This is a genomic window from Delftia sp. BGA-UO-ETr-SB1 (assembly GCF_059567865.1).
Genome location: NZ_JCAQOW010000005.1, coordinates 890,356 through 1,115,270, shown reverse-complemented (window position 1 = coordinate 1,115,270; position 224,915 = coordinate 890,356). Strand labels below are relative to the sequence as shown.

General features: G+C 68.0%; 197 protein-coding genes, 1 tRNA gene and 1 other RNA gene (2 of these 199 only partly in view). 124 read left to right on the top strand and 75 right to left on the bottom strand.

What is annotated here, in order from left to right; all coding sequences use genetic code 11:
- Both AC57B5_RS15210 and AC57B5_RS15205 read left to right on the top strand, forming a co-directional pair.
- On the top strand, nt 1–848 hold the 3' portion of the coding sequence (locus AC57B5_RS15210) for a PDR/VanB family oxidoreductase (protein ID WP_310637342.1). Its footprint begins 115 nt before the window's first position; only the last 848 of its 963 coding nucleotides appear in the window; the start codon falls outside the window, past its left edge; its stop codon occupies nt 846–848.
- A gap of 106 nt (nt 849–954) precedes the next feature.
- Nucleotides 955–1,902 (top strand): 2-hydroxyacid dehydrogenase, encoded by a 948-nt coding sequence (locus tag AC57B5_RS15205; protein WP_012203287.1) that lies wholly within the window; start codon nt 955–957, stop codon nt 1,900–1,902.
- Between the two features lie 16 nt (nt 1,903–1,918).
- Here AC57B5_RS15205 and AC57B5_RS15200 read toward each other — a convergent pair whose 3' ends face one another.
- Nucleotides 1,919–2,350 carry a hypothetical protein gene (locus AC57B5_RS15200; protein WP_496399842.1) on the bottom strand — a complete coding sequence of 144 codons (432 nt, stop codon included), beginning with the start codon at nt 2,348–2,350 and terminating at the stop codon, nt 1,919–1,921.
- Between the two features lie 116 nt (nt 2,351–2,466).
- Between AC57B5_RS15200 and AC57B5_RS15195 the strand changes: the two genes are divergently transcribed.
- Complete coding sequence (locus AC57B5_RS15195; RefSeq protein ID WP_496399841.1) at nt 2,467–3,123, top strand: TetR/AcrR family transcriptional regulator; 657 nt, start codon at nt 2,467–2,469, stop codon at nt 3,121–3,123.
- Between the two features lie 156 nt (nt 3,124–3,279).
- On the opposite strand, the gene AC57B5_RS15190 is transcribed toward AC57B5_RS15195, so the two are convergent.
- From AC57B5_RS15190 to AC57B5_RS15180, 3 genes are read right to left on the bottom strand one after another with little or no spacing between them, the layout of a single operon-like run.
- Nucleotides 3,280–4,323, bottom strand: coding sequence for a DctP family TRAP transporter solute-binding subunit (locus AC57B5_RS15190; RefSeq protein WP_496399840.1), 1,044 nt, complete (start codon nt 4,321–4,323; stop codon nt 3,280–3,282).
- Between the two features lie 32 nt (nt 4,324–4,355).
- Nucleotides 4,356–5,654, bottom strand: coding sequence for a TRAP transporter large permease (locus AC57B5_RS15185; RefSeq protein WP_043819923.1), 1,299 nt, complete (start codon nt 5,652–5,654; stop codon nt 4,356–4,358).
- Nucleotides 5,651–6,196, bottom strand: coding sequence for a TRAP transporter small permease (locus AC57B5_RS15180; RefSeq protein ID WP_013804178.1), 546 nt, complete (start codon nt 6,194–6,196; stop codon nt 5,651–5,653). Before AC57B5_RS15180 ends, AC57B5_RS15185 begins: the two co-directional genes overlap by 4 nt.
- Before the next feature lie 206 nt (nt 6,197–6,402).
- Here AC57B5_RS15180 and AC57B5_RS15175 point away from each other — a divergent pair, with 206 nt between their 5' ends.
- From AC57B5_RS15175 to AC57B5_RS15140, 8 genes are all read left to right on the top strand, one after another.
- Nucleotides 6,403–7,338: a LysR substrate-binding domain-containing protein gene (locus AC57B5_RS15175; RefSeq protein WP_170962088.1), complete on the top strand. Its 936-nt coding sequence runs from the start codon at nt 6,403–6,405 to the stop codon at nt 7,336–7,338.
- Between the two features lie 443 nt (nt 7,339–7,781).
- On the top strand, nt 7,782–8,681 hold the full coding sequence (locus AC57B5_RS15170; RefSeq protein WP_063327262.1) for a transporter substrate-binding domain-containing protein: 900 nt from the start codon (nt 7,782–7,784) through the stop codon (nt 8,679–8,681).
- 112 nt (nt 8,682–8,793) lie between these two features.
- Nucleotides 8,794–9,546 (top strand): amino acid ABC transporter permease, encoded by a 753-nt coding sequence (locus tag AC57B5_RS15165; RefSeq protein WP_043819928.1) that lies wholly within the window; start codon nt 8,794–8,796, stop codon nt 9,544–9,546.
- 1 nt (nt 9,547) lies between these two features.
- Nucleotides 9,548–10,219, top strand: a complete 672-nt coding sequence (locus AC57B5_RS15160; protein ID WP_012203296.1) for an amino acid ABC transporter permease — start codon at nt 9,548–9,550, stop codon at nt 10,217–10,219.
- 150 nt (nt 10,220–10,369) lie between these two features.
- Complete coding sequence (locus tag AC57B5_RS15155) at nt 10,370–11,107, top strand: amino acid ABC transporter ATP-binding protein (protein ID WP_012203297.1); 738 nt, start codon at nt 10,370–10,372, stop codon at nt 11,105–11,107.
- 189 nt (nt 11,108–11,296) lie between these two features.
- Nucleotides 11,297–11,908: an RNA polymerase sigma factor gene (locus AC57B5_RS15150; protein WP_496399839.1), complete on the top strand. Its 612-nt coding sequence runs from the start codon at nt 11,297–11,299 to the stop codon at nt 11,906–11,908.
- Complete coding sequence (locus AC57B5_RS15145; protein ID WP_496399838.1) at nt 11,905–12,951, top strand: FecR family protein; 1,047 nt, start codon at nt 11,905–11,907, stop codon at nt 12,949–12,951. Before AC57B5_RS15150 ends, AC57B5_RS15145 begins: the two co-directional genes overlap by 4 nt.
- A 360-nt stretch (nt 12,952–13,311) precedes the next feature.
- Nucleotides 13,312–15,720, top strand: coding sequence for a TonB-dependent siderophore receptor (locus tag AC57B5_RS15140; protein WP_034398155.1), 2,409 nt, complete (start codon nt 13,312–13,314; stop codon nt 15,718–15,720).
- Here AC57B5_RS15140 and AC57B5_RS15135 read toward each other — a convergent pair.
- Entirely contained in the window at nt 15,713–16,660 is a 948-nt protein-coding gene (locus AC57B5_RS15135; RefSeq protein WP_199961619.1) for a MurR/RpiR family transcriptional regulator, read from the bottom strand. The genes AC57B5_RS15140 and AC57B5_RS15135 overlap by 8 nt on opposite strands.
- 77 nt (nt 16,661–16,737) lie before the next feature.
- Here AC57B5_RS15135 and AC57B5_RS15130 point away from each other — a divergent pair, with 77 nt between their 5' ends.
- From AC57B5_RS15130 to AC57B5_RS15120, 3 genes are all read left to right on the top strand, one after another.
- Nucleotides 16,738–17,922, top strand: a complete 1,185-nt coding sequence (locus AC57B5_RS15130) for a M20 family metallopeptidase (RefSeq protein ID WP_496399837.1) — start codon at nt 16,738–16,740, stop codon at nt 17,920–17,922.
- A 14-nt stretch (nt 17,923–17,936) separates the two neighbouring features.
- On the top strand, nt 17,937–18,953 hold the full coding sequence (locus tag AC57B5_RS15125; RefSeq protein ID WP_013804170.1) for a Bug family tripartite tricarboxylate transporter substrate binding protein: 1,017 nt from the start codon (nt 17,937–17,939) through the stop codon (nt 18,951–18,953).
- An 87-nt stretch (nt 18,954–19,040) separates the two neighbouring features.
- Nucleotides 19,041–20,069 carry a Bug family tripartite tricarboxylate transporter substrate binding protein gene (locus AC57B5_RS15120; RefSeq protein WP_496399836.1) on the top strand — a complete coding sequence of 343 codons (1,029 nt, stop codon included), beginning with the start codon at nt 19,041–19,043 and terminating at the stop codon, nt 20,067–20,069.
- Between the two features lie 24 nt (nt 20,070–20,093).
- On the opposite strand, the gene AC57B5_RS15115 is transcribed toward AC57B5_RS15120, so the two are convergent.
- Genes AC57B5_RS15115 through AC57B5_RS15085 form a run of 7 tightly spaced genes read right to left on the bottom strand, consistent with a single transcriptional unit; the run spans nt 20,094 to nt 29,360 of the window.
- Nucleotides 20,094–21,083, bottom strand: a complete 990-nt coding sequence (locus AC57B5_RS15115) for a Bug family tripartite tricarboxylate transporter substrate binding protein (protein WP_496399835.1) — start codon at nt 21,081–21,083, stop codon at nt 20,094–20,096.
- Between the two features lie 51 nt (nt 21,084–21,134).
- Nucleotides 21,135–22,388 carry an alkyl sulfatase dimerization domain-containing protein gene (locus AC57B5_RS15110; RefSeq protein WP_197944977.1) on the bottom strand — a complete coding sequence of 418 codons (1,254 nt, stop codon included), beginning with the start codon at nt 22,386–22,388 and terminating at the stop codon, nt 21,135–21,137.
- Nucleotides 22,385–23,716 (bottom strand): DUF1254 domain-containing protein, encoded by a 1,332-nt coding sequence (locus AC57B5_RS15105; protein WP_197944978.1) that lies wholly within the window; start codon nt 23,714–23,716, stop codon nt 22,385–22,387. The genes AC57B5_RS15110 and AC57B5_RS15105 overlap by 4 nt, the downstream gene beginning before the upstream one ends.
- A gap of 8 nt (nt 23,717–23,724) precedes the next feature.
- Nucleotides 23,725–25,110 (bottom strand): DUF1254 domain-containing protein, encoded by a 1,386-nt coding sequence (locus AC57B5_RS15100; protein ID WP_496399834.1) that lies wholly within the window; start codon nt 25,108–25,110, stop codon nt 23,725–23,727.
- A 24-nt stretch (nt 25,111–25,134) separates the two neighbouring features.
- Complete coding sequence (locus AC57B5_RS15095; protein WP_374006132.1) at nt 25,135–26,157, bottom strand: Bug family tripartite tricarboxylate transporter substrate binding protein; 1,023 nt, start codon at nt 26,155–26,157, stop codon at nt 25,135–25,137.
- The gene (locus AC57B5_RS15090) at nt 26,154–28,286 is read right to left on the bottom strand and encodes an acetate--CoA ligase family protein (protein WP_496399833.1); all 2,133 of its coding nucleotides are present in this window, start codon (nt 28,284–28,286) and stop codon (nt 26,154–26,156) included. The genes AC57B5_RS15095 and AC57B5_RS15090 overlap by 4 nt, the downstream gene beginning before the upstream one ends.
- A gap of 9 nt (nt 28,287–28,295) precedes the next feature.
- The gene (locus tag AC57B5_RS15085) at nt 28,296–29,360 is read right to left on the bottom strand and encodes a porin (protein ID WP_496399832.1); all 1,065 of its coding nucleotides are present in this window, start codon (nt 29,358–29,360) and stop codon (nt 28,296–28,298) included.
- Nucleotides 29,361–29,513: 153 nt separating this feature from the next.
- On the opposite strand from AC57B5_RS15085, the gene AC57B5_RS15080 reads away from it, so the two are divergent.
- Nucleotides 29,514–30,251, top strand: coding sequence for a Crp/Fnr family transcriptional regulator (locus AC57B5_RS15080; protein WP_013804161.1), 738 nt, complete (start codon nt 29,514–29,516; stop codon nt 30,249–30,251).
- Nucleotides 30,252–30,267: 16 nt separating this feature from the next.
- On the opposite strand, the gene AC57B5_RS15075 is transcribed toward AC57B5_RS15080, so the two are convergent.
- On the bottom strand, nt 30,268–31,197 hold the full coding sequence (locus AC57B5_RS15075) for a LysR family transcriptional regulator (protein ID WP_496399831.1): 930 nt from the start codon (nt 31,195–31,197) through the stop codon (nt 30,268–30,270).
- Nucleotides 31,198–31,297: 100 nt separating this feature from the next.
- On the opposite strand from AC57B5_RS15075, the gene AC57B5_RS15070 reads away from it, so the two are divergent.
- From AC57B5_RS15070 to AC57B5_RS15020, 11 genes are all read left to right on the top strand, one after another.
- On the top strand, nt 31,298–32,311 hold the full coding sequence (locus AC57B5_RS15070) for a hydroxyacid dehydrogenase (protein ID WP_496399830.1): 1,014 nt from the start codon (nt 31,298–31,300) through the stop codon (nt 32,309–32,311).
- 23 nt (nt 32,312–32,334) lie between these two features.
- Nucleotides 32,335–33,030, top strand: coding sequence for an RraA family protein (locus tag AC57B5_RS15065; protein WP_012203312.1), 696 nt, complete (start codon nt 32,335–32,337; stop codon nt 33,028–33,030).
- Between the two features lie 61 nt (nt 33,031–33,091).
- Nucleotides 33,092–34,075 carry a Bug family tripartite tricarboxylate transporter substrate binding protein gene (locus tag AC57B5_RS15060; protein WP_065347864.1) on the top strand — a complete coding sequence of 328 codons (984 nt, stop codon included), beginning with the start codon at nt 33,092–33,094 and terminating at the stop codon, nt 34,073–34,075.
- Between the two features lie 2 nt (nt 34,076–34,077).
- Nucleotides 34,078–35,325 (top strand): alpha-hydroxy acid oxidase, encoded by a 1,248-nt coding sequence (locus tag AC57B5_RS15055; protein WP_496399829.1) that lies wholly within the window; start codon nt 34,078–34,080, stop codon nt 35,323–35,325.
- Between the two features lie 72 nt (nt 35,326–35,397).
- Nucleotides 35,398–36,438, top strand: coding sequence for a dihydroorotase (pyrC, locus tag AC57B5_RS15050; RefSeq protein WP_012203315.1), 1,041 nt, complete (start codon nt 35,398–35,400; stop codon nt 36,436–36,438).
- Between the two features lie 33 nt (nt 36,439–36,471).
- Nucleotides 36,472–37,383 carry an NYN domain-containing protein gene (locus AC57B5_RS15045; RefSeq protein WP_496399828.1) on the top strand — a complete coding sequence of 304 codons (912 nt, stop codon included), beginning with the start codon at nt 36,472–36,474 and terminating at the stop codon, nt 37,381–37,383.
- Nucleotides 37,380–38,189: a DUF3025 domain-containing protein gene (locus tag AC57B5_RS15040; protein WP_496399827.1), complete on the top strand. Its 810-nt coding sequence runs from the start codon at nt 37,380–37,382 to the stop codon at nt 38,187–38,189. The genes AC57B5_RS15045 and AC57B5_RS15040 overlap by 4 nt, the downstream gene beginning before the upstream one ends.
- An 82-nt stretch (nt 38,190–38,271) precedes the next feature.
- Complete coding sequence (htpX, locus tag AC57B5_RS15035; protein ID WP_013804154.1) at nt 38,272–39,150, top strand: protease HtpX; 879 nt, start codon at nt 38,272–38,274, stop codon at nt 39,148–39,150.
- Nucleotides 39,151–39,304: 154 nt separating this feature from the next.
- Nucleotides 39,305–39,562 (top strand): type II toxin-antitoxin system Phd/YefM family antitoxin, encoded by a 258-nt coding sequence (locus tag AC57B5_RS15030; protein WP_180318095.1) that lies wholly within the window; start codon nt 39,305–39,307, stop codon nt 39,560–39,562.
- Nucleotides 39,562–39,987 carry a type II toxin-antitoxin system VapC family toxin gene (locus AC57B5_RS15025; protein ID WP_496399826.1) on the top strand — a complete coding sequence of 142 codons (426 nt, stop codon included), beginning with the start codon at nt 39,562–39,564 and terminating at the stop codon, nt 39,985–39,987. Before AC57B5_RS15030 ends, AC57B5_RS15025 begins: the two co-directional genes overlap by 1 nt.
- Nucleotides 39,988–40,115: 128 nt before the next feature.
- Nucleotides 40,116–40,475 carry a YXWGXW repeat-containing protein gene (locus tag AC57B5_RS15020; RefSeq protein WP_034398157.1) on the top strand — a complete coding sequence of 120 codons (360 nt, stop codon included), beginning with the start codon at nt 40,116–40,118 and terminating at the stop codon, nt 40,473–40,475.
- A gap of 1 nt (nt 40,476) precedes the next feature.
- Here the strand turns inward: AC57B5_RS15020 and AC57B5_RS15015 are convergent, their stop codons facing one another.
- A complete protein-coding gene (locus AC57B5_RS15015; RefSeq protein WP_071954384.1) occupies nt 40,477–41,388 on the bottom strand; it encodes a LysR family transcriptional regulator in 912 nt (303 codons plus the stop codon).
- Between the two features lie 276 nt (nt 41,389–41,664).
- Between AC57B5_RS15015 and AC57B5_RS15010 the strand changes: the two genes are divergently transcribed.
- From AC57B5_RS15010 to AC57B5_RS14925, 18 genes are all read left to right on the top strand, one after another.
- A complete protein-coding gene (locus AC57B5_RS15010; RefSeq protein WP_496399825.1) occupies nt 41,665–43,782 on the top strand; it encodes a 3-hydroxyacyl-CoA dehydrogenase NAD-binding domain-containing protein in 2,118 nt (705 codons plus the stop codon).
- A 108-nt stretch (nt 43,783–43,890) separates the two neighbouring features.
- On the top strand, nt 43,891–45,072 hold the full coding sequence (locus AC57B5_RS15005) for an acetyl-CoA C-acyltransferase (RefSeq protein WP_192367223.1): 1,182 nt from the start codon (nt 43,891–43,893) through the stop codon (nt 45,070–45,072).
- A 165-nt stretch (nt 45,073–45,237) separates the two neighbouring features.
- Complete coding sequence (locus tag AC57B5_RS15000) at nt 45,238–46,434, top strand: acyl-CoA dehydrogenase family protein (RefSeq protein WP_013804149.1); 1,197 nt, start codon at nt 45,238–45,240, stop codon at nt 46,432–46,434.
- Between the two features lie 20 nt (nt 46,435–46,454).
- A complete protein-coding gene (locus tag AC57B5_RS14995) occupies nt 46,455–47,591 on the top strand; it encodes an acyl-CoA dehydrogenase family protein (protein ID WP_012203326.1) in 1,137 nt (378 codons plus the stop codon).
- A gap of 16 nt (nt 47,592–47,607) precedes the next feature.
- Nucleotides 47,608–48,408 (top strand): oxepin-CoA hydrolase, alternative type, encoded by an 801-nt coding sequence (locus tag AC57B5_RS14990; protein WP_013804147.1) that lies wholly within the window; start codon nt 47,608–47,610, stop codon nt 48,406–48,408.
- Between the two features lie 42 nt (nt 48,409–48,450).
- Nucleotides 48,451–49,707: a CaiB/BaiF CoA transferase family protein gene (locus AC57B5_RS14985; protein ID WP_492385779.1), complete on the top strand. Its 1,257-nt coding sequence runs from the start codon at nt 48,451–48,453 to the stop codon at nt 49,705–49,707.
- Between the two features lie 119 nt (nt 49,708–49,826).
- Nucleotides 49,827–50,846, top strand: a complete 1,020-nt coding sequence (locus AC57B5_RS14980) for a Bug family tripartite tricarboxylate transporter substrate binding protein (RefSeq protein ID WP_013804145.1) — start codon at nt 49,827–49,829, stop codon at nt 50,844–50,846.
- Between the two features lie 65 nt (nt 50,847–50,911).
- The gene (locus AC57B5_RS14975) at nt 50,912–51,925 is read left to right on the top strand and encodes a tripartite tricarboxylate transporter substrate-binding protein (protein WP_492385778.1); all 1,014 of its coding nucleotides are present in this window, start codon (nt 50,912–50,914) and stop codon (nt 51,923–51,925) included.
- 7 nt (nt 51,926–51,932) lie between these two features.
- A complete protein-coding gene (locus AC57B5_RS14970) occupies nt 51,933–52,907 on the top strand; it encodes an NAD(P)H-dependent flavin oxidoreductase (RefSeq protein ID WP_012203331.1) in 975 nt (324 codons plus the stop codon).
- Between the two features lie 122 nt (nt 52,908–53,029).
- Entirely contained in the window at nt 53,030–53,779 is a 750-nt protein-coding gene (locus AC57B5_RS14965; RefSeq protein ID WP_012203332.1) for an electron transfer flavoprotein subunit beta/FixA family protein, read from the top strand.
- A gap of 14 nt (nt 53,780–53,793) precedes the next feature.
- Nucleotides 53,794–54,726 carry an electron transfer flavoprotein subunit alpha/FixB family protein gene (locus tag AC57B5_RS14960; RefSeq protein ID WP_496399824.1) on the top strand — a complete coding sequence of 311 codons (933 nt, stop codon included), beginning with the start codon at nt 53,794–53,796 and terminating at the stop codon, nt 54,724–54,726.
- A gap of 125 nt (nt 54,727–54,851) precedes the next feature.
- Nucleotides 54,852–55,838 (top strand): tripartite tricarboxylate transporter substrate binding protein, encoded by a 987-nt coding sequence (locus AC57B5_RS14955; protein WP_012203334.1) that lies wholly within the window; start codon nt 54,852–54,854, stop codon nt 55,836–55,838.
- 86 nt (nt 55,839–55,924) lie between these two features.
- The gene (locus AC57B5_RS14950) at nt 55,925–57,469 is read left to right on the top strand and encodes a class I adenylate-forming enzyme family protein (protein WP_496399823.1); all 1,545 of its coding nucleotides are present in this window, start codon (nt 55,925–55,927) and stop codon (nt 57,467–57,469) included.
- Between the two features lie 47 nt (nt 57,470–57,516).
- Nucleotides 57,517–58,287 (top strand): class II aldolase/adducin family protein, encoded by a 771-nt coding sequence (locus tag AC57B5_RS14945; RefSeq protein ID WP_012203336.1) that lies wholly within the window; start codon nt 57,517–57,519, stop codon nt 58,285–58,287.
- An 8-nt stretch (nt 58,288–58,295) separates the two neighbouring features.
- Nucleotides 58,296–59,225: a 2-hydroxyacid dehydrogenase gene (locus tag AC57B5_RS14940; protein ID WP_043791031.1), complete on the top strand. Its 930-nt coding sequence runs from the start codon at nt 58,296–58,298 to the stop codon at nt 59,223–59,225.
- Between the two features lie 69 nt (nt 59,226–59,294).
- Complete coding sequence (locus AC57B5_RS14935) at nt 59,295–60,290, top strand: tripartite tricarboxylate transporter substrate binding protein (RefSeq protein WP_043823801.1); 996 nt, start codon at nt 59,295–59,297, stop codon at nt 60,288–60,290.
- 161 nt (nt 60,291–60,451) lie between these two features.
- On the top strand, nt 60,452–60,736 hold the full coding sequence (locus AC57B5_RS14930) for a CopG family ribbon-helix-helix protein (protein ID WP_013804138.1): 285 nt from the start codon (nt 60,452–60,454) through the stop codon (nt 60,734–60,736).
- Nucleotides 60,697–61,017, top strand: coding sequence for a type II toxin-antitoxin system RelE/ParE family toxin (locus AC57B5_RS14925; protein WP_099734645.1), 321 nt, complete (start codon nt 60,697–60,699; stop codon nt 61,015–61,017). Before AC57B5_RS14930 ends, AC57B5_RS14925 begins: the two co-directional genes overlap by 40 nt.
- A gap of 85 nt (nt 61,018–61,102) precedes the next feature.
- Here the strand turns inward: AC57B5_RS14925 and AC57B5_RS14920 are convergent, their stop codons facing one another.
- Entirely contained in the window at nt 61,103–62,149 is a 1,047-nt protein-coding gene (locus AC57B5_RS14920; protein WP_496399822.1) for a GlxA family transcriptional regulator, read from the bottom strand.
- A 96-nt stretch (nt 62,150–62,245) separates the two neighbouring features.
- Between AC57B5_RS14920 and AC57B5_RS14915 the strand changes: the two genes are divergently transcribed.
- The gene (locus AC57B5_RS14915; RefSeq protein WP_097203627.1) at nt 62,246–63,622 is read left to right on the top strand and encodes an amidohydrolase; all 1,377 of its coding nucleotides are present in this window, start codon (nt 62,246–62,248) and stop codon (nt 63,620–63,622) included.
- 166 nt (nt 63,623–63,788) lie between these two features.
- On the opposite strand, the gene AC57B5_RS14910 is transcribed toward AC57B5_RS14915, so the two are convergent.
- Nucleotides 63,789–64,358 (bottom strand): VUT family protein, encoded by a 570-nt coding sequence (locus AC57B5_RS14910; protein WP_034390445.1) that lies wholly within the window; start codon nt 64,356–64,358, stop codon nt 63,789–63,791.
- Entirely contained in the window at nt 64,355–66,139 is a 1,785-nt protein-coding gene (locus AC57B5_RS14905; protein WP_496399821.1) for an NAD(P)/FAD-dependent oxidoreductase, read from the bottom strand. The genes AC57B5_RS14910 and AC57B5_RS14905 overlap by 4 nt, the downstream gene beginning before the upstream one ends.
- A 325-nt stretch (nt 66,140–66,464) precedes the next feature.
- On the opposite strand from AC57B5_RS14905, the gene ggt reads away from it, so the two are divergent.
- Nucleotides 66,465–68,453 (top strand): gamma-glutamyltransferase, encoded by a 1,989-nt coding sequence (gene ggt, locus AC57B5_RS14900; protein WP_097203624.1) that lies wholly within the window; start codon nt 66,465–66,467, stop codon nt 68,451–68,453.
- A gap of 1,060 nt (nt 68,454–69,513) precedes the next feature.
- Nucleotides 69,514–70,470 carry a tripartite tricarboxylate transporter substrate binding protein gene (locus tag AC57B5_RS14895; RefSeq protein ID WP_034398167.1) on the top strand — a complete coding sequence of 319 codons (957 nt, stop codon included), beginning with the start codon at nt 69,514–69,516 and terminating at the stop codon, nt 70,468–70,470.
- A gap of 5 nt (nt 70,471–70,475) precedes the next feature.
- Here the strand turns inward: AC57B5_RS14895 and AC57B5_RS14890 are convergent, their stop codons facing one another.
- Genes AC57B5_RS14890 through pcaB form a run of 3 tightly spaced genes read right to left on the bottom strand, consistent with a single transcriptional unit; the run spans nt 70,476 to nt 74,333 of the window.
- A complete protein-coding gene (locus AC57B5_RS14890; protein ID WP_496399820.1) occupies nt 70,476–71,909 on the bottom strand; it encodes a class II fumarate hydratase in 1,434 nt (477 codons plus the stop codon).
- Between the two features lie 4 nt (nt 71,910–71,913).
- Entirely contained in the window at nt 71,914–72,906 is a 993-nt protein-coding gene (locus tag AC57B5_RS14885) for a tripartite tricarboxylate transporter substrate-binding protein (RefSeq protein ID WP_012203368.1), read from the bottom strand.
- Nucleotides 72,907–72,950: 44 nt separating this feature from the next.
- A complete protein-coding gene (pcaB, locus tag AC57B5_RS14880; protein ID WP_496399819.1) occupies nt 72,951–74,333 on the bottom strand; it encodes a 3-carboxy-cis,cis-muconate cycloisomerase in 1,383 nt (460 codons plus the stop codon).
- Between the two features lie 97 nt (nt 74,334–74,430).
- Here pcaB and AC57B5_RS14875 point away from each other — a divergent pair, with 97 nt between their 5' ends.
- On the top strand, nt 74,431–75,177 hold the full coding sequence (locus AC57B5_RS14875; protein WP_043822004.1) for a GntR family transcriptional regulator: 747 nt from the start codon (nt 74,431–74,433) through the stop codon (nt 75,175–75,177).
- On the opposite strand, the gene AC57B5_RS14870 is transcribed toward AC57B5_RS14875, so the two are convergent.
- Nucleotides 75,174–77,030 carry an ABC transporter ATP-binding protein gene (locus AC57B5_RS14870; RefSeq protein WP_013804128.1) on the bottom strand — a complete coding sequence of 619 codons (1,857 nt, stop codon included), beginning with the start codon at nt 77,028–77,030 and terminating at the stop codon, nt 75,174–75,176. The two genes, AC57B5_RS14875 and AC57B5_RS14870, sit on opposite strands and share 4 nt — an antisense overlap.
- A gap of 313 nt (nt 77,031–77,343) precedes the next feature.
- A complete protein-coding gene (gene cysK / locus AC57B5_RS14865) occupies nt 77,344–78,261 on the bottom strand; it encodes a cysteine synthase A (RefSeq protein WP_013804126.1) in 918 nt (305 codons plus the stop codon).
- Nucleotides 78,262–78,450: 189 nt separating this feature from the next.
- Between cysK and AC57B5_RS14860 the strand changes: the two genes are divergently transcribed.
- On the top strand, nt 78,451–79,386 hold the full coding sequence (locus tag AC57B5_RS14860; protein ID WP_034390463.1) for a LysR family transcriptional regulator: 936 nt from the start codon (nt 78,451–78,453) through the stop codon (nt 79,384–79,386).
- A 20-nt stretch (nt 79,387–79,406) separates the two neighbouring features.
- Here AC57B5_RS14860 and AC57B5_RS14855 read toward each other — a convergent pair whose 3' ends face one another.
- From AC57B5_RS14855 to AC57B5_RS14840, 4 genes are all read right to left on the bottom strand, one after another.
- Entirely contained in the window at nt 79,407–80,777 is a 1,371-nt protein-coding gene (locus AC57B5_RS14855; protein WP_070080667.1) for an amidase, read from the bottom strand.
- 50 nt (nt 80,778–80,827) lie between these two features.
- The gene (locus AC57B5_RS14850; protein WP_013804123.1) at nt 80,828–81,505 is read right to left on the bottom strand and encodes a DUF2848 domain-containing protein; all 678 of its coding nucleotides are present in this window, start codon (nt 81,503–81,505) and stop codon (nt 80,828–80,830) included.
- A gap of 87 nt (nt 81,506–81,592) precedes the next feature.
- Nucleotides 81,593–82,912, bottom strand: a complete 1,320-nt coding sequence (locus AC57B5_RS14845) for an MFS transporter (protein ID WP_013804122.1) — start codon at nt 82,910–82,912, stop codon at nt 81,593–81,595.
- A 273-nt stretch (nt 82,913–83,185) separates the two neighbouring features.
- The gene (locus tag AC57B5_RS14840) at nt 83,186–84,085 is read right to left on the bottom strand and encodes a DMT family transporter (protein WP_496399818.1); all 900 of its coding nucleotides are present in this window, start codon (nt 84,083–84,085) and stop codon (nt 83,186–83,188) included.
- Between the two features lie 96 nt (nt 84,086–84,181).
- Between AC57B5_RS14840 and AC57B5_RS14835 the strand changes: the two genes are divergently transcribed.
- Entirely contained in the window at nt 84,182–84,976 is a 795-nt protein-coding gene (locus AC57B5_RS14835) for an AraC family transcriptional regulator (RefSeq protein WP_043780839.1), read from the top strand.
- A 56-nt stretch (nt 84,977–85,032) separates the two neighbouring features.
- Nucleotides 85,033–85,459, top strand: an RNA gene (gene rnpB / locus AC57B5_RS14830) — RNase P RNA component class A.
- A 44-nt stretch (nt 85,460–85,503) separates the two neighbouring features.
- Here rnpB and AC57B5_RS14825 read toward each other — a convergent pair.
- From AC57B5_RS14825 to AC57B5_RS14810, 4 genes are all read right to left on the bottom strand, one after another.
- Nucleotides 85,504–87,978: a TonB-dependent siderophore receptor gene (locus AC57B5_RS14825; protein ID WP_496399817.1), complete on the bottom strand. Its 2,475-nt coding sequence runs from the start codon at nt 87,976–87,978 to the stop codon at nt 85,504–85,506.
- Between the two features lie 162 nt (nt 87,979–88,140).
- Complete coding sequence (locus tag AC57B5_RS14820; protein ID WP_496399816.1) at nt 88,141–89,463, bottom strand: sigma-70 family RNA polymerase sigma factor; 1,323 nt, start codon at nt 89,461–89,463, stop codon at nt 88,141–88,143.
- 95 nt (nt 89,464–89,558) lie between these two features.
- Nucleotides 89,559–90,302 (bottom strand): pseudouridine synthase, encoded by a 744-nt coding sequence (locus AC57B5_RS14815; RefSeq protein ID WP_012203381.1) that lies wholly within the window; start codon nt 90,300–90,302, stop codon nt 89,559–89,561.
- Between the two features lie 53 nt (nt 90,303–90,355).
- Nucleotides 90,356–92,026 (bottom strand): MBL fold metallo-hydrolase, encoded by a 1,671-nt coding sequence (locus AC57B5_RS14810; RefSeq protein ID WP_448678047.1) that lies wholly within the window; start codon nt 92,024–92,026, stop codon nt 90,356–90,358.
- Between the two features lie 115 nt (nt 92,027–92,141).
- Between AC57B5_RS14810 and dapF the strand changes: the two genes are divergently transcribed.
- The 25 genes from dapF to AC57B5_RS14685 all read left to right on the top strand — a co-directional run bounded on the left by dapF (nt 92,142) and on the right by AC57B5_RS14685 (nt 120,337).
- Nucleotides 92,142–93,002, top strand: a complete 861-nt coding sequence (gene dapF / locus AC57B5_RS14805; RefSeq protein WP_013804117.1) for a diaminopimelate epimerase — start codon at nt 92,142–92,144, stop codon at nt 93,000–93,002.
- Nucleotides 92,999–93,712 carry a DUF484 family protein gene (locus AC57B5_RS14800; RefSeq protein ID WP_012203384.1) on the top strand — a complete coding sequence of 238 codons (714 nt, stop codon included), beginning with the start codon at nt 92,999–93,001 and terminating at the stop codon, nt 93,710–93,712. Before dapF ends, AC57B5_RS14800 begins: the two co-directional genes overlap by 4 nt.
- 14 nt (nt 93,713–93,726) lie before the next feature.
- On the top strand, nt 93,727–94,818 hold the full coding sequence (locus AC57B5_RS14795; protein WP_496399815.1) for a tyrosine recombinase XerC: 1,092 nt from the start codon (nt 93,727–93,729) through the stop codon (nt 94,816–94,818).
- 134 nt (nt 94,819–94,952) lie between these two features.
- The gene (locus tag AC57B5_RS14790; RefSeq protein WP_013804115.1) at nt 94,953–96,068 is read left to right on the top strand and encodes a CobW family GTP-binding protein; all 1,116 of its coding nucleotides are present in this window, start codon (nt 94,953–94,955) and stop codon (nt 96,066–96,068) included.
- A gap of 531 nt (nt 96,069–96,599) precedes the next feature.
- Nucleotides 96,600–97,094: an RNA polymerase-binding protein DksA gene (gene dksA / locus AC57B5_RS14785; RefSeq protein WP_012203387.1), complete on the top strand. Its 495-nt coding sequence runs from the start codon at nt 96,600–96,602 to the stop codon at nt 97,092–97,094.
- 45 nt (nt 97,095–97,139) lie between these two features.
- Nucleotides 97,140–98,921, top strand: a complete 1,782-nt coding sequence (locus tag AC57B5_RS14780) for an STAS domain-containing protein (protein WP_496399814.1) — start codon at nt 97,140–97,142, stop codon at nt 98,919–98,921.
- 124 nt (nt 98,922–99,045) lie between these two features.
- Nucleotides 99,046–99,591 (top strand): ATP-dependent protease subunit HslV, encoded by a 546-nt coding sequence (gene hslV / locus AC57B5_RS14775; protein ID WP_012203389.1) that lies wholly within the window; start codon nt 99,046–99,048, stop codon nt 99,589–99,591.
- 117 nt (nt 99,592–99,708) lie between these two features.
- Complete coding sequence (gene hslU / locus AC57B5_RS14770) at nt 99,709–101,028, top strand: ATP-dependent protease ATPase subunit HslU (protein ID WP_170962086.1); 1,320 nt, start codon at nt 99,709–99,711, stop codon at nt 101,026–101,028.
- Nucleotides 101,029–101,396: 368 nt separating this feature from the next.
- Entirely contained in the window at nt 101,397–101,825 is a 429-nt protein-coding gene (gene mraZ / locus AC57B5_RS14765) for a division/cell wall cluster transcriptional repressor MraZ (RefSeq protein WP_012203391.1), read from the top strand.
- 15 nt (nt 101,826–101,840) lie between these two features.
- On the top strand, nt 101,841–102,770 hold the full coding sequence (gene rsmH / locus AC57B5_RS14760) for a 16S rRNA (cytosine(1402)-N(4))-methyltransferase RsmH (protein ID WP_012203392.1): 930 nt from the start codon (nt 101,841–101,843) through the stop codon (nt 102,768–102,770).
- A gap of 37 nt (nt 102,771–102,807) precedes the next feature.
- Nucleotides 102,808–103,092 (top strand): cell division protein FtsL, encoded by a 285-nt coding sequence (gene ftsL / locus AC57B5_RS14755; RefSeq protein WP_012203393.1) that lies wholly within the window; start codon nt 102,808–102,810, stop codon nt 103,090–103,092.
- Complete coding sequence (locus AC57B5_RS14750; RefSeq protein WP_013804112.1) at nt 103,089–104,837, top strand: peptidoglycan D,D-transpeptidase FtsI family protein; 1,749 nt, start codon at nt 103,089–103,091, stop codon at nt 104,835–104,837. Before ftsL ends, AC57B5_RS14750 begins: the two co-directional genes overlap by 4 nt.
- Nucleotides 104,834–106,363: a UDP-N-acetylmuramoyl-L-alanyl-D-glutamate--2,6-diaminopimelate ligase gene (locus AC57B5_RS14745; protein ID WP_496399813.1), complete on the top strand. Its 1,530-nt coding sequence runs from the start codon at nt 104,834–104,836 to the stop codon at nt 106,361–106,363. The genes AC57B5_RS14750 and AC57B5_RS14745 overlap by 4 nt, the downstream gene beginning before the upstream one ends.
- Nucleotides 106,360–107,775 (top strand): UDP-N-acetylmuramoyl-tripeptide--D-alanyl-D-alanine ligase, encoded by a 1,416-nt coding sequence (locus AC57B5_RS14740; RefSeq protein WP_202759184.1) that lies wholly within the window; start codon nt 106,360–106,362, stop codon nt 107,773–107,775. Before AC57B5_RS14745 ends, AC57B5_RS14740 begins: the two co-directional genes overlap by 4 nt.
- Entirely contained in the window at nt 107,766–108,944 is a 1,179-nt protein-coding gene (gene mraY, locus AC57B5_RS14735; RefSeq protein WP_012203397.1) for a phospho-N-acetylmuramoyl-pentapeptide-transferase, read from the top strand. The genes AC57B5_RS14740 and mraY overlap by 10 nt, the downstream gene beginning before the upstream one ends.
- 4 nt (nt 108,945–108,948) lie before the next feature.
- Entirely contained in the window at nt 108,949–110,901 is a 1,953-nt protein-coding gene (gene murD / locus AC57B5_RS14730) for a UDP-N-acetylmuramoyl-L-alanine--D-glutamate ligase (RefSeq protein ID WP_496399812.1), read from the top strand.
- Nucleotides 110,898–112,163 carry a putative lipid II flippase FtsW gene (gene ftsW / locus AC57B5_RS14725; protein WP_012203399.1) on the top strand — a complete coding sequence of 422 codons (1,266 nt, stop codon included), beginning with the start codon at nt 110,898–110,900 and terminating at the stop codon, nt 112,161–112,163. Before murD ends, ftsW begins: the two co-directional genes overlap by 4 nt.
- Nucleotides 112,160–113,254, top strand: a complete 1,095-nt coding sequence (murG, locus tag AC57B5_RS14720) for an undecaprenyldiphospho-muramoylpentapeptide beta-N-acetylglucosaminyltransferase (protein ID WP_088166115.1) — start codon at nt 112,160–112,162, stop codon at nt 113,252–113,254. The genes ftsW and murG overlap by 4 nt, the downstream gene beginning before the upstream one ends.
- A complete protein-coding gene (murC, locus tag AC57B5_RS14715) occupies nt 113,251–114,684 on the top strand; it encodes a UDP-N-acetylmuramate--L-alanine ligase (protein WP_065346118.1) in 1,434 nt (477 codons plus the stop codon). Before murG ends, murC begins: the two co-directional genes overlap by 4 nt.
- The gene (locus AC57B5_RS14710) at nt 114,681–115,661 is read left to right on the top strand and encodes a D-alanine--D-alanine ligase (protein WP_065346119.1); all 981 of its coding nucleotides are present in this window, start codon (nt 114,681–114,683) and stop codon (nt 115,659–115,661) included. Before murC ends, AC57B5_RS14710 begins: the two co-directional genes overlap by 4 nt.
- Complete coding sequence (locus tag AC57B5_RS14705; protein WP_013804104.1) at nt 115,658–116,458, top strand: cell division protein FtsQ/DivIB; 801 nt, start codon at nt 115,658–115,660, stop codon at nt 116,456–116,458. The genes AC57B5_RS14710 and AC57B5_RS14705 overlap by 4 nt, the downstream gene beginning before the upstream one ends.
- A gap of 84 nt (nt 116,459–116,542) precedes the next feature.
- Nucleotides 116,543–117,772: a cell division protein FtsA gene (gene ftsA / locus AC57B5_RS14700; RefSeq protein WP_012203404.1), complete on the top strand. Its 1,230-nt coding sequence runs from the start codon at nt 116,543–116,545 to the stop codon at nt 117,770–117,772.
- A 119-nt stretch (nt 117,773–117,891) separates the two neighbouring features.
- Entirely contained in the window at nt 117,892–119,130 is a 1,239-nt protein-coding gene (gene ftsZ, locus AC57B5_RS14695) for a cell division protein FtsZ (RefSeq protein WP_012203405.1), read from the top strand.
- Nucleotides 119,131–119,223: 93 nt separating this feature from the next.
- Nucleotides 119,224–120,147, top strand: a complete 924-nt coding sequence (gene lpxC, locus AC57B5_RS14690; RefSeq protein WP_012203406.1) for a UDP-3-O-acyl-N-acetylglucosamine deacetylase — start codon at nt 119,224–119,226, stop codon at nt 120,145–120,147.
- A 13-nt stretch (nt 120,148–120,160) separates the two neighbouring features.
- A complete protein-coding gene (locus tag AC57B5_RS14685) occupies nt 120,161–120,337 on the top strand; it encodes a hypothetical protein (RefSeq protein ID WP_012203407.1) in 177 nt (58 codons plus the stop codon).
- Between the two features lie 163 nt (nt 120,338–120,500).
- Here the strand turns inward: AC57B5_RS14685 and ruvC are convergent, their stop codons facing one another.
- From ruvC to AC57B5_RS14655, 6 genes are read right to left on the bottom strand one after another with little or no spacing between them, the layout of a single operon-like run.
- On the bottom strand, nt 120,501–121,049 hold the full coding sequence (gene ruvC / locus AC57B5_RS14680) for a crossover junction endodeoxyribonuclease RuvC (protein WP_012203410.1): 549 nt from the start codon (nt 121,047–121,049) through the stop codon (nt 120,501–120,503).
- Between the two features lie 17 nt (nt 121,050–121,066).
- The gene (gene mtgA / locus AC57B5_RS14675) at nt 121,067–121,783 is read right to left on the bottom strand and encodes a monofunctional biosynthetic peptidoglycan transglycosylase (protein WP_012203411.1); all 717 of its coding nucleotides are present in this window, start codon (nt 121,781–121,783) and stop codon (nt 121,067–121,069) included.
- A 7-nt stretch (nt 121,784–121,790) separates the two neighbouring features.
- Entirely contained in the window at nt 121,791–122,651 is an 861-nt protein-coding gene (gene aroE, locus AC57B5_RS14670; protein ID WP_496399811.1) for a shikimate dehydrogenase, read from the bottom strand.
- Between the two features lie 38 nt (nt 122,652–122,689).
- The gene (locus tag AC57B5_RS14665; RefSeq protein ID WP_012203413.1) at nt 122,690–123,553 is read right to left on the bottom strand and encodes an energy transducer TonB; all 864 of its coding nucleotides are present in this window, start codon (nt 123,551–123,553) and stop codon (nt 122,690–122,692) included.
- Between the two features lie 36 nt (nt 123,554–123,589).
- The gene (locus tag AC57B5_RS14660; protein WP_012203414.1) at nt 123,590–125,668 is read right to left on the bottom strand and encodes a ribonuclease catalytic domain-containing protein; all 2,079 of its coding nucleotides are present in this window, start codon (nt 125,666–125,668) and stop codon (nt 123,590–123,592) included.
- Between the two features lie 55 nt (nt 125,669–125,723).
- Nucleotides 125,724–126,308: a YqiA/YcfP family alpha/beta fold hydrolase gene (locus AC57B5_RS14655; protein ID WP_012203415.1), complete on the bottom strand. Its 585-nt coding sequence runs from the start codon at nt 126,306–126,308 to the stop codon at nt 125,724–125,726.
- Between the two features lie 212 nt (nt 126,309–126,520).
- Here AC57B5_RS14655 and rodA point away from each other — a divergent pair, with 212 nt between their 5' ends.
- The 4 genes from rodA (at nt 126,521) to AC57B5_RS14635 (ending at nt 131,815) form a co-directional block, all read left to right on the top strand.
- A complete protein-coding gene (gene rodA, locus AC57B5_RS14650; protein WP_496399810.1) occupies nt 126,521–127,690 on the top strand; it encodes a rod shape-determining protein RodA in 1,170 nt (389 codons plus the stop codon).
- A gap of 352 nt (nt 127,691–128,042) precedes the next feature.
- Entirely contained in the window at nt 128,043–129,503 is a 1,461-nt protein-coding gene (gene tldD, locus AC57B5_RS14645; protein WP_012203417.1) for a metalloprotease TldD, read from the top strand.
- 93 nt (nt 129,504–129,596) lie between these two features.
- Nucleotides 129,597–130,217: a hypothetical protein gene (locus tag AC57B5_RS14640; protein WP_013804100.1), complete on the top strand. Its 621-nt coding sequence runs from the start codon at nt 129,597–129,599 to the stop codon at nt 130,215–130,217.
- 440 nt (nt 130,218–130,657) lie between these two features.
- Nucleotides 130,658–131,815, top strand: a complete 1,158-nt coding sequence (locus tag AC57B5_RS14635) for a 3-deoxy-7-phosphoheptulonate synthase (RefSeq protein ID WP_012203418.1) — start codon at nt 130,658–130,660, stop codon at nt 131,813–131,815.
- A gap of 57 nt (nt 131,816–131,872) precedes the next feature.
- On the opposite strand, the gene AC57B5_RS14630 is transcribed toward AC57B5_RS14635, so the two are convergent.
- Entirely contained in the window at nt 131,873–132,241 is a 369-nt protein-coding gene (locus AC57B5_RS14630; protein ID WP_013804098.1) for a YqcC family protein, read from the bottom strand.
- A gap of 259 nt (nt 132,242–132,500) precedes the next feature.
- On the opposite strand from AC57B5_RS14630, the gene AC57B5_RS14625 reads away from it, so the two are divergent.
- Nucleotides 132,501–132,818: a hypothetical protein gene (locus AC57B5_RS14625; RefSeq protein ID WP_012203420.1), complete on the top strand. Its 318-nt coding sequence runs from the start codon at nt 132,501–132,503 to the stop codon at nt 132,816–132,818.
- A gap of 74 nt (nt 132,819–132,892) precedes the next feature.
- Here the strand turns inward: AC57B5_RS14625 and mpl are convergent, their stop codons facing one another.
- The gene (gene mpl, locus AC57B5_RS14620; RefSeq protein ID WP_199136172.1) at nt 132,893–134,332 is read right to left on the bottom strand and encodes a UDP-N-acetylmuramate:L-alanyl-gamma-D-glutamyl-meso-diaminopimelate ligase; all 1,440 of its coding nucleotides are present in this window, start codon (nt 134,330–134,332) and stop codon (nt 132,893–132,895) included.
- 244 nt (nt 134,333–134,576) lie between these two features.
- Here mpl and AC57B5_RS14615 point away from each other — a divergent pair, with 244 nt between their 5' ends.
- From AC57B5_RS14615 to AC57B5_RS14585, 7 genes are all read left to right on the top strand, one after another.
- Entirely contained in the window at nt 134,577–135,185 is a 609-nt protein-coding gene (locus AC57B5_RS14615) for a hypothetical protein (RefSeq protein ID WP_496399809.1), read from the top strand.
- Between the two features lie 46 nt (nt 135,186–135,231).
- A complete protein-coding gene (locus AC57B5_RS14610) occupies nt 135,232–135,732 on the top strand; it encodes a TlpA family protein disulfide reductase (protein WP_034390512.1) in 501 nt (166 codons plus the stop codon).
- A gap of 145 nt (nt 135,733–135,877) precedes the next feature.
- The gene (gene accB, locus AC57B5_RS14605) at nt 135,878–136,342 is read left to right on the top strand and encodes an acetyl-CoA carboxylase biotin carboxyl carrier protein (RefSeq protein WP_012203424.1); all 465 of its coding nucleotides are present in this window, start codon (nt 135,878–135,880) and stop codon (nt 136,340–136,342) included.
- A gap of 132 nt (nt 136,343–136,474) precedes the next feature.
- On the top strand, nt 136,475–137,839 hold the full coding sequence (accC, locus tag AC57B5_RS14600; protein WP_012203425.1) for an acetyl-CoA carboxylase biotin carboxylase subunit: 1,365 nt from the start codon (nt 136,475–136,477) through the stop codon (nt 137,837–137,839).
- A gap of 84 nt (nt 137,840–137,923) precedes the next feature.
- A complete protein-coding gene (gene prmA, locus AC57B5_RS14595) occupies nt 137,924–138,814 on the top strand; it encodes a 50S ribosomal protein L11 methyltransferase (RefSeq protein WP_496399808.1) in 891 nt (296 codons plus the stop codon).
- Nucleotides 138,815–138,889: 75 nt separating this feature from the next.
- Entirely contained in the window at nt 138,890–140,263 is a 1,374-nt protein-coding gene (locus AC57B5_RS14590) for a zinc-ribbon and DUF3426 domain-containing protein (RefSeq protein WP_496399807.1), read from the top strand.
- Between the two features lie 35 nt (nt 140,264–140,298).
- A complete protein-coding gene (locus tag AC57B5_RS14585; protein WP_496399806.1) occupies nt 140,299–141,201 on the top strand; it encodes a carbohydrate kinase family protein in 903 nt (300 codons plus the stop codon).
- A 97-nt stretch (nt 141,202–141,298) separates the two neighbouring features.
- Here the strand turns inward: AC57B5_RS14585 and AC57B5_RS14580 are convergent, their stop codons facing one another.
- The 10 genes from AC57B5_RS14580 to AC57B5_RS14535 all read right to left on the bottom strand — a co-directional run bounded on the left by AC57B5_RS14580 (nt 141,299) and on the right by AC57B5_RS14535 (nt 157,010).
- On the bottom strand, nt 141,299–142,165 hold the full coding sequence (locus AC57B5_RS14580) for a hypothetical protein (protein WP_496399805.1): 867 nt from the start codon (nt 142,163–142,165) through the stop codon (nt 141,299–141,301).
- A 177-nt stretch (nt 142,166–142,342) separates the two neighbouring features.
- Nucleotides 142,343–143,434 (bottom strand): ribonucleotide-diphosphate reductase subunit beta, encoded by a 1,092-nt coding sequence (locus AC57B5_RS14575; protein WP_012203430.1) that lies wholly within the window; start codon nt 143,432–143,434, stop codon nt 142,343–142,345.
- A 206-nt stretch (nt 143,435–143,640) separates the two neighbouring features.
- Nucleotides 143,641–146,562 (bottom strand): ribonucleoside-diphosphate reductase subunit alpha, encoded by a 2,922-nt coding sequence (locus AC57B5_RS14570; protein WP_065346125.1) that lies wholly within the window; start codon nt 146,560–146,562, stop codon nt 143,641–143,643.
- Nucleotides 146,563–147,091: 529 nt separating this feature from the next.
- On the bottom strand, nt 147,092–147,727 hold the full coding sequence (gene ampD / locus AC57B5_RS14565; protein ID WP_496399804.1) for a 1,6-anhydro-N-acetylmuramyl-L-alanine amidase AmpD: 636 nt from the start codon (nt 147,725–147,727) through the stop codon (nt 147,092–147,094).
- A complete protein-coding gene (locus tag AC57B5_RS14560; protein WP_496399803.1) occupies nt 147,714–149,270 on the bottom strand; it encodes a sigma-54-dependent transcriptional regulator in 1,557 nt (518 codons plus the stop codon). The genes ampD and AC57B5_RS14560 overlap by 14 nt, the downstream gene beginning before the upstream one ends.
- Complete coding sequence (locus tag AC57B5_RS14555; RefSeq protein WP_063327208.1) at nt 149,270–151,033, bottom strand: sensor histidine kinase; 1,764 nt, start codon at nt 151,031–151,033, stop codon at nt 149,270–149,272. The genes AC57B5_RS14560 and AC57B5_RS14555 overlap by 1 nt, the downstream gene beginning before the upstream one ends.
- Before the next feature lie 2 nt (nt 151,034–151,035).
- On the bottom strand, nt 151,036–151,296 hold the full coding sequence (locus tag AC57B5_RS14550; protein ID WP_447916701.1) for a PP0621 family protein: 261 nt from the start codon (nt 151,294–151,296) through the stop codon (nt 151,036–151,038).
- Nucleotides 151,293–152,108, bottom strand: a complete 816-nt coding sequence (locus AC57B5_RS14545) for a cytochrome C assembly family protein (RefSeq protein WP_012203436.1) — start codon at nt 152,106–152,108, stop codon at nt 151,293–151,295. The genes AC57B5_RS14550 and AC57B5_RS14545 overlap by 4 nt, the downstream gene beginning before the upstream one ends.
- Before the next feature lie 83 nt (nt 152,109–152,191).
- Nucleotides 152,192–153,118, bottom strand: coding sequence for a GGDEF domain-containing response regulator (locus AC57B5_RS14540; RefSeq protein ID WP_012203437.1), 927 nt, complete (start codon nt 153,116–153,118; stop codon nt 152,192–152,194).
- Nucleotides 153,111–157,010, bottom strand: coding sequence for a response regulator (locus tag AC57B5_RS14535; RefSeq protein ID WP_496399802.1), 3,900 nt, complete (start codon nt 157,008–157,010; stop codon nt 153,111–153,113). The genes AC57B5_RS14540 and AC57B5_RS14535 overlap by 8 nt, the downstream gene beginning before the upstream one ends.
- Before the next feature lie 257 nt (nt 157,011–157,267).
- Here AC57B5_RS14535 and ffh point away from each other — a divergent pair, with 257 nt between their 5' ends.
- The 3 genes from ffh (at nt 157,268) to AC57B5_RS14520 (ending at nt 159,790) form a co-directional block, all read left to right on the top strand.
- Complete coding sequence (gene ffh / locus AC57B5_RS14530; RefSeq protein ID WP_012203439.1) at nt 157,268–158,662, top strand: signal recognition particle protein; 1,395 nt, start codon at nt 157,268–157,270, stop codon at nt 158,660–158,662.
- A 106-nt stretch (nt 158,663–158,768) separates the two neighbouring features.
- On the top strand, nt 158,769–159,323 hold the full coding sequence (locus AC57B5_RS14525; protein ID WP_034390530.1) for a C40 family peptidase: 555 nt from the start codon (nt 158,769–158,771) through the stop codon (nt 159,321–159,323).
- 62 nt (nt 159,324–159,385) lie between these two features.
- Nucleotides 159,386–159,790, top strand: coding sequence for a helix-turn-helix domain-containing protein (locus AC57B5_RS14520; RefSeq protein WP_012203441.1), 405 nt, complete (start codon nt 159,386–159,388; stop codon nt 159,788–159,790).
- A 39-nt stretch (nt 159,791–159,829) separates the two neighbouring features.
- On the opposite strand, the gene AC57B5_RS14515 is transcribed toward AC57B5_RS14520, so the two are convergent.
- From AC57B5_RS14515 to modA, 9 genes are all read right to left on the bottom strand, one after another.
- Nucleotides 159,830–160,504, bottom strand: a complete 675-nt coding sequence (locus tag AC57B5_RS14515) for a DUF1266 domain-containing protein (protein ID WP_063327205.1) — start codon at nt 160,502–160,504, stop codon at nt 159,830–159,832.
- A complete protein-coding gene (locus AC57B5_RS14510; RefSeq protein WP_496400116.1) occupies nt 160,501–161,739 on the bottom strand; it encodes a hypothetical protein in 1,239 nt (412 codons plus the stop codon). The genes AC57B5_RS14515 and AC57B5_RS14510 overlap by 4 nt, the downstream gene beginning before the upstream one ends.
- Nucleotides 161,736–164,024: a hypothetical protein gene (locus AC57B5_RS14505; RefSeq protein WP_496399801.1), complete on the bottom strand. Its 2,289-nt coding sequence runs from the start codon at nt 164,022–164,024 to the stop codon at nt 161,736–161,738. The genes AC57B5_RS14510 and AC57B5_RS14505 overlap by 4 nt, the downstream gene beginning before the upstream one ends.
- A gap of 202 nt (nt 164,025–164,226) precedes the next feature.
- Complete coding sequence (gene miaB / locus AC57B5_RS14500) at nt 164,227–165,555, bottom strand: tRNA (N6-isopentenyl adenosine(37)-C2)-methylthiotransferase MiaB (protein WP_012203445.1); 1,329 nt, start codon at nt 165,553–165,555, stop codon at nt 164,227–164,229.
- A 144-nt stretch (nt 165,556–165,699) separates the two neighbouring features.
- Nucleotides 165,700–166,098, bottom strand: coding sequence for a hypothetical protein (locus AC57B5_RS14495; RefSeq protein ID WP_063328008.1), 399 nt, complete (start codon nt 166,096–166,098; stop codon nt 165,700–165,702).
- 73 nt (nt 166,099–166,171) lie between these two features.
- A complete protein-coding gene (fdhD, locus tag AC57B5_RS14490) occupies nt 166,172–167,104 on the bottom strand; it encodes a formate dehydrogenase accessory sulfurtransferase FdhD (RefSeq protein ID WP_496399800.1) in 933 nt (310 codons plus the stop codon).
- Between the two features lie 52 nt (nt 167,105–167,156).
- Complete coding sequence (gene modC, locus AC57B5_RS14485) at nt 167,157–168,287, bottom strand: molybdenum ABC transporter ATP-binding protein (RefSeq protein WP_496399799.1); 1,131 nt, start codon at nt 168,285–168,287, stop codon at nt 167,157–167,159.
- The gene (modB, locus tag AC57B5_RS14480) at nt 168,284–168,964 is read right to left on the bottom strand and encodes a molybdate ABC transporter permease subunit (protein WP_013804076.1); all 681 of its coding nucleotides are present in this window, start codon (nt 168,962–168,964) and stop codon (nt 168,284–168,286) included. The genes modC and modB overlap by 4 nt, the downstream gene beginning before the upstream one ends.
- Nucleotides 168,965–169,115: 151 nt before the next feature.
- The gene (gene modA, locus AC57B5_RS14475; protein WP_097203539.1) at nt 169,116–169,877 is read right to left on the bottom strand and encodes a molybdate ABC transporter substrate-binding protein; all 762 of its coding nucleotides are present in this window, start codon (nt 169,875–169,877) and stop codon (nt 169,116–169,118) included.
- A gap of 103 nt (nt 169,878–169,980) precedes the next feature.
- On the opposite strand from modA, the gene AC57B5_RS14470 reads away from it, so the two are divergent.
- The 3 genes from AC57B5_RS14470 (at nt 169,981) to AC57B5_RS14460 (ending at nt 171,783) form a co-directional block, all read left to right on the top strand.
- Nucleotides 169,981–170,808 carry a TOBE domain-containing protein gene (locus AC57B5_RS14470; RefSeq protein ID WP_496399798.1) on the top strand — a complete coding sequence of 276 codons (828 nt, stop codon included), beginning with the start codon at nt 169,981–169,983 and terminating at the stop codon, nt 170,806–170,808.
- Between the two features lie 190 nt (nt 170,809–170,998).
- The gene (locus tag AC57B5_RS14465; RefSeq protein WP_034390552.1) at nt 170,999–171,274 is read left to right on the top strand and encodes a hypothetical protein; all 276 of its coding nucleotides are present in this window, start codon (nt 170,999–171,001) and stop codon (nt 171,272–171,274) included.
- A 98-nt stretch (nt 171,275–171,372) separates the two neighbouring features.
- Entirely contained in the window at nt 171,373–171,783 is a 411-nt protein-coding gene (locus tag AC57B5_RS14460) for a hypothetical protein (protein WP_065346145.1), read from the top strand.
- A 94-nt stretch (nt 171,784–171,877) separates the two neighbouring features.
- Here AC57B5_RS14460 and AC57B5_RS14455 read toward each other — a convergent pair whose 3' ends face one another.
- Entirely contained in the window at nt 171,878–173,035 is a 1,158-nt protein-coding gene (locus tag AC57B5_RS14455) for an MFS transporter (protein WP_224986381.1), read from the bottom strand.
- A gap of 727 nt (nt 173,036–173,762) precedes the next feature.
- Here AC57B5_RS14455 and AC57B5_RS14450 point away from each other — a divergent pair.
- The 4 genes from AC57B5_RS14450 (at nt 173,763) to AC57B5_RS14435 (ending at nt 178,825) form a co-directional block, all read left to right on the top strand.
- Nucleotides 173,763–174,959 (top strand): imelysin family protein, encoded by a 1,197-nt coding sequence (locus tag AC57B5_RS14450; RefSeq protein WP_071954426.1) that lies wholly within the window; start codon nt 173,763–173,765, stop codon nt 174,957–174,959.
- Nucleotides 174,960–175,063: 104 nt separating this feature from the next.
- Entirely contained in the window at nt 175,064–176,563 is a 1,500-nt protein-coding gene (locus tag AC57B5_RS14445; RefSeq protein ID WP_496399797.1) for a di-heme oxidoreductase family protein, read from the top strand.
- Nucleotides 176,563–177,639: an imelysin family protein gene (locus AC57B5_RS14440; protein WP_496399796.1), complete on the top strand. Its 1,077-nt coding sequence runs from the start codon at nt 176,563–176,565 to the stop codon at nt 177,637–177,639. Before AC57B5_RS14445 ends, AC57B5_RS14440 begins: the two co-directional genes overlap by 1 nt.
- Nucleotides 177,623–178,825, top strand: coding sequence for a DUF1513 domain-containing protein (locus AC57B5_RS14435; protein ID WP_496399795.1), 1,203 nt, complete (start codon nt 177,623–177,625; stop codon nt 178,823–178,825). Before AC57B5_RS14440 ends, AC57B5_RS14435 begins: the two co-directional genes overlap by 17 nt.
- A gap of 94 nt (nt 178,826–178,919) precedes the next feature.
- Here AC57B5_RS14435 and AC57B5_RS14430 read toward each other — a convergent pair.
- The 5 genes from AC57B5_RS14430 to AC57B5_RS14410 form a co-directional block, all read right to left on the bottom strand.
- Nucleotides 178,920–178,996 (bottom strand) — tRNA-Met (locus AC57B5_RS14430).
- A 129-nt stretch (nt 178,997–179,125) separates the two neighbouring features.
- Nucleotides 179,126–179,905 carry an enoyl-CoA hydratase gene (locus AC57B5_RS14425; protein WP_034390562.1) on the bottom strand — a complete coding sequence of 260 codons (780 nt, stop codon included), beginning with the start codon at nt 179,903–179,905 and terminating at the stop codon, nt 179,126–179,128.
- Between the two features lie 74 nt (nt 179,906–179,979).
- Complete coding sequence (locus tag AC57B5_RS14420; protein ID WP_496399794.1) at nt 179,980–181,905, bottom strand: M61 family metallopeptidase; 1,926 nt, start codon at nt 181,903–181,905, stop codon at nt 179,980–179,982.
- A 130-nt stretch (nt 181,906–182,035) separates the two neighbouring features.
- Entirely contained in the window at nt 182,036–182,746 is a 711-nt protein-coding gene (locus AC57B5_RS14415) for a DsbC family protein (protein ID WP_238003813.1), read from the bottom strand.
- Between the two features lie 146 nt (nt 182,747–182,892).
- Nucleotides 182,893–184,038 carry an FAD-dependent monooxygenase gene (locus tag AC57B5_RS14410; RefSeq protein WP_496399793.1) on the bottom strand — a complete coding sequence of 382 codons (1,146 nt, stop codon included), beginning with the start codon at nt 184,036–184,038 and terminating at the stop codon, nt 182,893–182,895.
- A gap of 174 nt (nt 184,039–184,212) precedes the next feature.
- Between AC57B5_RS14410 and AC57B5_RS14405 the strand changes: the two genes are divergently transcribed.
- The 4 genes from AC57B5_RS14405 to AC57B5_RS14390 all read left to right on the top strand — a co-directional run bounded on the left by AC57B5_RS14405 (nt 184,213) and on the right by AC57B5_RS14390 (nt 187,826).
- Nucleotides 184,213–185,079 (top strand): MOSC domain-containing protein, encoded by an 867-nt coding sequence (locus tag AC57B5_RS14405; RefSeq protein WP_496399792.1) that lies wholly within the window; start codon nt 184,213–184,215, stop codon nt 185,077–185,079.
- A 69-nt stretch (nt 185,080–185,148) separates the two neighbouring features.
- On the top strand, nt 185,149–186,243 hold the full coding sequence (gene ychF, locus AC57B5_RS14400) for a redox-regulated ATPase YchF (RefSeq protein ID WP_012203464.1): 1,095 nt from the start codon (nt 185,149–185,151) through the stop codon (nt 186,241–186,243).
- Nucleotides 186,244–186,402: 159 nt separating this feature from the next.
- Nucleotides 186,403–186,945, top strand: coding sequence for a CbrC family protein (locus tag AC57B5_RS14395; RefSeq protein ID WP_496399791.1), 543 nt, complete (start codon nt 186,403–186,405; stop codon nt 186,943–186,945).
- A gap of 5 nt (nt 186,946–186,950) precedes the next feature.
- Nucleotides 186,951–187,826, top strand: a complete 876-nt coding sequence (locus tag AC57B5_RS14390; protein WP_496399790.1) for an SMI1/KNR4 family protein — start codon at nt 186,951–186,953, stop codon at nt 187,824–187,826.
- A 142-nt stretch (nt 187,827–187,968) separates the two neighbouring features.
- Here AC57B5_RS14390 and AC57B5_RS14385 read toward each other — a convergent pair whose 3' ends face one another.
- The 3 genes from AC57B5_RS14385 to AC57B5_RS14375 all read right to left on the bottom strand — a co-directional run bounded on the left by AC57B5_RS14385 (nt 187,969) and on the right by AC57B5_RS14375 (nt 191,359).
- Complete coding sequence (locus tag AC57B5_RS14385; protein ID WP_065347416.1) at nt 187,969–188,739, bottom strand: IclR family transcriptional regulator; 771 nt, start codon at nt 188,737–188,739, stop codon at nt 187,969–187,971.
- Between the two features lie 96 nt (nt 188,740–188,835).
- Nucleotides 188,836–190,377, bottom strand: a complete 1,542-nt coding sequence (locus AC57B5_RS14380; RefSeq protein WP_496399789.1) for an FAD/NAD(P)-binding protein — start codon at nt 190,375–190,377, stop codon at nt 188,836–188,838.
- Nucleotides 190,378–190,393: 16 nt separating this feature from the next.
- Entirely contained in the window at nt 190,394–191,359 is a 966-nt protein-coding gene (locus AC57B5_RS14375; RefSeq protein ID WP_496399788.1) for a Bug family tripartite tricarboxylate transporter substrate binding protein, read from the bottom strand.
- A 212-nt stretch (nt 191,360–191,571) separates the two neighbouring features.
- Here AC57B5_RS14375 and AC57B5_RS14370 point away from each other — a divergent pair, with 212 nt between their 5' ends.
- The 8 genes from AC57B5_RS14370 (at nt 191,572) to AC57B5_RS14335 (ending at nt 199,813) form a co-directional block, all read left to right on the top strand.
- Nucleotides 191,572–192,738, top strand: a complete 1,167-nt coding sequence (locus AC57B5_RS14370) for a CoA transferase (RefSeq protein ID WP_492806103.1) — start codon at nt 191,572–191,574, stop codon at nt 192,736–192,738.
- Nucleotides 192,735–193,454 carry an enoyl-CoA hydratase/isomerase family protein gene (locus AC57B5_RS14365; protein ID WP_063327185.1) on the top strand — a complete coding sequence of 240 codons (720 nt, stop codon included), beginning with the start codon at nt 192,735–192,737 and terminating at the stop codon, nt 193,452–193,454. The genes AC57B5_RS14370 and AC57B5_RS14365 overlap by 4 nt, the downstream gene beginning before the upstream one ends.
- Before the next feature lie 27 nt (nt 193,455–193,481).
- Nucleotides 193,482–194,321 (top strand): CoA transferase subunit A, encoded by an 840-nt coding sequence (locus tag AC57B5_RS14360; protein WP_496399787.1) that lies wholly within the window; start codon nt 193,482–193,484, stop codon nt 194,319–194,321.
- Nucleotides 194,318–195,052 (top strand): CoA-transferase subunit beta, encoded by a 735-nt coding sequence (locus AC57B5_RS14355; RefSeq protein ID WP_063327183.1) that lies wholly within the window; start codon nt 194,318–194,320, stop codon nt 195,050–195,052. Before AC57B5_RS14360 ends, AC57B5_RS14355 begins: the two co-directional genes overlap by 4 nt.
- 23 nt (nt 195,053–195,075) lie before the next feature.
- Nucleotides 195,076–196,569: a class I adenylate-forming enzyme family protein gene (locus AC57B5_RS14350; RefSeq protein WP_496399786.1), complete on the top strand. Its 1,494-nt coding sequence runs from the start codon at nt 195,076–195,078 to the stop codon at nt 196,567–196,569.
- A gap of 88 nt (nt 196,570–196,657) precedes the next feature.
- Nucleotides 196,658–197,608 carry an NUDIX hydrolase gene (locus AC57B5_RS14345; RefSeq protein ID WP_496399785.1) on the top strand — a complete coding sequence of 317 codons (951 nt, stop codon included), beginning with the start codon at nt 196,658–196,660 and terminating at the stop codon, nt 197,606–197,608.
- Nucleotides 197,609–197,732: 124 nt separating this feature from the next.
- Nucleotides 197,733–198,614 carry a carboxylating nicotinate-nucleotide diphosphorylase gene (gene nadC, locus AC57B5_RS14340; protein WP_496399784.1) on the top strand — a complete coding sequence of 294 codons (882 nt, stop codon included), beginning with the start codon at nt 197,733–197,735 and terminating at the stop codon, nt 198,612–198,614.
- A gap of 194 nt (nt 198,615–198,808) precedes the next feature.
- Nucleotides 198,809–199,813, top strand: a complete 1,005-nt coding sequence (locus tag AC57B5_RS14335; RefSeq protein ID WP_043824861.1) for a tripartite tricarboxylate transporter substrate-binding protein — start codon at nt 198,809–198,811, stop codon at nt 199,811–199,813.
- Between the two features lie 27 nt (nt 199,814–199,840).
- On the opposite strand, the gene AC57B5_RS14330 is transcribed toward AC57B5_RS14335, so the two are convergent.
- Complete coding sequence (locus AC57B5_RS14330; RefSeq protein WP_012203473.1) at nt 199,841–200,623, bottom strand: 3-hydroxybutyrate dehydrogenase; 783 nt, start codon at nt 200,621–200,623, stop codon at nt 199,841–199,843.
- A gap of 203 nt (nt 200,624–200,826) precedes the next feature.
- A complete protein-coding gene (locus AC57B5_RS14325; RefSeq protein ID WP_496399783.1) occupies nt 200,827–201,756 on the bottom strand; it encodes a LysR family transcriptional regulator in 930 nt (309 codons plus the stop codon).
- Nucleotides 201,757–201,886: 130 nt separating this feature from the next.
- On the opposite strand from AC57B5_RS14325, the gene mdlC reads away from it, so the two are divergent.
- The 9 genes from mdlC to AC57B5_RS14280 all read left to right on the top strand — a co-directional run bounded on the left by mdlC (nt 201,887) and on the right by AC57B5_RS14280 (nt 214,694).
- Complete coding sequence (gene mdlC / locus AC57B5_RS14320; RefSeq protein ID WP_496399782.1) at nt 201,887–203,533, top strand: benzoylformate decarboxylase; 1,647 nt, start codon at nt 201,887–201,889, stop codon at nt 203,531–203,533.
- Between the two features lie 28 nt (nt 203,534–203,561).
- Nucleotides 203,562–204,500, top strand: a complete 939-nt coding sequence (locus AC57B5_RS14315; protein WP_496399781.1) for a ketopantoate reductase family protein — start codon at nt 203,562–203,564, stop codon at nt 204,498–204,500.
- A gap of 42 nt (nt 204,501–204,542) precedes the next feature.
- Nucleotides 204,543–205,517, top strand: a complete 975-nt coding sequence (locus tag AC57B5_RS14310) for a Bug family tripartite tricarboxylate transporter substrate binding protein (RefSeq protein WP_097203504.1) — start codon at nt 204,543–204,545, stop codon at nt 205,515–205,517.
- 70 nt (nt 205,518–205,587) lie between these two features.
- The gene (locus AC57B5_RS14305; RefSeq protein ID WP_043824887.1) at nt 205,588–206,586 is read left to right on the top strand and encodes a Bug family tripartite tricarboxylate transporter substrate binding protein; all 999 of its coding nucleotides are present in this window, start codon (nt 205,588–205,590) and stop codon (nt 206,584–206,586) included.
- A gap of 445 nt (nt 206,587–207,031) precedes the next feature.
- The gene (locus AC57B5_RS14300; RefSeq protein WP_269197417.1) at nt 207,032–208,243 is read left to right on the top strand and encodes an efflux RND transporter periplasmic adaptor subunit; all 1,212 of its coding nucleotides are present in this window, start codon (nt 207,032–207,034) and stop codon (nt 208,241–208,243) included.
- Entirely contained in the window at nt 208,240–211,413 is a 3,174-nt protein-coding gene (locus tag AC57B5_RS14295; protein ID WP_496399780.1) for an efflux RND transporter permease subunit, read from the top strand. The genes AC57B5_RS14300 and AC57B5_RS14295 overlap by 4 nt, the downstream gene beginning before the upstream one ends.
- Nucleotides 211,414–211,424: 11 nt before the next feature.
- Entirely contained in the window at nt 211,425–212,744 is a 1,320-nt protein-coding gene (locus AC57B5_RS14290; RefSeq protein ID WP_496399779.1) for a TolC family protein, read from the top strand.
- Between the two features lie 218 nt (nt 212,745–212,962).
- On the top strand, nt 212,963–214,063 hold the full coding sequence (locus tag AC57B5_RS14285; RefSeq protein ID WP_496399778.1) for a sensor histidine kinase: 1,101 nt from the start codon (nt 212,963–212,965) through the stop codon (nt 214,061–214,063).
- The gene (locus AC57B5_RS14280; protein WP_013804046.1) at nt 214,056–214,694 is read left to right on the top strand and encodes a response regulator transcription factor; all 639 of its coding nucleotides are present in this window, start codon (nt 214,056–214,058) and stop codon (nt 214,692–214,694) included. Before AC57B5_RS14285 ends, AC57B5_RS14280 begins: the two co-directional genes overlap by 8 nt.
- A 50-nt stretch (nt 214,695–214,744) precedes the next feature.
- Here the strand turns inward: AC57B5_RS14280 and AC57B5_RS14275 are convergent, their stop codons facing one another.
- The 6 genes from AC57B5_RS14275 to AC57B5_RS14250 all read right to left on the bottom strand — a co-directional run bounded on the left by AC57B5_RS14275 (nt 214,745) and on the right by AC57B5_RS14250 (nt 220,668).
- Nucleotides 214,745–216,406: an MFS transporter gene (locus AC57B5_RS14275; RefSeq protein ID WP_448678015.1), complete on the bottom strand. Its 1,662-nt coding sequence runs from the start codon at nt 216,404–216,406 to the stop codon at nt 214,745–214,747.
- Entirely contained in the window at nt 216,396–216,839 is a 444-nt protein-coding gene (locus AC57B5_RS14270) for a DoxX family protein (RefSeq protein ID WP_496399777.1), read from the bottom strand. The genes AC57B5_RS14275 and AC57B5_RS14270 overlap by 11 nt, the downstream gene beginning before the upstream one ends.
- Before the next feature lie 23 nt (nt 216,840–216,862).
- Complete coding sequence (locus AC57B5_RS14265; RefSeq protein WP_012203486.1) at nt 216,863–218,761, bottom strand: amidohydrolase; 1,899 nt, start codon at nt 218,759–218,761, stop codon at nt 216,863–216,865.
- A 122-nt stretch (nt 218,762–218,883) separates the two neighbouring features.
- Nucleotides 218,884–219,156, bottom strand: coding sequence for a XapX domain-containing protein (locus tag AC57B5_RS14260; RefSeq protein WP_496399776.1), 273 nt, complete (start codon nt 219,154–219,156; stop codon nt 218,884–218,886).
- A 39-nt stretch (nt 219,157–219,195) separates the two neighbouring features.
- Entirely contained in the window at nt 219,196–219,894 is a 699-nt protein-coding gene (locus AC57B5_RS14255) for a hydrolase (protein ID WP_096915267.1), read from the bottom strand.
- 69 nt (nt 219,895–219,963) lie between these two features.
- Complete coding sequence (locus tag AC57B5_RS14250) at nt 219,964–220,668, bottom strand: pirin family protein (RefSeq protein ID WP_496399775.1); 705 nt, start codon at nt 220,666–220,668, stop codon at nt 219,964–219,966.
- A gap of 102 nt (nt 220,669–220,770) precedes the next feature.
- Here AC57B5_RS14250 and AC57B5_RS14245 point away from each other — a divergent pair, with 102 nt between their 5' ends.
- On the top strand, nt 220,771–221,694 hold the full coding sequence (locus AC57B5_RS14245) for a LysR family transcriptional regulator (RefSeq protein WP_496399774.1): 924 nt from the start codon (nt 220,771–220,773) through the stop codon (nt 221,692–221,694).
- A 40-nt stretch (nt 221,695–221,734) separates the two neighbouring features.
- Here the strand turns inward: AC57B5_RS14245 and AC57B5_RS14240 are convergent, their stop codons facing one another.
- On the bottom strand, nt 221,735–222,259 hold the full coding sequence (locus AC57B5_RS14240) for a YqaA family protein (protein ID WP_043780881.1): 525 nt from the start codon (nt 222,257–222,259) through the stop codon (nt 221,735–221,737).
- 106 nt (nt 222,260–222,365) lie between these two features.
- Between AC57B5_RS14240 and AC57B5_RS14235 the strand changes: the two genes are divergently transcribed.
- The 4 genes from AC57B5_RS14235 to purH all read left to right on the top strand — a co-directional run.
- Complete coding sequence (locus AC57B5_RS14235) at nt 222,366–222,980, top strand: hypothetical protein (protein WP_123692947.1); 615 nt, start codon at nt 222,366–222,368, stop codon at nt 222,978–222,980.
- 143 nt (nt 222,981–223,123) lie between these two features.
- On the top strand, nt 223,124–224,194 hold the full coding sequence (gene dusB, locus AC57B5_RS14230) for a tRNA dihydrouridine synthase DusB (RefSeq protein WP_013804038.1): 1,071 nt from the start codon (nt 223,124–223,126) through the stop codon (nt 224,192–224,194).
- The gene (locus AC57B5_RS14225; protein ID WP_013804037.1) at nt 224,191–224,424 is read left to right on the top strand and encodes a Fis family transcriptional regulator; all 234 of its coding nucleotides are present in this window, start codon (nt 224,191–224,193) and stop codon (nt 224,422–224,424) included. Before dusB ends, AC57B5_RS14225 begins: the two co-directional genes overlap by 4 nt.
- Nucleotides 224,425–224,468: 44 nt before the next feature.
- Nucleotides 224,469–224,915, top strand: the 5' end (the start) of a protein-coding gene (gene purH, locus AC57B5_RS14220; RefSeq protein WP_034390602.1) for a bifunctional phosphoribosylaminoimidazolecarboxamide formyltransferase/IMP cyclohydrolase. Its footprint extends 1,152 nt past the window's final position; only the first 447 of its 1,599 coding nucleotides appear in the window; it begins with the start codon at nt 224,469–224,471; its stop codon lies beyond the right edge, outside the window.

Below are 224,915 nucleotides of genomic sequence, written 5' to 3'. Positions count from 1 at the left end.
CCGGCTCGCACATCGACCTGCACCTGCCCGGCGGCCTGGTGCGCCAGTACTCGCTGTGCAACGACCCGCAGGACACGGGCCGCTACGTGGTCGGCGTGCTGCGCGAAGCCGCCTCGCGCGGCGGCTCGGCCGCCGTGCACGAACAGGTGCAGGAAGGCCAGCAGATCGCCATTGGCGCGCCGCGCAACCACTTCGCGCTGCATGCGGGCGGGCCTGCACGTCATCTGCTGCTGGCCGGCGGCATAGGCATCACGCCCGTGCTGGCCATGGCGCGCCAGCTGGCACGCGAGGGTGCCGATTTCGAGTTGCACTACTGCGCGCGTTCGCGCGAGCGCATGGCCTTCACGGCCCTGCTGCAGTCCATGCCCTGGGCCGACCGCGTGCACCTGCATGTGGATGGCGAGGGCGCGCTCGACATGGCGCAACTGCTCGGCGCCCCCCAGGCGGGCCTGCACCTGTATGTCTGCGGCCCGCGCGGCTTCATGGACGCGGCCTTGGGCCATGCCCGCGCGTCGGGCTGGAGCGAGGACAGTCTGCACTACGAATTCTTCGCGGGCGAGGCCGTGCAGCGCGAGGGCGATGCCGGGTTCGAGATCGAGATCGCAAGCACCGGTCAGGTGGTGCGCGTGGCGCCCGAGCAGACCGTCGTCCAGGCGCTGGCCGGCATCGGCGTGGAGGTGCAGACCTCGTGCGAGCAGGGCGTGTGCGGCACCTGCCTCACGCGTGTGCTCTCGGGCGAGCCCGAGCACCGCGACATGTACCTGACCGAAGACGAGCAGGCCGCCTGCGACCAGTTCCTGCCCTGCTGCTCGCGCGCGAAATCCGCCCGGCTGGTGCTGGACCTGTAGGGCGGCACCGCGCAAGGCCCCTGGCGGGTGGACAATGGGTTTCCCCTTGCCCACAGCCCGTTGAAGCCGCTGATTTCCCCGCGGCAGCGGGCGCCGCTCTTTCGCCATGCAACCTGCCCTGCTTGTCCTGAACTTCAACGCCGAAGGCCATCTGCGCCAGATGGCCCAGGCCTTTCCCTCCTTCGACCTGCTCTACGCGCCCGACGCCAGCCAATGCGAGGCGGCTCTCGCCGAGCACGGCGCACGCATCCAGGCCGTGCTGACCATCGGCTCCATCGGCCTGTCGGCCGCGCAGATGCAGCGCATGCCTGCGCTGCGGCTGGTCTGCGCACTGGGCGCGGGCTACGAGAACATCGATGTCGCCCATGCGCAGGCCCATGGCATTGCCGTGGGCAATGGCGCGGGCACCAATGACGACTGCGTGGCCGACCACGCCATGGGCCTGCTGATCGCCTCCGTGCGCGGCCTGGTGCGCCTGGACCGCGCCACGCGCGACGGCGTCTGGCGCACTGCCATGCCGCTGCCGCCCAATGTCTCGCACAAGCGCCTGGGCATCCTCGGCATGGGCGCCATCGGCGCCAAGATCGCCCAGCGCGCGCTGGGCTTCGAGATGGAGATCGGCTACCACAACCGCAGCCAGCGCAGCGAGCTGCCCCACCGCTATTTCGGCGACCTGCTGTCCCTGGCGCAATGGGCCGATGTGCTGCTGGTCGCCACGCCGGGCGGCCCGGGCACGCGCCACCTCATCAACACGCAGGTGCTGGATGCGCTGGGCCCGCAGGGCCATCTGGTCAATATCGCGCGCGGCAGCGTGGTCGATACCGCCGCCCTGGCCGCCGCCGTGCGCGAAGGCCGCCTTGCCGGCGCGGGCCTGGATGTCTACGAAAGCGAACCCGCGCCCCCGGCCGAACTGCTGGACCTGGACGCCGTGGTGCTCACCCCCCATGTGGGCGGCTGGTCGCCCGAAGCCGTGCAGGCCTCGGTGGACCGCTTCATCGCCAACATGCGCTGCCACCTGGAAGGCCGCCCGCTGGTCTCGCCCGTCACGGCCTGAGGCTGGAGTCAGCCCTTTATCTCCCAAGGGCTGCTGCCAGGTGCAGCAGTCCCATGACCAGGCAGATGGCCGAGGACACGTGCCAGAAGCGGTCGCTGTTGTCCGGGAACCGCGGCTTCAGCCACGGAAAGGCCACGGCCCGCGCCACCAGCACCAGGCCGGCCCCGGCCAGCACCGGGCGCATGAAGGGCAGGGATCCCAGCAGGCCCGCGCCTGCCAGCGCATACCCCGCCAGCAGCGACAGCACCACGCCGATGGCCGCCGACACCAGTGGCGGATACCAGTGCCCCGCCTCGGCCATGCGCGCCATGCGCTCGCCGGCACCCATGAGCCGCAGCCCGCGTCCCCCCCAGACGATGCAGGCGAAGTGGGCCAGCGCGGCCGCCGTGTCGAACAGGGCGGCGGCCAGGGCCAGCAGTTGCACGCCCTTCACGGCAGGGCTTCCCACGCGCCGGTGTGCTGATGCTTTTTCATGGTGTATTCCTTGGGATTTGCTGCAATGGCCGGCCACTGTAGTGCTTAAACTCCGGGCAGAAAACTCGCCTTGTGCTCAGGTTTTGCCGCATGCCCTCCCATACCTCCGCTACCACTGAATCCCAGAGAAGAAGACAGCCCGTGCAGGCCCGTGCGCAGCGTACGCTGGAGGCCATTCTTCAGGCAGCAGCTCAGATTCTGGTCAAGGAGGGCGAAGCCGCGCTCACCACCAACCGCATTGCCGAGCGCGCAGGCGTCTCCATCGGCACGCTCTACCAGTACTTCCCCGACAAGCAGGCCGTCTTCCGCGCCATGGTCGATGGCCAGCGCCGTGTGGCCGTCGCGGCCATCGAGACCTGGCTGGAGCAGGCGTCGGAGCAGGGCCTGCCGCGCGAGGCCGTGGCGCGCGGCGTGGTCGCCTGCATCGTCGAGGGCTTTGCGGGCCGCACGCCTGCGCGGCGCAAGCTGGCGCGCTTTGCCTGGCGGCAGGATGGTGACGAGCGCATTGCCCTGTCCATGCGCGAGACCGCCGAGCGCATGGCCGCCCACCTGCAGCGCTGGGGTGGCCCCTCGCTGTCCTATGCACGCCTTTACGTGGCCACGCGGGCCGTGCTGGGCACGGTGCGCTTCGCCTCGCTGGAGGCCTCGCCGCTGATCGCCTCGGGCGCACTGGAGGAGCTGCTGTGCGAGATGGGGACAGACATGTTGCTGGGTGGCGTGCAGGGCGCCGGCGCTGCTGCCTCATAGAGGCTGTCCCATTCGCCGAGGCCATCATGGGGCATGGCGTTCGTTGATGGCGTGCCGGAGGCGCGGGCCGCTCCTGCGCAGGAGGATGGCGAAAAAAAGGCCCCGCAGAGCGGGGCCTTTTGCTTCTACCGGAGTGTGCGATCAACCGATAGCATTCTAACGAGTTCGCGCGGCAATGGCTTTCTCCGCCACATCCACCAGGTCGGCGCCGACCTGCTGCTTCCACTTGTCGTAGACGGGGCGCGTGGCCTTGACGAAGGCTTCGCGCTCGGCCGGCGTGAGCTGGGTCACGGTCACGCCGTTGGCGGCCAGGTCCTTGAGCAGGGGCTTGTCGGCCTCGATCATGCCCTTGCGCGCGATCACGACCTGCTCCTTGGCGGCGTCCACGGCGGCCTGGCGCACGATGTCCTGGTCTTCCTTGGTCCAGGTGGCCCAGATGTCCTTGTTGACCACGAAGATCAGCGGATCGTTGATGTAGCCCCACAGCGTCAGATGCTTCTGGCCCACGGACTGCAGCTTGGCGGCCATGTAGACCGAGACGGGGTTTTCCTGGCCGTCCACGGCGCCGCTGGCCATGGCGGGCTGGGCATCGGCCCAGCTCATCTGCGTGGGGTTGGCGCCCAGCGCGGTGAAGGTGTCCAGGAACAGCGGCGAGCCCACGACGCGGACCTTCAGGCCCTTGAGGTCGGCAGGGGTCTTGATGGCGTGCTTGGAGTTGCTGATCTCGCGGTAGCCGTTCTCGCCCCAGGCCAGCGGCACCACGCCGGCCTTTTCCAGGCGCTGGAACAGGCGCTTGCCGGGCTCGCCATGCGTGAGCGCGTCGGCGGCGGCGTAGTCGGGCATGAGGAAGGGCAGGGCGAACAGGTTCAGCTCCTTGATCTGGGGCGACCAGTTCAGCGTGGAGCCCACGGCCATGTCGATCACGCCCTGGCGCAGCGCGCTGAATTCGCGCGTCTGGTCGCCCTGGATCAGGGACACGCCCGGGTAGAGCTTGATGTTGATGCGGCCGTTGGTGCGCTCGCGCACCTTGTTGGCCCAGATCTCGCCGCCCTTGCCCCAGGGAAAGGCCGTGCCCAGCACCAGCGACATGCGGTACTCGCTCTTGTACTTGGCCGGAGTCTGCGCCACTGCGGGAGCGGACGAAAGGGCCAGGGCCGCAGCCGCGGCCAGGCCGCTGGCGAGGAAAGTGCGAAGTTTCATTGCGAAGGTCTCCTTGTTGAATTTTTGGGAAATCAGTAGCCCAGGCGTGCGGGGAGCCAGAGCGCCAGCTGCGGGAAGGCGATCACGGCGATCATCACCAGGAACATGGCCAGCAGCATGGGGCCGACCCAGCGCACGGTGGACTCCATGCGCACGCCCGCGATGCGGCAGGACACCATCAGGTTCACGGCCAGCGGCGGCGTGAACTGGCCCAGCGCCACCTTGAGCGTGAGGATGACGCCGAACCACACCGGGTCCCAGTTGTAGTGCTGCATGATCGGCAGCAGCAGCGGCACGAAGATCAGGAAGATGGAGATGCCGTCCAGGAACATGCCCACGGTGATCAGCAGCAGGATCAGCAGCGCCATCACGCCGTACTCGCCCAGGCCCGAGTCCACGATGGCCTTGGCCACCGGATCGATCACGCCCAGCGTGGACAGCGAGAACGCGAAGATGCCGGCCAGCGATACCACCAGCAGGATCACGGCCGACAGCTCGCCGGCCTCGCGCAGGATGGGGTAGAGGTCGCGCAGCGTGATGGTGCGGTGGATCACCATGCCCACGAACAGGCCGTAGAACACGGCCACCACGGCGGCCTCGGTGGGGGTGAACCAGCCGGCGCGCATGCCGCCCAGGATCAGCACCGGAGCGGCCAGGCCCCAGGAGGCCTCGCGCAGGCTGCGCCAGAACGGCGGGCGCGGCATGGACGATTCCAGCGCACCCATCTTGTGCTTGCGCGACATCCACACGGCGGGAATGATCAGCGCCACGCCGGCCAGGATGCCGGGGATCATGCCGGCCGCAAACAGCGCCGGCACCGAGGCGCCGGGCACCAGCACCGAGTAGATGATGAAGGCCACGGACGGCGGGATCAGGATGTCGGTGGCCGCAGCCGCGCCCACCACGCTGGCCGAGAAGCTGCCCGGATAGCCGGCGCGGCTCATGGCCGCGATCATCACGCCGCCCACGGCGGCGGCATTGGCCGGACCCGAGCCCGAGATGCCGCCCAGGAACATGGCCACGGCAATCGCCACCAGGGGCAGCATGCCGGGGCCGCGGCCCACGATGGCCACGGCGAAGTTCACCAGGCGCAGCGCCACGCCAGAGCGGTCGAAGATCGAGCCCACGAGCACGAACATCGGAATCGCCAGCAGCGGGTACTTGCCCAGGCCCGCATAGAAGTTCTGCGGCACGGCCAGCAGGCCGAACCACTGCGTGTCGGGGCTGGCCAGCGCGATGGCGGCGGCGCCCGCCAGGCCCAGGGCCGCGCCGATCGGCACGCCCAGGAACATCAGGCCCAGGAAGGCGATGAAGAGCAGGGTTGCGATCATTGCGCCTTCTCCCCGGTGCTGTCATCGAAGGCGCCAGGGCGGCCCTGGCGCTGGAACAGCTGCAGCGCGCGCACCGTGATCAGGGCCGAGCAAATCGGCAGCCACATCGAATACCACCACTGCGGCACGCCGATGCCGGGCGAGGTTTCCTCGAAACGGTAGTCGTCCCAGACCACGCGCACGCTCAGTGCGGCGATCACGGCGAACAGCAGGGCCACCATCAGCGTGCCGAAGCGTGCCAGGCGCTTCCTGCGCAGGGCGCTGCCGCCTTCGGCGAAGTACTCGATGCGGATATGGGCGTTGCGCGCCACGGCCGCCGAGCCCGCGACCATGGCCAGCAGGATCATCAGGAAGACCGAGATTTCCTCGGTCCAGGCGAAGGAGGAGGAAGTGAAGTAGCGCACCAGCACATTGGCGAAGGTGATCAGGGCCAGCAGGGCCATGATCACCACGGTGAGCCAGTCCTCGATGCGCAGCGAACGCGGCTCGTCCGGCTGCGAAGGCGTCTCAGCGGCGCCGTTTTCGGTGGGAGGGGATGACATGGACGCGGGGAGTCAGAAAATTACACATGGCGGGGCAGATGCAGTCACTGAGCTTCCTCGGCGTCGTGTGCCGGGGGCCGTGAGGAAAAAATGTCACATTGGGTAAATGCGGCGCAGCGCCATTATGTGCGCATCCATGCGGTGTGCCAGAGGGACCATCCCTGCCCTGTCAGGCACCCGTCACGGCCCGGCGGATAATGAGGCCCATGGAAACCAAATGGCTAGAAGATTTCGTCAGCCTGGCTGAAACACGCAGTTTCAGCCGCTCCGCCCAACTGCGGCACGTGACGCAACCTGCGTTCTCGCGCCGCATCCAGGCACTGGAGGCCTGGGCCGGCACCGACCTTGTGGACCGCAGCTCCTACCCGACCCGGCTCACGCCGGCCGGCAAGACCATGTATGACCAGGCGCTGGAGATGCTGCAGTCGCTGCAGAGCACGCGCACCATGCTGCGTGCCCACGTCAGCGCGGGCAAGGGCATGGTGGGGTTTGCGGTGCCGCACACGCTGGCCTTCACTTTCTTCCCGAACTGGGTCTCCAGCGTGCAGGCCAAGTTCGGGCCGTTCCGCAGCCGGCTGTTCGCGCTCAACGTGCATGACGCCGTGATGCGCCTGGTCGAAGGCGGCTGCGACCTGCTGATCGCCTACTTCCATCCGTCCCAGCCCTTCCAGCTTGACCCGGCGCGCTACGAGATGGTCAGCCTGGGCCATGAGGTGCTCGCCCCCTACGCCAAGCCCGACGCCGACGGCCTGCCGCTGCACCAGCTGCCGGGCCGCCAGGGCCAGCCGCTGCCTTATCTGGGCTATGCGCCCGGCGCCTACCTGGGCCGGGTGACGGAGCTCATCCTCAAGGAAGCGGCCGAGGCCGTGCACCTGGAACGCGTCTACGAGACCGACATGGCCGAAGGCCTCAAGGCGATGGCGCTGGAAGGCCATGGCGTCGCGTTCTTGCCGTTCAGCGCCGTGCGCAACGAGCTGGAGGCCGGGCGCCTGGTCAGCGCCGCGCCTGCGGGCGACAACGGTTTTCGCATGGACATGGAAGTGCGCGCCTACCGTGAAAAACCCGCCAGCAAGGACGCACCCCAGGGCGTGGCCGGCGCGCTGTGGAACTTCCTGCTGGAGCAGGGCGAGACCATCGGCTGACACGCCAAACGGCACGCATCAGGAAAAAAGGGGCTCTCGCAGCCCCTTTTTGCTGCACGTTGGTGCATGCGGGTGCCCGGCAAGAGCCCGACTTGGTGCACGGGTTATGCCTAGGGTAAACACCTATTATGCATAGCATGCATAAGGGCTTTTGCAAACGGCATTGGCTGTGCCACCGGCCCTGGCATTAGAGTGCGCGCACAGCAACCACGCCGTGTGCAGGACCGCCGGTGCGCTGGATCGGGCAAAAAACGCGTGCCATGGCACGGCAGTTGCTTACCTGAATCCGGCTGACGTGCTGGAAAGCCCTAGCACGTGTCGGTGCTCCAGCACCGTGCGTGATTGCACAATATGTGTCACATCGTTGATAGTTCGAGCAAGCCCACAAGGCGACTCGACCGTTCTCATCAAGACCGTTTTCGTTCTCATCTCAGGAGACCCGTATGAAGAAGCATTTGTTGGCCATCGCCGTGACCGCCCTGGCTGCAGGCAGCGCTTTCGCGCAGGCTGGTGACACCCTGGCCAAGATCAAGTCCTCCGGCGCCGTGACGCTGGGCGTGCGTGAATCCTCCGGCCTGGGCTACACGCTGGGCAATGGCAAGTACGTGGGCTTCCACACCGAGATGGGCGAGCGCGTGCTGGCCGACATCCAGAAGGAGCTGGGCCTGGCCAAGCTGGACATCAAGTACCAGCCCGTCACCTCGCAAAACCGCATCCCCCTGGTGACCAATGGCACCGTGGACATCGAGTGCGGCTCCACCACCAACAGCCAGGCCCGCCAAAAGGATGTGGCCTTCGCCGTGACCACCTACGTGGAAGAAGTGCGCATCGCCGTCAAGGGCAACTCCGGCATCACCGGCATCAAGGACCTGAACGGCAAGACCATCGTCACGACGACGGGCACCACCTCGGTGCAGACCCTGCGCAAGAACAAGCGCGCCGACGGCCTGACCTTCAAGGAAGTCATGGGCAAGGACCACGCCGACAGCTTCCTGATGCTGGAAACCGGCCGTGCCGACGCCTTCATCATGGACGGCTCCATCCTGGCCGCCAACATCTCCAAGTCCAAGGCACCTGCCGAGTACAAGATCGTCGGCGAAACCCTGTCGGTCGAGCCCATCGCCTGCATGCTGCGCAAGGACGACCCCGCCTTCAAGAAGGCCGTGGACGACTCCATCAAGCGCCAGATCGCCGACGGCTCGCTGGCCAAGCTCTATGACAAGTGGTTCATGCAGCCGATTCCCCCGGCCAACGTGAAGGTCGGCCTGCCACTGTCCGACGCCACCAAGGACGCATGGGCCCACCCCAACGACAAGCCCATGGAGTCGTACGAAGTCAAGTAAGCACCAGCTGAATGCCGCCCCTTCTGCCATGCGGTTGGAAGGGGCGTTTTTTGTTGCGTCGCCGGTTTTTCTGCCGGCACGCATTTCGTGTTTTGAATGAAGGGGTGCTCCTATGAGTTGGGATTGGCAGGTGTTCTGCCAGGACACCATTACCCAAGAGGTCGGTCAAAGCTGCTTCGGCAAGAACGGCGATATCACCTACCTGGACTGGATGCTGTCGGCCTGGGGCTGGACCATTTCCGTGTCGCTGCTGTCGCTGGTGATCGCACTGGTCGTCGGATCGCTGATCGGCACGCTGCGCACTTTGGAGGGCCGGCCGTGGATCGTGCGGCTGGGCAATGCCTGGGTGGAGCTGTTTCGCAATATTCCGCTGCTGGTCCACATCTTCATGTGGTACCACGTGGTTCCGTCCTTTGTTCCTGCGCTGAAGTCGCTGCCGGGCTTCGTGCTCGTGGTGCTGGCGCTGGGTTTCTTCACCTCGGCGCGTATCGCCGAGCAGGTGCGTTCGGGCATCCAGGCGCTGCCGCGCGGCCAGCGCTATGCGGGCATGGCGATGGGTTTCACCACGTTCCAGTACTACCGCTACGTGCTGCTGCCCATGGCGTTCCGCATCATCATCCCGCCGCTGACCAGCGAGACCATGAACGTGTTCAAGAACTCGTCCGTGGCCTTTGCCGTGTCCGTGGCCGAGCTGACCATGTTCGCCATGCAGGCGCAGGAAGAGACTTCGCGCGGCATCGAGATCTATCTGGCCGTCACCGGCCTGTATGTGATTTCCGCCTTTGCCATCAACCGCATCATGGCCTTCATCGAGAAGCGTTCGCGCGTCCCGGGCCTGATCGCTGCCAGCGGCGGAGGACACTGACATGAACCTGCAAATCGACTGGTCGTTCTTCACCTGGGACCTGTTCAGCAACTTCGTGCTGAAGGGCCTGTACTTCAGCCTGACGCTGACCGTCATCGCCACCATCGGCGGTGTGCTCTTCGGCACCGTGCTGGCGCTGATGCGCCTGTCCGGCAAGAAGTGGCTTGATGTGCCCGCCACGCTCTACGTCAACGGCATGCGCTCCGTGCCGCTGGTGATGGTGATCCTGTGGTTCTTCCTGCTGATGCCGCTGATCATCGGCCGGCCCATCGGCGCCGAGGTCTCGGCCATCATCACCTTCATCGCCTTCGAGGCGGCCTACTTCAGCGAGATCATGCGCGCGGGCATCCAGTCCATCCCGCGCGGCCAGGTCTCCGCGGGCCAGGCCATGGGCATGACCTACGGCCAGAACATGCGCCTCGTGGTCCTGCCCCAGGCCTTCCGCAACATGCTGCCGGTGCTGCTCACGCAGACCATCATCCTGTTCCAGGACACCTCGCTGGTCTATGCCATCGGTGCCTACGACATGCTCAAGGGCTTCGAAGTGGCGGGCAAGAACTATGGCCGTCCCATCGAATCCTATCTGGCCGCTGGCGTGACCTACTTCGTGCTGTGCTACTCGCTCTCGTGGGCAGTCAAGCGCCTGCACAAAAAGATTGCCATCATTCGATGACACACCACCCCCTGAGTCGCTTCGCGCCTTCCCCCTTGAAGGGGGACGACGGCCTTGGCTGCGGGGCGGACCTTGCTGGCCGTCCCGCCCCCATGACCGCGCCCCTTGTCGGCGCGGCGATGGACAACTGACACGAGTCGGAGTGAACCAATGATTGAACTCAAGAACGTTTCCAAGTGGTACGGCAGCTTCCAGGTGCTGACCGACTGCTCCACCAACATCCAGAAGGGTGAGGTCGTGGTGGTCTGCGGCCCTTCGGGCTCGGGCAAGTCCACGCTGATCAAGACCATCAACGCGCTGGAGCCCTTCCAGAAGGGCGAGATCTTCGTGGACGGCGTGGCCGTGCACGATCCCAAGACCAACCTGCCCCAGCTGCGCAGCCGCGTGGGCATGGTGTTCCAGCACTTCGAGCTGTTCCCGCACCTGTCGGTGACCGAGAACCTGACCATCGCCCAGATCAAGGTGCTCGGTCGCAGCCCGGACGATGCCAAGAAGCGTGGCCTCAAGATGCTGGACCGCGTGGGCCTGACGGCGCACAAGGACAAGTTCCCGGGCCAGCTGTCGGGTGGCCAGCAGCAGCGCGTGGCCATTGCTCGCGCGCTGTCCATGGACCCCATCGTGATGCTGTTCGACGAACCCACCTCCGCGCTGGACCCCGAAATGGTCGGCGAAGTGCTGGACGTGATGATCGGCCTGGCCAACGAAGGCATGACCATGATGTGCGTGACCCACGAGATGGGCTTCGCACGCAAGGTGGCCAGCCGCGTGATCTTCATGGACGTGGGCGGCAAGATCCTGGAGGACTGCTCCAAGGACGAATTCTTCGGCAACCCCGAAGCACGCCAGCCGCGCACCAAGGAATTTCTCAACAAGATCCTGCAGCACTGAACCGGTGCGGCCCTTGCGGGCACGGCAATCAAGGGGCGCTTCGGCGCCCTTTTTTTGTGGCCAAGGCGAGCTGATGATGAGAATCGTTCTCGATACAATCGCCGGCTCAGCTGTTTGCATCGTGCTCCAGATTCCGCCCCCATTACCTCGCCACCGGACAACTTCCACGTCCGCCGTGCCATGCCTGCCATGAAGCGCGACGACGCCCCGGGAGAGCCCGGTGGCCATTCCCGCAGTCTCTACACCCGCTGGCGCAAGCCGCTGCAGCGCATGCTGGCGCGGTACTTCAAGAGCCCGGCCGATATCGAGGATGCCTCCCAGGAAGTCTTCGTGCGCATGCTGTCGGCCGACAAACGCCTGCCTGTGGACGAAGAGCGGCCCTATCTGCATCAGGTCGTGCGCAGCGTGGCGGCCTTCGCGCACCGCACGGCGCCGCAGCAGGCCGGTGTGCGGCTGGTGTCCGTGGAGGATTGCCGCGACGAGGTCGAGGCCCTGCCGGCCCGCGAAGGAGCCGACCATGCGCTGGACGATGAGCGCCGCCAGCGCCTGGCCCGGCTGCGCGATGCCCTGAACGAGCTGCCCGAGCGCCAGCGCCAGGCCTTCGTGCTGCACCGCGTGCAGGAACTGACGCTGGAGCAGACGGCCGAGCGCATGGACATCACCGTGCGCATGGTCTCGCGCCACCTGAGCCGGGCACTGTCCTATTGCGAGATCCGCGTACGCTACGCCAGCGCCGAGCAAATGCGTGCCCTGCTGCGCGCAGACGAGCAGCGGCCGGGCGCCGCAGAGAACACACGATGAGCAACGAACTTCCCCCGGGCGTTTCGCCGCAGGAGCTGGTGGGGCTGCATGACAGGGCGGCCGACTGGTTCGTGCGCCGCCAGCAGCCGGACTGGACGGGCGCCGATGAGCGCGCGCTGGACGCATGGCTGGGCGCCAACCCGCTGCACCGCAGCATCTTCGAAGGCATGTCGCGCCACTGGCATGGCGCGCCACAGCTCAGGGAACTGTTTCCCGATGAGTTTGGCGCAGCGGTGCCGCCCGCCGCGCCTGCCGTCTGCGCTGCACCAGCGGCCGCGCCGCCGCGCCAGCGCGTTCTTGCCCGCTGGCCCGGCCGCCCTGCAGCAGCCCTGTCCGTGCTGGCGGTGGTCTCACTGCTGGCCTGGGGTGGCTGGTACCGCTGGGACCACACGCCGGGCTACACGCTGCAGGCCCGCACGGCGCCCGGGCAGACGCAGAGCATCGAGCTGCCCGATGGCTCGCGCGTGGCCCTCAACGTGGACAGCGAACTTCAGGTGCGCTACTACCCGCGCCGCCGCGAGGTGGTGCTGGATCGGGGCGAGGCCTTCTTCGAGGTCACGCCCGGCCCGGACAGGCCCTTCACCGTGGACTCCGGCGCCAGCCGCGTCCGGGTGGTGGGCACCGCGTTCAATGTGCGCGCCGGGCCGCCCCGGCTGGTGGTGAAGGTGCTGGAGGGCAAGGTGCAGCTGCGGCCCGAGCGGGAGCGGGCCGGGGGCGATGTCCTGCTGCTGGCGGCAGGCGCGGGCGTGGCTGTGGACAGCGCCGGCCGGCACAGCACCGTGGTGGCCGATGCGGACAGCGTGGGCGACTGGCGCACGGGCCAGGTGCGCTTCAGCGGCACGCCGCTGGCGGAGGTGGCGCAGGAGCTGTCGCGCTATCTGGGTGCACCCGTGGAGCTGGGCGACGAGTCGCTGGGCCGCCTGCGTGTCTCGGGCCTGCTGGCCACGGCCGCGCCCGAGCGCTTTGTGCGCGCGCTGCCGGCCTTGATTGCGGTACGCGTGCAGCCGCGCAGCGGCGGAGGGTGGCTGATCGTGCGGGGATGAATCGAAGGTTGAGAAACAATTTGTTTCAAACTGACGACCAACCCTAGGTTCCAGCTTTGCACCTGTCTTGGCTTCTATAGGGGCAGGGGCGTGGATTTTCCAGGCCCGCACGGCTGCCAGCCAAGGACCACCGAGGGCGCTCGTCCCTCACGCCCCAGCCAACGGCCGCAACACCTGACGCGCATGCGCGGGTGGGCTGGCATGGCTTGTCCGGCGCGGTTCCTGATCGCCCGCGACGGCTGCCTGCGGCCTGCCCGTCGCGTGCCCGTGCAACGGCACAGCAACGGAGTGGCAATGAGAGCGCAAGAAGCAGCAGGCAGGGAATTCGCAGGCAGGGGCACGCATGCCCGATACAGGAACATAAAGGAGCAGGGCGCCGGCCCGCAGGCCAGGCCGCGCCTGCTGGCGTGGCTGGTGGCCGGTGCCGTGGCCGGCATGGGGGCCGCGCCGTCCGCCCGTGCGCAACAGCTTCAGCAGCCGGCCGCCTCTTCACCGATGCCGTCATCCGGACAGCGCCTGGCCTTTGACCAGCCGGCCCAGCCGCTGATCAACGCGCTGCGCGCCTTTGGCCGCCAGACCCAGTTCCAGGTGCTGTACGACGAAGCCGTGCTGGGCGGCCGCCAGGCGCCGGCCCTCCAAGGCAGCTTCACGCCGCAGGAGGCCATGGACCGACTGTTGGCTGGCACCGGTGTGACCGCGCACAGCACCGAGCAGGGCACGTTCACGCTGCGCAAGGCGCCTGCGCCGCAGCCTCAGCCGTCGGCGGGCACCACGCTGTCCACGGTCAACGTGACATCGCAGCGCATGGCCGCGCCGGGCAGCTACGTGGGCAGCGGCAGGAGCGCCAGCACCAAGCTGGACACGCCGCTGATCGAGACGCCGCGCTCCATCTCCATCGTCACCCAGGAACAGCTGCAGAACCAGGCGCCCAAGAGCATCGAGCAGGCCCTGTCGTACACGGCCGGCGTGTCCACCGAAGTCACGGGCGCGGACCTGCGCATGACGGGCGCCATCATCCGGGGTTTCAGCGATGGCAGCTCCTACTACAAGGACGGCCTGCGGCAGTTCTCCGCCGGCACCTATGGTTCGTGGAACGACGAGATCGACGAGCTGGACAGCATCGAGGTCATCAAGGGCCCGGCCTCCGTGCTCTTTGGCCAAGGGCGGCCGGGCGGCGTGATCAACGTGGTCTCCAAGAAACCCGAGGCCGACCATGTGAACAGCGTGGGCCTGTCCTATGGCCGCTACCAGCGCGCCCAGGCCACGGCCGATCTGGGCGGCGCGCTGGATGCTTCGGGCGACCTGCTGTACCGGCTCAACCTCAAGGCGCGTGACAGCGACGGACGCACCGTGGGCTCGCGCGATGACCGCATCTCCATTGCGCCCTCGCTGCGCTGGAACCTCTCCGGCCGCACCCACCTAACCGTGCTGGGCAGCTACTCGCGCGAGCGCGGCACGCCCAAGTCCTGGTGGCCCAGCCTGTTCACCTACCCGCAGATCAAGGACCTGCCCGCGCACCTGACGGCCGGCGACCCGTCCTTCGACCGCTTCGACCGCGACACGCGATCGCTGGGCTACGAGTTCTCGCACCAGACCGACAGCGGCTGGCAGCTCACGCAGAACCTGCGCTACTCCACCATCGACATCGACTACCGCCACATCTACGCCATGGACGTGCTGGCCGACGGCCGAAGCGTCTCGCGCGCCAGCCTGGCCCAGCGCACCAAGGGCCGAACGCTGGCGCTGGACACCCGCCTGCAGAAGGACCTGCGCTGGGGCGGGCTGCAGCACCGGATGGCCTTCGGCATGGACCATGTGAAGTACAGGGAGCGCGGCGGCCTGGGCTTTGGCTGGGATGTGCCCGACCTGGACATGCTCGACCCCGCCTATGGCCAGTCCATCGCCTATCCAGAGCTGGAGGACAGCCGCACGGACCTGCGCCAGACCGGCATCTACACGCTCAACCAGTTCAAGTGGGACCGCTGGGTGGCCAATCTCAGCCTGCGCCATGACCAGGCGCGCACCACGCAGAACAGCAGCACCCAGCCGCGCATGAGCGACAGCGCCACCACCGGCAGCGCGGGCCTGCTCTACCTGTTCGACAGCGGCTGGGCGCCCTATGCGAGCTACGCGACCTCCTTCGATCCGGTCACGGGCCTGCAGTACGACGGCAATCCGTTCGAGCCCCGGCGCGGCAAGCAGTACGAGGCGGGCGTGAAGTACCAGCCTCCGGGAAGCACCTCGCTGATCACGGCCTCGGTCTTCGACCTGCGCCAGACCAACGTCACCACGCTGGACCCCGACCACCCGCGCTTCAGCATCCAGACGGGCGAGGTGCGCTCCACGGGGCTGGAGCTGGAAGGCCGCTTCGCGCTCACGCGCGAGCTGAACGCGCTGGCCAGCTACACCTACCTGGACCCGCGCACCACGCAGAGCAACCGGCCCGCCGAAATCGGCCGCCAGACCATACAGACCACACGCCACATGGCCAGCCTGTGGCTGGACTACCGACCGCGCGCGGTGCCGGGCCTGATGGTGGCCGGCGGCCTGCGCTACAAGGGTCGCTCTCCCTACAACGTGGCAGCGGACGGCACGCTGAACATCAACGACTCCGCCACGCTGGCCGACCTGGCGCTGGCCTACGAGACGCCGCAGTACCGCATCGCGCTGAACATCAACAACCTGTTCAACCGCAAGTACTTCGCAGGCATCTTCCGCGGCGTGGATCGCGAGGCCACGCTGAGCTTCAAGTACTACTGGTCTATGTAGAAGACCTGCGCGCGGGTGGCTTGCGCGCGGCGCGAGCCGGCCCGCGCGGCTCAGCCGTCCTGATCAACTGGTGGTTGAACTCCTTCCACAGCGCGTCGCGCCGGGCCAGTGCCTCGGACACATCCTTGTGGCGCAGCTGGGCCACGGCCGAGACCAGGGCGTTGCACAGGTAGAAGGCCGCCGTGTAGGAGTGAAAGGGCGAGGCATTGGCCGTGCGCACCTGCAGCCAGTGGTGGGCCACGGTGGCCAGCGGCGCGGCGGGGCTGTCGGTGATGGCCAGCACCTGGGCGCCGGCGTCGGCAAAGCGCTGCGCTATCTCGAAGGTGCCGCGCGAATACTGGCTGACGCTGAAGGCCAGCAGCGTGTCCGAGGGGCCTATCCACAGCAGCTGGTCGGCCGGCGCGATGGCTCCGGCATCCAGCTCCTGCACGCCGGGGCGGCACATGTTCAGGTGCAGGGCCAGCCAGGCGGATACCGGTGAGCTGTTGAGCTGGGCCAGCACGAACACGCGGCCCTCGCCCTGGGCCAGCTTGCGGGCCATGGCCTCGAAGGCCGCCATGTCCAGCCCCTCGCGCGTGGCCTGGATGTTGTGCTGGTCGTGCAGCAGCGCATCGTCCACGCACTCGCTCAGGCTGCGCTGCGCGCCCAGCAGCACGGGCGCGCGCTGGGCGGCCGTCTGCAGCAGCGCCGTCACCTCGCCGCGCGCCTCGCGCTGGGCCTCGGCATAGCTGGCATAGCCGAGCTTGGCGAACAGGCGCACCACGGTCGAGGCGCTGGTGCCCGTGTGCGCGGCCAGCGCCGTGGCCGACTCCAGCAGCGCATGCGGGTAGTTGCTGCCCAGGGTCTGGGCCAGCGTCAGCTCGCTGGCCGTCAGCTCCGCGCCCTGCTGCGCCAGGCGCTGCGGCAGCAGCAGTGCGGCTTTTTGCAATGGTGATTTCATATTTTTCTTGTATATGCAACGTGTGTTGCAAAATAGGGGGTCGCGTGCAACACTGCATGCACTCTGGAGATTCCACCATGCACGATACCCTCGAACAAAGCCGCGTGCAGCAGCGCGCGAGACTGCTGGACTGGCTGGGCGGCCAGCAGCAGGCCATGCAAGACCTGTTGCACAGGATTGTCGATATCGACAGCGGCAGCCGCGATGAAGCCGGCATCCTGGCCGTGGCCCAGGCGCTGCGCGAGCGGCTGGAGGCGGCCGGCGTGGCCGTGCGTTTCGAGGACGTGCCCGGCTACGGCGTGCTGCTGCATGCCGATGTCGCCGGTCCCGACGGGGACGGCCCGGCCGAAGGCGCACCCATCTATCTGATGGGCCATATGGACACCGTCTTCCCGGCGGGCACCGTGGCGCGCCGCCCCTTCCGCGTGGAAGAGGGCAGGGCCTACGGTCCCGGCGTGGCCGACATGAAGTCGGGCCTGGTGCTCAACGTCTTCGTGGCCGAGGCCTTTGCGCGCTGTGGCGGCCTGGGCGCGCCGCTCAAGCTGTTCTTCTCGTGCGACGAGGAAATCGGCTCGCCCGCCACGCGCCAGACCATCATGGACACGGTGCGCGGCGCGCGCGCCGTCTTCAATGCCGAGCCCGGCCGCGTCAGCGGCAACCTGGTGACCAGCCGCAAGGGATCGATGGCCGTGGAGTTCGAGGTGCAGGGCGTGGCCGCCCATGCGGGCATCAACCACGCGGCCGGCGCCAGCGCGCTGGAGGCCATGGCGCGCAAGCTGCTGGCCCTGCATGCGCTGACCGATCCCGCCACGGGCACGACCACCAATGTGGGCGTGCTGCATGGCGGCATCGTGCCGAACATGGTGGCGCCCCACGCCAAGGCCGAGCTCGATGTGCGCTACACGGCCCAGACCGATCCCGATGCGCTGATGGAGCGCATCCGCGCCATCGTGGAGGAAGAATCCGTGCCCCGCACCCAGGGCCGCGTCACCGCCGTGCGCCGCACCCTGCCCATGGCGCCCACGCCCGATGCGCTGCTGCAGCTGTACCGGCGCGGCGCGCAGTCGCTGGGCTTTGATGTGCAGGGCGAGTTCACGGGCGGTGCGGCCGACAGCGGCCTGACCGCGTCGGTGGGCGTGCCCACGCTGTGTGCCACCGGCCCCGTGGGCGGCCATCCCCATACCGAGCGCGAGTACTGCGAGCTGGCCACCTTCGTGCCGCGCGCGCAGGCCGTGGCCCTCGCCGTCTTTGATCACCCCTGATTGCGCTGATACCCATGAAAAACCTGTCCGTGAACCCCTCCCTGAACACCCGCCGCAAGCTGCTGGGCGCAGGCCTTGGCCTGGCGGGCCTGTCCGCGCTGGCGCCGCTGGCCGCACGCGCCGATGACAAGTACCCCTCGCGCCCGATCACGCTGGTCGTGCCGTTTCCGCCCGGCGGTTCGGTGGACATCATGGGCCGCCAGTACGCAGAGCCCCTGTCGCGCATCCTGGGCGTGCCCATCGTGGTGGAGAACCGGCCCGGCGCGGGCGGCTCGGTGGCCACGCAGTACGTGTCGCGCGCCAAGCCGGACGGCTACACCCTGGTCGTGTCCTCGCAGAGCAGCCACCTGGCCAATCCTCTGACCCAGCCCAAGGTGGGCTACGACCCCATCAAGGACTTCGAGAACATTGCCATCCTGGGCCGCCAGCCCAATGCGCTGATGGTGCATTCCAGCCTGCCCGTGAAGAACTTCCAGGAGTTCATCGAGTACGTGAAAAAGCGCCCCGGCCAGGTCAACTACGGCAGCGCCGGCATCGGCAGCATGGGCCAGCTCAATGTGGAAATGCTCAAGGCCGCCACGGGCATCTTTGCCACGCACATCCCCTACCGTGGCGGCTCGCCGCTGGTCACGGCCGCCATCGGCAACGAGGTGCAGTTCATCCTCGACAACCTGGTCTTCATGCTGCCCCACGTGCAGTCGGGCAAGGTGCGCGCCCTGGTCGTGGCCTCGGAGCAGCGCCTGCCCATGCTGCCCGACGTGCCCACCATGGCCGAGGTCGGCTATCCCCAGCTCAACATGAGTTCCTGGACCGGCATTGCGGCGCCTGCGGGCACGCCCGACGCCATCGTCCAGACGCTGTACAAGGCCATCCGCCAGGCGGCCACGGCGCCGGCCATGGTGGCCAGCCTCAAGGAGCGCGGCGTGGTCGCGCCCGAGGAGATGAGCCCCGCCGCCTTCGAGAAGATGATGGCCGAGCGCCTGAAGCTCTTCGGCGAGGTGGTGCGCAAGGCCCATATCGTGGCCGAGTAAGCAGGGCACGCCCAGGGCGCCCCCAGGGCGCCCCCAGGGCGCCCCGGATGGCCGGGCGCAGCCGACGTATTTCCATAAGGAGGAGACATGAGCATGACCCCTATCGCCCGCCAGGCTGCCAGCCACCCTTCCCGCCGCCGCGTGCTCGGCGCGGGGCTGGGCCTGGGTGTGCTGGCGCCGCTTGCGGCGCTGGCCGCCGAAGGCAAGGCCGCCGGCTACCCCACGCGCCAGATCAGCTTCATCGTGCCGTTTCCGGCCGGTGGCTCGGTGGACGCCATGGCGCGCCAGTACGCCGAGCCCATGGCACGCATCCTGGGCGTGCCCATCGTCGTGGAGAACCGGCCCGGCGCGGGCGGCTCGGTGGCTGCGCTGGCCGTGGCGCGCGCCAGGCCGGACGGCTACACCCTGGTCGTGTCCTCGCAGAGCAGCCACCTGGCCAATCCGCTGACCCAGTCCAAGGTGGGCTACGACCCCATCAAGGATTTCGAGAACATCGCCATCCTGGGCCGCCTGCCCAATGTGCTGGTCGTGCCCGCGAGCCTGCCCATCCGCAGCTTTGCGGAGTTCATCGCCTATGCCAAAAAGCACCCTGGCCAGCTCAACTACGGCAGCGGCGGCACGGGCAGCATGGGCCAGCTCAACATGGAGATGTTCAAGGCCGATGCGGGCCTGGACATCACCCATGTTCCCTACCGGGGCGGCACGCTGCTGGTCACCTCGGTGCTGGCGGGCGAGGTGCAGGTGTTCTTCGACAACCTCATCTCCATGCTGCCCCATATCCAGGCGGGCAAGGTGCGCGCCCTGGCCGTGGCCTCCGAGCAGCGCGTGGCGCAAATTCCCGATGTGCCCACGCTGGCCGAGGTCGGCTACCCGCAGCTGAACATGAGCTCCTGGACCGGCCTGGCCGCGCCGGCCGGCACGCCCGCGCCCGTGGTGCAGGCCCTCTTCAAGGCCGTGCGCCAGGCCGCCACTGCGCCGGCCATGGTGTCCAGCCTGCAGGACCGGGGCGTGACCCCGCCCGAGGAAATGAGCCCCGCGGCTTTCGAGGCCATGATGTCCGAGCGCCTGAAGCGCTTTGGCGAGGTGGTGCGCAGGACGGGCATCGTCGCCGAGTGAGTCTGGCCCGCCAAGGGCCTGCCCTCAGTCCAGCTGCACACCCACCTCGCGCACCAGCCGGCCCCAGTCCGCCAGGTCCTGGCGCAACGTGTCGGCGAATTGCGCAGGCGTGGTCCGGGGCAGATCGGTCAGGTTGAGCTCACCCAGCTTTTTGGCCGTGGCCGGGTCCTGCAGCAACTGGTTGATGGCGGCGTTGAGCTTGTCCACGATGGGCTGCGGCGTTTTGGCGGGCGCGAAGACGCCGTACCAGGAATAGTTGTGGAACGGGTAGCCCGCCTCGGTCAGGCTGGGCAGGTCCGGCTGGCTGGGAATGCGCTTGTCGCCGCTGTGGGCGATGGCGCGCACGCGGCCCGCACGCACCAGCTCCACGGTGGAAGAGGTGTCTGCAAACGCCGCCTGCACCTGCCCGCCCAGCAGGCCCTGCACGCAGGGGCTGCTGCCCTTGTAGGGCACATGCTGCATCTGCAGGCCGGCCTGCTTGAGCAGGAATTCCATGGTCAGGTGCCCGCCCGAGCCCTGGCCCCAGGAGCAGTAGCTGAGCTGGCCGGGCCGGGCGCGCACATGCTCCACGAACTCCTTGAGCGTGTGCACGGGCAGATCGCGCGAGACCAGCAGCAGATTGCCGGCGCGGCCGATCTGCGCAATGGGCGTGAAGTCCTTCACCGGGTCATAGGGCACCTTGCGGTAGAGGCTGGGATTCACGGCCATGGACGCCGTGTAGGTGAACAGCAGCCGGTAGCCGTCCGGCGCACTGCGCGCGGCCTGCTCCACGCCGACCAGGCCGTTGGCGCCGGGCCGGTTGTCCACCACGAAGGGCTGCCTGAGCAGCCGGGTCAGGCCTTCGGCAAACACCCGCGCGATGGTGTCCGTGCCGCCGGCGGCGGCCGTGGGCACGATCAGCGTGACGGGGCGGGCGGGGTAGTTGCCGGCATCCTGTGCCGGCTGGGCGTGGCCTGTGCAGGCCATGGCCAGCAGCAGTGCCAGGGCCATGCCGTGCTTCTTCATCGTCTTCATGCACTTGTCTCCTTGTGTCGCCTTGAGTCGCCTTGCCTGTGCGCGGCCCCGTCAGCGCAGTCCCAGGCGCGCCTGCGTGCCCTGCTCGATCATGTCGGCCCCCACGCGGTAGAGGTTGCGCGAGACATAGCTGTCCACCTCGCGCGCACGCTCGCGCAGCCAGGCGGCCTTGAGGCTGCGGGCCTGGCCGATCTCGGGCGCGTCGCCGGTCGCCGTGGCCAGCACGTCGATCACATGCAGGGCCAGCTGCCACTGGCCCGCGTCGGCCAGCGCCTGGGCGCTGGCCACCAGGCCGGGCTTGTCGGTGATGGCCTGGGCAATGGCGGCGCCCGCAGCCTCGGGCGGGGCCGGGTGCAGCGTGGTCGGGTTGCGGTCCCACCAGCCGTTTTCCGAGCGGTAGATGTCGCGCACGATGTAGCTGGGGTCGCCATAGGTGGGCTTCATCCACTCCACGCCGAACAGTTCCTGCGGATAGTCCATGGCCGCGAGCACCTGCTGCTCGTTCAGGCCCTCGTTCATCAGGCGCACGACTTCGGCGCGCAGCCAGCGCAGCGCCTGTGCGGTGTGCAGCAGCACCTGCTGCACGGCCTGCTCGCCCTCGATCACGGGACCGAACTCGCGCACGGCCTTGAGCGGGCGCAGCGCGGCCATGGCCTGCAGCGTGTCGGCCCAGCGCACGGTGTCGCGCAGCGTGCGAAAGGGCGTGCCGATGTTGGGTATGGAGTCCAGCAGCGCCGCGCCGCCGTACAGCACGCGCTGGCCGGGGCTCCACAGCGCGATGGCATCGTCGGTCTCGGACGGCGCCCAGAACAGCTCGATGCGGCCGTCCCCGCTGCCTATCTCCAGCCGCGTGTCGAAGGTTTCGGTGGGCTCGTGCATGTCCAGCCGGTGCTCGAAAAAGCCCGCGCTGCGGTTGAACTGGATCTCGGCCATGCGGTGCTGCAGCGCCCGGGTCTCGCGGTAGCGTGCCTGGCGGCGCGGCAGGTTGCGGTGCGCGATGAGGCGCGGCACAGGCTCTCCGCGCGCGGCCGCATGCTCCAGCCATGCGGGCACGCCCGCGTTGTAGCCGATGTGGCCGTGGCTGTAGCACAGCGCATGCACGGGCGCGTCGCTGAGCTGGCGCAGGCTGGCGATCATGTCCTGGCTGACCTTGCCGCCGGGCCCGGCGTCGATCACCACCAGGCCTGCGTCGGTCTCGGCCACGAAGGACTGGCCCTGGCCGCGCAGTATGTGCAGGCCCGGCGCCACGGTTTCGCTGCCGGTGCCCACCAGCAAAAAGGGCTTGTCGTCGTCTCTGGCGTTCATGGGGTCTCCTGTTCTGGTTCGATGGGGGGCAGGGCGTAGCGGCCGTCCAGCAGTTCGGGCCGGGGCATGTAGGCGCGCAGGCACAGGTAGAAGCCTTCGCGCGGCGCGGGCAGCCAGTTGGCGCGGTGGTCTTCGCTGGCCGGCGGCGCGTGGCTGATGTGGATAGTCAACCCGCCATCGCCATCGCCATCAGCGTCGGGGCGCAGGCCCGGCGTGCGGTCGCCGATGGCATGGCGGTCGATGGGGTTGTCCACCAGCATGCAGTCGTGGGCGCCGTAGAGGGTCAGGGACCAGAAGGCCTGCACGGGCGGCAGCGCGCCTGGGGCAAAGCGCAGCCGGTAGCGGCGGCTGCCGTGCAGGGGCAGGCCCTGGGCGTCATGCCAGGCCAGCGGGTAGATGGCCTCGCGGCTTTCCAGCATGCCGATGTACTTGAGCGCAATTTCGGCGCGGGCCTGGAAGTCGTCTCCAAAACTGCCTTCGACCAGGGCGGGGAGTTCCCAGCCCGAGTCCAGGCGCCGGCCCGTGCTGGCCGCGCGCAGCCGGGGCAGCACGCTGTCCAGGGCGCGCTGCAGTGCGGCTTGCTGTTGCGCATCGGGTGCGCCCAGCCCGGCGCCCAGGCCGACGGCAGCAAAGCGCGCGACCCGTGCGGCATGCCCTGCCGGCGGCGGGTTGTCGCGCAAGGCGGCATTCACCTGGGCTGCATAGTGCTCGGCATTTGGCGGGGCCTGGGGATCGCAGTCCGGGTCGAAGGCACGGGCCTGCGAGGGCGTGCCCGCCTGCCAGTCGGCCAGCGGGCGCACCGCAAAGCCGTCCTGCAGCGCGTGGACGGCGGGCAGGTCGTGCTCGCCATCGACCAGGATGCGGCCTATCACCCACAGCCAGGGCGTGGGCGCGGCAATGTGTGCGCCGGGAGCATCGAACGGTGGCGGCAGCGCCCCCTGCCAGCCGGGCGGCGTGATCAGGAAGGAGCGCGCCGCCGTGCCCGTCAGGCGCTGGCCCAGGTGGGCGAAGGGGTTGGTGAAGAAGTCCAGCAGGCCCAGGACGTAGTAGCGGCCCGCCGTGTCGGGCACGTCAATCACCAGCGGCCCGGCGCCCAGGTCCAGCCAGGCGTTGGTGTAGAGCGTGTCGTTGTTGGGCGTGACCACGCGGCTGGTGCCGGCGCGCAGCAGCTGGCGTGCATGCACGAACTGGTTGCACCAGCGCAGCGGTGCGGGCGCGGCCTCGCCCGCCGCATTGCGCCGGGGCGAGGTGGCCGCGCGCATGCGGCGCATCTCGTACAGCGGGCAGGTGTGGATGACGGCCTCCTCGGCCAGGGTGCTCAGGTCCATGGCGTGTCTCATGCGGCCACGGGCTGCAGGGGTGGAACAGGCCATTGGTGCGCGCCTGCCTGCGGGTGGTACATGCGCAGGATGAGGTAGAAGCGCCCGTGCGGCGTGGGCAGCCAGTTGGCGGCGCCCTGTGCCGGCCGGGCATGGCCCAGGTCGATCTGCAGGCTGCCGTCGGCCTCGCGCAGCAAGCCCGGCGTGCGGTCGCCGATGGAGTGGCGGCCGATCTCGTTGCCGTAGAGAAAGCGGTCGGCGTCATACAGGGTGACGGACCAGAAGGCATCGGCCGGCGGCATGTCGGCGGCATTGAAGCGCAGCACATAGCGCTGGCTGCCGTCCAGCGGCTGCAGGCCTGCGTCGTGGTGGGCGGCGGCGTAGATGGCCTCGCTGGTGGCCAGCGCGCCCAGGCCCAGGTAGGCGGTGCGTGCGCGTCCCAGGTACTCGCTGCCGTAGCGGCCGGTGGACGGCGTCATGGTCCAGGGCCGGGGGCGGCGGTTGCGCCCCATGGCGGCCACGGTGCGCACGCCGTCGGCAAAGCCCTCGGTCAGGCCTTCGCGCACGGGCTCCTCCAGCTGCTCCCACGCCATGCGGGCGCTGGCCGCCAGGCCGGCCTGGCCGAACCAGGCCAGCAGCCCCTGGTCCTCCTTGCGGCCAGGCGCCTCGGCCAGCGCATGGCAGAGGTTGGCAAAAAAGCGCGGTGCAACCTCGGCCGCAGGCTCCTGGTTCTCGAAGGCGGCCGCCATGGCGTCCACGGGCGGGCCGACCCAGTTCGCGACGGCGGCCGGGCGGCCTCCTTTCGGCGTGCCCGGCGCGGGCTCCAGCCGGATGCCGGCCTGCAGTGCGCGGGCTGCAGGCCAGTCGGGCGCATCGCCCACCACGGTGCGGCCGATCAGCCAGACCAGGTTGCTGGGGCAGTGCACCAGACGGTGGCCGGCCAGGTGTTCCGGCACCTGGCCGCCCGGCCCGACCAGGACCACGGTCTCGCCTTCGGGCGCGCAGTTGCGCGGGCCCAGGTTCTCGAAATTCTCGGTATAGGCGTCGTACAGGGCCAGCACGAAATAGCGGCCCGGATGCGCGGCGCTGGAGGGCACGGTCAGCAGGCGCGGGCCGTCGGCCAGGTGGATCCAGGCCAGCGAGTACAGCAGGTCGTTGGCGGGCGTGACCACGTCGCGGTCCTCATGGGTGGAGGGGCGCTGGCTGTGGTGCAGCGTGTCGAAGTCGCCGCGCATGTCCAGGCCCAAACCGGTGGCACGTGCGGCGCCGGCATCGGTCTGCAGGCGGCAGGTGCGGTAGGTCTCTATCAGCGGATAGCCGTAGACAAAGGCGGCCAGGCCGATGGAGCGCGCCAGGGCGCGGCGGACTTCGGGCAGGGAGGGAGGGGTCGGGTTCATGTCCATTGTTTTCTTCAGGGCAGGAGGGGGTCAGTCGAGGGTCACGCCCGTGGAGCGCGCCAGGTCCAGCGCCACGGGCAAAAAGGCGGCGTAGGCGGCGCTGGCCTCGGCCGGGCTGTTGCCCTGGGCCTCCAGGCCCAGCGCCTCGACACGCTGGCGCACCTGGGGCTCGCGCATCACGGCGGCGACCTCGCGGCCCAGGCGTTCGACGATGGCGTCGGGCGTGCGCGCGGGCGCCATCAGCGAGATCGATCCCGTGATGGCATACACGGGCTCGCGGTAGCCCTGCTCGGCAAAGGTGGGCACATCAGGCAGTGCCTTGCTGCGGCGCGGTCCGGCCACGGCCAGGGCGCGCAGCTTGCCGGCGTCGATGAAGGGCTTGAGCGTGGCGGCCGAGCCCAGCGTCATCTGGATCACGCCGCTGATCAGGTCGATGGACATGGGCCCCTCGCCCTTGTAGGCCACGTGCAGCGACTGCAGGCCGTAGGCCTTGTCCATGAAGACCTGGACCTGGTGCGGCTGCGTGCCCGCCCCCCAGGAACCCATGGCGTACTTGCCCGGCGACTGGCGCACGGCCTCGACCAGGCCCTTGAAGTCCTTGGCCGGCACGGCCGGGTTGACGGCCATCACCATGGAGGGCGAGACCACGTCCGAGACCATGCGCAGCTCGGTGCGCGGGTCGTAGGGCAGCTTCTTGTAGAGCACCAGGTTGGCCGTGATGGGCCCGGGCACGGTCAGCAGCAGTGTGTGGCCGTCGGGCACGCTCTTGGCCACATGCTCGGTGCCGATGATGCCGCCCGCGCCGCTGCGGTTGTCCACCACCACGGGCTGGCCCAGGCGCTTGGCCAGGCCCTCGGCCAGGATGCGCGCCACGGTGTCGGTGGAGCCGCCGGCCTGGTATTGCACGACGATGCGCACGGGCCGGGCGGGATAGCCGTCCTGGGCCAGCGCGGCGCTGCAGGCCAGGGCAAGGCAGGTCAGCGCGGCGGTGCGCAGCAGGGGTGTGTTCATGGTGGCCTCCGGGCGGGCGATGGAATGGGCATTGGCTTTCATGCAGCCTCCCTGCCGATGACCAGCGCATCGACGGCCACGCAGCCGCCGTCCTCGCGCGGGCGGGCGATCAGGGGGTTGATCTCGGCGCTTTCCAGCGTGGCGCCTGCGCGCTGCGCAAAGCCGGCCAGGGCGCACAGCGTGTCGGCAATGCTGTCCAGGTCCACGCGGGGGCGGCCGCGCGCGCCGTCCAGCACGGCAAAGGCCCGCAGCTCGCGCACCATGGCCAGCGCGTCGTCGCGCGTGATGGGCAGCAGGCGCAGCGAGACATCGCGCAGGATCTCGGCATGGATGCCGCCCAGCCCGAACATCAGCACCGGGCCGAACACCGGGTCGCGGTGCACGCCGGCGATGCACTCCACGCCGCCCTGCACCATGGGGGCGGCCAGCGCGCCGTCGATGCGCGCATCGGGCCGGGCCTGGCGCGCATTGGCCAGGATGCGGTCGAAGGCGGCCTGGGCGCCGGCCGCATCCGCCAGGTTCAGTGCCACGCCGCCCACGTCGGACTTGTGGGCGATGGCATCGCTGCAGACCTTGAGGACAATGCGTCCGCCCATCTCCTGCACGGCCTGCACGGCCTGCGCTGCCTCGGCCGCCGTGCGCACCAGCCGGTGCGGCACCACGGGCACGCCGGCCTCGGCCAGCAGGGCCATGCTGCGCTGCTCCGACAGCGTGCCCGCCGGCAGGTGCAGTGCGCTGCCTGCATCGGCCATCGCGGGCAGCGCCTGCGGTGTTTCATGCAGATGCAGGCGGGCCAGCGCGCCAATGCAGCGTATGGCCGCGCCCGGGTCGGCAAACACCAGGCAGCCCAGCGCCTCCAGCGCATCGCGGCGCTCGGGCGGGCACAGCGTGCTGACGGCCAGCAGGGTGTCGGGATGGTGGGTGCGCAGCGTCTGCACCAGGCTTTGCAGCACGGGCCAGAAGGCGTCGGACAGGCCGCCTGCCGCGAAGAAGCCCAGCCAGCTGTCGAACTGCCGGTCGGCCAGCATCAGGCGGGCGCTGCGCTCCAGCAGCGTCATGTCGTTGGTGACCTGGCCCGTGATGTCCACGGGGTTGCGCGGCGCGGCAAACGGCACCCATTCGCGCAGCTGGCGCTGGGCCGCATCGGACAGCGGTGCCACGTCCAGGCCGGCTGCGCTGGCGTCGTCGGCCATCATGGCGCCCACGCCGCCCGAGACCGTGAACAGGCCGATGGACCGCCCCTTGGGGGCCCGCGCGATGGAGGCGCTGGCCGCCAGCGCGAAGAAGTCGGTGATGGAATGCGCGCGCAGCACGCCGTAGCGGCGGAACACCGCGTCATAGACGGCATCGTTGCCCGCCAGCGAGGCCGTGTGCGATGCGGCGGCGGCCGCGCCCAGGGCGCTGGTGCCCACCTTGCACATGACCACGGGCTTGCCGCGCTCCTGCGCCAGGGCCAGGGCCGCGCGCAGCCGGGGGCCGTCGCGGCAGCCCTCCATGTAGGCCATGATCACGTCGGTCTCGGGGTCCTGGGCCAGCCAGGCCAGGCCATCGGCCAGTTGCACATCGGCCTCGTTGCCCGTGGTGGCCCACAGCGACAGGCCCAGCCCGCGCTCGCGCGCCAGGCTGTAGGCATAGGCACCGAAGGCGCCCGACTGGCTGACCATGCCGATGCGCCCGGGCCGCACCAGCCCGCCGCCCGGCGCGGGCGAGAACGTGGCGTAGACCTGGTGGCCGGGGCGCATGAAGCCCAGGCAGTTCGGGCCGATGAGGCGTATGCCCGCCTCCTGCGCGCGCCGCGCCAGCGCCTGCTGGGCGGCCGTGCCGTCGGAGCCGGTCTCGGCATAGCCCGAGGAAAACAGCACCATGGACTGCACGCGCGCGGCGGCCGCATCCTCCAGCACGCCGGCCACCTGCGACTGCGGCACGGCGACGATGGCCAGATCCACCGGCGCGCCGATGGCGGCCAGCCGCTCGTGCGCGGGCAGGCCCTGCACGCGGCTGGCGCGCGGGTTCACCGCATACAGCGCGCCGCCGTAGCCGAAGCGCAGCAGGTAGTCCAGCGGAATGCCGCCGATCTTGCTGGCCTGGTCCGAGGCGCCGACCACGGCGATGGAGCGCGGCGCGAACAGCGCGTCGAGCCGGGAAGTGTTGAAGCAATGGCTGTCGGTCATGTGTGTCCCTCAGAAGTTGTGGCGCACACCCAGCGCCAGGGACCGCACGCCGTCGCCGCTGTTGGCGGCCACCGGCACGTTGGCAATGGCGGCCGAGGCATTGGCCGCATTGCCCAGCTGCAGCCAGCGCGCGTAGAGCACGGTGCGCTTGCTCAGCGCGTAGTCGTAGCCCAGCGTCCAGGTGTTCTGGGCGCGGTCCGTGCCGCCCACCTCGCGCCGCGCCACCGAGACCAGCAGCTTGGAGCGCGCATCCACGCTCCAATCGGCGCCCAGCTGGGCCAGCTTCGCCTTGGGTGTGCCTGCACGGTCCACGCGGTTGATGACGTAGTTGCCCGTCAGACGCAGCCCGTCCAGGGCCTCCCAGCTGGCCGACAACGCCTGGTACTGGCTGGTGGCGGGCGCGGCCACGGGTGCGGCGGCGCTGCCTTCCACGGACTTCTGGAAGCTGTAGGCCAGGAACCAGGGCTTCTGGTTCCAGCCCAGCGTGGCGCCGTAGAGGCGGCCGTTGCTGCTGTTCGGCGAAGCCACTTCGCCAAAGGAACAGGCCAGGTCCGCCAGCCAGGGCTGGCCTGCCGGCGTGCGGTAGCGCACCAGGTTGTTGGCCCGCGCCGCAAACGGCCGCAGGCCGGCCTGGGCATCGGTGGCCGACACCAGGTTCAGCGAGGAAAACAGCGCGTTCATGCCCAGCGGATCGGCCCGGAACAGCGCGCCGAACATGGGCGTGTACATGCGGCCCATCTCCACCGCGCCCCAGCCGCTGTTCAGTCCCACCCAGGCCTGGCGCGTGAAGGCCAGGCCCGGGCCGGGAATGGTGCCCAGGCCCGTGTCCGGCGCCACGCCGGCCTCCAGCATGAACTGGGCGCGCAGGCCGCCGCCCAGGTCCTCGCTGCCGCGAAAGCCGATGCGCGATGCCGCGCTGCCCCCGTCCTCCAGCCGGCTCAGGCGCGTGGCGCCCGACCTTGCGCTGTTGATGTGGACGTCGACGATGCCGAACATCTCCACGCTGCTCTGGGCCCACGCGGACGTGCCCAGGGCCGCCATGCCGCCGGCGGCCAGCCAATGCTTGTGCTTCACGAACTTGTCTCCTTGGTAGCGCCCCGGATGCTTTGCCCGGTGGCTTGCTTGCTACTATCCCGAGCGACAGGGGATGCACTCTGTCAAGCCATTGACAAATGGCGGTACATGGGCACCGGACTAACCCGGGGCCTTCGACATCGTGAGAGAACCATGCGCTCCAAGCCTGCTCCCGTGGCCGACCCTTCGGCGCTGATCCGCCGCGCCCTGGGCCTGTGCCGCATGCTGCGCAACTGGCCGCCCGAGGTGCTGGACGAGCTGACGGCGCTGTCCCGCCTGGGCCGCTACGAGCGCCACCAGCAGGTGCGCGCCGCCGACCCCAAGCGGCGCGAGGTGCTGGTGGTGGCTTCGGGCTGCGTGGAAGTGGGCGGCGTGGACGCCACGGGCTCGCGCTTCGTGCTGTCCATGCACAGCGCGGGCGACATCGTCGGCCTGGCGCGGCTGCTGGAGCACACGCAATTCGTCTACGACTACCACGCGCACCAGCCCACGGTGCTGGTGGAGATACCCGGCGAGTCCTTCCTGGCCCTGCTCGATGCCCATCCGCCGCTGTGGAAGGACATCTGCCTGCTGGTGCTGGCGCGCATGCACGAGCTGATCGTCGTCCAGCAGCGCCACGCCTTCAGCAACATCGACAACCGCGTGGCCGAGCTGCTGGCGCGGCTGGCCCCCACGCATGGCCAGCCCGCGCCCGACGGGCAGGGCGTGGTGCTGCGCATCTCGCAGAGCGACCTGGCCGCCATGCTGTCGGTCTCGCGCCAGACCATCAACAAGGAGCTGCGCCTGCTGGAGCAGCGCGGCCTGCTGCAGGCCGCCTATGGCCGGCTGACCATCGTCGACCTGGCGGGCCTGCTGCGCCTGGCCGATGCGGGCGCGCGGCCGGGGCCCTAGCCCCGGTCCGCGGGAATCAGTTCTCGTCCAGCGGCGAGGCATCCTCGCCGAACAGGGCCTGGCCGTCGGCGCGCAGCAGCTCCAGCATGTGCCGGGCCGCGGGCGACAGATAGCCGTCGCGCCGGCAGGTCACGCCCAGGTGGCGGCGCAGCGTGGTGGCCGGCAGGCGCACTTCCCTGAGCGTGCGGCTGCGCTCCAGCCGCAGCGTGTGGCGCGAGACGAAGGTCAGCAGATCGGTCTTGGCCACCATGCGCGGCAGCAGCGGTATGGAGCCTGCCTCCACCTGCACCGTGGGCGCCGGCATGCCGCGCGAGGTGAAGGCCTGGTCCAGCCATTGCCGGCTGGGAATGTTGGCGCTGGGCAGGGCCCAGGGATGGCGCAGCAGCGCGGCCATGGTGATGCGCTGGCGCTCGAAGACGGGATGGTCCTGGCGCGCCGCGACCACCACCACATCCTCGGCGATCGGGTGGGAGACCAGCTCCGGATCACCCTCGGCCGTGAGGCCGATCAGCAGGTCCAGCTGGCCCTCGCGCAGGCGGTCGCGCAGTTCCCAGCTGGGGCCGATCAAGATGCTGATGGTGATGCGCCGCCCGTCGGCCAGGGCCTTGCTGCACAGCTCGGGCAGCAGGTGGTCGGCGGCCACCGGCCCGCTGCCGATGCGCACATGGCCGGCATGGCCTTCGTTGAAGTCGCGCACCTCGCGCAGCGCCTCCTGGCTGGCATTGCGCAGCATGCGTGCGCGCGCCAGCAGCACATCGCCCAGCGGCGTGAGGCGTATGCCGCGCCCGGCACGCTCGAACAGCGCGCCGCCCACGGTCAGTTCCAGGCGCTGTATGCATTTGCTCAGCGCGGGCTGGGTGCGCCCCAGCTGTTCTGCGGCCCGGCCCAGGTGCCCGAGGTCGGCCACGATCTCGAAGAAGCGCAGGTCGCGCAGGTGCAGGTCCATCGATGAATAAAAGTGATGTTTGAATGAACATTATCGAATGGACGGAATGGGTGGCGCTCACAAGAATGCGGTGCATCGACAAAGCGAATTGCCCGTTCCCATGACCGCCACTACCCACCCGCCCACCGTTTTCGTGACCGCGCCACGCCTGGCGCCCGCCGGGCTGCAGCGCCTGCAGGCGGCGCACTGCCGCGTGCTGTACCTGCAAGACGGCGGCGGCGAGGCCGAGGTTGCCGCCGTGCTGGCACGCGAGAGCGTCGATGCCGTGATCTCGCGCACGGCCACGCTGTCGGCCGCTGCCATCGCGGCCTGTCCCACGCTCAAGGTCATCTCCAAGCACGGCGTGGGCGTGAGCAATATCGATGTGGCCGCGGCCAGCCAGCGGGGCATTCCGGTCTATGTGACGCCGGGCGCCAATGCCCAGTCCGTGGCCGAGATGACGCTGGGCCTGATGTTCGCGGCCGCCCGCCGCATCGCCTGGATGGATGCCGAGCTGCGCGCCGGCCGCTGGTCCCGCGCCCAGGACGGCCTGGAGCTGAGCGGCCGCACCCTGGGCCTGCTGGGCTTTGGCCAGGTGGGCCAGCGCGTGGCGCGCGTGGCGCTGGCGCTGGGCATGCAGGTGGTGGCCTTCGATCCAGCGTTCGACCCTGCGTTCGATCCGGCCTGCGCCCCAGGGCCCGGCGCCGTGGCGGGCGTGCGCATGCTGGGCTCGGTGGACGAGCTTCTGCCCCTGTCCGATGTGCTCAGCCTGCACGTGCCCCTGAATGCCCGCACGCGCCATCTGCTCGATGCCGGCCGCATCGCCCAGCTGCCGCGCGGCGCCCTGCTGGTCAACACCGCGCGGGGCGAGGTGGTGGACGAGGCGGCGCTGATCGACGCCCTGCGCAGCGGCCACCTGGCCGCCGCCGGCCTGGACACCATGGCCGAGGAGCCCCTGCCTGCGGGCCACGCCCTGGCCGCGCTGGACAACGTGGTGCTGACGCCGCATGTGGGCGGCTCCACGCCCGCTGCGCTGGCGGCCATGGCCGACATGGCCGCCGCCAATGTGCTGGGCTGGCTGCAGGGCAGCCCGGCCGACCCTTCCCACTGCGTGAACCCCGAGGTTCTGCGCTGAGCTGTTTTTCCCGGAGATTTGCCATGACCACCCCATCCAGCCAATGGCCTGCGGGCTACCGCATCCATCCGCGCGCCGCAGGCCCCGAGGCCGGCGTCGTCCAGGCCTTCAAGGCCATTCCCGTGGCCGCCATCGGCGACGCCATGAGCCGCAATGTCGGCGCCATCGGCCTGCGCCAGTACCACGCGCGGCTGGAGGCCGTTCTCTGCGGCCCCGCCGTCACCGTGCGCGTGCGGCCCGGCGACAACCTCATGATCCACAAGGCGCTGATGATGGTGCAGCCCGGCGATGTGCTGGTCATCGACGGCGGCGGCGATGTCTCGCAGGCCCTGGTCGGCGGCCTGATGCGCACCACCTGCCTGGCGCGCGGCCTGGGCGGCCTGGTCATCGACGGCGCCATCCGCGACCTGTGCGAATGGGCGCAGGACGGCATGCCCATCTTTGCGCGCGGCCACACGCACCGCGGGCCCAGCAAGGACGGCCCGGGCGAGATCAATGTGCCCGTGGCCTGCGCCGGCCTGGCCGTGCTGCCCGGCGACCTGATCGTGGGCGATGCCGACGGCGTGATCGCCGTGCCCGCGGCCGAGGCCGCCGAGGTGCTGCGCCGCAGCCAGGCCCACCTGGCCCGCGAGGCCGTCATCCGCGAGACCAACCGCAGCGGCACGGCCGACCCCGAGCGCTTCGACGCCGTGCTGCGCGCCAAGGGCCTGCCGGTCTAGCGTCCCGCGCGCAGGCTGCGCCCGACTTTTTCCCGCCATAACGATTCCAAGGAGACAAACAATGACAATGCGCAGACGGCATCTTCTGGGCGGCGCTGCCGCCGCCCTGGCCACGGCCTTCCCTGCACTGGCGCTGGCCCAGGGCGAATGGCCGCAGCGGCCCGTGCGCCTGGTCGTGCCGTTTCCGCCCGGCGGCGGCACGGATGCCACCTCGCGCCTGGTGGCCGACCGGCTCAACATCGCCATGGGCTGGACCATGGTCATAGACAACAAGCCCGGCGCGGGCGGCAACATCGGCCTGGATGCCGTGGCCAAGGCCGCGCCGGACGGCTACACCATCGGCATGGGGCAGGCCGCCAACCTGGCCATCAATCCCAGCCTCTACGCCAAGATGCCCTTCGATGCGCTCAAGGACTTCACGCCCATCGCCAGCGTGGCCCTGCAGCCCGTGGTGCTGACCGTGCGGCGCGACTCGCCCTTCAAGAACCTGCAGGACTTCATCAAGGCGGCCAAGGCCAGGCCCGGCACCTACGGCATCGCCCAGGCAGGCAATGGCACGGTAGGCCACCTGGCCGGGGAAATGCTGGCCCGCCGCGCGGGCATCGAGGTGCTGCAGGTGCCCTACAAGGGCGCCAATACCGCGCTCACCGACCTGATGGGCGGGCAGGTGGACCTGTACTTCGGCAACACGGTGTCGGTGATGTCGCAACTGGCCACGGGCAAGATCCGTGCGCTGGCCGTCACCTCGGCCCAGCGCGTGCCGTCCCTGCCCGACGTGCCCACGGTGGCCGAGCAGGGCTATCCGGGCTTCGAGGCCTCCACCTGGCTGGGCCTGGTGGGGCCGGCCAACCTGCCCGCCCCCATCGCCGAGCGCATTGCCGACGCGACCATGAAGCTGCTGGCCACCAAGGAGGTCAAAGAGAAGCTGGCCCAGGAAGGCAGCATGGCCACGCCCGCCAATGGCGCGCAGTTCGGCGAGTGGATTCGCAGCGAGCATGCCAAATGGGGCAAGCTGATCCGCGAGGGCAAGTTCCAGATCAACTGACCATGGCAGCCCCAATCGAGGTCGACCGGCTCGACACCCCCAGTTCCTCCGCACCGCCACCCGCACTCTTGGGCGCGGGCCAGGCCTCCGCCACGCCACGCAGGCTCAGGCGCATCCTGTCGCTCGATGATTTCGAGCGGGCAGCGCGCCACCACCTGCCTGCGCCGATCTTCGCCTACGTCAGCGGCGGCTGCGAGACCGACAAATCCCTGCGCGCCAACCGCGAGGCCTTCGATGCCCACCGCTGGGTGACGCGCGTGCTCACCGACACTTCGCGGCGCACGCTGGCCACGCCGCTGCTGGGCCAGACCTGGGCTGCGCCCTTCGGCATCGCGCCCATGGGCATCAGCGCGCTGTCGGCCTACCGGGGCGACCTGGTGCAGACGCGCGCGGCGGCGGCGGCCCGCATCCCGGCCATCCTGAGCGGCACCTCGCTGATCCGCATGGAGGAGGTGGTCCAGGCCAATCCCCAGGCCTGGTTCCAGGCCTATGTGCCCGGCGAGACCGAACGCATCGTGCAGTTGCTGGGGCGCGTGGAGGCCGCAGGCTTCGCCACCCTGGTCGTCACCGTGGACACGCCCGTGTCGGGCAACCGCGAGAACAACATCCGCGCGGGCTTCTCGACGCCGCTGCGGCCCGGCCTGCGCCTGGCGTGGGAGGGCATCACCCATCCGCGCTGGCTGCTGTGCACGGCGCTGCGCACCCTGGTGCGGCACGGCATGCCGCACTTCGAGAACTCGCAGGCCACGCGCGGCGCGCCCATTCTCTCGTCCACCGTCACGCGCGACTTCGGCGCGCGCGACCACCTGAGCTGGGAACACCTGGCCTTGATACGCCGGCGCTGGAAGGGCTGCCTCGTGGTCAAGGGCATCCTCAGCCCGCAGGACGCGCTGGCCGCGCGCGATGCCGGGGCCGACGCCATCATCCTGTCCAACCACGGCGGCCGCCAGCTCGATGGCGCGGTCTCGCCCCTGCACATGCTGCCCCTGGTGGTGGGTGCGCTGGGGCCGGACTACCCGGTGATGATCGACAGCGGCTTTCGCAGGGGCAACGACGTGCTGGTGGCGCTGGCCCTGGGCGCACACTTCGTCTTCGTGGGCCGGCCCTTCAACTATGCGGGCGCCGTGGGCGGCGAGGCCGGCGTGCTGCACGCCATCGCCATCCTGGCGGCCGAGATGCGGCGCAACATGGCCCTGATCGGCGTGCAAAACCTGCAGCAGCTGGGGCCGCAGCACCTGCGACCGCGTTAGCCACGCGCCAGTCCCGAGGGTGGCGTGCCCCGCAATTGGCCCGCGGTTTCGCGGCGATGGGAAAATGGCGGAATGACCGCCTCCACCAACACCCTCACGATCACCCGTCCCGATGACTGGCACCTGCACGTGCGCGATGGCGAAGCCATGCGCAGCGTGGTGCCGCATACGGCCGCGCAGTTTGCGCGCGCCATCATCATGCCCAACCTCAAGCCGCCGGTGACCACCGCCGAGCAGGCGCTGGAGTACAAGCAGCGCATCCTCTCGGCCGTGCCCGAGGGCATGGCCTTCGAGCCGCTGATGACGCTGTACCTCACCGACAACCTGCCGCCCGAGGAAATCGTGCGCGCCAAGGCGGCCGGCGTCGTGGCCTGCAAGCTCTACCCGGCAGGCGCCACCACCAACAGCGACCACGGCGTCACCGACCTGCGCAAGATCTACCCCACTTTGGAAGCCATGCAGCGCGAAGGCCTGCTGCTGCTGGTGCACGGCGAAGTCACCAGCAGCGACATCGACCTGTTCGACCGCGAAGCCGCCTTCATCGACCAGCACCTGATCCCGCTGCGCCGCGACTTCCCCGAACTCAAGATCGTCTTCGAGCACATCACCACGCGCGAAGCCGCCCAGTACGTGACCGAGGCCGACCGCTTCGTGGGCGCCACCATCACGCCCCAGCATCTGCTGTTCAACCGCAACGCCATCTTCACGGGCGGCATCCGTCCCCACTACTACTGCCTGCCCGTGCTCAAGCGCGAGACGCACCGCCTGGCCCTGGTGGAGGCGGCCACCAGCGGCCTGCCCAAGTTCTTCCTGGGCACGGACAGCGCGCCGCACGCGGCCCATCTCAAGGAACACGCCACCGGCTGCGCGGGCTGCTACAGCGCCCATGCCGCCATCGAGATGTATGCCGAGGCCTTCGACAATGCCGGCGCGCTGGACAAGCTCGAAGCCTTCGCCAGCTTCAACGGCCCTGACTTCTACAGCCTGCCGCGCAACACCGGCAAGATCACCCTGGTGCGCGAAAGCTGGACGCCGCCGGACAGCTTCGCCTTCGGCGAGGCGCAACTGAAGCCCCTGCGCTCCGGCGAAGCCCTGCCCTGGAAGCTGGTTTAAGCTGGCGGGACTGCCACCCGCCAGAGGATTGCCATGCCTGAGCCGCAACCGCGCATCGCCCTGCTGATCGACGCCGACAACGCGCCGGCCGAGATGATCGACGAGATCCTGACCGAGCTGTCGACCTTCGGCGTCATCGACATCCGCCGCGCCTACGGCAACTGGACCAAGCATTCGCTCAGCGGCTGGCAGCGCAAGCTGCTCGATTTCGCACTGCGGCCCATGCAGCAGTTCGACTACTCCAAGCACAAGAACGCCACCGACATGGCGATGACCGTGGACGCCATGGAGCTGCTCTACACCGAGCGGCCCGACGCCTTCGGCATCGTCTCCTCCGACGCCGACTTCACCCCGCTGGTCATGCACCTGCGCTCCAAGGGCGCGGCGGTCTACGGCTTCGGCATGGCGCAGACGCCCCAGCCCTTCGTCAATGCCTGCTCGCGCTTCCTGTACCTGGAGGCGCTGGGCGAGGCGGCGCCCGCCAACGGCAATGGCCAGGACGCCGCGCATGAGGCAGGCCAGGCAGCGGTGCCGCCCGTGGCTGCAGCCGCAGTGGCCACCGCTCCCCAGCCGCCGAACGGCGCTGGAAAGGAGCGTGCGCCGGCCCAGGCCGAGAACGAACCCTCGGCAGAACCTCAAGCCCAGCCCCAGCGTCCCTGCCTGCGCGTTCCCAGCCAGGAACTGCGCCAGGACAAGCGGCTGCTGGCCATGCTGCGCAGCGCCGTCAACGCCACGCAGGATGAAAGCGGCTGGGCCCATGTGGGCGCCGTGGGCGCGCAGATCGGCAACAAGGCCTCGTTCGATGCGCGCAACTACGGCTATGCCACGCTCACCAAGCTGCTGGCGGCCACGCAGGCGTTCGAGATGCGCGACGAAGGCACCTCGCGCGTGGCCGTGCGCGACAAGCGCGTGGTCAAGGCCCAGTCCAGGCCCTCCGGCAATTGACGTTTCCCATCGACTGGAATGCGCCCTGGCTGCAGGGGCTGCAAACGCAGGGCAGGACGGCCTGCCTGCAGGTGGCGCAGGGCCGGCCGGTCTGGCAGGCCTTGCAGTCACTGGCCGACGCACAGGCGCTGCCCTGGCGCTTTGTGCCCCAGCACGATCTGCCCGAAGGCAAGGCCTACGAGCAGTTCATCTTCGAGACGCGCTGCATTCCTACGCGCGACAACCTGCATGACTTCTTCAACGGCCTGATCTGGCTGCGCTGGCCCGCGCTCAAGCAGCGCTGCAATGCCCTGCAGGCCGGCGCCATTGCCCAGGCGGGCGTGGGCGCGCAGCGCGGGCCGCTGCGCGATGCCGTCACCGTGCTGGACGAGAACGGTGCCCTGCTGCTGGCGCCGGCCGCGCTGTGCGAGGCGCTGCGCTACCGGCGCTGGCACCAGCTCTTCGTGGAGCGGCGCGCACTGTGGCGCCAGGCCAGGCTGCTGCCCATAGGCCATGCGCTGCTGGAAAAGCTGGTGCAGCCGCGCAAGCCCATCACGGCCCATGTGCTGTGCGTGCACACGGATGGTGCAGGCGCCACGGCAGGCCCCGCCACGGCGGACATCGACGCCTGGCTGGCCGGCAGCATCTGGCTGGGGGCCGACACCCTGGAGTGCAAGCCTTTTGCACCCTTGCCCGTGCTGGGTGTGCCCGGCTGGTGCCACGAGAACGAGAACTTTTCCTTCTATGATGACTCTCTCGTGTTCCGGGCGCCCCGTTCCGCACAAGCATCACAACAAGGAATGACAACGGCGCAGGACCCGGCTTGAAAACAGCCGGTGGGGCCCTCACTTTTCAACGCTGCAGGGCCCAGATCCTTCCCCCTTTCCCCACTTTGTGGAGAACCCACTGATGAAACGCATCGCACTTTTTCTTTTGACCAACGTCGCCGTCGTGGTGGTGCTGGGCATCGTCGCCAGCCTGCTGGGCGTCAACCGCTTCCTGACTTCCAATGGCCTGAACCTCGGGGCCCTGCTGGGCTTCGCCTTCATCATGGGCTTTGGCGGCGCCATCATCTCGCTGCTGATCTCCAAGCCCCTGGCCAAGTGGAGCTCGGGCGTGCACGTGATCAACGAGCCGCGCAACGCCGATGAGGCCTGGATCGTCAACACCGTGCGCGGCTTCGCCGACCGTGCCGGCATCGGCATGCCCGAAGTCGGCATCTACGAGGGTGAGCCCAATGCCTTCGCCACCGGCGCCTTCAAGAACTCGGCCCTGGTGGCCGTGTCCACGGGTCTGCTGGAAGGCATGACGCGCGAAGAGGTGGAGGCCGTGATCGGCCACGAGGTCGCCCACATCGCCAATGGCGACATGGTGACCATGACCCTGATCCAGGGCGTGATGAACACCTTCGTGGTCTTCCTGTCGCGCGTCATCGGCTATGCCGTGGACAGCTTCCTGCGCAAGAACGACGAAAGCAGCTCGGGCCCCGGCATCGGCTACTACGTGACCACCATCGTGCTGGACATCGTGCTGGGCTTCCTGGCCGCCATCATCGTGGCCTGGTTCTCGCGCCAGCGCGAATTCCGCGCCGACGCGGGTGCCGCCCAGCTCATGGGCCGCAAGCAGCCCATGATGAATGCCCTGGCCCGCCTGGGCGGCATGCACCCCGGCGAGCTGCCCAAGAGCGTGGCCGCCATGGGCATTGCCGGCGGCATCGGCAAGCTGTTCTCGACCCACCCGCCGATCGAAGAGCGCATTGCCGCGCTGCAGAACGCGCAGAACCTCTGATTTAGGATCAGGTTCGACACGCTGGAGTCTGTCCAGTGGGAGCCCGGTCATCCACTGGGCTCCGCTTCCCGAAGCCCCATCAGAAATGCTTGTCCGGTGCTGCATTTATGCGAATGTAGTAACGTACAAGCATTTTCTTTGACGGAGGTGCGTCATGCAGATTTCGACCTTCAGCAGCCGTGAATTCAACCAGCATGTTTCCGCTGCCAAGAAAGCGGCCAGCGGTGATGACGTGGTCTACATCCTGGACCGGGGGCAACCTGCCCACGTGCTGATGAGCATTGAGAAATTCCGTGAACTGTCGGGGCAGACCCGGAACATTCTTCAATTGCTGGACATGCCCGAGGCCGCCGATATCGATTTCGACATTGAGCGCACGAAGGATTTGCCGCGCGCCGTGGACCTGTCCTGATGTATCTGGTGGACTCCAACATCGTTTCCGAACTGCGCAAGGCATCGTCGGGCCGCGCGAACGATGGCGTTGTGGCCTGGGCGCAATCGGTCGCGGCCGAGTCCCTTTTCATCAGCGCGATCACGCTGATGGAGCTGGAGAAAGGCGTGCAGTTGAAAGCCCGGCAAGACCCGATTGCCGGGCAGGTGCTGCGCCGCTGGCTGGTGGAACGCGTGTTCACGGCCTTTCAGGGGCGAGTGCTGCCAGTGGATGCGATGGTTGCCATGGAAAACGCGGTCTACCACGTGCCTGCGCCGCGGCCGCTGGCCGACAGCCTGATTGCGGCCACGGCGAAGGTGCATGGCTTGTGCGTGGTCACTCGCAACATCAAGGATTTCGAGCCGTTCCATGTTCATGGAGTGCGCGTCTTGAACCCTTGGATGTAGGGCCCGTCTCAACCTCACGTACAGCCAGACTTGATCTTTACCCAGGCTTCACAAGCCCCTGTCAACAACCGGCAGGGGCTTTTTCGTTGTATCTGCATGGCCGCACTAAGCGCGGCCAGGAGTGCATCGTGAAGTCTGTATCGATTCAAACGCCGGGCCGTCGCCTGGTTCCGGCCCTGGTTCTGGCTGCCGCCACCGTGGCATTGACCGGCTGCGTGGTGGCGCCTGCCTATCCCGTAGGTCCTTCGGGCGAGGTGGTCTACGCGCCCATGGCGCCGCCGCCGCTGCAGACCGAGGTCATTCCGGTCGCTCCCTCGCCTGTCCATGTCTGGATCGGCGGCTCCTGGGGCTGGGGTGGGGGGCGCTATGCCTGGCGCCCCGGTTACTGGGCCGCGCCGCCGCACCCCGGCTATGGCTGGCGTCCGCACGGCTGGGACCATGGCCCGCGTGGCTGGTACCAGCGCCCGGGCGGCTGGTACCGCCGCTGATTCAGGTGGCGGCAGCGTCGCCGCTGCCACCCTGGCCGGCCTTGGCCAGCAGGAAGTCGATGCAGGTGCGCACGGCCCGCGTCTGATGACGGTCGGGCAGGTACAGCAGGTACATATGGGTGCCGAAGATGCTCAGGCGGTACTCCTGCAGGGTCAGCACCACCTCGCCGCTGGCCACCTTGTCCTGCACCACGTAGTCGGGCACCAGGCCCACGCCCAGGCCCGCCAGAATGCCCTGGCGCAGGAAGGGGAAGTGCTCGGAGATCATGGTCGGCGCCAGCAGCACCTCCTGGCGGTCCGTTCCCTGGTAGGCCGACAGGCGCAGCTGGCGGCCCATCACGCCGGCCGTGATCAGCGGGCTGTTGCGCAGCTCGTACAGCGTGGTGGGCAGGCCGTGCTGCTGCGCATACTCGCGTGAGGCGCAGGCCACGTAGTGCACATTGCCCAGGCTGCGCGCAATCACCGACAGCGGCGGCTCCTGGATCACGCGGATGGCGATGTCCACCTCGTCGCGCAAATGGTCGGCCCGGTTCTCGAACAGCACATCCAGCACGATGCCCGGATACAGCCGCTTGAACTCGATCAGCCAGTCGCTCATCACGATCTGCCCATAGCCGCTGGGCACGCTCAGCCCCACGCGGCCCGCCATCCCCTGGCCCAGCGACGTGATCGTCTCGCGCGCCGACATCATCTCGTTCTGGATCGCGCGGCCATGCTCGTACATCCGCATCCCCACCTCGGTCGGCTCCACGCGCCGCGTGGTGCGCCGCACCAGTTGCACCCCCACCGATTTTTCCAGCTGCGTCAGGTGATAGCTCACATTGGCCCGCGTCATCTTCAGCTTGCGCGCCGCCTGGCTCAGATTGCCGCTATCGATGATTTCCACCAGCAGGGTCAGCGAGTTCAGATCCATGGATATGTCCAGATACTTTGCTTCGCCCACAGCCTATGAAATGGGCGGGGCTCCAAAACCAGGGACACCGAGCAAGGGACTACGTCGGCCGTGCCGCCCTGCAGCGATGGTGTCGTCCCCCTCCCTCGCGCAGCGAATAGAAGGGGGAAGGCGCGCAAGCGCCTCAATGTCAAAGATTTTTTTACAGTCTGTCAATCATTCATGGGATTGTAAAGAACCATTGTCGTGGCAAGAATGGATGTTTTGAGTGGAAAACCCAAGTTCGGAGACATACAGATGAGCGAACAAGCCCAGGCTTCCGTGGTCCAGACCCGCCTTGATGGTGCCGTGCTGGTGGTCAGCATCAACAATCCCCCCGTGAATGCCCTGGGCCAGGCCGTGCGCGCCGGCCTGCTGGCTGCCGTGGAGCAGGCCGAATCGGATGCCGCCGTCAAGGCCGTGCTCATCGTGGGTGAGGGCAAGGCCTTCATCGCCGGAGCAGACATCCGCGAATTCGGCAAGCCCGCCATGCCGCCCTCGCTGCCCGAGGTGCTCAATCGTCTCGAAGCCTCCGACAAGATCGTGGTCGCCGCCATCCATGGCCCGGCCCTGGGCGGCGGCCTGGAAGTGGCCATGTCGGCCCACTACCGCCTGGCTTTGCCGGCCGCCAAGCTCGGCCTGCCCGAAGTCAACCTGGGCCTGCTGCCCGGCGCTGGCGGCACGCAGCGCGCACCGCGCCTGATGGGCGTGAAGGCGGCCGCCGACCTCATGCTCAGCGGCAAGCACCTGTCGGCCAAGGCCGCGCTTGCCGCCGGCCTGGTGGACAAGCTGGTGGACGGCACCGACGCCACGACCGCAGGCCTGGCCTACGCCAACGAGCTGCTGGCAACCAATACCGCACCGCGCCGCACGCGTGACATTGAAATCGCCGACAAGGCTGCTGCCCTGGCCGAACTCGACGCGCTGGCCGCCGACACCGCCAAGAAGAGCCGCGGCCTGTTCTCGCCGCTGAAGATCGTGGAATGCGTGCGCGCCGCCGTGGAGCTGCCGTTCGACGAAGGCATCGCCAAGGAGCGTGCCCTGTTCGTGGAATGCCTGAACAGCCCGCAGCGCGCCGGCCTGATCCACGCCTTCTTCGCCGAGCGCGAAACCGCCAAGATTCCCGAAGCCAAGGCCGCTGCGCCGCGCCACTTTGCCAAGATCGCCGTCATCGGCGGCGGCACCATGGGCGCCGGCATCACGGTGTCCGCGCTGGACGCGGGCCTCACGGTGACCATGATCGAGCGCGACGCCGACTCCATCGCGCGCGGCCAGGCCAATGTGGAGAAGGTCTACAACGGCCTGATCGCCAAGGGCCGCATGACCGAGGAGGCCAAGGCCGCCGTCATGGCGCGCTACACGCCCAGCACCTCCTATGACGACATCAAGGATGTGGACCTGGTGATCGAGGCCGTGTTCGAGGACCTCGAAGTCAAGAAGGCCGTGTTCAAGGAACTGGACCGCGTCTGCAAGCCCGGCGCCGTGCTGGCCACCAACACCTCCTACCTGGACATCGACGCCATTGCCGCCGCCACCTCGCGCCCGCAGGACGTGATCGGCCTGCACTTCTTCAGCCCCGCCAACATCATGAAGCTGCTGGAGATCGTGGTGCCCGCCAAGGTGGCGCCCGATGTGGTGACCACGGCCTTCGAGCTGGCCAAGCGCATGAAGAAGGTGCCCGTGCGTGCCGGCGTCTGCGACGGCTTCATCGGCAACCGCATCCTGGCCGTCTACAAGCAGGCGGCCGACTACATCATGGAAGACGGCGCCAGCCCCTACGAGATCGACGAGGCCGTGCGCGGCTTCGGCTACCCGATGGGCCCGTTCCAGGTCACCGACCTGGCCGGCGGCGACATCGGCTGGGCCACGCGCAAGCGGCGCGCGGCCACGCGCGATCCCAAGGCCCGCTACGTCGAAGTGGCCGACCGCGTCTGCGAGCGCGGCTGGTTCGGCCAGAAGACGGGCCGTGGCTTCTACCTCTACCCGCAGGGCGCGCGCGTCGGCCAGCCCGACCCCGAAGTGCTGGCCATCGTCGATGCCGAGCGCGCCAAGAAGGGCGTGACGCCGCGCAAGTTCACCCCTGAGGAAATCATGCGCCGCTACATGGCCGCCATGGTCAACGAAGGCGCCAAGGTGGTGGAGGAGGGCATTGCCCTGCGCCCGCTGGACGTGGACGTGACCTTCCTGTCCGGCTACGGCTTCCCGCGCTTTCGTGGCGGCCCCATGAAGTGGGCCGACATGCAAGGTTTGGACAAGGTGCTGGCTGACATCCGCGAATTCGCCAAGGAAGACGCGCTGTTCTGGAAGCCTGCCCCCCTGCTCGAGAAGCTGGTCGCCGAAGGCCGCGATTTCGAAAGCCTGAACAAGGCGGTGTAAGCCGCCCCCGCGTTTCCCCGCCATGCCCTTGACCCGCTCCGTCCAACGCAGAGCGGGCAGGGCCGTGCACAACCACAACAATTTTCCAGAGACAAGCAAGGACCGACCATGCGCGAAGCCGTCATCGTTTCCACTGCCCGCACGCCCCTGACCAAGTCGCACCGCGGCGAGTTCAACGTCACGCCCGCCGCCCAGCTGGCGGCCTTCTCGGTCAAGGCCGCGGTCGAGCGCTCGGGCATCGACCCGGCCATGATCGAGGACCTGATCCTGGGCTGCGGCAACCCCGACGGCTTCCAGGGCCGCAACCTGGGCCGCCAGACCGTGCTGCGCGCCGAGCTGCCCCTGTCCATCGCGGGCACGACCATCACGCGCTTTTGCGCCTCGGGCCTGCAGTCCATCGCCATCGCGGCGGGCCGCATCGTGGCCGAGGGCGTGGACGCCATGCTGGCCGGCGGCATCGAGACCATCTCGGGCATCCGCCCCGGCAACAACCTGCCCACCGACATGGATCCCTGGCTGGTCGAGCACAAGCCCGCGCTGTACATGGCCATGATCGACACGGCCGACATCGTGGCGCGCCGCTACGGCATCAGCCGCGAGGACCAGGACGCCTTCTCGCTGCAAAGCCAGCAGCGCACGGCTGCCGCCCAGGCCGCCGACCTGTTCAAGGACGAAATCATTGCCTGCGCCACGCGCATGGCCGAGAAGAACAAGGACACGGGCGAGATCACCTACCGCGACGTGGTCGCCACCAAGGACAACTGCAACCGCGCCTCCACCACGTTGGAAGGCCTGGCCAAGCTGGAACCCGTCAAGGGCCCGGACCAGTTCATCACGGCCGGCAATGCCTCGCAGCTGTCCGATGGATCGTCGGCATGCGTGCTGATGGAGGCCAAGCAGGCCGAGCGCCTGGGCCTGTCCCCGCTGGGCGCCTTCCGCGGCTTTGCCGTGGCCGGCTGCGAGCCTGACGAAATGGGCATCGGCCCCGTCTTCGCAGTCCCCAAGCTGCTGGCGCGCCACGGCCTCAAGGTCGAGGACATCGACCTGTGGGAACTCAACGAGGCCTTCGCCTCCCAGGCCCTGTACTGCCAGCGCAAGCTGGGCATTCCCAACGAGCGCCTGAACGTCAACGGCGGCGCCATCTCCATCGGCCACCCCTTCGGCATGACGGGTGCGCGCCTGGCGGGCCACATCCTGCTGGAAGGCCAGCGCCGCAAGGCCAAGTGGGGCGTGGTCACCATGTGCATCGCAGGTGGCATGGGCGCCGCAGGCCTGTTCGAAATTTATTGAATAAGCACCCCCTGAGCGGCTGGCGCCGCTTCCCCTCTCTCGCTTCGCGGGAGGGGAACGACGCCCTTGCTGCGGGGCGGCCCTTGCTCGGCGTCCCTCGCTTAGGGCACGCCAATTTCAGGGCTGCAAACGGCTTACAACGCCACGGATTACTGGGGAATAGCAATGGATTTGCAATTTACGACTGAAGAACTGGCCTTCCGCGACGAGGTTCGCGGCTTCCTCAAGGACAAGCTGCCCGAGGACCTGTCGCACAAGGTCAAGAATGGCCTGCAGCTGAGCAAGCAGGACATGGAGCGCTGGCACGCCATCCTCAACGAGCGCGGCTGGCTGGCCAACCACTGGCCCGAGCAGCACGGCGGCCCGGGCTGGAGCGCGGTGCAGAAATTCATCTTCGAGCATGAATGCGCGCTGGCGGGCACGCCGCGCATCGTGCCCTTCGGGCTGAGCATGCTGGGCCCCGTCCTGATCAAGTACGGCAACGAGGCGCAGAAGGCCCACTGGCTGCCGCGCATCCTCAATGGCGCCGACTGGTGGTGCCAGGGCTATTCGGAGCCGGGTTCGGGCTCGGACCTGGCCTCGGTCAAGACGTCGGCCGTGCGCGATGGCGATCACTACATCGTCAACGGCCAGAAGACCTGGACCACGCTGGGCCAGCACGCCAACATGATCTTCTGCCTGGTGCGCACCAACCGCGAGGCCAAGGCGCAGCAGGGCATCAGCTTCCTGCTGGTGGACATGAACTCGCCCGGCGTGGAAGTGCGCCCCATCATCACGCTGGACGGCGAGCACGAGGTCAACGAAGTCTTCTTCACCGACGTCAGGGTGCCCGTGGAAAACCTGGTCGGCGAAGAGAACAAGGGCTGGACCTACGCCAAGTACCTGCTGACCTACGAGCGCACCAACATCGCGGGCGTGGGCTTCTCGGTGGCCGGCCTGGAAAAGCTCAAGGCCGTTGCCGGCCGCATGCTGCGCAACGGCAAGCCGCTGACGCAGGACCCGCTGTTCGCGGCCCGCCTGGCCAAGGTCGAGATCGACCTGGAGAACATGAAGACCACCAACCTGCGCGTGATCGCCGCCGTGGCCGGCGGCGGCGTGCCGGGCGCCGAAAGCTCCATGCTCAAGATCCGCGGCACCGAGATCCGCCAGGAAATCCTGTCGCTGGTGCGCCGCGCCATGGGACCGTACGCCGCGCCCTTCATCGAAGAGGCCCTGCAGGCCGGCTACGACCAGCCTGCCATCGGCGACGCGGCTGCCGCCACGGCCGCCGCCGCGTACTTCAACTACCGCAAGCTGTCGATCTTCGGCGGCTCCAACGAAATCCAGAAGAACATCATCTCCAAGATGATCCTCGGCCTCTGATCCGGCAAGGAAAACGGAACATGAACTTCGAACACACCGAAGACCGCCGCATGCTGGCGGACAGCCTCAACCGCTTCGTCTCCGAGCAGTACGCCATCGAGGCGCGCAACCACGTCGCCTATGGCGAGGAAGGCCACAGCCCGCTGCTGTACGGGCAGTTCGCGGACATCGGCGCCATCGGCGCGCTGTTCCCGGAAGACGCTGGCGGCTTTGGCGGCCAGGGCTTCGACATCAGCGTGGTCTTCGAATGCCTGGGCCGCGGCCTGGTGGCCGAGCCGCTGCTGGGCGCCCTGGTCGTGGGCCAGGCCCTGATCGCGGCCGGCAGCGATGCGCAAAAGGAACAGCTGGCAGCCATCATCGGCGGCACGTCCATCGCGGCCCTGGCCCATGACGAGCCCGGCAGCCACTACGAACTCAACAACGTCGCCACCACGGCCGTGCGCAGCGGCGACGGCTGGGTGCTGAACGGCGCCAAGGGCGTGGTCGCCTTCGGCGAGAAGGCCGACCTGCTGCTGGTCTCGGCCCGCACCTCGGGCAGCCAGTACGACGAGGCCGGCATCAGCCTGTTCCTGGTCCCCGGCAATGCCGCAGGCATCCAAAAGCGCGGCTACAACCGCATCGAGGGCGGCCGCGCGGCCGAGCTGGTGCTGGACAAGGTGCAGGTCGGGGCAGACGCCCTGCTGGGCGAAGAAGGCCAGGGCCTGTCCCTGCTGGAACGTATCAGCGGCTACGCCGTGCTGGCGCTGACCGCCGAGGCCGTGGGCGCCATGGACGTGGCCAAGGACCAGACGCTGGAGTACCTGCGCACGCGCAAGCAGTTCGGCGTGCCCATCGGCAGCTTCCAGGCCCTGCAGCACCGCATGGCCGACCTGCTGCTGGAAGTGGAGCAGGCGCGCTCGGCCGTGATCAACGCGGCCGCCGCCATTGCGGACGAAGACCGCGTGGCGCGTGAGAAGGCCCTGTCGGCCGCCAAGTACAGCATCGGCCGCATCGGCACCCTGGTGGCCGAGGAAAGCATCCAGATGCATGGCGGCATCGGCATGACCTGGGAGCTGCCCCTGGCCCACTACGCCAAGCGCCTGGTCATGATCGACCACCAGTTCGGCGACGAGGACCACCATCTGTCGCGTTACATCGCACTCGGCTCGCAACACTGAGCCAAGGAAAGCCGCCATGACCGAAGCGAACCAAGTCCTGCTGACCCGCCGCGAAGGCGCCGTGCTGGTGCTGTCCAACAACAACGTGGCCGCGCGCAATGCGCTGTCGCCCGAGTTCTACGCGGCCGTTTCGGCGGCGCTCAAGAGCGCGGCGACCGACCCCACCGTGGGCGCCGTGGTGCTCACGGGCGAGGGCGGCCACTTCTGCGCGGGCGGCGACCTGCGCCAGCTGGCCAAGCGCCGCGAGCTGCCGGTGCAGGAGCGACGCGCCAAGCTCGAAGGCCTGCATGACCTGATCCGCAGCGTGCGCGACTTTCCCAAGCCCGTGATCGCCGCCGTCGAAGGCGCGGCGGCCGGCGCGGGCCTGTCGCTGGCCCTGGCCTGCGACATGCTGGTGGCCGCGAAGAACGCCGTGTTCTCGGTCGCCTACGTCAAGGTCGGCCTCACGCCCGATGGCGGCGCCACCGCCTTCCTGGCCGAGTTCGTCTCGCGCCAGGTGCTGACCGAGCTGTGCCTGACCGGCGAGCGCATCAGCGGCGAGCGCCTGCATGCCCTGGGCCCCGTCAACCGCCTGTCCGAACCGGGCCAGGCCCAGGCCGACGCCGTGGCGCTGGCCGCCCAGGTGGCCACCGGCCCCGACCAGGCCATGGCCCTGATCAAGGACCTGTGCCGCCAGGCGCCGCGCAACACGCTGGAAGAGCAGCTGGAGCTGGAGGCGCAGTACATGGTGCGCTCGCAGGAGAGCGAGGAATCGCGCGAAGGCATTGGCGCCTTCCTCGAAAAGCGCGCTGCCGACTTCACCAAGCTGCGCGGCTGAAACCGCTCAAGACCTAAAAGACTTTCCAAGGAGACAACGCACATGGCCGACAGCCACAACGATCAGAACCAGGACATCGACTTCCCGCTGGAGGGTGTGCGCGTGCTCGACCTCTCGCGCGTGTTCGCGGGGCCGCTGTGCGGCATGGTGCTGGCCGACTTCGGCGCCGAAGTGGTCAAGGTCGAGCACCCGGGCCGCGGCGACGACACGCGCGACTGGGGCCTGCGCATCGGCAAGACCGAGACCACCTACTACAACAGCATGAACCGCAACAAGCGGTCCATCACGCTGGACCTGCAGACCCCCGAGGGCGTGAAGATCGTCCACGACCTGCTGCCCCAGTTCGACGTGGTCATCCACAACTTCAAGACCGGCGGCGCCGAGAAGCTGGGCCTGGGCTACGAACAGCTCAAGGCCATCAAGCCCGGCATCATCTACTGCGCCGTGGCCGGCTATGACAGCAGCGGGCCCGAGGCCAAGCGCCCCGGCTACGACCTGGTCATCCAGGGCGAGGCCGGCCTCATGGCGCTCAACGGCGAGGCCGGCACGCCGCCGCTCAAGTTCGGCGTGGCCGTGGTCGATCTCATGACCGGCATGTACGCGGCCCAGGCCATCCTGGCCGCGCTGTTCCGCCGCGAGCGCACGGGCAAGGGCCGCCTCATCGAGATGGCGCTGTACGACAGCGGCATCATGATCACCGGCTACTACGGCCTGGACGCCATGCAGCTCGGCCATGACCCCGAGCGCTACGGCAATGCCCACCCCTCCATCGTTCCCTACGGCATGTACGAGGCGGCCGACGGCCCGCTGATCATCGCCGTGGGCAACAACGCCCAGTTCGACAAGTTCTGCCGCCAGGTGGTGATGCGCCCCGACATCGTCGAGGACGCGCGTTTCTCCACCAACGTCAACCGCGCCAAGAACCGCCTGGAGCTGGGCCCCATGCTCAAGGAACTGATCCGCTCCTTCCCGCGCGATCTGCTGCTGGAGCGCCTGACGGCCGCCGGCATCCCCTGCGGCCGCGTGGCCGGCCTGCACGAGGCCCTGACCAGCGAGCGCACGCGCCGTGGCGGCCTGCTGCAGGACATGCCCCACCCCGTGGTCGGCACCACGCCCGTGTTCGCGCCGCCCTACCGCCTGGACGGCCAGCGCCTGCCCATCCGCCATGCACCGCCCACGCTGGGCGAGGGCACGCGCGAGGTGCTGCACCGGCTGCTGAGCATGAGCGACGAGCAGCTGCAGCAGCTGCAGTCCAAGGGCGTGCTGACCCTGCCCGAGACGCCTGAACAACAGGGGTAAGAGGACCGATCAAGCGACTGATTCCACGGGGGCCATTGATGCCCGGTCCCCGGCCCCGCCAGGTTTGCATGCCGCACCAAGACGGCACCCATAGACAGCAATACCCAGGAGACAAAACCATGAGCAACCAAGTCACACGCCGCGACATTCTTCAAGGGCTGGCCGCCATCGGCGGCACCAGCCTGCTGGCCACGGGCGCCACCAGCGCCCTCGCACAGGCCGGCAAGCCGGCCGCGTGGCCCACCAAGCCCATCCGCGTGGTCGTGCCCTTCAACGCGGGCGGCGCCACCGACATCATTGCGCGCACCATCGGCGAGGCCCTGGCCAAGCGCGTGGGCCAGCCCGTGGTCATCGACAACCGCGCGGGTGCGGCCGGCATCCTGGGCACGGACGCCGTGGTCAAGGCGCCCGCCGACGGCCACACCCTGCTGGTCTCGCTCAGCACCTCCATGCTGATCAACCAGTTCCTCTACACCAAGCTGCCCTACAACCCGCAAAAGGACATCGCCCTGGTCACCCAGATCGCGGCGGCACCCGTCACCCTGGTGGTCCATCCCTCGGTGCCGGCCAACAACATGAAGGAGCTGCTGGCCTACGTGAAGGCCAACAAGGGCAAGCTCTCGTACGGCTCCTGGGGCGTGGGCTCGTATGCCCACCTGGCCGGTGCCTACATGAGCAAGACCATGGACGCCGACATGACCCACGCCGCCTACAAGGGCGAGGCGCCCATGATCCAGGAGCTGATCGGCGGCCAACTGCAGATGTGCTTTTCCAGCGCGCTCAACACCAAGCCCTTCATCGACTCGGGCAAGCTCAAGGCCATCGGCGTCACGGGCAAGGAGCGCATGGAAATCCTGCCCAAGCTGCCCACCATCCATGAGCAGGGCGTGACCGACGACGCCTACGCCATCTACGGCTGGGTGGCCATGGGCGCGCCGGCCGGCGTGCCCAAGGAGATCGTGGACCAGCTCTACGGCCACCTGCGCGAAATCGCCAAGGACCCCAAGGTGCTGGAGCGCACCGTGGGCGCAGGCTTCATGCCGCTGATGAACAGCCCGCAGGCCTTCCGCGAGAACTACCAGCGCGACATGCCCATCTGGAAGGCGCTGGTGGAGGAAGCCGGCGCAAAGCTTGATTGATTTTTCCGGCCCGCGGCAGCGGGCCGCCACCGACGACTGCTGAGACAGCTTTGAGAGGAGACTTCATGTACACGCGCAATCCCGCATCCCCGGCACGCCCCACGCGGCGCAGCGTTCTGGTCCTGGCCGCAGCCCCGCTGCTGGCCGGCATGGCCGGCGGCTCCCTGGCCGAGACCGGCTGGCCCAGCAAGATGCTGCGGCTGGTCGTGCCCTTCCCGGCGGGCGGCCCCACCGACACGGCATCGCGCATCGTGGGCCAGAAGCTGGGCGAGCGTCTCAAGCAGACCGTGGTGGTGGAAAACCGCCCTGGCGCCTCCGGCTCCATCGCGGCAGTGCAGGTCGCCAAGAGCCCCGCCGACGGCTACACGCTGATGATGCTGGCCACGCCCACGCTGCTGGCGCCGCACCTGTACAAGAAGGCCGGCTACGACACCGTCAAGGACTTCACGCCCGTGGCCACGGTCTATGACCTGCCCATCGTCATCGTGGTCAACCCCACGCTGCTGCCCGATGTCACCGACCTCAAGAGCCTGATCGCCCACGCCAAGGCGCAGAAGGTCGCGCTCAACTACACAAGCTCGGGTGCCGGCAGCTTCGGCCACCTGAGCATGGAGCTGCTCAAGCAGATGGCCGGCTTCGACATGCAGCACGTGCCCTACAAGGGCGGCGTGCCCGCCATCACCGACACCATCGGCGGCCAGGTGCCCATCATGTATGCCGACCTCGTGGCCGCGCTGCCCCACATCCAGGCCGGCAAGCTGCGCGCCATCGCCGTGGGCTCGCCCCAGCGCGTGGCCATGCTGCCCGACACCAAGACCATTGCCGAGCAGGGCATCAAGGGCTACGACGCTGTCTCCTGGGGCGGCCTGCTGGCGCCCAAGGGCACGCCCAAGGCCGTGGTCGACCGCATCGCCAGCGAAGTGCAGCAGATCCTGGCCGACAAGGACATCCAGGAAAAGCTGCTCAACGCAGGCGCCATCGCCGCCTACCAGAACCCCGCCCAGCTGGGCCAGCGCATCCAGCAGGACTACACGCGCTGGGGCCAGCTGATCCGCGACAAGGGCATTGCAGTGGAGTGACATCGACATGAAGACACGCATCACCGAACTCTTTGGCATCGAGCACCCCATCATCCAGGGCGGCATGCACCATGTGGGCCTGGCCGAGCTGGCCGCCGCCGTCTCCAACGCGGGCGGCCTGGGGCTGATCACGGGCCTGACCCAGCGCACGCCCGAGCTGCTGGCGCGCGAGATCGCGCGCTGCCGCGAGATGACGGACAAGCCCTTCGGCGTCAACCTGACCTTCCTTCCCTCGGTCAACCCGCCCGACTACCCGGGCTACGTCAAGGCCATCATCGAAGGCGGCGTCAAGGTCGTGGAGACGGCGGGCAACAACCCGCAGAAATGGCTGCCCGCGCTCAAGGAAGCCGGCATCAAGGTCATCCACAAGTGCACCTCGGTGCGCCATGCGCTCAAGGCCGAGGCCATCGGCTGCGACGCCATCAGCGTGGACGGCTTCGAATGCGGCGGCCATCCGGGCGAGGACGACATCCCCAATTTCATCCTGCTGCCGCGCGCGGCCGAAGAACTGAAGATTCCCTTTGTCGCCTCGGGCGGCATGGCCGACGGCCGCTCGCTGGTGGCTGCGCTGGCGCTGGGCGCCGAGGGCATCAACATGGGCACGCGCTTCATCGCCACGCAGGAAGCGCCCGTGCACGACAACGTCAAGCAGGCCATCGTCGCGGCCAGCGAGCTGGACACGCGCCTGGTCATGCGCCCGCTGCGCAACACCGAGCGCGTGCTGACCAACCCGGCCACCGAGCGCCTGCTGCAAAAGGAGCGCGAGCTGGGCGCGGCCATCACCTTCGCCGACATCGCGCCCGAAGTGGCCGGCGTCTATCCGCGCATCATGCATGACGGCGACATGGACGCAGGCGTCTGGTCCTGTGGCATGGTGGCCGGCCTGATCAACGACGTGCCCACGGTCCAGCAGCTGATCTCCGGCATCATGGACCAGGCCCATGCACTGATCAACGAGCGGTTGGCAGGCCTGGCCCGCTGACCGCCCATCTTCACAGGGCTTACGCAAACAGGATGCGACAACGTGCTGCGCCCCATGGCAAGCCGCTTGCCTTGTTCCTTCTTGCGTAGGTCGTACTTCAAAAACCAGGAAAGAGCTTTCTCATGAAAATCCTTGTACCCGTCAAACGTGTCGTGGACTACAACGTGAAGGTCCGCGTGAAGTCGGACGGCACGGGCGTGGACATCGCCAACGTCAAGATGAGCATGAACCCCTTTGACGAAATCGCCGTCGAAGAAGCCGTTCGCCTCAAGGAAAAGGGCGTGGCCACCGAAGTCATCGCCGTCTCCTGCGGCGTGGCCCAGTGCCAGGAAACCCTGCGCACGGCCATGGCCATCGGTGCCGACCGCGGCATCCTGGTGGAGACCACCGAGGAGCTGCAGCCCCTGGCCGTCGCCAAGCTGCTCAAGGCCCTGGTGGACAAGGAACAACCCGGCCTGATCATCCTGGGCAAGCAGGCCATCGACGACGATGCCAACCAGACCGGCCAGATGCTGGCGGCCCTGGCCGACCTGCCGCAAGCCACCTTCGCCTCCAAGGTCGAAGTCGCTGGCGACAAGGTGAATGTCACGCGCGAAGTGGACGGCGGCCTGGAAACCCTGGCCCTGAGCCTGCCGGCCGTCATCACCACCGACCTGCGTCTGAACGAGCCGCGCTACGTCACGCTGCCCAACATCATGAAGGCCAAGAAAAAGCAGCTGGACACGGTCAAGCCTGAAGAGCTGGGCGTCGATGTCGCCCCGCGCCTGAAGACGCTCAAGGTGGCCGAGCCCGCCAAGCGCGGCGCTGGCGTGAAGGTGCCCGATGTGGCGACCCTGGTCAGCAAGCTCAAGAACGAAGCCAAGGTCATCTAAAGGAATTCGCAGACATGACATCCCTCGTTATTGCAGAACACGACAACGCTTCCATCAAGAGCGCCACGCTCAACACCGTCACTGCGGCCCTGGCCTGCGGCGGCGACGTGCATGTGCTGGTGGCGGGCGAGAATGCCGGCGCCGCCGCGCAGGCCGCTGCCCAGATCGCCGGCGTTGCCAAGGTCATCCACGCCGATGGCTCCAGCCTGAAGGACGGCCTGGCCGAGAACATCGCAGCGCAAGTGCTGGCGATTGCTTCGAACTACAGCCACATCCTGTTCCCCGCCACCGCCAGCGGCAAGAACGCCGCGCCGCGCGTGGCCGCCAAGCTGGACGTGGCCCAGATCAGCGACATCACCAAGGTGGACAGCGCCGACACCTTCGAGCGTCCCATCTACGCCGGCAACGCCATTGCCACGGTGCAAAGCAGCGACAAGATCAAGGTCATCACCGTGCGCGGCACGGGCTTTGACGCAGCGGCCACCACGGGCGGCAGCGCCCAGGTGGAGCAGCTGGCCGCCGCTGGCGACAACGGCAAGAGCAGCTTTGTGGGCCGCGAGGTCACCAAGAACGACCGCCCGGAACTGACGGCCGCCAAGATCATCGTCTCCGGTGGTCGCGCGCTGGGCAGCAGCGAGAAGTTCAACGAAGTCATGACCCCTCTGGCCGACAAGCTGGGCGCCGCCATCGGCGCTTCGCGCGCAGCGGTGGACTCAGGCTATGCGCCCAATGACCTGCAGGTCGGCCAGACCGGCAAGATCGTGGCGCCCCAGCTGTACATTGCGGCCGGTATTTCCGGCGCCATCCAGCACTTGGCCGGCATGAAGGACTCCAAGGTGATCGTGGCGATCAACAAGGACCCCGAGGCACCGATCTTCTCGGTGGCCGACTACGGCCTGGAGGCCGACCTGTTCCAGGCCGTGCCCGAGCTGGTGCAGTCGCTGTAAGAACGCAAGGCACCGCACCGGGAGGCGGTGCCAACGGGCTCGGGTGAAGCATCCGGGCCCTGGCCAGAGCGGCACACAAGGCATGTGCCCCGGCCCCACCTGGTTCAGAGATGCAGGAGACAGATATGCAGATTTCCATTGGCCGCCGCAGCCTTGCGCTTGCGGCTGTTGTCTTTGTGGCCACCACGGGCGCCAGCGCACCGGCATGGGCCCAGGCCAGCGACTTTCCCACGCGCCCGATCACGCTGATCGTGCCCTTCCCCGCAGGCGGCTCCACCGACCGCCACATGCGCACCCTGGCCGACATCGCGGGCAAGCAGCTGGGCCAGACCATCATCGTGGAGAACAAGCCCGGCGCGGGCGGCACGCTGGGCCCGGGCAACATGTCCCGCACGGCCAAGCCCGATGGCTACACCATCACCCAGTTCCCCATGTCCATGCTGCGCATGGCGCACATGCAGAAGACGGCCTGGAATCCGGTCACGGACTTCACCTACATCATCGGCGTCTCGGGCTACACCTTCGGCTTCACGGTGCGCTCGGACTCGCCCTACAAGAGCTTCAACGAATACATTGCCGCCGCGCGCAAGAGCCCCGGCAAGATCGAGTACGGCTCCACCGGCATAGGCTCCTCGCCCCACCTGCTGATGGAGGAGCTGGCCGAGAACGCCAAGGTCACGCTCAACCACGTGCCCTTCAAGGGCAACGCCGACCTGCAGCAGGCCCTGCTGGGCGGGCACGTGGCCGCGCAAAGCGATGCCTCGGGCTGGGACACCTATGTGGATGGCGGCCAGATGCGCCTGCTCATGACCTTCGGCGAAAAGCGCACCCAGCGCTGGCCCGACGTGCCCACGGCCAAGGAGCTGGGCTATGGCGTGGTCTCCACCTCGCCCTACGGACTGGCCGGCCCCAAGGGCATGGACCCGGCCGTGGTGCGCAAGCTGCACGACGCCTTCAAGAAAGCCATGGATGACCCGCGCCACATCGAGGTGCTCAAGCAGCTGAACCAGGACGCCTGGTACCGCTCCGGCGCCGACTATGCGCAGTGGGTGCGCGAGGCCTATGCCAAGGACAAGGTTCTGATCGACCGCCTGGGCCTGGCCGCCAAGTAGGCCTGTCCTCCAATGCGCCCGCAGGGCCAGGGGGCTGGCGGGCGCAGTCCGCTTGAGATTCGTGAATTCGTGAAACGGAGTCCCTCATGACTGTCTCCCTGCCTTCGCCCGATGCGCCCTTCACCACGCTGGCCGAGCTGATCCGCGGCCACGCGCGCCAGCAGCCGGCCCATGCCGCGCTGCGCGACGACCAGCAGACGCTGAGCTACGCGCAGCTCGACGCCCTCATGGACCGCGTGGCCGCCGCGCTGCAGCGCGACGGCCTGCAGCCTGGCCAGGCGATTGCCATCTGCGCGTTGAACTCGGTGCGCTATGCCGCGCTGTTCCTGGGCGCTTTGCGCGCGGGCGTGGTGGTTGCGCCGCTGGCGCCGTCCTCCACGGCCGACAGCCTGGCCTCCATGCTGCGCGATGCCCAGGCGCGCCACCTGTTCCTTGACAAGGCGGCCCAGGACCTGGTGCCTGCAGACAGCGCCCTGCAATGCATTTCGCTGGACGGCGCCGCGCCCGGCCGGGCCTTTGACGACTGGCTGGCGCCCGAAGGCGCGCAGCCCGCGCCCGTGAGCGTGGAGCCGGCCGCGCCGTTCAACATCATCTATTCCTCGGGCACCACGGGCACTCCCAAGGGCATCGTGCAGTCGCACGGCATGCGCTGGGCCCACATCAACCGGGGCAGCGTCTACGGCTATGGCCCCGATGGCACGACGCTGCTGGCCACGCCGCTGTACTCCAACACCACGCTGGTGGTGTTCTTCCCCACGCTGGGCAGCGGCGGCTGCGTGGTACTGATGCCCAAATTCGACGCGGCCCGCTACCTGCAGCTGGCCCAGCAGCACCGCGTCACCCACACCATGCTGGTGCCCGTGCAGTACCAGCGCATCATGGCGCTGCCGCAGTTCGGCGAGCATGACCTGTCCAGCTTCCGCGCCAAGTTCTGCACCAGCGCGCCGTTCCGGGCCGAGCTCAAGGCCGACGTGGTGGCGCGCTGGCCCGGCAGCCTGACCGAGTTCTACGGCATGACCGAAGGCGGCGGCACCTGCATCCTCGAAGCCCATCTGCACCAGGACAAGCTGCACACCGTGGGCAAGCCCGCCGAGGGCCATGACATCCGCCTCATCGACGAGGACGGCCACGAGGTCGCCCCCGGCGCGGACGGCGAGGTTGTGGGTCACTCTGCCAGCATGATGACCGGCTACCACGGCCAGCCCGCCAAGACGCGCGAGGCCGAATGGTTCGACCCCACGGGCAAGCGCTTCATCCGCACGGGCGACGTGGGCCGCTTCGATGCCGATGGATTCCTCACCCTGTTCGACCGCCGCAAGGACATGATCATCAGCGGCGGTTTCAACATCTACCCCAGCGACCTGGAGACCCAGCTGCGCGCCCACCCGGCCGTGGACGACGTGGCCGTGGTCGGCGTGCCCTCCGAGCAATGGGGCGAGACGCCCGTGGCCTACGTGGTGTCGCGCGCGGGGCAGCCGGCCCTGCCCGAGGACATCATGGGCTGGTACAACCAGCGGGCCGGCAAGACCCAGCGCCTGGCGGACCTGCGCTTCATTGCCGAGCTGCCGCGCAGCGCCATCGGCAAGGTGCTCAAGCGCGAGCTGCGCGACCAGTACGCGACGGGGCGCTGAACCGGCGGATGCTTTCTCCAAACGATGTCCACCAAGAGGTACACCCCATGAGCAACGACACCACGATGTCCGAGGTCCGCCGCCAGGTGACGGCCGAGGAATGGCAGACCCGCATCGAGCTGGCCGCCGCCTACCGGCTGGTCGCCCACTTCGGCTGGGACGACCTGATCTTCACCCACATCTCGGCGCGCGTGCCGGGCCAGCCCGACCAGTTCCTGATCAACCCCTACGGCATGCTGTTCGACGAGATCACCGCGTCCAGCCTGGTCAAGGTCGATCACGAAGGCCGGCCGCTGATGGAGACCGAGTACGACGTCAACCCGGCCGGCTTCGTCATCCACAGCGCCATCCATGACGGCCGCCCCGAGGTGCAGTGCGTGCTGCACACGCACACGCGCTACGGCGTGGCCGTCTCGGCGCAGAAGGAAGGGCTGCTGCCCATCTCGCAGCAGTCCATCTTCCCGCTGGCGCGCCTGGCCTACCACGACTACGAAGGAGTGGCCTTGCGCGACGACGAGAAGCCGCGCCTGGTCGATGACCTGGGCGCCAGCAACTTCCTCATCCTGCGCAACCACGGCCTGCTGACCTGCGGCCGCAACGTGGCCGAGGCCGTGCTGGCCATGTACACGCTGGAGTCGGCCTGCCGTATCCAGATCCTGGCGCAGTCGGGCGGCGGCGAGCTCACGCGCATCCCGCAGGACATCATTGCCGATGCGGTCAACCAGTCGCGCCAGGTCACCAAGGGCAAGGGTGCAGGCCTGGCCTGGCCCGGCCTGCTGCGCCGCCTGGACCGCATAGACCCTTCTTACAAGGACTGAAGGAAACCATGGGAATTCTGGTCAACATCCATCCGAGCATGGGCGCGCCCATCGTCGACTCGCTGCGCGCGCTGGCGCCCGGCGTGCAGGTCTGGGGCCACCGCGAGGAGGCGCCGGCCGACGCGGTCGAGGCCATGCTCGCCTGGAGCCTCAAGCCGGGCGTGCTGCCGGCCTATCCGGGCCTGAAGCTGCTGTGCGCGCCCAGCGCGGGCGTGGACAAGCTGCTGGCCGTGCCCGACCTGCCGGCCGGCCTGCCCGTGGCGCGCACGGTCGATCCGCAGCAGCATGTGGAGATCGCCCAGTACGTGGTCGGCACCGCGCTGCGCCACACGCGGGAGCTGGACCTGTTCGCGCGCCAGCAGCAGGCCGGCGACTGGCTGCGCCGCCCCGTGCGCGCCAGCGCAGACTGCCGCGTGGGCATCCTGGGCCTGGGCGAGGTCGGCCGCTTCGTGGCCGGCGCCATGCAGGCCATCGGCTACCCCGTCGCCGGCTGGAGCCGCAGCGCCAAGAGCATTGCAGGCCTGGCCACGCACAGCGGTGCCGAAGGTCTGAAGCAACTGCTGTCCACCAGCGATATCCTGGTCTGCGCCTTGCCGCTCACGCCCGAGACGCGCGACCTGCTGGACCGCCGCACCCTGTCCCTGCTGCCGCGCGGCGCCTACTTCATCAACGTGGGGCGCGGCGAACAGGTGGTGGAAGATGACCTGCTGGCCCTGCTCGACGAAGGCCACCTGGCCGGCGCCGCGCTGGACGTGCTGCGCGACGAGCCGCCCCAGCCCGGCAACAAGGTCTGGGGCCATCCCAAGGCCTTTGTTACGCCGCACATCGCGGCCCAGGCCTCGGCCGACACCGTGGCGCGCCAGTGCCTGGAGAACCTGCGCCGCCTGCGCGCGGGCGAGCCGCTGCTCAACCTTGTGGATGTGGCGCGGGGGTATTGAGCCTTGTTTTCCACCAAACGCCGCGCTGTTGCGCGGCGTTTTTTTCCCTTAGAAGAACCCAGAGACACCATGCCTTCGACTTCCCGCCGCGGCTTTTTGCAATCGACCGCTGCCGCCGCTGCAGCAGCCACCACCGTGCTGGCCCCCTCGGCCTGGGCCCAGAGCCCCTGGCCCTCCAAGCCCATCCGCATCATCGTTCCCTACACGGCAGGCGGCTTCACCGACCAGATGGCGCGCCTGCTGCAGGTCGGCCTGCAAAAGGCCCTGGGCCAGCCCGTCATCGTGGAGAACAAGCCGGGCGCCAACAGCATCATCGGCGTGGACCAGATCGCCAAGGCCGCGCCGGACGGGCACACCTTCGGCGTGGTCATCGCGGCCTATGCGGCCAACACCACGCTCTATCCCAAGCTGCCCTACAACCCGAAGAAGGACCTGGTCGGCGTCTCGCTGATGGGCGTCTCGCCCCTGGTCGCTGCCGTGGCCATGAATGCGCCCTTCAAGACCACGCCCGAGCTGATCGCCTATGCCAAGGCCAATCCCGGCAAGGTGGGCTTCGGCTCCTCGGGCAGCGGCTCCAGCGCCCACCTGACCACCGAGCTGATGAAGCTGCTCACCAAGACGGACATGGTCCACGTGCCCTACAAGGGCGCCGCGCCCGCGCTGGCCGACCTCATGGGCGGCCAGATCCCGCTGTTCCTGGACCCGCCGCCCAACCTCATCCAGCCCGCCAAGGCCGGCCGCATCCGCCTCATCGGCGTGGCCAGCGACAAGCGCCTGGCCGCGCTGCCCGACGTGCCCACCTTCGTGGAGCAGGGCTACGACGGCTTGCTGGGCAGCACCTGGGCGGCCATGATCGCGCCGGCCGGCGTGCCGCGCGAGATCGTGCAGCGCATGTCCGCCGAGGTGTCGCGCATCATCCGCAGTGCCGAGGTGTCGCAGCGGCTGGAGCAGGTGATGGGGACGTTTGCGGAGGGGTCCACGCCTGAGGAGTGCGATCGGTTCATTGCTGCCGAGACGGAGAAGTGGGGGAGGGTGATTCGGGAGGCGAAGGTGACGGTGGATTAGGTTTTTCTTGTTCTCGGGTCTGTTTTTTTCCCTGTCCGGTGCCTGCTCGTCCAGCTCCATCCGTCAGGTCTGGGTGACCTTGATGCCATGCCGATACATCTGTGTGGCATTGCCCTATGTGCTACCTTGTACGTACCCTGTAACACATGAGAGCCCGCGCCATGAGCGAAGCAACTTTCACCTTCCGGGTCGATGAGGTCCTGAAAAACGACTTTGCCACCGCCGCCAAAGCCTGCGACCGCACGGGTGCGCAGCTGCTGCGCGACTTCATGCGCTCATATGTGCAACAGCAGGAACAGACTGCGGCACATGACGCATGGTTGCGCGCGCAAGTGCAGGTCGGCATCGACGCGGCCAACGCGGGCGAGGTGCTGTCTGCCGATGAAGTGGAAGCAGAAGCACGGGCATGGCGGGCCGAAATGCGCAGGAAGATTTCCGCGCCGTGAAGCTGGTATGGACACGTCCAGCAGCCGCCGACAGGCGGGAGATCCGTGCCTACATCGCTCAAGACAATCCGTCCGCTGCGCTGGCCCTTGACGAGCGGTTTTCCGAAATAGCGGGGCATTTGATCGACCATCCCCTGCTTGGCCGAGTCGGGCGCGTCGCCGGCACGCGCGAACTGGTGGTGCATCCCAACTACATCCTGGTCTATGACGTGATCGCCGACAGCGTGCGTGTGCTGCGCGTCCTGCATGCGGCCCGCCAGTGGCCGCCGCAGCGGACATAGCCGTATCCCGGGCGGGGAGATCCGGTACGCGCATGGATCGACGCGACGCAGGAGTCGATGGTCGATGCCCATCGCGAAGCGGTGTTCAAACGTCTATGCCCGTAGCCCTCCCGTCCAGGGCATCGACCCTCCACCGCCTCCTCGGCGCCCTCAACGCATGCCTTTCCCGATAGGCCGCAGGCGCCATCCCCACATACCGCAAGAACACCCGCCGAAACGCCGAGGCATCCCCATACCCGCAGGCCAGCGCCACGGACGGTACGCTCTCCAGCGTGATCTCCAGCAGCACCCGGGCCCGCGCGCAGCGCAGGCGGTGCAGGTGGTCCAGCGGGCTGTGGCCCAGTTCCTGCTGGAAGTGGCGCAGCAGGGTGCGCGGGCTGGTGGATGCCGCGTCCGCGAGGGCCTGCAGGTCATAGGGCTGCTCCACGCGCGCCTCCAGCCAGGCGATGGCATGGGCCAGCACGCTGTTGCGCGTGGCGGGAATGCGGCGGTCCTGCAGGGCGGCGCGGGTGGCGCGTTCGCGCTGGGCATCGGGCTGCAGCACGGCGGCCAGCGCTGCGGCCAGGTCGTCGCCGAAGGCATGGCGGGTGAGCGCGACGGCCATGGGCGCCAGGGCCTCGGGGTGGGAGGCGCTGAGCCAGGGCCTGTCGTCCACGAAGGGCTGGCCCTCGGCCAGTTCGATGCCCGGGAAGTCCAGGCCGAAGCCGCCCATGAAATACCAGGGCAGGGCCACAAGCCGGCCCTGGCAGCGGCCGCCCGCTGCCGCAAACCAGGCGGCGCTGCCCAGCGTGCAGACGGCCAGGCCCTGGTCGAAGGCCGTGGTGATGCGGCGCACGAGGGCCGGATGCGCGGCGACGATGTCGCGGATGGACGGGATGTCGGGGCAGTGCAGCGCGCTCACGAAGACGGCCTGCGCGGGCCCCTCGGCTGCCGCGCCTTCGGCCGCATGCGGCATGGCGGGCAGGGGCTGGCCCTGGCCGTCGACCCAGCGCCAGCCAAAGCGTGGCGCGCGCCGGCCCAGGCGCAGGATGGCGACCAGGTTGGCGCTGCGCAGCATCTCCACCAGGTGCGCGGCATGGCCGATGGCGCTGTGCTCCAGGCAGGGCAGCTCGATGATGAAGGCTCGGGGCATGGCGGTTCTGGCTCCTCGAATGGCGATTTTGACGTGCCCGTCATACGTGCTTCACTTTTAGCATGGCTGCTTGTGCCACTTTCCAGGACCACGAAGATGCTCCACACCAGCGCCGAGACAAAGCCTTCCTCCTTCCCGCGTACAGGCCTGCGCTCCATCGCCCTGGCCGGGCTGCTGGCCTGCGGCCTGCCACTGGCGGCCAGCGCCCAGGGGCTCGATGCACAGGGCCTGGCGGCGCTGGATGCCGCCATCCAGCCGCTGTCGCCCAAGATGGTGGAGTGGCGCCGCGACATCCACCAGCACCCCGAACTGTCGGGCCAGGAAGAACGCACGGCCAAACTGGTGGCCGATCACCTGCGCCGCCTGGGCATGGAGGTGCAGACCGGCGTGGGCGGCACGGGCGTGGTGGGCGTGCTGCGCGGCGGCCAGCCGGGCAAGACCGTGGCGCTGCGCGCTGACATGGATGCGCTGCCCGTGGCCGAGAAGACCGGCCTGCCCTTTGCCTCCAAGGCCAAGGCCCAGTACATGGGCAAGGAGGTTTCGGTCATGCATGCCTGCGGGCACGACGCCCACGTGGCCATGCTCATGGGCGCGGCCGAGGCGCTGGCCGGCATGCGCGCGAAGCTGCCCGGCACGGTGAAGTTCATCTTCCAGCCCGCCGAGGAAGGCGCCCCGGTGGAGGCCGATGCCCACGGCCATGTGCCCAGCTTCGGCGCCAAGGCCATGGTGGAGGCCGGCGTGCTCAAGGACGTGCAGGCCATCTACGGCCTGCACATCACGGCCAACCTGCCCTCGGGCATGGTGGGCTATCGCAGCGGGCCGCTGATGGCGGGCTCGGACAGCCTCAGCATCCAGGTCGAGGGCCGGGGCGGCCATGGCTCGTCGCCGTGGAATGCGGTCGATCCCATCGTCGCGGCCAGCCAGGTGGTGCTGGGCCTGCAGACCGTGGTCAGCCGCCAGCTCAACATCAGCCTGGAGCCGGCCGTGCTGACGATCGGCTCCATCCAGGGCGGCACGCGCTACAACATCATCCCGGACAACGTGGAGATGCAGGGCACGCTGCGCACCTTCGACGAGGACATGCGCCAGGAGGCACACAAGCGCATCACCGCCACGGCCGAGCAGATCGCGGCCTCCAGCGGCGCCAAGGCCAAGGTGCGCTTCGGTCCCGTGGCCTATCCGGTGACCACCAACCCTGCCGCACTGACCGAGGCCTCGCTGCCCGCGCTCAAGCTGGCCATGGGCGGCAAGGCCATGGTGATTCCCAAGGTCAGCGGCTCCGAGGATTTCTCGGAATTCCAGAAGGTGGTGCCGGGCTTCTTCTACTTCCTGGGCGCGCCGCCGGCCGGCCAGGACTTTGCCAAGGCACCGTCCAACCACTCGCCGCTGTTCGACATCGACGAGAAGCAACTGCCCACGGGCGCGCGCTCACTGGCCGCTCTGGCCGTGGACTATCTGCAGCGCAACCCATAGTTGTTGGACTCCCCCTGAGCGGCGGACGCCGCTTCCCGTTGCACGGCACTCCCTCTCTCGCTACGCGGGAGGGGGACGGCACCCTCGCTGCGGGGCGGCGCGGCCGGCGTAGGCCCTTGCTCGGTGTCCCTGGCTTGAGATCGAGTCCGTGCGAGCCGCGTCGGCTTTATTTGGCGCTAGCGATTGCCGATGGGCCTTTCCACCACCGGGCGATGGCGAGCCGGAAGGGCAGCAGCAGCGCCACGCCCAGCACCAGCTTGACGCCCAGGTCGCCCAGGGCCCAGGTCACCCAGGGCTCGGCCGCGCCTGCGAAGGCGATGCTCCAGAACAGGAAGGTGTCCAGGCAGGCGGCCAGCAGCGTGGCCACCAGGGGGGCACGCCACCAGCGGCCTGCACGCAGGCGGTGGAACACGCCGATGTCCAGCCACTGCGAGGCGATGAAGGCCGCGCCCGAGGCCAGCGCGATGCGCGGCGGCGCCAGCACCAGCGAGGCGGCAACGGCCACGGCAAAGCCCACCCAGGCCACGCGCCGGGCCTGCTGCGGGCCGAAGCTGCGGTTGACCAGCTCGCTCACCAGGAAGGCGAACGGATAGGTGATGGCACCCCAGGTCAGCCAGTCGTTGATGGCGTACTGCACCAGGATGTTGGACGACAGCACCACCACGCCCATGGCCGCGATGGCGGCCAGCAGCTGGGTGCGCGAGGGGGCGGCGAAACGGTGCGGACGCGGTGTCATGCTGCGCCACCGGAGCCGCGTGCGCCCGACGAGGGCAGGGGCAGCCCGAGGATGGCGCAGGCCACGGCCTCGCCTACCTTGACGCCATCCACGCCGGCCGACAGGATGCCGCCCGCGTAGCTGGCGCCTTCGCCGGCCGGGTACAGGCCGCGCGTGTTCAGGCTGTGGAAGTCCGCGCCGCGCTCGATCTTCACGGGCGAGGAGGTGCGCGTTTCCACGCCGGTGAGCACGGCGTCATGCATGTCGTAGCCGCGGATCTTCTTGCCGAAGGCGGGCAGGGCCTCGCGCATGGCCTCGATGGCGTAGGCCGGCAGCACGTGGTGCAGGTTGGTCAGCGTGATGCCGGGCTGGTAGGAGGGCTCGACCTCGCCCAGCGCGGCCGATTCCTTGCCCGCGATGAAGTCGCCCACCAGTTGGCCCGGCGCGTTGTAGTTGCGTCCGCCCAGCAGGTAGGCCTTGGTCTCCAGCTGGCGCTGCAGCACGATGCCCGACAGCGGGTGCAGCTCGCCGTCCTTGAGGTCTTCCACGCCATGGGTCTTGCCGTCGAAGGCCCAGGCAAAGCTCTTGGCATCGCGCGGATAGTCGGAGGGGTCGATGGCGCAGACCATGCCGGCGTTGGCATTGCGCTCGGCACGCGAGTACTGGCTCATGCCGTTGGTGACCACGCGCTCGGGCTCGCTGGTGGCCGCCACCACGGTGCCGCCCGGGCACATGCAAAAGCTGTAGACCGCGCGCCCGTTGCTGGCGTGGTGCACCAGCTTGTAGTCGGCCGCGCCCAGCAGCGGGTGGCCGGCATGCCTGCCCCAGCGCGCCCGGTCGATCAGGCCCTGCGGATGCTCGATGCGAAAGCCCACCGAGAACGGCTTGGCCTCCATGTGCACGCCGCGTTCGTAGAACATGGCGAAGGTGTCGCGCGAGCTGTGGCCCAGTGCCATCACGGCATGGTCGGTCTCGAGCCACTGGCGCTCGCCGCTGTCCTGGTCCAGCACCTCCAGGGCGGTGAGATGGCGGTCCTCGCCCTCGCCCTCGATGCGCATGTCACACACGCGCTGGCCGAAGCGGATCTCGCCGCCCAGGCGGATGATTTCCTCGCGAATGCCCTCGACCACCTTCACCAGCTTGAAGGTGCCGATGTGCGGGTGCGCGGCATAGAGGATCTCGGGCGGTGCGCCGTGGGTGACGAATTCCTGCATCACCTTGCGGCCCAGGTGGCGCGGGTCCTTGATCTGGCTGTAGAGCTTGCCGTCGGAGAAGGTGCCTGCGCCACCTTCGCCGAACTGCACATTGGACTCGGGCACCAGCTCGCGCTTGCGCCACAGGCCCCAGGTGTCCTGGGTGCGCTCGCGCACCGAGCGGCCGCGCTCGATCACGATGGGCCTGAAGCCCATCTGCGCCAGCACCAGGGCCGCAAAGATGCCGCAAGGCCCGAAGCCCACCACCACGGGCCGGCGCTGCAGGTCGGCAGGCGCCTGGCCCACGGCATGCCAGCGCATGTCGGGCGTGGGGTTCACATGGGCATGGCTGGAGAACTGCTCCAGCAGCGCGGTTTCCTGGCTCTCGTCGGCCAGCGTAAGGTCCACGATGTAGACCGCCAGCAGCTCGGACTTGCGCGCATCGAAGCTGCGCTTGTGCACGTGCACGGAGGCAATGGCCTCCTCGGCAATGCCCAGCTGGCGCGCGGCCAGGGCGCGCAGCGGCTCCAGGGGCAGATATTCGGTGTGGCTGTCGGGGTGGTATTGCACCGCCGACAGGGGCAGTTTCAGTTCAGAGACGCGGATCATGGCTTGTACCTATCAAGCAGAGGGCCGGCGATGGTAAGCCAAAGTGGGCGACCGCACAGGCTGCGGGCCGCACAGCCTTGGGGTGTGCTCGGGTTCGGATTTTCCGCCAGATATTCCTGGTCTTGGTGCCGTCCCGGTCCGGGCACGGACCTTGCATGCAGGGCCGGCCATCCGCGAGCGGGGTCCTTCAGCCCCGGTCTGACGGGGTGGCTGCATCTGCGCGAAGTGGTGGTGGAACGGATGTAAGCTCGCGGCAAGCCTGCGGGCGGGTGCTGCCCCAGGTGAACAAGATCAACGCATTCCACGCACCACAAGGAGACATTTCATGAAGCAACCCCCTTCCAGGCAACGCCTGCCTGCATGGCAGTGGATCGGCCTTGCGGCCGCCACGCCGCTGTTCCTCGCATCGTGCGGAGGCGGCGGCAATGGCGGATCGGGCCAGGACGACCTGGCCGCCTGCGCCATCACCTCGGGCGATGGCAGCGTGGTCGTGGGCTCGGGCCTGCCCGGTGATCCGGCCGCACCCGAACCCTCGTCGGGCTACCGCCTCGGCAAGAAGGCCCTGCACACCTCCAAGTACATGGTGGTCACGGCCAACCCGCTGGCGTCCAAGGCCGGTTGCGAGGTGCTCAAGTCCGGCGGCTCGGCCGTGGATGCGGCCGTGGCCGTGCAGATGGTGCTGGGCCTGGTGGAGCCGCAGTCCAGCGGCATCGGCGGTGGCGCCTTCATGCTCTACCGCGATGCAGCCACGGGCAAGGTCGTGGCCTATGACGGCCGCGAGACCGCGCCGGCCGCCGCCACGGAAAACTACCTGCGCTACGTGGACGATACCGCCGACCAGACCGCGCCCAAGCCCTCGGCGCGCGCCAGCGGCCGCTCCATCGGCACGCCGGGCGTGGTGCGCATGCTGGAACTCGCGCACAAGGACTACGGCAAGACCGCGTGGCCCCAACTGTTCAATTCGGGCATCGACCTGGCCAGCAAGGGCTTTCCCATCAGCGGCCGCATGGCTGCGGCGCTGGACGGCTCCAAGGTGGAACTGGCGCGCGACGCCGATGCCGCCAAGCTCTACTTCGATGCCCAGGGTAAGCCGCTGGCGCTGGGCGCCAAGTTCGTCAACCAGCCCTATGCCGACACGCTGCGCAGCATCGCCAATGGCGGCGCCGACGCCTTCTACCGTGGCGACCTGGCCCAGGCCATCGTCAGCAAGGTGGGCGTGACGCAGACCGTCTCGGACGGTGCGCCCATCACCCCCGGCAAGACCACGCTGCAGGACCTGGCCAGCTACGAGGCCAAGCGCCGCGAGGCCGTCTGCACCACCTACCGCGCGCGCTACATGGTCTGCAGCATGCCGCCGCCGTCGTCGGGCGGCATCGCCGTGGCACAGGCCATGGGCATTCTGGAAAACTTCGACCTCAAGGCCTATGCGCCCACGGCCATCGATGGCGAGGGCGGCAAGCCCTCGGTGATGGGCGTGCACCTGGTCAGCGAAGCCCTGCGCCTGGCCTATGCCGACCGTGACAAGTACGTGGCCGACACCGACTTCGTGCCCCTGCCCGGCGGCTCGCCGGCGCTGATGCTGGACAAGAGCTACCTGCGCCAGCGCGCCGCTCTCATCTCCACCACCAAGAGCATGGGCACGGCCCAGGCAGGCAACTTCGGCACGCCTTCGCAGGGCGTGGTCGATGTCAAGGAGGCCGGCACCACGCACATGAGCATCGTCGATGCCAAGGGCAACGCACTGAGCATGACGACCACGGTGGAGTCCAGCATGGGCTCCTTCCACGTCACGCGCGGCTTCGTGCTCAACAACCAGCTGACCGACTTCGCTGCCATCCCCAGCACCACCGACGGCCCGGTCGCCAACCGCGTGCAGCCGGGCAAGCGTCCGCGCAGCTCCATGGCGCCCACGCTGGTGTTCGACCTGAAGACCGACGGCACCGCCGGCGACTTCAAGATGGCCACCGGCTCGCCGGGCGGCAGCACCATCATCCAGTACGTGACCAAGACCCTGGTCGGCGCGCTGGACTGGGGTCTGGATGCGCAGCAGGCCACATCGATGGTGGACTTCGGCGCGGCCAACAGCCCGACCACCAACGTGGGTGGTGAGCACCCCAACATCAACACGGCCAATGGCGGCAACGACGATCCGCTGGTCAGCGGCCTGCGTGCCCTGGGCCATGTGGTGTCCATCAGTGCGCAGTCCAGCGGCATCGGCACCATCTTGCGGGTGCAGCGCAATGGGCAGGCGCAGCTTGAAGGTGGGGCTGATCCGCGCCGTGAAGGGCTTGTTTTGGGCGATACCGTTCGCTGATTTTGGTCTGATGATTGACTGAGGAAGGCGCTGCTGGCAGGGATGCTGGTGGCGCCTTTTTTGCTGGTTTGCTGGTGGGTCTTTTTTTGACCCTGCCGGGTGGTTGTTTTTCGAGGCCGGGTCTCGGCCCGGCGGCCGACTCCCTTTCTTATCGCGCGATAAGAAAGGAAGCAAAGAAGCGCGCCCCGAACTGCCCACGACCCCTTCGCTTCGCTACGGGGCGACCTGCGTTGGGCGGGATGCGGGGTGTGCCGCAGAACTCGCTGCGCGCTGGCGCGCTTCGCTCAAACAACTGCGGCAAGTCAGATGACGAAGCAGCCCTGTCCTTCGGCAGGGCTGCCACCCCGCATCCCGCCCAACGCAGGCGTGGGCAGAAGGGGGGAGGCTGGGGCAGCCAATAGCCAATAGCCAATAGCCAACAGCCGGCGCCATCGCTCCGCTCGGCTTCAAACCGGGGCCGAGCGAAGCGAAGGCCCGCACCACCTCCCGTATGTCAGCGCCTGCGGCGTGGTGGTTGCGGGGTTGCAGTCCTGCCGAAGGACAGGACTGCTTCGTGATCTGACTCGCTGCGGTTGTCTGAGCGGCGCGCGAAGCGCAAAGCGAGTTCCGCAGCGAACCCCGCAACCGCCACGACGCAGGTTGCCCCGGAGCGAAGCGCAGGGGTCGCGGGCATTTGGGCGCGTTTCTTTGCCTACTTTCTTATCGCGCGATAAGAAGGTAGGTCGGCCGCCGGGCCGAAACCCGGCCTCGAAAAACAACCCCCCGGCAGGGACAAAAAAGCATCCCGGAATGGCAGCCCCTCTGAGGGCACACGCCCCATGACTGTCGCCTCAAAGACATGCCCCACCCCCCACAATGCGCAAAAAAACACCCCACCACCCCCCGCAAACCAAGCAACCACGCCACCCCCTGCTATAGAGCCATCAGTCCCGCACCCACGCTGCGCGTTTTCCCCAGACGCCCCAACGCTACGGGCTTGCCCGAATCCATGGTTGGCATGCATCCATCTAAATTGAACAGCAGCAAGTTCGATGGTCGTGAGCCTCTGAGGAAGATGGAAATGCAAAGACGAGTGTTTGGCGCATGGATGTGCGCATCGGTCCTGATGACGGGCGCAGCATGGGCGCAGGACAGCTATCCCAGCCGCCCCATCAGCCTGGTCGTGCCCTACGGCGCGGGCGGCGTGACCGACGTGGTGGCGCGTGCGCTGGCCCAGGGCATGGGCAAGCAGCTGGGGCAGACCGTGGTGATCGAGAACAAGCCCGGCGCAGGCGCGTCCATGGGCGTGATGGAGATGCGCACGGCCAAGCCCGATGGCTACCGCCTGACGCTGGCGCCCGTGAGCATCTTCCGCCAGCCCCACATCCAGAAGGTGCAGTACGACCCGGTGCGCGATCTCAGCTACATCGCCACCTACATGACCTATGACTTCGTGCTGGCCGTGCCCCAGGACTCGCCGTTCAAGACGGTGCAGGATCTGGTCGAGTTCGCCAAGAAGAATCCGGGCGCCGTGGATTACGGCACACCGGGCAAGTTCACGGCCAACCACGTGGTGATGGCGCTGCTGGAGCAGGCCACGGGCGCACGCTTCACGCATGCGCCCTTCAAGGGCGATGCCGAGGCGCTGAACTCGCTGATGGCCGGCCACATCAAGTCCGGCGTGTACGCCAACACGGTGCTGCCGTACCTGAGCTCGGGCAAGCTGCGCGCCCTGGCCTCGGCCTCCGAGGTGCGGCCCGAGGCCTTTGCCAACGTGCCCACGTTCCGCGAAGCCGGTTATGCCTTCGATGTGCCCTCGCCCCTAGGCATTGCCGGGCCGCGCGGCCTGCCGCCCGAGATCGTGCGCAAGCTCGAAGCCGCCATCAAGGCCGCCATGGACGACCCGGCCTTCCGCCAGGTCGTCGGCAACTACGGCGTGCGCACGCAGTTCCGCGGCAGCCAGGAGTACACGGCGTTCGCCAAGAAGGCGTTCGAGGACGAGAAGAAGATCGTGCAGAACATAGGCCTGGAGGATTGAGGCCGCTACGCGGGCGGCAGCCCCGCCATGGCCCGCAGGTCCACCAGCCGGTCGTACTCGGCCGCCGTGACCAGCCCCAGCTCCACGGCCGCCTCGCGCGGCGCAATGCCGCGCGCCATGGCCTCGCGCGTGATGCGTGCCACGGCGTCATAGCCCAGCACCGGGTTGAGCGCGGTGACCTGCAGCAGCGAGTGGCTGACCTGCTGCTCCAGCCGCTCGGTGTGTGCCTGCAGGCCGGCCACCAGCTTCTCGGCAAACACGCGGCTGGCGTCGCCCAGCGCGCGCATGGCGCGCAGCAGGTGGTGGATCAGCACGGGCTTGGCCACGTTGAGCTCGAAGTGCCCGGCCGAGCCCGCCAGCGTGACGGTTAGGTGGTGGCCCATGGCCTGGTAGGCGGCCTGGACCACGACCTCGGCCACGGTCGGGTTGCGCTTGCCCGGCATGATGGAGGAGCTCAGCCCATCGTCGGGAAACACCAGCTCCCCCAGGCCGCAGCGCGGGCCTGAGCCCAGCAGGCGGATGTCATTGGCCATCTTGGCCAGCGAACCGGCCACCACGTTGAGCGCGCCCGAGACCTCGATGAGCGCATCGTGCGCGGCCATGCCTTCGAACTTGCAGGGGTTGGGCGTGACCGCCAGGCCCGTGAGCGCCTGTATCTCCTCGCAGAAGACCCGGTCGAATCCGGCCGGCGCGTTGAGCCCCGTGCCGGCCGCCGTGCCGCCCTGGGCCAGGCTCCACAGACGAGGTTGCGTGTCCCGCAGCCGGTCCATGCCGTGGCCCACCTGGTGGGCAAAGGTCTCGAAGCTCTGGCCCAGCGTCATGGGCACGGCGTCCATCAGGTGCGTGCGCGCCACCTTGAGCACGCCGGCAAAGGCCAGGGCGCGTTCCTGCAGGCGCTGCTGCAGCCGCTCCAGGGCGGGCAGCAGGTGGTCGCGCAGCTCCAGCGCCGTGGCCAGGTGCATCACCGTGGGAAAGCTGTCGTTGGACGACTGCGAGGCATTGGCATGGTCGTTGGGGTGGACCGGGCTGCGCGTGCCCGGGGGCTGGCCCAGCATCTGGTTGGCGCGGTTGGCGATGACCTCGTTGGCATTCATGTTGGTCTGCGTGCCCGAGCCCGTCTGCCAGATGGTCAGCGGGAAATGCGCGTCCAGCAGGCCGTCGCGCAGTTCGGCGGCCGCGGCCTCGATGGCCGCGCCGCGCTCGTCGTCCAGCACGCCCAGGCGCCGGTTGGCACGCGCTGCCGCCAGCTTCTGCAGCCCGAAGGCGCGGTACAGGCCCTGCGGAAAGCGCTCCTCGCCAATGGTGAACAGCTCCAGCGCGCGCTGGGTCTGCGCGCCCCAGAGACGGTCGGCAGGGATGTGGACGGGCCCGAAGGCATCGTGCTCGATGCGGGTATGAGCTTGGGTCGGTGCCTGGGCCTGGGTGCGTGTCTGGTCCATGGGCTCAGTCCAGCGAGATCTTCGCGTCGGCCGCCACCTTGCGCCAGCGCTCCACCTCGGCGGCCGTGTGGCGGGCCAGGGCTTCGGGGGCGTATTGATCTGCGGGCAGCAGGCGTATGCCCTGGGCGGCCATCCTGTCGGTCCAGGCCTTGTCGGCCAGGGCCTTGGTATAGGCCTGGTAGACCTTTTGCACCACGTCGCGCGGCGTGCCCTTGGGCGCGTAGATGCCGTACCAGGTGGCGGTCTCGAAGCCGGGCAGCAGCTTCTGGCCCAGCGCTGCCGCGCCCGGGAACTGGGGCATGGGCTTGTCCGAGGTGAGCGCGATGGCGCGGATGCGCTCGCCCGCCAGCTGGGGCAGGGCGGTGTTGGTCTGGTCGAACATGGCATCGACCTGGCCGGAGATCACATCGGTCATGGCCGGCGCCGCGCCCTTGTAGGCCACCTGGGTGATCTCCATCTGCGCGCGGCTGGCGAACAGCGCCGCCACCAGGTGCGAGGTCGATCCCACGCCCGCGTTGCCGAAGTTCAGCCGGCCCGGGTTCTGCTTGCCGAAGGCCACCAGCTCCTCGGCCGTCTTGTACGGGGAGTTCTTGCCCACCAGCAGCACCAGCGGCGTGTCGGGGAAGCGGAACACCGCCTCGAAGTCCTTGACCGGGTCATAGGCCAGCTTCTTGTACAGCGACGGCGCCGCGCCCATGTAGCCCATGTGGCCGACCAGGAAGCTGTAGCCGTCGGGCGCCGAGCGCGCCGCCTTGGCCGCGCCGATGGTGCCGCCCGCGCCCGGAACGTTCTCGATGATGATCTGCTGGCCCAGCTGGGTGCTGGTGCGCTGGGCGATGTCACGCGCCATGGCGTCCGTGGGGCCGCCGGCCGCGAAGGGCACGATCCAGGTCAGCGGCTTGGCGGGGTAGCCGCCCTGGGCGTGCGCGGCCAGGGCGAAGGTGGTGGCGGCCAGGGCAAGGGCCAGGCGTGGCAGGCGGGGAAGATGGAAAGGCATGGTGTTGTCTCCTGTAGTGCTGTGTTCTGTCCTGGGCCGGGGTGTCAGCGGCCGCTGGCTGTATGGGCGCGCGACAGCGCAAGGGCGCGGTCCACCATCTGCGGGGCCTCGCCCAGGTAGTTGCGCGGGTCGGTGAGGCGCTGCAGCGCCGCGCTGTCGAAATGGGCCGTGACTTCGGGCAGGCGGGCCAGCGCATCGGCCAGCGTGCCGCCCTCGGCGTTGACGCTGCGGCAGGCGGCATAGACGATGTCGTGCGCCTGCTGGCGGCCCGTGTGCGGGGCCAGGCCCATCATCACGGCCTCGGCCACGATCAGGCCGTCGGTCATGTCCAGGTTGCGGGCCATGCGTTCGGGATCGACGATGAGGCCGCCCAGCATGAAGCGCGCCTGGTGCAGGGCGCCAGCCGAGAGCACGAAGCTCTCGGGCAGGGCCACCCATTCGGCGTGCCAGGGGCCGGTGGCGCGCTCCAGGTCCTGGACCATGGCGTCCAGCATCAGGCCCGCATGCTGGCGCACGGCCTTGGAGGCGGCCAGCATCAGCTCGCTGGAGATGGCGTTGCGCTTTTGCGGCATCGTGCTGCTGGCGCCGCGCCCCGTGACGAAGGGCTCGAACACCTCGCCGAACTCTGTGGAGGACAGCAGCATCACGTCGTAGGCGATCTTGCCCAGCGAGCCGGTGACCAGGGCCAGGAAATTCACGGCCTCGGCCAGGCCGTCGCGCGCCACATGCCAGGTGGTGGCGGGCACGCCCAGGCCCAGTTCTTCCATCAGCAATTGCTGCACTTCCAGGCCCCGCCCGCTCAGCGAGGCCAGCGTGCCTGCCGCCCCCGCGAACTGGCCCACCAGCACGCGCGGGCGCAGTTCCTGCAGGCGCTGGGCATGGCGGTCGAACATGGCCAGCCAGATGGCGGCCTTGTAGCCGAAGGTGATGGGCAGGGCGTGCTGCAGGTGCGTGCGGCCGGCCATGGGCGTGTCGCGGTGGCGTTCTGCCAGGTCGGCCAGGATGGTGCGCAGCGCGGCGATGTCGGCATCGACCAGGTCCAGCGCATCGCGCACCTGCAGCACGGTGGCCGTGTCCATGATGTCCTGGGTGGTGGCGCCCCAGTGGATGTAGCGGCCTGCGTCGCCGCACTGTTTCACCAACTGGTGCACCAGCGGCAGGATGGGGTAGCCGACAATGTCGGTTTCCTTGCGCAGCAGCTCGAAGTCCAGCGCGTCGAGGCTGCAGCGCTGCGCGATCTCGTGTGCGGCCTCGGCCGGAATCACGCCGCAGCGGCCCTGGGCGCGCGCCAGCGCGACCTCGACCTCGATGTAGCGCGACACCAGCGCGCTGTCGGCGAAGATGGCGCGCATGGCGGGGGTGCCGAATGCGTCGCGGAACAGCAGCGAATCGATGGCGGTGCTGGAGGTGAAGGACGGAAGGGTCATGGTGCGCAATTGCGATTAAGTTCGGACATATCGATATTTTTATTTATGTACGTACATTACGAACATCCGGGTTTGCCTGGGGTGAGGGCCTGCGCCCATGGCTGAGACACGCTATGCCCAGGTGGCGCGCGACCTGTCCGAGCGCATTGCCTCGGGCGAATACGCCGTGGGCGCCCTGCTGCCCACCGAGCTGGAGCTGTGCGACCGCTATGGCGTGAGCCGCCACACCGTGCGCGCGGCGATTGCCGAGCTGCAGCAGTCGGGGCTGGTATCGCGGCGCAAGAAGGTGGGCACGCGCGTGGAGGCGGCGCAGCCCCATGCGCACTACCGCCAGGCGCTGACCTCGCTGGAGGACCTGGTGCAGTTCGGCGCCACCCATGTGCGCGAGGTGCGGCGCATCGAAGAGGTGGTGCTGGACCAGGACCTGGCCGCCGAACTGGACTGCCCTGCCGGCAGCCGCTGGCTGGCCATCTGCAGCCTGCGCCGCGACGGCGCCGCGCCGCACCTGCCCATTGCCTGGACCGTGGTCTATGTGGATGCGCAGCGCTTTGACACGCAGGAACTGGCCCAGCGCGTGCGCGCCGCGCCCGAGTTGCTGGTCAGCAGCCTGCTGGAGCAGCAGTACGGCCTGCGCATCGCGCGGGTGCGGCAGGCCGTGGTGGGAGCGCTCATTCCCGAGGCGCTGTCGGAGGAATTGCAGGCCCCGGCCGGGTCAGCGGCGCTGAAGATCGTGCGCCGCTACCTGGATACCGATGGGGAGTTGATGGACCTCAGCGTGACCTTGCACCCGGCCAGCCGCTACACCTTGCATACGCAGCTGGACCGGGATCTGGCGAGCGTCTAGCCGTTGGCGTTGGCAGCTTCCGAGCCCTGCTCTGCGAGGAAGCCGCCGCTCTGGTGCGACCACAGCTTGGCGTAGATGCCGCCCAGCTCCAGCAGTTGCTGGTGCGTGCCCTGCTCGACGATGTGGCCCTGGTCCATGACGATGAGCCGGTCCATGGCCGCGATGGTCGACAGGCGGTGGGCGATGGCGATCACGGTCTTGCCGTGCATGAGGCTGTCCAGGCTTTGCTGGATGGCCGCCTCGACCTCGCTGTCCAGCGCGCTGGTGGCCTCGTCCAGCAGCAGGATGGGCGCGTCCTTGAGCATGACGCGCGCAATCGCCACGCGCTGGCGCTGGCCGCCCGATAGCTTGACGCCGCGCTCGCCCACCTGGGCGTCGTAGCCGCCACGGCCCTTGAGGTCGGTCAGCGTGGCGATGAAGTCCGAGGCCTCGGCTTTCTGCGCGGCGGCCAGCATCTCCTGCTCGGTCGCGTCGGGGCGGCCGTAGAGGATGTTGTCGCGCATGGAGCGGTGCAGCAGCGAGGTGTCCTGCGTGACCATGCCCACCGCGCCGCGCAGGCTGTCCTGCGTGACGGTGCGGATGTCCTGGCCATCGATGGTGATGCGCCCGCCCTGGGCTTCATGGAAGCGCAGCAGCAGGTTCACCAGCGTGGACTTGCCCGCGCCCGAGCGGCCGATCAGGCCGATGCGCTCGCCGGCGCGGATGTGCAGGTTCAGGTGGTCGATCACCTGCTTGCCGCCGTCCTTGTAGGCAAAGCTCAGGTCCTCGAAGGCGATGGCGCCGTGCGTGACCTGCAGCGGCCTGGCGTCGGGCGCGTCCACGATGGTGCGCGGCTTGGTCAGCGTGAGGATGCCGTCCTGGATGGTGCCCACGTTCTCGAACAGGCCCGTCATCTGCCACATCACCCAGTGCGAATAGCCCATCAGGCGCAGCGCCATGGCGATGATGGCCGCCACCACGCCTGCGCTGGCCTGTCCGGCCGACCACAGGTACAGCGCCGTGCCCGCCGAGCCCACCAGCAGCATCGTGATCATCAGATGGTTGACGATCTCGAACTGGCTGACCAGCCGCATCTGCGCATAGCCCGTGGACTTGAAGGCCTCCATGGCGTTGCGCGCGTATTCGGCCTCGCGGCGCGTGTGGGCGAACAGCTTGACGGTGGCGATGTTGGTGTAGGCATCGGTCACGCGGCCCGTCATCATGGAGCGTGCATCGGCCTGCTCCTTGCCGATCTTGCCCAGGCGTGGAACGAAGTAGCAGCAGGCGCCGATGTAGGCGGCCAGCCACAGCGCAAACGGAATCATCAGCCGCCACTCGAAGCTGGCCGCCAGGATCAGGATGCCGATCATGTAGACGCTCACGCCCACCAGCACATCGACCACCATGAACACCACTTCGCGCACCGACAGCGCGGTCTGCATGATCTTGGTGGTGATGCGGCCCGCGAACTCGTCGGCATAGAACGACATGCTCTGGCCCAGCATCAGCCGGTGGAACACCCAGCGCAGCCGCATCGGGAAGTTGATGGCCAGCACCTGGTGCATCACCGCCGTGTGAAAGGCCAGCAGCAGCACGCTGGACAGCAGGACGGCGGCAATGCCCCACACCGTGCCGCGCTGCTCTGCCCAGAAACCGGCCGGCGACACCGTGGACAACCAGTCCACCACATGGCCCATGAGGGCGAACAGCGCCGCCTCGTAGACGGCCAGCAGCGCCGAGGTGCAGGTCAGCAGCGCGATCCAGCCGCGCATGCCTTGCGTGCAGGCCCAGATGAAGGCAAAAAAGCCCTTGGGAGGGACCGTGGGCTCGACGCTGGGATAGGGCGGAACGCGTTTTTCAAAGAAACCGAACAAGATTTTTTTACTCCTTGGTCAGACCATCGTAGGCCAGAGTCGGGTTTGCCCGATGCGCGTTCAGCATGACCTTTGGGCGCAACATGTTTTGTAAGAGATCTCCACACAACTGTCATACGCGTGGGTTCGCGCCCGGATTTCAGTGCAGGGGGAACACGGCGCCGTGGGGAAGATTGTCCGCGTCCGGGGCCGCTTCGTTGTGCGCGAATGGGGAATGCAGCATGCCGCTGGCGGCAACAAAAAAGGCCTCTTGCGAGGCCTTGTGTTTCATGCCGCAGTGCAGTGCACTGCAGCGGACGGGGCTTGCCGCCGGTCAGGCAGGCAGAAAGCCTTCCACCGACAGGTAGCGCTCGCCCGTGTCGTAGTTGAAGCCCAGCACCTTGGCGCCTGCGGGCAGCTCGGGCAGCTTTTGCGCGATGGCGGCCAGGGTGGCGCCCGAGGAGATGCCTACCAGGATGCCTTCCTCGCGGGCCGAGCGGCGTGCGTACTCGCGCGCGGGTTCGGCCTCGACCTGGATCACGCCGTCCAGCAGGCTGGTGTCCAGGTTCTTGGGCACGAAGCCTGCGCCAATGCCCTGGATGGGGTGGGGCGAGGGCTGACCGCCCGAGATCACGGGCGAGGCGGCAGGCTCCACGGCAAAGACCTTGAGCTGGGGGAACCTGGCCTTGAGCACCTTGGCCACGCCGGTCAGGTGGCCGCCCGTGCCCACGCCGGTGATCAGCACATCCAGGCCTTCGGGGAAGTCGGCCAGGATTTCCTGGGCCGTGGTGCGCACATGCACATCGATGTTGGCGGGGTTCTCGAACTGCTGGGGAATCCAGGCGCCGGGCGTCTGGCTGGCCAGTTCCTGGGCGCGGGCGATGGCGCCCTTCATGCCCTTTTCCTTGGGCGTGAGGTCGAAGCTGGCGCCGTAGGCCAGCATCAGGCGGCGGCGCTCGATGCTCATGCTCTCGGGCATGACCAGCACCAGCTTGTAGCCCTTGACGGCGGCCACCAGGGCCAGGCCCACGCCGGTGTTGCCGCTGGTGGGCTCGATGATGGTGCCGCCGGGCTGCAGGGCGCCGGACTTCTCGGCGTCCTCGACCATGGCAAGGGCGATGCGGTCCTTGATGGAGCCGCCGGGGTTGCCACGCTCGGACTTGATCCACACATTGGCACCGGCGCCGAACAGGCGGTTGATGCGCACATGGGGCGTGTTGCCAATCGTTTGCAGGATGTTGTCAGCTCTCATCGGACCTCCGCGATTTTGGGGTGGTGGTTGGACAGTCGGGGGTGGCGCGCAGACACTGCGCGAAAACCAGGCATTCATTGTGCACGCAGCTGTTCTATGCATGGGCTATATCGATATGGCCTGGACGGCTAACATCGCCGCATGAAGCATGGGCTATATCGATATGGCCTGGACGGCTAACATCGCCGCATGAATCTACGGTTCCTGGAAACCTTTGTCTTGCTGGCCGAGCTGCGCAATTTCCGCATGACGGCCGAGCGGCTGTACACCACGCAGGCCGCCGTCTCCAGCCGCATCGCCACGCTGGAGCAGGAGTTCGGCGTGCGCCTGTTCGACCGTGGCGTGCGCGAGGTCACGCTGACGGCCGACGGCGCCAAGGCCCTGGTCCATGCCGAGCGCATGCTGCGCCTCATGCGCGAGATGCGCGAGGACATGCTGGACAAACAGGCCTATGCCGGCGTGATCCGCATCGGCGCCATCGAGTCCATCGTGCACAGCTGGTTTCCCGATTTCCTGGCGCTGCTGCAGCAGCGCTATCCGCGCCTGCAGGTGGAGATCGCCTGCGACACCACGCTGCACATGTCCGATCAATTGGTGAAGGGGCAGCTGGACCTGTCGCTGCAGGCCAAGCCCGTGACGGCGGCCGGCGTGGGCCATCTGTCGCTGGGCGAATTTCCCATGGCCTGGGTGGGCAGCCCCAAGCTGGGCATTGGCGACGAGACCCTGAGCCTGGCCGAGCTGGCGGCCTTTCCCATCATGTGCTTTGCGCGCGGCTCCGAGCCGTATGCGGTGATCGAGCAGCTGTTCTCCACCGAAAGCAGCGCCTCGGTGCACCTGAACTGCATCGCCTCGGTGGCGACCATGATCCGCGTGGTCTGCGACGGCCTGGGCGTGGCCGCCGTGCCGCCGGCCATCATCCAGCGCGAGCTGGCCGAGCAGCGCCTGCGCCTGCTGCGCGTGGACCGTGAGTTCCCCTCGCTGCCGCTGGTGGCCTGCTTTCGCAATGACCACCAGAACCCGCTGACCGAAGTGGTGGCGCGCGCGGCCGAGGAGACCGCCGCCGCCTTTGCGCTGAACCACGGCCAGGCCGTGGCGCGGCTGCCGGGCAGCGGCCTGGGCGGCTAGGCCCGAGTCCGCCTGGTCGATCAGCCCTGCGCCGAAGCCAGCAGCTGTTCCACGGCCAGGGCCACGGACAGCAGTCGCCGGTCCTGCCCGCCGAGGCCGGCCAGGCTCAGGCCCACGGGCGCCTCGCCTGCGCGGTGGCAGGGCAGGGAGATGGCGCAGCCGTCGAGGAAGTTGATCAGCGTGGGGTTGCGCAGGATCAGGCCGTTGGCGCCGAAGTAGGCCTCGTCGCTCTGCGTGAGGTCGGCGATCTTGGGGGCGACCACGGGCACGGTGGGCATGACGATCAGGTCATGGTCGGCCATCTGGGCGCTCACGGCGGCAATCCACTGCCTGCGGCGTGCCAGCAGGTCGATGTAGTCGGCCGCGCTGATGTCCTTGCCGCGCAGGATGCGCGTGCCCACGCGAGGGTCGTACTCGGACAGGCGCGTGGCGATGTGGTGGCGGTGCCAGGCCCAGGCCTCGGCGGCCGTGAAGCCGCCCTTGGAATTGATGTCGGCCAGCTCGCCGAAGGGCGCGACCACGGCATGGGTGATGTGGGCGCCCGCCTGCGACAGCAGGGACAGGGCGCGCTCCCAGGCGGCGGCCACGGTGGCGTCCATGCCGTCCAGCACCACGTTGGTGGGTGCCAGCAGGCGCAGGCCCTGCAGAGGGGCGGCATGCAGCTCGCCCAGCGGTTCGCCGCTGAGGATGGCGTCCAGCGTGGCGCAGCAGCGCACGCTGGGGGCCAGCGGGCCGATGGAGTCCAGGTTGGCCGACAGCGGCAGCACGCCCTCCATGCTCACGCGGCGCGCCGTGGGCTTGAAGCCCGTGAGCCCGCACAGCGCCGAAGGAATGCGCACCGAGCCGCCCGTGTCCGAGCCGATGGCCGCCATGGCCATGCCGTCGGTGACCGAGATGGCCGCGCCCGAGGACGAGCCGCCCGGGATGCGGCCGCCGCCCTCGTCACGCTGCCAGGGATTGCGCGGCGTGCCGTAGTGCGGGTTGATGCCCAGTCCCGAGTAGGCGAATTCGGTCATGTTGGTCGTGCCCACGATGACGGCGCCGGCCTGGCGCAGGCGCTGCACCACTTCGGCCGTGCGCTGCGCGGGCGGTGCGTCGGCCAGCAGGCGCGAGCCGCCCAGCGTGGGAAAGCCGGCGATGTCGAACAGGTCCTTGACCGAGACCGGCAGGCCCTCGATGGGCGAGCGCGCCAGGCCGGCCGCACGCAGCACGTCGCTGGCGCGGGCCTCGGCCAGGGCCGCGCCCTGGAACACGCGCGTAAACACCTTGGGGCCTTCCCCCGACATGGTGCGGGCCAGGGCCTGCTCGGTCAGCTGCACCGAGGTGGTTTCGCCGCCATGCAGGCGCTGTGATGCCAGTTCCAGGCTGGGCAGGGGGAGGGCTTGGGTCATGTGGGAAGTCCTGTGGGTGAAGGCGGGCGTGGGCGGATCGGAGTCGGGGCTCAGGCCACGACGTCCAGCAGTTCGCTGCGGTAGCTGTGGCGGATGGAACGCTGGCTGCGGGGATCGTACAGCTCCATGGAGAACTGCGTCGAGGGGCGGATGCCACCGATGGCGCCCACCGTGCCGCAGGTCATGCCGCAGCCTGCGGGCAGCAGATCCTTGCCGCCCGTGAAGCCTGCGATCAGGTCCTGGGGTGTGCGCAGGCTGGCCAGCGTGCCTTCCTGGTAGAGCACCTCGCGGCCGTCTTCCACGATCCACGAGCGCACGACCAGCTCATCCCAGTGGCCGGCCACGTCGGCAAAGCGCCAGGCCTGGGTGGCCACGGGCTTGACGCAGGCCTGCTTGGAAAAGGCCACGCTGTAGGCCTCGAGCTTGCGGTCCGTGTGGTCGGAGGCCAGGCTCACGAACATCTCGCCTTCGTGCGTGAACACGAAGACCTCGACCTCGCCCGAGGAGTCCGGGCCCAGCACCTGCAGCGCGCTGCGCTGGCTCAGCTGGTTGCTGGAGATGCGGTAGTACAGCGGCACGGCGCTGGGGCGCGGGATGCCGATGGCGGCGAGCTCCTCGATGTGGTGCTCGATGGCCTCGCGGTCGCGGCCGGCCCAGCCGGCGACGATCAGGGTGTCGAATTCAGGGGCGAAGGTCTGGCCCTCGGGGGTGGTGAACTGCAGTTGCATGGCAGGCGATCCAGGGAAAAGGCGGGGCCGCAGGCCCCGGTGGGAAAGAGGAGGGGGCAGTGGCGCGCGCGGTGCGGCGCGCAGGCATCACTGCTTCTTGACGAAGAGCACGACCAGGAAGGCGGCCATGAATTCCAGCGCGGCCACGAAGTACAGGCCCGAGGACAGCGACCCCGTGCTGGTCTTGAGCGCGCCGATCATGTAGGGCGCCACGAAGCCGGCCAGGTTGCCGATGGAGTTGATCAGCGCAATGCCGCCGGCCGCCGCCGTGCCGGCCAGGAAGGCGGCAGGAATCGACCAGAACACGGGAAAGGCCGCGAGGATGCCGATGGAGGCCAGCGTCAGCGCGCACAGGGCGAGCACGGCGTTGTGCAGGAACAGGCCCGTCAGGATCAGGCCCGCCGCCGCGATCAGCGCGGACAGGGCGCAGTGCATGCGGCGCTCGCCGGTCTTGTCCGAATGCATGCCGTTCCAGACCATGGCCAGGGTGCCGGCCAGGAAGGGAATGGCCGAGATCAGGCCGATCTGCAGCGTGTTCTGGATGCCGATCTCCTTGATGATGGACGGCGACCAGAAGGCAATGGTGGCGTTGCCGCTGACGATGCAGAAGTACACGGCAGCGCACAGCCACACGCGGTAGTTGCGGCAGGCGTCCAGGAAGGACACATGCTTGTGGCCGCCCTGGTTCTCTGCCTCCACGGCGGCGGTCACGGCGCGCTGCTCGGCCGGGCTCAGCCACCTGGCGTTGGCGGGCTTCTCGGGCAGGTACAGCAGCACGAAGAAGCCGGCGATCACCGAAGGAATGCCTTCCAGGATGAACAGCCACTGCCAGTTGGACAGATGGCCCACGCCCTGCATGCCATTCATGATGGCGCCCGCAATGGGGCCGCCCACGGCGCCCGCAATGGCGAACGAGGTCATGAACAGGCCGTTGACGCGCGCCCGGTGGCGGGCCGGGAACCAGTAGGTCAGGTACAGCACCACGCCGGGGAAGAAGCCGGCCTCCACCACGCCCAAGATGAAGCGCAGCACGTAGAACATGGTGGGCGTGGTCACATAGGCCATGGCCATGGAGGCCGCGCCCCACAGGATGGTGATGCGCGCCAGCGTCTTGCGTGCGCCGATCTTCTCCAGCAGCAGGTTGCTGGGCACTTCGAACAGGAAGTAGCCGATGAAGAAGATGCCTGCGCCCAGGCCGTATATGGCCTCGCTGAACTGCAGGTCGTCCAGCATCTGCAGCTTGGCGAAACCGACGTTGACGCGGTCTATCCACGCCAGGATGAAGAGCAGCACCAGAAAGGGAATCAGGCGCCAGGCGATCTTGCGGTAGGTGGCGTCCATGTCGGGCGGCGATGCCTGGCCGGCGCCGTGGGCGGGGGAATGTGCGGCGGATGCCGGACTGCTCATGGGGTGTCTCCTGTCTTCGACGGTGCAGCGGGCACACGGACCGGGGCGGGGCCCGTGTGTCTTAGGGGCTTCAGGCGCTGGCGGGTCTGCAGTGAGACCGGCCGGGCGTCTGGAGCTGTTCCTGTGGCGGCAGTATCGAAAGGCGGGACAGGGCTGTCCAACAAGAAATTATGAGCAGGCCTGAATGCAAATTCTTATGGGCAGAGCTGGTGCGGGCGCCGCACCGGCATGCAGCATGCGTGCACCATTTGCGCTCGGGAAAACCCTGATTTTTCAGGCGGTGGCGGCGGCACGCGGTGCGCGCAAAGGCTGCTTCCACAGCTCGGCCAGCAGCAGGCCGCCAATGGTCAGCACGCCGCCCACGGCGTGGTAGGCCGCCAGGGGCTCACCCAATGCCATGAAGGCGATCACGGCCGTGAAGATGGGTACCAGGTTGAAGAACATGCTGGAGCGGCCCGGGCCGATGCGCGCCACCGACATCATCCACAGCAGCGGCGCGGCGATGGAGGCCATGATGCCCGCAAAGCCCACCAGCGGCAGGTTGGTCGCGTTCAGCCCCGTGCGCGGCGCCATCAGGAACAGCGGCAGCTGCGCGATCACGGCCACCAGGATCTGCAGGTACAGCAGTTGCACCGTGGCCAGGCGCGGCATGGGCCAGCGCTTGAGCAGGATGTTGTAGACCGCATAGGCCAGCATGGCCACGAACATCAGCGCATCGCCGCTATTGAGGCCCTGGGTGAGCAAAGTGGCAGGCTGCCCCGAAGACACCACCAGGGCCACGCCCGCAATCGCCAGCACGCAGCCCAGCACGGCGCCCCGGCTCAGCGCCTGGCCCAGCATGGCGGTGGACAGGCCCAGCACCATCATGGGCGTGAGCGAGCCGATCAGGCCCATGTGCGTGGCCGATGTCATATGGGCCGCGTAATAGGCCAGGCTCTGGTAGATCACCATGCCCAGCATCCCCAGCACGATGAGGCGCGGCAGCAGCGGCCGGATGTCGGCGCGCTGGCGCCAGATGGACGGCAAAAGGAAAGGCGTGAACAGCACGGCCGCCACCAGCCAGCGGTAGAAACCGATCTCGGCCGCGCCGATGCTGTCGGCCGCCATCTTGCTGACCACGGTATTGACCGACCAGATGAGCACGGCGATCAAAGGGAAAAGGTAAGACCCCATTGGAAGACTCCTAAGACTGGTCCTATGATCGTTCTGTCCGACTTGGAGTGCATCCCTGGTTTCGGACAATCGATAGCGCAACCCGGACCATCCGCCATGCCCCGTCCCAGCAAGCCCATGCACATCCAGAACGTCGAGGATGTGCCGGGCGAGTACTACTTCCGCTACGACGAATTCGGCGCCGACACCGAGGTGCCGCCGCACAGCCACAGCTGGGGACACCTGAACTACACGCCCCACGGCAGCATGTGCATGGACACGGCAGGCCAGCACTGGGTCTCGCCGCCGCAGTACGGCGTCTGGGTGCCGCCCGGCGTGGTGCACAGCTGCCATGTGGCGCACGCCGTGGTCTACCGCTCGGTCTACCTGGCGCCTGCGCTGTGCAGGGAGCTGCCGGCGCAACCGTGCTCCATGCGCATCGGTGCCATCGTCAAGGCCATCCTGGCCGACTTTGCCGTGCGCGACGTGCACATTCCCGCCACGGATGCCGACCTGCGCCTGGCCCGTGTGCTCTACGACCAGTTGCGGGCCGTTCCCGTGGAGCCCGGCTATCTGCCGGCCGCCGAACACCCGGCCCTGGTCGAAGTGCTGACCCGCATGCGCGCTGCGCCCGAGGACCACCGCAGCCTGGCCCAATGGGCCGCCAGCGTGCACATGACCGAGCGCACCCTGGCGCGCCACTGCCAGCGCGAGCTGGGCATGGGCCTGGGCGAATGGCGCCAGCGCATGCGCTACCTGCTGGCCATCGATGCGCTGGAGGCCGGCCTGAGCGTGCAGCAGATCGCCTATGACCTGGGCTACAGCACGCCCTCGGCCTTCATCGCCATGTTCCAGCGCGAGGCCGGCACCTCACCCGAACAATTCCGCCGCGAGTTCTGCATGCCGCCGTGAGGCTGTTGCGCCATCTGCCTGCAGCCCGGCCCAAGCCGCGAGATAATGCCGCCCGTGAAGCACGCCAGACCGCCGCTGGTGCAATCGTGGAAACACGGCACTGGAGGAACGTCCGGACTGCACAGGGCAGCGTAGCAGCTAACGGCTGTCCACCGTGAGGTGAGGATCAGAGCAACAGAGACGAGTTTGGACGGAACAATTCCCCCCCGGGTGTTCTGTGGGTCGGCGAAAGCCGAACCGGATGGCGCAAGCCATACGGTCCATGCGCAAGCATGGAACCCACAGCCACCTTGGACGGGAACCGTCCAAGGTGAAACGGGCAATCTCTACGCGCAGCAATACCAAGTAGGCACACGTTGACGGGGCCCCCGGAGTGTGCGGGTAGGTAGCACCGAGCCGGGCGGCGACGCCCGGCCCAGATTAATGGCGGTCACATGCGGGCAACCGCGTGCACAGAATCCGGCTTATCGGCGCGCTTCACACTTTCTTTCATGCCCCGCCACCGGCGGGGCATTTTCATGGGCGGTTCAGAACTGGTATTTGGCCGTCAGCAGCAGCCTGCGCGGCACGCCGAAATAGTTGCCGCCGTTGTTCGTGCCCAGGGTCTCGAAGTAGCGGCGGTCGAACAGGTTGCTGACGTTCATCTGCAGGTCCAGCTGCCGGTTCACCCGATAGCCGATGACCAGATCGGCCACGGCATAGGCGGACTGGCGGATTGCATAGCCTTCGGCGCTGGTCAGCGACTCGGACGTGGTGCGGCTCTGGTAGCGCAGGCCGCCGCCCACGCGCCATGCGCCCAGCTCGCCGCCCAGGTGGTACATGGCCGACAGCTTGAGCTGGTGGCGCGGCGTGTAGCTGGCATAGGGCGCGCCCTTGGCGCCTTCGGTGCTGTCGCTGGCGATCTTGGCCTGGGTGAAGGTATAGCCAAGGCCGGCGTTCAGGCGCGGCAGGATCTCGCCGCTGATGTCCACGTCCAGCCCCTTGCTCCTGACCTTGCCCACCGAGCGGTAGCAATTGGTCTTCACCGTGCAGGAGTTGATGTCCGCGATGGCCTGGGGCAGGTTGTCCTGCGTGGTGTTGAACACGGCAACGGCCAGGTTCACGCGCTCGTCCAGGTAGCTGCCCTTGAGGCCCAGCTCGAAATTGCGGCCCTCCACCGGCGCCAGCATGCTGCCCGAGACATCCAGAAAATCCTGCGGCCGGAAGATGCTGGTGTAGCTGGCATAGGCCGAGTAGGTCTTGTTGATGTCATAGGTCAGCGCCGCATAGGGCGTAGCATGGGCTTTCTCGCTGAATTCGCGCTCCCGGCTCCAGCTGCCCTGGCGCTGGACGTTGGTGAAGTCGTACCAGTCCAGGCGCGCGCCGGCGATCAGGTTCAGTGGCTCGGCCAGCAGGAAGCGGCCCGTGGCGTAGGCCGAGGTCAGCGTGGTCTTCTGGCGGCGCGTCCACAGGTCTTCGGCCAGCAGGCCGGAGCGGTCCAGCGAGTCGGGGTTCCAGGTATAGGGATCGACGCCATTGGCGATCAGCCATTCCCCCGTGGGCGACAGGTAGCTGTAGCCCTGGTCGCTCCAGCGGATGGTGCGTCGGCTGAGGCCGAAGGCCAGGTCATGCTCGCGGCCGAACAGGCGCACGGGGCCCTGGGCCGAGGCATCGAGGCTGAGCTGGCGCTTGTCGTAGTCGTACAGGCCGCCGGCCACGTCGTAGCGCGTGCGGCCCTGGTCGTCCAGGCCGCCCGAGACCAGGTAGGCGCCGTCCAGCGCGGACTTGGCCTGCAGGGCGCGCGCGGCCAGCCTGGCCTTCCAGCCGTTGTCGAAGCGGTGCTCCAGGTCGGCGAACAGGCTGACCTCCTTCTTGTCCCATTTGCTCCAGGAGGGCGAGAAACGCCTGGATCGCGCAATGTCGAGGAAGGAGCCATCGAAGCCCATGGGCACGCCCATCCATTGCGAGCCGGGGTTGTCCTCGTTCACATAGGAGCCGCCCACGCTCAGCGTGGTGTCGCGGCCCAGGTCGAACTCGGCGGTGCCGTACAGCAGCTGGCGGCGGCTGCTATAGCCATCAATGAAGTGGTCGCGCGACTGGGCCGAGGCCACCACACGCCCGCGCGCCGAGCCGTCCTCGTTGAGGGCGCCGCCCACATCGACCTCGCCCACAGCCTGGTTCCAGCTGCCGCCGCGCAGGGTGACCGAGCGCTGGGTGGTGCGCGGCGCGCGCTTGCGCACGAAGTTGATCGTGCCCGAAGGGTCGCCCACGCCCGTCATCAGGCCCGTGGGGCCGCGCACCACTTCCACGTGGTCGTACATGGCCATGGTGTCGTAGGTGGAGGTGTCGGTTTCATACGAGACGGGCACGCCGTCCTGCAGGAACGAACCGATCACGAACCCGCGCGAGAAATAGCGCGCCCGGTCGTCGCTCCAGCGGTTGATGGTGATGCCGGTGGCGCTGTTGGCCACGTCGTCGATGGACAGCATGCCCTGGTCGTCCATCTTCTGGCGCGTGACCACGGTGAGGGACTGGGGCGTCTCGCGGATGGACAGCGGCAGCTTGGTCGAGGTGCTCATCAGCCCCGTGGTGTAGGAGCCCGAGCCCTCGGTGGTCGTGGTCTCGCCCACGGCGGAGACCGTGACTTCGGGCAGGGCCACGGTGCCGGCGGGCTTTTCCACCACCAGCGTGCCCTGGCTCACATGGCCTTCCAGCCCGCTGCCGCGCAGCAGCCGGGCCACGGCGGCGGCGGTGCTCAGGCGCCCTTCCACGGCGGGCGCACGGCGGCCCTGCACCAGTTCAGGCGCGGCCAGCAGCTGCAGGCCAGCCTGGCGGGCCAGTTGGGCCAGCGCCTGGTCCAGCGGCTGGGCGGGAATGTGGAAGTCGGTGCTGGCGGCCGTGGCCGGGGCCGGTGCCGCCTGGGCCAGAGCGGCTGGAGACAGCTGCAGGGCCAGCAGCGCGATGCCCGCGGCAACGGCATGGTGGCGGGCAAGGCGGGAAGGCTTGGAGGGGAATGAAGACATGGAAGGTCCCGTGGCGGATCTGGGCAATGGCGATTCCCGGGCTGCGAATGCGTCGCGTTCCCGGGTCCTCATGCCTATACGAACAGGCGCAGACATTCCCTCACGCCTGGTGCGCATGCGCCGTGCATTCCGGGGCCATGGGTGCATCGGCGCATCGGCGCATCAACTGCGGCGGCGGATGACCAGGGTGCGCCCGGTTCCCGGGCCCTGCTCCTTTTCCTGCACCTCTTCCTGCACGCTGACCGGCAGGGTGCGCGGGAGCATGCGCAGCCAGCCCTGGGCCGCCGCAATGCGCACGCGCCCCAGCACGGGCAGGGCGGCGGCGTCGGGCTCCACGCGCAGTGGCTGCAGGCTGTAGCGCTCCAGGCGGCGGGCGACCTCGGCCAGCGGCGTGTTCTGGAAGTCCAGCCAGCCCTCGCGCCAGGCGGCCACAGCCGCAACGGTTTGCACGGCGGCCGTCTGGCCTGGCGCCAGGCGCAGCATCTGGCCTGCGCCCAGTGCATGCCGGGCGCCGCTGCCGTCGCGCACCTGCACGCGGCCCGCATCGACGGCGACCAGCACCGCATCGTCCTCCAGCGCCACCTCGAAGCGCGTGCCCAGCACGGTGACCTGTACGTCCGCCGCCTGGACCATGAAGGGCCGTTCCGTGTCGCGCGCCACGGCGAAGAAGGCGCTGCCGGCCAGCAGCCGCACCTGGCGGCGCGTGGCGTAGAAGTCCACCTCGGCGCGGCTGGCGGCGTCCAGCGTCAAGCTGCTGCCGTCGGGCAGGGTCTGGTTCAGCAGGCGGCCGGTGGCCGTGGCCAGTCGCACCTGGTACTGCGGCATCCACTGGCGCCAGGCCAGCCACAATGCCGGGCTGCCGACACCCAGGCCCGCCATCCCCAGCAGGGTGGACAGGGCGCGGCGGCGGCCCGTGCGTGGTGCGGGTGCGGCGGTGTCTCCGCGCCAGCGGCGCAGCGAGGCTTCCACGCTGTCCATGGCGCGCATGACTTCGCGTTCCACGGTTTTGACCGAGACGCCGTGGCGCTTGGCCAGCTCGGCATGCGAGGCGCCCTCGATGCGGTCGGCCAGGAAGATGTCGCGGCAGCGCGCCGGCAGCTGCGCCAGGGCGCCTTCGACCCCGGCCAGGGCCTGGCGGTAGGAATGGGTGTCGGCCACATCGGGGCTGAGGGGGGAGGGCGGCTCGCCTTCCCTGGCGCTGGTGTCAAAGCGCTCGGCCGTGCGCTGGCCATGGCGCAGGTGGTCGATGGCGATGTTCTCCATCACCGCGTAGAGATAGGCGCGGCTGGCGCCTGGTGGACTGTCCGGCGCGGCGGGCGCATCGCTTTCGCCGCGCTGGCGTTCGGCCAAGCGTATCCAGGCGTCATGCACCAGGTCACGCGCGGCCTGCGGGCCGGCGCGGCGCGCCACGAAGCGCACCAGCTCGTGGTAGCTGTCCTGGAAGGTGCTCAGCAGGGAAGAAGAGGAAGAGGCGGGCGCAGGCATGCGGGAGGCCCGAAGGCAGCATGGGAATCCCGCATTCTATGAAATGATTCTCATTTGCCGAATGTGCTGCCCGCCGCGCACCCGGCAATGCCTGCCTAGAACCGCTCCCAGGGCATCAGGTAGCGCCACTGGCCTTCGGGCACCTTGGCCAGAGAGAGGCGGCCAATGCGCAGGCGGCGCAGGCTGACCACGCGCAGGCCCACTTCGGTGCACATGGCGTCGATCTCGTCGGGCGCGATGCCCTTGAGCGCAAAGCGCAGGTGGTTCTCGTTCTGCCAGCTCACGCGGCAGGGCGGCAGCTGGCGCTTGCCGATCGGCAGGCCGGCCTTCATCAGCTCCAGGCCGTCCTCGTGGATCTGGCCCTCGACGCCGACGATGCATTCCTGCTCCAGCCACATGCCTTCCTCGCCCAGCTTGCGCGCCACGCGCTTGTCCTGGGTGTAGACGATGAGGCCGCTGGCCGGCAGCGGCAGGGGCAGGAAGGATTCCAGGTTCTTGAAGTGCTGGGCCAGCACCAGCAGCGGCATGGGCGTGTCCACCTGGGCCATGCTGGCTTCGCCCAGCAGGGAGTGGGCGCTGCGCACCCGGCCATAAGGCCGACCCTGGGTATAGCCCGCAGGCTTGTTCATCAGCAGGGTGACGGGCGGCACGGCCTCGGGCTGGGCGCCGCTGCGCAGCGTGACCTGCTGCTCGGGGCGCACGCGCGTCTCGGGCAGTTGCACGACCTTGCCGTCCACCTGGACGTTGCCGGCGGTGATATGCAGTTCGGCCTCGCGGCGCGAGCATTGTTCCTGTTCGGCCAGGCGCTTGGCCAGGCGAACGCTTTCAGATTCAGACATGCGCGCAGCTTAACCAGATACCAGGCCCCGCGCGCGTCGTCGGTCATTGCCGGTCATTGCCGCCCGCACAGCGCACGGATGCGCTCCACATGCGCCAGCAGCGAGCGCTCGGCAATCGGCCACAGCTGGGGCGGGGCGTCGTCATAGGCCAGCCGCACCCAGTCCTGCACGCTGCCGTCAGGCTGTTTTTGCATGGCGGCCAGCACCTTGGCCTCGCGCGCCAGCCGGTGGGCCTTGAGCTTGGCGATCGCCTGGCGCGCAAAGCCCAGCACATAGCCATGGGCCGGCAGGATGAAGCGCGCATCGTGCGCGGCGCACAGCGCGTCGAGCCTGTCCAGCGAATCGATGTAGTCGCGCATGTTGCCGTCAGGCGGATCAATGATGGTGGTGCTGCCATTGAGGATGTGGTCGCCGCTGAACAGCAGGGCGTCTTCCTCCAGCACAAAGCACACATGGTTGGCCGCATGGCCGGGCGTGAACACGGCCTGCAGGGTGTGGGTGGTGCCGCCTTGCGCATCCTGCAGCACGATGCGCTGGCCGTCGGTCAGTGCGTAGTCGGGGGTGAAGCGGCTGGCCGGCCGGGCCGTGGGCGCCGAGGGCAGGCCGCCAATGGCGGGCCTGGGCCTGCCGGCCTGCACCGCCAGCGCCTGCAGCAGCGCGGCGCCCGGCGAGTGGTCGGCATGGGAATGCGTGCACAGGATGTGGCGTATGTCGCCGCCCGCCGCATCGAACAGGCGCTGCACATGGGCGGCGTCGGCCGGGCCGGGGTCGATGGCGGCGTAGCCCGTGGCGGCATCGCCCACCAGATAGCTGTTGGTGCCGGGGCCGGTCATCACGCCGGGGTTGGGTGCCGTCAGGCGCAGCAGGTTCTTGCGCAGTGGCACGGCGCGCTCGCTCTGCCAGTCCAGCGTGTGCAGGATCTGGCCGTCCGGGCAGACCATTTCCAGCTCGCCGAAGGGGGCCTCGTCCTCCATGTGGCGGGCTTCCTTGCCATTGAGAAAGCCGGTGCGCGGGCAGCACTGCCACAGCGGCTGCTCTCCTTGCAGGGCGGCGAACACGGCTTCGGTGCCCGCGAAGCGGCTGAGACGGTCCAGCGTGCGGATGGTGGGAAAGATCATGGGAAAGCTGCCCGCGCGGTGGCGCTCCAGCGCTTCCTGCGGGCGCACCCAGATGGGCTCGAACTGTTCCGACCCGTCGGCGTCGGGTTCCTGGCCTTCGGGCATGCGCGCCACGAAGAAGGGCACATCGAAGCGCCGGGGCTGGTCGCGGTCGGCCGTCCAGTGGGCCAGGTACCACAGCGCATCCACGGCCAGGCGCAGGCCGCGTGCCTCGCACTGGGGCACCAGCGGCGCCTTGCGGTCCAGCGTGGCCAGCTCGGCGGCAGATACCGGCCGGCCCTGGGCGTCATGGGCCAGCAAAATGCCCAGTTCCTCGAAGGTCTCGCGCAGCCCGGCGATGGCCTGGGTGATGCGCAGCCCCTCGCCGGCCTGGGCCGGGCGGGTGCTGGCGCGGGCATGGGCGGCCTCGGCCGCGTCCTGGGCCTCGATGCCGCCGCCCGGGAAGACATAGGCGCTGGGCACGAAGCTGGCCTTGGGCGAGCGCCGCGTCATCAGCACCTCCAGCCCCTGGCCATCGGCGCGGTCGCGCAGCAGCAGGACGGTGGAGGCCTTGAGCGTGTCTACGGGCTGGCGCTGGGGGTGCAGGAGCTGGCTGGGGCGGGTCATGGGGGCATTATGCGGATTGGCCCGCCCGCCGCTGTTGCGCAAGAGACGCAAGTACTGCTGCGGGGCATGGCCCCGGATTGCGCCATGAGGCTGCCGTGCAGGGGATAATCACCGGATGCAGATCCGCTTTACCAAGATGCAGGGCGCTGGCAACGATTTCGTGGTCCTCGACGAAACCGCCGGCCCGCTGGGCCTGAGCGCAGCCCAGTACCGCTTCCTCGCCCATCGCCAGTTCGGCGTGGGCGCCGACCAGATCCTCACGGTGCGGCCCTCGCCCGCCGAAGGCATCGATTTCGAATATGTGATCCACAACGCCGACGGCGGCGAGGTCGAGCAGTGCGGCAATGGCGCGCGCTGCTTTGCGCGCTATGTGCACGACAAGGGCCTGACCGGCAAGTCCGTCATCCGCGTGCAGACGCTGGCCGGCCTCATCGCCCCCGAGCTGCATGCCGATGGCCGCGTCACCGTGGACATGGGCCAGCCCGTGCTGGAACCCTCCCTGGTGCCCTTCAATAGTGCAGACCTTGTGCCCCGCCCGCTGGGTGCGGCGCAGCAATGGCCCCTGCAGCTGGGCGACGAGGCCACGGTCTGGATCGCTCCCGTTTCCATGGGCAACCCGCATGCGGTGCAACTGGTGGACGATGTGGACCACGCCCCCGTGGCCACCTGGGGCCCGCTGATCGAGCGCCATGCGCGCTTTCCCCAGCGCGTCAATGCGGGATTCATGCAGATCGTCGATCGCGGCCAGATACGGCTGCGTGTTTACGAGCGCGGTGCCGGCGAGACGCTGGCCTGCGGCACGGGCGCCTGCGCGGCCGTGGTGGCCGGCATTCGCTGGGGGCTGCTCGACGCGCGCGTCGATGTGCACACCCGCGGCGGCCGGCTGACCATCGAGTGGGACGGCGGCGCAGTGCGCATGACCGGCCCCGCAGAGTTTGTTTTTGAAGGACAGATCGAGGTTCCCGACCAGCCATGAACAGCACTACCGATATCGCCGTCACCGAAGAGACGATTGCCGACTACCTGCTGAACCATCCGGAATTCTTCGAGCGCCACGCCGAGATGCTCGCGCGTGTGCAGCTGGTCAGCAGCCACAGCCCGCGTACCGTCAGCCTGCAGGAACGCCAGGCCGAGATGCTGCGCGAGAAGATCAAGGGCCTGGAGCACCGCATCATGGACATGATGCGCCACAGCAGCGAGAACGCCTCCATCGGCGACAAGCTGCATGCCTGGAGCTGCGCACTGGCCAAGGTCCAGGACCTGCGCGAGCTGCCCCACGCGCTCACGGCCAGCCTGCAGCATGTCTTCGAGGTGCCCCAGGTGGCCCTGCGCCTGTGGAACGTCTCCGGCGCCCAGACCAGCAGCATCTACACCATGGGCGTCAGCGAGGACGCCAAGTCCTTCGCGGCGTCGCTGACCATGCCGTTTTGCGGCCCCAACATGGGCTTCGAGCCCGGCGGCTGGCTGGTCGATCCCGATGCGGCCCAGTCCCTGGCCCTGCTCACGCTGCATGACGGCGACAGCATCAACCCGGCCAATGCCTTCGGCATGCTGGTGCTGGGGTCTCCCGATCCGCTGCGCTTCGAGGCCACCATGGGCACGGAATTCCTCTCGCGCATCTCGGCCCTGGCCAGCGCGGCCCTGTCGCGCATGCGGCCCGTGCCGCTGACCCTGGCGCGCGGCTGACCGGCTGAAAGCCCATGCCGGGAGCATCGGACAGGGACGGGCTCCCGGAAGGCGACCTTCCGGCAGAGGATCTGGCGGCAGAAAACCTGGCGATGCTCCCTGCCGCCGTCCATGCCTATCTGGAGCATGTGCGCGTGCAAAAGCGCCTGGCCGACCGCACCTGCGCACTCTATGCGCTGGACATGGCCCGGCTTTGCACCATGGCCCGCGACGCCGGCCAGGAGCTGCTGGCGCTGCAGCCCGCCCACATCCGCCGCTTCGTGGCCCAGATGCATTCCCGGGGCCGCAGCCCGCGCGGCATTGCGCTCATCCTGTCTGGCTGGCGCAGCTTCTTCCGCTGGGCAGCCCAGCAATCGCTGGTGCCCTTCAATCCCGTCGAGGGCGTGCGCGGTCCCAAGGCCCCCAAACCCCTGCCCAAGGCATTGGGCGTGGATGACGCCGTGCAGCTGGCCGCCTTCAGCAACGCCGACGCCGACCCCTGGATCGAGGCACGTGACGCCGCCATCACCGAACTGCTCTACAGCTGCGGCCTGCGCGTGGGCGAGCTGGTGGGCCTGGACGTGGCGCCCGGCCAGGACACGCAGCGCCAGGGCCGTGGCTGGATAGATTTGCAGGCCGCCGACGCCCACGTGCAGGGCAAGGGCGGCAAGCGGCGCACCGTGCCCGTGGGCGCCGCCGCGCTGCAGGCGCTGCAGCGCTGGCTGGCCTTGCGGGAGACGGGCCTGGCTGGCGCGGCCGCGCAGGCTGCGCATCACGAACCCGCACTTTTCATCGGCCGGCGCGGCGAACGCCTGGGCGCGCAGTCGGTCTGGGCGCGGCTGCGCCAGCGCGGCCAGCAGGCCGGCCTGTCGGCCGGCGTCCATCCCCATGTGCTGCGGCATTCGTTTGCCAGCCACATGCTGCAGTCCAGCGGCGACCTGCGCGCCGTGCAGGAATTGCTGGGCCACGCCAGCATCTCGACCACGCAGATCTACACGCGCCTGGATTTCCAGCATCTGGCCCAGGCCTACGAGAGCGCCCATCCGCGCGCGCGGCGCCAGAGTGGGGACGGCAGCGACAGTGGCGATGGCAATGGAGATAACGATGAAAAGGGCAGCCTCCGATAAAAAAGGCCAAGCCCTCTGGCAAAACGGCACTTGACAGGCTCGCTAAACTTATTCGGAACGTCTTTTCGACAAGGCCCGTCCATGGTGGACGGGCCTTGCCGCTTCCCTTTGCTGAATTTTCTGAAAGCAATCCCATGGCACTGATTCCCGTCACCATCCTCACCGGCTTCCTGGGCTCGGGCAAGACCACGCTGCTCAAGCGCGTGCTCAGCGAGTCCCACGGCATGAAGATCGCCGTGATCGAGAACGAGTTCGGCGAAGAGAACATCGACACCGACATCCTCAGGACGGAGTCCAAGGAGCAGATCCTGCAGATGAGCAACGGCTGCATCTGCTGCACCATCCGCGAAGACCTGCGCGAAACCCTGCAGCTGCTGGCCGCCAAGCGCCGCAAGGGCCTGGTGGAGTTCGACCGCATCGTGATCGAGACCACGGGCCTGGCCGATCCCGGCCCCGTCGCCCAGACCTTCTTCATGGACGACGAGATCGCCGAGACCTATCTGATCGACTCCATCCTCACCCTGGTCGATGCCAAGCACGCCAACCAGCAGCTGGACGACCGCCAGGAGGCGCGCCGCCAGGTCGGCTTTGCCGACCAGCTGTTCCTGTCCAAGACCGACCTGGTCAGCGAGGACGAGAAGAACGCGCTCATCCACCGCCTCAAGCACATGAACCCGCGCGCGCCCATCCGCGCCGTGCATTTCGGCGAAGTGCCCCTGAACGAAGTCTTCGACCTGCGCGGCTTCAACCTCAATGCCAAGTTGGACATCGATCCCGACTTCCTCAAGGAAGACGACCACGACCACGGACATGACCATGGCCACAAGCATGAGCATGACGAGCACTGCGGCCACGACCATGGCCATGAGCACGACGAGAACTGCGGGCACGACCACGCCCATGACCACGAGCACGGCGAGCACTGCAAGCATCCGCACCACCATCACCACGATGACGACGTCAAGAGCTTCGTCTACCGTGCCGACCGTGCCTTTGACCCTGCCCGCCTGGAGGACTTCCTGGGCGCCATCGTCAACATCTACGGCCCGCGCATGCTGCGCTACAAGGGCGTGCTGAACATGCAGGGCACGGAGCGCAAGGTCATTTTCCAGGGCGTGCACCAGCTCATGGGCAGCGACCTGGGACCGCAGTGGGCCGAGGGCGAAAAGCGCCAGAGCAAGATGGTCTTCATTGGTATCGACCTGCCCCAGGACATCTTCCTGCAGGGCCTGGAGCAGTGCCTGGTCTGAGTTTTTTGTGAACCTTTGTGGGCAATCGGATGGCTTTTTGCTGACATCTGAATGACACAGGGGCCGCCCGCATGCGTGGGCGGCCCCTTTGCATTCCTGTGGGGTATGTGCAACGGCTTGCGCTCCTGTAGAGCATCGATACAATCGCGCCCCTGAAGAGAGCCCCCAAGCCCAATGGACTGCCCCGCAGGGGTCGCCCATACCGTGAGGAGACAGCAAGTGAGCGCCGAATCCAGCAAGAAGCCGTCAGTGGCCGCACCGGCCCCGGCTGCAAGCCAGAAGGCCGCGGTCCGCACTGCGGTCGGCGTTGCCGACCTGGTGTCCCTTGCTGACCGCAAAAGGGCTCTTTGCACGCACGGCCGCCGCACGGCTTGGATTGCCGCACCCCGCCGCACGGGGAAGCCGGCAGGTTCCGCAACTGCGGCGATCGGCTGTCCTACACGGCATTCGACCCGGGCGCCCCGATTGACAGTACCATCCATGGCCCCGTCCGAAGCCCTCGGCGCGGACTAAGTTAGCGAAACCAACACTATGCCTACCACTACGCAAACGCCTTCGTCGGGATCGACGAAACGAGACCCCAAGCTGGCCAATGCCTGGAAGACCAAGTCGGTGGAAGAACTGACGGATGCCGAAGTGCTGGCCATGTCGGATGACGAATACATGAATGAGAAGCAGATGGCGTTCTTCCGCCTCAAGCTGCTCACTCTCAAGCACGACATGCACACCAACGCGGGTGAGACGGCAGAAAACCTGCGCGAGGACACCGTGGTGGTTCCCGATCCGGCCGACCGCGCCACCATCGAGGAAGAGCATGCACTGGAACTGCGCACGCGCGACCGCGAACGCAAGCTGCTCAAGAAGATCGAGCAATCCATTGCACGCATCGACGCAGGCGACTACGGCTACTGCGACGAGACCGGCGAGCCCATCGGCGTGGGCCGCCTGCTGGCCCGCCCCACGGCCACGCTGTCGCTGGAAGCCCAGCAGCGCCGTGAGCTCAAGCAGAAGATGTATGGGGATTGAGTTGCAGCAACGGCCAGCAGGCCGTTGGTGCTAATCTGACTCGCCATGGCAAAAGAAGAGAGCAGCAAATCGGGGGGGTTGTTGTCCAAGGTGGTGCGCTTTGTGCGCCACCCTACGGTCAATTGGTCCGACCTCGACGGCCTGGACGGGGAGCAGGAAAGCCAGTACAGCAAGCAGGCGCTCAAGGAAATGATCGAGCGCAAGCGCCGCAACGATTTCGTGCGCAAGCGCGAGTTCGACCAGCTGCGCCGCCTGCGCCAGGCCGAGCTGCAACAGGCCTCCAGGCCGGGTAGCGCACCGGTCGGTGTGCCTGGCCCCGCCGCGCAGGGCTCGCAATTTCTCAGCAGCCTGCTGAGTTCCAAATCCTCCGGTGAACGCGCCGTCACGCTCAAGAAGATCGACGAGATCGAGGCCCAGATGTCCCAGCAATGGTGGCGGGGCAAGCAGGCGGCCGATGCAACCACCATTCCCATGGCGCTGCCTGTGGGCGGCAACCCTGCTCCGGCCTCGTTTCGCAAGCAGCCGCCGCCGTCTGGGCAGATTCCCATGCTCAGCGACGTGGTGCCGCCGGCCATTGCCTCGGCCGGCGACGTGGCGGCCTTTGCCACCACCTTGCCCATGAGCCTGGCACCTGCGCCGCAGGTGCCCTCCGTCTCGACGGCTCCCATCATTGACCCCATGCCCATGGCCCGCCCCCTGCGGCCATTGGAGGGGGCGACCGATTTCCTGCCGGCCTTCGCGGCCACCGAGGTCTCTCCGCCGCAGCCCATGGACATGGTGCCGCCCTGCTTCGTGGTGTTCGAGCACGATCCCGACCTGGAAGAGCCGGCCATCCTCTTTGCCAATGGCGATGTGGATGGTGCCGAGCAGGGCATGCTGGAGCTGATCGACCGGCGCGATGTTCCCGCGCAGCTGCCGGTCTGGCTGGCCTTGCTGGACCTGTACCGCGCGGCCGACCGCCCGCTGCAGTTCGACAAGGCGGGCATCGAATTCGCGGCGCGCTTCGGCCGCTCCGCTCCCCAATGGTTTGCGATGCCGCAACAGCGCACCGCCCCCGTGGTGTCCATGCCGGGCGCAGCGGCCGGGCGTGGCTGGCGCTGGAGCGCACCTGCACAGATCACGCCGAGTGCCGTGACGGCGCTGAAGGCCTCCCAGGCCAAGGCTTCCAGCCCCTGGAGCCTGGACTGGGCTGCCGTGGCCGGCATCGACGATGCGGCGGCCACGCCCCTGGAGGCGCTGCTGCAGCAATGGGCGGGCTCGCAGGGCGTGTTCGTGCTGCTCAATGCGGACCGGCTGCTGGCGCTGCTGGGCACGCTGGCTCCCTCGGGCGATTCCAGCGTGGATACGCTGTGGTGGCGGTTGCGCATGGCGGTGCTGCGTTTGATGAACCGGCAGGATGATTTCGAGCTGGTGGCGCTGGACTACTGCGTCACCTATGAGGTCTCGCCTCCCTCGTGGGTGGACCCGGTCTGCCAGTGCCTGACGCAAGCCATCGAAACCGAGGGCGCGGATGCGCCCCTGCAGGCAGGTATTGCTGCCACGGCGGACGCCGTGCGATTTGCGCTGGCCGGCACCATTGAAGGCGATGCCTCCACCTGGCTGGACCCGGTGCAGGAGGGGGCCAGCCTGGGCGAGCCCGTGTTCATCGACTGCACCCAACTGGTGCGCATGGACTTTGCGGCGGCCGGCTCCGTGCTCAACTGGGCTGCCCACATGCAGTCGCTGGGCCATGTGCTGCAGTTCGGCCAGCTGCACCAGCTGGTGGCGGTGTTCTTCAATGTGATCGGCATCCAGGAGCACGCGCAGGTCACTCCACGGCGCGACTGATCCTGCCGCGCGGCGGCTGCGCCACACCCCTTCCGCCAGGACGGCGCACCCGCCGCGAAGAGCGCGTGGGCATTCTTTGAGCAGACCCTTGAGAAGGCCGCCTTCGCCCTCATCTGGCACCGCTATGGAACAGTATCACGGCACCACCATCATCAGCGTGCGCCGGCAGACCCCCGAAGGCGTGCAGGTCGCCATCGGTGGCGATGGCCAGGTCACATTGGGCAACATCGTCGTCAAGGGCACGGCGCGCAAGGTGCGCAAGCTCTACCACGGCAAGGTGCTTGCCGGCTTTGCCGGCGCCACGGCAGACGCCTTCACGCTGTTCGAGCGCTTCGAGGCCAAGCTGGAAAAGCACCAGGGCCACCTGACGCGCGCAGCCATCGAGCTGACCAAGGACTGGCGCACCGACCGCGTGCTGCGCCGTCTGGAGGCCATGCTGGCCGTGGCCGACGCATCCGCCTCGCTGATCATCACCGGCAACGGCGACGTGCTGGAGCCCGAGCAGGGCATCGTGTCCATCGGCTCGGGCGGCGCCTATGCGCACTCGGCGGCCAAGGCGCTGCTGACCAATACCGAGCTGTCGGCCGAGGAGATCGTGCGCAAGTCGCTGGCCATCGCCGGCGAGCTGTGCATCTACACCAACATGCACCACACGGTCGAGACGCTCTGACACCCGCGCGGCGCCGGCTTGCCCTGCAGGCCGGCGATCGAAACGCACGGCATTGAAACTCACAGTCGCCAGCGGCCAGGCAACGGGGCTGGCGGCGCAATGCATCGAATACACACCATGTCCTCTGCCATGACCCCCCAGGAGATCGTCTCCGAACTGGACCGCCACATCGTCGGCCAGGCTGGCGCCAAGCGCGCCGTGGCCATCGCGCTGCGCAACCGCTGGCGCCGCCAGAACGTGGCCGACGGCCTGCGCCAGGAGATCACGCCCAAGAACATCCTCATGATCGGCCCCACAGGCGTGGGCAAGACCGAGATCGCGCGCCGCCTGGCGCGGCTGGCCGATGCCCCCTTCATCAAGGTCGAGGCCACCAAGTTCACCGAAGTGGGCTACGTGGGCAAGGACGTGGATGCCATCATCCGCGACCTGGCCGAGGTGGCCGTCAAGCAGACGCGCGAGGCCGACATGAAGAAGCTGCGCCTGCGCGCCGAAGACGCGGCCGAGGACCGCATCCTCGACGTGCTCGTGCCCCAGGCCCGCAGCGGCGAGGTGGCCGCCGACAACACGGCACGCCAGGTTTTCCGCAAGAAGCTGCGCGAGGGCCAGCTCGACGACAAGGAAATCGAGATCGATGTCGCCGACGCGCCGCCCCAGGTGCAGATCATGGGTCCCCAGGGCATGGAAGAGATGGCCGAGCAGCTGCGCGGCATGTTCAGCCACATGGGCCAGGAAAAGCGCAAGACGCGCAAACTGCGCATTGCCGAGGCCATGAAGCTGCTGACCGACGAGGAAGCGGCAAAACTGGTCAACGAGGAAGACGTGCGCACCCGCGCCATCGCCAATGCCGAGCAGAACGGCATCGTCTTCATCGACGAGATCGACAAGGTGGCCACGCGCCAGGAAACCAGCGGCTCCGACATCTCGCGCCAGGGCGTGCAGCGCGACCTGCTGCCCCTGGTCGAAGGCACCAGCGTCTCCACCAAGTACGGCGTGGTCAAGACCGACCACATCCTGTTCATCGCCTCGGGCGCCTTCCACCTGTCCAAGCCCAGCGACCTCATCCCCGAACTGCAGGGGCGCTTCCCGATCCGCGTGGAGCTGGACTCGCTGTCGGTCCAGGACTTCGAGGCCATCCTCACCCAGACCCATGCCTCCCTGGTCAAGCAGTACCAGGCGCTGCTGGCCACCGAAGGCGTCACGCTGGAATTCACGCCCGAAGGCATCACCCGGCTCGCCGGCATCGCCTTCGATGTCAACGAGCGCACCGAGAACATCGGCGCGCGCCGCCTGTCCACCGTGCTCGAGCGCCTGCTGGACGAGGTCAGCTTCGACGCGGCCAATCTGTCCGGCCAGACCATCTCCATCGACGCGGCCTACGTGGACCAGCGTCTGCAGTCCCTGAGCCAGGACGAAGACCTCTCGCGCTTCATCCTCTGAAACGGGCCGGCTGCCGCGCAGCCGCCACCGAAGTGACTGCCCGCATTGCCGGGCAGTCACTTTTTGTAGGAGGGTTGCCCGAGTTGCAACCGGTCGCCAGCGAATTGAATCGTTGCAATTGCGTGCAGGCTTTGAGAGATCACTTGCAGTCAGTCCTCTAAGTACTTGTAAAGCCAGGGATTTTTGTCACCACTCACATTGCATTCGGCTTCTAAGTTGTTGATTTCATTGCAAATAATTGTCCATTCCCGGGTTGTGAAACACCAAATTGCTGCTACAGTGCAAAAAAGTGCAATTAAGTGGTGAAAGTTGCCTTTGTGCCCCGATTTCCGGGACGCGATGGCTCCAACCGACCGGGGTGACTGACCGTGTTTCAAGGGGCGTCCTCGCTGAATCTCGATGGAAAGGGGCGGCTGTCTGTGCCGACCCGGCATCGCGACGCCCTTGTGGCCATGGCCCAGGGCCAGGTCACCCTCACCAAACATCCCCACGGTTGCCTGATGCTGTTCCCGCGCACGGAGTGGCTGCAGTTTCGCGAGCGGATCGCGCAGCTGCCCATGTCGGCGCAGTGGTGGAAGCGCATCTTCCTGGGTAACGCCATGGACGTGGACATGGATGCCACCGGCCGCGTGCTGGTGTCGCCCGAGCTGCGTGAAGCCGTGGGTCTGACCAAGGAGGTCGTGCTGCTGGGCATGGGCAACCATTTCGAGCTGTGGGACAAGGCCACTTATGAGGCACATGAAGCGAAGGCCATGCAGGAAGAAATGCCTGCGGCCTTCCAGGATTTTGCTTTCTAGGAAAGAGGCGTTTTCTTGAATCAGCCGTTGCAACACATCACCGTTTTGCTCGACGAGGCCGTCGATGCGCTGCTGGACGGCGCCGCACAGCCCGTTGCCGGGCAATGGGTGGACGCGACCTTCGGGCGAGGCGGGCATTCCCGGCGCATCCTGCAGCGGCTGGGGCCGGATGGGGCCTTGCTGGCGTTCGACAAGGACCCGGACGCGATCGAAGAGGCAGCGCGCATCACCGATGCGCGTTTTTCGATTCGGCACGAAGGGTTTCGCCACCTCAGCGAGCTGCCGGCCGGCAGCGTGCAGGGCGTGCTGATGGACCTGGGCGTGAGCTCTCCCCAGATCGACAACCCCGAGCGTGGCTTCAGCTTCCGCTTCGAGGGTCCGCTGGACATGCGCATGGACACCACGCGCGGCCAGAGCGTGGCGGACTGGCTGGCGGAAGCCGATGCCCAGCAGATTGCGGAGGTGATACGTGACTACGGCGAAGAACGGTTTGCTGGCCCCATTGCAAAGGCGATTGTTGCTCGGCGCGAAAGCCAGGGGCCCCTTCGCAACACCGCGGAGCTTGCCGAGCTCGTGGCTGGCGCGGTCCGGACCCGCGAGGCTGGGCAGAACCCAGCGACACGCACATTCCAGGCTCTTCGGATTTTCATCAATGCCGAGCTTGAAGAGCTCGAACAGGCGCTAGAGGCCAGCCTGCGCGTGCTGGCGCCGGGCGGACGCCTGGTGGTGATCAGCTTCCACTCGCTGGAGGACCGCATCGTCAAGCAGTTCATCGCCAAGCACTCCAAGGAAGTCTATGACCGGCGCGCACCCTTTGCCGTGCCCACGCCCATGCGCCTTGAAGCGCTGGGCCGCATCAAGCCCAGCGAGGCCGAGGTCGCCGCCAATGCGCGCTCGCGCTCGGCCGTGATGCGCGTGGCCCGCCGCACCGGGGTGCCTGCATGAAGCGCATGCACCGTCTGGCGCAAGAGGAGGGCGTGGCATGCTGCGCCTGAACCTCGTGCTGCTGCTGGCGGTGATGGCCAGCGCCATCTTCCTGGTACACAACCAGTACGAATCGCGCCGCCTGTTCACCGAACTGGACCGCGCCGTGGCCGAATCGCGCCGCCTGGCCACCGAGCAGCAGCGCCTGCAGGTGGAAAAGCGCGCCCAGGCCACGCCACAGCGCATCGAGGTCATGGCGCGCGAGCGCCTGCAGATGAAGCCGGCCACGCCGGCCATCGCCCAGTACGTCAATGACGATGCGCGCACGGGAGTGGCTCCATGACGCGCAGCGTGCTCTACACCTCCAGCCCCCTGCTGGCGTCCAAGACACCCCTGTGGCGCAGCAAGATGATCGTGGCCATGCTGGGCCTGGGCTTTGTCGGCCTGGGCGCGCGCGCGGCCTATGTGCAGGTGTTCGGCAACGACTTCTTCCAGCGCCAGGGCCAGGTGCGCTTTGCGCGCACGCTGGAGCTGCCGGCCAACCGTGGCCGCCTGCTGGACCGCAATGGACTGATCCTGGCCTCCAGCGTGCCGGCCGCCAGCATCTGGGCCATTCCCGAAGATGTCGAGCAGGACGACCCCGAGGTCAAGGCCAAGCTCAAGCAGCTGGCCGCGCTCATGGAGATGCCGCTGCCAGCGCTGATGGAAAAGCTGGCCGACGAGGACAAGACCTTCGTCTGGATCAAGCGCCAGCTCGACTGGGACGTTGGCCAGCAGATCCATGCCCTCAACATCAAGGGCATCTACCAGCGCAAGGAATACAAGCGCCAGTACCCGGAAGGCGAATCGGCCGCCCACATCGTGGGCTTCACCAATGTGGAAGACCATGGCCAGGAAGGCATGGAGCTGGCCTTCGACAAGGAGCTCGGCGGCAAGCCCGGCTCGCGCCGCGTGATCAAGGACCGCTTGGGCCGCGTGGTCGAGGGCGTGGGCGAGGAAGTGCCGCCTCAGGACGGCCGCGACATCCAGCTGTCCGTGGACAGCAAGGTCCAGTACTTCGCCTACCAGAAGCTCAAGGAGCAGGTCATCGCGCACAAGGCCAAGGCGGGCAGCGTGGTGGTCATGGATGCGCACACCGGCGAATTGCTGGCCCTGGCCAACTACCCCAGCTACGTGCCCGACAAGCGCAAGAACCTGACGGGCGAGCAGCTGCGCAACCGCGCCATCACCGACACCTTCGAGCCCGGCTCGACCATGAAGCCCATCACCATCGGCCTGGCGCTGGAGTCGGGCCGCTTCAAGCCGGAAACGCCCATCGACACCACGCCGGGCCGCGTCAACGTCACGGGCTCGACGATTTCCGACACCCACAACTACGGCCTGCTCACCGTGGCCGGCGTGATCCAGAAGTCCAGCAACGTGGGCACGACCAAGATCGCGCTGCAGATGCCGGCCAAGGAAATGTGGGAAACCTTCTCGGCCGTGGGCTTCGGCCAGAAGCCGCAGATCTCCTTCCCCGGCGCCGCCAGCGGTCGCCTGCGTCCCTACAAGACCTGGAGGCCGGTGGAGCAGGCCACCATGGGCTATGGCTACGGCCTGTCCGCCAGCCTGCTGCAGATGACGCGCAGCTACACCGTCTTCGCCAATGGCGGGCGCGTGATCCCGGCCACCATGGTCAAGACCGACGAGCCGCCCGTGGGCGTGCCCGTGTTCTCGCCGCGCACGGCCAACGAGGTGCGCAAGATGCTGGCGCTGGCGGCCGGCCCCGGTGGCACGGGCCAGCGCGCCCAGACCATCGGCTACTCGGTGGGCGGCAAGTCGGGCACGGCCCGCAAGCAGCAGGGCAAGGGCTATGCCGCCGGCAAGTACCGCGCCTGGTTCACGGGCATGGCGCCCATCGAGAACCCGCGCATCATCGTCGCCGTGATGGTGGACGAGCCCAGTGCCGGCACCATCTACGGCGGCACCGTGGCGGCACCCGTGTTCAGCGAAGTGGTGCAGCAGACGCTGCGCCTGATGGGCGTGCAGCCCGATATGGAAGTCAAGCCCTTGATCGTCGCCAACCCCGTGGAGGAGCCCTCGCTATGAGTTCCTCCCAAGCCCTGCGGGTGCTGTCCACGGCCACCGAGGCTGTCCAATGGCTGGCCGCCCGCCTGCAAGGCAGCGGCACGCTGCAGACCGACAGCCGCAAGGTCCGGCCCGGCGACGCCTTCATCGCCTGGCCCGGCGCGGCCACCGATGGCCGCGCCCATGTGGCCTCGGCCCTGGAGCGCGGTGCCATGGCCTGCCTGGTCGAAGCGCAGGGTGTCGAAGCCTTCGGTTTTTCCGGCGAGCACATCGCGGCGCTGCCCGGCCTCAAGGCCGCCACGGGCCTGATCGCCGACCAGTGGTTCCAGCATCCCAGCGCCCAGATCGACGTGCTGGCCGTGACCGGCACCAATGGCAAGACCACCACCGCCTGGTGGCTGGCGCACGCGCTGGCCCAGGTGAAGCTGCAGGAACGCAGCGGCTGCGCCCTGGTGGGCACGCTGGGCGTGGGAATCCCGCCCGCCATGGAATCCACGGGCATGACCACGCCCGACCCGGTGCGGCTGCAGCGCGCGTTCCGCGAGTACGCCGATGCGGGCCTGGCAGCCTGCGCCATCGAGGCCTCGTCCATCGGCATCGTCGAGCACCGGCTGGACGGCACGCGCATCCGCGTGGCGCTGTTCACCAATTTCACGCAGGACCACCTCGACTACCACGGCAGCATGCAGGCCTACTGGGATGCCAAGGCCGCGCTGTTCGACTGGCCCGGCCTGCAGGCCGCCGTCGTCAATGTGGACGACGCGCATGGCGCACGCCTGTGGGCCACGCTGCAGTCGCGCCAGCAGCCTGCCGCGCTCGACGTCTGGAGCATTTCCATCGAAGGCGCGGCGCGCCTGCAGGCCAAGGACATTGCGCTGGGTGCCGAAGGCCTGAGCTTCACCGTGATCGAGGCCGGCCACAGCCTGCGCATGCACACGCGCATGGTGGGCCAGTACAACGTATCCAACCTGCTGGGCGTGCTGGCCGCGCTGCGCTGCCTGGGCCTGACCCTGGACCAGGCCGTTGCGGCCTGCGCCCACCTGGAGCCCGTGCCCGGCCGCATGCAGCAGATCGTCCAGCCCGGCCAGCCGCTGGTGGCCGTGGACTACGCCCACACGCCCGATGCGCTGGACAAGGCCCTGCGTGCCCTGCGCCCGGCCGCCGAGCAGCGCCGTGGCCGGCTGTGGTGCGTGTTCGGCTGCGGCGGCGACCGCGATGCCACCAAGCGGCCGCTCATGGGGCAGGCCGCCCAGAAGAATGCCGACTGTGTGCTGGTCACCAGCGACAACCCGCGCAGCGAAGTGCCCGACCGCATCATCGACCAGATCCTGGCCGGCATGCAGCCGGGCGAGAACCTGCAGTCCCAGGCCGATCGCGCAGCGGCCATCGCCCAGGCGATTGCGCACGCCAGCGAACGCGACGTGGTGCTGATCGCCGGCAAGGGACATGAGGACTACCAGGAGACGGCGGGCCAGCGCCATCCGTTCTCCGACATGGCCGAGGCGCACAAGGCGCTGGCGGCCCGCGAAGGAAAGAAGCGGTCATGATGACCTTGCAACAAGCGCTGGAGCTGATCCAGTCGCATATCCCCCAGGCACGGCTGGTCGGCAACGGCCAGACCGTGCTCACGCGCGTGCACACCGACACCCGCACGCTGCAGGCCGGGGATCTGTTCGTCGCCTTGAAGGGCGAGCGTTTCGATGCCAACCAGTTCCTGGCCCAGGCCCGCGAGGCCGGCGCTGCCGCAGCCCTGGCCCATGGCGGCCTGGAGGCCGCAGGCCTGTCCGGCATCGAGGTGCCCGATTCGCTGGCCGCCCTGGGCGCGCTGGCCACGGCCTGGCGCGCGCGCTTTGCGCTGCCGCTGATTGCCGTCACCGGCAGCAACGGCAAGACCACGGTCACGCAGATGGTGGCCTCCATCCTGCGCGCCCATGCGGGCGAGGCGGCCTTGGCCACGCGCGGCAACTTCAACAACTCCATCGGCCTGCCGCTGAGTCTGATGCGCATGACCGCCCAGCACCGCGTGGCCGTGCTGGAGATGGGCATGAACCATCCCGGCGAGATTGCCGAGCTGGCCGCCATCGGCCAGCCCACGGTGGCCCTGGTCAACAACGCGCAGCGCGAGCACCAGGAATTCATGCACACGGTCGAGGCCGTGGCGCGCGAGAACGGCAGCGTGCTGCTGTCCCTGCCCGCCGACGGCGTGGCCGTGTTCCCGGCCGGCGACACCTACACGCCGCTGTGGCGCGAGCTGGCCGCTGCGCGCCAGTGCCTGCTGTTCGGCGAGTCTGCCGATGGCGCCCAGGTCCATGCGCGCGATGCGCTGTGGCTGGGCGATGCCTGGCAGTTCACCCTGGTCACGCCCGAGGGCGAGGCCCCGGTGCGCCTGCACATTGCCGGCCGCCACAACGTGCGCAATGCGCTGGCCGCTGCGGCCTGCGCCCAGGCAGCCGGTGTGCCGCTGGCCGACATTGCACGCGGCCTGAGCGTGTTCGAGCCCGTGCAGGGTCGCTCGCGCGCACTGGGCGTTTCGGTGCAGGGCCGCACGGTCACCGTGATCGACGACAGCTACAACGCCAATCCCGACTCGGTGGCTGCGGCCATCGAGGTGCTGCGCGAACTGCCCGCTCCCCAGCTGCTGGTGCTGGGCGACATGGGCGAGGTTGGCGACCAGGGGCCGCAATTCCATGCCGAGGCGGGCGCGCTGGCGCGCAGCCTGGGCATTGCCCGGCTGTTCACGCTGGGCGCGCAAAGCACATCCGCCGCCACTGCATTCGGTGCAGGTGCGCGGCATTTCGAAGACATGGCCTCGCTGCAGCAGGCAGCCTGTGCCGCACTGCCCGAGGTGGGCAGCATTCTGGTCAAGGGTTCGAGGTTCATGAAGATGGAGCAGGTGGTTCAGGCGGTCGAGGCGGCCGGCAAGGATGACGGTTGCAAGAAGGAGGCCGCATGCTGCTGATGCTGTCCCAATGGCTGCAGGGCCTGTCCCCCGAGTTCGGCTTTCTGCGCGTCTTCCAGTACCTCACGATGCGCGCCGTGATGGCCGCGCTCACGGCCCTGGTCATCGGACTGCTGGCCGGGCCGCGCCTGATCCGCATGCTGACCTCGCTCAAGATCGGTCAGCCCGTGCGCGGCTACGGCATGGAGACCCATCTGGCCAAGAGCGGCACGCCCACCATGGGCGGGGCGCTGATCCTGCTGTCCATTGCCGTTTCCACGCTGCTGTGGTTCGACCTGTCCAACCGCTTCGTCTGGATCGTGCTGCTGGTCACGCTGGGCTTCGGCACCATCGGCTGGGTGGACGACTGGCGCAAGGTGGTCAACAAGGACCCCGAAGGCATGCGCTCGGGCGAGAAGTATTTCTGGCAGTCCGTCATCGGCCTGCTGGCCGCGCTGTACCTGGTGTTCTGCATTTCCGAGAACTCCAATGCCCAGGTCTTCGAGCTGTTCGTCACCTGGGTGCAGTCCGGCTTTGCGCTGGACCTGCCGCCCAAGGCGGGCCTTCTCGTGCCTTTCTTCAAGGAAGTCAGCTACCCGCTGGGCGTGCTGGGCTTCGTGATCATGACCTACCTGGTCATCGTGGGCGCCAGCAATGCCGTGAATCTGACCGACGGGCTGGACGGCCTGGCGATCATGCCCGTGATCATGGTGGGCTCGGCCCTGGGCATCTTCGCCTACGTCACCGGCAATGCCGGCTACGCCAAGTACCTGCTGTTCCCGCACATCCCGGGTTCGGGCGAGCTGCTGGTGTACTGCGCGGCCATGGCCGGCGCGGGCCTGGCCTTCCTCTGGTTCAACGCCCACCCGGCCCAGGTGTTCATGGGCGACGTGGGTGCGCTGGCGCTGGGCGCCTCGCTGGGCACCATTGCCGTCATCGTGCGCCAGGAAATCGTGCTGGCCATCATGGGCGGCATCTTCGTGGTGGAGGCGCTGTCGGTGATGCTGCAGGTCACCTGGTTCAAGTTCACCAAGAAGCGCTACGGCCAGGGCCGCCGCCTGCTCAAGATGGCGCCGCTGCACCACCACTTCGAAAAGAGTGGCTGGAAGGAGACCCAGGTCGTGATCCGCTTCTGGATCATCACCATGCTGCTGTGCCTGCTGGGCCTGTCCACGCTGAAGCTGAGGTGAGTGCATGAACACCGAAGACTTCAAGACCGACCTCCACGCACTGCCGGCCACCGAGCCCGCCGTGCCGGCGTCCCCTGCCGAGCTTGTCGAGCTGGCGGACCCGGCCGGAATGCCGGGCCTCGCTCCCGAGGGGCAGGTGGTTGCGGACCCGGTCCTGGACGATTCACCGGCTCCCGTGCCAGTTGGCGACGGCGAGGCGGAGCCTCCGGCCGCCGAGGTGCCGCAGGTGCCGCCGGTGCCTGTGGCCCTTACCGAGCCCGTGCCCGACATCGCCACGCTGACGGCGGCCAAGGATGCTGCCGCCTTCGTGGCCCAGATCTTTGCGGACCCCAGCATCTCCGACTCGTCCGACGCCGAGGTCACGCCCCTTGCCGCCGAAGAGGCGGTTGAATCCGAACAGGTGCTGCCGCCCGTGGCTGCCGGCTGGCCTGGCGAGCAGGTCCAGCACCTGCAGGGCCAGCGCGTGCTCGTGCTGGGTCTGGGCGCCTCGGGCCTGGCCATGGCACGCTGGTGCGTGCGCTGCGGCGCCGAAGTCATCGTGGCCGATACGCGCCAGGCACCGCCCCAGCTGCAGCAGCTGTCCACCGAATTGCCCCAGGTGCGCTTCGTGCCCGGCGAGTTCACGGCGCAGCTGGTGGACGGCCAGAGCCTGGGCCTGGTCTACCGCTCACCCGGCCTGAGCCCGGCCGCCGTGGCGCCCGTGGTCGATACGGCGCGCGCTCAGGGCCTGCCCGTGGGCGGCGAGCTCGATCTCTTCGCCATGGCGCTCAAGGCCCTGGCCGCAGCCCATGGCTACCGTCCCACGGTGCTGGGCATCACCGGGACCAATGGCAAGACCACGGTCACCTCGCTGACCGGCCAACTGCTGGAGCATGCGGGCCTGCGCGTGGCCGTGGCCGGCAATATCGGCCCCACGCTGCTGGACACGCTGACCCAGGCCATCGATGCCGAAACGCTGCCCCAGGCCTGGGTGCTGGAGCTGTCCAGCTTCCAGCTCGATGGCGTGCAGATGTTCGAGCCCACGGCCGCCGCCGTGCTCAACATCACCCAGGACCATCTGGACTGGCACGGCAGCCTGCGCGCCTATGCCGATGCCAAGGCCTGCATCTTCGGCAGCAGCGGCACCATGGTGCTCAACCGCGAAGACCCCGAGGTCATGCGCATGCTGCCGGCGCCCGTGGTGCCGCCGGGCAAGCGCCAAAAGCCCCAGCAGCGCGCCCACATCACCTTCGGCGGCGACATGCCGCGCCGCCCCGGCGACTTCGGCCTGGAAGTGGTCAGCGGCATGACGTGGCTGGTGCGTGCCCATGAGGCCGACGAAACCGCCAAGGGCAAGAACGCCGAAGACCTGTACATCCAGCGCCTCATGCCTGCCGACGCACTGCGCATCCGCGGCCGGCACAACGCCATCAACGCCCTGTCCGCCCTGGCCCTGGCCAGCGCGGGTGGCTGCACGCTGGCGCCGCTGCTCTATGGACTGCGTGAGTACCGGGGCGAGCCGCACCGCGTCCAGCCCATTGGCCGCGTCAACGGCGTGGAGTACTACGACGACAGCAAGGGCACGAACGTGGGCGCCACCGTGGCCGCGCTGTCCGGCCTGGGACCTGACCACCGCATCGTGGTCATCCTGGGTGGCGACGGCAAGGGCCAGGATTTCTCCCCGCTGGTCGCGCCCGTGTCGCGCCATGTGCGCACGGCCGTGCTGATCGGCCGCGACGCCGGCCGCATCCGCGCCGCCCTGCAGGACTGCGGCGTGCCCCTGGTCGATGCCACCACCATGGCCGACGCCGTGGAGCTGGCCGCCTCGCGAGCCCATGAGGGCGATGCCGTGCTGCTGTCGCCCGCCTGTGCCAGCCTGGACATGTTCCGCAACTACGAGGACCGGGCCCACCAGTTCGTCGATGCCGTGCGCGCGCTGGCGCTGGATGCCGGGCATGAACTCGGAGGTACTGCATGACCGCCGTATCGCAGGTCCTGGGCCGCATGCGCTCCTGGTTCGGAGGCGCGCAGGAGAAGGCCATCGACGTGCTGCCCGTGCGCCTGGGGGGACCCCAGTACCACCGGCCCACGCAGACGCCTGCCAGCGTGCTCGGCCTGGACCAGGCCCTGATCTGGGTGGTCATAGGCCTGCTGGCCTGGAGCCTGATCATGGTGTATTCGGCGTCGATCGCCATGCCGGACAACCCGCGCTTCGGCAAGATCGCGCCCACCCATTTCCTGATGCGCCATGCCATGTCTATCGGCATGGCCTTCGTCGGCGCGCTGCTGGCCTTCCAGGTGTCCATGGCCACCTGGGAGCGCATGGCGCGCAAGCTGTTCCTGGTGTCCCTGGTCCTGCTGGTGGCCGTGCTGATCCCGCACGTGGGCACCGTGGTCAACGGCGCGCGGCGCTGGCTGTCGCTGGGCATCATGAATTTCCAGCCGTCCGAACTGGCCAAGTTCGCCGTGCTCATCTATGCGGCCGACTACATGGTGCGCAAGATGGAGGTCAAGGAGCGCTTCTTCCGCGCCGTGCTGCCCATGGGGCTGGCCGTGGTGCTGGTCGGCGTGCTGCTGCTGGCCGAGCCCGACATGGGCGCCTTCATGGTGATCGTGGTGATCGCCATGGGCATCCTGTTCCTGGGCGGCGTGAATGCGCGCATGTTCTTCCTGATCGCGGCCCTGGTGGTGCTGGCCTTCGTGCTGATCATCGCCACCTCCGAATGGCGGCGCGAGCGCATCTTTGCCTACCTCAATCCCTGGGATGAAAAGCACGCCCTGGGCAAGGGCTACCAGCTGTCGCATGCGCTGATCGCCATCGGTCGCGGCGAGATCTTCGGCGTGGGCCTGGGCCGCAGCGTCGAGAAGCTGCACTGGCTGCCCGAGGCGCACACCGACTTTCTGCTGGCCGTGATCGGCGAGGAATTCGGCCTGGTCGGCGTGCTCTTGATCGCCGTCACCTTCCTGTGGCTGACGCGCCGCATCATGCTCATAGGGCGGCAGGCCATTGCGCTGGACCGGGTGTTCTCCGGCCTGGTGGCCGAGGGCATTGCGATCTGGATGGGTTTCCAGGCCTTCATCAACATGGGCGTGAACCTGGGCGCGCTGCCTACCAAGGGGCTGACGCTGCCCCTGATGAGTTTCGGCGGCTCGGCCATTCTGATGAATCTGATAGCGATAGCGGTGGTGTTAAGGGTGGACTACGAGAACAAGTTGCTGATGAAGGGAGGGCATGCATGACACAGCAGCCCACCTCCCAAGGCACGCAACGCCAGCGCACGGCCCTGATCATGGCCGGCGGCACGGGCGGACATATCTTCCCGGGCCTGGCCGTGGCCCAGGCCCTGCGCGAGCGCGGCTGGAACGTGCGCTGGCTGGGCGCGCCCGGCTCCATGGAGTCGCGCATCGTGCCGGCCCAGGGCTTCCCGCTGGAGACCATCGAGTTCTCGGGCGTGCGCGGCAAGGGCATCATGACCCTGGCCTTTTTGCCCATGCGCCTGCTGCGTGCCTTCTGGCAGGCGCTGGCCGTGGTGCGCCGCGTCAAGCCCGACGTGGTGGTCGGTCTGGGTGGCTACATCAGCTTCCCCGGTGGAATGATGGCCGTGCTGGCAGGCAAGCCCCTGGTGCTGCATGAGCAGAACTCCGTGGCCGGCATGGCCAACAAGGTGCTGGCCAGTGTCTCCCACCGCATCTTCACCGCCTTCCCCAACGTGTTCCCCAAGGGCCGCTGGGTCGGCAACCCCTTGCGCCAGGCCTTCACCGAGCAGCCCGCGCCCGAGCAGCGTTTCGCAGGCCGCAGCGGCCCGCTGCGCCTGCTGGTGGTGGGCGGAAGCCTGGGCGCCAAGGCTCTCAACGAGATCGTGCCCCAGGCGCTGGCCCTGATTCCCGCCGATGTGCGGCCCGTCGTGCTGCACCAAAGCGGCGCCGCGCAGATCGATGCCCTGCGCGCCAACTACGCGGCGGCAGGCGTGCAGGCCGAGCTGACGCCCTTCATCGACGACACGGCGCGCGCCTTTGCCGAGGCCGATGTCATCGTCTGCCGCGCCGGTGCTAGCACGGTCACCGAGATCGCGGCCGTGGGCGCCGCAGCCATCTATGTGCCCTTCCCGTCCGCCGTGGACGACCACCAGACCACGAACGCGCGTTTCCTGGTCGATGCCGGTGGTGGATGGTTGATGCAACAAAGCGCACTGACTGCCCAAAGCCTGGCCGAAATGCTACAAAATATGCAGCGTGCGACGCTGCTGGAGCGCGCTGGAAAAGCCAAGAAAATGCAAAAGACCGATGCCACCGCCGAGGTGGTCGCCGCCTGTGAGGAACTGGCCGCATGAAGCACGCCATTCATCACATCCATTTCGTCGGCATCGGCGGCGCCGGAATGAGCGGCATCGCCGAGGTGCTGCACAACCTGGGTTACGCCATCTCGGGCTCGGACCTGTCCGATAGCGCCACGCTGCGCCGGCTCGCCGGCCTGGGCATCGCCACCCACGTCGGCCATGCGGCCGCGCACATCGAAGGGGCTGACGCCGTCGTCACCTCCACCGCCGTGCAGTCCGACAATCCCGAGGTGGTCGCGGCGCGCACGCACAAGATCCCCGTCGTGCCGCGTGCGCTCATGCTGGCCGAGCTCATGCGCTTCAAGCAGGGCATCGCCATCGCGGGTGCCCATGGCAAGACCACGACCACCAGCCTGGTGACCAGCGTGCTGGCCGAGGCCGGGCTGGACCCGACCTTCGTCATCGGCGGCAAGCTCAACAGCGCGGGCGCCAACGCCAAGCTGGGCCAGGGCGACTACATCGTGGTCGAGGCCGACGAGTCCGATGCCTCCTTCCTGAACCTGCTGCCCGTGATGGCCGTCGTCACCAACATCGACGCCGACCACATGGAAACCTACGGCCATGACTTCGGCCGGCTCAAGGGCGCCTTCGTCGATTTCCTGCATCGCATGCCGTTCTACGGCCGCGCCATCGTCTGCGTGGACAGTCCGGCCGTGCGCGAGATCCTGCCCCAGGTGGCCCGCCCCGTGACCACCTACGGCTTTGCCGAGGACGCACAGGTGCGCGCCCTCAACGTGCGCGCCGAAGCTGGCAGCATGCATTTCACGGTGCGCCGCAGCAACGGCCAGAGCTATCCCGACCTGGACGTGGTGCTGAGCCTGCCGGGCGAGCACAACGTGCTCAACGCGCTGTCGGCCGTGGCCGTGGCCATGGAGCTGGAGATATCCGACGACGCGCTGCTGCGTGCCTTCGAAAGCTTCAAGGGCGTGGGCCGGCGCTTCCAGCGCTATGGCGAACTGGCGACTGCCGACGGCGGCAGCTTCACCGTCATCGACGACTATGGCCACCACCCCGTCGAGATGGCGGCCACGCTGGCCGCCGCTCGTGGCGCCTTCCCGGGCCGTCGCCTGGTGCTGGCATTCCAGCCGCACCGCTACAGCCGCACGCGCGACTGCTTCGAGGATTTCGTCAAGGTCATCGGCCTGGCCGACGCCGTGCTGCTGACCGAGGTCTATGCGGCCGGCGAGGCGCCCGTGGTGGCGGCCGACGGCCGCTCGCTGACACGCGCCCTGCGCGTGGCCGGCCGTGTCGAGCCGGTGTTTGTGGAAAACGTTGCCGAGCTGCCGGCGGCCATTGCCGTCAATGCCCGCGATGGCGACGTGTTGTTGTGCATGGGGGCAGGCTCGATTGGCGCCGTGCCCGGAAAGTTGGTTGAAATGCTTCAGAAACAAGAGCTGCAGGCGCAGCAGGGAGCTGCGCAATGAGCAGCTTCGGCACCCAGATCGATGTCAAGGCCCTGGGCAAGGTGGCCGTGCTGTTGGGCGGCCGCTCGGCCGAGCGCGAAGTCTCGCTGATGTCGGGCACGGGCGTGCTCAAGGCCCTGCTGTCGCATGGCGTGGACGCCCATGCCTTCGACCCCGCCGAGCGTGACCTGGGCGAGTTGAAGAAGGACGGGTTCGACCGCTGCTTCATCGCGCTGCACGGCCGCTACGGCGAAGACGGCACGGTGCAGGGCGCGCTGGAGCTGCTGGGCATCCCGTACACGGGCCCCGGCGTGATGGCCTCGAGCATCGCCATGGACAAGATCATGACCAAGCGCATCTGGCGCTTCGAGGGCCTGCCCACGCCGGACTGGCGTCTGGTCGCCAGCGCAGGCGAGACGCGCGCCGCGCTGCGGGCGCTGGGCGCACCCATGATCGTCAAGCCCTCGCGCGAGGGCTCGACCATCGGCCTGACCAAGGTCTGGACGGCCGAGGAATGCGAGCAGGCCTATGTGCTGGCCTCTCGCTACGACCCCGAAGTGCTCTGCGAAGAGTTCATCGAGGGCGACGAGACCACCTGCCCCGTGCTCGGCACCGGCGAGGGCGCCCATGCGCTGCCCGTGATCCGCATCGTCGCCCCCGAAGGCAACTACGACTACCAGAACAAGTACTTCACCGACGACACCAAGTACCACTGCCCCAGCGGACTGCCTGCCGAGGAAGAGGCCGAGATCCGGCGCATCGTCGTGCGCGCCTTCCGCACGCTGGGCTGCCGCGGCTGGTCGCGCGCCGACATCATGATCCGCGCCAGCGATCGCAAGCCCTTCCTGCTGGAGATCAACACCTCGCCAGGCATGACGGGCCACTCGCTGGTGCCCATGTCGGCCCGTGCCATCGGTGTCAGCTACGAGAACCTCTGCCTGGGCATCCTGGCCAGCGCCGCGCTGGACGCCGCGCAACCGGAGCAGGAGCACGCATGAGCTACTCCCTGCCGGCCCCCTTCGACGTCAAGCTCATGAACGTGACCGCCACGGTCCTGTTCGTGGGCGTGGCTGCGCTGGGGCTGGCAGCGGTGAGCTGGTGGGCGCTGCGCCACCCGGCCTTCAACATCGGCCGCATCGTGGTCGAGGGCGAGCTGGTGCACAACAACACGGTGACGCTGCGCGCCAACGTGGCGCCCGTGCTCACGGGCAACTTCTTCACCGTGGACCTCAAGGGGGCCAAGGCGGCATTCGAGCAGGTGCCCTGGGTGCGCGAGGCGCAGGTGCGCCGCGACTATCCCAACAGCCTGCGCGTCATCCTGCACGAGCATGTGGCCGAGGCCTTCTGGGGCCCCGATTCGGGCACCGGCCTGATCAACAGCTTTGGCGAGGTCTTCGAGGCCAACCTGGGCGAGCTCGACCGCGACGGCCTGCCGCGCCTGCAGGGCCCCGAGGACAGCGCCCCGCAGATGCTGCAGATGTACCGGCTGCTGGTGCCGGCGCTGGGGCCGCTGGATGTGGAGATCGACGGGCTCACGCTCAATGCGCGCGGAAGCTGGCAGCTCAGGCTGGCCAATGATGCACAGATCGAACTGGGTGGCGGCAGCGTGGAAGCCGTGCTGCAGCGCGTGCAGCGCTTCGTGCGCACGCTGCCCCAGATCACGACCCAATACAAGCGCAAGGCCGACGCCATCGAGTCGGCCGACCTGCGCTACGAAGACGGATATGCGCTGAGGCTGCGCGGTGTGACCACCGGCACGGCCAAGGCGCCGGCTGCAGTGCGTCCCCGACGCTGAAGACGAGGGAGGAAAGACCTATGTACACGCACACCATGCAGCGACACAGCGACAGGACAGAACCAACCGGGGGCGGATGCTGATATGGCAAGAGAATACAAAGATGTGATCGTCGGACTGGACATCGGCACGGCCAAGGTCATGGTCGTGGTCGCCGAGGTCCTGTACAACGGCGAACTCAAGCTCGCCGGCCTCGGCGTGGCCCCGAGCAACGGACTCAAGCGGGGCGTGGTGGTGAACATCGACGCCACCGTGCAGAGCATCCAGCAGGCCTTGAAAGAGGCCGAGCTGATGGCCGACTGCAAGATCCAGCGCGTGTGCACCGGCATCACCGGCAGCCACATCCGCGGCCTGAACTCCAGCGGCATGGTGGCCATCAAGGACAAGGAAGTCACGGCCACCGACGTGGCGCGGGTGATGGAGACGGCCAAGGCCATCAACATCTCCTCGGACCAGCGGCTGCTGCTGGTCGAGCCGCAGGAATTCGTGATCGACGGCCAGGAAGTGCGCGAGCCCATCGGCATGAGCGGCATCCGCCTGGAGGCCAAGATCCACATCGTCACGGGCGCGCAGAGCGCGGCCGAGAACATCATCAAGTGCGTGCGCCGCTGCGGCCTGGAGGTCGAGCAGCTGCTGCTCAACCCGCTGGCATCGAGCCAGGCCGTGCTCACCGACGACGAGCGCGAGCTGGGCGTGGCCGTGGTCGATATCGGCGCGGGCGCCACCGACGTGGCCATCTTCACGGGCGGCGCCATCCGGCACACGGCCGTCATCCCGATCGCGGGCGACCTGATCACCAGCGACATCGCCATGGCGCTGCGCACGCCGACCAAGGACGCCGAGGACATCAAGGTCGAAAGCGGCTATGCCAAGCAGCTGCTGGCCGACCCCGATGCCCAGGTCGAAGTGCCGGGCCTGGGCGACCGCAGCCCGCGCATGATCAGCAAGCAGGCGCTGGCCGGCGTGATCGAGCCGCGCGTGGAAGAGATCTTTTCATTGGTGCAGCAGGTGGTGCGCGATTCCGGCTACGAGGAAGTTCTGTCCTCGGGCATCGTGCTGACCGGCGGCAGCGCCGTCATGCCGGGCATGGTGGAACTGGGCGAGGACATCTTCCTCAAGCCCGTGCGCCGCGGCATCCCCAAGTATTCGAGCGCTCTGGCAGACATGGTGGCCCAACCCCGCGCCGCCACCGTGATGGGATTGCTCGAAGAGGCCCGCCTGGCTCGCCTGCGCGGTTTCAAGGTGGCACAAAAGAGTGGGTCGATGAAGACCGCTTTTGGCCGTTTCAAAGACTTCATCGTGGGGAACTTTTGATATGTGCTTTCATCGACTGCGCATTACCGGCCCGCCCACCGGCTTCCGAATACCGGACAGAAGACAGAATTTTCCCCAGACGGTGGTGACCACTTACAGAGAGCTACAGGAGAACCAACATGCCCATCGACATGATTGAAGTTGAAGAATTCAACCAGGGTACGCAGATCAAGGTGATCGGCGTTGGCGGCGGCGGCGGCAATGCCGTCGAGCACATGATTGCGCGCAACGTGCAGGGTGTGGAATTCGTCTGCGCCAACACCGACGCGCAGGCGCTGCTGCGCAGCAGCGCCCACCGCACCATCCAGCTCGGTGGCAGCGGCCTGGGTGCGGGCAGCAAGCCCGACAAGGGCCGCGAGGCTGCCGAAATGGCCGAGGACGACATCCGCACCGCCATCGAAGGCGCGCACATGCTGTTCATCACGGCCGGCATGGGCGGCGGCACGGGCACGGGCGCTGCGCCCGTGATCGCGCGCGTGGCCAAGGAAATGGGCATTCTCACCGTGGGCGTGGTCACCAAGCCCTTCGAGTGGGAAGGCGGCCGACGCATGGCCAATGCCGACAGCGGCCTCAACGAGCTCGAAGCCAATGTCGATTCGCTGATCGTCGTGCTCAACGAGAAGCTGCTGGACGTGCTGGGTGACGACATCTCGCAGGACGAGGCCTTCGCCCATGCCAACGACGTTCTCAAGAACGCCGTGGGCGGCATTGCCGAGATCATCAACGAGTACGGCCATGTGAACGTCGACTTCGAAGACGTGCGCACCGTCATGGGCGAGCCCGGCAAGGCCATGATGGGCACGGCCAAGGCCGCCGGCCCCGACCGCGCGCGCATCGCCGCCGAGCAGGCCGTGGCCTGCCCGCTGCTGGAAGGCATCGACCTGTCGGGCGCCAAGGGCGTGCTGGTGCTGGTCACGGCCGCCAAGGGCAGCCTCAAGCTGTCCGAGTCGCGCCTGGCCATGAGCACCATCAATGCCTATGCCTCGCCCGATGCGCATGTGATCTACGGCGCCGCCTACGACGACACCCTGGGCGACGAGATCCGCGTCACCGTGGTCGCCACCGGCCTGTCGCGCCCCAGCGCACGCCGCCAGAACATGCAGGTGGTGCAGGGCGGTCTGCGCACCGGTACCGACAACATGAGCTACCAGCTGCCCTCGGCCTCCATGGGTGCCGCCACGGCAGCCGGCGGCCTGGTCGGCGGTGCCGCTGGCGGCGCCGACTATGCCAACAACATGTCGGTCCCCAGCGTCTGGCGTACCAACCGCACGCAGGCCGCTGCCCGCGTCGATGCCCTGGCCTCCGGCGGCATGGACGATCTGGAAATCCCGGCCTTCCTGCGCAAGCAGGCTGACTGAGCAGCGGCCCATACGGTCGCTGCATAGCCGTGATAGCGAAAGCCGTGCCAGGGCCATGCCCTGCGCACGGCTGCCGCGTTCTAAAATAGCCGGATGCTCCAACAACGCACCATCAAGACGATCACCCGTGCCGTTGGCGTGGGCCTGCACAGCGGCCAGCGCGTCGAGTTGACGCTGCGACCCGCGCAGCCCGACACCGGCATCGTGTTCCGTCGCGTGGACCTGCCGGAGCCTGTGGACATCCCGATCTCGGCCGAAGCCGTCACCGACACGCGCATGGCCTCCACCATCGGCACCGGCGGCGCCAAGGTGCATACCGTGGAGCACCTGATGTCGGCCATTGCCGGCCTCGGGCTCGACAACATCTATATAGACATCACCGCCGAGGAAGTGCCCATCCTCGACGGCTCCTCCGCCTCCTTCGTGTTCCTGCTGCAAAGCGCGGGCATCGAGCTGCAGAAGGCTCCCAAGCGCTTCATCCGCGTCATCCGTCCCGTCGAGGTGCGCGAGGGCGAGGGCCAGAACCTCAAGTGGGCGCGCTTCGACCCCTACCACGGCTTCAAGCTGCGCTTCGAGATCGACTTCGCCCATCCGGCCGTGGACTCCACGGGCCAGTGCGTGGAGTTCGACATGGGCGAGGACAACTACACGCGCGACATCGCACGCGCGCGCACCTTCGGCTTCACCAAGGACGTGGAAATGCTGCGCAGCCATGGCCTGGCGCTGGGCGGCGGCATGGACAACGCCATCGTCATGGACGACTACAAGGTGCTCAACAGCGACGGCCTGCGCTACGACGACGAGTTCGCCAAGCACAAGATCCTCGACGCCATCGGCGACCTGTACCTGATCGGCAGGCCGCTGCTGGCCGCCTACAGCGCCTTCCGCTCGGGCCACGGCATGAACAACCAGTTGCTGCGTGCCCTGCTGGCCCAGCCCGACGCCTGGGAACTGGTCAGCTTCGACAGCGAGCGCCAGGCACCCAAGGGCTTCGCCCAGCCCGCGCGGGCCTGGTGAGGCGAGCGCAGCCATGCTGATCTTCCGCTGGCTGGCCACCCTGCTGCTGCTGGCCTCGGCCGTCTCCTTCGCGTTCTACCTGGGCACTGGCCGGCCGCACTACAAGCGCTGGGGCTTCATCATCCTCAAGTGGACCGTGATTGCCGGCGTGACCTTCTTCGCCGTGCTGTTTTTTGGACGCATCGTCTGAGGGCAGCTCTGACTCGCATCCCATCCAACGCAATTGCGGTAGCGAGATCGAGACCATGGCGCTTGCGGGGCGCGCGCTCAGGCGAGAGACAGCAAGCAAGGGCCGCCCCGCAGCTAGGCTGTCGCCCCCCTCAGGGGGAAGGCGCGCAGCGCCTCAGGGGGAGTCAATACACCCTGCCGCCCTTGTAGACGGCATGCTGGCGGCGCTGCAGCTGCGTGACCTCGGCCATCTTCGACATGGCGGCGCCCGCATGGGCGTGGGTGATGGCCAGGCCCAGGGCGTCGGCTGCGTCGGTGCCGGGCAGGCCGGGCAGTTGCAGCAGGCGGCGCACCATTTCCTGGATCTGGCTCTTGGCCGCGCGGCCGTGGCCGGTCATGGCCTTTTTCATCTGCAGTGCCGTGTATTCGGCGACCGGCAGGCCCGCATTGACCAGGGCCGTGAGCGCGGCGCCGCGCGCCTGGCCCAGCAGCAGCGTGGACTGGGGGTTGACGTTGACGAAGACGATTTCCACGGCCGAGGTGTCGGGCTGGTAGCGGCTGGCGACTTCCGAGATGCCGTCGAACAGCAGCTTGAGCCGGCCCGGCAGGTCGCCGAGCGCGATGCCGGTGGTGCGGATGGTGCCGCTGGCCACATAGGCCAGGCGGTGGCCGTCGACGTCGATCACGCCGAATCCCGTGGTCTGCAGCCCGGGGTCTATTCCAAGAATGCGCATGGCGTGACTGTAGCCGTTCAGGGGATGACGGCGCTGGGCATTCTTTGCATGACCGTGCGCGTGCGCTGCAGCAGATAGCCGGAGTTGGGCAGCTTCTCGAAGCGCTTGGGCTGGGGCAGCATCACGGCCAGGCGTGCGGCCTCGGCCGCGCTGAGTTGTGAGGCGCTCTTGCGGAAGTAGTGGCGGGCTGCAGCCTCCGCGCCAAACACTCCCTGGCCCCATTCCACGCTGTTGAGGTAGATCTCCAGGATGCGCTGCTTGCTCAGCATCAGTTCCAGCAGCTGGGTCAGCACCAGTTCCTGGCCCTTGCGCAGCAAGCTGCGTTCGCCCGACAGCAGCAGGTTCTTGGCCAGCTGCTGGGTGATGGTGGAGCCACCGTAGATCTTGGGCGCCTTGCCGTTGTCTGCCTTCTGGGCACGGGCTTCGGCGCGCTGGTTGCGCTGCCAGGCCTTCTCGATGGCCTCCCATTGCACCCCGTGGTGTTCGGTGAAGCTGTCATCTTCGGAGGCGATGACGGCGCGCTTGAGCGTGGGCGCGATGCGGTCGTAGGGCAGCCATTGCTGGCTCCAGTGCAGGCCTTCGGAGCTGCGCAGCATCTGCCAGGCCTCGGAGCGCTGAAAGGCCGTGGATTCGGGATCGACCACCACCATCAGCGCAATGCGCAGCACAAAGAACAGCTGCAGCAGCAGGCCGGCGCACAGCACCAGCAGCAGGGCGCGTGCCAGGGATTTCATAATGCGCTCAGCCGCCTTGAGCAATATGGGCGCGCAGCTCGTTCAGCACCTGGGCCGAGGGCGGGCGCACGCCGCGCCACAGCGCGAACGATTCGGCCGCCTGCTCCACCAGCATGCCCAGCCCGTCGCGGGCCTGGGCGCCATGCTGCTCGGCCCATTGCAGGAAGCCCTGGGCTGCGGCGCCGTACATCATGTCGTAGGCCAGGCTGCCAGGCCGCAGCGCGCGGGCCGGCACGGGCACCTCGGCACCGGCCAGGCTGCTGGCGGTGGCGTTGATGACCACGTCGAAATCCTCATCCACGGCCTGCTGCTCCAGCGCCACCAGTTCCACGCCATGGTGCGCGGCGATGGCGGCATGGCGCTGCACCAGGGCCTGGGCGCGCTCGAAGGTGCGGTTGACCACGGCGATGCGGCGCGGGCGCTCGGCAAGCAGCGAGCCCAGTGCGCCGGCTGCGGCGCCACCCGCACCCAGCAGCAGCAGGTCGCGCCCGGCCAGCGGCACGCCCGCATTGCGCACGATGTCGGCCACCAGGCCCAGGCCGTCGGTGTTGTCGGCATGGATGCCGTCCGCCGCCAGCACCAGGGTGTTGGCGGCGCCGGCCAGCTGCACGCGCTCGCTGGAGGTGGTGGCCAGCTGTGCGGCTTCCAGCTTGAAGGGCACGGTGACATTGCAGCCGCGCCCGCCTGCCGCGACGAAGCCGCGCACGGCCTCGGCAAAGCCTTGCAGCTCCACATGCTGGCGCTCGTAGTGCAGGTCCTGCCCGCACAGTTCGGCAAAGCGGGCATGGATCCAGGGCGAACGGCTGTGCGCGACGGGGTTGCCCATGACGCAGTAGCGGTCGGAGGAGGTGGCGGCGGCGGAAGTCATGTCAGAAAAGGAGAGTGCGCGAAGACAAGAGGAGGGCGCTACTGCACCGTCGTCTGCAGCGTCTGCTCGCGGGTGAACTTGAAGCGCGAGACCACGGCGATCTGGTCGGCCTTGGCGCGCATGGCGGGGCCGAAATGGCCGAAGGGGCCGGCCGCACGTGCAATGGCCTCGGCGCGGGTGTCCAGCAGGCGGTTGCCCGAGCCCTGCACGATCTCGGTGGACAGCACGCGGCCGTCGTGGTTGACGGTGAGGATCATGACCAGCTCGCCATAGAGCTTCTTGCCGGCCTGCTCGGGGAAGTTTTCCGTGCCCTTGTCCTCGACCTTGCGGCGCAGGCCGTCGTAGTAGATGGCGTAGACGGCCTCGCGCGTGGACGGGCTGATATAGCGCTTCTTGGGGCGGGCGTTTTCCTCGTTGATGCGCTTTTCGATCTCGGCCAGCAGCTTGACCAGCTGCTGGCGCTTTTCCTGCTGGGCCTGCTGCTCCTTGGTCTGCTTGGCCGCCTCGCGCGGGTCCAGCGGCGGCAGGGCCGCGACCTGCTTGCGCAACTGCGTCAGCAAGACGGTCTGCTGCTCCTGCATGGAGTCGATCTGGCGCTGGCGTTCCTCGAAGTCGTCGCCCACGGCCGTGAGTGCCGAGTAGGGCATGGGGCTGGAGGCCCGGCCCTTGTCGGCCTCGCCGCCTCCGGCCAGCGAGGTCTGCGCGATGGCCTGCGCCTTGTCGGGCTGCTCGTTGGCGCGGGCATTGACCAGGATGACTTCCAGCGGCGTGTCCTGGAACACGCGGTCGAAGCGCTCCGGGTCGATGAACCGGAACGAGAACAACCCGGCATGCAGGGCGATGGAAACGCCCAGTGCCAACTGCAGCGTGCTCAGGGAACGGAGGGCGGTAGGCAGTTTCACGTCAGATCTGGGGCAGTTGCTCGGATGTGAGGCAGGTCAGGGCTGGGCGGGGTCGGCCGCCGGTGTGCCATCGGTCTCGTTCATGTCCACGGCGATGGCGATGGGGCCGGCCACGGCTTCCTCGTCATCCTCGGCGCTGTCTTCGGCGCCATCGGCAGCGGCCGCCGCATCGCCATCCAGGCGCTCGATCAGCGTGCCCGAGACATCGAGCGCGATCTCGTCGATCTCGCCCAGGCGCACGCGCACATGGGCGCCGCGCGGCAGGCCGGTGACGCCCAGCACGGGGAAGACCAGGGGCAGGTCATCGGCGCGCACCAGCAGGCCGCCGCCCATGCCTTCCTTGATGACGGTGGCCGTCAGCTCGGTGATGGCGTGCTGCTGCAGATACTTGAGCGTCCAGAACCGCTCCATGCCGGCCTGATAGCCGTTGTAGGCGCTGTAGGCCCCGTCGAAGCTGCTGATGATGCCGAACAGCTCGGCATCCTTGGGCTTGAACGGTGCGGCCAGGGCGGCGGTCTTGCCGTGGCGCGCGCAGGCAATGATCTGCCACTGGTTGACCAGGTCCACGTAGCGGCGCAGCGGCGAGGTGGCCCAGGCATAGCTCTTGACGCCGATGCCCGCATGGGGCTGCGCCTTGGTGGACATGCGCACCTTGATGCCGGGCGCCAGGCTGGCCTGGCTGCGGTAGATGCCGGGCACGCCGAGCTCGGCCATCCAGCCGCCCCAGGTGCTGTTGGCCACGATGGCGGCCTCGGCCACGATCAGGTCCAGTGGCGCGCCGCGCTTGCGCACGCTGATCTCCACCTGCTCGTTGCCGCGGGGCTCGGCGCCGCCGTTGCCCACGAGGCGGAAGTTGTAGTCGGGGCGGTTGAAGTTCTCGGGCTTGCCGCGCACCAGTTCACGACCTGCCTTCAGGTGCTTGGCCCAGCGCTGCAGGAACGTCAGTTCGGCGCGCTTGCCTTGCAGCACTTCGGGCGTGCCCTCGACCTCGAAGGAGGGGTCGGCCAGCCACTGCTCGGTGACGATGTGGTCCAGCTTGTCATGGCGGAAGTTGACCTGCACGGGCACGCGCTCCAGGCGCGTCTCGCTGGCCGTGGTCTCCAGCGTGGCCTCGTCCACGGTGACGTACAGCGACACGGCGGGGTTGGCGCGGCCTTCGTCCAGCGTGTAGATCTGCACCACCTCGTCGGGCAGCATGGTGATCTTGTAGCCGGGCATGTAGACGGTGGACAGGCGCGAGCGGCCGAGCTGGTCCAGCGGCGTGCCCGGCACGATGGCCAGACCGGGCGCGGCAATGTGGATACCCACGGTGACCGTGCCCGTGCCCAGGCCGCGCACCGACAGCGCATCGTCGATTTCGGTGGTGGCCGAGTCATCGATGGAAAACGCCTGGACCTCGGCCAGCGGCAGGTCGGCCGGTGGCTGGGGTGCCTGCAGGGCCGGGAACTGCGTGCCCTTGGGGAAGTGGTCGAACAGGAAGCGCTTCCAGTGGAACTCGTAGGCCGATTCAATGGCGCCGGCCCTGTGCAGCAGGTCCAGTGGTGCCAGGCGCGTGGCGCGGCTGGCCTCGACCACGGCCTTGTATTCGGCGGCGTTCTTGTCGGGGCGGAACAGGATCTTGTAGAGCTGCTCGCGGATGGGGCCGGGGCATTCGCCAGCGCCCAGCTGTTCGGCCCAGGCCGTGATCTGGGCCTGGATCTGCTTTTTCTTTTCTATGCCGGCCAGCGCCTGCTGCAGGATCTCGGCCGGCGCCTTCTTGAAGCGGCCCTTGCCGGAGCGGCGGAAGTAGTGCGGTGCGTCGTAGAGGCGGAACAGCGCGCCGGCCTGCTCGGCCAGCGTGGCCTTGTCCGAGAAATAGTCGCGTGCAAGGTCGGCGAAGCCGAATTCTTCCTCGGGGGCGAATTCCCAGGCCAGGTCCAGATCGATCTGGGCGGCCTGCGCCTGCGCCTGGGCGATCAGTTCGGCAGGCGCCGGCTTGTCGAACTTGAGCAGGATGTTGGCCGACTTGACCTTGACCCGTTTGCCCGAGTCCAGCTCCACCTGGGCGGAGGTGTCGGCTTCGGAGAGGATGCGGCCGGCCAGGAACTTGCCGGATTCTTCAAACAATGCGTGCATAGCCCGACATTCTCCCATGCTGCGGCTGGCAGCTGCCGCGCAGTCTTGCGCGGCATCAGGCCAGATTCAGGAACTCGTCCAGCTGAGGCAAGTACTCCTCGAAGTTGCTCAGCGCGTGATCGCCGCCCTCCTGGATGATCTGCAGCGCATGCGGATAGCGTGCGCTCATCTCGCGCCAGTCCAGCACCTCGTCGCCCTCGGCCGCCAGCAGCATTTCTGGGGCGGCCGGTGTCATATGGCGCGTGTCCAGCGCGCGCAGCTCCTCGATGTATTCACGGCGGAAGAAGAAACGCTCCTCCGGGTTGTGCCAGGAAGTCTGCTCGCCAATGTACTTTTCAAGATCGCGCGCCGGGTTGACGGCCGGGTTGATCATCACGCTGCGGCAGCGCGCCAGCTGGGCCACCCAGCTGGCGTAGTAGCCGCCCAGCGAGGAGCCGATCACGGCCATGGTCTCGCGCGGCCAGCTGCCGATACCATCGGCAATCAGGGCAGCCGCCTCGCGCGGGGAAGGAGGCAGCTGCGGGCTCCACCAGCGCACATGGGGATGGCGCGTGGCCACATGCTCGGCCAGGCGCCGGGCCTTGTTGGATTGGGGAGAGGAGCGAAAGCCGTGCAGGTACAGCAAATGGGTGGTGGTCATGGCGGGCGCTCTCCTTTGCGTTGCTGGGGCCGGGCGCGGGATGCGGCCCGGACGGCTCATGGCCCATTGTGGCCGCTGCGGCAGGCGGCGCCCAGCAGGGAAGGCCCGGGCCGACAGCTGGATGACAACCGCTTCCGTGGGCAACCCTGCGCCGGGCTCGGCCGCATGCGCCACGGGATAATGGCGGCCCGTGCCCGCGACCGACCATCCCCGTGACCGAATTCGACAAGCCCTCCCTCTGGCAACGTGTTGCCCCGCTGCTGCGGGGCTTTGACTTCTGGTTGCTGCTGTTCGTGGGCATGCTGGCGTCGGCGGGGCTGATCGCCATGTACTCCTCGGGCTTCGACCACGGCACGCGCTTCACCGACCACGGGCGCAACATGCTGATCGCGGCGGCCATCCTCTTTGTCGTGGCCCAGATTCCCCCGCAGCAGCTCATGAAGGTGGCCGTGCCGCTGTACATGCTGGGCGTGGCGTTGCTGGTGGCGGTGGCGCTGTTCGGCATCACCAAGAAGGGGGCGCAGCGCTGGGTCAACGTGGGCGTGGTGATCCAGCCCAGCGAACTGCTGAAGATCGCCACGCCGCTGATGCTGGCCTGGTGGTTCCAGCGCCGCGAGGGCCAGCTGCGCGGCACGGACTTCGTGATCGCCATGGTCCTGCTCCTGGTGCCCGTGGGGCTGATCATGAAGCAGCCCGACCTGGGCACCTCGCTGCTGGTGATGGCCGCAGGCCTGTCCGTGATCTTTTTCGCGGGCCTGCCCTGGAAACTCATCGTGCCGCCCGTGCTGGCCGGCGCCATCGGCATCACGCTCATCGTGCTGTACGAGCCCCAGCTATGCGCCGACGGCGTGCGCTGGCCCGTGCTGCATGAATACCAGCAAACCCGTGTCTGTACCCTGCTGGACCCCACGCGCGACCCGCTGGGCAAGGGATTCCACATCATCCAGGGGATGATCGCCATCGGTTCGGGCGGCGTCTGGGGCAAGGGCTTCATGGCGGGCACCCAGACCCACCTGGAGTTCATCCCCGAGCGCACGACCGACTTCATCTTCGCGGCCTATTCCGAGGAGTTCGGACTGGTCGGCAACCTGTTCATCATCGTCTCCTTCCTGCTGCTGGTCTGGCGCGGGCTGGCCATCGCCCTCCAGGCCAACTCGCTGTTCGCGCGGCTCATGGCGGCAGCCGTGGCCATGATCTTCTTCACCTATGCCTTCGTGAACATGGGCATGGTCAGCGGCATCCTGCCCGTGGTCGGCGTGCCGCTGCCCTTCATCAGCTATGGCGGCACGGCCATGGTCACGCTGGGGCTGGCGCTGGGCGTGCTGATGTCGGTGGCGCGCTCGCAGCGGCAGCTGCCGGGCGAGGGCGGCGGGCCGCTCTGAATCGCACTTTGCGGCGCCAAAGGCGCCCGCAAATGTCAAAGAGTCTGGATGCCTGCGGTATCGGGCGTCGCATTCCTTCCTGCGATTTGGCTTGGAAAATGAGACTCCAAAAGCGCTGATTGCTCCTTTTTTGATAGTTTCTGCGGGAGTCTGCTCACTTGCCACCGCCGCCAGGGCAGGCTACAAAGCAAGTGCGGACATGGGCCAGCATGTTCGCCATCCACGCGGATGCATGCCTACGGAATGCCGCTCAGCCTGGTGGAGCGGCATTCCGTTCTTTTTTGTGGGTTGGCAAGCCGCTGGCCGCAGCCGTTGCACGGCGAGGGCATGGCCGGCTCTCTACAATGCGTGAATGATCTCCCGCGAACCCACCATTGAACGCCTGGCCACAGCGCGCCAGTTGCTGCTTGAGCCCTTCGGGCTCGATGAAACCCATCTCGCGCGCGCACTGGCCGAGATCCGCAGCCACCAGGTCGACGACGCCGACCTCTACTTCCAGTACACCCGCGCCGAAGGCTGGAGCCTGGAAGAGGGCATCGTCAAGACCGGCAGCTTCAGCATCGACCAGGGCGTGGGCGTGCGTGCGGTCAGTGGCGAGAAGACGGCATTTGCCTATTCCGACGATATTTCCGAAGCCTCGCTGCTGGATGCCGCGCGCACCGTGCGCTCCATCTCGGGCGCGGCCCAGAGCAAGCGCGTGCGCGCCAATGCTCCCAAGATTGCGCAAAGCCGCTCGCTGTATCCCGGCCTGGACCCCATCGCCACGCTGGACAGCACGGCCAAGGTCGAGCTGCTGGGCAAGGTCGAGAAACTGGCCCGCGCCAAGGACCCGCGCGTGGTCCAGGTCATGGCCGGCCTGGCCAGCGAGTACGACGTGGTGCTGGTGGCCCGTGCCGATGGCACGCTGGCGGCCGACGTGCGGCCGCTGGTGCGCCTGTCGGTTACCGTGATCGCCGAGCAAAAGGGCCGGCGTGAGGTGGGCTCTGCCGGCGGCGGTGGCCGTTTCGGCCTGGCCTATTTCAGCGACGAGCAGATCACCCAGTACGTGGACGAGGCCGTGAGCGCGGCCCTCACCAACCTGGAATCCCGTCCCGCGCCGGCTGGCGAGATGACCGTGGTACTTGGCCCAGGCTGGCCCGGCGTGCTGCTGCACGAAGCCGTGGGCCACGGTCTGGAAGGCGACTTCAACCGCAAGGGCGCCAGCGCCTTCAGCGGCCGCATCGGCCAGCGCGTGGCTGCCAAGGGCGTCACCGTGCTGGATGACGGCACGCTGGCCGATCGCCGCGGCTCGCTCAACGTCGATGACGAAGGCTGCACCAGCCAGAGCAATGTGCTGATCGAGGACGGCATCCTCAAGGGCTACATCCAGGACGCGATGAATGCCCGCCTGATGGGTGTCAAGCCCACGGGCAACGGCCGCCGCGAAAGCTATGCCCACATTCCCATGCCGCGCATGACCAACACCTACATGCTCGGTGGCGACCGGGAGCCGCAGGAAATCGTGGCCTCGATCAAGAAGGGCCTGTACGCCACCAACTTCGGCGGCGGCCAGGTCGATATCACCAGCGGCAAGTTCGTGTTCTCCGCCAGCGAGGCCTATTGGGTCGAGAACGGCAAGATCCAGTACCCCGTCAAGGGCGCGACCATCGTGGGCAGCGGCCCGGAGTCGCTCAAGCACATCACCATGATCGGCAACGACATGCGCCTGGACAGCGGCGTGGGCACCTGCGGCAAGGAAGGCCAGAGCGTGCCCGTGGGCGTGGGCCAGCCCACGCTGCGCATCGACGGCCTGACGGTGGGCGGCACGGCCTGACGGTCCCATGCCCGCGCCCTGCACGGCAGGCCGGGCCCTGTCCTGCCTGGCGCGGCCCGCCGCGTTCGGTGGGCGCCGCCCGGCGCCGATTCCATGACCCAGCTTTCCTTTTCCTCCCGGCCAGGCCCGCGGACCTCCGTCCATCCCCTGCGCAGCCTGCCGAAGCAATGGCGTGCCTGGGCCGGCGAGTCGCGGCTGAGCCGCTTCTGGCAGCATGAGCTGATCGTGGGCGACCTGCAGCCCATGCACCAGCAACTGGCCTTGCTGGCTGTCGCGCTGGACGAGTCCGTGCGCGTGCGCTATGCGGGCAGCCCGCGCCCCGCGGTCGAAGACGCCATACAGCAGCTTGACCTGGCGGTGCTGGACCACCAGCACTTTCTCACCACGCTGGCCACGGGCTGGCATGCCCTCTACGAATTTCCTGCCTACCAGCGTCTGCTCAAAGGCTTCAGGGAGGCCGTCCACGCCTGGCAGCAGTCCGTGCTGGTGGGCGATGCCCAGGAGCCCGAGCACTTCCGCCGCTGCGAGCGCCTGGGCTGGCGTCTGCTGGGCGATGCCTGCCTGCTGACAGACATGTTTGCCGAATCCGCTGCCGTGGCCGGCGAAGCCGATGTGACTTCCATCCTGTCTGGTTACAAGGCGCGCCGATGGCAACCCTTGAGCGCCGTGCGCCGGGCCCTGCGCAGGCTGCGTGACGCGTTGCTGCGGCGTTGATCGGGCCCTCGCGTGACGCGCAGATACATCATTTCCCGGGGTTTGCACGTTTTCATGGTTGATGGCAATAAAACTGCATGACATCGTGATTTTCTACATATTTCTGAAGAATTTTTGCGTGAAACTGAGAAAAAAGCAGTTTTATTGCGTCAATGATTTTTTGCTTTCTCTCTGTGGCACGGTGAAGGGCAGCTTCCCCGCCTTCATGTCCATGTTGCACTGCGAAAAATGACTGTGCTACATTCGATCCCCATGCAAGCCCGTACCTCCTTCTACTTTTACTTTTGGTTCTCCTCCCCGGCGGAAGAGAGGTAAGCGCGCGCACCCGAACAAACCTCCCTCAAAACCGCCGAAGCTGTAAAGCCCGGCGGTTTTTTGTTTTTCCCTCCCGATTCTTCGCTCCGTTTTCCACGATCCATCTTTCCTCACGAAAGCAAGCAATGACTGCTCATCAAGCTTCCCTCGCCGATTCCTGGTATCGCGGCGGTTCCCAAAAGACTGGCCAAACCGACGACGCACGTATCAAGGACATCACCGTGTTGCCCCCTCCCGAGCACCTCATTCGCTTCTTCCCCATCCGCGGTACGGCCGTCGAAACCCTGATCGGCGACACCCGCCGCACCATCCACAACATCATGGCTGGCGAGGATGACCGCCTGCTGGTCATCGTCGGCCCCTGCTCCATCCACGATCCGGCGGCCGCCATCGAGTACGCACGCCGCCTGGCGCCCATACGCGAGCAGTACAAGGACACGCTGGAGATCGTGATGCGCGTGTACTTCGAAAAGCCGCGCACCACCGTGGGCTGGAAGGGTTTGATCAACGATCCCTACCTGGACCAGAGCTACCGCATCGACGAAGGCCTGCGCATTGCGCGGCAACTGCTGATCGACATCAACCGCCTGGGCGTGCCGGCCGCCAGCGAGTTCCTGGACGTGATCTCGCCCCAGTACATCGCCGATCTGATCAGCTGGGGCGCCATCGGTGCGCGCACCACGGAAAGCCAGGTCCACCGTGAACTGGCTTCGGGCATCTCGGCGCCCATCGGCTTCAAGAACGGCACGGACGGCAACATCCGCATCGCCACCGACGCCATCCAGTCGGCCAGCCGCGGCCACCACTTCCTGTCCGTGCACAAGAATGGCCAAGTTGCCATCGTGAACACGGCGGGCAACCAGGATTGCCACGTCATCCTGCGCGGCGGCAAGACCCCCAACTACGACGCGGCCAACGTGGCCGCTGCCTGCGAGGATCTGGAAAAGGCGGGCCTGCCTCCCACGCTGATGGTGGACTGCAGCCACGCCAACAGCTCCAAGCAGCATGAGCGCCAAAAGGATGTGGCACGCGACATCGCCGGACAGATCAGCGGCGGCTCGCGCAGCGTCTTCGGCGTGATGATCGAAGGCCATCTCGTGGGCGGTGCCCAGAAGTTCACGCCCGGCAAGGATGAGGTGGCTGCGCTGACCTATGGCCAGAGCATCACCGATGCCTGCCTGGGCTGGGATGATTCCCTGGCAACGCTGGCCGAGCTGTCCGACGCCGTGCAGCAGCGCCGCGTCAAGCATCCCGAGCCGGCTGCGGCCCTGGTTGCCGCCTGAGCTGGAAAAAAAACGGGGCATGCATGCCCCGTTTTTTCCATGTCCCGGTTTTCTTGTTCAGTGTGGCGGCGTGGCGTCCGGCGGGGTCAGTCCGCCCTGATTCAGCGTGTCGTCTATGCCCAGCAGCAGGACCAGCAACTGGCGCTTGTCGAATGCCACGGGCTGGCTCCATTCATGCTCGGCCAGTGGATGCACGTGGCTTTGGCAGGGCAGCTGGCCGCGGGCATCGACCACGGCACGCAGCCGGGGCAGGAAAACCCACTGCAGCCATTCGTGCAGCTTGAGTGTGTCGTACATGAACGGCATGGTCGATGCCATGGCCTCAGGGCTGGGCGCCACGGCCGACCAGAGGCTCTGGCTGCGCAACTCGTCTTCGAGTTGCTGCAACTGGTCGAGCAGTTTCTGGTGCGTGGTGTCGGTTGTCATGCGGTGAGGTCCATGAAAAAACGGGGCCAAATCTGTCGGCCATTGTACGTTTGCACCTTTGGGCAGGCGCGGGCAGGCCTTGAAACACCTGCTGGCGGCAGTGCCGGCTCCAGCGCCGGTGCCAGTCTCTGGCACTTGAGGCATGTCAGCTTGCCCGGGGTGTGGAAAAGGCGCTTGCGGTTAAGCTCAGGGCATGAGTGACAGCCCTGTCTGCATGAGCAGGCACAGGGCCGTATCCCGTAATGAAGAGAGGAGTTCCATGCGCAGCGAAGTGATTGTGGTGTTGGATGCCGGGCAAGAGTACCGCACGGACACCAGCGGGCTCACCCCCATGAGTTCCGATGAAGGACGGCATTGGCTGGACCAGCAGTTCATCTCCATGGACTGCGAACCCCTGCGCGCCAGCGGCAAGGTTCTGCTGGCCGACAAGCTGGTGGTGGTGGCGCGTGCGGCGCGTTCGCGCTCCGGGCTGTTCGACGACGAGCAATGGCGCAACAGCTATGCCGTGGCCGCCCAGGCCGTGCTGTCCAAGCCGCTGATCCGTGTCGATGTGCCGGCCATGTCCATCAGTTACTGACGACGGACAGATCGAGAGACAGCAAAGAAGCCTGGGCATGACCCGGGCTTCTTTCATTGGGGGCCGTGCCCGGGTCAGCCTGCGGCCTGCAGCGCCGCCAGCAGCTTGGGGTGAATGCCGCCGAAGCCGCCATTGCTCATGCACACCACGTGGTCACCGGGGCGGGCGGCTGCGCGGATCTGCCCGATCAGCGTATCGATGTCTGCAGCCACCTGCGCCTTGTGGCCGGCTCCCACGCCCAGGGGGCGCAGCGCCTCGGCAGCATCCCAGTCCAGGCCGGCCGTGTGGCAGAACACCAGATCGGCGCTTTCCAGGGCCCAGGGCAGTTGCGACTTCATGGTGCCCAGCTTCATGGTGTTGCTGCGCGGCTCGAACACCGCCAGGATGCGTGCCTGGCTGCCGAGCTTGCGGCGCAGGCCGTCCAGCGTGGTGCGGATGGCCGTGGGATGGTGGGCGAAGTCGTCGTACACGGACACGCCACCCGCCATGCCGCGCAGCTCCATGCGTCGCTTGACGTTCTGAAAGCGCGCCAGCGCTTCGCAGGCCTGCGCCGGCGTCACGCCCACATGCTCGGCCGCTGCAATGGCGGCCAGCGCATTGAGCTGGTTGTGCTCCCCGGTCAGTGCCCATTCCAGGCGCGCGACCTTGTGGCCACGGTGCAGCACGTCGAAGGCGCCGGGATCGCCCTGGGCACTGAAATCGCTGACCACCGCACCGAAGCTGGAGACCTCGCTCCAGCAGCCCTGGTGCAGCACGCGGGTGATGCTTTCCTCTATGCCGTTGACCACCAGCCGCCCGGAGGCGGGAACGGTGCGCACGAGATGGTGGAACTGGCGTTCGATGGCGCCGAGGTCCTCGAAGATGTCGGCGTGGTCGAACTCCAGGTTGTTGAGCACGGCCGTGCGCGGGCGGTAGTGCACGAACTTGCTGCGCTTGTCGAAAAAGGCCGTGTCGTATTCATCGGCCTCGATGACGAAGACGGGCTCCGCGCCGGCCGGCCCCTGGCCTGGCGTCGGGCGGCTGGATGCGCCCAGGCGGGCCGAAACGCCGAAGTCCAGCGGCACGCCGCCGACCAGAAAGCCCGGAGCCAGGCCTGCGCATTCGAGAATCCAGGCCAGCATCGATGTTGTGGTCGTCTTGCCGTGGGTGCCGGCCACGGCCAGCACATGGCGCGGGCAGGACGGATGGTGCAGCACCTGTTCGCAAAGCCATTGCGGACCGCTGGTGTAGGGGGCGCCGCTTTCAAGAATCGCCTCCATCAGCGGGAACTTGGGGCTGCCGTCGGGCAGCCGCGCGCGGCTGACCACGTTGCCCACGACATACATGTCGGGTTGCAGGGCCATCTGGTCGGCGCCGTAGCCCTCGATCAGGTCGATGCCCAGTGCACGCAACTGATCGCTCATCGGCGGATAGACGCCGGCGTCACAGCCTGTGACGCGGTGCCCAGCCTCGCGCGCCAGTGCGGCCAGTCCGCCCATGAAGGTGCCGCAGATGCCCAGAATATGTATGTGCATGGCCGGGCATTCTACGGTTGCCGTCATGTCCGGGAGGGCTGTCCTGCAAAAACAGGAGCTTGCGGCCCAGCAGGCACCGGGTCCCGGAAACACAAGGTTGCGAAATCGCCGGTGCAAGGCGCTGGCGGGAACGTGCAAAGCCCGTCTGGGGCCGGCGGTGCCGCGGCTTGGGTCACAATGGCCCGGGGCCATCCATAGGGAAGGCCTCTTATATATATGTAGGGATACAGCGGATCGGAAAGCCATGGACCAAGCCACTGCCGAAATTGCCCAGACCGCGGCCCGCCTCGTGGTCGAGGAAGGGCTGGAATGGGGGGCTGCCAAGCACCGCGCACTTCGCCAGCTGGGGCTGCCCGCGCGCACCGCGCTGCCGGGCAACGACCTGGTGGAAGAGGCCGTGCGCGAATACATTGCCCTGTTCTGCGCCGACACCCAGCCCCAGGAACTGCAGGCCCTGCGCGAACTGGCCCTGCAATGGATGGACCGCCTGGCCGAGTTCCGGCCCCATCTGGCCGGCGCCGTCTGGCGCGGCACAGCCACCCGCCTGTCCGATATTTACCTGCAGCTGTTCTGCGACGACCCCAAGTCGGCCGAGATCGCGCTGATCAACCAGCATGTGGAGTACGAGCCCAGCACCGTCACCGGCTTTACGGGGCAGGCCGTGGAGGCCTTGAGCATCCACGCCTTCTGCCGCCCTTTGAACGAGGCCGTGGGCGTGCATCTGCTGGTGTATGACCATGATGATCTGCGTGGCGCACTCAAGCCCGACGGCCAGGGGCGCAGCCCGCGCGGCAGCGCCGAGGCGCTGCGCAGGCTGTTGGATCAGGATGAAGAGGAGGCCGACCGTGGCTGATTCAGTGGATGCAGGGCAAAACACATCTTCCCGCCGCCGTTGGCTGATGGGCGGCGTTGCCGCCGCCGCAGGCCTGGGGGGGGCAGGGTTTGCGTGGTGGCGTTTTCAGCCGCACGCCATGGATGCCAGTGCCGAAGAGCAGCTGTGGCAGCAGCGCTTCATCACGCCCGATGGCTCGGCCATGACGCTGTCGCGCTGGCGCGGCAAGCCGGTGCTGGTCAATTTCTGGGCCACCTGGTGCCCGCCCTGCGTGCGCGAGCTGCCCATGCTCGATGCCTTCTCGGCGCGCCAAAACCAGCATGGTATTCAGGTCATTGGCCTGGCCGTGGACAAGCCGGAGGCCGTGCAGCGCTTCCTGGGGCGCACACCGCTGCGTTTCCCTGTGGCGCTGGCGGTGGAAGGCGGTCTGGGCCTGACCCGCTCGCTGGGCAATCTGCAGGGCGGACTGCCCTTCACCGTGCTGCTCGGCGAAGATGGCATGGTGCAGCAACGTAAAATAGGTGAGCTTACTACCGAAGATCTGGCTTCCTGGAGCGCAAAAGGCTGATTTTTCGCATCATCGAAGCTGTGAAAGCTCAGGAAATGCCCTGAATTCCATGGCGACGTTGATGAAAAATATGCCTCAAAGCACGCAGAAGGGCGAAATTGGAGTAAATTCGCGCCCTATTTAGTTGTTAGCCGCTGGAGCTCCCATGGATTTGCGAAAACTCAAGACCCTCATTGATCTGGTGTCCGAATCGAACGTGTCGGAACTGGAGATCACCGAAGCAGAGGGCAAGGTCCGGATCGTCAAGAGTGAAGGCGCCGTGGTGCAGCACTATGTGGCAGCGCCCATGCAGGCTCCCATGGCCGCGCCGATGGCGGCACCCGTCGCCGCTGCCCCCGCAGCGCCCGTGGCGGCACCGGCCGAGGCAGCCGTCTCCGGCCACGTGGTGAAGTCGCCCATGGTCGGCACCTTCTACCGCGCCTCCAGCCCTGGCGGCAAGCCCTTCGTGGAAGTGGGCAACCAGGTCAAGGAAGGCGAGACCATCTGCATCATCGAGGCGATGAAGATTCTCAACGAGATCGAAGCCGACAAGAGCGGCACGATCACGCGCATCCTGGGCGAAAACGGCCAGGCGGTAGAGTACGGCCAGCCCCTGTTCGTGATCGAGTAACCTGCAGGCGAGCGATGCCGCAAGCGGCACGACGCCCTGGCGCGAACGCATGCCGCGGCGCGACAGAGCAATTGGCTCAACTGACGGCTTCGGCCTGCGTACCGGCGCAGGCACCAAGTCGCGAGGACCTTCATGTTTAAGAAAATTTTGGTTGCCAACCGGGGCGAGATTGCCCTGCGCATCCAGCGCGCCTGCCGTGAACTGGGCATCAAGGCGGTGATGGTGTATTCCGAGGCCGACCGTGACGCAAAGTACGTCAAGCTGGCCGATGAGGCCGTGTGCATCGGCCCCGCGCCTTCGCCGCTGAGCTACCTCAACATGCCGGCCATCATCTCGGCCGCCGAGGTGACCGACGCCGAGGCCATCCACCCCGGCTACGGCTTTCTCAGCGAGAACGCCGACTTTGCCGAGCGCGTGGAAAAGAGCGGTTTCACCTTCATCGGCCCCACGCCCGAGAACATCCGCACCATGGGTGACAAGGTCTCGGCCAAGCAGGCCATGATCAAGGCGGGCGTCCCCTGCGTACCCGGCTCGGATGGCGAGCTGCCTGACGATCCCGTGCAGATCCGCCGCATCGCCAAGGCCGTGGGCTATCCGGTGATCATCAAGGCCGCAGGCGGCGGCGGTGGCCGTGGCATGCGCGTGGTGCATACCGAGGCGGCGCTGATCAATGCCGTGCAGATGACCAAGGCCGAGGCCGGTGCGGCCTTCGGCAATCCGGCCGTCTACATGGAAAAGTTCCTGCAGAACCCGCGCCATGTGGAAATCCAGATCCTGGCGGACAACCACCGCAACGCGGTCTACCTGGGCGAGCGCGACTGCTCCATGCAGCGCCGCCACCAGAAGGTCATCGAGGAAGCACCGGCTCCGGGCATTCCGCGCCGCCTGGTCGAGAAGATCGGCGAGCGCTGCGCCGCTGCCTGCAAGAAGCTGGGCTACCGTGGCGCCGGCACCTTCGAGTTCCTCTTTGAAAACGGTGAGTTCTACTTCATCGAGATGAACACCCGCGTGCAGGTGGAGCATCCGGTGACCGAACTGATCACGGGCGTGGACATCGTGCGCACCCAGATCATGGTGGCCGCAGGCGAGAAGCTGCCCTTCACCCAGCGCCAGATCAATGCCCAGCTCAAGGGCCATGCGATCGAGTGCCGCGTGAATGCCGAGGATCCCTACAACTTCATGCCGTCGCCGGGCCGCATCACCATGTGGCATGCCCCCGGTGGCCCCGGAGTGCGCGTGGACTCGCACGTCTACAACAACTACTTCGTGCCGCCGAACTACGACTCCATGATCGGCAAGATCATCGTCCACGGCGACACGCGCGAGCAGGCGCTGGCGCGCATGCGCACGGCGCTGCTGGAGACCGTGGTCGAAGGCATCAAGACCAATATCCCGCTGCATCAGGATCTGATGGTGGACGCCAAGTTCATGGAAGGCGGCACCAACATCCATTACCTGGAAGAGTGGCTGGCGCACCGCAACGCCAACAAGCGTTGAGCAGGTCGCCCGATTGACCCTGCATGCTGGCCCCCGGCGACGGCGGCCAGCATTTTCATTTATTGCATAGAAAAGGATGGGCCCATGTTCGAGTTGAGCCTGCTGTGCCCGGAAGACCGGGTTGAGACCGTCAGCGATGCGCTGGATGCGCTGGACGCCCTGAGCGTATCGGTGGAGGATGCCGACGCGCAGACCGAGGCCGAGCAAGCCCTGTTTGGCGAGCCCGGCATGCCGCCGCCCAAGGACGGCTGGCAGCGCAGCCGCCTGGTGGCGCTGTTCCCCTCGCAGCAAGCGGCCGAAGAGGCGCGTGATCTGCTGCTGCCCCAGGACTTCTTCGAGGGCTGCAGCATCATCGCCGTCAAGCAGGTGCCGGAGCAGGACTGGGTGCGCCTGACGCAGTCGCAGTTCGCCCCGGTGGACATCACGCACGAATTCTGGATTGTTCCCACCTGGCACGAGCTGCCGCCCGAGGCGCGCGTGAGCATCCGCCTGGACCCGGGCCTGGCCTTTGGTACGGGCACGCACCCGACCACACGCATGTGCCTGCGCTGGATCGCCCGCCAGCCGCAAGGCAGTCTTGGCCGCACGCTGGACTATGGCTGCGGCTCGGGCATCCTGGCCATTGGCGCGGCCAAGTTCGGTGCCACCGACATCGACGCGGTTGACATCGACCCGGCAGCCGTGGAGTCCACGCGCTACAACGCCGATGCCAACGCCGTGCAACTGAAGGCGGGCCTGCCCGATGCCGGCAACGGCGAATACCGCACCGTGCTGGCCAACATCCTGGCCACGCCGCTCAAGGTGCTGGCGCCGCTGCTGTGCGGCCGCGTGGCAGCGGGTGGAAGCCTGGTGCTGGCCGGTATCCTGGAGCGCCAGGCCGACGAGCTCAAGGAGGCCTATGCGCCGTACCTGGCGCTGGAAGTGGCCGACAGCGAAGATGGCTGGATCCTGATGACCGCGCGCCGCGCGGCCTGATTTCCGGCCCGAGTCCCCGCGCGGCCGCCGCCTTCGTGGCGCGGGCCGCGAGCAGCTGCCTACAATCGATCGCTGATGAGCCAAGTCACCCGCTGTCCTGCCTGTGGAACCCGCTTCAAAGTGGTGGCCGACCAGCTGCGAATTTCGCAGGGGTGGGTGCGCTGCGGCGTCTGCCATGAAGTGTTCGATGCCTCCGAGGACCTGCAGCCCCTGCCCACGGCACCTGTGAACGCGGCCGGCACCTCGGTGGCCGGCACTCCGGTGGCTGGCGGGGCATCGCACAACCCTGCCGAATTCGAGGACGATGACATCCGCGAATTCAGGGAATCCATGTGGCTGCCGACGGCGCCGAGCGGATTGCCGGGGCGGGCCGCATCGGGGCCTGCTGCACCTGTTGCACCCTCTGTGCCTGCCGCACCTGCGGTATCCACCGCAACCACGGCTGCGGCTGCCAGGGCCGAGCCTTCGCCGTCCATGCCGCCGGCCGAGGTGCCGGCTCCAGAGGCCCCGCCTTCGTACCCTGTGACCGCGAAGGACCCCTCCGCCAGCGCCGCCGAAGAGTCGGGCAGCGCGCTGCCTGGAGCGTCGCTGGTGGACGAGATCCTGGCTGCGTCCCGGGCAGCGCCGAAGTCCCCGCCCGCTGCCCAGGCCGAGCAGGCCGTTGACGGCCTGCTCGGACCCGAGCCTGACACTGCGGCTCCTGTGCCCGCACCGGCAAAGGATGAGGAAAGCGCGCCGTTCACACGGCCCCATAAGGCATCTGGCAAGCCATCCGACAAGTCGTCCGATGCGCCTGCGCCGTCCGTGCCAACCGGCCTGCTCCGGGAATCGGAGCCGCAGGCGCAGGCCTCCGTGCCTTCGCCGGAGTTCTCCCGCTGGCCGGACAGCGATGGCGAGGGCAGCGGTGAGGCTGCTGCCGCGCTGCCCGAGGCCGAGCCCGGCTTTGTGCGCCAGGCGCGGCGCAAGGCCTTCTGGCGCCGGCCTGCCGTGCGCGTGGCGCTTGTGCTGGGCAGCCTGCTGGGCGTGGGCGCCTTGGCAGGCCAGGTCATGTGGGGCCAGCGCGATGCGCTGGCCGTGCAGCATCCTTCGCTGGCGCCCGCGCTGCAGGCCCTGTGCGCCATGGCGGGCTGCGAGCTGCAGCCACGCCGCCAGATCGGCGACGTGGTGATCGGCAGTTCGGGCTTTCGGCAGTTGCCGCGCAGCGGCCAGTACCAGTGGAGCCTGAGCCTGGAGAACCGTTCCGACTTCCCCGTGGCCATGCCCGCTGTCGAACTCACGCTCACCGATGCCCAGGACAAGCTGCTGCTGCGGCGCGTGATCCGGCTTGACCAGTTCGGCGCGCCCGCGCAGATCGAGGGCCATGGCGAGTGGAGCGTGACGGCCCCGGTCGAAGTGCAAGGCCTGGAGGCGGCCGTGGCCGGCTATCGCGCCCTGGTTTTTTATCCCTGAATCCCCCTGACTTTTCAAGAAAGCCGAGACACACCATGGCCGCTCTCATCTGCGGATCGCTTGCGTTCGACAACATCATGACCTTCGAGGGAAGGTTTGCCGACCAGATCCTGCCTGACCAGTTGCACATCCTCAATGTGTCCTTCCTGGTGCCCACGCTGCGCCGCGATTTCGGCGGCTGCGCGGGCAACATCGCCTACGCCCTGCGCTTGCTGGGCGGTGATGCCTGGCCCATGGCCATGGTGGGCAGCGACGGCGCCGACTATGTGCAGCGCCTCGACGAACTGGGCGTGCAGACCGCGCACATCGGCCAGCTGCAGGACACGCACACGGCCCAGTGCATGATCATGACGGACCGTGACAACAACCAGATCACGGCCTTCCACCCGGGCGCCATGATGCAGGCCCACGGCAACCGCATCACGCCAGAGCTCAAGGAGCAGGTGCGCGTGGGCATCATTGCGCCCGATGGCCGCCAGGCCATGCTCGAGCATGCCCAGCAGTTCAAGGCGGCCGGCATTCCCTTTGTGTTCGATCCAGGTCAGGGCCTGCCCATGTTCGATGGACAGGAGCTGCGCAGCTTCATCGAGCAGGCTGACTGGGTGGCCGTGAACGACTACGAGGCCCGCATGCTCAGCGAGCGCACGGGCTGGAGCCTGGAGCAGATTTCCGGGCAGGTGCAAGGCCTGGTGGTGACGCTGGGGGCAGAGGGCTGCGAGGTCTGGGTGCAAGGCGCCAAGACCCTGGTGGCGCCGGTGCAGCCCACCGCCGTGGTCGATCCCACGGGATGTGGTGACGCATGGCGTGGCGCCATGCTGTTCGGCCTGGAGCGTGGCTGGGACCTGGTGCGTTGCGCCGAACTGGGCAACCGCCTGGGTGCGCTCAAGATTGCCAGCCGTGGCCCGCAGAACTACGTGCTGGACTTCGCCCAGCCCTGAAGCCGGGATCACCGGCCGGCGGTGCAGCCGCCGGCTTCACAATGAAAAAAGCCCGACTCCAAAGAGCCGGGCTTTTTGCTTTGAGACCGGAAAAGTCTCAGGGCTTGTTGCCTGTGGGGAAGGGCCATGCGGCTTGGGGAGCCAGGCGGGTTTGCGCGATGGGCGCGGGTGCGGCAGCGGGAGCTGCAGGCGCGGCAGCGGCGGGAGCTGCTGCGGCCTTCTTGGGGGCAGCGGCCTTCTTCGGGGCTGCAGCCTTCTTGGCGGGAGCGGCAGGAGCTGCTGCGGCCTTGGCGGGCGCTGCGGCAGGCTTGGCAGCTGCAGCGGGCTTCTTGGCAGCAGCAGGAGCGGCAGCCTTCTTGGCGGGAGCCGCGGCCTTCTTCGCGGCAGGTGCAGCAGCCTTTGTGGCAGCGGGAGCAGCGGCCTTCTTGGCAGGAGCAGCGGCCTTCTTTGCGGCAGGTGCAGCAGCCTTCTTGGCGGGAGCGGCAGCCTTCTTTGCAGCAGGAGCAGCAGCCTTCTTGGCGGGAGCGGCAGCCTTCTTTGCAGCAGGAGCAGCAGCCTTCTTGGCAGGAGCGGCGGCCTTCTTTGCAGCAGGAGCAGCAGCCTTCTTGGCGGGAGCGGCAGCCTTCTTCGCAGCAGGAGCAGCAGCCTTCTTGGCGGGAGCGGCAGCCTTCTTCGCAGCAGGAGCAGCAGCCTTCTTGGCAGGAGCGGCAGCCTTCTTCGCAGCAGGAGCAGCAGCCTTCTTGGCAGGAGCGGCAGCCTTCTTTGCAGCAGGTGCAGCGGCCTTCTTGGCAGCAGGAGCTGCAGCCTTCTTCACAGCAGGGGCAGCAGCCTTCTTGACGGGTGCTGCCTTGGCAGTGGCCGTGGTTTTCTTCACGGTTTCAGCCTTGGGAGCAGCCGCCTTTTTGGCAGTGGTCTTCTTGTCGGTGGGGGCCTTGGTGGAGGCCGTCTTCTTCGCAGTTGCCATCATCTTCTCCTTCGTTGATTTGCACAAAACACTTCGGGGTACGGGGCTCCGAAGCGATCCAAAGCGATGTGGAGTGACGCATCGCAATGAACACGGAGACGCCCCACGCCGCAACACCATCGGTATTGCAAAAGCGTGAAGCGCGTCATGGTTCGCATTGTGCCTGCAGAGAAGCGATTAATCCCAGGAAAGTGCGCCGCCGGTTTGATACTCGATGACGCGTGTCTCAAAGAAGTTACGTTCCTTCTTCAAATCGATCATCTCGCTCATCCAGGGGAACGGGTTTTCCTCGTTGGGGAACAGGGCCTCAAGGCCGATCTGCGTGGCGCGGCGGTTGGCGATGTAGCGCAGGTAGCCCTTGAACATCGATGCGTTCATTCCGAGCACGCCGCGCGGCATGGTGTCCTCTGCGTAGCGGTATTCCAGCTCGACGGCCTTGACGAAAAGCGCCGTGATTTCTTCCTTGAATTCGGGTGTCCACAGCTGTGGATTTTCGAGCTTGAGCTGGTTGATCAGGTCGATGCCGAAGTTGCAGTGCATGGACTCGTCGCGCAGGATGTATTGGTACTGCTCGGCGGCGCCGGTCATCTTGTTCTGGCGGCCCAGCGCAAGGATCTGCGTGAAGCCCACGTAGAAGAACAGGCCCTCCATCAGGCAGGCGAAAACGATCAGCGACTTGAGCAGGGTCTGGTCGGTTTCGAAGGTGCCGGTCTTGAAGGCGGGGTCCATGATCGCTTCGATGAAGGGGATCAGGAATTCGTCCTTGTCGCGGATGGAGGGGACTTCGAGATAGGCGTTGAAGATCTCGCCCTCATCCAGGCCCAGCGACTCCACGATGTACTGGTAGGCGTGGGTGTGGATGGCTTCCTCGAAGGCCTGGCGCAGCAGGAACTGGCGGCACTCGGGCGCCGTGATGTGGCGGTAGGTGCCCAGCACGATGTTGTTGGCGGCCAGCGAATCGGCCGTCACGAAGAAACCCAGGTTGCGCTTGATGATGCGGCGCTCGTCCTCGGTCAGACCGTTGGGGTCCTTCCACAGGGCGATGTCGCGGTTCATGTTCACTTCCTGCGGCATCCAGTGGTTGGCGCAGGTGGCCAGGTACTTTTCCCAGGCCCACTTGTACTTGAACGGCACCAGCTGATTGACGTCGGTCTTGGCATTGATGATGCGCTTGTCGGCGGCATTCACGCGCTTGTGTGTGGTGCTCGGCGCAGCCTCCGCGCCGCTGGGCGTGTTCGAGAGGGTGGCGTCGTCGTCAAAGGTCAGCATTGCAAATTTCTCCGGCATGCCCTGGGGCATATGTTCAGTTCATTCGGTGCGAAAGAGTCCTCTCTTTCTGCTCCGGTCAATGTAGGACCATGGGTGGCCTGGCGTGTTGAGCAGGCCCAAGGTCCATGGCGAAGATCCTGCGCATGGCGCTGGCTGGCGGGCAGGGCGCGGGGCCTGCGCCGTGGCGAGGCCCCGCGCTGCGCGGCTTACTGGCAGGCTTCGCAGCCGGGATCGTCGATGGCGCAGAACTTGATGTCCGTCGCCGGTGCCTGGGCGCGCGCGGCGGCTGCCGCGGCTTCCAGGGCGCTGGAGGTGTTCACGGCGGCAGGCTGTGCGGCGGCGGCCGAGGGCACGGCGTTGAGCACGCGGCTTTGCACCGTGGACTTCTCGATGTTGGTGGCGCTGGTGGTGCGCAGGTAGTAGGTGGTCTTCAGACCGCGCAGCCAGGCCAGCTTGTAGGTGTCGTCCAGCTTCTTGCCCGATGCACCGGCCATGTAGATGTTCAGGCTCTGGGCCTGGTCGATCCACTTCTGGCGGCGCGCAGCGGCCTCGACCAGCCAGGTGGGCTCGACCTCGAAGGCGGTGGCGTACAGGCTCTTGACGTCCTGGGGCACGCGGTCGATGGGGCGCAGCGAGCCGTCGAAGTGCTTGAGGTCCATGACCATCACGTCGTCCCACAGGCCCAGGCGCTTCAGGTCACGCACCAGGTACTGGTTGATGACGGTGAACTCGCCGGACAGGTTGGACTTGACCGACAGGTTGCCGAACGAGGGCTCGATGGAGGCATCGACGCCGACGATGTTGGAGATGGTCGCCGTAGGCGCGATGGCCACGCAGTTGGAGTTGCGCATGCCGTGCTGGCCGATCTTGGCGCGCAGGGCATCCCAGTCCAGGCGCGAGGAGCGGTCCACTTCCACATAGCCGCCGCGTGCCTTCTCCAGCAGGTTCAGCGTGTCCAGCGGCAGGATGCCCTGGTCCCACAGCGAGCCCTTGTAGCTGGAGTACTGGCCGCGTTCCTTGGCCAGCTCGGTGGAGGCCCAGTAGGCGTAGTAGCAGATGGCTTCCATCGACTGGTCGGCGAACTCGACGGCCGCGTCGCTGGCGTAGGCGATGCGCATTTCATAGAGCGCATCCTGGAAGCCCATCAGGCCCAGGCCCACGGGGCGGTGGCGCAGGTTGGAGTCCTTGGCCTTCTGCACGGCGTAGTAGTTGATGTCGATCACGTTGTCCAGCATGCGCATGGCCGTGGTGATGGTCTTGCGCAGCTTGCCGTGGTCGATGGCGCCATCGACGATGTGGCGCGCCAGGTTGACCGAGCCCAGGTTGCAGACGGCGGTCTCGGTGTCGCTGGTGTTCAGCGTGATCTCGGTGCACAGGTTGGACGAGTGCACCACGCCGGCGTGCTGCTGGGGCGAGCGCACGTTGCAGGGGTCCTTGAAGGTGACCCAGGGGTGGCCGGTCTCGAACAGCATGGACAGCATCTTGCGCCACAGGTCCATGGCCGGGATGCGCTTGAACAGCTTGAGTTCGCCGTTGTCGGCCTTGGTTTCGTAGGCCGTGTAGGCGTGCTCGAAGGCGGCGCCGAAGAGGTCGTGCAGGTCGCCGACATCGGAGGGCGAGAACAGGGTCCAGTGGCCCTTTTCCATGACGCGCTTCATGAACAGGTCGGGAATCCAGTTCGCCGTGTTCATGTCGTGCGTGCGGCGGCGGTCGTCGCCGGTGTTCTTGCGCAGTTCGAGGAATTCCTCGATGTCCAGGTGCCAGGTCTCCAGGTAGGTGCAGACGGCGCCCTTGCGCTTGCCGCCCTGGTTCACGGCCACGGCCGTGTCGTTGACCACCTTGAGGAAGGGCACCACGCCCTGCGACTCGCCGTTCGTGCCCTTGATGCGCGAACCCAGGGCGCGCACGCGCGTCCAGTCGTTGCCCAGGCCGCCGGCGAACTTGGACAGCAGGGCGTTTTCCTTGATGGACTCATAGATGCCGTCCAGATCGTCGGGCACCGTGGTCAGGTAGCAGGAAGACAGCTGCGAGCGCAGCGTGCCGCTGTTGAACAGCGTGGGCGTGCTGCTCATGAAGTCGAAGGACGACAGCAGCTCGTAGAACTCGATGGCGCGTGCATTGCGGTCCTCTTCCTGCAGCGCCAGGCCCATGGCCACGCGCATGAAGAAGGACTGGGGCAGCTCGATGCGCGTCTTGCGCACGTGCAGGAAGTAGCGGTCGTACAGGGTCTGCAGGCCCAGGTAGTCGAACTGCTCGTCGCGCTCGGCCTTGATGGCGGCAGCCAGGCGGGGCAGGTCGTAGTTCAGCAGCTCGGGGTTGAGCAGCTCGTTGTCCACGCCCTTGCGGATGAAGCCGGGGAAGTACTCTGCGTAGGCCGCCTGGATGTCGGCCGGGTGCACGTCACGGCCCATGACCTCGCGCACGATCGTGTGCAGCAGCAGGCGGGCGGTGACGTAGGTGTAGTCGGGGTCTTTCTCGATCAGCGTGCGGGCGGCCAGGATGGAGGCCTTGAAGACTTCTTCGATCGGCACGCCGTCGTACAGGTTGCGCAGCGTCTCGGCGACGATGGGGGCGGCCTGGATATCGGCGTTGAGGTTGCGGCAGGACGCCTCGATCAGCGCCAGCAGGCGGGCCTGGTCCAGCGGCACGCGCTGGCCGTTGTCGGTCACATGCAGCACGGGCGCCGGTGCGGCGGCGGCAACCGCTGCGGCCTCGGCGGCCTTCTTTTGCTCGGCACGTTCCTGGTTGCGGCGGTCGCGGTACAGCACGTAGGCGCGCGCCACGTCGTGGTGGCCGCCGCGCATCAGGCCCAGTTCGACCTGGTCCTGCACATCTTCAATATGGAAGGTGCCGCCGCCCGGACGCGAGCGCAGCAGTGCGCGAACCACGGCCTGGGTCAGCTCGTCCACGGTCTCGCGCACGCTGGCGGAGGCCGCGCCCTGGGCGCCGCGCACGGCCAGGAAGGCCTTGGTCAGAGCGACGGCGATCTTTTGCGGCGTGAAGGGCACCACATCGCCGCTGCGGCGGATGATCTGGTAGCCGTCCTGCACGGACAGGTGATGGGCGGAGGAAGGATTGGCAGCATCACCGTGCGCAGCGGGAGCCAAAGAATTCAGTGCTTCTTGCATGAGTTTCCTCAACGGGTGTTTGTGGATGGAACGGACGCGGACCTGCACTTGGGGCAGGCTTGCTGGGAGATGGAATCGGGGTCGGATGTACACACCGTTTTCACAGGGTGTGCACAGCTTGTGAACACTAGATATGGTGTCCAGCGTGCTTCTGGGCACTACCTGTAGTGTATCGCCGTCTCATGTACACGGGGTACTCACGGCCGGAAAACCGCTGTTTGCGCTGCGCCAAACGGGTGCGCAACCTACAAGCCAATAGCAGCAAAGGCCCGCTGCGCCGTGGCTTGCGGGCGATGGTCCGCCGCAAGCCGCTGCAGCCTTGGCCCTGCGCCGGTCGGACCGCTGAAAGCCCCATGGACAGTGGGGCTGCGACACATGCGTGAATTTGTAAAAAATGATCAGGCAGCCGCTGCATGCGCCGGGCGCGCCACATCGGTTGCTTTCTGGATTGACAGACCCTTTGTCCTCTGCCTGTGGACAAGCGGGATTTTGCGCAAGACCTGGCGGTGCCTGCGATGAGGGTGTGCGCTTACGTGGAGGGCTGGCCCGCGCCCGGTGGCAGCTGCCAGTTCGCCGTGGCGGGGTGATGGGCCAGCAGCCCGCGCAGCCGGTGCCAGTCGAAGCCTGCGCCCGGATCGCATTTGCGGCCCGGCGCGATGTGCTCATGGCCTGCGAGATGGGCCACGGGGTAGCGGGCCGCGATGGCGTTGCACAGGGCATCGAGCGCCGCGTACTGGGCCGGCTCGAACCGCAGGCCCTCCAGGCCTTCAAGCTCTATGCCGATGGAGTCGTCGTTGCAGCGGTCGCGGCCCCGCCAGCAGGAAGCGCCTGCATGCCAGGCGCGCGCATCGCAATCCACAAACTGCCAGACCTCGCCCTGGCGCGTGATGAAGAAATGCGCCGACACCTCCAGGCCGCGTATCCCCTGGTAGTAAGGATGGGCGTCCCAGTCGAGCTGGTTGGTGAACAGTTGCTGGACCGCACCCGTGCCGTACTCGCCGGGGGGCAGGCTGATGGAGTGCACGACGACCAGATCGACCAGCGCCTGGGCCGGGCGCTCGCCAAAGTTGGGCGAGGGCAGGTGGCGGGCCTGCTGCAGCCAGCCGCCTTGCCAGGTCCAGGCCGGGGCATGGGTGGCTTGCGCCTGTGGATCAGGACTCGCCATGGCCGCCTCCGTCCGCCTCGGCGCTGGCATCGCCGGGCAGGGCGATGTTCAGCCGGTCGATGCGGTAGCGGATCTGGCGCAGGCTCAGGCCCAGGCGCGCGGCGGTGGCCGTGCGGTTGAAGCCGTTTTCCTGCAGCGCCTGCACCAGGATGCCGCGCTCGCGCTCGTCCAGCCAGGCCTGCAGGTCACGGGGCAGGTCGGCATCGGCTGGCTCTGGCGATAGCGGGCCGCCTGGCGGCAGGGGGCGTGAAGGCGAGAGCGAAGGAGAGGGCGAGGCGGATGCAGGCGGGGTGGGCGGTGCAGGCGGTGCGGGCGGCGTGCCGCAGGGCAGCTGCATCTCGGGATCTATGCGCAGCGGCCCGTCCTCGCCCAGCGTGATGGCGCGGTGCAGCAGGTTCTCCAGTTCACGCACATTGCCGGGCAGGGGCAGGCGGGCGATCTGCTGCACAGAGCGCTCGTCGATCTCGGGCATGGGCAGGCCGGATTCCTGCGACAGCCGTGCCAGCAGGGCGCGGCACAGGGCAGGCAGGTCTTCGCGGCGCTCGCGCAGCGGGGGCAGCAGTACCTCGATGACATTGAGGCGGTAGTACAGGTCCTGCCGGAAGCGCCCCTGCTGCACATCGGCAGCCAGGTCGCGGTGGGTGGCGCTGACGATGCGTACATCGGCCGCTTCCTCCTGTGCGGAGCCCAGGGGGCGCACGCGGCGCTCCTGGATGGCGCGCAGCAGCTTGGCCTGCATGGCCAGGGGCAGGTCGCCGATCTCGTCCAGAAACAAGGTGCCGCCGCGCGCAGCCTGGAAGTAGCCGTCGCGGTCCTGGGTGGCGCCGGTATAGGAGCCCTTGCGCGCGCCGAAGAACTCGGCTTCCAGCAGGTTTTCGGGAATTGCGCCGCAGTTCACGGCCACCATGGGGCCATGGGCGCGCTGGCTGCAGGCATGCAGCGCGCGGGCCACCAGCTCCTTGCCTGTGCCTGACTCGCCATGCACCAGCACCGGCGCCATGCCGCGCGCCACCTTGGCAATGCGCTGCTTGACGGCCTGCATGGCGGGCGACTCGCCGACCATGGCGTCCAGTGCGCCGCTGCCGTTGAGCACCGGGCTGGCGGCGGGAGCGGCCGAAGGGCTGCGCGCCGGCATCACGCCCGGGGCCGGCACACCGCCCACGCCCTGGGCGGCCGAGGCCACGACCAGGCGGAACTGCTTGAGGTCCACGGGCTTGGTCAGGTAGTCGAAGGCGCCTGAGCGCAGGGCCTCGACGGCGTTCTCGGCGGAGCCGTAGGCCGTCATGACCACGCAGCGCTCGCGTCGCTGCTGGCTGCGCAGGTCCTGCAGCAGCTCCATGCCCATGCCGTCGGGCAGGCGCATGTCGGTGATGACCACGTCGAAGCGCTGGGTCTGCAGCTGCTCGCGCGCCTCGCCCACGCTGGCGGCGGTTTCCACGCGGTAGCCTTCGCGCAGAAGGGTCAGTTCATAGAGGGTGCGCAGATCCGGCTCGTCGTCCACGACAAGGATCGATGCGGCAGCGGGCAGGGAGTTCAAAGGCATCACACCACAATCTGATCAAACAGGGAGGCCGGCAGGGCCGAGGCCGGGCCGGCACGGAACACGATGCTGAAGGCATTGCCCTCGACAGGGCCGTGCGGCGTGGGCCGCGACAGCCTCTGGTAGCTGATGCTGGCATCGTAGCGCTGGCACAGCTCGCGGCAGATATACAGGCCCAGGCCGCTGGAGCGGCTTTCCGAAGAGAAGAAGGGCTCGAACAGATGGCGTTGCACCGTGGGCTCCAGCGCGGCGCCGTCGCTCCAGACCTGTAGCCAGATCTGGCCGCCGGCCGGCGCGCCGGTCAGCACCTGCAGTGTGTGTGGCTCGTGGGCGTTGCTGCGGTAGCGCCGGGCGTTGTCCAGCAGGTTCACCAGGATGCGGCGCAGATGCTCGCCATCGAACACCACGGTCTTGTCCCTGGCGTCCAGCAGGAGCTGGATGCTGTGCGCGGGCTGGCCCTGGGCCTGCCATTCCTGGCAAACCTGGGCCACATGCTGGTCCAGGGCCAGCAGACCGGCATGCGCCTCGCCAATGTGCTGCTGGGCCCGGGCGATGTTGAGTACGTCCTCGACGATGCGTGCCAGGCGCTCGGCATTCTGGCCCACGATGCGGCACAGCTGCTGCTGGGCCGGGTCCTGCGCCAGATCCTCGGCCAGCAGGGCATTGGCCTGGGTGATGGCGGCCAGCGGATTGCGGATCTCGTGGGCCACGGCGGCCGACATGCGGCCCATGGAGGCCAGCTTTTCCGTGCGCAGCCGCGCCTCCATCTCGCGCAGATCATGCAAAAAGACCACGCACAGCTGCTGCAGCAGCGCGGGCTCGGCCGCGTCGGCGGCGTCGGATGGGGTGGCGACTTCGGTCAGCCAGGTGCGCAGGTGCAGGCCCGTCATGCCTTCCTGGCCGATGGACTGCAGATGGATGGCGGCCGAGATGGGCAGGTTCTGGGCAAAGCTCTGGGCCACGGCGTCCTGCAGCCGCTGCCAGCCGGAATGCTCCTTGAGGGCGAAGGGCAGGGCATGCGCGTCGGCCAGCCCCAGCAGGTGCAGTGCGGCCGGGTTGGCCTGCTGCACGCGGAACTGGGGATCGACCACCAGCACGCCTTCGCCCAGGTGGCGGATCACCAGGGCATTGACCTGTTCCTGCGTCTGGGCCTTGCGGCTGCTGTGCTGGGCCAGGTGGCGCTCGCGCCGCACGCGGCGTGCCAGTTCGTGCGTCAGATAGGCCACCGCGAAATAGCCTGCGCAGGCAAAGCTGGCCTGGTAGTAGGCCTGGGTGCTTTCTATGCGGCCAGCCACGTCCTGCCATGCCACCCAGCCCAGGGTCAGCAGCGTGACGCTGGCGGTGGTGGCCAGGGCCAGCGTCAGATTGCCCAGCACGGCCGAGATCAGGATGGGAATGGCCAGCAGGGCCGAGTAGTTCAGCGGCCCGGTCTGCAGCATCTGCAGCAGGCAGATGACCGCGATGTCCACGCCGATCACGGGCAGCCAGTGCACGCCGGCGCGGGGCGAGGGCGGCTGCGCGCGTGCCGTCAGCCGCAGCAGCAGCGTCAGCCCCAGGTAGCCCAGGCAGACCAGCCAGACCAGGGAATTGCCGCCGGGCTGCACGCTGAGCAGCGCCAGCTGCAGCAGCAAAAGCGCAGTGGCGATGAGCACGCGGCCGGTCAGGAAGCCCTGCCATAGCCGGACAAAGGGGGCGTTGGCGTCGTGCGGCGACTGCGCCGCGGCCTCGTCGATGGTGGGTGGCTGGGGGGGGACCGCGTCCTGCATGCTCAGCGCCGTTGCGCCAGGGTGCGGTGCTCTGCGCTGCAGTAGCTGCGGCCGGCCGCTTCGATGGCCTCGCTGCGCGGCAGGTGCAGGCCGCAGTGCGCGCATTCGACCATGTCCTGCGGTGCCGCCAGCGGCGCATTGGCCGGGTTGGCCGGATTGCGCGGCGCAGCGGCCTGGCGCCGCTCGTGGGCCTCGGCACGGCGCTGGCTGCGCCAGACGCCGACGGCAATGATGATGACGATCAGGACCAGCAGGTACTTCATGTGGTGCGCTCCAGCAGCACTTCCATGACGAAGCGCGATCCCGCATAGGCCAGCAGCAGCAGCAGGGCGCCTGCATAGAGCATGCGCACGGCGCTGCGGCCACGCCAGCCAAAGCGCGCACGGCCGATCAGCAGCACGGCAAAGGTCAGCCACGACAGCAGCGAGAACACAGACTTGTGGTTCCAGACCCAGGCCTTGCCATAGAGCTGTTCGCCGAACAGCCAGCCTGCGGCCAGCGTGGCCGTGAGCAGCACAAAGCCTGCGGACACGAAGCGGAAGGTCAGGCGCTCCAGCGTGAGAAGCGGCAGGCCGCTGTCATGGCCACCGCCGCCCAGCCGCATGTGCTGCTCGGCGCGTGTCATCAGCGAGGCGTGGACCACGGCGGCCGCGAACAGTCCGTAGGAGGCAATGCCCAGTGCCAGGTGCAGCGGCAGCCAGGGCGAGGCGTTGACATGCAGGGGCGTTCCCGGAAACAGCGCGGCCATGAGCACGGCGGCCGTGCCCAGCGCGGACAGCGCCAGCTGCGCGCGCATCTTGGGGAACAGCTGCTGCTCGACGCCATAGACGGTGAGCACCAGCCAGGCCGTCATGGACAGGGCCGGTGCAAAGCCGAAGTGAGGCTGCTCCCCGAGCAGGCCCCAGGCCAGGGCCAGGGCGTGGAGCACCCAGGCCAGGCGCAGGGCAATGCGGGCGCCGGCCTGGCTGATGCGTCGGGCGCCGGCGGCTGGCACGGCATAGGCCACGGCTGCGGCAAGCGCCAGCATCCAGCCCAGGGGCGATACGTTGGCGGAAATCAGGGGGACGGAGAGCATCGTTCAATGATAGCTGTGGCTTTCCCGCCGCCGGTTGTGCAGGCTCAGAATCCGGGTGCCATGCCGTGGTTCGGCGCGCATTTTCAGGGCTCCACGGCTGCCTCGATGCGATTGCGCCCCTGGGCCTTGGCCTGGTAGAGCAGGCCGTCCGCCTTCTGCAGCCAGGTTTCCAAAGGCGCGGCAGACGGCTGCCGTACGGTGAGTACGCCGCAGCTGACGGTGAGCTGCGGCGCCGTGGGAGAGGCGGCGTGGGCGATGGACAGGCGCAGCACTTCCTGGCGGAAATGCTCGGCCATGGCCGGGGCGTCGCTTTCGCCGGGGAGGATGAGCGCGAATTCCTCGCCGCCAAAGCGCGCGGCCAGGTCGTAGGGCCGGCGCGCATGGCGCTGCAGCGTGGCAGCCACGGCCTTGAGCGCCTCGTCCCCCTGCACATGGCCATAGCAGTCGTTGTATTGCTTGAAGTGGTCTATATCAATGAGAGCCAGGCCCACGGGCTCGCCGGTGCGCAGGCTGCGGCGGTAGGCGCGCTCCAGCACGTCGTCGAAGTGGCGCCGGTTGGCCAGGCCGGTCAGCCCGTCCACCATGGCCAGGCGCTCCAGGGCCTGGCGCTGCAGGGCCAGCCGGATCTGGTTGCGCACGCGCACCTCGACCACGGCGGGGCGTATGGGCTTGGAGACATAGTCGGCCGCGCCCAGGCGCAGGCCATATTCCTCGGCCTCGGCATTGCTCTGTCCGGTGATGAAGATGACGGCGATATGGGCGGTGCGCTCCTGCGCGCGCAGCGCACCCAGCACCTCGTAGCCGTTCATGCCGGGCATGGCCAGGTCCAGAAGGATCAGCTGCAGGCGGTGGGCTTCGCGGTGGGCGATCACCAGGGCGCCAGGGCCGTCCTTGGCCAGCAGCACTCGGTAGTGGGGGCTCAGCAGCTCGGCCAGCATGCTGCGGTTCAGCCGCTCGTCGTCCACGATGAGGACCGTGGGCAGCTCCGACCCGGTCAGGGCGTCAAGCATCTGCAGCTCCCTGTAGGGCCATCCGGTTCGCGGCCATGCTCCGCGCCAGCTGATCGAGCGCCTGCAGCGCCGCCTCGGTTTCCAGGGACTCGGTGCAGCGCTGGATGCGCTGCAGCACGGACGCATGTCGCCCGCTGGCCAGGGGCCGCAGCCGTTCCAGTTCGGCCACGGCGGCATAGTCGCTGTCGGCAATCTGCAGCCGCAGCCGAGCCAGCGTGGATGAGACTTCTTCTGCGGTCATCGGCTGCCGCTGCCGCGAGGGCGCAGCGCTGGACACCGTGGCCAGGGGTGGCAAGGCCGCCTGCCTGGACCGCACGGCGATTTCCGCCAGCAGGCCCTGCAGTCCATCGGCCAGCGCCTGGACCAGGGATGGCAGATCACCGCTGGGCCGGGCATTCCCGCCATTGCCGTCGCCTGACAGGCAGGCATGCGCGCCGGTCTCGGCCATGGCTGACCATTGCTCCAGCAGGTTCGCGCCCAGGTAGCCCAGGCTGCCCTTGAAGGTATGCGCCAACGACGCCACGGTTGCCCAGTTGCCGCTGCGCGCGGCGCGGCGCAGCTGTTGCGGCGCATCGGCAAAGTCCTGGGCAAAGCCTTCGATCGCATGCTGCATGCGCGGCGATTGGCTGGCAAGGCGTTGCCGCAGCTGCACAGGATCCCAGGCCGGGGCAGGGGTTGGCGGCGTGGGCCGGGAGGGCGGGGCCGGCGCAGGCGCTGCCGTTGTCGGGGGGGCTGCGCGCAGGCAGCGCTGCAGCGTCTCGTACAGCAGCACATCGTCAACGGGTTTGGTCAGATGGGCATTCATGCCTGCGGCCTCGATCCGGGCGCGCTCCTCGACATAGGCCTGTGCAGTCAGCGCGATCACCGGAAGATGCCGCAGCGCGCTGCGCGTGCGCAGGGCGCGCGTGACACTGAGGCCGTCCATGCCGGGCATGTGCACGTCCATGAGCACGGCATCGAAAGGCTGACTGTCGAGCAGCTGCAGCGCCTGCAGACCGTCTTGCGCAGTCTGTACCGATATGCCGGCCTGCTCCAGCAGCTCGGTGGCCACCTCGCGGTTGAGCACGTTGTCATCCACCACCAGCACCCTGCGCCCAGGCAGGTCGGGGTAGCGCTGCTGTGGCGACGGGCCGGCCGCCGGGTCTTCGGGCTGGGTCGATTCCGGGTCCCGCAGCGCCTCCCGGATGCAGGACCTCAGTGCCGATGCGGTCAGGGGCTTGATCAGCAGGCCTCGCAGGCCCCGCAGGCCCAGCTGCGCGGCACGCAGCTGCACTTCGTCGCGCCCGAAGGCCGTGACCATGAGCGCAGCCGGGGTCTTGACCAGGTCCTGTCGCTCGCGCATGCGGCGTGCCAGCTCCAGTCCGTCCATGCCGGGCATGCGCCAGTCCAGCAGGGCCAGGCCATAGGGGGATTCCTGGCGTGCGGCCTCTTGAAGCATGCGCAGCGCCTGCATGCCGTCCGCCGCCGTATCGCAGCGCATGCCCAGTCTGCGCACCATGGCAGCCAGCGCCTCGCGCGCGCTGGCGTTGTCATCGACGATGAGAACGCCGGTGCTGCCCAGGTTGTCGTGGCCGTCCGGCAGCGCATCCGTGGCAAGCCGGACCTTGGCCTTGAAGCGGAAGTCGCTGCCCTGGCCGGGCTGGCTGCACACGCCGATCTCGCCGCCCATGAGCTGCACCAGCCTGTGGCAGATGGCCAGGCCCAGGCCGGTGCCGCCGTGGCGGCGCGTGGTCTGGATGTCGGCCTGGGTGAAGGGCTGGAACAGCCGCTCGGCCCGCGATGCATCCAGGCCTATGCCGGTGTCGCGCACGCTCACGCACAGGTGGTGCAGGGGCGCTGCCGTGGTGCCCGCATCGGCATCCGCAGGCGCGTTCACCGGTGGCGGCTCCAGATGCAGGGAGATCACCACCTCGCCATGCTCGGTGAACTTGATGGCGTTGCCGACCAGGTTGGTCAGCACCTGGCCCAGGCGCATTGGGTCGCCGCGCAAACGGGGCGGCAGCTGCGGGTCCAGCGCATAGACCACTTCCAACCCCTTTTCCTCTGCGCGCAGCGCCGTGGAGGCCGTCACGGTCTCCAGCACATCGTCAAGGGCGAAGTCCACTTCCTCCAGCGCCAGCATGCCCGCTTCTATCTTGGAGAAATCGAGGATGTCGTTGATCACGGCCAGCAGGGCGCTGGCCGAGCGCTCCACCTTCTCCAGGTAGCCGCGCTGGCGCGATGTCAGCGCGGTCTGCTGCACCAGGCGCGTCATGCCGATGACGGTATTCATGGGTGTGCGGATTTCGTGGCTCATGATGGCCAGGAAATCCGATTTGGCGCGTTCGGCCGCTTCGGCGGCTTCCTTGGCCTGATGCAGCGCCTGCTCGGCCTCGCGCTCGCGGGTGATGTCCAGCATGATGCCGTCCCAGACCATGCCCTCCTGACAGCGCCGGGGGGCCGAGCGGCAGCGCAGCCAGCGGATCTCTCCGTCGGGCTTGAGCACGCGAAAGCGGCAATCGAAGACCCGCAGCGTATCGATCGAGCGTTGCATCATCCTCTGGTAGAGCGGCAGATCCTCGGGATGGATGGCATTCAGGTAGACCTGCCGATCGGCCATGATGGCGTGGGCCGGCACGCCGATCAGGTTCTCTATGCCGGCGCTGATGTAGCTGAGCCGCAGTTGCGTCAAGCCGCCTTCCAGGCGGTAGATGGCGCCGCTGGGCAGGTTGTCGGCCAGGGCTTCGAGGCGCATGCGTGCGTCCTCGCGTTCGGACAGGTCCTGCAGCGTGCCGCTGAGCGCGACGATGCGGCCTTGCTCGTCGCGCAGGGCCCGGCCCATGAGGCGGGCAGCGAACTGCCGGCCGTCCGGGCAGCGCTGGACCACATCGATGCTGTAGGACTGGCCGGTGCTGATGCACAGATCCACGGCAGCGGTGAGCCGGGCAAGATCCTGCGGCCCGAGCATGGCGCGCAGGGCATGGCGCGTCAGTGGCGGACCCTGGGGGTCCAGGCCGTTCATCACATACATCATCTCCGAGGCCTGAAAGTGCCCGGTGTCCAGTTCCCATGTCCAGCTGCCCAGGCGCGCCAGCTGTTCGGCCTGGCGCAGCACGTCGTAGCTTTTTTGCAGCTGGGACTCGGTCTGGCGCATGAGGGTGATGTCGCGCGCAATGCCCAGCACGCCCACGGTCCGGCCCTCGGCATCGCGATAGGGAATCTTGGTGGACTGGAAGATGCGGCGCTGCCCGTCGACCAGCAGATGATCGTCCATCACCACGGGCGCATCGCTGTCCAGCACCCGGCGGTCGCTGTCGGTGAAGCTGCTGTCGGAGAAAAGCTCCTGGTCGGTCTTGCCCACGATGTCTTCGGGCGCGCGTCCGGCAAAGCGGGCTGTGGCGGGGTTGGCGAAGGTGTAGCGGCCCTGCCGGTCCTTGGCGAAGACCAGGTCGGGCGTCTCGCGCATCACGGTCTCCAGCAGGCGCGTCGAGTCCTGCCACGGCCAGGTGCGGTTTTGCAGGTGCGGCTCAAGCTGCGCATTGGGCTGGCCGATCGGCTCGTCCTGGCCGGTGCGCTCGCTGAGGTCGTGCCAGGTAGTGAAGAAAAGCCGCCTGCCCGACAGTGACAGGCAATGGACATGGATCTCGGCGGGCAAGCTGCTGCCATCGCGGCGGATCAGCCGGCCTCGCAGACGGGCCTGGCTGTCCACGACCATTTCCCGCCAGAAATCACGCGGCCGTCCATCCAGGTCCAGCCATACGTCCATGATGCCCAGCCCCAGCATGGCGGCCTTGTGATGGCCCAGGCTGGCGCAGGCCTGGGCATTGGCATCGAGCAGGCCGCCCTGCTCGTCAAACAGAAGAAACCCGTCGGGCACACGGTCCAGGAACTGGCGATACGGCGTATCAGGCATGAAGACTCCCAGGCGGTAGCAAGCCAGCATTGCGGAATGTGATAGCCATAAACTATGGAAACATTGCGCATGTTACTGCTGGCCGATGCCTGCCGTGGGGCACGGAAGGCCGGTACTTACCCCGGCAGGGGCAGCGGGTAGAATCATCGGGATCTGCAGGGTCCGTGCCGCGACCCGGCCCCACTTGGCCACCTGGCCCCGGCTGGCTCGCTGCAGCACACCTTTTCCTTTCCGACGACTCCAGTTCCTCCCCGCTTATGGCCTCCGCTCTGACCGACAAACTTTCGCGACTCGTCAAGGAGATGCGCGGCCAGGCCCGCATCACCGAATCCAACGTGCAGGACATGCTGCGCGAAGTGCGCATGGCCCTGCTCGAGGCCGACGTGGCTCTGCCCGTGGTGCGCGACTTCGTTGCGCGCGTCAAGGAAAAGGCGCTGGGCCAGGAGGTGCTGGGCTCGCTACAGCCGGGCCAGCTGCTGGTGTCCATCGTCAACAAGGAACTCGCCGCCACCATGGGCGAGGGCGTGGCCGACATCAACCTCAACGCCCAGCCGCCGGCCGTCATCCTGATGGCCGGCCTGCAGGGCGCCGGCAAGACCACGACCACGGCCAAGCTGGCCAAGCACCTGATCGAGCGGCGCAAGAAGAAGGTGCTCACCGTGTCGGGCGACGTGTACCGCCCCGCCGCCATCGAGCAGCTCAAGACCGTGACCGCCCAGGCCGGTGCCGAGTGGTTCCCCTCCACGCCCGACCAGAAACCCCACGACATCGCCGTGGCCGCGCTTGACTACGCCAAGCGCCACTTCTTTGACGTTCTGCTGGTCGATACGGCCGGCCGCCTGGCCATCGACGAGCTGCTGATGGCCGAGATCAAGGATCTGCACGCCACGCTCAAGCCGGTCGAGACCCTGTTCGTCGTCGATGCCATGCAGGGCCAGGATGCGATCAACACGGCCAAGGCCTTCAAGGAAGCGCTGCCCCTGACCGGCATCGTGCTGACCAAGCTCGACGGCGACTCGCGCGGTGGCGCGGCGCTGTCGGTGCGACAGATCACGGGCGCCCCCATCAAATTCGCCGGCGTGTCCGAGAAGATCGACGGCCTGGAGGTGTTCGACGCCGACCGCCACGCGCAGCGCGTGCTGGGCATGGGCGACATCGTGGCCCTGGTCGAGCAGGTCACCAAGGGCGTGGACATGGAGGCCGCGCAGAAGCTGGCCGAGAAGGTCAAGAGCGGCGACGGCTTCGACCTCAACGACTTCCTGGCCCAGATCCAGCAGATGAAGCAGATGGGCGGCCTGTCCAACCTCATGGACAAGCTGCCGGCCCAGCTCACGGCCAAGGCCGGCCAGGTGGACATGGACAAGGCCGAGCGCGAGATCCGCCGCAAGGAAGGCATCATCTGCTCCATGACCGCCAAGGAGCGCAAGAAGCCCGAGATCATCAAGGCCACGCGCAAGAAGCGCATTGCCGACGGCGCGGGCGTGCAGGTCCAGGAAGTCAACCGCCTGCTCAAGGAGTTCGAGCAGATGCAGGAGATGATGAAGAAGATGAAGGGCGGCGGCCTCATGAAGATGATGAAGCGCATGGGCGGCATGAAGGCCATGAAGGGAATGATGGGCGGTGGCGGCGGCATGCCCAAGCTCCCGTTCTGATGGGCACCGCCTGAGCCGCCGGGCCGCGCGCTCTTTCCCGCCAAGCCGCAGCGCAGCCTGCGGCTTTTCTTTTGGCCGCGAGGGCTTTGTGAGAACATGCAGCGCCATGAAGGCTGGTGTTTCGACTTCTCTTGCGGTGTCTCCGGTGACCGGGGCGCGGCTCTCGCGCCGTGACTGGGGTCTGCTGGCGGCCGCCGTGCTGCTGGCTGGCTGCTCGTCCGCACCACGCAAAGGCTCGGGCCCGGCGCCGGTGCCTTCGCCGCAGGCGCTCAATCTGGACGGCGAATTGCGCGAGGCGCTGCTGGCGCGCACCATGCTTGTGGTCAACACGCCCTATACCTATGGCGGCAATTCGCCCGAAGGCGGTTTCGACTGCAGCGGCCTGATCCAGTGGGCCGTGGGCGGCATCACCGAAAACCGCCTGCCGCGCACCACGGCGCAGTGGGCGCAGTTCAGCAATCCCGTGGGCAGCCGCAGCCTGCAGCGCGGCGACTTCGTGTTCTTCAACACCCTGGGCTCGCGATATTCGCACATGGGCATCTTTGTCGGCAACGGCCAGTTCGTGCATGCACCGTCCAGCGGCGGCACGGTGCAGCGCGTGCGCATGGACAACATCTATTTCGCCAAGCGCTTCACCGAGGCGCGCAGCATCTTCGCCTGAACGCTGGCCGGGCGACGGGCTGATGATTCAATCAAGATTCCAGGGAAATCCAGGGTGTCGGAATGCGTAACAAGCTCGAATTCGCACTGCGCCTGCGCCAGGCCATCGAGGCTGCGGGACTGGAGCCCCGGCCCAGCGTGCTTCTGAAGCTGTTCAATTCCAGTTACTGGGGGCCGCCGATCTCATTCCAGGCGGTCTCGCGCTGGCTGAACGGCGAGGCCGTTCCCGAGCAGGACAAGCTGGTGCTGCTGGCGGGTTTGCTCGAGGTCGAGCCCGATGTGTTGCGCTATGGCGAGTCGGCCCACCGGTCCCCGCCGTCCCTGCCGTCGCCGCTCGAATGCCAGGAGCCGGGCGTGGGCTATCTCGAACGAGAAACCTTCGATGCCTTTCTGAAGCTGCCCGCGCCTCAGCGCCAGGTGGTGCGGGAGGTGATCCTCACCTTCGCCAAGGTGCATGGCGAAGGCTGAGCACCGGGCAGGGCAGGCGGCGCACCCGCCTGGCGGCAGTCACCGGACGGCCTGCTGCTGCCAGGGCATCGCATGCCAGGGGTGGCGCGGATCGGCCACCCACTGCTGCACTTGCTCGGGCGTCACGCTGCGCCCCAGTACGTCGGCCCGGCCACGGGCCAGCCATTGGCTGCGGCCCCGCGCATAGGCCAGGCCGAAGGCCTGCCAGCTGTCAAAGCAGTCCCGCGCGCGGCATGCGTTCAGGTGCAGGATCTGCTGGTGCAGGGCCTCGTCCACCCAGCCCAGCAGCCAGGCGCAGCGGACATGGAAGGCCACGCGCGCGCAGGCAAAGGCCATGGCGGCATGGGGATCGTCACCGGCCTGCAGGCGCTGCAGGTCCAGCGTGAACCAGCGCTGGCGCAGGCCGTCGGGCAACTGGCGTGCGATCTGGGCATCGTCCAGGTCGGTGCGCAGGCCCAGGTGGTGCAGCACCATGGGGCGCAGCTGGGTGGTCAGGGCGGAGTCGGCGCCGTTGAGCTGCCGGTCTGCAAAGCCGCCCTGAATGGCGTGAAAGGCCATGGGATGGGCCAGGGCCAGGGCCCAGTCCAGTGCCGCGTCACCGCTGCGGTAGCTGCTGAAGTCACCGCGTTGGCGCGACGCACGCATGCGCCGCAGGCCGGCGCGCACTGCCCACCAGACCAATGCAGACAGCACAACAAGGGTGAAGGCGTTCATCGCGGATTTCCTGTCCTGCCCGGCGTTCCCGGTGTTGCCGGCGATCCCGCCCGGCGCCGCGCCAGCTCCAGCGACTGCTGCAGGGCCGCGCTGCGCAGCATGCGCTCGAAGGCGGGCACGGGCACGGTGTCGCGGCGTGCCGCGACCAGCCATTGCATCAGGGGCGACCGGATGTCCAACTGCTCCAGCAGCGCCGGGTGGGACTGCAGCAGCCACAGCTGCTCGGCCTCGGTGTGCAGCTCGCTGGCCGCGCACCAGGCAGCCGCGCTGCCCGTGGCCAGCAGCTGTGCCGGTCGGCGCACGATGCCCATGGCCAGGGCGTCCGCCGGCGCCTCGCCATCGGTATCGAGGTGATTGAGCAGGGCCAGCACATCGGCCAGGTAGCGCGCAATCGGCGGGCGGTTCTGCTTGCCCTTGATCTGGTCGATGCGCAGCCGCCCGTCGTCCCGCACCTGGGCGCTGACGGTGATGCGCGGCTGGGCCGTGCCCGTGCGGTAGCTGAACAGCCGCAGCCGGCCCTGCTCGCAGGCGTCGGCGTAGTGCTCGCCATAGCCGCCGCGCAGTGCGCCGCGCTCGCTGAACTGGCCCAGGCAGTGGCGCATCATCTGGCTTTCATAGGCCATTTCGGCGCGCAGGTCCGGGCTTTGGGCATCGAATTCAACGAAGACACCCAGCTGGGCACGCAGCAGCGGGCGCACGGCGCCGGGCCGGTGCTCGGCCCAGCCGCTGTCGCTTCTCCGGGCGAAGGCCAGGTGCTCCAGCGTCCAGCGCGCCAGCGCCTGCGGGCAGTTGATGCGCTGCAGCTTGCCCTCCAGCGCGGTGCCGCGCCGGGTGGACAGGAACTCCAGCAGCCGGCTCTCCAGCGCCAGCAGGGGTGCGCTGTCGGGCTCGACCCACCACAGTGGCGCGTTGCCGTCGGCCGCGGGCCTGTCCGGTGACAGCGGCTGGCGGGCCGCATGTTCACGCAGGCGCTCCAGTGCCCAGGCGGCGGGCTCGGCGCGCCGGTGCAGGCGCAGCAGCTCGGCCTGCGTGGACACGGGCTGCACGGCAGGCGGATCGGCGTCGAGGTTGCCGATCACATGGCGGTAGAAGTGGTTGGCCAGCCAGGCGGCGATCTCCTCGCTGTCGCCGCGTGCGGCGCTGCGCTCGCGGATGCGCTGCTTGATGACCGGCGCATTGACCACGTCGCGCGGCCGATAGGCACTGGCGGCGTTGGCACCGGCGCCCGGGTTCACCACAGCTTCCACCAGGGCTTGCTGTCCGAGCGCAGCTTGAGGCAGCGCTTGAGGCCGTCCTTTGCCATCCTGTGCTCGGCCTCGCCGTCGTCGGGCGTGAGCTTGGCGATGGCCTCGCGGTGCAGGGCCACGGCCTGGTCGATGGGGCCGCAGCTTTCCATGGCGCAGGCCAGGCGGCGCAGGGTGTAGCACTCGCCCAGGGCGCGCACTTCGGGCAGCAGGGCGTCCAGGCGCGGGCGCACCAGTTCGCCATGGTTTTCGGAGAAGAAGTCGAGCAGGGACATCAGCGAGGCCAGGTAGTCGCGCCGCTGTTCGCGCTGGTCGTCCTCGTCCAATTCCTCGAACCACTGGTCCAGGCGCTCCAGCCAGATGCCGATCTCGCCCGCGCGGCCCAGCTGGTAGAGCGCCAGTGCCGCGCTGGGGAAGTAGTCCGTGGGGCAGTGGCGGCTGTAGCCGTAGTCCTGGGTGAAGTGCCACAGCTGCTCGGCCGCCGTGACGATGCCGGGGCGGTCGTCACGGCGGATGGCGCACCACAGCAGGCCGTCGTGGTGTTCGGCAAAGGGGCTGCTGGACAGGCCCTTGTGGTGCAGGGCCGCCGCCTCGTCATAGCGCTGCTGCGATCGGTATTTGATGGCCAGGTTGTTGCAGAGCATGGAGTAGACGTGCAGGTGCGCGTCCTTGTACATGCCCTGGCCGCTGGCCCAGAAGGCCTCGAAGCGGGCCAGGCCCTCTTCGTAGTAACGCTGCACCAGCGGCTCGCGCAACTCGTCGCCCGGCACCTGCCGGCCTTCGCCCATGAGGGCGGCCAGGTCGTCCTCGTCGTCCAGGGTCACGCCCGCCGCATAGCACCAGTGGGCGCCGTGGCACAGGGGAAAGGGGCGTGCCAGCGCCTGGCCCGCGTCAAACACCGCAAAGCGTGCAGCCCACAGCAGGGACAGCGGTTCGTAGTTGGCGTACCGGGGCTGCTCGCAAACACCGCGTTCGAGCAGTGGCAGCGCTTGGTCCCAATGGTGTTCCCGTGCCAGGCGCCAGCCTTCGACAAGGTCCAGCATCGGATGGTTCGGCGCCTGCGAGCGTGCCAGTGCCAGGTACTCGTCGGCACTGCGCGGCGCAGCCGGGCTGTCTTCCAGAAGCTCTTGGAGCTGGGGGTGCAGGCCGGCCCACGCCAGGATCAGCGCCCACGTGGGCGCTTGCCCGGTATCGCTGTCCACCATGCGCAGCGCGAGTTCGTAGGCCTGTGCAGCCGAGCCCTGGCGATAAGGCAATATGCATTCGAGAGCCAGGTCCGCCGCATCGGCCAGGCGGCCCGCCTCTTCCAGCCACTGCAGCACCAGGCCGCTGAAGGCATCGTCGGAGTCATCCACCAGGCCGAAGCGGCCCAGCGCGGCCAACTGCAGCGCGGCCTCGGGCTGGCCCATGGCATGGCAGGCCATGGCCTGCAGCCGGGCCGCATGGACCTTGCGGTGCGTGCGCACCGCCTGCGATGCGGCGGGGCTTTCGGTGCGGGCCAGGTGCTGCTCCGCCGCCATGAGCACGGCCGGAACGCTTTGCGGGGCCAGCGGCAGGACCTCGCGCGCAAGGTGCAGCCAGTCGTCGAAGTCCACGTTCTGCTCTGCATCGGCCTGGGTCAGCAGCGCCGTGGCAGCCTGCACCTGGCGCACGGTGGCGGGCACATCGCCGCGCAGACGGGCCAGCTCGGCCTTGCGCAGGCAGGCACGCGCGTCGCGGCGCGCGGGGGAGGCCTCGCCATCCGGGTCGCTGCGTTCGTGGCTGCGCTGCAGGTCCACGCCTTGCTCGGCCAGCTCCCAGGCCTGGGCTTCGCGGGCCAGGTAGTGCCAGCCGTTCCAGTAGCGGTAGGGCTCGCTGGTGTGCGGCAGCCGGCCCATGAGATCGGCGGCGGGCGCGAGCAGGGCCACGCCGCCTTCACGGTCAAAGCGCAGCCGGCTCTGGATGTCGCTGAGCGCCAGGCTGGCCGTGGCCAGCAGGTGGTTGTCGCCCTGCAAGGGCTGCAGCGTGGCAGCGCGGTGTTCGCGCAGCAGTGCGTTGGCGGTTTCGGGCCGTTCCAGGTCCAGCCAGAGATCGTGCAGGCGCTCCAGCTCGCCCACCGTGGCCGGGGCGAAACGCTGCTGGGAGAGCAGCTCCATGACGGCCGCCTGGCGTTCGGCCGGGGCGATGGGGCTGGCATCAGCCTCCTGCTGCAGCAGGTCGTGCGCCTGGTCCATGAAGGCATGCAGGGCTTCGCCCTCAAGGACGGCCTGGGCGGTGGCGGGCTGGGAGGTGTTCATGGAATCGATAGCAAGCAAGCGAAGCTGGAAAAGCCATGCAGGCCGACGGACCTCAGGGCGGCGACCCCGCGATGCTAGCGGGCCAGCCGGCACCATGCCAGAGTGGCCGGGCTGTTTTCACGTCCTGTTACATGCAAAAAGCCCGGCATTGCCGGGCTTGGGTTACGCAGGAGGTCGCTGGGCCGCCGGGGTCGGGTTGGGCTCAGTGGCGCACCACGACTTCACCGCGCAGCGTGAAGGTGCGGGCCTCGGTGATCTTCACATCGATCATCTGGCCGATCAGGCGTTCGTTGCCCGGGAAGTTGACCACGCGGTTGCACTCGGTGCGGCCCATGAGTTCGCTGCCATCGCGCTTGGACAGTCCTTCCACCAGCAGGCGCTGCACCGTGCCCACGCGCTCGTCGCTGATGTCCTTGATGTTGTTGTTGATCACGGCCTGCAGCTCCTGCAGGCGGCGCAGCTTGACCTCGTGCGGCGTGTCGTCGTGCAGGTTGGCGGCCGGCGTGCCGGGGCGGGGGCTGAAGATGAAGCTGAAGCTGTTGTCGAAGCGCACGTCGTGGATGAGCTTCATCATCTTCTGGAAGTCTTCCTCGGTCTCGCCGGGGAAGCCCACGATGAAGTCGCTGCTCATGGCCATCTCGGGCCGGATGGCGCGCAGCTTGCGGATGGTGCTCTTGTATTCCATGGCCGTGTAGCCGCGCTTCATGGCCATGAGGATCTTGTCGCTGCCGTGCTGCACGGGCAGGTGCAGGTGGCTGACCAGCTTGGGCAGCCGAGCGTAGGCCTCGATCAGGCGCGGCGTGAACTCGTTGGGGTGGCTGGTGGTGTAGCGGATGCGCTCGATGCCGGGGATCTCGGACACGTACTCCAGCAGCAGGGCAAAGTCGGCGATCTCGGCCGTGTCACCCATCTTGCCCAGGTAGGCGTTGACGTTCTGGCCCAGCAGCGTGACTTCCTTCACGCCCTGGTCGGCCAGGCCGGCGACCTCGATCAGCACGTCCTCGAACGGGCGGCTGACTTCCTCGCCGCGCGTATAGGGCACGACGCAGTAGCTGCAGTACTTGGAGCAGCCTTCCATGATGGAGACGAAGGCCGAGGAGCCTTCCACGCGCGCGGGCGGCAGGTGGTCGAATTTCTCGATCTCGGGAAAGCTGATATCGACCTGGGGCTTGTGCTTGGCGGCGCGTGCATTGAGCAGCTCGGGCAGGCGGTGCAGGGTCTGCGGGCCGAAGACCACGTCCACATAGGGCGCGCGCTTGATGATTTCCTCGCCCTCCTGGCTGGCCACGCAGCCGCCCACGCCGATGAGCACGCCGCGTTCCTTCAGGTGCTTGTAGCGGCCCAGGTCGCTGAACACCTTCTCCTGCGCCTTCTCGCGCACCGAGCAGGTGTTGAACAGGATCAGGTCGGCCTGCTCCGGGTCATCGGTGGATTCGTAGCCCTGGGCTGCGCCCAGCACATCGGCCATCTTGTCCGAGTCGTACTCGTTCATCTGGCAGCCGAAGGTTTTGATAAAGACTTTCTTGGACATGGTGGGGTTCCGTCAGGCAGCCACCGCACTGCAAGCGGCGGTCTGCAAAAAATGAAGGTGGCTCGGCCAGGGGGCGGCGTGCCCCATGGCCGGGCCGCTGCGCCCCGCAAGGCGCGGGCCGCGTCAGCCGTGTACGTGCTGTGCTCAGTTGAAGATGCGCTGCAGCATCGACTTGGGCTTGTAGTGCTTGTCGGCCTCAGCCTTGGTCAGGATCCAGGCCTGGTGCAGCCACTGCGTCTGCGGCTCGATCACATAGCCCACCACGAGCTTGCTGCCCTGGTAATTGATGGCCTGCACCAGCGTGCGTTCAGGGCTGAACAGGCGAAAGCCCGGACTGGTGCGAATGGTCTTGCCGTCGATCTCCACCTCGGGGAACTGGGTCACGACCAGCTCGCCGAACTGGGCCTGCGGCGGGAAATTGCGCGTCTCGTTGGACGGCAGGCCCTGCGCGGCCACGCCCAGGCTGGCGCAGGCCAGGCCGGCGAGCAGGGCGCCGGCACACAGGCGGCGGACGGTAGAGAAATGGGGCTTGCAGCGGTTCATGGTGTACATCCAGGGGCTGAACCCGCGATTCTACGAACTTGCCGCTGCGCAGGCGCGGCACTCGGGCATTGGTTCAGGTGCGGCCCGGCGCATACAGCACCGCCTTGGGCGGGCGGCACAGGCCCCAGAAGCGCAGGCCGATCAGTTCGGCCATCTGCACGCCCATGGCCGTGGGCGCGGAGATGGTGGCCAGGGCGGCGATGCCGACCTTGGCGCATTTGCGCACCAGCTCATGGCTGCCGCGGCTGGAGAGCACGACAAAGCCGGCCTCGCCCAGGCGGCCTGTGCGGGAGAGGCGGCCGACCAGCTTGTCCAGCGCGTTGTGGCGGCCCACGTCTTCGAGCACATCCGTCAGTTGCCCGTCCAGCCCTGCCCAGCCTGCGGCATGCACGGCGCCGGCTTCGGCGTTGAGCAACTGCAGCGGCGGCAGTGCCGCGATGGCTGCGCAGACGGTGTCGGCATCGACACGGGCGATCCAGTCGTGCGCGGGCAGGGGGTCGAAGGACAGGTCCAGCGCCGCGAAGCTGTCCACGCCGCAGACACCGCAGCCCGTGCGCCCGCTCATGCTGCGGCGCCGGTCCTTGAGGCGGGCGAAGCAGCGCGAGGCCACGTCCAGCTGCACCTCGATGCCGTCCATGCCGGCCGGCAGGCCTGCGGCCTGTGCAGCCACGGTGCGCACCTCGATGCCGTAGCAGTCGGCAGCGTTGTCCAGAATGCCTTCGGTAAGCGCAAACCCCAGCGCAAAGTCTTCCAGGTCCGAGGGCGTGCCCATCATCACGGCGTGAGAGATGCCATTGAATACCAGGGCGATGGGGACTTCGCTGGCCAGCACCTGCGGTTCGGCCTGGATGCTGACGGCGCCGCCTTCACCGAGCCGGTGGCGCGCCACCGCATGCGTGCGCAGCGCGGCAATGGAGGGCGGGGCGGCGCATGCAGCATCTGCTGCGCCGGGGCCTGCGTCTGGGGCGGGGACGGGTGCGGGGGCGTGTTCGGTGGTGGCGTTCATGGCGTGGGCCGCGCAGGCGGCTTCCGCATGATATCGGCGCCGCCGCGCGTGCTCAGTCCAGCAATGCCATGCCCTTGATCTGGGCGAAGACATGCATGCCCGGCGCAATGCCCAGTTGCCGGGCGGAATGCAGGGTGATGCGTGCCAGCAGGCGGGACGGGCCCAGCTGCAGCGAGACCATGACCTGGCCCGGGCCGTCCTCACGCAGCTCCTGCACGGTGGCCGGGAGGATGTTGAGGATGCTGCTGTCTTGCGGGTGCTGCAGGCTCAGGCTCACATCGCGTGCCTGCACGCGCAACTGCACGGTTTCGCCGATGGGGCGCGGGGAGGCCATGACAAGGCGCAGGCGCCCGCCATCGAAGGACAGCGTACTCAGGTGTGCATCGGGATCGTGCTGCTGGACTTGTGCGCTGACCATGGCCGCTGCCGTGTCGCCCATGCTCAGGGGCAGGTCCAGCCGTGCCAGCAGCTCGCTGGTGGCGCCGGCCGCGACGATGCCGCCTGCCTTGAGCAGCACCAGGTGTTGGGCCAGGCGCGCGACCTCGTCGATGGAGTGGCTGACGTAGAGGACGGGAATGTCGAGTTCGCGGCGCAGCTGGTCCAGGTAGGGCAGGACCTCGGCCTTGCGCTGGGCGTCCAGCGCGGCCAGGGGCTCGTCCATCAGCAGCACCCGCGGGCTGGTGGCCAGCGCCCGCGCAATGGCCACGCGCTGGCGCTCGCCGCCCGACAGGGTGGAGGGCATGCGGTCCATCAGGTGGCCTATGCCCAGCAGGGACACGGCCTGGTCCTGGGACACCTTGCGCCGTGCGGCCGGCGTGCGCCGCATGCCGTAGTCGATGTTGCGCCGCACGGTCAGGTGCGGGAACAGGCTGGCCTCCTGGAACACATAGCCCAGCGCACGGCGGTGCGTGGGCAGCCATTGGCTGGCCGCATCGTCCTGCCAGACCTCGCCGTTGACGGCGACGCGGCCGCGCGCGCGCTCCAGTCCTGCCAGGGCGCGCAGGCAGGTGGTCTTGCCGCAGCCCGAGGGGCCGAACAGGGCGGTAACGCCGCGCCCGGGCAACTGCAGCTGCACATCAAGGCGGAAGTCTGCACGCTCCAGCGCCAGGTTTGCGATGATTTCCGAGGAGGGATGGGAGTGCGCGGCGCCGGACATCAGGGAAGGAGAGAAGGCGGTCATCATGCGCGGCGCTCCTCACGCGGCTGCAACAGGTGCAGGGCCAGAAGAACCAGGAAGGAGAACACCACCATGCCACCCGCCAGCCAGTGGGCGTGGGCGTACTCCATGGCTTCCACATGGTCGTAGATCTGTACCGAGACCACGCGCGTCACGCCGGGAATATTGCCACCCAGCATCAGCACCACGCCGAACTCGCCCACGGTGTGCGCAAAGGTCAGCACGGCCGCCGTGATGAAGCCCGGCCGCGCCAGCGGCAGCGCCACGGTGAAGAAGCGGTCCAGCGGCCCCGCGCCCAGGCTGGCCGCAGCCTCCATGGGCCGCGTGCCCAGGGATTCGAAGGCACGCTGCAGCGGCTGCACCGTGAACGGCATGGAATAGACCAGCGAACCGATGACCAGGCCCGGAAAAGTGAAGGGCAGGGTGCTCAGCCCCAGCGCCTGCGTCAGCTGCCCCACGGGGCCGTTGGGACCCATGGTCACCAGCAGGTAAAAACCGATCACCGTGGGCGGAAGCACCAGGGGCAGCGCCACCACGGCGCCAATCGGGCCGCGCCAGCGCGAGCGCGTATGCGCCAGCCACCAGGCCAGCGGCGTGCACAGCGTCAGCAGCAGCACCGTGGTCACGCTGGCAAGTTTCAGCGTCAGCCGTATGGCGGCGTAGTCGTCGGCGGTAAGAATCATGCGGGAAGAATTCAGTGGTTCGCAGCGCTGTTGGATCTCACTCAACGCACGAAACCGGCGCGGCCCGGCTCAGCGACGCTGAGCACGGGCCCGTGCCGGCCGACCCCTCCCCTGGAGAGAGGGAAGGCGCGCAAGCGCGCCTCAACAGGTGTCAGAAGCTATAGCCGTAGGAGCGGATGATGGCACGGGCCTTGTCGGCGCGCAGGTACTTCATCAGCTCGGTGGCGGCTTCGTTGTCCTTGCCGCTGTTGAGCACGATGGCGTCCTGGCGGATGGGCTCGTGCATGGAGCCGGGCACCTGCCAGGCCGAGCCTTCGCGCAGCTTGCCGTTTTCCATCACCTGCGACAGGGCCACAAAGCCCAGCTGGGCATTGCCCGTGGCCGCGAACTGGTAGGTCTGGGCAATGTTCTCGCCCATGACGATGCGCGGCTGCACCTGGGCCGTGATGCCCAGCTTGTTCAGCACTTCCATGGCGGCCGTGCCGTAGGGCGCCAGCTTGGGATTGGCCACGGCGATGTGCTTGTAGTCGCCGGTCTTGAGGACCTCGCCCTTGTCGTCCACATAACCGGCCTTGGGGCTCCACAGCACCAGCTGGCCGATGGCGTAGGTGAAGCGCGAATCGGGCAGGCCGCGGCCTTCCTTGGCGATCTTCTCGGGCGTAGTGTCGTCGGCGGCCAGCAGGATCTGGAAGGGCGCGCCGTTGACGATCTGCGCATAGAACTTGCCCGTGGCGCCGAAGGAAAGCAGGGCCTTGTGGCCGGTGTCCTTCTCGAACTCGGCGGCGATCTTCTGCATGGGCGCCGTGAAGTTGGCGGCGACGGCCACCGACACTTCGGCGGCCTGCGCAGCGGCCCAGCCGAACAGGGCAAGGGCGGCGAAGGCGGTGGCACGCAGGGGCTGGTTCACGTTCATGGGTCTCTCGCTATTCCGTTGGTGAATAGCGCAGTGTAACGACCTGAAAATGCGCATGCAGGGTGCAGGCGTTTTGCTTGGCGGGAAATAACGCTTGGCGGGCATGATGCTGCGCATGACTGCCGCAACCCCCGCTTCTCCCTCAGACCTGGTGCCCGCGCTGGGCCATGACCTGGCCGACCGGCGCATCGCCATCCTGCGGCATATCGCGGCAGGGCATTCGATTTCCCAGGCCGCGCGCGAGGCGGGTGTCAGCTACAAGGCGGCCTGGCAGGCGCTGGATGTGCTGACCAATCTGGCGGGCCGTGCCCTGGTGGAGCGCTCGGTGGGTGGCGCCGGCGGTGGTGGCGCGCGCATCACCGAGGCCGGGCAGTCCCTGCTGGCCATGGCCGATGCGCTGGAGCAGGCGCGCGCGCAGGTGCTGCAGCGCTTTGGGGGGCCCGCCGGCGTTTCTTCGGCGGCTCCCGGGCTGGGGCTGGGCCTGCGCACCAGCATGCGCAATCTGTGGCCTTGCCGGGTTGGTTCCCTGCAGGCGCAGGGCGCCCAGGTCCGCGTCTGGCTGCTGCCCGACGGCGGCGGGGATGCATCAGGCATTGCCGCACGCATCACCGAAGAAAGCGCCCAGTTGCTGGGCCTGGCGCCGGGCCTGCCCCTGATGGCACTGTGCAAGGCCGCAGCCGTGCAGGTGCTGCCTTCGGCGCCACGCTCCGATGTGCCTGCCCAGGCCAATGCCTGGCCCGCCCAGGTGCAGCGCGTGGCCCGGGCCGACAGGGCGGGGCCGCGTGAAGTGGTGGCACAACTGCCCTGGGGCGGTAGCGGCGTGGGTTACGCGGCCGAGCCGGCCGAGGGCGAGTCCTGGACCTTGCGCGCAGGGCGCAAGGTCTGGCTGACGGTGCCGGAGTCCGCCGTGGTGCTGGCCGTGGCCGATTGAGCGGATGGAGCGGATGGAGTGTTGAAGGAGCAGCAGCGCGTTGCGCATGCGCAGCAGTGGCTGCAGATTCGGACGGGTCTGATGGCGCATTCAGGGCGGTATACGAAGAATTGCGCCGCTGTGAAACCTGCGCGCTCTGGCGGCGCGGGCTTTTCTGGCGACCGAATCATCGAAACCTCCCTGGCCCTCCATGAGCATCCTGAAATTGCGCAGGCAAGAGAAAGTGGCGGTCTACACCGCCCTGCTGTGTTCCTTCATCGCGGCGTTCATCTTCTTCGCGTCCGAAGGTGTTGCTGAAAGTTTTCGGCAGCGGCTGGATGCGCTGGCCATCTGCGCCGTCATCGGTGCGCTGGTGACCTGGTTCAATCACTGGTGGTTCCGGGTCTGGGGCTGGCATCTGGTGCCTGTGACCCTGCTGCTGTTTTATGCCGGCACGCTGGCCGCAGGGTGGCTGTTTGGCGGATGAAGGCGGTGAAAGCGGTGGTGTGGGAACCTGCTGCCACGCTTTGCATCGAAGATCCTTTTCGACTGCCTCACCAGGCCATCCACGGCCTTGCCCCTGCCATGAAGACCACCCTGTCCGCCGCCCTGATCTGCCTGCTCCTGTCCACCCCGGCCATGTCCCGTCCGCTGGACCCGGCTCCTCTGGACGCCTCGCAGTTCAACCTGGGGCTGGTCGGGTTCGCGGGCGAGATCTCGCCTGCGGAGCGGCACCTGGAGGCCATGCTCAGGCGGCCAGAGGCCAATGCCGTCCTGCTGTCGGTGATCGACGATCCGCGCCGATCTCCCGTGGCCAAGCTCTATGCGCTGTGCGGCCTCAAGCGCATGGGCAGCGGCGGCTACGAGGCCGCGCTGATCAAGCTGCGCGGCTTTGAGGGCCAGGTCTCCGTGATGCTGGGAGACCAGATGTTCCAGGAAGGCATCCGCGAGGCGGCAGACCGCATCGAAAACCTGGAGTGCAGCGAAGGCGGCTGAGCCTGGGCACGCCGGTTGCCGGACAAAAAAAGAGCTGCCATCGGCAGCTCTTTGCATTGTGGGGCCTTCTTCTGAGCCGGAGAATCTGAGCCGCTCAGGACAGCTCGCGTCCCTTGAGTTCGGGGATCAGGAAGGCCGTGGCCAGCATGTCCAGCACATAGATGGCCGCCAGCAGGGCGATGGCTACCTGGAACGAATAGCTCATGGCCAGCGCACCGATCACCACCGGGCCCAGTCCGCCCACGGCGCGGCCGATGTTGAACAGCACGTTCTGCGCGGTGGCGCGCGCCTCGGTGGGGTAGGCCTCGCTCATCACGGCGCCGTAGCCGCCCATCATGCCGTTGACGAACAGGCCCATGAGGGCCCCCGCCCAGAGCATGGCCGTGGGGTCGGACAGCTGCGAATAGAGCACGACCATGATGACTGAGCCCAGCTGGAAGATCAGGAAGCTGGGCTTGCGGCCGATGCGGTCGGCCAGCTGGCCGAAGACCCAGATGCCGACCATCATTCCCACCACGGTCACGGCAGTCCATATCGAGGACTTGGTCAGGCTGAAGCCCAGTTGCTTGGACAGGAAGCTGGGCATCCAGATCATGATGCCGTAGTAGCCGAAGTTCTGGACCGAGGTCAGCACGATCACGCCCAGGCTGACCTTGGTCGTGGCGCGGTCCTTCACCAGCAGCTTCAGGCTTTGCAGCACCGGCACGCGGGCCGAGGGCGTGGCGGACTGCTGGCGCTTCACGAAGACTTCGGGCTCGTGCAGCTTGTTGCGGATCACCCAGGCCACCACGGCCGGTATCACGCCCACCAGGAACATGCCGCGCCAGCCGATGAGGGGCAGTAGCAGCGGCGTCAGCAGCGCCGCACCCAGCACGCCCATTTGCCAGCCCAGGGCCACGTAGGACGAGACGCGGGCGCGGTGGCGTGCGGGCCAGGCCTCGGCGGCCAGTGCCATGCCGATGCCGAACTCGCCGCCCAGGCCGATGCCCGCTATCGTGCGGTAGGCCAGCAGGTCCCAGTAGCCCTGCGCGAATGCGCACAGGCCCGTGAAGACTGCGAACAGCATGATGGTCCAGGTCAGCACGCGGATGCGCCCGTAGCGGTCGCTGAGCAGGCCGAAGAAGATGCCGCCGAACACGGCACCGATCAGCGTCCAGGTCACCAGCGAACCGGCCTGGCCCGGCGTGAGGTGCAGGTCGGCCGAGATGGCCGACAGCATGAAGCCCAGGATCAGCAGGTCGAAGCCGTCCATGGCATAGCCTACGGCCGAGCCGGCCAGGGCCTTCCAGCTGTAGCCATTGACCTGGGTGGCATGGGCGCCGGCATGCGTGTCTGTGCTGGCGCCGGCAGCATTGGCTGCGAGCGCCCCGGAGGAAGTGGTGGTCACGTGAAGATCCTTGAAAGCCAGGACGGCGCGCGCTCTCGCTGGGGTGCGGCACCACGCAAAACGCCTGCGCCGCCGGCTGGGCCGGCGTGCGGGCACGCTGCGCGTGTGCGGCATCCTGGAGTGGCGATGGGCACGGGAAATCCTGGTGGGAAAACAAGCTGGGCGGCCGGCATGCCGGAGCATGGCAGGGGCTGCGCGCAAAGACAGAGCGCAAGGTGCAGCGCCAAAAGACCGCTTCTGCAAAAAGCGAAAGCCCTGAAATCGGCCGGGCGATCAGGGCTTGGAGGCGGTGGGCAGGCCCTGCGAGGAGAGGGCGGCCCATGCGAGCGGGCGCAATGGTAAGGCAAGTCGCCAGCCAAGGCAAGCTGCGGGGCTTATGCCAGGGCGCTGGGTCTTTGGCCGGGACGCCAAGGGTGCTCGTGCTAGGCTGGCGCCCGCTGCGGCCATTGCGCCGCTGGCGCGCCCCATTTCTGCCCGGGTCCGTCTATGACCTTGCGGTGCAGTGCGGCGATATCTCGCAGGTTTTGCCAATAAAAACAATTCTCATTACAGTTTGGCATTCCGAGTTCTCCAACCTCCGATCCTTTCTGCCATGCATCCCATCCTGATTGCAGCCGCCCTGGCCCTGGGCGCGGCCGCCCCGATGAGCCAGGCCGCAGCCGCCGGCACCGTTCAACAGCCCGTGAAGAAGAGCCTCTCCGTTGCGGAGGTGGTCAAGCATTACGGCACCCTGGTGCACGCCAATTACTCGGACTCCATCAGCTCCGCCAAGACCATGCAGAAAGCCATTGCGGCCTTTCTGGCGGCGCCCAGCGAGCAGGGCCTGAACCAGGCACGCAAGGCCTGGCTGGATGCCCGGGAGTACTACGGCCAGACCGAAGCCTTCCGCTTCTACGCCGGTCCCATCGACAACGATGAAGGACCCGAAGGCCAGATCAACGCCTGGCCCATGGACGAGTCCTATGTGGACTATGTGGAAGGCAATCCCAACGCCGGCATCATCAACAACCGCAAGGAAGCCATCACCAAGAAGCGCCTGGCCGAGCTCAACGAGCATGACGGCGAGGAGAACGTTTCCACCGGCTGGCACGCCATCGAGTTCATGCTCTGGGGCCAGGACCTGAACGACAAGGGGCCGGGCGCGCGTCCGTACACCGACTTTGTCGATGGCAAGAAGTCCAATGCCGACCGCCGCCGCGAGTACCTGAAAGTGGTGACCGCGCTGCTGATCGAGGACCTGCAATCCGTGGCCGACCAGTGGAAGCCCGGCTCGCCCAAGAACTTCCGCGCCCAGTTCGAGAAAAAGCCCGACGACGCGCTGCGCCGCATCTTCGTGGGCCTGGGTTCGCTGTCGCGCGGCGAGCTGGCCGGCGAGCGCCTGGAGGTGGCCCTGGCCAGCCGCGACCAGGAAGACGAGCACTCCTGCTTCTCGGACAACACGCACCGCGATGCGGTGACCAATGCCCAGGGCATCCTCAACGTCTGGCAAGGCAGCTACAAGCGCCTGGATGGCAGCGAGCTGCAAGGCCCGGGCATCAAGGACTGGGTGGCCTCCAAGGACAGCGCGCTGGCCGACAGGACCACGCGCCAGATCATGCAGTCGGTGCAGGCGGCCCAGGCCATTCCCGCGCCGTTCGACCAGGCCATCCAGGGCGCGCGCGACTCGGCCTCGCGCGCCAAGATCCAGGCCACCATCGACAGCCTGGTCCAGCAGAGCAAGGATCTGGTGGAGGCGGCCAATGCCGTCGGCATCACCCAGCTCAACCTGGTGGACCCCAAGGCCAACTAAAAGAACATCCACGCCAGCGTCCATCCATTCCTGCGCCCATGTGCCAAGGCCGCCGCCCCCGAAAGGGTTCGGCGGCCCTGGCTTTTCCAGGGACGTCCCCACCCATGAATCTCTCCCCCTCGCTGCTGGTCGCTGCCTCCCTGGTCCTGATGGGCTGCTCGGCCCAACAGCAGGACACGGTGGCTGCCGCTCCAGCGCGCGCGCCAGCACCGCAGCCTGCTCCCGATCCAGCTCTTTTGTTCGCGGCACCCGGCGAGCCCCTGCCCCCGGGCGGCCAGACCACGGTCCACGCCACGGGCCGCAACGCCTTCTCGCTGCCCGCCGCCAACCTGGAGGATGCAGAGCGCACGCGCTTCGTCATCGGCAACTCCTTCTTCAAGCGCAACTGGGTGCAGGCGCCGGCCTCCACCACGGCGCGCGATGGCCTGGGCCCGCACTTCCTGGCGCGCTCCTGCGGCGGCTGCCATGTGCAGGACGGCCGCGCCCAGCCGCCCGACTTCCACAACCCGCTCAAGCCCCAGCCCTTCGCGGGCCTGCTCATGCGGCTGTCCATTCCGGGCGAAGGCCCGCACGGCAGCCCGGTGCCGGACCCGGTCTATGGCGACCAGTTCAATACCGAGGGCGTGCTGGGCGTCAAGGGCGAGGGCCAGCTGCGCATCCGCTATGAACAGGTGCATGGCCGCTTTGCCGACGGCACGGCCTACACGCTGGAAAAGCCGGTCTACGAGCTGGCCGCGCTCAACTACGGCCCCCTGGCCGCCAACCTGATGACCAGCCCGCGCATTGCGCCCCAGGTCATCGGCCTGGGCCTGCTGGAGCACATCCCGGAGTCCGAGATCCTGGCCAACGCTGCCGCCCAGGCGGCCCTGGGCGGCCCCATCAAGGGCCAGCCCAACTATGTCTGGGATGCCTACGGCGAACGCATGATGCTGGGCCGCTTCGGCTGGAAGGCCAACGTGGCCTCCATTGCCCACCAGACGGCTTCGGCCTTCCTGGGCGATATCGGCATCACATCGAAGCGTTTCCCACACCAGACCTGCACGCCCGCACAAAAGGACTGCCTGGCCGCGCCCAACGGCAACGGCGCCGAGGGCGTGGAGATCGACGACCGCGTGCTGGACGACGTGATCTTCTACCAGGCCACGCTGGCGCCGCCTGCACGGCGCAACGCCAGCGACCCTGCCGTGCGCCGTGGCGAGGCACTGTTCCACCAGGCCCAGTGTGCGCAGTGCCACCGGCCCTCGTACAAGACCGGCGGGGAGCTGTTCCCCGCGCTGTCGCCGGCACTCAGCAGCAAGGGGTTGTCGGGCCAGACCATTGCGCCCTACACCGACTTGCTGCTGCACGACATGGGCGATGCGCTGGCCGACGGCCGGCCCGACTTCAAGGCCTCAGGCCGCCAGTGGCGCACGCCGCCGCTGTGGGGCATAGGCCTGCTGCCCGATGTCAACAACCACCAGCGCCTGCTGCACGACGGCCGTGCGCGCGGCGTGCTGGAAGCCATCCTCTGGCACGGCGGCGAGGCCGAAGCCGCGCGCGAACAGGTGCGCCAGTTCAGCGCCGAAGACCGTGAAGCCCTGGTCAAATTTGTGGAGTCCCTCTGATGCAAGACATGCGCATGACCCCTCGCCAAATCCTTTGTGCCGCCGCGCTGGCGCTGCTGGCCGCCGCCCCGGCCCATGCCCAGGAAGTGGATGCCAACATGGCCATTCCCTTCTACAACACGGCCCACGCCGTGCAGGGGCTGTACGGCCAATGGTTCTCGCCCCAGGCCAAGGCCGCGCAGGCATCCGCCCAGGCGCTGAACCAGGCGCTGCGCGCGCACTGCGCGGCACCTGCGGGATCGGCTGCCGCCACGCTGCAGACGGCGCGCCAGGCCTATGTGCAATCGTCGCGGCAGTGGAGCAGCCTCTCGGCCGTGGCCCTGGGGCCGCTGGTGGAGCGCCGCTCGGCACGTCTGGTGGACTTCCGCCCCATGCGCCCGGCCCTGCTCAAGAAGGCCATACAGTCGGCCCCCGCCGATCTGGCTGCCATGGAGCGCATCGGCGCACCCGCCAAGGGATACCCGGCGCTCGAGAACCTGCTGTGGACCCAGCCCGTGGAGCCGCAGACGCCGGCCTGCGCCTATGCCACCCTGGTGGCCGAGGAAATCGGCGCCGAGATGGGCATCCTCAGCAACGGCTTTGCCAAGCTCGCGGCCCAGGATTGGTCCGAGGACGGCGATGCCACCACCGAAGCCATGGCCGAATTCATCAACCAGTGGGTGGGCGGCCTGGAGCGCCTGCGCTGGGCGGACATGGAAAAGCCTTTGCGCAGTGCAGGCAGCAAGCCCCCCGCCTGGGAGCACCTGGCCAGCGGCAGCACCGTTGAGATCTGGCGCGCGCACTGGCAGGGCCTGCGCACGCTGGCCGTGAGCGTGGACCGCAAGGTGCCCCAGCCCGGCGTGGACATCGTGCCCATCGAGTCCTACCTGCGCGGCCGTGGCCTGAACCCGCTGGCCGACCGCTGGCTCAAGGCCGTCAACGAGGCCGATGCCGGCATGCGCGCCCTGACCGAGCCGACCGCCAACGCCGTCGATGCCGCGACCAAGCCGCTGTCGCGCCTCAAGCGCCTCATGGAAGGCGAGGTGGCGCCTGCGCTGGAAGTCAACATCGGGTTCTCGGATGCCGACGGGGATTGAGCAGGCGCTGAATCGCCGCCGCTGGCTGCAGGGCATGGGGCTGCTGGCTGCCATGCCGCTGGCAACCTCCCATGCGGCCAGGCCGTCCGGACCGGCACGGTCGCTGGCTGCGGCCTGGATGCAGGGCGAGCAGATGCGTGTCGGCATCGTGCAGGCCAGTGCGCAGGTGGACAGGCCGCTGCAGGTGCTGCAGGCCCTGGATGTGCCCACGCGCGCCCATGGCATGGCCGCGCTGCGCGACGGCTCCGTGGTCTTCGCCAGCCGCCGCCCCGGTGACTGGCTGGTGCGCCTGAAGCCGGGACAGGCCGCCGAGGATGCGCAGTGGCAGTGGATCGAGCCCGACCGCTTCTTCAACGGCCATGTCATCGAAAGCGCCGATGGCCGCCATCTCTACACCACCGAGACCGACCTGGAAGATGCCCAGGGCCTGATCGGCGTGCGCGATGCCATCACCTTGGAGAAGATCGCCGAATGGCGCACGGGCGGCATGGACCCGCACCAGTTGCTGCTGGACGCCGACGGCACGCTGATGGTCGCCAACGGCGGCATTCCCACGCAGTCCGAAACCGGCCGGCGCAAGCTGCAGCTGGACCACATGGATTCGTCCATCACACGGCTGCTGCCGGCCGAAGGCGGCGCCCGTGCCGGCCTGTGGAAGCTGGACGACAACCGCCTGAGCCTGCGCCACCTGGCCTGGGGCCCGCAGGTCGCCCACGCGCCCGCGCGCCGCTGGCTGGGCATTGCGCTGCAGGCCGAGCACCGCGACACCGAAGCGCGCGCTGCCGCGCCCGTGCTGGCCCTGTTCGATGGTCACCGTTTGCATGCCGTGCCCCTGCCCGAAGGGCGCGAGCCCCTGGCCGGCTATGGAGGAGACATAGGCTGCGATGGCCAGCTCTTCGCCGTCAGCTGCCCGCGCGTGAACACCGTCACCTGGTGGCAGGTGCCCGACAGCAGCCAGGCCAGTGGCCGCTGGCTGCGTGGCGATGCCATGCCGGGCGTGTACTGCGTGGCCAACGCAAGTGTCTCGCTGGATGCCAAGGGCCGGCCCCTGCCTGCCGAGCCCGCGCTGTGGATGGGCGGTGCACGCCAGGCCCAATTGCGCCAGCGCGGCCAGGTGCTGCGCACGGTGCCGGTTCCCGGCATGGCGCTGGACAACCACTGGATTGCGTTGGAGCGCGGCAGCTAGCAGCCGGAGGCGGCGCCGCAAGCGGCGCGCTCTGGCGGAGTGCAGTGCCAACGGAAAAAGGGTCTACGTTTGCACGTAGACCCTTTTCTTTGTTTGGTGGCGCTTCACGGATTCGAACCGCGGACCTGTGGATTATGATTCCATCGCTCTAACCGACTGAGCTAAAGCGCCGTAAGACCTAAATTATATGCAGAATTTTCGGCCCGTCCGGCAAGTTGTGCAAATTTCTCGAAATTTCTTTGCGAGAGGCTTGCTGCGCCTTGCCGGAAGACGCGCATTGTAGCGCGTCTTTCAGCCCGCTCAGAGATGCTTGAAGTTGGCGGGACGCTTGTTGACGAAGGCGTCCATGCCTTCCTTCTGGTCCTGGGTGGCGAACAGCGCGTGGAACAGGCGGCGCTCGAACATGACGCCGTCGGCCAGCGAGCCCTCGAAGGCGCGGTTCACCGATTCCTTGGCCGCCATGACGGCAATCTGCGAGAAGCCGCTGATGATGATGGCGGCGCCCAGCGCCTCGTCCATGAGCTTGTCGAAGGGCACGACACGGCTGACCAGGCCGGCGCGCTCGGCTTCGGTAGCGTCCATCATGCGGGCCGTGAGGGCCATGTCCATGGCCTTGGACTTGCCCACGGCGCGCGGCAGGCGCTGCGTGCCGCCGGCGCCGGGGATCACGCCCAGCTTGATTTCCGGCTGGCCGAACTTCGCGTTGTCGGCGGCGATGATGAAGTCGCACATCATGGCCAGCTCGCAGCCGCCGCCGAGGGCAAAGCCGCTGACGGCGGCGATCACGGGCTTGCGGATGGAGCGGATGGCTTCCCAGTTGCGCGTGATGTAGTCGCCCTTGTAGGCATCGGCAAAGCTGTACTTGGCCATGGCGCCGATGTCGGCGCCAGCCGCGAAGGCTTTCTCGCTGCCGGTGATGATCATGCAGCCGATGGCCTCATCGGCATCGAAGGCCTGCAGGGCCTGGCCCAGCTCGTCCATGAGCTGGTCATTGAGCGCGTTGAGCTGCTTGGGGCGGTTGAGCGTGATGATGCCGACCTTGTCGGCTTCGACGCGAACTTCAATCATTTCGTAGGCCAAGGGAGTCTCCTGCTGGGGTTGTCGTCGTGATCCTCAAGAATAACCGGCCGGCGGCGCGGGACGGCATGCGCCGTTCAGGGCGTGGCAGGCGCCTGCGCGCTGCCCGTGTGCCCGGCCAGCCAGCGTCCAGCGGTCTCCTCGTCCGTGATTTCCAGTCCGAGATTGCTGGGGGCGGGCGCCGCCAGGGTGCCGGATGTGGCAGCTTTTGCATCGCCGTTGTCCGTTTTCTCCACCATGGCGGCGGCCTCGGACAGCAGGCCCGAGCCCCAGGGCAGGGTCAAGGCCAGGATCTGCCGGTCGCGGGCCACCCAGGCGACGATGTCCAGGGCCGTGCCTGCGTACAGCGCCACGTCGTCCAGCCGGGTGATGCGCCAGCGCGCGGGCTGTGAATCCTCGGCGCCGGTGGGCAGCTCGATGGCCAGCCATTCGTCGCCCGCCATGAAGCCGGCGCGCTCGGCCAGGCTGCCGCGCAGCACGGTCTTGATGGTGATGCCCTGGCTTTCCTGCACGCGCAGGCCCAGGCGCTGGGCAGTCTGCGCCGGCTCGGCCTTGGCCTGCACGCCGTGCGCGGCCAGCAGCTCGGCCAGCGGCAGGTCGTCGGTGCCGTGCACCCATTGCGTGATCTCGGGCGCGAAGCTGCGCCCGCCCAGGTCCTGCAGCACGGCCAGCACGTCGGCCTCGCGCATGGGGCCGCCCTGGCAGCGCTGCCACAGCGCGCGCATCACGTCGTCCAGCGTGCTGCGGCCTTCGCGGCGCAGTTGCAGGTCCAGGGCCAGTGCGACCAGGCAGCCCTTGGTGTAGTAGCTGACGGTCTGGTTGGGCGTGTTCTCGTCCTGGCGGTAGTACTTGACCCAGGCGTCATAGCTGGCCTGGGCCACGGACTGCAGGTGTCGGCCCGGCGTCTGCAGCACCTGGTTGATGGTGCGCGTGATGAGCTTGAGGTACTGCGCGTTGTCGATCAGGCCGGCGCGGCGCAGCAGCAGGTCGTCGTAGTAGCTGGTGAAGCCTTCGAAGAACCACAGCAGCTCGGTGTAGTTCTCCTGCCCGTAGTCGTAGCGCGCGAATTCGGCCGGGCGCAGGCGCTTGACGTTCCAGGTGTGGAAGTACTCGTGGCTGATCAGGCCCAGCAAGGTGGTGTAGCCCTCGGCGGCCTTGCGCTCGCCCACGCGCGGCAGGTCGCGCCGGCCGCAGATCAGGGCCGTGGAATTGCGGTGCTCAAGACCACCGTAGCCGTCATCGACCACGTTGAGCATGAACACGTAGCGCTGCATGGGTGCGGGCGTGGCCTGCTCGCCCGTACCGTGCCAGAAGGCCAGCACGGTCTCGCAGATCCTGCGTGCATCGGCAATCAGGCGCGCGCCGTCGAAGCTGGGCGCGGCGCCCGCGACGATGAAGCTGTGCGGCACGCCCGCGGCCACGAAGTCGCCACGCCAGAAGCTGCCCATCTCCACGGGGCAGTCCACCAATTCGTCGTAGTGGGCGGCGCGGTACAGGCCCCAGCCGCGCGCATCGGTGTCCACGGCGTCCAGGCCGGTCGCTACCTGCCACGATGCCGTGGCATCCGACGCGAGCAGTTGCAGCGTGTGCGGCGTATCTTCCTGGCCGTGCACGCGCAGGCACAGGCTGGTGCCGTTGAAGAAGCCGCGGCGGCGGTCCAGCCAGGCCGTGCGCACCGAGCTGTCATAGGCGCAGAACTGGTAGCTGAGCACCAGGGGCGTGTTGGCGTCGCAATCGGCCTGCCAGAGGTTCTTGCCCTGCTGGGCCAGCGCGACGGGGCGGCCGTCCTGCTCGGCAGACAGGCCCTGGAGGTTCTTGGAGAATTCCCGCACCAGATAGCTGCCGGGAATCCAGACCGGCAGCGACAGGGTCTGGCCAGCGGCCGGGCGGGCGATGTGCAGTTGCACGCTGAACAGGTGCGCGTCCACATCAAGGGCCTGCACGCGGTAGTGGATGTCCGCTGCGGCAGTGGCAGCGGCGGTGGCGGCGAGGGGAGAGGTCATTCGGGCTCCTGCAGGTGTGGCCTGGAGGCTGCCCGGGCCCGCTGTGGCGGGCTGGAGCCGGGAAGCTCCGGCTAAGGGGGATCAGGTGGGCGGGCCCGGCGTCCATGGCGCCGGGCCCGCCCGGTGGCGGTCAGCGCGCGGCTGCGGCCAGGTTCTTCTCGACTTCCTGGGCGCTGATGGCGCCAGGCACGCGGGTGTTGTTGGTGAAGATGACGGTGGGCGTTCCCGTGATCTTGTACTTGCGCCCAAAGGCCAGGTTGCGCTGCACGGCCGAGGTGTCGCACTGGGCGGCGGCCGGCACCTTGTCGCGCAGCATGTGGTCGGCCCATGCACCGGCCTGGTCCTTGGCGCACCAGATGTTGCGCGACTTCTCGGCCGAGTCGGGGCTCAGGATGGGGTACAGGAACAGGTAGATGGTGACGTTGTCCACGGTCTGCAGGTCGCGCTCGAAACGCTTGCAGTAGCCGCAGTTGGGATCTTCGAACACGGCCATCTTGCGCTCGCCCTTGCCGTGGACGATGGTCACGGCGTCCTTGAGCGGCAACTGCTTGAAGTCCACCGCCGTCAGCTGGTTCATGCGGTCTTCGGTGAGATTGCGGCGCGCCTTGGTGTCGATCAGCTCGCCCTGGATCAGGTAGTTGCCCTTGGCGTCCGTATAGAACAGGTCCGTGCCGATGCGCACCTCGAAGAGGCCGGACATGGGCGTGGGGCGGATTTCGTCGATCTTTTCCAGCTGGGGAATGCGCTCGGTCAGCGTCTTGCGCAGGTTGGCGTCCTGGGCATGGACACCGAGGCTCCAGGTCAGGCTGGCGGCCGTCAGCAGGCAGGCGAAGAGTTTCATGGCAATGCGGTGGGTGGGCGGGGCCGCGTTCAGGCCGGCCGCGCCGTGGTTGAGGGGGATTGCGCGGCGCGGGGCGCCACGGAGCAGGGGTACGAGTCGCAAAACGGCAAAGGGTTCAACGGCACGGGATCGGCTTGGCTCCAGGCTCAGGCGCCGCTGCGCGGGCCCAGGCCCATGGCCTGGCGCGCCATCCAGTCCTTGAGCGGGCCGAAGCGCTCGAAGCCCTTCATGCCCCAGTTGCGCAGCATCTGCACCGGAACCTCGGAGCGGCTGAACAGCTGCTGCAGCCCGTCCATGGCCAGGCCCATGGGCGCCAGCGCGGCCTTGCGCTCGCGTTCATAGCGGCGCAGCAGGCGCAGATCGCCGGTGCTGCGCCAGTAGCCGCGCTCCTGCAGCACGCGTGCCAGCGCCTGCACATCGCCCAGGCCCAGGTTCAGGCCCTGGCCTGCCAGCGGATGCACGTTGTGGGCGGCGTCGCCCACTAGCACCCAGCTGCGGGCCGAGCGTGCATCGCCGTCGGGCATGGAGCCGCACCAGTGGTCGGCCACGGCCTGCTGCAGCGGCCAGGCCATGCGCGGTGCGCTCAGCTCCAGCCGGCCCAGCGCGCCCTGGCTGATGGCTTCCAGCCGCGCGGTGAAATCCTGCGTGTCGGCGGCCAGCCAGCCGTCGGCCAGCTCGCGGGCGATGGACCAGACCACGGCCACGCTGTGGCCTTGCGGGCCGTCCAGCGGCAGCAGGGCCAGGATGCCTTCGGGCGTGAACCACTGTCGCGCCACCTGTCCGTGCGGCAGCTCGCAGTGCAGCCGGGTGGCGATGGCGTGCTGTGCATAGGGCGTGACGGCGAAGTCCACACCGAACTCGCTGCGCGTGCGGCTGGCGCGGCCCTCGCAGATGGCCGTCAGCGGCGCCGCCACGGGCTGCTCCACCACCTCGACCATGGGCTGGTAGCGCACGGCCTCGGCCAGGCGCTGCTCCAGCGCGGGCACATCGACGATCCAGGTCAGGGCCTCGACATCCTGGCTGGCGGCGTCGAACAGCACATGGCCGTCCAGGTCGCCAAAGACTTCCATTTGCGTCACGGGCGTGGCGTGCTGGTCATCGGGCCAGCAACGCAGGCTGTCCAGCAGACCGCGTGCGCTGGCATTGAGCGCGTAGGCGCGCACATCGGGCGCGTTGCCGGTCGGCGCGGCCACCACCAGGGCCACGCGCAGCCGTTCCCGGGCCAGCAGGAGAGCCAGGGTCCGGCCTGCAATGCCGGCCCCGCGTATACATACATCAAAGGTTTGCGCCATGGCCGGCATTGTAGGAGTCCGGGCCATGCCGGGGATTCCAACTGGCGCAAACTCCGGCTTTGGCGTGATCTGCCGCAGCCTGCGTCGCCATCTGGCATATTGCCGCCCATCGCATGGCGCCATTCCCACCATGGATGGCATACACACTCCAGATTTCCCAAAAAGAGCTATCCGATGTTTGACCAAGAAAGAGACGTGCAGGGCCGCATTGCCCAGTTGTGGGTATATCCCGTCAAATCCTGCGCGGGCATCGCGCTGCAAAGCAGCGGCGTCGGCGCCACCGGCCTGGCCTGGGACCGCCACTGGATGGTGGTCGATGCGCAGGGCGAATTCCTGACCCAGCGCGACCATCCGCGCATGGCCTGGATACGCCCCGAGCTGGAGGCCGGGCACCTGGTGCTGCACTTTCCCCAGCAGCAGCCGCTGCGCATCGCGTTGCAGGCCACGGGGCCGGAGCGCCGGGCGCGCGTCTGGTCGGACTGGGTGCAGGCCTGGGACATGGGCCCCGAGGCCGCCCACTGGCTGACGCAGGCCCTGGGCGCGGATTGCGCCCTGGTGCGCTTCGACCCGGCAGCGCCGCGCCGCACCAGCGAGCGCTGGACCGGGGGCGAGGCAGCGCCCGTGCACTTTGCGGACGGCTACCCGCTGCTGGTGCTGAGCCAGGCGGCCGTGGATGAACTCAACCAGCGTCTGCAGGCGGCCGGCCACGCCCCGGTGGACGCACGGCGCTTTCGCCCCAACATCGTGATCGAAGGGCTGGAGGCCCATGACGAGGACCGGGTCGACGGGTTCGACGTGCTCGATGCCCAGGGCCTGCGGCTGCGCATGGCCAAGCCCTGCACACGCTGCCCCATTCCCGACATCGACCCCGTCACGGCCGTGCAGGGCACCGCCGTGGGTGACGCCATCCGTACCTACCGCCAGGACGACCGTGTCGATGGCGCCATCACCTTCGGCATGAATGCCGTGCTGGAAGGCCTGCACGACGGGGCCGAACTGGTCGTTGGCCAGTCCGTGGCCGGCGACTGGCAGTTCGCCTGAAACGACAGGAAATGCCCGGTTGACTAAAATACGGGGTTTGTCCCCAGAATCCCTGTAGAAAGCCCTGCCATGAGCCTCAAATGCGGCATCGTGGGCCTGCCCAATGTGGGCAAGTCCACTCTCTTCAACGCGCTGACGAAGGCCGGCATCGCCGCCGAGAACTATCCCTTCTGCACCATCGAGCCGAACACCGGCGTGGTGGAAGTGCCCGATCCGCGCCTGCAGAAGCTGGCCGACATCATCACGCCCGAGCGCATCGTCCCGGCCATCGTCGAATTCGTGGACATCGCCGGCCTGGTGGCCGGCGCCTCCAAGGGTGAAGGCCTGGGCAACCAGTTCCTGGCCCACATCCGCGAGACCGACGCCATCGTCAACGTGGTGCGCTGCTTCGAAGACCCGAACGTCATCCACGTGGCCAACAAGGTGGACCCCATCGCCGACATCGAGGTCATCCAGACCGAGCTGTGCCTGGCCGACCTGGCCACCGTCGAGAAGGCGCTGAACCGCTACAGCAAGGCCGCCAAGTCGGGCAACGACAAGGAAGCCGCCAAGGTGGTGGCGTTGCTGACCCCCATCCAGGCTGCCCTGGACCAGGGCAAGCCCGCACGCACGGTGCCCGTCTCCAAGGAAGACGCGCCCCTGCTCAAGCAGTTCTGCCTGATCACCGCCAAGCCCGCCATGTTCGTGGGCAACGTCAGCGAAGACGGCTTCGAGAACAACCCGCTGCTCGACAGCCTCAAGGCCTATGCCGAGGCACAAGGCGCTCCCGTCGTGGCCATCTGCGCCAAGATCGAGGCTGAAATGGCCGAGATGAGCGACGAGGACCGCGACATGTTCCTGCAGGAACTGGGCCTGGAAGAACCCGGCCTGAACCGCCTGATCCGCGCCGGCTTCGGCCTGCTGGGCCTGCAGACCTACTTCACGGCCGGCGTCAAGGAAGTGCGCGCCTGGACCATCAAGGTCGGCGACACCGCCCCCCAGGCCGCAGGCGTCATCCACGGCGACTTCGAGCGCGGCTTCATCCGTGCCCAGACCATCGCCTTTGACGACTTCATCGCCTTCAAGGGCGAGCAAGGCGCCAAGGACGCGGGCAAGATGCGCGCCGAAGGCAAGGAATATGTCGTCAAGGATGGCGACGTGATGAACTTCCTGTTCAACGTCTAAGGCAATGGATGCCGCGGCAGAACTGCTGAAAAGCAGTTCTCGCCCACCTCAGGAAACCGCGCTTGTGCGCGGTTTTTTCATGCCTGGATCGATTCGGTCCCGCGCACCGAACGTCCATGGACAATGGCGCCTTTCCATTGGGGAAAGAGAGACCTTGAAATGGACCGCCCGCATTTCAGATTCCATCCCGGCGCCTACGAAACCGTCTTCGAGCAGGAAGATGGTGTGTGTTCCTGCTGCGGACAAAACCGCAGCCTCAAGTACGAGGGCCCGTTCTACAGCCAGCAAAGCCCCGACTACCTGTGTCCCTGGTGCATTGCCAGCGGGCAGGCTTGCGAGACATACGACGGCGAACTTGTGGGATACACCGATATCGAAGGCGTGTCGCCTGATCCGGCAGACCCCGAGCCCACCATCGCCAGGGAACTGCTGTTGGAGATCGCGCAGCGCACGCCCGGCTACAGGGCCTGGCAGCAGCCCGTGTGGCTCACGCACTGCAACGCACCCTGTGTCTTCCTGGGTCACGCCGACAGGCATGCCGTCGAGCCTTTCCTTGCTGAAGTCCTGCCCGACATCGAAGGCAGCTACAGGAACGATGCGCAGTGGATGCTGGAGCGCATGTCCACGGACGGCATGATTTCCGGCTGCCTTTTCCGGTGCGTGCATTGCGGCCGGCATCGGCTGCATATGGACGTGGGATGAATCCAATGACCACCTACGCCGACCTCTCCACCCAGACCGGCATTGCGCTGCCGCCGCTGTTGAGCGACCTCCTGGCATCGGGAAAGACCGTCTACGGTCCGGATTGGGCCGCCACCTGGCGCCAGCGCTGCCTGCAGGACCCGCCCTTGTTCATGAGTTGGCAGGACTTCGAATGGATAGACGCCGAAGCCAGCCGTGAAATCATCGAGGGCTGGCTTCATCCTGGCGCACAGAACGGCCGGAGCTTTCTGCCATTCGCCCAGTCGGGCGCCGGCGATGCCTGGTGCCTGACGCCGCTGGACACGCATGGCGTGGGCGTGGCGCTGGTGTTGCACGATGACGAGGCCAGCAGTGTTTCGCACGCCTGCTTCGATGACTTTGTCTGCGCGGGATTTCTGCAGGCCTTTGCGGACCTGAGCGATCAGCTGGATGACTTCTCGCAGCCGGAGGCTTTGCAACTGTTGCGGGTCGATGTCGCGCAGTCCACGCGCTTCATGACGCAGGAGTTGGGTGACTATCTGCAGGATTTCTGCCAGCGCCCCTTGGAGATCAGGCCTTGGCGCGACGGGCCCCGGGCGCGTGTTCGCCATGTGGCTTCATTGATTTCACAGGATGAATTGGCGGCCGAACTGGACCGGCTGCCCGCCGTGGACCTTTCCTTTCCCGTCGTGGCGCGCTGGGAAGTGCGTTCGGTGGAGGAGGGAGACGCGCGGCCCGGCCCTGCGCCAGAGCCCGCAAAGATCGACTGGCGCACCCTCGCCGCCGATCCCCTGCAGAAGATGGCGGCCATCAGGGCCTGCCAGAGCGAGCATGGCTGCAGCCTGGGACAGGCCAAGGCCATGGTGGACCAGTACATCGGAAGCTTGGACCGCCATGCGTGAACGCGGGCAACCCGGCCCCTGCAACCCACCATAATCACCCATCCTGCCAACCGACCGCCCCGACCTCGAGCGTGAACTGGGATGCAGGGATGATCAAACGGCCAAGCCTCCAGGCCACGGGTCAGTGGATCTATGAGTCCGTTCAGACCGATTCGCCGAAATACCCGCGCGTATACCCCAGGGCCTTCGAGAGTTGCGCGGCGGCGTCGATGACGCGCGGCGCCATCTCCTTCATGCGGGCCACGCTCAGGCGGTCCAGCGGTCCCGAAATGCCGATGGCGGCCACGGGACGCTCGAAGGCGTCGTACACGGCTGCGGCCAGGCCGCCTACGCCTTCGCGCCATTCTCCGCGATTGACCGCATATCCGACGCGAAGCGCCTTGGCGCATTCGGCCTTCAGAAGCTCCTTGCTCACGATCGTGTTTGGCGTGAACCTCGGCAAAGGGTCAGGTAGCCGGTCAAGGTACTGCGCGGGCTGCGCCGCCAGCAGGGCCTTGCCCGTGGCCACGGCATAGGCGGGAGCGCGGCCACCGATCATCGAGTAGGCGCGTATGGGCTGGACGCTGTCTATCTTGTCCACGTAGATGACATCCTGCCCTTCAAGCACCGACAGATGGACCGTCTCCGCACTTTCCTCGGCCAGTACCGCCATGAAAGAGGGAGCGATCTTGCGCAGGTCGAGCTGCCCCAGCTGGCGCACGCCCAGTGCATACATCTTGGTCGTGCTGCGAAAGCCCCCGCCTGCCGGGTCGCGCTCCACGTATCCGGCGTGGATGAGGGTCTGCAGTGTCCTGTGCGCATTGCTTCGGGTGAGGCCCACGCGGGCCGCCACGTCGTCGATGACGCGTGCCTCGCCCTGCATCTCGGCAATGGCCTCCAGCACTGCCAGGCCCTTGAGTAGCGTTTTGTCCATGCAATGAATCCCAAATGTTGGGATGAGCTTAGCACGCATGGCACGCTCACGGCCCGGACAGCATCTTTGCGAGCCCGCTCGCGGCGTGCTTGGGGATCAGATGGGGCAGGTTCGCTCGGCCCGAGTTTCCGATGCGCACAGCTCCTGGACCAGTCGGCCGGCCACTCCCCGTGCGAGCCGTGCGTTGACATCCATGGAGTTGGTCCAGAAGTAGGTTCCTGCCGCCATGGTGCCCAGCACGCTGATGTCCGCATTGATGCTGCCGTCGGACCGCATCAGATTTCCGGTCGCGAAATCCACGGACAAGCCGCCGAAGCGGTGAGGGCAGGCCTCGCCCCGGTCCAGCAGGTTGCGCAGCAGGGGCAGGTCCGAGTGCCTGGCGTCTGCGGAAAAGCTCGTGGCATTGATGACCACGTCCGCTTGCAGCTCGGCCCTGTCCCGGGCCTGAATGCGGAACCGGTGGTGCTGGCCGGGGACCGGGGCTACAGACTGCAGGCCCGGCATCACCTGCAGGCGCCCCGCACGAAGCAGTGCCTGCAGCCTGCGTGCATTCTCGATGGGGAAGGTCACGCGGCGAGCCATCCAGATGCTGCGCAGCGTGGCGTCGAAGCGCTCGCGCCCGGCGTCGTCGAGCTGCTGCCAGATGGCGTCCACGACGGCGTTGAGCGCATTGCCCAGCGACTGCCATTGCCGTGGACGTGATGAGGACAGCGTGATTTCCTCTTGCAGGTAGTCCGTGGCAGGTGGCGGTGCAGCCTGCAGGTCCAGGAGTTCGTCGAACGCTATGCCCTGGTGCGCCAGTTCGTCTGCGAGCAGACCCATTGCCTCTCGCAGTGTCAGGCGGCGGCCTTGGGCGACCCCTTCGGCAAGGGTGGCCACAAGGCGCGGACTCAGTGTGACGGGCTGGTTCTTCAGGCCCCTGACCGACGGAAGCCTGCCGTTGCGGGACATGCAGTACATCGGCCCCGTGTGGCCGGCTTCGGCAAGCGCCACCACGGCGTCGATGGCGCTCAGGCTCGTGCCCAGCACGCATACCGTCGCATCGCGGGGGATGCCACAGGCCAGTGCCCGGACCGGGTACGGGCTGTCGAAGTAGCCGGCGTGGCCGCGCAGGTCCTCGAACGCGGCCGAGCTCAGGTTGCCGATGGCGAGGATCACCCGTTGTGCGATGTGCTCTGCCTGCTGTGTCACGAGCCGGTAGCCGGCCGGTGGGTCTGCCCTGACATCGTGCACGGCCTCCCGGACGTGGCGGATGTCCACGCCCAACGTGGCCCCCGTGGCACAGGTTTCGCGGTAGACATCTTCCAAATAGCGGCCGAAAAGCGGGCGCGGCAGAAACGAGTCGTGCGTGATCTGCTCGCCCTGGAAATGGGTGATTGCCTGGCGGTGGAGCCAGCGCAGAAAGTGTTGCCGGTCATCTTCGGCGACGGACATGCTGCCCGCCGTGACGTTCAGAAGATTGGTGGGTGCGTCGTCGGCATAGGCCGCTCCACGGCCGACGGCAGGGGCCGGCTCGAAGACCAGCACCTGCAGCCGAGGGAGGGCGCTTTGTGCCTGCACTCGCGCACGCACCAGATGGAACAGGAAGGATGTGGCCACGGAGCCGCCTCCCACGACGGCAATTCGCATGCTTTGCATGAAGGTGCCGTTGCGTTCACTGCACCTGGGCAGTCTTTTGAACCTGGCCCCACTTGGCCAGCTCGGCCTCGATGAGCCGGGTGGTGTGTTCGGGACTGCTTGCGTAGGCATCGGCGCCCTGCTTTTGCAGCGTCTGGCGTACTTCGCGCATCTTTGCGATCTCCTGCATGGCCTTCGAGAGCTGGCCCACGATGGCCGGTGGTGTGGCCTTGGGCGCGAGCAGCCCGTAGTAGGTCGTGACTTCGAAATCCGGGAAGCCCGATTCCTTGAGCGTGGGCACGTCGGGCAGCATGTCGCTGCGCCTGGCGCTGGTCACGGCCAGGATGCGCAGCTTGCCACTGCCGATCTGCGAGGCCAGTGCCGGCAGCGTCTCGAAGACCAGGTCAATCTGGCCACCCAGCAGATCGGCGACAGCGGGCGCGCTTCCCTTGTAGGGGATGTGCATCAGTTTCATGCCGGCCGCCTGCTGGAAGTACTCCCCCGTCATGTGCTGGGTGGATCCATTGCCCGCGGAGCCATAGCTCAGGCCTTTGCCGCCGGCCTTGCCGAGCTTGACCAGCTCGGCCACGGAATGGGCGGGCAGGTCGCTGCGCACCGCGATGGCCAGAGGCACCGAGCTGCCCATGGAGACGCCGGTCAATGCCGTCATCAGGTCGTAGGGAGGCTTTTGCGTGGGGATGACCGCGTGGATGGCCAGGCTGCCAATCGCTCCGAACAACAGGCTGTAGCCGTCGCCGGCGCTGTTGGCCACGGCCGTGGCGCCGATTTCGCCTCCGGCGCCTGCCCGGTTTTCGATGACGAAGGGCTGGCCCAGCCATTGACCCAGGTGCTGCGCATAGACGCGTGCCGTGATGTCGGTCGCGCCGCCGGGCGGGTAGGGCGTGACGACGCGCACGGGCTTTGCCGGCCATTGCTGTGCGAGCAACGGCCCCGAGCAGGCCATGCCTGCGATGCCTGCCAGGATTTGGCGTCTGTGAATCATCTTTTGTCTCCTTTTGCCCTTGGGGTCGATGGGTTTCTGATCGCTGTCGGCTTGAATTCAGTTCTTTGTTTATTCCCAAAAATTAGGATTGATGTCTCATAATTTGTTGACATCATGGGCGCCGCTGGTAGGATTTGTCAACGCGGCAACACCTTGGCGATAACCCCAGCCAACCTCACACGCCGACCACGCCCCTCGTTTTTGGAGACAACATGAGCCATCAACTGCCGCTGGACGGCATCAAAGTGATCGAGATCTGCAACGTGGCGGCTGGGCCTTTTTGTGGAATGCTCCTGGCGGACCTGGGGGCCGAGCTGATCAAGGTGGAGAACCCGCAAGGCGGTGACACCCTGCGCAGCTGGCCACCCATCAGTGACGGTTACAGCGAGAACTTCGCCTCGCTCAATCGCAACAAGAAGTCGGTCACCCTCAACCTCAAGGAGGCCGGCGATGTGCAACTGCTGCGCGAGCTGGTCCGGGGTGCCGATGTGCTCATCGAGAACAATCGCCCCGGTGTCATGGACCGCCTGGGGCTGGGCTACAAGGACCTGCAGACCCTGAACCGGCGCCTGGTCTACTGCTCCATCTCGGCCTACGGACAGTCGGGGCCGCGGTCCGGGGAAGGCGGGTTCGATCTCACCGTCCAGGCCATGAGCGGCATCATGAGCATCACCGGGGAGGAGGGCGGCGCTCCCGTGAAGTGCGGCGTGCCGCTGGCCGATTTCTCCGCGGGCCTGTATGCCGCTTTCTCCATTGCGTCGGCATTGCGTGCGGCGCAGGCCAGCGGACAGGGTGTACATCTGGATGTGCCAATGCTGGGCGCCACGCTGGGTATCGCGGCGCTACAGACATCGGAGTACTTCGGCAGCGGGCGTGACCCGCGCGCGCTGGGCTCGGCCCATCCCCGCAACGCGCCGTACCGCGTCTTTCGCTCGTCCGATGGCTACTTCGGCATGGCCGCCGGCAACAACGCGCTGTGGCGTTCGGTCTGCGAAGTGGTCGGCAAGATGGCGCTGCTGGATGATGCCCGTTTCCTGACGCCGACGCTGCGTGCCCAGCACCAGGATGCTCTGCTGGAGATCCTCGAAGAGGAGTTCGTGCGCGCCGACACGGCGACCTGGCTGCAGCGCTTTCGCGACGCGGGGGTTCCCTGCGCGCCCATCAATCGGTACTCGGAGGTGCTCGCCGACCCGCAGGTCGAGCACATGCAGTGGGTGCAACCGCTGGAGCTGCCCAACGGCGTGAAGACCAGGACCTTTGTCTCGCCCGTCCGCTTCGATGACCGCACGCTGGCGGTGCGGCTGCGGCCGCCTTCGCTGGGCGAGCACAACGAGCAGGTGCTGGGTCCGCTGCGCGATGGCGCAAAGGCGACGGTATGAGCGGCGTCCTGGATATCCAGGTCAGCGGCCACCGCTGGACTTTCACCCTCAACCGCCCCGACAAGCTCAATGCCCTCAACGCGGAGCTGGTCGACGCACTGCTGGAGGGGGTACGGCATGCGCATGCCCAGGGGGCTCGCCTGCTGGTCCTGCGGGGCGCTGGAAAGAGCCTGTGCGCCGGCTTCGATCTGTCCGACCTGGAGGCACAGAGCGAAGGCGATCTCGTCCTGCGCTTCATCCGCATCGAACAGCTGCTTCAGGCGCTTGCAACGTCGCCGGCATACACCGTCGCCCTGGCGCATGGCAAGGTGTACGGGGCGGGCGTCGACCTGTTCGCCGCATGCCGCCGGCGTATTGCCAGCGCACAGGGCATGTTCCGCATGCCCGGCCTGAAGTTCGGCCTGGTGCTCGGAACCCGGCGCTTCGCCGACCTGGTGGGAACGCAGAAGGCCTTGGACATCCTCGGCGCAAGCCGGCCGTTTTCCACGGACGAGGCCGTGCAGATGGGATTCGTCCAGCAGGTCCTGGCCCAGGAGGATTGGCCGGGCGTGGTGCAGGAATGCGAAGCGCTGGTCGTTGAACTCGAGGACGAGGCCCGGGCCTCGCTGTATCGCGCGCTCGATACGGTACAGGCGGATGCCGACCTGGCGCATCTGGTGCGTTCCGCCGCGCGGCCAGGGTTGAAAGACCGGCTGCGCAAGTATCTGGGCCAGTAGTGGAGCAATTTTCACAAGGACCAACCCATGCCTTCTGGATTCGTCGGAAAAAACAAATGTGTTCCCCTGCAGGAACTCGTCTCGCGCGTACCGGACGGGGCCTCCCTGGCCATCGGCGGGAGCTTTCTTCACCGTGGCCCGTTCGCCTTCGTGCGCGAACTGATCCGCCAGGGCAGGACCGGCCTTGAAATCATCAAGCAGTCTCCCGGCTACGACATCGACATTCTTTGCCGGGCCGGGGCCGTCAGAAAGGTGCGGGCCGGCATCGTCGCGATGGAGGGCAACTTCGGCCTGGCGCCCTGGTACCGCCGGGCCGTCGAGCGCCAGGAAGTCGTTCTCGAAGAGCATGCCTGCGCGAGCCTGACCGCCGGGCTGCGCGCGGCGGCGTACGGCATCCCCTTTCAGCCGTGCGCTGGCTTGCACGGAAGCGACCTGCCCGCCTTGAACGGCTGGGTGAGCCTGCCGGACCCGTACTCGGATCGCGCACCGGTGTACGCCATCCCGGCCATCGAGCCGGACTATGCGGTGCTGCTTGCCTCAGAGATCGACCGGCAGGGGAACGTGCGCATTGCGGGCACGCCGCATTGGGACCGCATCATGAGCCGTGCCTCACGCAGTGTGCTGGTGGTGGCGGAAAAGCTGGTGGACACGCAGGTATTCCAGGACAACCCGGAGTCCACCGTCGTGCCGTATTTCATGGTCGAAGCCTTCTCCGTAGTCCCCGGCGGCGCCTGGCCAGGCTCATGCTGGCCCAGCTATCCGATCGACTACCCCGCGGTCGAAAGCTATCTGGCCGAGGGCGACGAAGCCCTGGAAGCGCACCTGGCGAAAGCGCCCGAGGCAGCAACACAGGAGAAGGCACGATGAGCGCGAACTGGTCCGGTTTTTCATACATCGCCATCAACCTGGCCCGGTTCATCCGGCCCGGCGAGATCACGTTCAGCGGCGTCAATTCCACCTTGCCCATGCTGGCCTGCCTGCTGGCCAAAAAGACGCTGGATGAGGACTTCATCTACATCAATGTCGCGGGCGGCGTGGACCCCGAGCCGTCCAGCGTCCCGCTGTCGAGCTCGGACCCCGTGCTCGCGCAGCGCAGCGCGTCCATCTTCGCCAACGAGGACTTCTACGACCTGTGCTGCCGCGGGCGCATGGATTTGACGTTTCTTGGCGCGGCGCAGATCGACGGCGAGGGGTGCGCCAACAACTCGGCGATCGGCGACTGGCACAGGCCCAAGGTGCGCCTTCCCGGTGGAGGCGGCGGCGCCGTCATGCTTCCCACCGCCTTGCGCGCGTGCACCTGGCGTACCGAGCATTCGACGCGCACCCTGGTGAACAAGCTCGACTTTCGCACCTCGTGGGGAGGCTTTCATGGAGTGGTCACTCCGATCGCGACCTTCATCAAGCGCGACGGACGCCTGGCGCTGGATTCATGGCACCCGCAGGCATCCCTCGAAGAAGTGCGCGAGCGCACGGGTTTCGAGTTTGACGCCAGCACGGCGCATCCCACCGACCCGCCAACGCAGCGCGAGCTCCAGGCCCTGGCCTCGCTGGACCCTGACGGGCAGTTCGAGCGCGATGCACGCGTGAGCCTGCGCTGAACCGCACCGGACAGGAGCTGCCAATGACCGACGAATTCGAATCCCTGGTCGCGGCCTTTCATCGCCGCTGGCAGTCGCCAGGGTGGGCCGCAAGGCCCGCCCTGGTGGCGCAGGGCGGTGTCCTGAGCTACGGAGCCCTCGCGCAGCGGGTGGGCGTGCTGGCCGGTGGCCTGCGGGCTGCCGGGATACGCGAGGGCGACCGCGTGGCCATTGCCGTGCCGCGGTCGCTGGACCTGGCCTGCACCCTGCTCGCGACCCTGGTGGCCGGCGCCTGTCCCTGCGTGCTGGAGCCCGGGCTTGGCGCCGAGGAGACCGCAAGGCGTTTTGCGGCGACGGCCATGACCTGGCTGGTGCATGACCGGAGCCACCATGACGATCCCTGTCTGGCGGCCGTTGCGCAGGTACGGCGCATTGCATTGGAAAGCCTTGCTCCCGATGTGCAGCCGTACTGGGCTTGCACATCGGGCCCCCGGGACTGTGCCTACCTGCTGTTCACTTCCGGCAGCAGCGGCAAGCCCAAGGGCGTGCTGCAAAGCCACCTGGGGTTGCGGGTCAACGCGGACGGCATCGTCCGGCACACGGGGCTCGGCCCGCAGGACCGGCTGCTGCACACCATGCCGCTGCACCACACCAATGGCGTCAACAACCAATTGCTGGCCCCACTGCTGGCGGGCTCGGCCGTCGTGCTGGCGGAGCGCTTCAAGGCGCAGGACATGCCGGCGCTGATGGAGCGGCATCGGCCCACCGTGATCACGGGAGTGCCGACCATGTACTCGCGCATGCTCGCGTTCGAGTTTCCGCCAGCCTCGCTGGCCGCCTTGCGCATGGCGCGCTGCGGCTCGGCCCCCATCACCGAGGAGCTGCACAGGCGGGTCGAGGAAAAGTTGGGCGTGCCCCTGGTCGTGTCGTACGGGCTCTCCGAAGCGACCTGCACCTCTGCGATGAATCCGCCGCTCGCGCGCAGGGTGGGCTCCGTGGGCACGGTGCTGCCGGGGCAGCGGGTCTTTCTTGCCAGGCCGGGCGGTGCCGAGATCGAAGATCCCCTGCAAGAAGGAGAAATCTGCATCAGCGGACCCACCCTCATGCTGGGCTATCTCGAAGAGGAGACCGCAGGCGCGCCCGCCGACTCCGGGCCGGCACTGCGCACCGGAGACCTGGGGCGCTTCGATGCCCAGGGGTATCTGTACATCACCGGCCGCATCAAGGACGTGATCATCCGCGGCGGCGAGAACCTCTCTCCCAACCTCATCGAAGGCGTGCTTGCGAAGGTGCCGGGCGTACGCGCCTGCTGTGTCGTGGGCCGGCCCGATGCCGACCTGGGCGAGGTGCCGTGCGCCTTCGTCGTGAGAACCGGCGACGAAACGGGACGTGCACTCACGGAGCAGCACCTGGCCGCTGCGGTGCTGGGCGAGCTCTCGCGGATGCATGCACCCGTCGCCTACCACTACGTTGATGCCCTTCCGGAAAATTCCGTAGGGAAGGTGGACAGGAAGATCCTCAAGGCCGCGCTGGCCTGAGTGGCCGGGCGGGCAGGGCGGCAGCCGGCCGCAGCGGCGGCAACCCACCATAATCACCCATCCCGCCAACCGACCGCCCCTCACCTTCGTGCCCCACCCCACCAGTCCCGCAGCCTCTCCCATCCATGCCGAACTCGTTGCCGTGCTGGCGGCGGTGACCCAGGGCACGCCGCGCGTGCTGACCACGGCGGACGGGCAGTTGCTGCCGGCGGGGCCGTTCGAGGTGGGGCACCGTTCGCTGCAGGCCGGCCTGCGTGCCTGGGTGGAGGAGCAGACCCATCACCCGCTGGGCTACATGGAGCAGCTCTACACCTTTGCCGATGGCGATCGCACCGATGCCAGCGGGGCGCGCGTGATCTCGGTCAGCTACCTGGGGCTGACGCGCGAGTCTGCCGACCGCAGCACGGGGCAGGCCGTCTGGCAGGACTGGTACCGCTACTTTCCCTGGGAAGACTGGCGCGGCGGCGAGCCGGCCCTGCTGCGCTCCCACATCGCTCCGCGCCTGCATGCCTGGATGGCCGAGGCGCGCGGCGCCCAGCGTGCGCTGCGGCGCCAGCGCGCGGACATCGCCTTCGGCCTGGACGGCGGGCCCTGGAACGAGGACATGGTGCTGCAGCGCTACGAACTGCTGTATGAGGCCGGGCTGGTGCAGGAGGCGGCCCACCGCGTCCATGGCGCGGCCGCCATGCTGCCTGGCGAGGCCATGCACCACGACCACCGCCGCATCCTGGCCACGGGCATGGCGCGGCTGCGCGCCAAGATCAAGTACCGGCCCGTGGTGTTCGAGCTGATGCCGCCCGAGTTCACGCTGCTGCAGCTGCAGCAGACGGTGGAGGCCCTGGCCGGGCGCGGGCTGCACAAGCAGAACTTCCGCCGCCTGATCGAGCAGCAGGATCTGGTCGAGGAGACCGGCCAGCTCACGGTGGGTTCGGCGGGCCGGCCCGCCAAGCTGTTCCGCTTTCGCAGCGATGTGCTGCTGGAGCGCGCCATCTCCGGCAGCAAGCTGCCCCTGGCCAAGGGCATCGACGGTTCTCCCTGAGCCGCACGGCACTTGCCCGATTGTGACAATGGCTTGACAGCACTTATGCTCGTATCTAGCATAAGTTCCTCGCTCAAGCCCGCAAGGCCGCGCGCCACATTTTTTTGACCTATATATACTCAAAATGAGCATTAATATTGCCAATACCCTCAGTGCCCGCCTGCCGGTACCGCCGCTGCCCGACCTGATGCTGGAGCCGCTGGTGCGCTCGGCCCTGCTGGAAGACCTGGGCCGCGCGGGCGACCTGACCACGGATGCCATCGTCCCTGCGGACGCACAGGCCGAACTGCGCCTGGTGGCGCGCCAGGAGGGCGTGCTGGCCGGGCTGGACATGGCGCGGCTGGCGTTCCGTGCGCTGGATGCGCAGTCGCGCTTCGAGCCGGTGCTGCGCGATGGCAGCGAACTGGCGCCCGGCCAGGAGATCGCGCGCATCCACGGCAGCGCGCGCGCCATCCTCACCGCCGAGCGCGTGGCGCTCAACTACCTGTGCCACCTGAGCGGCGTGGCCACGGCCACGGCATCGATCGCGCGGGCCATCGCCGACACGGGCGCACGCGTGACCTGCACGCGCAAGACCATGCCGGGCCTGCGCGCGCTGCAGAAGTACGCGGTGCGCGTGGGCGGCGGCAGCAACCACCGCTTCGGCCTGGACGATGCCGTGCTGATCAAGGACAACCACATCGCGCTGGCTGGCGGCGTGGCCGAAGCCCTGGCCCGGGCGCGCGCGGGCGTGGGCCACATGGTGCAGATCCAGCTGGAGGTGGACACGCTGGAGCAGCTGGAGGTGGCGCTGTCCCTGGGCGTGGAAGTGGTGCTGCTGGACAACATGGACCTGGACACGCTGCGCACGGCCGTCTCCATGGCACGCGGCCGCGCGGTGACCGAAGCCTCGGGCCGCATCACGCCCGAGACGGCGCGCGCCGTGGCCGAGACCGGCGTGGACCAGATCGCCGTGGGCTGGATCACGCACAGCGCCCGGGTTCTCGACATCGGCCTCGACACCTGAAATGAGGCACCCCCTGAGCCGCTGCGCGGCTTCCCCCGTGTGCACGGCGCCCTCTCTCGCTGCGCGGGAGGGGGGCGTCCGGGCAACCGGCGACACCCTGGCTGCGGGGCGGCGCGGCCGGCTTAGGCCCTTGCTCGGTGTCCCTGAGTTGGGCTGCGCCGGTTTTTTGCACCTAGCCCAGTGGAGCAGTTGCCATGTTTTTTGAAGGGCGTACCTTGAAGCGACGGAGACTCTGGACGCTGGCGGCCTGCGCGCTGCTGGCTGGCGCATCGGGGCTGTGGCTGGCGGCGCCGGGCAAGGCCGGCACGCGCCTGGAGCGGCCCATCACCATCGTCGTGACGTTTCCGCCGGGTGGCGGCACGGACCTGCTGGCGCGGCGCCTGGGCGAGCAGCTGCAGCAGCGCCTGGGCCAGCCCGTGGTGGTGGAGAACCGTCCCGGCGCCAGCGGCAACATCGGCGCCCATGCCGTGGCCCAGGCCGCGGCGGACGGCAGCACCTTGCTGATGGCCAACAGCTCGTTCGCCATCAACCCCGGTGTGTACGAGCGCCTGGACTTCGATCCGCGCAAGGACTTCACGGCGGTGTTCAACGCGGGCTCCATCGCCTCGGTGCTGGTCGTGCCTGCGGACAGCGCGCTGCAGACGCTGGAGGATGCGCTGGCTCAGGCGCGCCAGGAACGGCCGCTGCTGTTCGCCTCCTGCGGCAACGGCACGCCCCAGCACCTGGCCGGCGAGATGCTGGCCCGGGAGGCGAAGCGCTTTGTGCAGCATGTGCCCTACAAGGGCTGCGGCCCGGCCATCACGGCCGTGGCGGCAGGCCAGGTGGCGGCGGGCATGGTCACGGCCAGCAGTGCTGCCGCCATGATCGCTGCAGGCCGCGTGCGCGCCCTGGCCGTCACGGCGCCGCAGCGACTGCCGCAGCTGGCCGGCGTTCCCACAGTGGCCGAGCGCGGCCTGCCGGGCTTTGCAGTGGAGCAGTGGCACGGCCTGCTGGCACCTGCCGCCACGCCCCGGGCCACGGTGCAGGCATTGCATGACACGCTGGAGCAGGCGCTGGCCGATCCCGCCGTCAGCGCTGGCTTGCGCGACCAGGGCTACACCCTGGCGCGGCAGACACCGGGCCAATTCCAGGCGCTGATCGCGGCCGACATCGACCGCTATGCGGCCGTGACGCGTGCGCTGGGCCTGAAGGCCGATTGAGGGCCGATTGAGTGGGCGACTGGCGACTTACTGCATGAACCAGCCGTGGCTGACCACCAGCGACTGGCCGGTCAGTGCGTTGCTGGGAAAGCCCGCGAACAGCAGGGCCACGCGGGCCACGTCCTCGGTGGTGGTGAACTCGCCGTCCACGGTTTCCTTGAGCATCACGTTCTTGATGACCTCGTCCTCGCTGATGCCCAGCGTGCGGGCCTGCTCGGGAATCTGCTTGTCCACCAGCGGCGTGCGCACGAAGCCCGGGCAGATCACATTGGCGCGCACGCCGTGCTTGGCGCCTTCCTTGGCCACGGTCTTGGCCAGCCCGATCAGGCCGTGCTTGGCCGTGACATAGGGCGCCTTGAGCAGCGAGGCCTCCTTGGAGTGCACCGATCCCATGTAGATCACGCTGCCGCCGCGGCCCTGCGCATACATGTGCTTGAGGCAGGCGCGCGTGGTGAGGAAGGCGCCGTCTAGGTGGATGGCCAGCATCTTCTTCCAGTCGGCAAAGCTGAATTCCTCCACCGGATGCACGATCTGTATCCCGGCATTGCTGACCAGGATGTCGATGCCGCCGAAGGCCCGGGCGGCCTCCTCGACCGAGGCGTTGACCTGGGCCTCGTCGGTTACGTCCACGGCCACGCCCATGGCCTGCGCTCCCGTGGCGCGCAGCTCGGCCGCCGTGGCGTCGGCCGCCTCCTTGTTGAGGTCGGCAATGACGATGCGCGCGCCTTCGCTGGCGAACAGCGTGGCGATCTCCTTGCCGATGCCGCTGGCCGAGCCGGTGATGAAGGCGACCTTGTCCTTGAGTTGCATGGTGAGTCTTTCCTGGAGAGTGGATGAAACAGGCCGGTGCCCATCTTCGGCGCGGCCGGCCGCGTGCCCTTGTCGGCGCAGGGACCAGTCTGGCGCCGGTTTCTTAGACGAAACTGAGTCGGCAGGCTCTCGCGGGCACGTAAAAGTGCATAACACGCTCTAGTGTTGGCAGCCCGCAAGTCATGCCCGTGACGGCCGGCCCTTCAGGGCGCGGCGGCCTCGCGGTGCCGGGGCTGCTGGAACAGCTCGCAGACCAGTTCGCGCAGCCAGCGCTTGGCCGGTTCCTGTTCGAAGCGCCAGCTCCAGTGCAGCGACACGTCGAAGCGGTGATCGGGCATGTCGGCATCGCGCACCGCATAGCCGCCGCGCTCGACAAAACCTGCCGCGATCTCGGCCGGCATGATCACCGCCAGGTCGGTCTTGCCCACGATGGAGGGCACGGCCATGAAGTGTGCGGCCGACAGGCGGATGCGCTCATCGAGCCGCAGCGCCTGCAGGATGCGCAGCGTCTCCGAATGCGAGCGCACTGCCGCGAAATCCAGCTGGCGCAGCGTGGCCAGCGCCAGTGGCGCGTCTTCGGGCACGTGCGCCAGCGCGGGGTGGCCGCTGCGCAGCAGCACGCCGTAATGGTCGGACAGCAGCACGGTCTGCCGGGTCCGCGTGCCACCCGGCAGAAAGCCGATGGCGATGTCCAGCGTGCCCCGGTCCAGCGCATCGGCAATGCCGTCCAGCGGCATGGGCAGGGTCTCCAGCTGCACATGTGGGGCGCGCTGGTGCAGCGCCTGCATCAGCGGCGGCAGAAAGCGCGCCTCGCCGATGTCGCTCAGGTGGATGCGAAAGCGCTGGCGCGCCTGCAGCGGCTCGAAGCTCTGGGCCTCGGACATGGCGACTTCGAGCACCTCCAGCGCCTGGCGCACGGCCAGCGCCAGGCGCTCGGCACGCGGCGTGGGGCGCACTCCTGCGTGCGCGCGCTCGAACAGCGGGTTGCCCAGCAGCAGGCGCAGCCGCGTTACGGCCTGGCTGGCGGCGGGCTGGGACATGCCCAGCTCCTCGGCCGCGCGGCTGACGCTGCAGTGGCGGTACACGGCGTCAAAGACGCGAAGCAGGTTGAGGTCCAGGTTCTTGATATCCATTTGGTGAATATCTCTTAGATAGTTTATTCAATTGCTGGAAATCATAAGCGCCTGCACCATGGGCACCGACTTCCATGGCCACCGCGCGGCACGCACCGGGCGGCTGGCCCATTTCCCAGGAGACCCCATCTTGCAAGCACCCACCACACCGCGCAGCCAGCCCGCCGAGGCATCCTCTTCCACCGCGACCTGCACCGCGACCTACACCGTGCGCCATGCCGTGATCGCCATGCTGCGCGAGCTGGGCATGACGCGCATCTTCGGCAACCCGGGCTCGACCGAGCTGCCGCTGTTCCGCGACTACCCCGAAGACTTCTCCTATGTGCTGGGCCTGCAGGAAACCGTGGTCGTGGGCATGGCCGACGGCCACGCCCAGGCCACGCGCAATGCCAGCTTCGTGAACCTGCACTCGGCTGCGGGCGTGGGCCACGCCATGGCCAACATCTTCACGGCCTTCAAGAACCGCACGCCCCTGGTGATCACGGCGGGCCAGCAGGCGCGCTCGCTGCTGCAGTTCGACCCCTTCCTGCACTCCAACCAGGCCGCCGAGCTGCCCAAGCCCTATGTGAAGTGGAGCTGCGAGCCCGCGCGCGCCGAAGACGTGCCCCAGGCGCTGGCGCGCGCCTACTACATCGCCATGCAGGAGCCGCGCGGCCCCGTGCTGGTCTCCATTCCCGCCGATGACTGGGACAAGCCGGCCGAGCCCGTCACGCTGCGCCACGTGGGCTTCGAGACGCGGCCCGATCCGCGCACGCTGGACCTCATCGGCCAGGCGCTGGACGCCGCGCGTGCCCCGGCCCTGGTCGTGGGCGCGGCCGTGGACCGGGCCCAGGGCTGGGATGCCGTGGTCGCGCTGGCCGAGCGCCACCAGGCCCGCGTCTTTGTGGCCCCCATGAGCGGGCGGTGCAGCTTTCCCGAGGACCATCCCCTGTTCGCCGGCTTCCTGCCCGCCATGCGCGAGCGCATCGTGCAGCTGCTGTCCGGCCATGACGTGGTCTTCGCCGTGGGCGCGGCCGCCTTCACCTACCACGTGGAAGGCGAGGGCCCGCACATCCCCGAAGGCACGGCGCTCTACCAGCTGATCGAGGACCCGGCCATTGCCGCCTGGGCCCCCGTGGGCACGGCTGCCGTGGGCAATGTGCGCATGGGCGTGGAGGAGCTGCTGCAGCGCCCCGCGCCCGCACCGCGCCAGGCGCCCGCACCCCGGCCCGCAGCGCCCGTGCCGACCGCGCCCGCCGCAGGCGAGCGCATGTCGGTGGCCTTTGCCATGCACACGCTGGCCCAGGTGCGCGACCGGCGCAGCATCGTGGTGGAAGAGGCGCCCAGCTCGCGCTCCACCATCCAGACCTACCTGCCCATCTTCCATTCGGGCACCTTCTACACCATGTGCAGCGGCGGCCTGGGCCACAGCATGCCGGCCGCCGTGGGCGTGGCGCTGGCACAGCCCGAGGCCAAGGTGGTCGCCGTCATCGGCGACGGCTCGGCCATGTACGCCATCCAGGCCCTCTGGAGTGCAGCCCAGCTGCGCCTGCCCATCAGCTTCGTGATCCTCAAGAACCGCCGCTATGCGGCGCTGCAGGATTTCGCCCATGTCTTCGGCTACCGCGAGGGTGAGAAGGTCGAGGGCACGGAACTGCCCGACATCGACTTCGTGGCACTCGCCCGTGGCCAGGGCTGCGACGGCGTGCATGTGGAGAACGCGGCCGAGCTGGCCGATGTGCTGGCGCGCGCGCTGGCCCATCCCAAGCCCATCGTGGTCGAGGTCGAAGTCGCCTGAGGCGAAGCCCCCTGCAGGAGACACGGCAATGGAAAACACAAGAAGCATAGGCATCCTCGGCGCAGGCGCCATGGGCACCCTGTTCGGCGCGCGGCTGGCCCGCATCGGCCTGGATGTGACCCTGGTCGACGTGAACGACGAGCTGCTGCAGGCCCTGAACCGCGATGGCGCGCGCTGCCACACCGATGAGGGGCTGCTGCAGGCCCGCGTGCATGCGGCGCGGGCCGAGCAGCTCACGGCCGGGCCCGCGCTGTGGCTGGTCTTCACCAAGTCGGCCCATACGCGGGCAGCGCTGCAGGGCATTGCCCATCTCATCGGGCCGGACACGCACTTCCTGAGCCTGCAAAACGGCATAGGCCATGCCGATGTGTCGCGTGAAATGGTGCCGCTCGAACGCATCGCCGTGGGCGTGACCACCTGGCCTGCGCGCGTGATGTCGCCGGGCGAGGTCAGTTCCATGGGGCAGGGCGGCATCCGCTTCATGCCTTGCGATGGCCAGCGCAGCGCGGTCTTCGACCTGCTGGCGGAAGACCTCAACCGCGCAGGCATGCATTGCCGCATCGACCCGCAGGTGCAGGAAGCCATCTGGGAGAAGCTGGCCTTCAATGCCGCCTTCAACGGCGTGTGCGCCGTGACGCGCCAGACCGTGGACGGACTGGCCAATCCGCAGGGCGAGGCCCTGCTGCAGCGCGTGCTGGACGAGGTGCTGTCCGTCGCCCATGCCCATGGCGTCGCCGCCAGCGCCGAGCGCGTGGGCGCGGCCGTGCGCGATGCGCTGGACCACCACCGGGGCCACCAGCCCTCGATGCTGCAGGACCTGCTGGCCGGCCGTGCCACCGAGACGGGCGCCATCCATGGCGCCGTGCTGCAGGTGGCCGACCGCCTGGGCATTGCCGTGCCCGTGACGCGCACGCTGCACGCACTGGTCAGCCTGTCCGAGAACGCGGGCGCTGTCGCACCGCGCTGAACGCGCTCAAGGCAAAACGAGCCACTACAAGAAGGAGACAAGATGCTGCGCAGACAAGCACTCAAGGCCGCACTGGCCATAGGCGCCCCGCCCCTGCTGGGCATGGGCACGGCACACGCCCAGACCGGCAAGCCCGTCGAATGGGTGGTGGGCTTTGCCGCAGGCGGCGGCTCGGACGCCGTGGCGCGCACCGTGGGCGAGTCCTTTGGCAAGGCCCTGGGCCGCACCGTGGTCGTCATGAACAAGCCCGGGGCCGGCACCAACATCGCCGCCGAATACGCGGCGCGCACGCGCGAGCTGGGCAGCCTGGTCTTCACGGCCGACTTCGCCACGCTGGCGGCCAACCCCCACCTGTTTCGCAAGCTGGCCTACAACGCCGAGAAGGACTTTGTGCCCATCGGCCTGCTGGCGCGCTTTCCGCTGTTCCTCGTGGTCGGCAACCAGCTGCCGGTGCACAACCTGCAGGAGTTCACGCAGTGGGTGAAGGCCCAGCCAGGCCCCGTCAGCTACGGCAGCCCGGGCCTGGGCACGCCGCATCACCTGGCCACCGAACTGCTGTCGCAGCGCCTGGGCCTGAAGATGTCCCATGTGCCCTATCGCGGCGCGGGGCCGGCCCTGATCGACGTGATCGGCGGCCAGATCCCCTTCATGCTGGCCGACAGCGCGGCGGCGGCCCAGCACATTGCGGCCGGCAAGCTGCGCGTCATCGGCGTGGCCAGCGCCGAGCGGCTCAAGAGCCACCCATCTGTGCCCACGCTGGCCGAGCAGGGCGTGAAGGACTTCGAGGCCCATGCCTGGCAGGGCCTGGTGGCGCCGGCCGGCACGGACGACGCCACCGTACAGGCCTGGTCCGTGGCGCTGCAGCAGGCGCTGCGCTCGCCTGCCGTGCTGGCGCGTTTCGAGGCGCTGTCGCTGGAGCCGCTGCCCGGCACGCCTGCGCAGATGCGTGACTACTGGCGCAGCGAAAGCCGGCGCTGGGGCCAGGTCATCGAGTCGGCGGGCATACGGCTGGATTGACCGTAGCGCCGCTGCTGCTTCAGGCGCCCTCACCGTTTTCAAGAACTCATAACCCAAGGAGACATAGCTCATGCACAAGACAAATCCCTTCAGCCGCTGGCGCCGCCTGGGCCTGCTGGCCCTGCTGGGCGCGACGGCCTCGGTCCCTGCGCTGGCGCAGAAGGCCGGCGACAAATGGCCCGAGCGCCCCGTGCGCCTGGTCGTGAACTTCGCGCCCGGCGGCGCGGCCGATGTGCTGGCGCGCGCCATCACGCCCACCATGTCCCAGGTGCTGGGCCAGTCGGTGGTGGTGGACAACAAGCCCGGCGCGGGGGGCAACATCGGCATCAGCGAAACCGTGCGCGCGCCCAAGGATGGCTACACGCTGCTGCTCAGCTCGGGCGGTGCCATCACCATCAACCCGATGATCTACAGCAAGCTGGCCTTCAATCCCGAAAAGGATTTGACGCCCGTGGCTGCCGTGGCGCGCGTGCATGTGTTCCTGGAGACCAATCCCGCCGTGCCCGCCACCAACGTGGCCGACTTCATCAAGCACCTGAAGGCCAACCCCGGCAAGCTGTCCTACGGCTCGCCGGGCCAGGGCAGCTCGCCGCACCTGGCCGGCGAGATGTTCAAGCGCATGGCCGGCGTCGATGCCGTGCACGCCCCCTACAAGGGCGCGGGCCCGGCGCTCAGCGACGTGCTCAGCGGGCAGCTGCAGTTCTGGTTCGACCCGGGTCCGGGCCTCAAGCAGGTCGAGGCGGGCAAGCTGCGCCTGCTGGCCATCGGCAGCCCGCACCGCTCGCCGCAGTACCCCAACGTGCCCACGCTGGCCGAAAGCGGCCTGCCGGGCTTTGATGCGGACACGCTGTTCGGCATCTACGCGCCCACGGGCACGCCCGAATCGGTGATCGAGGCCGTTCGCACTGCCGTGGCCAAGGCGCTGGAGCAAAAGAACGTCAACGACGTCATCCTCACCCTGGGCGCCACGCCCGCGCCGCTGAGCCGCAAGGCCTTCATCGACCACCACGCCACCGAGCGCGAGCGCTTTGGCGAACTGGTGAAAGCCATCGGCCTGAAAGTGGACTGAGCTTTCCCGCAGGCCATCGCCCGCAAGCCGCCCGCTCCGCGCTGGCGGCTTTTTGCTTTCCGGGCCGGGCTGGGCCGGGCCGAGGGGGGGCCTTGTGCCGGCCATCTTCTATACGAAGGTATATCCCGCATCCACCAATGAACAGGCCAGCCTTCCCAACAAAGGCTGGCCGCAGGCACTTTCGCCTTTGATAATTCCGGGCACATATTGCACTGCAGCAAACAGGGCTCCCGGCCTGCACGGGGACTGCGCCACCCACACGCAAAGGAGTACCCCATGGACCCCGATCCTGATTCCGATCCCGATCCTGCCAGGCGCTGCCGCGCCGTCCCTTCCCGTCTTTCCCTTCTTCCATTTCTTAATCTGCCCGGACCCGGGCGGAGGCCTGTGATCGCCTGAAGGGGCGAGAGGTCTGCGCGGGTCCGTGGCACCCGGAGACCTCAGGATGACCCGCTTTCTCGCTTCTGAACGACCAGGCCGACCCCATGGCCAACCACATGGCCTGCACCCGCGCCATCCCTTGCTGGCGGCCGCCTGGCCTGTGGGCGGGCTGCTGATCAGCGTGGCCATGGCCGCCTGCAACGGCCCGGCCGAAACCCAGGCTGCAGTGGCAACCCCCGCCACCGCCGCCCCGCAGCCGGCCCCCGTGCGCCGCGAAGGCAACCTCATCGTGGTGCCCGAAGGCTCGCCGCTGCGCGAGCGCCTGCAGGTGGCAGAGATCGCCCTGCAGCCGCTGCAGACCCGCCTGTCGGCCCCCGCCACCATCGAGGCCGAGCCTGAAAAGCTGGTCCGCATCACGCCGCCCGTGGCGGGCCGCCTGGTGCGCCTGCACCACCAGTTGGGCGATGCGGTGAAGGCCGGCGATGCGCTGATCACCATGGACTCCTCCGAGATCTCCAGCGTGCGTGCCGAGCACGCCAAGTCCCAGGCCGCGCTGTTGCACGCGCGCCAGGAATTCGACCGCCAGAAGCTGCTGTTCGATGCCGAGATCGCCGCGCGCAAGGACTACGAGGCCGCGCAGCAGTCGCTGGCCGCAGCAGGTGCCGATGCGCGCGCCGCCTCCGACCACCTGTCCCAGCTGGGTGCGGCCGTGCAGGAAGGCTCGCGCGGCAGCTACGTGGTCAAGTCGCCCATCAGCGGCCGCGTGGTCGAGATGGCGGGCTCGCAGGGCGGCTACTGGAACGATGTGAATGCCTCCGTCATGACCGTGGCCGACCTGCGCAAGGTCTGGCTCAGCGCCAGCGTCAGCGAGCGCGACCTGGCCCATGTGGACGTGGGCCAGCAGGCCCACATCGCGCTGGCCGCCTATCCCGACCTGCAGCTGCAGGGCCGCGTGCAGTACGTGGGCGAGCTGGTGGACACCGCCACGCGCAGCGTCAAGGTGCGCGTGGCCGTGGACAACCCCGAAGGGCGGCTGCGCCCCGGCATGTTTGCGCGCGTGGGCTTCGACGCCCCGGCGCGCCAGGCCGTGATGGTGCCCGCCGCGGCCCTGCTGCAGGGCCAGGTCAGCACGCGCGTCTTCGTGGACAAGGGCGGCTGGCGCTTCGAGCCGCGCGACGTGCAGGTCGGCGCGCAGCAGGACGGCCAGGCCGAGATCCTCTCGGGCCTGGCGGCCGGTGAGCGCGTGGTGGTCAACGGGGGAGTGCTGCTGCAATGATCGAGCGCATCGTCAACATCGGCTTTTCGCGCCGCGGCGTGGTCTGGCTGGTCTTTTGCTTCGCGGCCCTGTATGGCGTGTTCAGCTGGAAGCAGCTGCCGCTGGAGGCCTATCCCGACATTGCCGACGTGACCTCGCAGATCGTCACCCAGGTGCCAGGCCTTGCGGCCGAGGAGATAGAGCAGCAGATCACCATTCCGCTGGAGCGCGCCCTGCTGGCCACGCCCGGCATGCACGTGCTGCGCTCGCGCAGCCTGTTCGCGCTGTCCCTGATCACCGTGGTCTTCGAGGACGGCGTGGACGGCTACTGGGCGCGCCAGCGCCTGAAGGAGCGCATCGACGAGGTCACGCTGCCCTACGGCGCCCGCGCCGGACTGGACCCCTACAGCTCGCCCACGGGCGAGGTCTACCGCTACACGCTGGAAAGCCCGGTGCGCAGCCTGCGCGAGCTGTCCGAGCTGCAGCAATGGGTGGTGATCCCGCGCCTGAAGAAGGCCCAGTCCGTGGTGGACGTGACCAACTTCGGCGGCCTGACCACGCAGTTCATGCTGGAGCTGGACCCGGCGCGGCTGCTGCAGTACGGGCTGGCGCTGTCCCAGGTGATCGAGGCCATCAATGCCAACAACGCCAGCGGCGGCGGCAGCGTCATCGACCGGGGCGATGTCTCCTATGTGGTGCGCGGCGTGGGCCTGCTGGGCTCGCTGGACGACATGGGCAACGTGGTCGTCAAGACCACGGACAGCGGCACGCCCGTGCTGGTCAAGGACCTGGGGCGGCTGACCTACGGCAACGTGGAGCGGCGCGGCATCCTGGGCAAGGACGGCAACTCCGACACCCTGCAGGGCATCGTGCTGCTGCTCAAGGGCTCCAACCCCTCGCAGGCGCTGGAGGGCATCCACGCCGCCGTGGAGGAGCTCAACGGCAAGCTGCTGCCGCCCGACGTGAAGGTCGTGCCCTACCTGGACCGCACCACGCTGATCGAGCGCACCACCCACACCGTGGGCAAGACCCTGGCCGAAGGCCTGATCGTCGTCACCCTGGTGCTGCTGGTCTTCCTGGGCAGCCCGCGCGCGGCGCTGATCGTGGCGCTGACCATTCCCATGGCGTTGCTGCTGGCCTTCATCTTCATGCACCACGCGAAGATTCCGGCCAACCTGCTGTCGCTGGGCGCCATCGACTTCGGCATCCTGGTGGATGGCGCCGTGGTCGTGGTCGAGAACATCCTGCGGCGCCGCGAGGCCGACCAGAACCGGCCGCTCACGCCCAGGGACGCCATCACGGCCACGCTGCAGGTGGCGCGGCCCATCTTCTTCGGCATGTGCGTGATCGCGGCCGCCTACCTGCCGCTGTTCGCCTTCGAGCGCATCGAGTACAAGCTGTTCTCGCCCATGGCCAGCGCCGTGGGCGCGGCCCTGGTGGGGGCGCTGGCCGTGGCCCTGCTGCTCACGCCGGCCCTGGCCTGGCTGGCCTTCCGCAGGCCGCGCAAGATCTTCCACAACCCCGTGCTGCACCGGCTGGGCGTGGGCTATGACCGCTTCCTGGGCGTGGCCGTGGGCCGCGTGCGCTGGCTGGCGGGGGCCGTGGCGGCCTCGCTGCTGGCCCTGGGCGTGCTGGCTGGCACCATGGGCCGCGACTTCCTGCCGTACCTGGACGAAGGCTCCATCTGGCTGCAGGTGCAGATGCCGCCCGGCATCACGCTGGACAAGGCGCGCGACATGGCCGACGCGCTGCGCAGCGCTGCGCTGGAGTTCCCCGAGGTCTCCTACATCGTCACCCAGACCGGGCGCAACGATGACGGCACGGACTACTGGACGCCCTCGCACATCGAGGCCAGCGTGGGCCTGCATCCCTATGGCGAATGGAAGTCGGGCCTGACCAAGCAGCAGCTGATCGCGAAGATGGCCGCGCGCTTCGACCAGCTGCCCGGCTATTCCGTGGGCTTCATGCAGCCCATGATCGACGGCGTGCAGGACAAGCTGTCCGGCGCGCACAGCGACCTCACGGTGAAGGTCTTCGGCCAGGACCTGGCCGAAGACCGGCGCGTGGCCGATGCCCTGGTGGCCGTGCTGGAGAAAGTGCCCGGCGCGGCCGACGTGGCCGTGGACGTGGAGCCGCCGCTGCCCAACCTGCGCATTGCGCTGGACCGCGCCGCTGCCGCGCGCTACGGCATCAATGCCTCCGAGGTGGCGCAGCTCATCTCCACCGGCGTGGGCGGGGCCTCCATTGGCCAGCTGTACGTGGGCGAGCGCAGCTACGACATGGCCGTGCGCTTCACGCCCGACACGCGCAGCAGCCCCGAGGCCATCGGCGCGCTGCGCCTGTCGGCCGCCAATGGCGCCCAGGTGCCGCTGGCCGACGTGGCGCGCATCACTACCACCGTGGGCCAGAGCGTCATCGTGCGCGAGGGCGGGGAGCGCCACATCCTCGTCAAGCTCAATGTGCGCGGCCGCGACCTGGCGGGCTTCCTCAAGGATGCGCACACCGCCATCGATCAGCACCTGGACTACGACCGCCAGAAGCTGCACATCGAGTGGGGCGGCCAGTTCGAGAACCTGCAGCGTGCCGAGGCGCGGCTGCTCATGATCCTGCCGCTGACGCTGGGCATCATGCTGGTGCTGCTGTTCGGCGAGTTCGGCAACCTGCGCCAGCCGCTGCTGGTGCTGGGCGTGGTGCCGCTGGCCATGATCGGCGGCTTTGCGGGCCTGCACCTGCGCGGCATGACGCTCAACGTCTCCAGCGCCGTGGGCTTCATCGCGCTGTTCGGCGTGGCCGTGCTCTCGGGCGTGCTCATGGTCTCGCAGATCAACCGGCTGCGCCGCGAGGACGGCCTGGGCCTGCGCGAAGCCGTGCTCGAAGGCGCCTCCAGCCGCATGCGCCCCGTGCTGATGACGGCCACCGTCGCCGCCTTCGGCCTCACGCCGGCCATGCTGGCCATGGGCCTGGGCAGCGACGTGCAGCGGCCCCTGGCCACCGTCGTCGTCTGCGGCCTGTTCAGCGCCACCTTGCTGACCCTGCTGCTGCTGCCCAACCTCTACTACGTGATCGAGGCCCGTGCCGCCCGCGCGGCCGAGCGCCGCCAGCGCCGCGCCGCTGAACGCGGTGAGAGCGGCGATCTGGATGCCGCCGAGGACGAGGGCGGGCATCGCACCGAAACGAGCCAACCCCATTGATGCGAGTCGCCATGCAAACGACCCCTTTCTTCCCCAGGCAGGCCCTGGCCCTGCTGCTGTGCCTTGGCGCCGCAGCCCAGGCGCAGACGGCGCCGTCCGCCGGCCTGCGCTTTTCCGACTACCTCAACGCCGTGGAGCAGCACAGCCCCCTGCTGCGCTCGGAGGAGCAGGGCGTGGAATCCGCGCGTGCCGGCATCGGCATCGCCGGCATACGCCCCGACCCCAGCCTCATGCTGGGCGCCTCGCGCGAGCAGGTGCGCACCGGCCAGCCCCGGCCCACCACGCGCAACTACGAGATCAGCATGGAGCTGGAGACGGGCGGCAAGCGCGCCGCGCGCATCCAGTCCGCACGCAGCCAGGTGCGCCTGTCCGAGGCCGGCCTTGAAGGCGTGCGCAGCCAGCTGTTCTCCGATGCCGCCCAGGACTACACCCAGGCCTGCCGCGACTCGCTGGCGCTGGAGCGCAAGCAGCAGACGCTGAAGGCGCTGGGCGACGTGGTGCAGGCCAACGAGCTGCGGCGCAAGGCCGGCGACATCGGCGGCGTGGAATGGCTGCAGTCGCGCGTGGAGCGCGACCGCTTCCAGGCCGAGGTGGTGCAGGCGCGCGCAGAGGCGCAGACCGCGCGGCTGGCGCTGTCCGTCCCGCTGGGGCGCCGCCTGTCCGAAGTCTTTGCCAGCGACACGCTGCAATGCGGCTTCATGGAATTGGCCGAAGTCTCGGGGCTGGAGGATGCCGACGCCCTGGTCGCCCAGGCGCTGCAGTCGCGCGCCGAGGTGCGCATCGCCCAGGCGGCGCTGGAGCATGCACGCGACAACGCGGGCCTGGCCCAGGCCAACCGCTGGGTCAATCCCACGCTGGCCGTGGGCATGGCCGCCGTGCCGTCCACGGCGGCCGGCACCGATGCCCAGGGCAATCCCTTCGATGGCGGCGGGCGCTCGCGCACGCTGTCGGTCTCGGTCAGCGTGCCGCTGCCGCTGTCGCGCCTGGACCGGGGCGATCTGGTGCAGGCCGAGGCGGCCGTGACCCAGGCCATGCTGGCCCTGCAGCAGGCCCAGAACCGGGCAGAGGCCGATGTGCGCGGCGCGCGCTTTCGCCTGACCGCCGCGCGCGAGAACGTGCAGCGCTACCGCGACGGGGTGCTGCGCGATGCGCAGCGCGTGCTCGAAGGCATACGCCTGTCCTACCGGCATGGCGAGGCTTCGCTGCTGGAGCTGCTGTCCGCCCAGCGCTCGGCCGACGAGGCTTACCTGGGATCGCTGGAGGCCGAGACCGAGCTGGCCAAGGCCACCGTGGAACTCCAACTTAGCGTGGGCCGGCGGCCAGTGTTGTGAACCCCCTGAGCCGCTGCGCGGCTTCCCCCTCTCTCGCTACGCGGGAGGGGGACGACACCTTCGGTGCGGGGCGGCGCGGCCGGCCCAGGCCCTTCCTCGGTGTCCCTTGTTTTGGGTCGCGCCAGTATCGTACGGTTCGGGTATAGCCTGCATTCAGGTGCAGCGGCTTCTTGAATGAGAATTGGCAGCTGACAGTCCATTCCTTTTCCCTGCACGCCATGACCACCGCTCTGCGCCGCTTTCCCCATTGGCCCCGGGCCCTGATCCTGGCGGCCATGGGCGTCGCCATGGCCGCGATCTTCGCGCTGGACACGCTGACCGACTACGCCGTGGCGGCCGCCGTGTTCCATACCGCCATCATCCTGGTGGCGGTGCGCTGGTTCAGCCCGCGCGTGGTCATCGGCCTCACGGCGCTGTGCATCGTGCTGACCCTGGCCAGCTTTGCGCTCACGCCTGCCGGTGCCTATCGCACCGGACTGATCAACATGGTGATCAGCATTCTGGCCATTGCCATCACGGCCTATCTGGGCCTGAAGATGGTGGCGGCCCAGAACGCGGCCCATGAGGCGCGCACCCAGCTGATGCGCATCACCCAGACCACCAGCCTGGGGCAGTTGACGGCCTCCATCGCCCATGAGGTCAACCAGCCGCTGGCGGCCATCGTCACCAGCGGCAATGCCTGCCAGCGCTGGCTGGCCCAGGACCCGCCCAACCTCGCCAAGGCCGGCCAGGCGCTGGAGCGCATCCTGGGCGATGCGCAGCGCGCCAGCGATGTCATTGCCCGCATCCGCAGCATGGCGCGCGGCGAGGCGCCCAGCCGCCAGTCCTTCGACCTCGACGACGCCGTGCGCGAGATGGCGCGCCTGTCGGACGCCGAGCTGGACCGGCGCGGCGTGGCCCTGGACCTGCAACTGGCGCCCGCGCTGCAGCCGGCCTGGGCCGACCGCGTGCACATCCAGCAGGTGCTGGCCAACCTGCTGATCAATGCCATGGATGCCATGCAGGGCACGCCGGCCGCGCAGCGGCGCATCACCGTCACCACCCAGGCCCTGGGCCAGCAACTGGTGCTGACCGTGGCCGATGCGGGCGAAGGCCTGTCGCCGCTGGCCCGCACCCACCTGTTCGATGCCTTCTGGACCACCAAGCCCGACGGCATGGGCCTGGGCCTGAACATCTGCCGCCACATGGCCGAGGCCAACGGCGGCCGCATCTGGGCCACGGACCGCGAGGACATGCGCGGCGGCACGGTCTTTCACATCACCATTGCCTGCGCCCCGGCCACGGGCGACAGGTCTTCCACGGGATTGCGCCATGGCTGAACCCTCCACGGCCGAAGCCGAGGCACTTGTCTACATCGTCGATGACGACGCCTCGGTGCGCGCCGCCATCGAGGACCTGCTGGCCTCGGTGGGCCTGTGCGTGCGCGCCTTCGGCGCCACGCGCGAGTTTCTGGACCACTGGCAGCGGCAGCCGCCCGCGGGGCCTGCATGCCTGGTGCTGGACATCCGCATGCCGGGCCAAAGCGGCATGGATTTCCGGCGCCAGATGCTGGAGATGGGCCTGAAGCTGCCCACCATCTTCATCACCGGCCATGGCGACATTCCCATGAGCGTGGAGGCCATGAAGACCGGCGCCATCGAGTTCCTGACCAAGCCCTTCCGCGACCAGGACCTGCTGGACGCCATCCAGCAGGGCATTGCCCTGGACCGCCAGCGCCGCGCGCTGGAGGCCGGCGAACAGGCGCTGCGCGCCTGCTGGCAGTCGCTGTCGCCGGGCGAGCAGGAAGTGGTCGTGGGCGTGGTGCGCGGCCTGCTGAACAAGCAGATCGCGGCAGACCTGGGCGTGAGCGAGATCACGGTGAAGGTGCGGCGCGGCCAGGCCATGCGCAAGATGCAGGTGCGCACGCTGGCCGACCTGGTGCGTGCGCTGGAGCGGCTGGATATCCGCTGAGGTGTCCTGGCAGGCCGGGCGCAGGCCAGGGGCAGGCCTGCCGCAACGCTTCAGTGGGCGTGGCCGTGCGCCGGTGCCTGCGCAGGCCCGCTCGCGGCACTGGCGGCACTGGCGGCATCCAGCGCCAGAAAGTGGTGGACCACGGGCCGCCCGGGGCCGATGTGAAAGCGCAGCGCCTGGGCCTGCAGATCGGCATCGGCCCTGGACACGCGCTGGTGCTGGCGCAGATGCTCGGCCCAGGACTCCACCAGGAACCACTCGATCACCCGGCCCGGCTCGCCCGTGTGCTCGGCAATGCCCCAGGCATAGGCGCCGTCGCGCCGCCGCTCGCGCGCCACATGCTGCATGGCCTCGATGAAGGCTGGCAGGTCGTCGCGGCGCACTTGGTATTCCACCTGGATCATCACCGGGCCACGGTCATGGGCCACGGGCTCGGCCAGCAGCGGCTCGGGCCAGTGGTTGGAGGCCTGCAGGTCCGCCTCGCCCGTGGGCAGCTTGATGCGGTGGAACACCAGCGAGATCGCCACCAGGCCCGCCGCGCCGATCAGCAGCGCCGTGGGAATGCCAACACCCTGTGCAAACAGCCCCCAGGCCAGGCTGCCGCCCGCCATGGCGCCGTTGAACACCATCAGGTAGATGGCCAGCCCGCGGCCGCGCACCCAGTTGGGCAGCACCGCCTGGGCCACGCCGTTGAGCGTGGTCAGCGCAATGATCCAGCCCAGGCCCAGCACCAGCATCAGCAGCACGGCGGCCCATTGCGGCGGCGCGGTGGACAGCGCGGCCATCACGGCGGCGCTGAGCACGGAGGACAGCAGCACCAGGCCATCGGCATCCAGCCTTTTGCGCAGGCGCGGCAGCACCAGCGCGCCCAGGATGGCGCCTGCGCCCACGGCGCCCAGCATCACACCGTAAAAGCCTGCCGAGCCGCCCAGCATGCGCCGCGCCACCAGCGGCAGCAGGGCCCAGACCGAGCTGGCGAAGAGGAAGAACACGGCGGCGCGCAGCAGCACCACATGCAGCTCGCGGCTGGAGCGGGCATAGCGCAGGCCTGCGCGGAAGGCGCCGAAGAACTGCTCGTTCAGGGCCGATGCCTCGGCTTTGGGGCGCTTCCACCAGACCAGCGCGGCGATCACGAACACGTAGCTGGCCACGTCCGCGCCGTAGGCCGCCGCCGCGCCGAAGCTGGCCAGCAGCAGGCCACCGGCCGCAGGGCCGAGGGCGCGTGCGATGTTGATGCCCAGCGAGTTCAGCGCCACCGCGTTCTTGAGGTCGCTGCGCGGCACCAGCTCGGGCACGATGGACTGCCAGGTCGGCCCCATCAGCGCCGCGCCTATGCCGCCCACGAAGGTCAGCGCCACCAGGTACTCCACGGTCAGCGTGTTGGTGCGTGCCAGCAGCAGCAGGCTGGCGCTGACGGCGGCCAGCAGGATCTGGATGCCGATCAGGAAGCGTCGGCGGTCCAGGATGTCGGACAGCACACCGGCCGGAATCGCCAGCAGGAAGATGGGCAGCGTGGCCGCCGTCTGGATCAGGGCCACGGCGGCCGGGCTGGCCGACAGCTCGGTCACCATCCAGGAGCTGGCCACATCGCGCATGAAGCTGCCGATGTTGCCCAGCACCGTGGCCGCCCACAGCACCGCGAACACGGGCTGGCGCAGCGGCGCGAAGCTGCCGGAGGCAGTGGCTGCGGGCCGGGTCGAATCAGCGGTCATGGCGCTCTCCCAGGTCATGCCAGGCGACGAACAGGAAGCCGCCGACCAGGCCCAGATGCTCGAAGAAGGAATTGGCCGCCATGAAGCGCTCCTGCCCTGCGGGAAGCTCCCAGAAGCGCAGCGCGACGAAGGTGGCCAGCAGCGTGAACGCGGCCAGTGCCAGGGCGCCCAGCCAGCGCAGCCGGCCGGTGATGATCATGGCCGAGGCGCCCAGCTCCAGCGCGATCACCAGGACCGCGAACATCGGTGCCGGCGACAGGCCGAAGTGGGCCATCTCGCCCAGCGCACCGGGAAAGTCGGTGAGCTTGACCAGGCCACCCTGCAGATAGGCGGCGCACAGGCCCAGGTAGGCCACCAGGCGCACGGCCTGGCTGCCGAACACCGGGCGTGCGGCGGCCGCAAGGCGGCCGGAGAACGTACTGGCTTGGGTCATGGCGGGTGTCATGCGTGTGCTCCTCAGGCCATCCAGCAGGAGCAGCCCAGCGCGCCGAAGAAGCTTCGGGGGTCCGAGGTCGGCACGTTCGATGCCCAGGCGTCGGCATGGCTGTGGCCGTGCATGCCGCAGCTGGTGCCGCAGCCGCAGGCCGCCGCCAGGCTGCGGTAGCGCGCAGGGTTGAGCGAGTTCCTGCCCGCGCCCTCGGGCTCGCCCCAGGCGCCGTAGCCGCCAAAGCGCCGCACGGGGGACCAGTCGGGCATGGCCGGCGGCAGCGGATTGTCGTCATGCTGCTGGAAGGGGCCTGCGCCATAGACCACGCGGCCGCCCACCACGGTGAGCTCGGAGGTGAGAAAGGAGATCTCGTCCTCGGGCACGGCGAAATAGTCCTTGCTGGGCACGATCATGTCGGCCAGCTGGCCCACCTGGATGCGGCCGCGCAGGCCTTCCTCGTTGGAGAACCAGGCCACGTTCTCGGTCCACATGCGCAGCGCGGTCTCGCGGTCCAGCAGGTTGCGCTGGGGGTACATCTGCAGGCCGCCCACGGTCTTGCCCGTCACCATCCACGACAGCGACACCCAGGGGTTGTAGGAGGCCACGCGCGTGGCGTCCGTGCCGGCCGAGGTCTTCACGCCGCGCTCCAGGATCTTCTTGACGGGCGGCGTGGCCTCGGTGGCACGTGCGCCGTAGCGTTCGGTGAAATACTCGCCCTGGTAGGCCATGCGGTGCTGCACGGCCACGCCGCCGCCCAGCGCCGCAATGCGGTCGATGGACTTGTCCGAAATGGTCTCGGCATGGTCGAAGAACCAGTTCAGGCCGTCGATGGGCGTGTCGCGGTGCACCTTCTCGAACACATCGAGCGCGCGCGAGATGGTCTCGTCGTAGGTGGCGTGCAGGCGCCACGGCCATTGGTTCTGCACCAGCACGCGCACCACTTCTTCCAGGTCGCCCTCCATGCTGGGCGGCATGTCGGGGCGCGGCTGGCGGAAGTCCTCGAAGTCGGCGGCCGAGTACACCAGCATCTCGCCCGCGCCGTTGTGGCGGAAATAGTCGTTGCCCTGCTTGTACTTCACGCTTTGCGTCCAGTTGAGGAAGTCGGCCTTCTCCTCCTTGGGCTTTTGCGTGAACAGGTTGTAGGCCAGGCGCACGGTGATCTGGTTGGCGTCGCTGAGCTTCTGGATCACGTCGTAGTCGTCGGGGTAGTTCTGAAAGCCCCCGCCCGCATCGATCACGCCGGTCACGCCCAGGCGGTTGAGTTCGCGCATGAAGTGGCGCGTGGAATTGACCTGGTAGTCCAGCGGCAGCTTGGGGCCCTTGGCCAGTGTGCTGTAGAGGATGGTGGCGTTGGGCTTGGCCAGCAGCAGGCCCGTGGGGTTGCCGTTGGCATCGCGCGTGATCTCGCCGCCTGCGGGCTGGGGCGTGTCGCGGGTGTAGCCCACGGCGCGCAGGGCGGCGGCGTTGAGCAGGGCGCGGTCATACAGGTGCAGCAGAAAGACCGGCGTATCGGGCGCGATGGCGTTGATCTCGTCGATGGTGGGCAGGCGCTTTTCCACGAACTGGTGCTCGGTGAAACCGCCGACCACGCGCACCCACTGCGGCGCAGGCGTGATGGCCACCTGGCGCTTGAGCATGTCCAGTGCGTCGGCCAGCGAGCGCACGCCGTCCCAGCGCAGCTCCAGGTTGAAGTTCAGGCCGCCACGGATCACGTGCGTGTGGTTGTCGAACAGGCCGGGCAGCACGCTGCGGCGCTGCAGATCGATGCGGCGCGTGCCGCTGCCGGCCAGGGCCAGCACCTCGGCGTCCGAGCCCACGGCGATGAACCGGCCGTCCTTCACGGCCACGGCGGTGGCGGTGGGCTGGGCCTTGTTCAGCGTGGTGAAGCGGCCGTTGTGGAAGATGACTTCGGGCGTGGAATCGGACATGGAGGCTCCTTGGCGAGCGTTGGTGGTGCAACCCAGCAGTCCACCCATGGCAAGGGTGGCAGCGGAGCCCAGGACTTTTCTGCGCGTGGTCATGGTGCAGTTTTCTTGGAGAGGGGGAGGGGTCAGCCGTGGTGCCGATCGGCATCGGCATCGGCGTTCTTGCGGCCGGGCAGCTGGCCCAGCACATGCTCGGTGGCCTGCGTCTTGCTGCAGGCGCTGCGCAGGTCCATGCCCTGCAGCAGATGCCGGCCCACGGGCAGGATCTGCTCGCCGGCCAGGATGCCCAGCAGGCCGACCAGGGCCACCAGCGGCGGTGCGGGCGAGCGCACCTGCAGCAGGCTGTAGACCACACCGACCAGCAGGCCGGCCCCAAGGGAAAGTGCATAGAGCTTCATGGCGAGACTCCTTTGGCGGGCCGGCGGCGGCGCTGGTGCTCAGACCTTGGCGGGGTTCGGGCCCACGGTCTCGCCATGTTGCACGCGCTCGGCCGCCTTGTGCACCATGGTGTAGGCATAGTCAACGCCCATGCCGTAGGCGCCGGAATGCTCGCGCACGATGTCCATCACCGCGTCGTAGGTCTCGCGGCGGGCCCAGTCGCGCTGCCATTCCAGCAGCACCTGCTGCCAGGTCACGGGCACCACGCCGGCCTGCACCATGCGGTCCATGGCGTAGTTGTGCGCGTCCAGCGACGTGCCGCCCGAGGCGTCGGCCACCATGTAGATCTCGTAGTCCGTGTCATGCAGGGCCGACAGGGCGAAGGTGGTGTTGCACACCTCGGTCCACAGGCCGGAGACCACGATCTTCTTGCGGCCCTGGGCGGCGTTCCTGGCCAGTGCGTCCCGCACGTTCTGGTCGTCCCAGGAATTCATGGAGCTGCGCTCCAGCAGTTGGTGCTCGGGGAACACGGCCAGCAGTTCGGGATAGGTGTGGCCGGAGAAGCTGCCCGTCTCCACCGTGGTGATGGTGGCGGGAATGTCGAATGCCTTGGCCGCCTTGGCCAGGCCCACCACGTTGTTCTTGAGCACCTGGCGGTCGATGGACTGCACGCCGAAGGCCATCTGGGGCTGCTGGTCGATGAAGATGATCTGGCTGTTGGCGGGCGTCAGGACTTCGAGGTACTTGCGGTCGGTCATGGTGATCTCCTGTGAGGGGTTGGACGGGGTACGGGAAATGTTTTCTTGGGAAGAGGCGGGCAGGGCGCTTCAGCGCGCCGTGTCGACGAGCACCAGCTCGGTGTCGGCCAGGGCCGTCACACGGAAGCTGTCCACATCGCTGATGGCGGCGCCGTCGCGCTCCTGCAGCGTCACGCCGTCGATCTGCACCGAGCCGCTGGCCGGCACCAGGTAGCCCAGGCGATCACGGCCGATGCGGTACTCCGTGCTCTCGCCGGCCTTCAGCGTGGCGCCCAGCACCCGGGCGGCGGTGCGGATGGGCAGGGCGTCCTCGTCACCGGGCAGGCCGCTGGCCAGGGCCACGAAGCTGCCCGAGCGCTCGCCCTTGGGGAAGGGCTTGGCACCCCAGGACGGGGGCTGCTGGCCGCGCTCGTCGGGCATGATCCAGATCTGGAAGATCCGCGTCGTGTTCTTTTCCTGGTTGTATTCCGAGTGGCGGATGCCGGTGCCCGCGCTCATCACCTGCACATCGCCCGCTTCGGTGCGGCCCTTGTTGCCCAGGCTGTCCTGGTGGGTGATGGCGCCTTCACGGACATAGGTGATGATTTCCATGTTGGCGTGGGCATGGGGCGGGAAGCCCGTGCCGGCGGCGATGGTGTCGTCGTTCCACACCCGCAGCGCGCCCCAGCCCATGCGGGCCGGATCGTGGTAGCCGGCGAAGGAAAAGTGATGCTTGGCATCGAGCCAGCCGTGGTTGGCACCGCCAAGGGCTTGGAAGGGACGGCGTTCGATCATGGTGTTCTCCTGCTGCGTTGTGTGTTGCGATGGATGAACTTTATGTTTTGCTGATCAAGAAGAGAATAGAAAATATGCAAAGACATCTATTCCAAAACTTTCATGCCAAGACTTCCTGACCTCGAAGCCTGGGCCGTCTTCGCCAAGGTGGCCGAAACGGGCTCCTTCGCCAAGGCCGCCGCCGACCTGGGCGTCTCCCAGCCCACCATCTCCAAGGCCATCACGCGGCTGGAGACGCGGCTCAAGACCAGCCTGTTCCACCGCACCTCGCGGCGCATGTCGCTGACGGCCAGCGGCCAGGCCTCGCTGGAGCGCGCCGCGCGCATCCTGGCCGAGGGCGAGGCCGTGGAGGCCGAGATCAGCGAGCAGTCCAAGAGCCTGCGCGGCCCCATCCGCATTGCGGCGCCCATGTCGTTCGGCATCTCGCACCTGGCGCCGGCCGTGCCCGCCTTCATGGCCGAGCACCCGGAAGTCACGCTGGACCTGCACTTCAGCGACGAGCTGATCGACGTCGTGGCCCAGGGCTTCGACATCGCGCTGCGCATCTCCTCGCTGCCCGACTCCAGCCTGCTGGCGCGGCGCCTGTGCACGGTGCGCCTGCTGCTGGTGGGATCACCCGAATACTTCGAGCGCCACGGCCGCCCCTCCCATCCGCGCGATCTGGCGCAGCACCGCGCGCTGCGCTATGTGCACAGCCGCCTGGGCGAGGCCTGGCGCTTCGTGCATGCGCGCCGCGGCGAGTTCGCCCAGGTCGTTCCCACGGCCATGCGCGTGAACAATGCCGAGGGCCTGGCGCCGGCCCTGCGCGCCGGGCTGGGCCTGGCCCTGCAGCCCGAATTCCTGGCCTGGGAAGATTTGCAATCGGGTGCGCTGCAGACCTGCATGGACGACTGGCAGGTGCCCTCCATCGCCTTGCACATCGTCACGCCACCCGGGCGCGCCCGGCCGGCGCGCGTGCAGGCGCTGATCGATTTCCTGGCTGCGCACTTCGCGCTGGCGCCCTGGGCGCGCGAGCCGCAGGCGTAGATCGCAAAAAGGGGAGGGCTTCGGTGGGAGGGCTTCGGCCTCAGCTGGCCCAGGAGGCCGGCAGCAGCTGCAGCAGCACCACCGTCATCACCACATAGCGCAGGAACTTGCCTATGGCCATGTAGAACACGCAGGGCCAGAACGGCAGCCGCAGCCAGCCGGCCACGGCGCACAGCGGATCGCCCACCACGGGCAGCCAGCTCAGCAGGCAGGCCTTGGCGCCCAGGCGGCGCAGCCACACGCGGGCGCGGCGCTCGTGGCGGGACAGGGCGCGGGGCGGCTTGGCCCGCAGATCCTCGGGCAGTCCGGCGCGCCGCCGCTCGCGGGCCGCGCGCCAGGCCTTGTGCGCACCCAGGCCCATCCACCAGCTGATGGCGCCGCCCAGCGTATTGCCGGCCGTGGCCACGAAGACCGTCTGCCAGAACAGATCGGGGTTGAGCTGCAGCAGGCCGACCACCGCAGGCTCGGAGCCCAGCGGCAGCAGCGTGGCCGAAATCAGGGCCACGATGAACACGGTGCTGAGGCCGAACTGCGGCAGCGCCAACCAACTCAGCAATTGATGGATCCAGAATTCCATAGGTGCTGCCAAGTGTAGGTCTGCGCTGGCTGACGCCTTGTCGGCCTGAAGCTATCGTGGGGCCTGTTCCAGAACCACAAGCACAGGGGGCGTCATGCAGACAGGGCGGATTGCAGGATGGGCGGGATGGGCGGCATTGGGAATGGCAGCAGCCGGCCTGGCCGGCTGCTCTGCGTTGCAGCCATCGCCAGGCAAGGACACCACCGTGGTGGCACAGGCCGCTGCCCAGGCGCCGCCCGCCCAGGCTGCACCGCCCTCCGCCTGGGGCAAGGCGCTGCAGGCCAAGGGCTGCACCCTGCCGGACCCGGCCGTGGGCGACAGGCTGGAGCAGCTGCAGCGCGAGCTGGAGCCGCTGGGCCTGGAGCCGCGTCTGCAAGGCTGCGTGAGCCTGGCCGGGTCCGAGCCCGGCCCGGCCCTGGTGCTGGACGCCTGGGTGACCGACGGGCGCAAGGCCATGGCCGTGGTGCGCGGCCCGCTGGCCGACGGCGAGGAGCTGGACCTGGGACTGGAGGCTGGGCCGCAGACAGCTGGGCTGCAGGCAGCCGGGCAGCCGAAAGCCGGGCTGCAGAAGGTCGGCCTGCGCCCCATGCCCGACGACCAGGTCTCTCCCGACGTGCAATTCAACCGCCGCTGGTGGCAGGGCCGGCTGGGTGCCTACGGGCTGCAGGCCGTTCCGGGCCAGGTGCGCACCTTCGTGCCCACACCATGAAAACTGCGCACTGTCTTGTTTTCGCTGCTTGGCCGTCTTGACGGCCCGGTTTTAGCCCTGCTGAAAATTTGGGCAGGTACAATCTTGGTCCTTTGTTGCCGCCCGTTTTGTGCTCGGCGCGCGCGTTTTCTCCGGCTTTTCCGATGTCCTCCCCACCCCTGTCCATAGGCCCCCATGCCCTGGCCAATCGCCTGTTCGTCGCCCCCATGGCCGGGGTGACGGATCGGCCGTTCCGCCAGCTGTGCAAGGCCCTGGGCGCGGGCTACGCGGTCAGCGAGATGGTGACATCGCGCAAGGACCTGTGGAACAGCCTCAAGACCTCGCGCCGCGCCAACCATGAAGGCGAACCCGGCCCCATCGCGGTGCAGATCGCGGGCACGGACGCCGAGATGATGGCCGAGGCCGCGCGCTACAACCTGGACCGCGGCGCCCAGATCATCGACATCAACATGGGCTGCCCGGCCAAGAAGGTCTGCAACAAATGGGCCGGCTCGGCCCTGATGCAGAACGAGGCCCTGGCCGTGGAGATTGCCCAGGCTGTGGTCGAGGCCTGCGCCCCTCACGGCGTGCCCGTCACGCTGAAGATGCGCACCGGCTGGTGCGACGCGCACAGGAACGCCGTGGTGCTGGCCCGCCGCTTCGAGGAGGTGGGCATACAGATGCTCACCGTGCACGGCCGCACGCGCGAGCAGGGTTACAAGGGCTTTGCCGAGTACGACACCATCGCTGCCGTCAAGGCGGCGGTGCGCGTGCCCGTGGTGGCCAATGGCGACATCACCAGCCCCGAGAAGGCGCGCGACGTGCTCGCCTACACGGGCGCCGATGCCGTGATGATCGGCCGCGCGGCCCAGGGCCGGCCGTGGATCTTCCGCGAGATCGCGCACTTCATGGCCACGGGCGAGCACATGGCCCCGCCGCTGGTGGCCGAGCTGCGCCGGCTGCTGCTGGACCACCTGCAGGACCACTACAGCCTGTACGGCGAGGGCACCGGCGTGCGCAGCGCGCGCAAGCACATCGCCTGGTACCTGCGCAGCCTGCCGGGCGGTGAAGCATTCAGACAACACATCAACACCATCGAGGACTGCGCGGTGCAATGGCAGGCCGTGGCCGACTATCTGGACGCCCTGGGCGCACAGATGGACCGGATACCGGCCGCCATCGATGCCGGCGCCACAAGCGCCGAATTCGGAGAGCCCGCAGGAATGACAGTATGAGCAACCAGAACATCGAACAATGCGTGCGTGAAAGCCTGGAGGGGTATTTCCGCGATCTCGACGGCGAAAAGCCCAACGGCATGTACGACATGCTGATCCACCTGGTCGAAAAGCCGCTGCTGGAAGTGGTGATGACCCAGGCCGACAACAACCAGTCCCGCGCTGCCGACTGGCTGGGCCTGAACCGCAACACGCTGCGCAAGAAGCTGCTCGAGCACGACATGCTCTGAGCGGCACGAATCTCCATTTCTTCAAACTCCCTGCACTGACGCCCATGAACGCCCTGCTCTCCGTCTCTGACAAGACCGGTATCGTCGAATTCGCCCAAGGCCTGCACGCCCTGGGCATCAAGCTGCTGTCCACCGGCGGCACCGCCAAGCTGCTGGCCGAGGCCGGCCTGCCCGTGACCGAGGTGGCCGAAGTCACCCAGTTCCCCGAAATGCTGGACGGCCGCGTCAAGACCCTGCATCCCAAGGTCCACGGCGGCCTGCTGGCGCGCCGCGAGCTGCCCGCCCACATGGCGGCCCTCAAGGAGCACGGCATCGACACCATCGACCTGCTGGTGGTGAACCTCTACCCCTTCGAGGCTACCGTGGCCAAGGCCGGCTGCACGCTGGCCGACGCCATCGAGAACATCGACATCGGCGGCCCGGCCATGGTGCGCTCTGCCGCCAAGAACTGGGCCGACGTGGGCGTGATCACCGACGCCGGCCAGTACGAG

What these genes read in the sequence shown, in the direction of transcription:
- AC57B5_RS15205 (WP_012203287.1), top strand. Translation starts at nt 955, where the DNA reads ATGCAACCTGCCCTGCTTGTCCTGAACTTCAACGCCGAAGGCCATCTG.
- AC57B5_RS15195 (WP_496399841.1), top strand. Translation starts at nt 2,467, where the DNA reads ATGCCCTCCCATACCTCCGCTACCACTGAATCCCAGAGAAGAAGACAG.
- AC57B5_RS15190 (WP_496399840.1), bottom strand. Translation starts at nt 4,323, where the DNA reads ATGAAACTTCGCACTTTCCTCGCCAGCGGCCTGGCCGCGGCTGCGGCC.
- AC57B5_RS15185 (WP_043819923.1), bottom strand. Translation starts at nt 5,654, where the DNA reads ATGATCGCAACCCTGCTCTTCATCGCCTTCCTGGGCCTGATGTTCCTG.
- AC57B5_RS15180 (WP_013804178.1), bottom strand. Translation starts at nt 6,196, where the DNA reads ATGTCATCCCCTCCCACCGAAAACGGCGCCGCTGAGACGCCTTCGCAG.
- AC57B5_RS15175 (WP_170962088.1), top strand. Translation starts at nt 6,403, where the DNA reads ATGGAAACCAAATGGCTAGAAGATTTCGTCAGCCTGGCTGAAACACGC.
- AC57B5_RS15170 (WP_063327262.1), top strand. Translation starts at nt 7,782, where the DNA reads ATGAAGAAGCATTTGTTGGCCATCGCCGTGACCGCCCTGGCTGCAGGC.
- AC57B5_RS15165 (WP_043819928.1), top strand. Translation starts at nt 8,794, where the DNA reads ATGAGTTGGGATTGGCAGGTGTTCTGCCAGGACACCATTACCCAAGAG.
- AC57B5_RS15160 (WP_012203296.1), top strand. Translation starts at nt 9,548, where the DNA reads ATGAACCTGCAAATCGACTGGTCGTTCTTCACCTGGGACCTGTTCAGC.
- AC57B5_RS15155 (WP_012203297.1), top strand. Translation starts at nt 10,370, where the DNA reads ATGATTGAACTCAAGAACGTTTCCAAGTGGTACGGCAGCTTCCAGGTG.
- AC57B5_RS15150 (WP_496399839.1), top strand. Translation starts at nt 11,297, where the DNA reads ATGAAGCGCGACGACGCCCCGGGAGAGCCCGGTGGCCATTCCCGCAGT.
- AC57B5_RS15145 (WP_496399838.1), top strand. Translation starts at nt 11,905, where the DNA reads ATGAGCAACGAACTTCCCCCGGGCGTTTCGCCGCAGGAGCTGGTGGGG.
- AC57B5_RS15135 (WP_199961619.1), bottom strand. Translation starts at nt 16,660, where the DNA reads ATGAAATCACCATTGCAAAAAGCCGCACTGCTGCTGCCGCAGCGCCTG.
- AC57B5_RS15130 (WP_496399837.1), top strand. Translation starts at nt 16,738, where the DNA reads ATGCACGATACCCTCGAACAAAGCCGCGTGCAGCAGCGCGCGAGACTG.
- AC57B5_RS15125 (WP_013804170.1), top strand. Translation starts at nt 17,937, where the DNA reads ATGAAAAACCTGTCCGTGAACCCCTCCCTGAACACCCGCCGCAAGCTG.
- AC57B5_RS15120 (WP_496399836.1), top strand. Translation starts at nt 19,041, where the DNA reads ATGAGCATGACCCCTATCGCCCGCCAGGCTGCCAGCCACCCTTCCCGC.
- AC57B5_RS15115 (WP_496399835.1), bottom strand. Translation starts at nt 21,083, where the DNA reads ATGAAGACGATGAAGAAGCACGGCATGGCCCTGGCACTGCTGCTGGCC.
- AC57B5_RS15110 (WP_197944977.1), bottom strand. Translation starts at nt 22,388, where the DNA reads ATGAACGCCAGAGACGACGACAAGCCCTTTTTGCTGGTGGGCACCGGC.
- AC57B5_RS15105 (WP_197944978.1), bottom strand. Translation starts at nt 23,716, where the DNA reads ATGGACCTGAGCACCCTGGCCGAGGAGGCCGTCATCCACACCTGCCCG.
- AC57B5_RS15100 (WP_496399834.1), bottom strand. Translation starts at nt 25,110, where the DNA reads ATGGACATGAACCCGACCCCTCCCTCCCTGCCCGAAGTCCGCCGCGCC.
- AC57B5_RS15095 (WP_374006132.1), bottom strand. Translation starts at nt 26,157, where the DNA reads ATGAAAGCCAATGCCCATTCCATCGCCCGCCCGGAGGCCACCATGAAC.
- AC57B5_RS15090 (WP_496399833.1), bottom strand. Translation starts at nt 28,286, where the DNA reads ATGACCGACAGCCATTGCTTCAACACTTCCCGGCTCGACGCGCTGTTC.
- AC57B5_RS15080 (WP_013804161.1), top strand. Translation starts at nt 29,514, where the DNA reads ATGCGCTCCAAGCCTGCTCCCGTGGCCGACCCTTCGGCGCTGATCCGC.
- AC57B5_RS15075 (WP_496399831.1), bottom strand. Translation starts at nt 31,197, where the DNA reads ATGGACCTGCACCTGCGCGACCTGCGCTTCTTCGAGATCGTGGCCGAC.
- AC57B5_RS15070 (WP_496399830.1), top strand. Translation starts at nt 31,298, where the DNA reads ATGACCGCCACTACCCACCCGCCCACCGTTTTCGTGACCGCGCCACGC.
- AC57B5_RS15065 (WP_012203312.1), top strand. Translation starts at nt 32,335, where the DNA reads ATGACCACCCCATCCAGCCAATGGCCTGCGGGCTACCGCATCCATCCG.
- AC57B5_RS15060 (WP_065347864.1), top strand. Translation starts at nt 33,092, where the DNA reads ATGACAATGCGCAGACGGCATCTTCTGGGCGGCGCTGCCGCCGCCCTG.
- AC57B5_RS15055 (WP_496399829.1), top strand. Translation starts at nt 34,078, where the DNA reads ATGGCAGCCCCAATCGAGGTCGACCGGCTCGACACCCCCAGTTCCTCC.
- pyrC (WP_012203315.1), top strand. Translation starts at nt 35,398, where the DNA reads ATGACCGCCTCCACCAACACCCTCACGATCACCCGTCCCGATGACTGG.
- AC57B5_RS15045 (WP_496399828.1), top strand. Translation starts at nt 36,472, where the DNA reads ATGCCTGAGCCGCAACCGCGCATCGCCCTGCTGATCGACGCCGACAAC.
- htpX (WP_013804154.1), top strand. Translation starts at nt 38,272, where the DNA reads ATGAAACGCATCGCACTTTTTCTTTTGACCAACGTCGCCGTCGTGGTG.
- AC57B5_RS15030 (WP_180318095.1), top strand. Translation starts at nt 39,305, where the DNA reads ATGCAGATTTCGACCTTCAGCAGCCGTGAATTCAACCAGCATGTTTCC.
- AC57B5_RS15025 (WP_496399826.1), top strand. Translation starts at nt 39,562, where the DNA reads ATGTATCTGGTGGACTCCAACATCGTTTCCGAACTGCGCAAGGCATCG.
- AC57B5_RS15015 (WP_071954384.1), bottom strand. Translation starts at nt 41,388, where the DNA reads ATGGATCTGAACTCGCTGACCCTGCTGGTGGAAATCATCGATAGCGGC.
- AC57B5_RS15010 (WP_496399825.1), top strand. Translation starts at nt 41,665, where the DNA reads ATGAGCGAACAAGCCCAGGCTTCCGTGGTCCAGACCCGCCTTGATGGT.
- AC57B5_RS15005 (WP_192367223.1), top strand. Translation starts at nt 43,891, where the DNA reads ATGCGCGAAGCCGTCATCGTTTCCACTGCCCGCACGCCCCTGACCAAG.
- AC57B5_RS15000 (WP_013804149.1), top strand. Translation starts at nt 45,238, where the DNA reads ATGGATTTGCAATTTACGACTGAAGAACTGGCCTTCCGCGACGAGGTT.
- AC57B5_RS14995 (WP_012203326.1), top strand. Translation starts at nt 46,455, where the DNA reads ATGAACTTCGAACACACCGAAGACCGCCGCATGCTGGCGGACAGCCTC.
- AC57B5_RS14990 (WP_013804147.1), top strand. Translation starts at nt 47,608, where the DNA reads ATGACCGAAGCGAACCAAGTCCTGCTGACCCGCCGCGAAGGCGCCGTG.
- AC57B5_RS14985 (WP_492385779.1), top strand. Translation starts at nt 48,451, where the DNA reads ATGGCCGACAGCCACAACGATCAGAACCAGGACATCGACTTCCCGCTG.
- AC57B5_RS14980 (WP_013804145.1), top strand. Translation starts at nt 49,827, where the DNA reads ATGAGCAACCAAGTCACACGCCGCGACATTCTTCAAGGGCTGGCCGCC.
- AC57B5_RS14975 (WP_492385778.1), top strand. Translation starts at nt 50,912, where the DNA reads ATGTACACGCGCAATCCCGCATCCCCGGCACGCCCCACGCGGCGCAGC.
- AC57B5_RS14970 (WP_012203331.1), top strand. Translation starts at nt 51,933, where the DNA reads ATGAAGACACGCATCACCGAACTCTTTGGCATCGAGCACCCCATCATC.
- AC57B5_RS14965 (WP_012203332.1), top strand. Translation starts at nt 53,030, where the DNA reads ATGAAAATCCTTGTACCCGTCAAACGTGTCGTGGACTACAACGTGAAG.
- AC57B5_RS14960 (WP_496399824.1), top strand. Translation starts at nt 53,794, where the DNA reads ATGACATCCCTCGTTATTGCAGAACACGACAACGCTTCCATCAAGAGC.
- AC57B5_RS14955 (WP_012203334.1), top strand. Translation starts at nt 54,852, where the DNA reads ATGCAGATTTCCATTGGCCGCCGCAGCCTTGCGCTTGCGGCTGTTGTC.
- AC57B5_RS14950 (WP_496399823.1), top strand. Translation starts at nt 55,925, where the DNA reads ATGACTGTCTCCCTGCCTTCGCCCGATGCGCCCTTCACCACGCTGGCC.
- AC57B5_RS14945 (WP_012203336.1), top strand. Translation starts at nt 57,517, where the DNA reads ATGAGCAACGACACCACGATGTCCGAGGTCCGCCGCCAGGTGACGGCC.
- AC57B5_RS14940 (WP_043791031.1), top strand. Translation starts at nt 58,296, where the DNA reads ATGGGAATTCTGGTCAACATCCATCCGAGCATGGGCGCGCCCATCGTC.
- AC57B5_RS14935 (WP_043823801.1), top strand. Translation starts at nt 59,295, where the DNA reads ATGCCTTCGACTTCCCGCCGCGGCTTTTTGCAATCGACCGCTGCCGCC.
- AC57B5_RS14930 (WP_013804138.1), top strand. Translation starts at nt 60,452, where the DNA reads ATGAGCGAAGCAACTTTCACCTTCCGGGTCGATGAGGTCCTGAAAAAC.
- AC57B5_RS14925 (WP_099734645.1), top strand. Translation starts at nt 60,697, where the DNA reads ATGGCGGGCCGAAATGCGCAGGAAGATTTCCGCGCCGTGAAGCTGGTA.
- AC57B5_RS14920 (WP_496399822.1), bottom strand. Translation starts at nt 62,149, where the DNA reads ATGCCCCGAGCCTTCATCATCGAGCTGCCCTGCCTGGAGCACAGCGCC.
- AC57B5_RS14915 (WP_097203627.1), top strand. Translation starts at nt 62,246, where the DNA reads ATGCTCCACACCAGCGCCGAGACAAAGCCTTCCTCCTTCCCGCGTACA.
- AC57B5_RS14910 (WP_034390445.1), bottom strand. Translation starts at nt 64,358, where the DNA reads ATGACACCGCGTCCGCACCGTTTCGCCGCCCCCTCGCGCACCCAGCTG.
- AC57B5_RS14905 (WP_496399821.1), bottom strand. Translation starts at nt 66,139, where the DNA reads ATGATCCGCGTCTCTGAACTGAAACTGCCCCTGTCGGCGGTGCAATAC.
- ggt (WP_097203624.1), top strand. Translation starts at nt 66,465, where the DNA reads ATGAAGCAACCCCCTTCCAGGCAACGCCTGCCTGCATGGCAGTGGATC.
- AC57B5_RS14895 (WP_034398167.1), top strand. Translation starts at nt 69,514, where the DNA reads ATGCAAAGACGAGTGTTTGGCGCATGGATGTGCGCATCGGTCCTGATG.
- AC57B5_RS14890 (WP_496399820.1), bottom strand. Translation starts at nt 71,909, where the DNA reads ATGGACCAGACACGCACCCAGGCCCAGGCACCGACCCAAGCTCATACC.
- AC57B5_RS14885 (WP_012203368.1), bottom strand. Translation starts at nt 72,906, where the DNA reads ATGCCTTTCCATCTTCCCCGCCTGCCACGCCTGGCCCTTGCCCTGGCC.
- pcaB (WP_496399819.1), bottom strand. Translation starts at nt 74,333, where the DNA reads ATGACCCTTCCGTCCTTCACCTCCAGCACCGCCATCGATTCGCTGCTG.
- AC57B5_RS14875 (WP_043822004.1), top strand. Translation starts at nt 74,431, where the DNA reads ATGGCTGAGACACGCTATGCCCAGGTGGCGCGCGACCTGTCCGAGCGC.
- cysK (WP_013804126.1), bottom strand. Translation starts at nt 78,261, where the DNA reads ATGAGAGCTGACAACATCCTGCAAACGATTGGCAACACGCCCCATGTG.
- AC57B5_RS14860 (WP_034390463.1), top strand. Translation starts at nt 78,451, where the DNA reads ATGAATCTACGGTTCCTGGAAACCTTTGTCTTGCTGGCCGAGCTGCGC.
- AC57B5_RS14855 (WP_070080667.1), bottom strand. Translation starts at nt 80,777, where the DNA reads ATGACCCAAGCCCTCCCCCTGCCCAGCCTGGAACTGGCATCACAGCGC.
- AC57B5_RS14850 (WP_013804123.1), bottom strand. Translation starts at nt 81,505, where the DNA reads ATGCAACTGCAGTTCACCACCCCCGAGGGCCAGACCTTCGCCCCTGAA.
- AC57B5_RS14845 (WP_013804122.1), bottom strand. Translation starts at nt 82,912, where the DNA reads ATGAGCAGTCCGGCATCCGCCGCACATTCCCCCGCCCACGGCGCCGGC.
- AC57B5_RS14840 (WP_496399818.1), bottom strand. Translation starts at nt 84,085, where the DNA reads ATGGGGTCTTACCTTTTCCCTTTGATCGCCGTGCTCATCTGGTCGGTC.
- AC57B5_RS14835 (WP_043780839.1), top strand. Translation starts at nt 84,182, where the DNA reads ATGCCCCGTCCCAGCAAGCCCATGCACATCCAGAACGTCGAGGATGTG.
- AC57B5_RS14825 (WP_496399817.1), bottom strand. Translation starts at nt 87,978, where the DNA reads ATGTCTTCATTCCCCTCCAAGCCTTCCCGCCTTGCCCGCCACCATGCC.
- AC57B5_RS14820 (WP_496399816.1), bottom strand. Translation starts at nt 89,463, where the DNA reads ATGCCTGCGCCCGCCTCTTCCTCTTCTTCCCTGCTGAGCACCTTCCAG.
- AC57B5_RS14815 (WP_012203381.1), bottom strand. Translation starts at nt 90,302, where the DNA reads ATGTCTGAATCTGAAAGCGTTCGCCTGGCCAAGCGCCTGGCCGAACAG.
- AC57B5_RS14810 (WP_448678047.1), bottom strand. Translation starts at nt 92,026, where the DNA reads ATGACCCGCCCCAGCCAGCTCCTGCACCCCCAGCGCCAGCCCGTAGAC.
- dapF (WP_013804117.1), top strand. Translation starts at nt 92,142, where the DNA reads ATGCAGATCCGCTTTACCAAGATGCAGGGCGCTGGCAACGATTTCGTG.
- AC57B5_RS14800 (WP_012203384.1), top strand. Translation starts at nt 92,999, where the DNA reads ATGAACAGCACTACCGATATCGCCGTCACCGAAGAGACGATTGCCGAC.
- AC57B5_RS14795 (WP_496399815.1), top strand. Translation starts at nt 93,727, where the DNA reads ATGCCGGGAGCATCGGACAGGGACGGGCTCCCGGAAGGCGACCTTCCG.
- AC57B5_RS14790 (WP_013804115.1), top strand. Translation starts at nt 94,953, where the DNA reads ATGGCACTGATTCCCGTCACCATCCTCACCGGCTTCCTGGGCTCGGGC.
- dksA (WP_012203387.1), top strand. Translation starts at nt 96,600, where the DNA reads ATGCCTACCACTACGCAAACGCCTTCGTCGGGATCGACGAAACGAGAC.
- AC57B5_RS14780 (WP_496399814.1), top strand. Translation starts at nt 97,140, where the DNA reads ATGGCAAAAGAAGAGAGCAGCAAATCGGGGGGGTTGTTGTCCAAGGTG.
- hslV (WP_012203389.1), top strand. Translation starts at nt 99,046, where the DNA reads ATGGAACAGTATCACGGCACCACCATCATCAGCGTGCGCCGGCAGACC.
- hslU (WP_170962086.1), top strand. Translation starts at nt 99,709, where the DNA reads ATGTCCTCTGCCATGACCCCCCAGGAGATCGTCTCCGAACTGGACCGC.
- ftsL (WP_012203393.1), top strand. Translation starts at nt 102,808, where the DNA reads ATGCTGCGCCTGAACCTCGTGCTGCTGCTGGCGGTGATGGCCAGCGCC.
- AC57B5_RS14750 (WP_013804112.1), top strand. Translation starts at nt 103,089, where the DNA reads ATGACGCGCAGCGTGCTCTACACCTCCAGCCCCCTGCTGGCGTCCAAG.
- AC57B5_RS14745 (WP_496399813.1), top strand. Translation starts at nt 104,834, where the DNA reads ATGAGTTCCTCCCAAGCCCTGCGGGTGCTGTCCACGGCCACCGAGGCT.
- AC57B5_RS14740 (WP_202759184.1), top strand. Translation starts at nt 106,360, where the DNA reads ATGATGACCTTGCAACAAGCGCTGGAGCTGATCCAGTCGCATATCCCC.
- mraY (WP_012203397.1), top strand. Translation starts at nt 107,766, where the DNA reads ATGCTGCTGATGCTGTCCCAATGGCTGCAGGGCCTGTCCCCCGAGTTC.
- murD (WP_496399812.1), top strand. Translation starts at nt 108,949, where the DNA reads ATGAACACCGAAGACTTCAAGACCGACCTCCACGCACTGCCGGCCACC.
- ftsW (WP_012203399.1), top strand. Translation starts at nt 110,898, where the DNA reads ATGACCGCCGTATCGCAGGTCCTGGGCCGCATGCGCTCCTGGTTCGGA.
- murG (WP_088166115.1), top strand. Translation starts at nt 112,160, where the DNA reads ATGACACAGCAGCCCACCTCCCAAGGCACGCAACGCCAGCGCACGGCC.
- murC (WP_065346118.1), top strand. Translation starts at nt 113,251, where the DNA reads ATGAAGCACGCCATTCATCACATCCATTTCGTCGGCATCGGCGGCGCC.
- AC57B5_RS14710 (WP_065346119.1), top strand. Translation starts at nt 114,681, where the DNA reads ATGAGCAGCTTCGGCACCCAGATCGATGTCAAGGCCCTGGGCAAGGTG.
- AC57B5_RS14705 (WP_013804104.1), top strand. Translation starts at nt 115,658, where the DNA reads ATGAGCTACTCCCTGCCGGCCCCCTTCGACGTCAAGCTCATGAACGTG.
- ftsA (WP_012203404.1), top strand. Translation starts at nt 116,543, where the DNA reads ATGGCAAGAGAATACAAAGATGTGATCGTCGGACTGGACATCGGCACG.
- ftsZ (WP_012203405.1), top strand. Translation starts at nt 117,892, where the DNA reads ATGCCCATCGACATGATTGAAGTTGAAGAATTCAACCAGGGTACGCAG.
- lpxC (WP_012203406.1), top strand. Translation starts at nt 119,224, where the DNA reads ATGCTCCAACAACGCACCATCAAGACGATCACCCGTGCCGTTGGCGTG.
- AC57B5_RS14685 (WP_012203407.1), top strand. Translation starts at nt 120,161, where the DNA reads ATGCTGATCTTCCGCTGGCTGGCCACCCTGCTGCTGCTGGCCTCGGCC.
- ruvC (WP_012203410.1), bottom strand. Translation starts at nt 121,049, where the DNA reads ATGCGCATTCTTGGAATAGACCCCGGGCTGCAGACCACGGGATTCGGC.
- mtgA (WP_012203411.1), bottom strand. Translation starts at nt 121,783, where the DNA reads ATGAAATCCCTGGCACGCGCCCTGCTGCTGGTGCTGTGCGCCGGCCTG.
- aroE (WP_496399811.1), bottom strand. Translation starts at nt 122,651, where the DNA reads ATGACTTCCGCCGCCGCCACCTCCTCCGACCGCTACTGCGTCATGGGC.
- AC57B5_RS14660 (WP_012203414.1), bottom strand. Translation starts at nt 125,668, where the DNA reads ATGCACGCATTGTTTGAAGAATCCGGCAAGTTCCTGGCCGGCCGCATC.
- AC57B5_RS14655 (WP_012203415.1), bottom strand. Translation starts at nt 126,308, where the DNA reads ATGACCACCACCCATTTGCTGTACCTGCACGGCTTTCGCTCCTCTCCC.
- tldD (WP_012203417.1), top strand. Translation starts at nt 128,043, where the DNA reads ATGATCTCCCGCGAACCCACCATTGAACGCCTGGCCACAGCGCGCCAG.
- AC57B5_RS14640 (WP_013804100.1), top strand. Translation starts at nt 129,597, where the DNA reads ATGACCCAGCTTTCCTTTTCCTCCCGGCCAGGCCCGCGGACCTCCGTC.
- AC57B5_RS14635 (WP_012203418.1), top strand. Translation starts at nt 130,658, where the DNA reads ATGACTGCTCATCAAGCTTCCCTCGCCGATTCCTGGTATCGCGGCGGT.
- AC57B5_RS14630 (WP_013804098.1), bottom strand. Translation starts at nt 132,241, where the DNA reads ATGACAACCGACACCACGCACCAGAAACTGCTCGACCAGTTGCAGCAA.
- AC57B5_RS14625 (WP_012203420.1), top strand. Translation starts at nt 132,501, where the DNA reads ATGCGCAGCGAAGTGATTGTGGTGTTGGATGCCGGGCAAGAGTACCGC.
- mpl (WP_199136172.1), bottom strand. Translation starts at nt 134,332, where the DNA reads ATGCACATACATATTCTGGGCATCTGCGGCACCTTCATGGGCGGACTG.
- AC57B5_RS14615 (WP_496399809.1), top strand. Translation starts at nt 134,577, where the DNA reads ATGGACCAAGCCACTGCCGAAATTGCCCAGACCGCGGCCCGCCTCGTG.
- AC57B5_RS14610 (WP_034390512.1), top strand. Translation starts at nt 135,232, where the DNA reads ATGGGCGGCGTTGCCGCCGCCGCAGGCCTGGGGGGGGCAGGGTTTGCG.
- accB (WP_012203424.1), top strand. Translation starts at nt 135,878, where the DNA reads ATGGATTTGCGAAAACTCAAGACCCTCATTGATCTGGTGTCCGAATCG.
- accC (WP_012203425.1), top strand. Translation starts at nt 136,475, where the DNA reads ATGTTTAAGAAAATTTTGGTTGCCAACCGGGGCGAGATTGCCCTGCGC.
- prmA (WP_496399808.1), top strand. Translation starts at nt 137,924, where the DNA reads ATGTTCGAGTTGAGCCTGCTGTGCCCGGAAGACCGGGTTGAGACCGTC.
- AC57B5_RS14590 (WP_496399807.1), top strand. Translation starts at nt 138,890, where the DNA reads ATGAGCCAAGTCACCCGCTGTCCTGCCTGTGGAACCCGCTTCAAAGTG.
- AC57B5_RS14585 (WP_496399806.1), top strand. Translation starts at nt 140,299, where the DNA reads ATGGCCGCTCTCATCTGCGGATCGCTTGCGTTCGACAACATCATGACC.
- AC57B5_RS14580 (WP_496399805.1), bottom strand. Translation starts at nt 142,165, where the DNA reads ATGGCAACTGCGAAGAAGACGGCCTCCACCAAGGCCCCCACCGACAAG.
- AC57B5_RS14575 (WP_012203430.1), bottom strand. Translation starts at nt 143,434, where the DNA reads ATGCTGACCTTTGACGACGACGCCACCCTCTCGAACACGCCCAGCGGC.
- AC57B5_RS14570 (WP_065346125.1), bottom strand. Translation starts at nt 146,562, where the DNA reads ATGCAAGAAGCACTGAATTCTTTGGCTCCCGCTGCGCACGGTGATGCT.
- ampD (WP_496399804.1), bottom strand. Translation starts at nt 147,727, where the DNA reads ATGGCGAGTCCTGATCCACAGGCGCAAGCCACCCATGCCCCGGCCTGG.
- AC57B5_RS14560 (WP_496399803.1), bottom strand. Translation starts at nt 149,270, where the DNA reads ATGCCTTTGAACTCCCTGCCCGCTGCCGCATCGATCCTTGTCGTGGAC.
- AC57B5_RS14555 (WP_063327208.1), bottom strand. Translation starts at nt 151,033, where the DNA reads ATGCAGGACGCGGTCCCCCCCCAGCCACCCACCATCGACGAGGCCGCG.
- AC57B5_RS14550 (WP_447916701.1), bottom strand. Translation starts at nt 151,296, where the DNA reads ATGAAGTACCTGCTGGTCCTGATCGTCATCATCATTGCCGTCGGCGTC.
- AC57B5_RS14545 (WP_012203436.1), bottom strand. Translation starts at nt 152,108, where the DNA reads ATGCTCTCCGTCCCCCTGATTTCCGCCAACGTATCGCCCCTGGGCTGG.
- AC57B5_RS14540 (WP_012203437.1), bottom strand. Translation starts at nt 153,118, where the DNA reads ATGCTTGACGCCCTGACCGGGTCGGAGCTGCCCACGGTCCTCATCGTG.
- AC57B5_RS14535 (WP_496399802.1), bottom strand. Translation starts at nt 157,010, where the DNA reads ATGCCTGATACGCCGTATCGCCAGTTCCTGGACCGTGTGCCCGACGGG.
- ffh (WP_012203439.1), top strand. Translation starts at nt 157,268, where the DNA reads ATGGCCTCCGCTCTGACCGACAAACTTTCGCGACTCGTCAAGGAGATG.
- AC57B5_RS14525 (WP_034390530.1), top strand. Translation starts at nt 158,769, where the DNA reads ATGAAGGCTGGTGTTTCGACTTCTCTTGCGGTGTCTCCGGTGACCGGG.
- AC57B5_RS14520 (WP_012203441.1), top strand. Translation starts at nt 159,386, where the DNA reads ATGCGTAACAAGCTCGAATTCGCACTGCGCCTGCGCCAGGCCATCGAG.
- AC57B5_RS14515 (WP_063327205.1), bottom strand. Translation starts at nt 160,504, where the DNA reads ATGAACGCCTTCACCCTTGTTGTGCTGTCTGCATTGGTCTGGTGGGCA.
- AC57B5_RS14505 (WP_496399801.1), bottom strand. Translation starts at nt 164,024, where the DNA reads ATGAACACCTCCCAGCCCGCCACCGCCCAGGCCGTCCTTGAGGGCGAA.
- miaB (WP_012203445.1), bottom strand. Translation starts at nt 165,555, where the DNA reads ATGTCCAAGAAAGTCTTTATCAAAACCTTCGGCTGCCAGATGAACGAG.
- AC57B5_RS14495 (WP_063328008.1), bottom strand. Translation starts at nt 166,098, where the DNA reads ATGAACCGCTGCAAGCCCCATTTCTCTACCGTCCGCCGCCTGTGTGCC.
- fdhD (WP_496399800.1), bottom strand. Translation starts at nt 167,104, where the DNA reads ATGAACGCCACCACCGAACACGCCCCCGCACCCGTCCCCGCCCCAGAC.
- modC (WP_496399799.1), bottom strand. Translation starts at nt 168,287, where the DNA reads ATGATGACCGCCTTCTCTCCTTCCCTGATGTCCGGCGCCGCGCACTCC.
- modB (WP_013804076.1), bottom strand. Translation starts at nt 168,964, where the DNA reads ATGATTCTTACCGCCGACGACTACGCCGCCATACGGCTGACGCTGAAA.
- modA (WP_097203539.1), bottom strand. Translation starts at nt 169,877, where the DNA reads ATGAACGTGAACCAGCCCCTGCGTGCCACCGCCTTCGCCGCCCTTGCC.
- AC57B5_RS14470 (WP_496399798.1), top strand. Translation starts at nt 169,981, where the DNA reads ATGATGCTGCGCATGACTGCCGCAACCCCCGCTTCTCCCTCAGACCTG.
- AC57B5_RS14465 (WP_034390552.1), top strand. Translation starts at nt 170,999, where the DNA reads ATGAGCATCCTGAAATTGCGCAGGCAAGAGAAAGTGGCGGTCTACACC.
- AC57B5_RS14460 (WP_065346145.1), top strand. Translation starts at nt 171,373, where the DNA reads ATGAAGACCACCCTGTCCGCCGCCCTGATCTGCCTGCTCCTGTCCACC.
- AC57B5_RS14455 (WP_224986381.1), bottom strand. Translation starts at nt 173,035, where the DNA reads ATGGACGGCTTCGACCTGCTGATCCTGGGCTTCATGCTGTCGGCCATC.
- AC57B5_RS14450 (WP_071954426.1), top strand. Translation starts at nt 173,763, where the DNA reads ATGCATCCCATCCTGATTGCAGCCGCCCTGGCCCTGGGCGCGGCCGCC.
- AC57B5_RS14445 (WP_496399797.1), top strand. Translation starts at nt 175,064, where the DNA reads ATGAATCTCTCCCCCTCGCTGCTGGTCGCTGCCTCCCTGGTCCTGATG.
- AC57B5_RS14440 (WP_496399796.1), top strand. Translation starts at nt 176,563, where the DNA reads ATGCAAGACATGCGCATGACCCCTCGCCAAATCCTTTGTGCCGCCGCG.
- AC57B5_RS14435 (WP_496399795.1), top strand. Translation starts at nt 177,623, where the DNA reads ATGCCGACGGGGATTGAGCAGGCGCTGAATCGCCGCCGCTGGCTGCAG.
- AC57B5_RS14420 (WP_496399794.1), bottom strand. Translation starts at nt 181,905, where the DNA reads ATGACCTCTCCCCTCGCCGCCACCGCCGCTGCCACTGCCGCAGCGGAC.
- AC57B5_RS14415 (WP_238003813.1), bottom strand. Translation starts at nt 182,746, where the DNA reads ATGAAACTCTTCGCCTGCCTGCTGACGGCCGCCAGCCTGACCTGGAGC.
- AC57B5_RS14410 (WP_496399793.1), bottom strand. Translation starts at nt 184,038, where the DNA reads ATGGCGCAAACCTTTGATGTATGTATACGCGGGGCCGGCATTGCAGGC.
- AC57B5_RS14405 (WP_496399792.1), top strand. Translation starts at nt 184,213, where the DNA reads ATGTTTGACCAAGAAAGAGACGTGCAGGGCCGCATTGCCCAGTTGTGG.
- ychF (WP_012203464.1), top strand. Translation starts at nt 185,149, where the DNA reads ATGAGCCTCAAATGCGGCATCGTGGGCCTGCCCAATGTGGGCAAGTCC.
- AC57B5_RS14395 (WP_496399791.1), top strand. Translation starts at nt 186,403, where the DNA reads ATGGACCGCCCGCATTTCAGATTCCATCCCGGCGCCTACGAAACCGTC.
- AC57B5_RS14390 (WP_496399790.1), top strand. Translation starts at nt 186,951, where the DNA reads ATGACCACCTACGCCGACCTCTCCACCCAGACCGGCATTGCGCTGCCG.
- AC57B5_RS14385 (WP_065347416.1), bottom strand. Translation starts at nt 188,739, where the DNA reads ATGGACAAAACGCTACTCAAGGGCCTGGCAGTGCTGGAGGCCATTGCC.
- AC57B5_RS14380 (WP_496399789.1), bottom strand. Translation starts at nt 190,377, where the DNA reads ATGCAAAGCATGCGAATTGCCGTCGTGGGAGGCGGCTCCGTGGCCACA.
- AC57B5_RS14375 (WP_496399788.1), bottom strand. Translation starts at nt 191,359, where the DNA reads ATGATTCACAGACGCCAAATCCTGGCAGGCATCGCAGGCATGGCCTGC.
- AC57B5_RS14370 (WP_492806103.1), top strand. Translation starts at nt 191,572, where the DNA reads ATGAGCCATCAACTGCCGCTGGACGGCATCAAAGTGATCGAGATCTGC.
- AC57B5_RS14365 (WP_063327185.1), top strand. Translation starts at nt 192,735, where the DNA reads ATGAGCGGCGTCCTGGATATCCAGGTCAGCGGCCACCGCTGGACTTTC.
- AC57B5_RS14360 (WP_496399787.1), top strand. Translation starts at nt 193,482, where the DNA reads ATGCCTTCTGGATTCGTCGGAAAAAACAAATGTGTTCCCCTGCAGGAA.
- AC57B5_RS14355 (WP_063327183.1), top strand. Translation starts at nt 194,318, where the DNA reads ATGAGCGCGAACTGGTCCGGTTTTTCATACATCGCCATCAACCTGGCC.
- AC57B5_RS14350 (WP_496399786.1), top strand. Translation starts at nt 195,076, where the DNA reads ATGACCGACGAATTCGAATCCCTGGTCGCGGCCTTTCATCGCCGCTGG.
- nadC (WP_496399784.1), top strand. Translation starts at nt 197,733, where the DNA reads ATGAGCATTAATATTGCCAATACCCTCAGTGCCCGCCTGCCGGTACCG.
- AC57B5_RS14335 (WP_043824861.1), top strand. Translation starts at nt 198,809, where the DNA reads ATGTTTTTTGAAGGGCGTACCTTGAAGCGACGGAGACTCTGGACGCTG.
- AC57B5_RS14330 (WP_012203473.1), bottom strand. Translation starts at nt 200,623, where the DNA reads ATGCAACTCAAGGACAAGGTCGCCTTCATCACCGGCTCGGCCAGCGGC.
- AC57B5_RS14325 (WP_496399783.1), bottom strand. Translation starts at nt 201,756, where the DNA reads ATGGATATCAAGAACCTGGACCTCAACCTGCTTCGCGTCTTTGACGCC.
- AC57B5_RS14315 (WP_496399781.1), top strand. Translation starts at nt 203,562, where the DNA reads ATGGAAAACACAAGAAGCATAGGCATCCTCGGCGCAGGCGCCATGGGC.
- AC57B5_RS14310 (WP_097203504.1), top strand. Translation starts at nt 204,543, where the DNA reads ATGCTGCGCAGACAAGCACTCAAGGCCGCACTGGCCATAGGCGCCCCG.
- AC57B5_RS14305 (WP_043824887.1), top strand. Translation starts at nt 205,588, where the DNA reads ATGCACAAGACAAATCCCTTCAGCCGCTGGCGCCGCCTGGGCCTGCTG.
- AC57B5_RS14300 (WP_269197417.1), top strand. Translation starts at nt 207,032, where the DNA reads ATGACCCGCTTTCTCGCTTCTGAACGACCAGGCCGACCCCATGGCCAA.
- AC57B5_RS14295 (WP_496399780.1), top strand. Translation starts at nt 208,240, where the DNA reads ATGATCGAGCGCATCGTCAACATCGGCTTTTCGCGCCGCGGCGTGGTC.
- AC57B5_RS14290 (WP_496399779.1), top strand. Translation starts at nt 211,425, where the DNA reads ATGCAAACGACCCCTTTCTTCCCCAGGCAGGCCCTGGCCCTGCTGCTG.
- AC57B5_RS14285 (WP_496399778.1), top strand. Translation starts at nt 212,963, where the DNA reads ATGACCACCGCTCTGCGCCGCTTTCCCCATTGGCCCCGGGCCCTGATC.
- AC57B5_RS14280 (WP_013804046.1), top strand. Translation starts at nt 214,056, where the DNA reads ATGGCTGAACCCTCCACGGCCGAAGCCGAGGCACTTGTCTACATCGTC.
- AC57B5_RS14275 (WP_448678015.1), bottom strand. Translation starts at nt 216,406, where the DNA reads ATGACCGCTGATTCGACCCGGCCCGCAGCCACTGCCTCCGGCAGCTTC.
- AC57B5_RS14270 (WP_496399777.1), bottom strand. Translation starts at nt 216,839, where the DNA reads ATGACCCAAGCCAGTACGTTCTCCGGCCGCCTTGCGGCCGCCGCACGC.
- AC57B5_RS14265 (WP_012203486.1), bottom strand. Translation starts at nt 218,761, where the DNA reads ATGTCCGATTCCACGCCCGAAGTCATCTTCCACAACGGCCGCTTCACC.
- AC57B5_RS14260 (WP_496399776.1), bottom strand. Translation starts at nt 219,156, where the DNA reads ATGAAGCTCTATGCACTTTCCCTTGGGGCCGGCCTGCTGGTCGGTGTG.
- AC57B5_RS14255 (WP_096915267.1), bottom strand. Translation starts at nt 219,894, where the DNA reads ATGACCGACCGCAAGTACCTCGAAGTCCTGACGCCCGCCAACAGCCAG.
- AC57B5_RS14250 (WP_496399775.1), bottom strand. Translation starts at nt 220,668, where the DNA reads ATGATCGAACGCCGTCCCTTCCAAGCCCTTGGCGGTGCCAACCACGGC.
- AC57B5_RS14245 (WP_496399774.1), top strand. Translation starts at nt 220,771, where the DNA reads ATGCCAAGACTTCCTGACCTCGAAGCCTGGGCCGTCTTCGCCAAGGTG.
- AC57B5_RS14235 (WP_123692947.1), top strand. Translation starts at nt 222,366, where the DNA reads ATGCAGACAGGGCGGATTGCAGGATGGGCGGGATGGGCGGCATTGGGA.
- dusB (WP_013804038.1), top strand. Translation starts at nt 223,124, where the DNA reads ATGTCCTCCCCACCCCTGTCCATAGGCCCCCATGCCCTGGCCAATCGC.
- AC57B5_RS14225 (WP_013804037.1), top strand. Translation starts at nt 224,191, where the DNA reads ATGAGCAACCAGAACATCGAACAATGCGTGCGTGAAAGCCTGGAGGGG.